This is a genomic window from Gilvimarinus sp. DA14, assembly GCF_024204685.1.
Classification (GTDB): domain Bacteria; phylum Pseudomonadota; class Gammaproteobacteria; order Pseudomonadales; family Cellvibrionaceae; genus Gilvimarinus.
Map to the genome: position 1 here is coordinate 2,575,247 of NZ_CP100350.1, position 230,686 is coordinate 2,805,932.

Below are 230,686 nucleotides of genomic sequence, written 5' to 3' on the forward strand. Positions count from 1 at the left end.
ACCACCAGGCAGTCAGCTATTGGCGCACGATCAGTCAAAACGTCGTACACGGTTTCATCCAACTCGGACTTATCGATTCCACTGCCCATAGTGGCGTTGCCCTGTGGGTCCAGGTCCACCAGCAACACCCGTTTTTTGGTTGCCACCAGCGATGCCGCCAGATTGACGCAGGAGGTGGTTTTGCCGACCCCGCCTTTTTGGTTTGCAATGGCGTAAATCTTGGTCAAGTGGTTATCCTTTTTTCGTAGCCTTCGCGCAAAAGGTCTCTATTGTGTGGCAGTTGCGAACGCCGGGCAAGCGCTGACAGAGGTTAACTCTGTTTTCGCCGGATAATCAGCAGATGTCGCTCACCCTCTTCGCCGGGTACCTGCAATTCAATACTACTCAGCAACTCGTAAGCTTCGCGAATTTCATCCAACTCAACTTGCGGGAACTGCCCCTTCATAGCCAAGAACTGGCCATTGTCGCTCAAAAGGTGGCGACACCAATGGGTCATATCCGCGAGGCTCGCAAAGGCCCGGCTGATCACAGTGTCAAACAGCGACTCAGGCTTGAGGGACTCAACACGACAGTTTTCCACCGTCACATTCTCAAGCCCCAACAGGGTTTTCACGTGAAATAAAAACCGGGTTTTCTTGCCGTTGCTGTCCAGCAAAGTAAATTTTTTCTCTGGGTAGCAGATCGCCAGTACGATGCCAGGCAAGCCGCCCCCAGTGCCCACGTCAATCAGGTTTTGCCCGTGAATATGCGGCACTACGGCTAAAGAATCCAGTAGGTGACGCCCCAACATCTGCTGAATATCGCGTACTGCGGAAAGGTTATATGCCTTGTTCCACTTGGCAAATTCCTGCAGATAATCCAGCAGAAGGCCCTGCTGTGCGTCGCTCAGAGATACGCCCAAGCTGGCAGCGCCCTCCTGCAGCTGGCGCTGCAAAGTACCGCGATCACTCATCAGCAAGCCTCGGCCTGACGCCGATTGAGCAAGCCCCGCTTTTTCAGGTAAATCAGAAGCAGCGACACAGCTGCCGGTGTCACCCCGGGGATACGTTGAGCACGGGCGAGGGTTTCGGGGCGCGCATCACTGAGCTTTTGCTTCACTTCGTTGGATAAACCGTCCACCGCGTTAAAATCAAAATCCACCGGAAACAGCGTGTTTTCGTGGGCGCGCAAGCGGTCGATTTCCTCTTGCTGGCGGGAAATATACCCAGAGTATTTCGCATCAATCTCGATTTGTTCGGCCACCGCTTCACTGTCGCAGGCTTCCCCCTTCAGGTTGGCGACATCGGCGTAGTGCAGTTCAGGGCGTTTGAGCAAATCAAACAAACTGTATTCGCGGGTCAGTTTACTTTTCACCTTGCCTTCCAGCGCTTGCGCTTCGGCTGAGCCCGCCTGCACCCAGGTGTCTTTGAGACGCGCGCGCTCACGCTCTACAGCCTCACTTTTTTCACAAAATGCCTGCCACTGGGCATCATCCACCAAGCCCATGGTGCGACCAATTTCGGTCAAGCGCTGATCGGCGTTATCTTCGCGCAGCAACAAGCGATATTCCGCCCGGCTGGTAAACATGCGATAGGGCTCTCGGGTACCCATGGTAATCAGGTCATCCACCAGTACTCCAAGGTAGGCCTCGTCGCGACGCGGACACCAGGCCTCTTGTTCGCGGGCGCGCCGCGCCGCGTTCAAACCGGCGAGCAAGCCCTGGGCGCCCGCCTCCTCGTAACCGGTGGTGCCGTTGATTTGCCCGGCAAAATACAAGCCGCCAATTACTTTGGTTTCCAGCGAGTATTTCAAATCCTGTGGATTAAAATAATCGTATTCGATCGCATAACCAGGGCGAGTGATGTGGGCGTTTTCAAACCCTTTGATTGAGCGCACCAAGTTCATTTGCACGTCAAAGGGCAGGCTGGTGGAAATGCCATTGGGATAGAGCTCATGCGTAGTCAGTCCTTCGGGCTCGATAAACACCTGATGACTGTCTTTGTCGGCAAAGCGATGAATCTTATCCTCGATAGACGGGCAGTAACGCGGACCAACCCCCTCAATCACACCGGAGTACATGGGCGAGCGGTCCAGTCCGCCGCGAATCACCTCGTGGGTTTTCTCGTTGGTATGAGTTATCCAGCAGCACACCTGTTGGGGCTGCATCTCGCGGTTGCCACGAACTGACATAACGGGCCGAGGTTCATCGCCCCACTGCTCCTGCAAGTCGGAAAAATCCACCGATTTGGCGTCGATACGGGGCGGGGTACCGGTTTTTAAACGATCGACGCGCAACGGGTATTCACGCAACCGCTTGGCGAGGGCTTGTGCTGGCGGATCGCCAGCGCGACCGCCGCTGTGATTTTGCAGGCCTATGTGAATAACACCGCCAAGGAAGGTGCCGGTGGTTAACACCACCTGATTGGCCTGAAATTTCAGCCCCATTTGGGTGACTACGCCACGAACTTCATCATTCTCAACAATCAGATCATCTACTGCTTGCTGGAAAATCCATAAATTCGGCTGGTTTTCCAATGTATGTCGAATGGCGGCTTTGTAGAGCACGCGATCGGCCTGCGCACGTGTAGCTCGCACTGCCGGTCCTTTGCGAGCGTTAAGAATTCTGAACTGAATCCCCCCGGCATCGGTTGCCAAGGCCATAGCGCCCCCCAGGGCATCAATTTCTTTGACCAAATGGCTTTTGCCAATGCCCCCAATAGCAGGGTTACAGGACATTTGTCCCAAGGTTTCAATGTTGTGGGAGAGCAGCAGGGTCTTGCAGCCCATGCGGGCGGCGGCCAGACAGGCTTCGGTACCGGCATGACCGCCGCCGACAACGATTACGTCAAATTTTTCAGGGTAAATCATAGCCTGCCTCGCGGCGCTTGGAAAAATGGGCGCACATTATAGAGCGGTTCATCCAGTTGTACAAAACATGTCCAATCTTTATTCATTCTTTAAGTTATTCAAATAAATATTTAATAAGTAAATAAATAAGAATTTATATATATAGATTGAATTTATAGTGATAGTAGGTAACGGCACTGTCTGTGGAAAATCCTATTTTATTTAACTAAATCAATAGATTATAAAAAGTGTAACCAGACAGAAAAGATGCTGGGAAGCTGCCTGAAGGCCGTTATTAACCTATGGATGAAACAGCGACTTGTCCCCAGAAATCAGAAAGCCGCAGTTATCCCCAATTTCGTCTTCAAGTTGTTCAGCCGAATTGCACAGGGTTATTTGAAAAAGCGCTTACTTATTAAGCAAAATAGTTGTTAAAACAAGACTTTATGGGATAAACCTGTGAACAAATGTGGATAGTTTCTGTAAGTTAGCTAATTACATCCCTAAAATCTGTGGATAACCTTATCCAGCGACTGTGATTAACCTAATTTAAAGCCGCGACCGGAGTACAACAGTGGATATTTGGCAGCAACTGAATGACGAGTTTTTTTCTGGAAATTTGGCACTGGATAGCCGCGTGCCTGTAGCCGGTGGGGATATCAGCGACAGTTTTCGGGTGGAGAACACAGACGGTGAGTCGTTTTTTATCAAAGTACATCGCCAAAAAGGGCTGCTAGAGGCCGAATATAACAACCTGCTAAAACTCGATACGGGGGAGCTGGCTTGCCCACAAGCCCTGGGATTTGTCTCTGTAAGTGAGTGTTCGGCGTTGATTTTGCCGTTCTTAGAGCTTCGTGCCCAAGGAGATGAGGCTTTGCTGGGACAGCAGTTGGCACTCATGCATGGTCAGCAAAGCAGCGATGGCCGATATGGGTTGGACTATGACAACTATATTGGTGCCAGTATACAGGTGAACTGCAAGAGCGAGAGCTGGGCAGAGTTTTGGTGGCAGAGTCGTCTGCTGCCTCAGCTACGCATGGCGAAATCTGCCGGGCTGCAAATGGATAAGTGGCAGGGGGTAAAAAGTGCTAACGATAAAATCTTGGCTAGTCATCAGCCCCCAGCCTCGCTTTTGCATGGAGACCTTTGGGGCGGCAACAAAGCCTATTTGCAAGACGGCACCCCGATCGTGTTTGATCCTGCGACTTATTATGGCGATAGGGAGACAGATATAGCCTTTACTCGTTTATTCGGAGGCTTTAACGACGCTTTTTATCGAGCTTACCAACAACAGTGGCCGCTGCCTGCAGGCTGGCAGGTGCGCCAGAGCTTGTACAATCTCTATCATTTACTAAACCACCTCAACCTTTTTGGTACCGGGTATCTGAACTCTGTGCGTACAGCCATTGATGAGGTGATGGAACTCGGTCGGTGAATTGAGGATCTATAGCCGCTCATTCACAGGGAGTTAGACCATGAAAATAGGTAAATGGGTTAAAGCAAACCGCGGCATTATTTTGTTTCTTTTCGGCATGGCGTTTTTTCGCACGGCGGTAGCTGATTGGAACTATGTGCCCTCTGGTTCCATGGAGCCAACCTTGTACCCGGGGGATGTATTGGTTGTGAATAAACTCGCCTATGGGCCGGCGGTGCCTTTTACCCGCTCGCGACTTTGGTCTACTGGCGAGCCTTCGCGCGGCGATGTGATTACATTCTTTCCCTCCCATACCGACCAGTGCCTGGTGAAAAGAGTGGTAGGCGTCCCTGGCGACCGGCTGCGGTTTGCGGGCAGCTCTATCTGGCTTAACGGCGAGCGTTTAACCATTGAGGAAAAAGAGGGGGCGCTTTGGCAAAACCTAACACCGCTGTTGGCCCACAAAGTTCAGCTTTCCACTAGCGACCTTGCTACAGATACATTTAACGGGGAATTTGTGGTGCCCGAGGGCAAATACTTTGTCATGGGCGATAACCGCCATCAAAGTTATGATTCCCGCTACTGGGGTTTTGTGGATAAGTCCCAGGTGGTGGGTAAGGTCGCTGCTGTAGGGCTTAGCCTGTCAGATCGTTTTGTGGAGCGCTTTGCCAGCGATGTCCTTTGACCCCTAACTTACTGATTTATAAAGACTGTCGCCTAGATGTCGGGTTGATGACCTTACCCTGACGGGCGTTCTCGACCACCATAAAGGCTGCAATATCGAAGGAGGCGATTATGAATGTTCGCAAGTTAAGGCTGCAGCGGGGTTGGTCGCAGGAGGAGTTGGCCGAGATGACAGGATTGAGCATCCGCACTATTCAGCGGATCGAGCGCGGCCAGACACCAGCTCTGGAGTCGCGCAAAGCCCTCGCCGCTGTTTTCGATATTGATATCAGTCAATGGCAACCCGAGGACAGCGAGATGAGCAACACCCCAGAAACTACCGCCACCGACCAGCAAGAACAGCAGGCGCTGGAGTATGTGCGTGATCTAAAGGCGTTTTACACAAATGTGTTGACCTATTTGGTCGTTATTCCCTTTTTGTTTTTTATCAACCTGACAACCTCACCTGGGTACCTTTGGGCCTGGTGGCCGACCTTTGGTTGGGGTATTGGTTTGCTTATTCACGGTATCCAAACCTTCGAGGTTTTCAACTTTTTTGGTCCGGGCTGGGAGAAAAAGCAAGTTGAGAAACGGTTGGGTCGGAAGTTGTAAGTAAGTGGCTAGATGTCGGAAGTCTGATGTTAGACGCATAATCCTGAAAGCAGCTCTTCGGGCTTGAAGGGGAGAAACGTCACCCCAAAAATTTTTATTCAGCGTTCAGCGTCAGACCTTACTTCCCGATACAAAACGACGAGAAAATTCGGCCCAGTAAATCGTCCGAGGTAAATTCGCCGGTAATTTCCGATAGATGATTTTGCGCTTCGCGCAGGTCTTCGGCCAGCAGTTCGCCGGCGGCGTGGGTATGTAGTTGTTCCGCGCCTGTCTGCAGGCTTTGTTCGGCGGCGAGCAGGGCATCGATATGGCGTTGGCGGGCGGTAAAGGTGCCCTCGGTGGTGCTCTGATAGCCGATACAGTCTTTTAGGTGTTGCTTCAGATTATCTAACCCTAAACCTGATTTGGCGCTTATCTTTACCGCATCCACAGGTAGCTGATAGCCGTCCACCAGGTCGATTTTGTTGTAAATGACACTGACTTTATCGCTGTGCTGTAGCTTTTCGGTAAATTCCGGCCAGACATTTTCCGGCTGCCAATCGGGGTGGGCGAGGGCTTCTTGGGCGTCGATTAGCAGCAAAATTCGATCGGCCTGGTTGATTTCATTCCAGGCGCGCTCGATACCAATTTTTTCCACCGCGTCCGCGGCTTCACGTAAACCTGCGGTATCGATAATATGCAGCGGCATGCCGTCGATGTGGATATGTTCTTTGAGTACATCCCGGGTGGTGCCGGCAATGTCGGTAACGATGGCGCTCTCGCGCTCTACTAAAGCGTTGAGAAGGCTGGATTTACCAGCATTGGGTTTGCCTGCGATAACGACTCGCATACCGTCTCGCACCAATTGTCCTTGGCGGGCCCGCGCCAGCAATTGCTCCAGTTCAGCGATTATGGCTGTCAGGTCGGCTTCTACCTTGCCGTCGCTGATAAAGTCGATTTCCTCTTCGGGAAAGTCGATAGCCGCTTCCACATAAATACGCAGGGCAATTAACGATTCCACCAGGGCGTGTACCTGGTCCGAGAAAACCCCTTGCAGCGAGCTTAACGCATTGCGTGCGGCCTGCTCGGAGCTGGCCTCGATCAGATCGGCAATGGCCTCGGCTTGCGCCAGGTCGAGTTTGTCATTGAGAAAAGCGCGTTCAGAGAATTCCCCAGGCTTGGCCTGACGTGCACCGAGTTGTTTTACCGCTTCAAGCAGCAGCCCCAATACCACGGGACCGCCATGGCCTTGTAATTCAAGAACATCTTCGCCGGTAAAAGAATTGGGCCCTTTGAACAGCAGGGCTATGCCCTGGTCCAGCTCCTGCTGGCGGCTGTTGTAAAAAGGCAGGTAGTGAGCTTGGCGCGGGGTGAGGGTTTTACCGGTAACGGCGGCGGCAATTGTTTCCGCTTTGGGCCCTGAGACACGGATTATACCCACGCCGCCGCGACCGGGGGCGGTGGCAACGGCGGCAATGGTGTCGGTATTGTTAAGCATTAGCTTTTGGGGTTATCGGCCTTTTCAATTTGCCGGGTAATGACCATCTGCTGTAAGAAGCTTAAGGTGTTGTTGGTTACCCAGTACAGCACCAACCCGGCCGGGAACCACAGGAACATCACCGTAAATACCACTGGCATAAACTGCATGATTTTCGCCTGCATCGGGTCTGGCGGCTCGGGATTGAGGCGCATGGTGAGCCACATGGTAAAGCCCATTAACAATGGCAGGACAAAAATCGGATCTTTAACGGACAGGTCCGGAATCCATAAAAAAGGCGTATGGCGCAGCTCTACCGACTCCATCAGCACCCAATAAAGGGCCAGGAATACCGGCATTTGGATCAGCATGGGCAAACAGCCACCCAAAGGATTCACTTTTTCGTCGCGATAGAGCTTCATGGTCTCTTGCGACATTTTCTGGCGGTCGTCGCCGTAGCGCTCCTTGATGTCTTTCATTTTGGGCGCGAGCTTGCGCATGCGTGCCATCGAGCGGTAGCTGGTGGCGCTCAGTTTGAAAAACAGCGCTTTGATTAATACGGTTAGCAGAATAATCGCCAGGCCCCAGTTACCGATCAGGCCGTGAATCCAATCCAATACACTGAAAAGTGGCTTGGCTAACCACCACAACCAGCCGTAATCGACGGTTAAATCCAGGTAGGGAGCAATCTGTTCCAGCTTGCCTGTATCTTTGGGGCCGGCGTACAGCTGAGACTTAATCGTACCGGTTTGGCCCGGAGCGACAACGAGAGGCGCCGAGGTAAAGCCCATCAGGAACAGGTCTTGATTGCCCAGTTGACGCAAAAAGTAGTTGTTGGTCTGCTCCTGATCTGGAATCCAAGCACTGATAAAGTAGTGCTGCACCATGGAAACCCAGCCACCTTGAGTCTGAGTTTTGAAGCTTTCGTCTTCCAGATCGTCAAAGCTGAACTTTTTGTAACGCTCATCGTTGGTGGTAAGCGCGGCGCCCACAAAGGGCTGCATGCCAAAGCCGGTGCCGGCGTAAGGCTCGTGACTGTCGCGCTTAATTTGTCCGTACAGGCTGGCTTGCCAAGGCTGATCGCCCGTGTTTTCTACCAGGTAGTCCAGCTCGACCCGGTATTCACCGCGATAAAAAGTAAAGCGTTTGGTGATGGTGGCGTTTTGCTGCTGATGTGTCAGGTCAACCACCAGGGTGTCTGCACCTTCTGTGAGTGAATACGCGGCGCTTTCACTGGCAAACACCGGCCGCCCTTCGGCGCTGTCGGTACCGTTTTGACCAATCAGGCCACTTTGCAAACTGTAGGTTTCAGAATTGTTGTTTTCCACCAAAACAAACGGCTGATCTGGCGTATCGATTTCGGCATAGTGCTGCGGCAGTGCCACGTGGACGATATCGCCACCGCGTGTGTTAATGCTCACCTGCAAGGTATCGGTGTTTACCTGAATGGTTTGTGCACTGGCCTGCGGCGTATCGGTACTGGTGTCGGCGCTTTGCGGAACGTCACTGGCAGTGGCTACTGGATTGGGGATGTCTCCGCCGGAGGCTGTGCTGGCCTGTGCTTGTGCCTGGGCAGGTTCAGCCGCCATTTTTGCCTGCTGAAAATCATCCCAGCGCATAATCAGCATAATCACAACGGCGCCCATGGCCGCGAGTAACAGGTTTTTTTGCCAATCCATCTTAAAGTTTGCCATCAGTCAGTTCGTGTTCGTTTTTTCCACCGGGAACCGGATCGATACCGCCGGGGTGCCAAGGGTGGCATTTTAAAAGGCGGCGCACGGTAAGATAACCCCCTTTTATAAAGCCGTGAGTTTTTATTGCTTCTTCACTATAGTGAGAGCAGCTGGGGTAAAAGCGACATTGGTTGCCAATCCAAGGGCTCAACAGGTATCGGTATAAATGTATAAGTTTGATCGCCAGCCAGCTCACGTCTGGTCTCCCGATGCCTGATCCCGTTTACGGATTATGCGTTGCCACTGTTTGCTTAACAGTTTGTGAATGCTTGGATTGTCCAGCTCATCCAAACCCCGGCGCGCCAGTACAATAACATCTAAACCCGCCAATTGATGCTGGTGCTGGCGAAAACTTTCCCGAATCAGACGTTTCACGCGGTTGCGGTCTACGGCGTGGCGGATATTTTTTTTCGCAATCACTAGGCCCAATCTGGCGCAGTCACTTTGGTTGTCACGTGATAGCAAAAGCAGATGCTGATGGGAGGCACGAAAGGGCGCATCGTCAAATACGGCCTTAAAATCGCGAGCGTTTAATAGTCGCTGATGTTTGCGAAACGCGAGAGAGGTGCTCACAGGGGGTGCGGCCTCGGGGTTGGAGCGGTTAGCGCAGTGCAAATACTAAAGGGCACCGCAGTAAGCCCTGCACCAGTGGATTGGTACAAAACTTACAGCAGTGCCCTCGGGGTCACGCAGAGTTGTAAAAGCTTAAACTGCTAAGCTTTTACGACCTTTAGCGCGACGACGAGCCAGTACGGCACGACCGTTTTTGGTGGCCATACGAGCGCGGAAGCCGTGGGTACGGGCGCGCTTCAAAACGCTGGGCTGAAATGTTCTTTTCATGGTTAACCTACCGATTACCTATTCGTTGATCACACAGTGTGCGAAAAAGAGGCGGCGATTCTATAGAAAAATATTCGCTGTGGCAATCGTAAACACAATTTTTTGGTGATTTTTCGAACGCACAGCTTCCACCGTGGTTATACCTTTATTGTTTACAGGTTTATCCACAGATGTTTTCCGTTTTTTATTTTTTGAGTGTTGTCTTACTGCTCTCCTTTATTTTTGTTTATAAGTCTGTGGAAAAACTTTTTATAACCTGAATAAAACCTCTGGAAATTAAAGGTTTAGGCTAATTTTTGGCAATTTCATGGATTAATCCATATTCGTGTGGATAACTAATCCGCTTGGCGTTACACTAGCTGGCTATCGATTGGGGCGGGCCCGCCGTCCCGATTTGACTATAAGTTTTGGGGGTTGGAGATTTTGCCGCAGTCGGTGTGGAATTATTGCGTGTCCAATTTGCAGGAGGAGCTGCCATCACAGCAGTTCAATACCTGGATTCGGCCATTACGAATTGACGAAAATGCCGACGGGCAAAGCCTAAAACTGTTGGCGCCGAATCGCTTTGTGTGCGATTGGGTGTGTGAGAAGTTTCTGGCTCGGATCACCGAGCTGGTAAAACAGTATGATGCCAATTGCGCCATGGATATAGAGGTGGGTGTGGGCGCGCGGCAGGCTTCAAGCCCGCGTTTTAGTAAGCCCAGTCCTTCCTTTAACACAGCCACACCTAACCCTGCTGCTCAGGCCGAGCCGCAAGCCCCAGCGCCACGCCCGAATACATCATCTCCAATAGCCCCAAGCCCTGAGCCACTGGATAAACCTGTCCCAGCCGAGCCAGTAGTTGAAGGTGGTCTAAAGCACCAGGATAACCTTAATCGTGGCTTTTCCTTTGCGAGCTTTGTCGAGGGTAAATCCAACCAACTTGGATTGGCAGCCGCAAGGCAGGTGGCGGATAACCCGGGCGGCGCTTACAACCCTCTGTTTATATACGGCGGGGTAGGCTTGGGTAAAACACACCTGATGCAGGCTGTGGGCAACGAGCTGTTGAAAAAAAACGGCAATGCCAAGGTGATATATCTGCACTCAGAGCGGTTCGTGGCTGATATGGTAAAGGCCCTTCAGCTCAACGCAATTAATGACTTTAAGCGTTACTACCGCTCGGTCGATGCGCTGTTGATTGACGATATCCAGTTTTTTGCCGGTAAAGAGCGTTCTCAGGAGGAGTTCTTCCATACCTTTAACTCTCTTTTAGAGGGTGGGCAGCAAATTATTCTTACCTGTGATCGCTACCCTAAAGAAATTAACGGATTGGAGGAGCGCTTAAAATCCCGCTTTGGCTGGGGATTAACCGTAGCTGTGGAGCCACCAGAGCTTGAGATGCGTGTAGCCATTCTGAAAAAGAAAGCCCATCAGGTGGCGGTGGATTTGCCCGATGATGCGGCCTTTTTTATCGCCCAGCGAATTCGCTCTAATGTGCGCGAGCTCGAAGGCGCCTTAAAAAGGGTGATAGCGAGTGCTCACTTCACTGGTAGACCAATAGATGTGGAGCTTGTACGCGAAGCGCTTAAAGATTTGCTAGCGTTGCAGGACAAGCAGGTTAGTGTTGAAAACATTCAGCGGGTAGTGGGCGAATACTACAAAATAAAAATAGCCGATATGTTGTCCAAGCGTCGCTCGCGCTCGGTAGCCAGACCGCGCCAGGTGGCAATGGCCCTGGCAAAAGAGTTAACCAACCACAGTCTGCCGGAAATAGGTGAGGCCTTTGGCGGCCGCGATCACACCACCGTTTTGCACGCCTGTCGCAAGATTAAAGAGTTGGAAGAAGAAGACGCGGATATTCGCGAGGATTTAAAAAACCTGATGCGATCACTGACCACCTGATTGCGCACATTATTATCAAGGACCTAAAAGAGAACTGCTCATGAAATTTGTCGTTTCCCGAGAGGCATTGATTAAACCCCTGCAACTGGTCGCCGGTGTCGTAGAGCGTCGTCAAACCCTGCCGGTATTGTCGAACGTACTGCTGGTGCTCGAGGGAAGTAAGTTATCTTTAACGGGCACCGATTTGGAGGTTGAGATAGTCGGCCGGGTAGAGCTGGATAACCCGGGCTTGGACGGTGAGGTCACCGTACCGGCACGCAAGTTTGTCGATATTGTTCGGTCTCTGCCTGATGATGCCGTATTGGAGCTACACGAGGAAGATGGCCGAGTGCTGCTAAAAAGCGGACGCAGCCGCTTTACTCTCTCCACCTTACCGGCCAGTGATTTCCCTAATGTAGAGGACGGCCCCAGCGATTTGCAGTTCAGCTGCCAGCAGGGCGAGGTTAAGCGCTTAATTGACCGCACCGCCTTTGCTATGGCACAGCAGGACGTCCGCTATTATTTGAATGGCATGCTGTGGGAGGTGAAACAGGATCAACTTCGTGTGGTCGCGACGGATGGACACCGGATGGCAATGTGTACTCGTTTTGTAGGGGTTAATACCCAGGAAACGGTACAAGCCATTTTGCCCCGCAAAGGTGTGTTGGAGTTGGTGCGCTTGATGAGCGATGGCGAAGAGGTGGTTGATATTAGCCTGAGTGCGAATCATATTCGTGTGACTTCTTCGGACTATACCTTTACCTCTAAACTGGTTGACGGCAAGTTCCCGGACTATGAGCGAGTGCTTCCTCGCGGAGGGGACAAGGTTATGTATGGCTCGCGTAGCGAGTTGAAACAGGCCTTTTCTCGCACGGCAATTCTCTCTAATGAAAAGTATCGCGGTGTGCGGCTGCTGCTGGATAACGGCCAGCTTACTATCGTAGCCAACAACCCCGAACAGGAGGAGGCAGAAGAGCAGCTTACCGTTGATTACACTGGGGATTCGCTGGAGGTGGGCTTTAATGTAAGTTATCTCACCGATGTTACTAATGTGATTGACAGTGATACGGTAAAAATCACACTTTCCGACGCCAACAGTAGCGCTCTGCTTGAGGAGCCCGAAGAGGGTGGCGATTCACTGTATGTTGTTATGCCCATGAGGCTATAAGCTATATTGTATGGCGTTAACCCGGCTGGCTGTCACTAATCTGCGCAATTTGGCTCAGGTAGATATCCAGCCTACAGCCGCTGTAAATCTTATTTACGGCGAAAACGGCTCTGGTAAAACCTCTTTACTGGAGTCAGTAAACCTTCTTTCTATGGGGCGCTCGTTCCGTAGCCATAAAATCAAACCATTAATTACTCAGTCTGCGCCAGAGCTTACCGTGTTTGGGCGGCTAAAGCTTAACGATGTGGAGCTGCCTTTGGGAGTTTCCAGGTCAAGAAATGGCGACTCTCAGTTCCGTGTTCAGGGACGGGCTGTTGAGTCTCTCGCTGAGCTGGCATCCTATCTTCCTCTACAGGTTATCAACGCAGACGCTTTCAGCCTTCTAGAGGGGCCACCCAAGGTTCGGAGGCAGTTTCTAGATTGGTTGGTGTTCCACGTGGAACATGAGTTTTATGCTGTGTGGAAGCAAGCACAGCGAAGCTTAAAACAACGGAACACAATTCTGCGCCGTGGTAGAATAGAAGGTTGTGAGCTGACTCCTTGGAGCCGCGAACTTATCGCGGCGACGGAGCGTATTCAGGCAATGCGGCAATCCAGTTTTGATAAGCTGCTGACCGTATTCGAACCCTTGGTGGCGGAATTTGTAGCGGTTGAGGGGCTAAACCTTGGTTTGTATCAGGGGTGGGAGCGAGATAAGAGTTATGCTGATCTGTTAGAGCAAACCCTGGATCGAGATTTAAAGCAGGGTTTCACCGGCTCTGGGTTTCACCGGGCAGAGATACGGATAAAAATAGCCGGACAAAATGCGGCCGACGTTTTATCTCGTGGCCAGCAAAAGCTTTTAGTGTGCGCCCTCAAGCTCGCTCAGGGACAACTGTTCGAGAAGATCACAGGGCGTAAGTGTGTGTATCTGGTGGATGATCTACCGGCTGAGCTGGATGAAAGGCACCGTCATTTACTGGTGAAATGGTTGAACATATTAAACACTCAGGTGTTTATTACCGGGGTTGATGTAGATCCGCTTATACAGCCTTGGCGGCATTTAAACAGAGATATTAAAGTGTTCCACGTGGAACATGGCGCAATAACAAGTAAAGACTACTCAGGTTAGAAGAGGCCGCAAGGCCTGCTTGCTAAAAAATAGTGGAGAAAACTATGTCAGACGACAAACCCAATTACGACTCGTCCAGTATTAAGGTACTGAAAGGCCTGGATGCGGTTCGTAAGCGCCCAGGGATGTATATCGGCGATACCGATGATGGCACAGGGCTACACCACATGGTGTTTGAGGTAGTGGATAACTCCATTGACGAGGCTTTGGCTGGTTTCTGTTCTGAAATCCGAGTGGTTATTCATCCTGATGAATCTATCTCCGTGTCCGATAACGGCCGCGGCATACCTACTGAAATGCACGAAGAAGGGGTGTCGGCAGCGGAAGTAATTATGACGGTGCTCCACGCCGGTGGTAAGTTCGACGATAATACTTACAAGGTGTCTGGTGGCTTACACGGTGTGGGTGTATCGGTAGTCAACGCCTTGTCTGAAGAGCTTAAGCTGACCATTCGCCGTGGCGGTAAGGTACACGAGCAGGTTTATCACGGTGGTGTACCGCAAAAACCTCTGACGGTAGTGGGTGATACCAGTTCAAGTGGTACTGAAATTCACTTTAAGCCCTCCGCGGAAACTTTTAGCAATATTAAGTTTGAGTATGACCTGCTGGCCAAGCGCTTGCGAGAGCTCTCATTCCTGAACTCTGGGGTACGTATTGTGCTTAAAGACGAGCGCAGTGGCGACGAAGAGGTGTATGAGTATGAAGGCGGTTTGCGCGCATTCGTTGAACACTTGAACACCAATAAAACCCCTATTAATAAGGTGGTTCACTTCAGTGACCAGCGTGAAGACGGTATTGCGGTTGAAGTAGCACTGCAGTGGAACGACTCTTTTCAGGAAAATATCTTCTGTTACACCAACAATATTCCACAGCGCGATGGGGGAACCCATCTGGCGGGCTTTCGCGCCGCGCTGACACGCAGCTTAAATACCTATATTGAAAAAGAGGGGCTGGCTCAGAAAGCAAAAATCAGCACCACCGGCGATGACGCCCGAGAGGGATTGACCGCTATTATTTCGGTGAAGGTTCCAGATCCCAAATTCTCCTCCCAGACCAAAGATAAGCTGGTATCTTCCGAGGTAAAAACAGCGGTAGAGCAGGAGATGAGCGCCAACTTAACCGACTTTTTATTGGAAAACCCACCTGAAGCCAAGGCGATTGTGGGCAAAATGATTGATGCGGCAAGAGCCCGTGAGGCTGCGCGTAAGGCTCGCGAAATGACTCGCCGTAAAGGTGCGCTGGATATCGCCGGCTTGCCGGGTAAGCTGGCTGATTGTCAGGAAAAGGACCCGGCGCTATCAGAACTGTATCTGGTGGAGGGTGATTCTGCCGGTGGTTCCGCTAAGCAGGGCCGCGATCGTAAAACCCAGGCGATCCTGCCACTGAAGGGTAAAATCCTCAATGTGGAAAAGGCACGTTTCGATAAAATGCTATCCAGCGCCGAGGTGGGCACCCTGATCACCGCTTTGGGTTGTGGGATTGGCAAGTCAGAGTTTGACCCGGAGAAACTTCGCTACCATAGCATTATCATCATGACGGATGCCGACGTGGATGGCTCACACATCCGTACTTTGCTGTTGACCTTCTTCTTCCGCCAAATGCGTGAGCTCATTGAGCGCGGCCATGTGTTTATTGCCCAACCGCCCTTGTACAAAATTGCCAAAGGCAAGCAGGAGCAGTACCTGAAAGACGAAGCGGCGCGAGTAGCCTTTTTGACTCAAGCCGCTCTTGAAGGTGCCAGCCTGCACGTAAATGCCGAAGATCCGGGAATACGGGGCGAAGCGCTGGAATCCTTGGTGAAAGAGTTTCGCGCCGTTATGGATACCATTGAGCGCTTGTCGCGCCTGTATCCGGCCGATGTATTGGAGCAAATGATCTATATGCCGTCGGTGAAAGAAGCCGACCTCTCCAACCAGGATGCTATCAGCGCTTGGTGTGAACAATTGCAGGGCAAGTTTACCAACAGCCACCGCGCTGGCGCCGATCGCTACGAAATTACTGTGCGAGAAGACCAGGAGCGCCACCTGTTTTTACCGCACATAGAAATTATCGAGCATGGTGTGGCCTCTGAGTATCCTTTCAACCATGACTTTTTCGCCTCGGGTGAATACCGCGCTATTACTGCTTTGGGAGAAAAGCTGGAAAGCTTGCTGGAAGAGGGCGCCTATGTAAAACGTGGTGAGAAAACTGAAGAAGTAGCAACTTTTGACGAGGCACTGGCCTGGTTAATGAAAGAAGCTGGCCGGGGCTACAGCATCCAGCGCTATAAAGGTCTGGGTGAGATGAATCCAGAGCAGCTATGGGAAACGACCATGGACCCGCAAAGCCGTCGGATGCTCAAGGTTTCCATTCAGGACGCAATCGCCGCTGATCAAATATTCACCACTCTGATGGGTGATCACGTCGAGCCAAGACGAGACTTTATTGAGTCAAATGCGTTGGCTGTGGCTAACTTAGACGTGTAAGTAAGTGCTTACTTTTTAAAACTTAAACCCCCCGTGTGGCATCGTCAGGCGGGGGGTTTTTGCGTCTATAGCTAGCTAAATGACATTAGTTTTACGCAAAGCAAGCAGAAGTTTTTGCTCGAAACCCTTGTGACTAACTTCATTTAGATGAAGCTATCTGGTTGTTCGGAGGCTAGGAAGATTTTTATCAAATCCACCGAATATTAAATTATTATTTAAAATCAATTAGTTACACTAAGGCTCACTTTGCTGAGCAAAGTGAATCGGGTCAATTTGCCTAAATCGGGGAAATGAGTCGAGCTATTTCTCGCCAAGACGGACTATGCATCTCAAGGAGCGCCAAAGTTTCCATTCCGCGTAACGCGGAACCTTGCCCAACGAGAACAATGAGTCTTAGCAACCAGTCACTTGGGGGAATACAGAATGTTTAAAAGGTCTGCACTGTCCGTCGCCATAGTCGGAACCTTATCCGCAGCATCAATCGGTGCGAGCGCGCAATCAGCTGACGATCAGCTGATGGAAGAGGTAATCGTAACCGGCATTGCCGGAAGTATTGAAAGAAGTATCGACCGCAAGCGAAATCAAGCTCTTATATCCGACAGTATTTCAGCAGAAGATCTGGGTAAATTTCCCGATAATAATATCGCCGATTCGCTGCAACGCGTGCCGGGTGTGGCGATTGATCGCGACGGCGGCGAAGGTCGCTTTGTGAGCATCCGGGGTTTGGGTCCGGACTTTACCGCGGTAACGGTCAATGGTCGCACGCCAGCAACTGAGAATGAAGAGCGCGCTTTCAGCTTTGACACACTGGCTTCCGAGTTGGTTAGCACAGTGGACGTATTTAAGACTTCCTCGGCTGATCTGAAAGAAGGTGGCTTAGGCGGCACGATTGATATAGTCACTGCCAGACCTTTCGATTTCGACGGATTCAAATTTGCCGGTAGCCTGAAGGGTCAGTACGAAGAAAACAGTGAGGAAACCAGCCCCCAGGGTTCGTTTATTATCAGCAATACCTTTAACGATGGTATGTTTGGTGTTCTCGCTTCTATGACCTATCAGGAGCGTAATACTGTTGAATACGTTGTTCGCAACGAGCATATCGCCAATACAGACCTAGAGCCCTTCCTGACTTTTACCACACCCAGCCAGGGCTGGGCGGGTGGCTACGCCTATTCGGGCGATGGCTTGGAAGAGGATACCTACCGTATCCAAAGTATATATGCCGGAGCTGAAGAGGTAACTCGCGAGCGTATTGGTGGCAACTTGGTGTTTCAGGCCAGGCCCACCGATGATCTGACCTTAACTGCCGATGTTATCTATTCTGATTACAACACCTCGTCAAAAGAGTACTCCACCGGCTCCTACCTGTGGGCCCCGACACTGTCCGATCACAATGTGGTGGACGAGAACGGTTTTTACGAAGTACTGAATCATGGTTATGACGAAGGCTATGATATTACCGGCTATGCTCATCTTTTAACCACCAAAGAGAGACCAACAGAGTCATTTATTGGCGGGTTTAACGCCGAGTGGTATATCACCGATAACTTCTCTATGGTTGCCGACTACTCGCACTCCGAGGCAGAGTTGGACAACCGTGGACTAGATCGTTTGTACATTGTCGAGTTTCTGGACCGCCCGGGTTACCTAATAACCTCTAACGGCGGCATACCCACCTATGAGTATCGCGATGAAGCGGCTATTAAGCCGGAGATGGGTAGTCAGAATATGCGCGACTTGCGCGCGCGGATTACCTCCAACGATGGTATTTACAATAAGGGCACCAACGATGAGTTTAAGCTGGACTTTGCCTGGGACAGTGACGGTAAATATCTGCAGGGCGTAAAGTTCGGTGTGAACAACACGGTTGCCGAAAAACAGACAGAGTACTGGTCGACACCAGATTTGATTCGCCGAATGTATCACGGTCTCGCGACCCAACAGGAAATCGACTACGACAGTATTATCGTTGGCGTAAGGGAGTCGGGTGATCACTTTGGTGGCCTGAACGGCGATGTCTATATGATCGATCCGGTGGCCTACCGCGATTGGATGGCGGCCAATATTGACGGGCGAACCCGCGCCGATACGGCGACAGGCATCGCCTCTAAAGAAGCCTTTATTGAAAATGGCAGCAGCTGGGCAGCGGTTAAGTCTAATGACTCTTATGTCATCGAAGAAGACGTTCTTTCTGCTTATTTTGAAGTGGATTTCTTGTTTGATTTGGCGGGCATGCCGCTGTCCGTGAATGGTGGGGTGCGCTACACCGCAACAGAGGTTAACTCTGACGGTACCTCTCAGGTGCTGGAGTCGATGGAGCGTGAATCCACAGGACCCGGTGAACCACCGTCGCCCTGGTTAGTGCAAAATTTCGCCGACGCTGCTGGCACCGCCGTGACAATCGACAGCGATTACGACAACTGGCTGCCGTCTATTAATGCCACTTTAGAAGTGACCGAAGACTTTTATGTAAGGGCTGCTGTCAGTGAAACACTGACTCGTCCAACACTGTCGGCATTGGCGCCATACACGACTTACCAAACCACCACGGTATCCACCCGTACCGCAATGGGTGGTAACCCCAACCTGAAGCCTTACAAATCGACAAACTACGATTTGGCTTTTGAGTACTACTATGGCGATGCCGATATTCTGTCGCTTGCGTTGTACCAAAAAGATTTAGAGGACTATATTGTTCGCTACTCGCAAATGGAAGTATTTGACCAGATAGAGGTTGAAGATCCCAGTTGGCGGGAGTTTCTCGTTACCCGTCCCCGCAATAGTAAATCGGCCACCATTGAAGGTGCTGAAATTAATATTACTCACTCTTTTGATAATGGATTTGGGGTAACGGCTAACTACACCTTTGTGAACAGCAGCGCGTCATTAAGTGATGCGGATGACGCAGAACAGTTTGCATTGCCCGGGTTGAGTGATACCGGTAACGTCTCGGTATTCTATGGAAATGAAAACTACGAAGGGCGTTTAGCATACAACTACCGAACTGATTTTCTCGGTCTGGTGTTCAATGGCCCATCCAACGAGCCTGTGCATTACGATGCTTACGGCACCCTGGATTTCTCGTTCAGCTATAACCTCACCGATGATATCTCCGCTTTCATTGAAGGCATCAACGTAACAGGCGAAACCGTCGAGAAGTACGGTCGTCATGAAAACCAGTTTATGGGTTACGAAGATACCGGATCTATCTATACCTTCGGCCTTCGCGCCAACTTCTAGTTTCCTCACTTTGCCCGGCCTTGTCCGGGCTTTTTTAATACTAGTTAGGGAAAAGACAATGAATTCGTGTATAAAAAAAACGCTTGTTCTTCTAAAGTTCGTTATTCTAATTTCATTGAGTCACTCGGTTAACGCACAGACGTCTGCTTTCGTAGGCGGAGAATGTGTAGCCATTAATGGTATGTATGTCTCGCTCAAGCGAGGTCAGGATTCTCTTTTAGGGGATTTCAATCAGGAAACTGAGCTGTTGGAGTTCAGCCAAGCCAATGGCATTAACTATCTAATCTTGTATGATCTGGAGGGCATGGGCGACGAGCCTCAGCGTCAGACGCAGCTCGCGAACTTTATTTCCAGAGCAAAAAACAACTATGGTATACAGGAAATTGCTGCCGCCTTAGGAGCAGCCTCCTCGGCCGATGAAGTAGCGGCGTACAATGATTCACATGCTTACAATGAGCGCATTGACGTCCTGAACCTGGAGTATGAATTCTGGCATCAATCCGACCGCATCCAAGCATTCAGTGACACCCTAAGTATACTGGCGCACTTTGAAACTATTGCCAGCAGTCATAATTTACAAACCGAAATCTATATCGGTTGGATTACCGCCAGCGAAGGTGCTGCACTGGCGGATGCCGTTGATCGCGTACTGGTTCACTACTACAGGCAGAACGATATCAATATTCTGCAGTATGGTCTTGACCGGTTAGAGTATCTGGCATCGGGGAATACCTCGGTAAAAATAGCCCCTATTTTCTCGAATGAAGGTCCGTTAAATACCGGAGACCCCACGGGTTACTTTATGGGTCCCTGGCTCGAGACTCATTCGATTGATCAACCCTTTAAAACCTGGATAACCGAGTATCAGCAGTTAACCGATAGCTGGAAGCAAAAGCTCGATGTAATGGGCAGCACATGGTTCCTGTATAACTACTTTGCAGATATACCTTACGTCAATACCAATCACATTACCCTGCAACCGCAATCGCAGCAGATGTGTCTGGGAGACAGCGCTACGCTGGAACTAGATACCAGCGCGGTGGAGCGTGATATTGCCTGGTTTCACAACGGCCAGTGCCTGAACGACTCGGCAAATGTGCAGGGCAGTAGCACCGATACCCTACAAATTGCGAACCTGAGTGCTGATCATCTCGGTCAGTACCACGCGCGTATTGCCAGTTACGATAGCGCCAACCCCTCAAGTCACCTGACGCTAAGCGCCAATATTAGCCAAGACCAAAGTTGCTCAGCCGTGCAAAACCTTGCAATCGGCAAAGTGGCCTCGGCGTCTTCTTATATAGCAGCGGGCTATGAGCCGAATCGAATTACCGATGGTGATACCACAAACAGTCGTTGGGCGAGTGCTTACAGTGGTGATCAGTGGGTCCAGGTGGATCTTGGTGAAGAAGTGGTTATTAGCGGTTTAACCCTGACCTGGGAAGCCGCCTATGCCATCGATTATCAAATTTTGTACTCCAGCGATGGCAGCAACTGGCAACTGTTACAGGATATTACCAATAACCAACAACTTATCAACAGCCACACTGGGTTTAGCCAGAATGCTCGCTTTGTGCGAATTCTGGGAACGAAAAAGGCGCTGCCGCAATGGGGGTTCTCTCTTTACGAGCTGGAAGTGTTTGGATCTAAAGCCTCTGGCGCTTGCTCTTTAAACTGATAATGCTCGAGCTCTATCTTATGGGTAGAGCTTCAGCGCGATATCACTGATGTAACAGCAGGACTTTATGAAGAAAATACTAATGATGGTGCTTGGATGGTGTATTCTCCACAGCGCCTATGCTTTTGACCATCAAGCTTTTGCCGAAAAAGCGCAGGTTACCTTTGGCGTATCCAGTAACTTTCTGCCCGAGGGAAAGTTTAAAGCTTACCTGGACATTAATAACACCTCGAGCGAGAGCCTGCCACCAGGCGATACTCAGTGGCGTATTTACCTTCACTTTGTTCGCCGTGTAACGGCTATTGATTCCAACGAGTTCACACTCGAGAGAGTTCAGGGAGACCTTTACCGGTTAACGCCCACCGAAGATTTTGAGGGTATTTTCAGCGGCGAAAGTAAGCGCATAACGTTTGAAGCTTTGGGTTATATTTCCAGCTATAGCTACTTTATGCCTAATGCATTTATCGTCGATGGCGAAGGTAAAAGTTATATCTTTGCCAGCACGGCGAAAGAAGATCCTAAAGAGTTCTCCGCTGCATTAAGCCGGCCCGAGCAATACCTGCGATTCGACCAACCCAATCCCGATCTCTATCCAGTGGCAACTCCCCAAAGCCGATTTGAGGAAAATCTGGATGTATCTATTCCGGAAAAAACGGTAGGTATTATTCCATCTCCAAAGGAAATACACCTGAGTAAGGGGCGTGCAAAAATCACCAGCGATTGGTCTCTTTACCAGAGCGGTGGCTTGAATTTTTCCGCCAGTTATTTAAAGCGGGAGCTTTCTAATTTAGGGGTGACTCTTGCCGATACGAAAAAATCTAAACCGGAACATTCTATAGCGTTATTAATAGATAAAAGCTTCACTCAGCCCGAGCACTACGAGCTTAATATAAAGAGTAATCAGGTCATCATTAGGGCGGGTGATAAAGCCGGAATATATTATGGGGTTCAGAGTTTTATAAAGCTTCTACCTCTGTCGGCAGAGGGTAATCTTGTATCAGTTCCTGCGGTCAGAATTTTTGATGAACCTCGCTACCCGTGGCGGGGTATGCATTATGATGTTGCCCGGAATTTCCACGGCAAACAGACAATTCTATCGCTCGTGGAGCAGATGGGTCGTTATAAACTCAACAAGCTGCATTTGCATCTGACCGATGACGAGGGCTGGCGATTAGAAATTCCTGATCTTCCAGAGCTTACCGATGTCGGTGCAAACCGTTGTTTTGATCTATCGGAAACCAATTGCTTGCTGACGCAGTTGGGCAGTGGCCCTAAACCGGCACAGCAGAAGCAGTATCTATCGCGTCAGGATTATATCGATATTGTCCGCTACGCTAGTGACCGGAATATCGAAGTCATCCCAGAGATTGACATGCCCGGGCATGCGCGAGCGGCGATCGTGTCCATGAAAGCGCGCTATCGCAAACTACTCGAAACTTCGAGTGAAGAAGAGGCCAAGCGTTATCTTCTCTCTGACCCCCAGGACAAGTCGCAATACTTGACGGTTCAAAGCTACACTGACAATTCGATTAATGTCTGTATGGAGTCGACTTATCACTTTGTAGAAAAAGTGATGTATGAAATCCAGCGTATGCATCGTGACGCCGGCGAGCCTCTGCGCACCTTTCATATGGGAGGGGATGAAGTCGGACGTGGGTCTTGGGAAGGATCTCCAATTTGTCAGGCGCTTTTTACGGATTCCGACTCAGGTATTCTGGGCGCTGATGACCTTAAGCCTTATTTCGTTAAGCGGGTTGCCAAGCTCGCCAGTGATCGTGGAATGGCCATCGCGGGTTGGGAAGATGGTTTAATGTACGACAAGAACACACCATTTTTGCGCAAGAACCTGGAAAATCACAGTGTGATTGCCAACGCGTGGGACAATATCTGGGAGTTGGGCGTTTCTGATCGAGCTTATCTGTTAGCCAATGCCGGGTACGAGGTGGTCTTGTCATCGGCAACTCATCTGTACTTCGATCACCCCTATGAAAGCAGTCCGGATGAGCTTGGCTATAACTGGGCGACTCGTTACACCGATGTAGAAAAAGTATTTTCGTTCCGCCCGGATGATCTCTACGCCAATGCCAGCAGAACGTTCAGTGGAGCAAAAATCGATAACCTGGAAAAGCTGACCAACAAGCTGCATGTTGGTTTGGAGCGGCCAGAGAACATTCTTGGAATTCAAGGGCAGTTGTGGACTGAGACGCTGCGCACGCCAAACAGCGTGGAGACCATGATTTTTCCGCGACTTATTGCACTCGCCGAGCGAGCTTGGCGTAAAGCCGAGTGGGAAAAAAGCGCCGCCGAAGGTGAAGCCTACCAAGAGGATTGGACCCGCTTTCTCTCCATATTGGTGAACTACGAATTGCCTAAATTGGATCAAAGCGGCGTTCAGTTTTATGTTCCACCCCCGGGTTTGAAAGTAAAAGGCGAATCAGTGCAGTTGAACAGCGCTTTACCCAATGTAAACTATGATTTTAGCGTAAACAGCGGTAACACTTGGAAGCCTGTCTCTGAGAACCGTACAGCACTGAAACCGGATGCGCTCTATCGGTCGCGAATCGGCGGGCAGGTCAGCCGGGCTGTCACACTGAGCCAATAACTGGACCCTTGACCCGCGCACAGGAGAAACTCGTGTTATCAACTTCTTCTAAGTCACTGGAAAATATGGCAAGGCAAGCGCTCGGGGATGGGCGTGATGAAGCCGCCTTTAAGCTCTTAGGAGAGCTTTTGCAGCGACAGCCGGGTCACGCTCAGGCTAACTACCTACTGAGCTATATCGCGCACAAATATGGCAACTACGAAAAGGAAGTCGAGCTGTTGCAAAATGCCGTCAAAAGTGAGCCGGATACTGTGCTTTTCAAAGCTTATCTGGCTCGTGCCCTGGCGTTATGTGGACAGATGTTGTCATCTTATCAGCAGCTGAAAACTATCGACTTGGAAGAATCGGACAACCCCGAAGTGATAGACGTGGTTGCCACGACTTATAACCGTTTAAACCTTTACACCCAGGCGTGTCGTTGCTATCAACGTTTAGTAAAAATTGACGATAGTAGGGCTCTTATCTGGTTCAACCTATCCACCTGTTACAAGTATCTGGGTGAATTTGATAAGACCGAACAAGCGCTGGAAAAAGCGATTGAGCTTAAGCCACACTATGAGAAAGCTCAGGCGGCCTTGTCGTTATTAAACACTCGAAAGAGCAGCACAGAAAACCAGGTCGCCGAACGGGTTGCAACACTCAGTAATATCCAAAAAGCCAGCCATCATCCTGAGGCCAGGTTGCACCTTGCCCACGCCATGGCGAAAGAGCTGGAGATGGTCGGTGATTACTCCAGGGCCTTTTCTATATTAAAGCGCCACAAAGATGTTCAACGCCGGGCTATAGGTTACGAGTTTGAGCGCGATCGAGCACTTCTAAGCAATCTGGCCGCCAGAGGTTCTTACCCGCTAGCAAAAGCCCGAACCGTTGAAAACATCTTCGTGACCGGTATGCCGAGAACAGGCACAACCATGGTAGAGCGCTTGCTATGCAGTGCTCCCGATCTGGCCTCTGCCGGAGAGCTTCCATGCTTTCGCACAAGTTTACGCAAGGTGTTAGGGGAGATGAGCACAGCTTTTATTACCGAGGCCTGTGGGCGGACGCTGGATAAAAAATCGAGCGAAGAGGTCGGCCGTTTATACCGACATAATACCCGTTACTTAAAAGGCGATTGCACAATTCTTCTGGACAAGCTGCCCTTAAACATACTCTTGACCGATCAAATTCTTCACTGTCTGGAAAATAGTGTGGTTGTGTGCCTGGAGCGTCACCCACTGGATACGATAGTGGGCAACTATCGCCAGCTATTTAGCTTTGCCGATGGCTTATACAGCTATTCGTTATCCCTGGAAGATACGGCAAGATTCTACCTCTGCTTTCGCGCGCTTACACAGCGATTAGCCAGAGACTACCCGGACAGGTTTTACCGGGTGAGCTATGAAGCCTTGGTTCAGAACCCTGAGCGGGAAGCTGAAAAGTTGTTTGATTTCTGCCAGCTTCCATGGAAGTCGGAGTATGTATCGATTGAAAAAAACCGGTCACCGGTGGCGACGGCCAGCGCATTACAGGTGCGCGAAAAAATTCATACTCGCGCTCTTGGCCAGTGGCGCCGATATGAGGATTCTTTAACCGAAGTGAAACGCCTTCTTGATGAAGGCGGAGTGAGTTACGAGTGATTTCTACAGGCTGCTAAAAACGCTTCTTATTTAGCTTGGCTGATCACCCGGTTTCGATACTCTGTGGGAGACTCTCCAGTCAGCCGCTTGAAAAAGCGTTGAAAAGAAGATTTGCTGTTAAACCCTGACTCCAGAAGAATCTCCATAACCGACATATGCAAGCAGTTCTTATCGCCTAGGTATCGCTTGGCTTCCTCGACGCGGTAGGTGTTGATAAACTCAAAAAAGTTTCGATCAAAGGCTCGGTTGATCGCGAAGGATACATCTCGGTACGGCAAACCAACCATTTCGGAAAATTGTTCGACGTTGATATTCGGCTTCAAATACAGTTTTTGCTCATTGATTCCGAGCATTATCTTGCCGATCAAGTTGTCTATATTATCGTTATATCGGCTCTCTGGGCTCTTTGTAGCCTTGGTGGTAGTTAATTTCTGTGCATGAGAAACACTGTAGAAAAATAGAGCGATCAATAGAATAAAATTAATATAGTTGTCGGTAACGCCCAGCGGCAATCGGTAGATAACGGCAAGTATGCTAAGTAGAATTGACCAGGCCGCCGAACAGATATAGGCAATCGTTAACAGGTAAAGCCAGACAATAGCCTCTTCGTTTACTTCTGAATTGTGTGAAAAAACAGTTCGATGATATTTCCACACCGTGTACAGTGCATACAAAAAATAGCATAGAGGAGTAATCTTTACGAACCACCAAATAAAGTCTACTGCGCGATAGACAGCGCTATCTATGCCAAAGGTGTCGAGCCGCAATAATTTATTGTCTATTCCAAAAACTGCAATAACAATAATTATTAGTATGGATGGCAGAAGGTGGAACCAATCTTTTATCCTGATACGGAAGTCATCGTGGGTAATGCTGGCGACATAAAGCACCAAAATAGGGCCTTTTAGTAAGATAGCTGGTGCATAAAGGTAGGGAGTGGCCAGGTTTAGTAGCTCAGATTTTGGAAGGTGATCATTCCAAATGAGCATAATTCCAATATCGGAAATTGCGATTGAAATAAAAAATGCTGACAGCAAATACTTGGATATTGTCAGCTTGGTCGTTAACAGCGGTTGTGATAGGGCTAAAACCACACTCAGGCCGATAGAAAGAATTAGGATGACATCGTTTAAATTAAAATAGAGTGTGGTCATTATGCGCAATTTCGGTTTAACAGATTTCTATTGTTAGTCAATATATAAGTCAAGATGACCGCTTTGATCGTAAATTTTTTTAATGCGCTATTGCCTTGCTAGGTTGTCTATCTGGACAATCGGGCTAGACGCAAGCAATACGGTAAATATTACTACAGACCAGAAGTTATATAGAACAGTGCCCAGTTACATTCTAGGTTAGGCGACTATAGTCGGGCAGATATATCCACCGCTCTTTCTTTTTCAATTTCTATGTGCAACTCATCGATGGTTTCAACAATGACCTGTATTTTACCAGGGCCTAACAGCTCATCGGCAAATGCTTGTGAAAATGGCCAGTAATGGAGCTTAGCGGTTATCCGAAAGGGCGGTATTGCATCCTCAGGTACAGAGAAGCGGTAGTCTACAACTTCATGCCCTTTGGGCAGGATGCGGTTATCTGAAATCACGTGGGTTATGCGCCAGACTTCTACTTCAACTTTTTTCCCTTCCTTATCTCCCAGTTTGACCATAAAGTTTTTTGTTCCCGGTTCGGTTTTTCCCTGTTCTACCTTTCCAAGACGGTAAATTTCGCGATTATTGGCATCTGTCACCGCAAGATCTATCCAAACTTCTCGACCTTCGGGAAAACCGGTTGGGAGTTTATGTCCGGCGCCTGTGTTAGAAACCTTGAGACTGATCGCGGCAAGTTTTCCGGGTTCGAGGTTTGTTTGTTCAAGCAATTCAATCTGGCCACTACTGCGCAGTAACTTTCTGACATTATCTGCATTTTTAGTGCGACCAAAGTGCTCTAGAATTGTTGTGTTGCCACCGGCGAAGTAGTGGGTTGCGCGATCACTTCTCTCTGGCCCCATGATGGCGCTTTTTCCTTTTACGGGGGGCATATGGCAATCCTGACAGCCAATACCCGCTTCACGGTATGGGCTTTCATACCACTCGTCGTAAGTTCTCTCGACGGGTACGCCGTTTCCAGGGTGAGTTACATTATGACAGCTTGCACACATGGCAGAGTCGGTATGTACAGAGGAGTAGGCTGTCTGATGATAGGGGGACTCGGCGTCGCGCCTGGGGCCGAATTTAATCTTAGCTCCTGCGCTACTATTCATTATGTAAGCGCCATTATCCAAGCCGCTTAGGGCACTAATATTATGGCAGGACTCACAGTCGACACCAGGCATATCAGTTTCAGGGTTTTTAATATCTGGTGGTGTTTGATTGTCTAATGTAGAAACTGATCCCGATACCAATCCCGTCGGCGTATGGCAACCCGTACAAAAATTATCTAGCTTTCCGTTTGTAGCTTTGCTTGCGCGAGCGAGCAACGCCCGATAAATGGGATCGTCCCAGGCATGGGACATCATTGAAGAGCGCCATTCTCGAAAAATTTCAGTATGGCAGGCACCACAAACCTGCGCATCATCGAACTGATGTGCAGGAATCAACTCACCGGATGACGTACTGGCACGGTGAAGATTAAACTGAGGTGTAAGAACCTCTTGTATGATTTTTTGTTCAATTGGTGTTTTTGCAAACCCCGATACAGAGCAGAAAATACAGCTAATGATTATTGTTAATTTAAAAAATTGCATGGTCTTATCCTTAAACCCTGCGGGTGTTAATGGAGACCATCTATCAGGCTTATTTGATTATTATTTTGGAGGCTGATAATAAGTTATAGCGGTAGGAAATCAACAGAAAATAATTTCAGTGGTGTTTGTTGTGCAGAAGATCACGTTAGATTACTGATCATCAACCAAGGTTCTGTGGATTCTTTGCTCAAAATCAACCGCTGATAGGGGTTTGTCAAAATAATAGCCTTGACCATAATCGCAGTTCCATTTTTTTAGCATAGTCAATTGTTCCAGTGTTTCTATGCCTTCTGCAACGATCTCTAAATCCAGTTTGTGTGATAATGTGATCATAGTTTCAATGAGTGCTTCAGGGACGGGTTCCTCTCCCAGTTTTCTGACAAATGATTGATCAATTTTAATAATATCAATAGGAAATTTTGTCAGATAGCTCAGCGAAGAATAACCAGTTCCAAAATCGTCAATGGCTATCGCAATTCCTAAGGCCTTCAGTTTGGTAAGAACCCACATGATTCTGTCTGACTCTTCGATCAGAAGGCGTTCAGTGATTTCCACCGTAATAGCCATATGCTCTGATGCTCGACTTAATATCGTCAGCCACTGATCTAGCGCGTTATCTTTACTGGAAAACACCCGCGGAGAGACATTAATAGATAGCTCAATCGGATAAGAATAGGTTTTTGATAAGGAGGATATATGCTCACTGGCTGTTTTCAGAACGAATCGATCAATTTCGTTTATGCGGCCGGTTTCTTCCGCAAGACTAATGAACTCGTCCGTGGGAATAAACTGTCCATTGTGCTGCCATCTGACCAGTGCTTCGCATTTTTTTATTTTATTGTCGGTTAAGTCAACTATTGGCTGATAAACCACGCTGAACTCATTGTTGTGAACGGCTGTTACTAATTTGTTTCTGAGCAAGTGTCGTTTTTCGGAGACGACCTGCATTGCCTTGGTGAAAAACTGCCAGCCATTTCGGCCGCTTCTTTTTACCTCGTACATGGCTTGGTCTGCATTAGAGACTAGCTCTTCAACGCTGTCTCCATCGTCGGGGAAGACCGAAATACCGATGCTGGCTCCACAGTAAACTTTATTTTTATTAATAGTGAAGGTTTTGCTAATCGAGTCGATTATGTTTTGTGAAATGCTAACGGGTATTTTAGTTTCCTTGATATCGTTGAGTATTACGATAAATTCATCACCACTGTATCTGGCTACTGTGTCAGATTCTCGAATACAGTTTCGGATCCTATTTCCCACCTCTTTTAACAGAAAGTCTCCGGCGCTGTGTCCCAGGTTATCATTGACCGGTTTAAAGTGATCGAGATCGATAAAAAGTACAGCTAGTTTTTTATTCTCACGCCGACATTTGACAATGGACTTTTTAAGGCGATTGTTAAACAGCAAACGGTTGGGTAAACCGGTTAATTGATCGTAAATGGCTTGATGCTGAATTTTATCAGTAAACCGTTTTCGCTCGGTTATGTCTTGCACGGATCCAAGCACTGAAAACGGTGGTTCGGTGTTTGCTATCGGCTTTCCGATAATGCGAATCCAGCGGTCACTTTTTGCGGATACTTGCAGTTCAGTGTCGAACGTATGACCTAGAGTGGCATTAGTAATACAGGAGCGTAAGTGATTGGCTTGCGGTTTATCAAACTGGCAAAGTACTTCCTCTGTCAGTGGGTGTTGGCTATCCGTTTGTAGACCGAATATTTTAGCGGTTTGTTCGTTCCACAGAGTAAAGCGAAAAGTGCGTTTTTCCGGGGTTATCTGCCAGCCACCAACTAGTGCTATTTTACTCACTTCCTCAAGCAGGGCTTGGTTTTTTTGCAGGGTCTGGCGAAAATTTTTCTCGTTATAGAATTGTCGGTAGCGATAACTAACAATAATGGTAAGCAGTAAGGCGAGAATAATAAATGAAATACGCAATAACCAAATAGTACCCGATGCATCTTGCCATCCATCGCGCGGTTGGGCGGCCAGTTGCCAGCTACCTGTTGTTCCCACGTCCAGGGTGGTCGTGATGCTGCGCTGGTCGGTAAACAGTGTGGCGTTACCGTAAAAGACTTCGCCGTTGATGCCGCGACCATCTTTGCCGCGAATGGCAACCTCAATGGTGAGATTGTCCTGTAGCAGTCCTGCTGCCTGGTATAGCTTTCGAGTTAAAATAGGGGCTGACGTTATGCCCCAAAACTTATCGTCTGCGGTAAATACTGTTACCCGACCGATAATGGCCTCGCCGCCCTGTACCATGTCCAGTGGGCCCGCCACCACCATTTCTCCACGCGTATCAAGAATTTTAACGGCATTCCACTGTTTTTCTGTAAGTCGATAATTTAGACCCAAAGCGGCAAGGTTTTGCTTGAGGGGATAAATATGAGTAATAACCAGATCCCTTGCGGCGGCCATGTTTACCAACAGGGGTTCCTGGCGAAAAATGCTGCTGGCGTAGGCTTCAAACTCGGCTTGGGTTATGTCGGGCTTCATGCCAATGTGGGCTGACAAGCCACTGAGTAGAAATAGGTTACTGTTGATTAAGCCACTTAGTTTTGATGTTAAGCCCGTTAATTGCTGGGTAACCTGTAGTTGTTTATTTTGATAGTCGGCTTCTTTGAAGTACTTTTCCAGAATCAGTTCTGCCGTAAACACCAATATTATAACCAGAACGCAAATATAGGCCGCCCGCCGGCGTAGCAGGTTGAGCTCTATGCTTAGGTTTTGCGTCATTTTCGCCAGTGGCATCAAGCTGGCCTCGTCAATGGACTTGGGCGGGGGTAAATATAAGCGTCTTGCACAATATAGCGCGTAAAGCGACATTATTTAACCACTAGCAAGGGATAGGAGTTTACTAAAGAGCCGCTTTCCATAATTGGGGCGGGTAGAGATGGGGTGACTGGTAGTCGCTGGTGAGGGGAGTTATGGTGAAAATACGCCCGTGGTACGGGCGCTTATAGAACGCGTTGGCTTAGCGACTTTGGTTTAATAGCCACTGATAGAAATCATCGCTGCGGTACACGCGTCGCCAGGCATCGTGTCCCATATCCTCGTGTGTGGTGAACCTCACCCTTGGGTGGCCCAGTTGCTCAAGACGGTTTAACCCAGGGTAGAAATATTGGATGGGTACAGTGTGATCCCGGCCTCCGGCGAATTGCCAGACGGGAATTTGGTGCTTGGCTATCGGGGCGATGTATGAGGGATGACCCCACCCTACCACCGGAGCGATTGCGGCAAACATCTCCGGATGCTGGCTTGCCAGCCACCAAGTACCAAAGCCGCCGTAGCTCAAGCCGGTTAAGTACAGGCGGTTTTTATCAGTGTTAAAGTTCTTTTGCACATGGCTTACGATGTGTAACAAGTCTTTTTCTACCTTGTCCCATCCCTCTGGTAATAGCGCAGGTATTTCGCTCATATCATCATGGGTGGCGACGCCGGACATAGGTCGTGGGGTAGCGAAGTGCGGGTCGCGCGGTGGCACGCCTTCGGTTTGTCGTTCGGGAATCTGTGAAGCTGAGCGATTATCGATATAGCTGATGCCGCGTTTGTCCATATCGAACATGTGTAGCTGCGGCGAAATAATGATAAACGGCAGGTCTTTCTTTTGTATCCAGGCTTCGTAAAGCGGCCCGTGTAGCAGCACATAGTCTAGTTCGTCTTTGCCATTGCCCCGTTCACCGTTGCCGTGTAAAAACAGAATAACGGGCCATTTCTTATCCGCTTTATCGTCATAGCCGCTGGGCAGATAGAGAAAAAAGTCTCTCTCTTTTTGGTCGACGCTGCTGGTATAGCTGATGCGCTCGAGTTTCGGTTCCATAGCCGTCGCCTGGAGGCTGATTCCCGTTAGCAAAGCGAGGATCAGAGGTAGCAGAGCATTAACTGATTTCATAGTGTCATTTAAAGTGATTGTTATGCTTTATGTTGTATCGGTAAAGCTGTGGTGCGTATGGGAGACTTGAGTACGAACGAGGACTGTACACCGGTCACTCCTTCGGTGCGAGTCAGTTTGCCGAGCAGAAACTGTTGGAAGGCATCCATGTCTTCGACAATTACTTTTAACAAGTAATCGGCAGTTTGTCCGGTAATCAGGTGGCACTCCAACACCTCGGGGTAACCGGCGATGGTGCGCTCAAAGTTTTCAAATCGCTCTGGGGTGTGTTTATCCATACTGATATGGATAAACGCGGTTAAATTTAGCCCTAGTTTGCGTGCGTTCAATAGCGCGACATAACCATCGATCAAACCCTCTTCTTCCAGCTGGCGCACACGTCGCAGGCACGGAGACGGAGACAGGCTAATGGCATCGGCCAGCTCCTGGTTAGAGATACGCCCATCGCGTTGCAGGCGTTCCAGAATCATGCCGTCGTAGCGGTCAAGTTGCGTTGCCACACTTCCATCCTTCTCAAAATTCTACACATGAGCATGGTAGCGCAACATTATGCTAATTAATGTAAATAAAACCGGGTTTTCGCAATCGACTGCCAAGGGGTCTTTTCTATACTGATCACATCAGGAGGCCGGTGCAGGTATACCCCAGCCCAATCCGGCAGAGCCAAAAGCTCGGTGGTGAATACTTTGGGTGATCCTCAGGGTCATAAATTCGCACCGCTCCGCTATCTTAAGCAAAAGCCCATGAGGGCCAGGAGAATCAGATGTTAGATCAACCACAGAGCAAATATCGCCGGTTTGCACCGATCGATCTTCCCGATCGCCAGTGGCCTGGTAACACCATTGAATGCGCGCCTATCTGGATGAGTACCGACCTGCGCGATGGTAACCAGGCGCTGATTGATCCTATGTCCGTGGCAACTAAGTTGAAGTTCTTTCTGGCGTTGGTGCAAATGGGATTTAAAGAAATCGAGGTGGGGTTTCCCTCGGCATCGCAAACGGACTTTGATTTTGTCCGTCTGTTAATCGAAGAGAACCACATACCCAAGGACGTCACCATTGAGGTGTTGACTCAGGCTCGCAAAGAGCTAATCGATCGCACTGTAGAGTCTTTGCAGGGTGTGCATCGCGCTATCGTACATATGTACAACCCCACCGCACCGGATTTTCGTGAAATTGTGTATCGCACTGACAAGGCCGGAGTGAAAGCTATGGCCGAGCAGGGTACACAGTGGGTGAAGGAGGCCGTTGCCAGATACCCAGATACCGAATGGGTGTATCAGTATTCGCCTGAGGTGTTCTCTGGTACCGAGCTTGCCTTTGCCAAAGAAGTGGTCGATGCCGTCAGTGCCGTTTGGCAGCCCTCGGCAGAGCGCAAGATGATTGTAAATTTGCCGGCAACGGTCGAGATGTCGACCCCCAATACCTACGCTGACCAGATAGAGTGGATGCATCGCAACCTGGAGCGACGCGAGGCCATTGTCTTGAGTGTGCATCCGCACAATGATCGGGGCACGGCCGTAGCGGCCGCAGAGCTTGCGGTAATGGCTGGTGCAGATCGGGTTGAAGGCTGTTTATTTGGCAATGGCGAGCGCACTGGTAATGTGGATTTGGTGACTCTGGCACTCAACCTTTATACCCAGGGTATTCATCCGGGTGTGGATTTCAGTCAGATTGATCAGGTGCGCCAGCTGGTTGAGCAATGCAATAAGTTGCCGGTGCATCCGCGCCACCCCTACGCTGGCGAGCTGGTGTTTACCGCCTTTTCCGGTTCCCACCAGGATGCGATCAAAAAAGGCTTTGCTGTACAGCAGGCAGACGAACCCTGGCGGGTGCCTTATTTGCCGATTGATCCGGCGGATTTGGGTCGCAGTTATGAATCGGTAGTGCGGGTCAACAGCCAGTCAGGTAAGGGCGGTATCGCCTTTTTGTTGGCACAGGAATACGGCCTGGATATCCCTCGGCGGTTGCAAATTGAGTTTAGCCGCTTGGTACAGCAACACACCGACGCCAGTGGCAAAGAGGCAGATAGCGCAACAATTTTCGAACTTTTTGAGCGCGAGTACCTGGACGATGCCGGTGACCTGGCATACCGGCACAATGAGCAACACAGCCGCGATCAGGAGGTGACGCTGTCCGTTGATGTCAGCATTCACGGTAAGGAGTGTCGCTTAACCGGCAATGGTGCTGGCCCGGTTGCCGCTGCAGTGAACGCCTTGCAACCTCTGGTAGGAGAGGTAAGTGTGGTCGATTATCACGAGCACGCTGTTAAAGGTGGTGGCGCTGCGGGCGAAGCTGTGGGGTACATTGAGCTGCGGGTAAATGATTCCGACCCAGTATTCGGAGTAGGGCGAGATAGCAGTATTGTTGCTGCAGCGCTGAAAGCCTTAATCAATGGTATTAATCGTTGCGGGCTACAACTTGATGTCGGGAAGTTAACAAAAGCCTCCTAATAAAGGCATGCCGGCGTTCCTGTGCTAACCTTCCTTTACATAAGACGGAAGATGCCTGCCAGGTAGTTCATATTGAATACAGCCGCCCCAAAACAACTAAAATTCGGTCGAGTAACTTTACTTGTTTTGCTGCTTATCACAGTGGTATTAGTTGTCTTGCCTGAATTGTTGCCCCCGCGAGAAAAAGTATTATTACCGAATGATAATGCCACTCGGTTTATTTATGACGATCAGGATGCTGGCGGCGGTAACCGCGTACAGTGGGTAAACTTTGAGAAAAATCACTGGCGCTGTAGCCGAGACGAGTCACTTCCCTCAATCTATTGCGGCTTTAATTTGTCACTAAGTGACGATGACTTTACCTCGGGAGAGGATTTTTCCGGCTACACCAGTCTCGCTTTTGAATTGGATTTACAAAGCACCTCACCTGAAATAACTGTTTTTCTGCGCAACTTTAATCCGGCTTATTCAACCGTTGAAGACGGCAACAGCGCCCAGTACATTCACTTTATTCTTCAACCTAACGATCTTGCACCTCGTGTGGTGGTCAACTTTAATGAGTTTCGCTTAGCCGAGTGGTGGTTATCGGGGCGAAATCTAGCGCGCGAATACCGCAGTCCAGAGTTTACCAATATCACAATAGTGGGAATGAACCTAGGAGGTGACCTAGAGCCCGGGGATCACGAGGTAACTCTTAATCGAATCGTACTCTTGGGTCCGTGGATTGATGCCGAAGCATGGTACCTGGGTTTGCTGATTATTTGGCTGGGGGGCGCGATTGGTGTTCTGTCCTTAAAAATGCTTTACCAGCGCCAACAAACTCTGCAGGTTCGCAGTCAGTATTCCGATTTACATCAACGTCATCGACAGTTACACGATGAGGCTCGAGTGCTGAGCGACCTGAGTCAGCGTGACGGCCTGTCCGGATTATTAAATCGGTATGGATTGACCAAGGCGTTGGAGGGGCCGCTGACAGCTAATCGGCCTTGTGCATTACTGCTGGTAGATATTGACCATTTTAAACGCATTAATGATCGCCGAGGCCACCTGGAGGGCGATCAGGTAATTGTGCAGGTCGCCGAGATCCTCAAGTCCCAGGGACGTGCCAGTGATATTGTCGCCCGTTGGGGTGGTGAGGAGTTTGTTCTGGTGCTGCCGGCAACCCCCGCACAGGAGGCTTTAGCCTTGGCGGAGAGAATCCGTAACCAGGTGTTTGATAGTCCGGTATTTGCCGAAAAAAAACTAGCTGTGAGTGTCAGCATCGGCGTGGATGAGCTAGCGCCCGGAGCTGAATTTTCAGCGGCTTTAGCGCGCGCCGATCGTGCGCTTTACAAAGCCAAAGAGCTGGGCCGAAACTGCACTGTGCTTGCACAAACACTGGAAGAGCCGAGCGACTAATTAGTCAAAATGTTGTATTTTGCGCCACGTTTGCTGCTAGACTGTCAGTTGCAGCTATTCAGTGAGGGGCGTGCGTGGCGATACGGCTAAAAGGTGGATATACCGGGCTATTACTGGCGCTTCTGCTTACCGCTATTGCCATCGCGGCGCACCCCTATTTACCGGCGAGACAATTGGACCTGTTAGCATCGCCCGAGCGCACCACTTATCTATACTACGACCAGGTAGAGGGCGGCGGCACCCAGGGCGCCTGGCTTAATGATTCCGGTCTGGCGTTTCGCTGTAGCCGTTATGATCCGGCAAAGCCTTCCACCTATTGTGGTATGAGCCTGGAGCTTTTGCCGCAAGCCGATGATCCTGCCCACGGATTAAATCTGGCGGCCTACGATAGTTTGTATCTCGATATAGATGTTAAAAGCACACAGCCACGGCTGTCGATTATCCTGCGCAACTTCGATCCAAGATACGCCAAACCCGGTGATATAAATTCGGCCCAGCATATAGTTGTGACTCTACGCCGCGGTGACTTGCAGCGGCCGATACAAGTCAACTTTTCTGAATTTGCGGTTTCCGAGTGGTGGCTGGTTAACCGGGATATGCCGAGACCGTTAACTCTTCCGAGCTTTGACAATATTATTCTGTTAGGGGTGGATCTGCGCAATAACCTGGGGCCGGGTAGTCACGAGGTGGTGGTTAACGAGATAGTCGCGTTGGGTGAATGGGTGAGTGCCGAGCGCTGGTACCTGGGTATTCTTTTACTGTGGATGTTGGGTCTCACCGCCTATGGCGTAACGCGTTCTTTTCACTGGAAGCATCAAGCCCATGGCAAGCAAGTGCAGTTTAATGTCCTGGCCAATAAACACAGAGAGTTGCGCGAGCACGCGCGCGAACTCAAACAGCTGTCAGAGCGGGATAGTTTGACAGGGTTACTGAATCGAATGGGACTGGAATTGGCGTTCGAAAGGATGGATAAAACACCCGATAATCAGATTGCGCTTTTACTCCTTGATATAGATTATTTTAAGACAATTAACGACCACTATGGTCACGTCGAAGGCGACAGAGTTATTTTCGAAGTAAGCCAGTTGTTGCAAGACAGTGTGCGCGCCACCGACGTACTCGCTCGTTGGGGGGGTGAGGAGTTTTTACTTATTTGTCCGCACGCTAATTTAGAGCAAGCCTTCAGCCTCAGCGAAAAAATCCGTATGCGGGTGCACAACAGGTTGTGGTTTGCAGACAGCAAGACGCAAATATCCGTCAGTGTCGGTGTAGTCAGTATGCGGCGTGATGAAACCTTTCCCCAGGTGTTTGCCAGAGCTGACACCTGTCTTTACCGAGCCAAAAATTTAGGTCGTAACCGCACCGTCACCGAGCGGGAGCTATAGGCGAGCGCCCCAGGTTAAACTTTAGCTCTGGCGCCCACTGTGGGTTACAATACGCCGTCCGTTCCGCCAGACTGACGTTATGAGATTGATAAAGCCCGTTGCACCCAGCTTGCCCGCACTTATAGTTGCGTTACTGCTGAGCGCGTGCGCCCACGAAAAGCCGATTTACCGGCCGATTTTGACAGAGGGTTTTGCCGATTCTCTAGAACGCTGGAACAGCCATCACCCCGATCGTAAAATCGATCAGTATGATACCAATCAAATTCTCGCCATCGCCGATAACCTGTTACTGATGCAGCGAAACAACGGTGGTTGGCCCGCGCATACCAACCCCTTTCGCCCATTAAGCGGCGATGAAAAACTGCGCTTTCTTAAAGACCAGAACGCCTCCGACGCCAGCTTTGTGGATCATAATGTGTTTCCGCAAATTTACTATTTGTCCCATGTGTATTTGCAAACCGGCGATGTGCGCTATCGCAACGCCGCGCGCCGCGCGCTGCGTTTAACCATAAGCGCCCAGCTATACAATGGCGGCTGGACCGAGCGCGCTGTGGCCAGTACCAAACTGGAAGTCGCGCGAGCCCGGGTAGATACCCAAGTGACCTTGGATGCGCTGATATTCTTGCGCAAAATCGCCTCCGGCAGTATGCCCTATGGCTATATTTCATTTGAGACTCGCCGCGAAGCGGCCGATGCGGTGCGCAAAGGCGATGCCTTGCTGTTGCGCCTGCAGCAGGCCCACAACAGCCGCGCCAGTATATGGGCTAGCGCCTATGAGCTGGAGACGAACCTTCCGGCGCCCGCAAGTGATGAGTATTTGCCCAGTTTGAATACGCCCCTAAGTGTGGCAATCAGCCGCTACCTGATGCGTATCAAACGTCCGCCAGCGGAGGTAAAGCGCGCGGTTCGGGGTGCTCACGATTGGTTTATCAACAATACCTTACAGCGCTGGCAGACTCGCTACCGGGCTGAATTTGCCGAGGGGGACTTGCGCTTGCCGCGCTCCCAGAGCAACTTGCCTGCAGAGCCTCTCTGGGCAGAGCGTTATGTGTTGGAAACCTCGGAGCCGCAGCTGGCCTGCGCCAGTATGAGTGCGACCACTCAGTGGCTGGAGCACCCACAGGAGACAGGTGATTGGCCTTTGGATTTAATTGAAGACGATTACCCCAAATGGCAATCAATCAACAATCAAGCGCAGGTGCCCACTCTTTAGCTGGCGTCGGGTTTGTCTTTTTGCAGTGGGCTGTAAATGCCGTCATCGCGGGCCAAAGGTAGCGCGGCAATTTGTTGCTCGGTCCAGATTTTGACTTCTTCCGTCAGACTTTTGCGGTCCCGGCCCTCAGTGTTGATTGCCTCGCCAATAATCACGGTAATAGTGCCCGGATACTTTAAGTAGTGTTTATGCGGCCAGCACTCGGCGGCATTGTGCGCAACCGGCACCACAGGTACACCGGCACCACAGGCGATATCTGGCCCACTCTTATAATAGGTGCCCACTTTACCCAGAGGCATGCGGGTGCCCTCGGGGAAAATGAGTACGCTTACACCTTCACGCAAACGCTCAATACCTTTGCTTTTAACATCCTTCAGGGCCTGCATACGATTACTGCGGTCAATCGCGATGGGTTTGAGTGTGGCTAAGCCCCAACCGAAAAACGGAATGCGCATCAGCTCTTTTTTTAAGATGGTACTGATAGGCGCCATGTAATATTGCAAAAACATGGTTTCCCAAGTGCTTTGGTGTTTGGCCATCACTACCACAGGGTGTTCTGCCTTGCTGCGCTGATCGATGACTTTAAAGCGAATATTGCAGGTCACACGCAGCCATAACATTACAAACCGGTTCCAGCAGGTAATGATTCGCCAGCGCCATGAGTAAGGCATGAGAGGCCAAATTAAGATCGCTAAGCAGCCAAAAAAAACGCCGGTAGAGTAGTAGCCGATGTTGAACAATGTGGTGCGAAGGTAAAGCAAAGGCAAGATCCTTATGAGGTGAGCGTATCCACAGCTTGAGCAAGATTGGCGAATACCTCGACGTCTCGCTCATCAAGGTAATACGCATCGTCGGCTTGGCGGAGCTTGTTCAAGGTGGTTTCGCCTTTACCGGTTGTTACCAGCATGAGGCGGCAGCCTTTGGCGGCGCCAGCTTCTAAATCGCGCATGCTGTCGCCGATAAAAGGCACATCCTGCGCACTGGTATTAAACTCCGCCTCAATGGCATCAATGAGCCCTGGCAGAGGTTTGCGGCACTTGCATTCATCATCCGGGCCGTGGGGGCAGTAAAAAATAGCCCCTAACTGGCCCCCGGCGGCCTCGACCAGTTCGGTCAGTTTAGCGTGCATGGCTTCCAGATCATCCAGATCAAACAGCCCCCGGGCCAACCCGGACTGATTGGTGGCCACCACCACGGTGAAACCCGCTTGAGACAAACGGGCAATGGCCTCAATGCTGCCTTCAATCGGGGTCCACTGCTCGGCCGAGCGCACATAGTCATCACTGTCGTGATTGATAACGCCGTCGCGGTCGAGAATAACCAGTTGCATAAAGTGCCCTTAGCCTTTGGTGGGTGCCAATAAGGAAATGTCGGCGACTTGCAAAAACAATCCACGCAGCTTCGCCAGCAGTGCCAGACGATTGTTTTTCAGCGCTTCGTCATCGGCCATTACCATCACCTGATCAAAAAAGGTGTCAACAGGTTCACGCAAGCTGGCGAGCGTTGCCAGAGCATCGGCATACCGGCGCTCGGCAAATAAAGGCGCAACGCTTTCGGCCTTGTGGGCTACGGCCTCGGCCAGCTGTTTCTCCGCAGGCTCTTGCAGTAGTGATTCGTTGACTTGTTCGCTCGGGGCACTATCGAGCTTGCCCAGAATATTCGAAACGCGCTTATTGGCTGCAGCGAGTGCCTGGGCCTCGCTCATACGGGCAAAGGCGTCAACCGCCAGGACGCGGGCATTAATATCCAGCGGATGGGACAGCTCTTTTGCGGCCACTGCCAGGTACATCTCGGTGGCGATCTGGTCTTCTTCGTACCAGGCGCGAAAGCGCTCCAACATATACGCCAGGGCATCGTTCACGGTAGCGGCGGGATCTTTTATATTTTCTCCGTGGGCTGCCACCGCCTGTTCCAGCAGCATGCGCAAGTCCAGGTTGATGTCTTGCTCAACCATCAGGCGCAGAGCGCCCAGGCTGGCCCGGCGCAGGCCAAAGGGGTCTTTAGAGCCGGTGGGCTTCTGGCCGATACCGAAAATTCCGCTGATGGTGTCCAGACGATCGGCGAGGGCGATCAGGGTGCCGGTTTGCGTTTGCGGCAGCTTGTCACCGGCAAACTTAGGTAAGTACTGCTCGGTCAGAGCCTGGGCGACCTCGGCGTCTTCACCATCATTGAGGGCGTAGTAGTAGCCAGCAATACCTTGCATTTTGTCGAATTCCAGCACCATTTCGGTTACCAGATCCGCCTTGGATAACTCGCCGGCGCGGCGCGCCTTAGCGGCATCGCCACCGAGTTGTTCGGCGATCCTGGAGGCCAGCTGCGCGATGCGCTCTGTTTTGTCGAAAATGCTGCCCAGCTTGGCCTGGAACACGATACTTTTTAAGCGCTCGCGCTGGCTTTCCAGGCTGTGCTTCTTATCGGTTTCAAAGAAGAATGCGGCGTCAGACAAGCGCGGGCGAATCACCCGCTCGTTGCCGTCGATCACTTGCGCTGGATCTTTGGACTCGATATTCGCAAGGGTAATAAAGTTGGGCTTGAGATTGCCTTCGCCATCTACCACGTGAAAGTATTTCTGGTGTTCGGCCATCGAGGAGATCAAAGCCTCGGCGGGTACCTGCAGGAAGCGCTCTTCAAATTTACCGGTGAGGGCCACTGGCCACTCCACCAGTGCAGTCACTTCGTCCAACAGGTCTTCATCGATCACCGCGGTGCCGCTAATGGCCGAGGCTTCGCGGTTGACCTGCTCGATAATCAACGCCTGGCGCTCGGCGCGATCCACCAGCACATAGGCCTGGCGTAATGCTTCTACGTAATCGCAAGCGTTAGCGAGTGAAATTTCTTGGTTGTGATGGAAGCGATGACCGCGAGAGTTGCGGCCCGAGCTAACGCCCAAGATTTCGCCTTCAACCACCTCTGAGCCATATAGCATGACCACCCAGTGTACAGGGCGAACAAATTCCGTGCGCGAGGCGCCCCAGCGCATACGCTTGGGAATGGGCAGCTTGGCCAGAGAGTCGCTGATAATTCCGGCGATTAAATTTGTGGCTTGTTCGCCGCCGGCCTGTTGGCGTGCGACTAACTTGTCAGCCTTGCCGTCATTTTCAGTGGTGAGCTGATCGACGCTCAATCCGTTTTTGCTGGCAAAAGCTTCGGCGGCTTTGCTGGGTTTACCTTCAGCATCAAACGCGATTTTGGCCGGCGGGCCCCACACGGTCACTTCTTTGACCGGGGTGGCTGCTTCCAGGCTTTTAATTAAAAAGGCCAGGCGGCGCGGCGCGCAGTAGCTTTGGATTGCGCTGTAATTCAATCCGGCTTTTTCCAGGCCTTCTTCTACACCAGTTTGCAGCGCAGCGCTGAGAGACTTAAGGGCGACGGGGGGCAGCTCTTCGGTGCCCAGTTCAAACAGAAAATCGGCAGACATGTGTTATTGCTCCTCCGCGGCTAAAACTTCCTGGCGCAGCGATTCCTCGGCCAGAGGGAAGCCCAGAGATTTACGGGTATCAAAATAGGCCTGGGCCACGGCGCGGGCCAGGGTGCGCACACGCAGAATAAAGCGCTGGCGCTCGGTCACCGAGATGGCGTGGCGGGCATCCAATAGGTTAAACGCGTGGGAGGCCTTCATCACCATTTCATAGGCGGGCAGAGGCAGATTGGCCTCGACCAGGCGCTGGCTTTCGCGTTCACAGACATCAAAGGTCTGAAACAGAAAATCCACATCCGCCTGTTCAAAGTTGTAATGGGACATTTCCACTTCGTTCTGGTGAAAGACATCGCCGTAGGTGACTTTGTCGCCGGTGGGGCTGATGGTCCAGACCAAATCGAAAATAGAGTCCACACCTTGCAGGTACATGGCGATACGCTCAAGCCCGTAGGTGATCTCACCCGTCACCGGGTAGCATTCAAGCCCACCCACTTGCTGAAAGTAGGTAAATTGAGTGACTTCCATGCCGTTTAACCAGACCTCCCAGCCCAAGCCCCAGGCGCCGAGGGTGGGGGACTCCCAGTTGTCTTCCACAAAACGGATGTCATGAATACTGGTGTCGATACCCAGCTCGCGCAGCGAGCCCAGATACAGCTCCTGGATATTGTCCGGCGAGGGTTTTAATACCACTTGAAACTGATAGTAGTGCTGCAGGCGATTGGGGTTTTCGCCATAGCGACCGTCGGTGGGTCGGCGGCATGGTTGCACGTAAGCGCTGTTCCAGGTCTCGGGGCCGATGGCGCGCAGGAAGGTAGCAGGGTGAAAGGTGCCCGCGCCCACTTCCATATCCAGTGGTTGCAGAATCACGCAGCCCTGGCGGGCCCAATATTCCTGCAGGGCAAGAATCAGCCCTTGAAACGTGCTTACATCGGCTTTGGGTCTATCAGACACAGGGTAAGGCCTCCGGTGTGTGCAAAATATGAACGGCCCTTTGCGAGCCCGCTTAAAATCGAAGGGGCGAATTATAGCGTCACAACAGGGCTATTGGTATGGCACAGGCGCAAACTGGCGGCCTTTTGCCGCTAAACTGTGGCGATGTGCTTTTCGCTGGCACGAGAATTCCGGTAAGCTTCACCATCTTTTTGTGATGGGCGGGAGTTTCGCTTGAAACAACGTGTAGTACTGGCGCTGGTAAAGGGTGTGGGTTGTCTGCCGCTGTGGTGTGCCCGCAGTCTGGGCGCCGCCATTGGGTGGTTGCTCTGGCTGACTAACTCTAGAGCCAGGCGTGTCACTCAGACTAACCTGCGTTTGTGCTTCGCCAATATGCCTGAGGCTGAGCTAAACGCTCTGGTACGTAAAAGTTTAATAGAAACCGGTAAAGCTGGGGCAGAGATCCCGGTTATCTGGCGCCGGCGCGACAGTTGGTTGCGGCAAAAAGTGCTGGAGTACGAGGGCACGGATCTGTTGCGCCGTTCCATTGAGCGGGGCAAGGGTGTGATTATGCTGACCCCACACCTGGGTGACTGGGAGGTGCTGCCCTGCATTATCGCGCTGCACGGCAAGATGACCATTCTCTACCAGCCGCCGGGGGATTCCGCATTAGATGAATACATCTGCCAGGCGCGCAAACGGGCGCATCTGGAGCTGGCACCCACTAATAGACGCGGCGTGACTTCATTGATCAAGGCCCTGCGCAAAGGGGAAATGGTGGGCATATTGCCAGATCAGGTGCCAGACCCCGGCAATGGTGGTCTGGAAGCGCCTTTTTTTGGTGAGCAGGCGCTGACTATGACACTGGTGCACAGCTTGATGCGCAGTACCGAGTGTGAAGTTTTAATGTGCTATGCGCTACGCATTGCCGGCGGTTTTAAAGTCGTGTTCAGCGCCTGCGATAGCGAAATCTACGCCGAGCAAACCGAGCGAGGCGTCAAAGGACTAAACCTGTCGGTTGAGCAGGCGGTGCGCCAGGCTCCCAGTCAATACCAGTGGGAATACAAACGATTTAAAAGCCGTTCAACGGGTGAGCCCTACAGCTAGCCAGCGGTGTGGACAACGGTGTTCAGGAAGAACCTTTTTGTTGCCAAATATCTGTGCAGCCAAGCGGCCCCAGATCGTCGCTGTGGCAAACTTGAGGTGAATACAATGTCAGTGTTTAAAGGGTTGCTCTTGGCGACCTTGGTAATCGTCACTAGCGGTTGCAGCAATCATTATCGTTTGGTTAAAACCACCGATTTAGAGTCGGTAAATCAGTGCGCCATGGTGTCTGATCACAACCACCAGCAGCTGCTACTGCAGCAACAAGAACTGGCGGGGGGGATGCAGCAATTGCAAACGGACTTAAATGCCACACGCGAGCAAATTCAAACCCTGGCGCCTGCGCCGGCACGGTGCCCGGACCCAAGCTACACACCTCCTGTGAGCCAGCCCCAGTCTGTTACCGCTGCCGTAGAGCAGGCCGATAAGCAGATGGTCGGTGCGCTGGAGCAACTGCGATTTGAAGACCTCTCCATCGATAACCAGGCGCGCATCGATACCGGCATTGCCACCGCCATTTTACCGGTGCGCGACTTACAACCCTTTGAGCGCAACGGCGAAGCCTGGGTGCGTTTTTTGTTTGTCGCTGACAGTGGCAAAGAGCAGGAAGTGGAGCGCCAAGTAGTACGCCAGGCAAGCCTCACGGGCAGTGATAAGCAGCGCCCGGTGGTTCGCTTGCGCTTCACTCTTGGCAGCATCACCCAGCACGGCGAATTTATTTTGACGGAGCGCAAGTCCGACACTCAGGAGTTGCGCCTGGGTCGCCTGGTGCTGCGCGATGTAATGGTGGTCGACGTCAGCCGCGATAATCTGACGTCTTTGCCTGAACCGCAAGGGGCTAAATAATGAAAATGCAGCGCATTCCCTTCTACGCCATGGTGCTTTTGCTGATCGTGGCGGGTTTGGTGACCGCTTGGCTAAGGCACACGACCACCGAAGTACCTTTTTTGCCAGGTGAGCAAAAACCGGTTTGGCTGGTAGAAGCGCGCATCGACTTTATGGCCACCGGCGGGCAGACGACCGTGCGCCTCGACTTGCCGGATGATGCACCTGGGTTTCGCTTAATTCGCGAGCAGGCGGCATCGCCCGGCTATGGCTTTGCGGTATTGGATGATAACCAAAACCGGCGCGCGGAGTGGACCCGTCGTCAGGTGGCCGGGCCGCAAACGCTTTACTATAACGCCCAGTATCTGCCCACCGGTCAAAATAGCGCGACAACGGATGCCGAAGCGCCCAAAGTGGCGGAGGTGTTTTGGGACGAGCCAGAGGCAACTGCCGCCAGAGAACTGTTGCGCGGCGCTCTGTCCCGCTCGACCACGCCGGCCAGTACCGCCCGCGAATTGATTAAACTGCTCAGCCCCAACTCCCCCGATCAGAACGCGCAATTGTTATTGGTGGCCGAACCACAGCGTTCTCAGTTGTTGGTCAAACTATTAAATCAGGCCGGCGTGGCGGCGCGCACGGCATTGGGTTTGTACCTGGAAGATGCACGGCGGCGGCAAAGCCTAACCTCGATGGTCGAGCTGTACACAGAAGAGGGATGGTTGCTGATTAATGCCACCACCGGCGAGCAAGGTGTGCCCGAAAACCTATTGCTCTGGTCGCGGGGGGAAAATGCTCAACTGGACGTGATCGGTGGTCAGAACTCGCGTCTGAGTTTTTCCATGATTAAGCAAACCGTTCCCGCTATGGCGCTGTCGCAGGTGCAGTTTCAAGACAACATTTTTAGCATGCTTGGAGTTTACAGTCTGCCCATTGAAGAGCAGAGCATGTTCAAGTTGCTTTTTTTGTTGCCCTTAGGGGCGCTGGTGGTGGTGTTTATGCGGGTGATTGTCGGTTTGAGAACCGCTGGCACCTTTATGCCTATTCTGATCTCGCTGGCTTTTTTGCAAACCTCTCTCGTGCCCGGCCTGATTAGTTTTATTCTGATCGTTGGGTTTGGCTTGCTGCTGCGCAATTACTTGTCTTATTTAAACTTATTATTGGTCGCGCGTATTGCCACCTTGATAGTGCTAGTCATATTCCTGATTTCTATCTTGAGTTTGCTGGGTTATCAAATGGGGTTAAACGCGGGTATTACCGTGACATTCTTCCCTATGATTATTATTGCTTGGACCATCGAGCGTATGAGTATTCTGTGGGAGGAAGAGGGCGCCCATGAAGTGTTAATTCAGGGTGGCGGTAGTTTGCTAGTGGCGGTAATCGCTTATTTGTTGATGAGCCTAACGGTCGTTAATCATCTCAGTTTTAATTTTCCGGAATTAAACTTGATTATCCTGGCATTGATTTTAATGATGGGGCAGTACACGGGTTATAAGCTCTCCGAGCTGCGACGTTTCCGTTCCATGGAGCAGTTTGACTGATGTTTATCAGCCCTTTCAAACTGCGGCGCCTGGGTATGCTGGGTATGAACTGTCGCAACCGGGACTTTATTGGCCGCTACAACGACCGGCGCCTGTATCCGTTAGTGGATAATAAGCTGGAAACAAAGCTGCTGGCGCAAGAGTATCAGGTGGCGACACCGCAACTGCGTTTTGTGGTGAAAGAACAACACGAAATCTCGCAAATTGAAAAGTCTCTAGATAAGTTGTCCGGCTTTGCTATCAAGCCTGCCAAAGGCTCTGGCGGAAAAGGTATCTGGGTAATCATCAAGCGCGACGGTGCCGACTTTATCAAATCCAGTGGAGCGAAAATTACCCTGGAGGATATTCGCCGTCATATGAGTAACACCCTGGCTGGCTTATATTCGCTGGGCGGCGTCAGTGATGAAGTGATCGTTGAGGACTTGATCGAATTTGATGATTGCTTTGACGGCTTTTCGTTTGAAGGGGTACCGGATATTCGCGTGGTGGTATTTCGCGGTTTTCCGGTCATGGCGATGTTGCGGTTGGCCACCCACGCTTCGGATGGTAAAGCTAATTTACACCAAGGCGCAGTGGGAGTGGGACTGGATTTGGCCACGGGGCGTTGTTTGAATGCGGTGCAGTTTGGTAAACCTGTTTACCAGCATCCGGATACTAAACGTTCTTTGAAAGAGATTCGAGTTCCCGACTGGCGTGGCTTGCTGTGCCTTGCATCGCGCTGCTACGACATGACGGGGCTCGGATATATAGGCGCCGACTTGGTGTTGGATGCCAACCGTGGTCCCGAATTGTTGGAGTTAAACGCGCGCCCCGGCTTGGCCATTCAGGTGGCCAATGGGTTCGGTTTGTTGCCGCGTTTGCGGCATATAGAAAAATTAAAAGAAAAACACTACCGTACGGCGGAGGCGCGCGTCGATTATGTAATGCAGGAGTTCGCCGCGAAGACTTTGTTATGAGTCTTCGGTCAGCGGAGTTATTTCATTAAAGCGAGATTCGACGGCTTCAACAAACGCGTTTTTTACGATTCCCCAGGCGGCCTGCCAAGAACTGACTCGGGTATCGTCCAAGGTGCCTTCAATTTCAATTTCGGTGGCCAGCTTATCAGTTTCCAAGTTGGTGAAGAGCAGGCCGAGAAAGCCCATCAAACTTTCCCAGGTGAGTTGAAACGGATTGTCCCCTTGAGAAATCACGTCTTGTTGCCAGCTGGCGATATTCACGTCTTCCATTAGCGGTTTGATATAACCGGACATCTTACCGGCTTCGGCTTCAATTTCTGTATAAAGCTCTATTTGCCCGGATTTAAAATCGATATTGCCATAGGCTTGAGAAAAATCGTTTAGCTGGCGCAGCGCAATCGGGTCTGTTTTGGCAGCGAACATAAAATCATCGTGCTGAAAGGGATCGAATTCGGCATGGGCCTCAATCGCTACCTCTGAAAATAATTTCGCTGTTAGTTCGGCATTGGCCACTCGCCGGCCACTTTGATCTTTGACGTTAGTCAGGTTGGACACTGTGGCATTAATGTCACTAAGTACAATATCAACCTTGGGAGTTGTTTCTTCATTGGCAAAATGAATGGTGCCGTTGTTGATATCCAACTGGTTTAACGTGGTGGGTAGAATTTCTTCCAGCACCGCCAGCCAGTTGGTTCCCTCACCGACTTGCTGATTGTCATTGGACCGAGTATCCAGAAGGTTTAACCGTGGTTGGTTTAACGCTGCATCCACCAGCAGTTCGCCGTGGCGCAGGGCTAACCAGCTGACACTGATGTCTAAACTGTCGCTGTAGTAAAAAGGCGTTTGGGGAGATTTCTCTTTTAAATGAATATTTAAGTTATTGAGTTGATATGCGCCTTTAAACAGCCGCACCCGCACGCTCTCCACCGTGCCGGTGTAGCGGCCCATATCTTTGAGAACATAGTTGTTGAGGTAGTGTTTGGCTGCGGCCGGTATCGCCAGATACAAAGCGACCACTAGTAGCCCCAGCACAGCTGTAGCCGCGACGAATCGTTTTGAGTTTCTGGACAACGCTGACACTGGATTCACCTTCACAAATACTGATAAGAAATCAAGTTTTGTGCCAGCGAAACAACGGTGATATTGGCCGAAAGAATGTCGAATTTAAGAGTATTGCTGTAGGCTTTGCAAAACTGGTGTAATTTCGACTTACCAGTACTTCTTTTCGTCGTGAATAATCCAGCCGTGGGGGTGGCGGGCTTGAGGATCCTTGTGAGTCCAGTGTACCAAGCCGCCTTTAGGGTTCCAGATGTATTCGCCGTAGAATTCCACAGGATCACTTACCGCTAGGTTTTCGATACGCGGTGCAATATCAATATTGTGCACAATCAATAAAGAAGTGCCATCGCGAACATGGATAATAAAGCGTTGATGCTGCGAGCCTTTGGTGTCGTCTGGCAGCAGGCGGGTAACTTCGCCCTTACCGCGCACCTGAATTTCTGTCGTCTGGTTACGCCAGAGTTGCGCGAAGTTACTTGGTGTATCAGCCTGTTGACAGGCTGAACCCAAAAACGTCAGCAATAACGCGAGACAAAAAATCAGGCCCGAGCGGTCGTTGCGACGGTGAAGGCTAGCGATCGGACCAGACAGCAAATTCGCTGCCTCCAGGCTCGGTAAAGTGGAAGCGTCTGCCGCCGGGAAAGGTGAAAGTGGGTCTGCAGATAGTGCCGCCTGCAGCAATCACTTCTTTTTCTGTCTGCGCCAGGCTTTCACTGTAAAGCACGATCAGGCAGGAGCTCTGAGCACCGCTAGACACAGTGGCGGATAAGTAAAATCCGCCCAAGTTAAAGCCGGAGTCAAAGGCGCAGTACTCGGCGCCGTAGTCGGTGAAGCTCCAGTGAAAAACGCGGGTGAAAAATTCTTTGCTTGCGCTCAGTGAACGCGAAGGGATTTCCAGGTAGGGGGCTTGCTGTGAGTCGATCATTGCAAAAGGCGGCGGCCAGTAGCTGGCCGCCGACGGCCACTTAGATGCGCATTTTGCGGCGCAAAATGGTCAGGCCCAGTGCCAGTGAACAGGCCAGTGAACCCAATAACGCGTAGAGGGTAACATTCGAGGCGGTAGAAGGCAGAGCGGTGTAAGCCACTTCTTCCTCAACTGCTTCTGGCTCGTGTGGCATATCGTCAACGCTGGCGACAATGGCGAAGCGGTCGGTGGGGATAAACAATTCCAGAGTAGAGTCGCGCGTCAGCGTGTGAATGCTGTGCTTGCGGCCGTCAATATCAATCTGGAAGTGCGGTGGCAGGTTTTTGGTTTGATAGGTTTCACCGTAGCTACCGTCTTGGTGTTTAAACTGCAAACGAACCTGATCACCCGCAGAGCGTATATATTTGGCGTCCAGTTCTACGTATTCGCGACCGTTCATTTCCACGACACCCATACAGGCGTCGGCAATTTCAGGGTATTCGTTGAGTACCCCGGGCTTCCAATCGATTTCCGAGCATTCCTTTGCCATTGCCGCTGAACTGGCAACAAGTGCAACTCCCAAAGTGGCTGTTTTGATACAAGTAGAGATCTTCATAGTCATTTCCTTTTTTAATGAAGTGTTGCAGGTGAGTTTTCTGTGGCCGTTACGATAAATCGCTCCGGTGCACTTCCAACATGGTAGAACGGGTAGCAGGTAATCAGGGTTAGCTGATTGTGCTCGGTGGGGGCGAGCACACTGACATTTGAGGGCAAGACGATTTGCAGTTCAGTGACCGTGTAGCTTTTTTCTCCCTCAAGCGTTGTCACATCAATGCGATCTCCAATTTCGATATCTTTAAGAACCCGGAAGAAACTGTCTCTGTGTCCGGCGATAGCGATATTGCCGCCACCGGTAACGGGCGCTGTCTTATCCAGCCAGCCCAGGCCGCGGTTTAAGTTGTGGTCTGTCGGCTCGGTGAAAATGGGTGCGCTCAGGCCCAGCGTATCGATTTCCAGTACTGCGATGATATCGTCACTTGCAGGGGCGATGGCGCTGAACTGTTCGATGCGTTTGGGGCTCCACAGGCTGGTATCAATATCCCCAGGGGCAGTCAGAGGAGGGTTTGTCGATACGGAAGTTTCGGTGGTCGTTGCGCTTGCCGCCTGGGCACGGGCCAGAAATAAATCCGTCTGCCGTTCGGCCATCGGACCTTGGCGCAGCATTTGGGTGCCCCACACGCAGAGCAATGCAATGCCCAAAAGCCAGAGGCTGGTTTCGACAAAGCGACACAAAGCTGAGACTAATTTCACACGACCCATTGCAGTTTCAGTATCCATTGAACAGTGCTTTTACAGCGAGCAACCGGGGGTATTGACCGTTAACTCTAGCATAGAGATAACAAAAACGTATGAACGTTATAACCTTATTCTCTAATTTGTGGCGTAATAAACGGCTTTTTTGCGGGGAAATATCAGTCGATGATTTTCAGGCTATATAAAAAGTTTGTTTTTATGTTTTAAAGAAATTAACGACGCCAAAATGCGGGACTAAACAGAACCAGTAAAGTAAAGACTTCCAGTCGTCCTAATAGCATGGCGAAACACAGCACCCACTTGGCCGGGCTGTTTATATCGCCATAGTGTGCCGCGACCTCTCCCATTCCTGGGCCTAGGTTGGTGATGCAGGCGCCCACCGCCGAGAAAGATGTGCGTAAATCCAGTCCGGTGGCGATCAGCATCAGAAACATGGCTGCGAAAGCGACCACGTACATAGCGAAAAAACCCCATACGGATTCCACTACCCGATCCGGCACGGTCAATTTACCCACTTTAACCGAAATAACGGCGTTGGGATGGATGAGGCGATGGATTTCGCGCACCCCTTGCTTGTATAGCAGCAACACACGTATCGCCTTCATACCGCCGCCGGTTGAGCTGGCACAGCCGCCCACAAAAGCAAAAATAAACAGCATATAGGGCAAAAAGCTGGGAAAGCTGGAGTAGTTGGAGGCAAAGCCCGCGGTGGTCATGGTGGAGACAAAATTAAATGTGCCCAGATAAAAGCTGTCGCTAAACGAATAGGTTTGCGAGCCGGCCAAATAGGCAACGGTAATTAATACCCCGACCACCATGCAGGAGATATAAAAACGCAATTCGGCATCTTGGAAATAGTGGCGCAAGGATTTTTCTCGCCAGACCAAAAAGTGCAGGGCGAAGTTGACCGCCGCAATCAGCATAAACACGGTGCACACCATCATAATGGCCGGCGACTGATAGTGCAGAATGCTGGCGTCGTGGGTAGAGAAGCCGCCGTTGGCAATGGTGGAAAAGGCGTGGCAAATGGCCTCGAACCAGCTCATGCCCGCCAGTTTGTAGCTGAGGGCGCAGGCTGCGGTAAAAACCAGATAGGTAGTAAACAATGCCTTGGCTGTTTCAGTAATGCGCGGCGTGAGCTTGCTGTCTTTTACCGGGCCAGGGGCTTCGGCGCGGTACAGCTGCATACCACCAATACCCAGCATGGGTAAAATAGCTACGGCGATAACAATAATACCAATACCACCCAGCCACTGTAGCTGCTGGCGGTAAAATAAAATGGAGGGCGGCAGGGTGTCCAGCCCGGTGATTACCGTTGCCCCGGTGGTGGTAAGGCCCGAGATAGATTCAAAGATGGCGTCGGTAACTGAAAGCTCTAGGCCATTGGAAAAATACAGTGGCAGGGCACCGAAAGTGCCCAGTACAAACCAGAATAAGGCGGTCACCAAAAAGCCATCGCGGGTGCGCAGATCCGCCCGGCTTTTATAAACCGGCGCCCAGATAGCCAGCCCAGAACCAAATGCCAGGGCGAAGCCCCATAGAAATGTCATGTAGTTGTGGTCGTTAAACCAGAGGCTGACACTGATGGGAAGCAACAGCGTCAAACTGAACATCATCAGCAGTGTGCCCAAAACCCTGGCGATTACGGCAAAGTGCATCGGCTCTCCGGTGGCGTTGTTTCACTGTGCATGATGTAAGCCCTAGAAAAAGGTAAACCCAACCTGGAACAGTTTTTCGATATCGCGAATGTGTTTTTTATTGAGCAAAAACACAATCACATGATCGCCGCTCTCAACAACTACATCGTCATGGGCAATGATGACCTCACTGCCCGAGTCTTTCTCGCGCACAATCGCACCGATATTGGCGCCCTGGGGCAGGTCGATGTCCTCCAGCGCGCGCCCCACCACCTTGGATGAGTTTTTATCGCCGTGGGCAATCAGTTCAATAGCCTCGGCGGCGCCGCGGCGCAGCGAGTAAACGCTGACCATATCGCCGCGTCTTACGTGGGTGAGCAGGCTGCCGATGGTGGTGGTTTGCGGGGAAATGGCAATGTCGATATCGCCGCCCTGCACCAAATCCACATAGGCGGGGTTGTTAATCAGCGCCATCACTTTGCGCGCGCCTAATCGTTTAGCGAGCATTGACGACATGATATTGGCTTCGTCGTCATTGGTTAGGGCGAGAAACACATCGGTGTCTTCAATGTTTTCTTCGCTCAGTAAGTCCTGATCAGAGGCGCTGCCCTGCAGCACAATGGCGCGCTCTAGGTGCTCAGCCAGGTGTGCGGCGCGGGCCTTGTTGTGTTCAATCACCCGCACGCTATAGCGTCCCTCTAGCTTGCGCGCCAGGCGCATGCCGATATTGCCGCCGCCGGCAATAATGATTCGCTTATAGGCGGTTTCCATACGCCGCAATTCGCTGATGACCGCGCGGATGTCATTCTTTCCGGCGAGAAAAAACACTTCGTCGTCCGCTTCAATGACCGTGGCGCCGGTGGGCATAATCGCCTGACCGCGGCGGTATATGGCGGCAACCCGGGTATCGACGGCGGGCATATGCTCACGTAAAAAGCGCAGTTCTTGTCCCACCAGGGGCCCGCCGTGATAGGCTTTTACCGCCACCAGCTGTACTTTGCCCTCGGCAAAATCCAGCACTTGCAGCGCGCCCGGGGTTTCGATCAGGCGGTGGATATAATCCGAGACCAGCTGTTCCGGGCTAATCAGCACGTCGATGGGGATTGCTTCGTTGGCAAACAGCTTGTTGTTGGTGAGGTAGGCCGTGGCGCGCACCCGGGCAATTTTGGTGGGGGTGCGAAACAAACTGTGCGCCACCTGGCAGGCGACCATATTGATTTCATCGTTGTTGGTCACCGCTACCAGCATATCCGCGTCTTCCACACCGGCTTGCACCAGCACATCCGGGTGCGATCCTTCACCGTTAACCACACCGATATCCAGCCGATCGCGCAGTTCGCGCAGGCGAGAGTCGTTGGTGTCAATCATGGTGATGTCGTTGGATTCGTCGGCGAGGTTTTCAGCCAGGCTGGCGCCTACTTGTCCTGCACCCAGAATAATAATCTTCATAATACTGCCAGGTTGGTCCTCAACGATTGGCAAACTTTACCGCCTTTGGCGGGCATTTGGCTATTTTTCTGCTTTTTTAAACTTGGCGTAATAGAAGCCGTCGTGGCCATCTTGCTGTGGCAATAATTGTCTGCCTGCCTTTTGCGCTATACCCCAGTCTGCGTCAATAACAATCTCTTGCGCGTTGTGGGTGCGCTGCAAAAAGGCGCTGGCCTGTTCGCTGTTTTCGGCTGGCAGTGCCGAGCAGGTAGCATAGACCAGGATACCGCCGGGTTTCAGCAGAGGCCAAAGTGCATCCAGCAGCTGGCTTTGCAGCTGGACCAGGCGGTTGATATCGGCGGCGCTGCGCAGCAGTTTGATATCGCTTTGGCGGCGAATAATGCCCGTGGCCGAACAAGGCGCATCCAGCAAAATTCGATCGAAAAGTTGGCCGTCCCACCACTGTTCGGGTTTGCCGGCATCACCGGCAAGAACCTGGGCGTCTAGCTGTAAGCGCTGCAGATTCTGTTTTACTTTTGCCAGACGGCGCTCTTCTATATCAAGCGCCACCACTTCGCCGAGCTGGGGCTCGCTTTGCAGAATGTGGCCGGTTTTACCGCCGGGCGCCGCGCAGGCGTCGAGCACTCTCTGTCCGGGTTGTAGCTCCAGCAATGGGGCAGCAAATTGCGTCGCCTCGTCCTGCACGCTGATCAGTCCGCTGGTAAAACCTGGCAGCATTGTCGGGTCGCAGGGTGGGAGGGTGATACCGCAGTCGCTAAAGCGCGTGGGGCTGGCTGTAAACTCCTCTTTGGCAAGTATTCGTAAATAGTCGGCACGAGAGGTTTGCTCCGTATTCACCCTTATTGTAAGTGGTGGATGAGCATTGTTAGCACTTACTATCTGATCTGTGGCAGAGCCCCAGGCGATGCGGTAGGCATCAAGTAACCACTGCGGGTGGGCGCTGGTAAATTCCGGGATCTCTGCCAGGCGGGCGGTAAGCTCGTCGCGCTCGCGCTGGTAGCGGCGCAGCACACCGTTAACTAACCCCGTGGCCCAGGGCTTTTTTAGCGCCTTGGCGGCACCTGCGGTTTCACCGATGGCGGCGTGATCCGGTATGCGGGTGTAATCCAGCTGATACAAGCCCAGCAAAATCAGCGCCTGAACATCGCTGTCTTTGGCGCGCAGAGGCTTATCCAATAATTGTTCTGCAATAGTGTTGAGGCGCGGGTAGTAGCGCATGCTGCCGTAGCAAAGCTCGCGCACCAAAGCGCGGTCGGCCGGTTCTACCTTGTCCTGCCACTGGGGCAGGCTGCTTGCCAGCGAGCCGCGCTGGCGCAGCAGCTCGGCCAGTGCGCGGGCGCATGCAACCCGGGGTTTCAAGCTTCCGGCCCTGTGAATCGGTCGCCAATCTTAAACAGGTCGCTATTGCCGCGCAGCAAGTCGGCTACCGCCATGGGCTTTTTGCCCGGCATTTGCAGTTGAGTTATAGCGATACCGCCTGTGCCGCAGGCCACGGTGATCCGATCGGCATCAAGCTCAATAATGGTGCCTGGGGAGCCCGACGCCGCTGGTGCAAGCTCGCATTGCCATAGCCGAATGGCGGCCTCTGGTTTGGCGCTGTGGCGGGTAAAGGCCACCGGGAAGGGGTTAAAGGCGCGAATTTTCCGGTCGATATTTTCTGCGCTGTCGCTCCAGTTAATCTGCGCTTCGGCCTTACTGATCTTGGGCGCGTAATTGGAGAGCGAATCCTCCTGGGTTTGCGGCAGCGCTGAATCGGTCGCCAGTTGGGCCAGAGCTTTCTCAAGCGCCGGTCCACCCAAGCTCAGCAATTTGTCGTGCAGGCTACCGCCGGTGTCGCTGACCGTGATAGGACAGCTGGCCGTGACCAGCATGTCGCCGGTGTCCAAGCCCTCGTCCATTTGCATAATGGTAATGCCGGATTCACGGTCGCCAGCTTCGATGGCACGCTGAATGGGGGCGGCGCCGCGCCAACGCGGTAGGAGCGAAGCGTGTACATTAATACAGCCGAGTCTGGGTGTTTCTAACACCGCCTTAGGCAGCAATAAGCCGTAGGCGACCACCACCATTATATCGGCGTCCAGTGCTGCCAGCTCACTCTGAGCGACAGGGTCTTTTAGTGAATGCGGTTGATACACCGCAATGCCTGCCTGCTCGGCGAGGCTTTTGACCGGGCTAGGTTTAAGCTTTTTACCGCGACCGGCGGGGCGGTCGGGCTGGGTGTAGCAGGCGATGACTTGGTGTGGGCCGTCGAGCAGTACCTGTAAGTGGTGAGCGGCAAAATCGGGGGTGCCGGCGAAAACGATTCGCAGTGGAGCAGTCATTAATCTGTGTCCGGGCCTGAGGGCGCCGGGGCGTCAGGCCCGGGCGCGATGGAGTTTTTCGAGTTTTTTGCGAATCCGCTGGCGCTTCATTTGCGACAGGTAATCGACAAAAAGCTTGCCGTTGAGGTGATCCAGCTCGTGCTGAATGCATACGGCCAGCAGGCCGTCGGGCTCCAGGGTGAAGGGCTTGCCGTCGCGATCGAGCGCTTCAACCCGAATTTGAGTGGGGCGATCGACACTTTCATAGAAGCCGGGCACCGACAGGCAACCCTCGTCATAGGGGGCTTCGTCTCCCCCAAGAACGGTGACCTCGGGGTTGATAAAGACACGCGGTTCGCTCTGATCTTCCGACAGGTCCATGACCACAATACGGCGGTGGACATTGACCTGAGTGGCCGCCAAACCGATACCCGGCGCGGCGTACATGGTTTCAAACATGTTGTCGATCAGCTCACGGACACTGTCGTCCACAGTCTCTACCGGCTTGGCGATGGTGCGCAGACGCGGGTCGGGAAATTCAAGAATTTCAAGTAGGGCCATAGGCTTTGTGACAAACTTCTAGTAAAAAGGTAACAAGCGCTGCTAACATGATGATCGTACAGGATTTAACCTGGGTGGAACTCATAGCAGACCGGTCGCACAGCGCGGCCGGTTGCGCTATTATAACGGCTAAACCGCTCAGGACCGAACAAAAACAGGATCGGTTTCTATGAAAAAAATGATTTTTGCTGTTCTGGCGTTAACGGCCGCCAGTGTCTTTTCTTGGGCCGATTCGTCGCCTTTCAAGTCTGATTCACCCGATGAGTATGTAGTTGAGAAGGGGGATACTCTCTGGGATATATCGGAAACATTTCTCGATTCACCGTGGTTGTGGCCGGAGATTTGGCACGCCAACCCGGAAATCGAAAACCCGCACTTGATCTTCCCAGGCGATGTGGTGCGTCTTGTTTATATCGACGGCCAGCCGCGTCTAACCGTAGATCGCACTGTCAGACTCACACCCGGTGGCGATGCCAAGCTTGAGCCAACCGTGCGGGTACTACCTATAGAAGAAGCTATTCCCGCGGTATCTCTGGACAAAATCGCCTCTTATCTGTCTCGCTCGCGCATCGTTATGCCCGACGAGGTAGAAGGTGTGCCCTATATTGTGGGCGGTTCGGAAAAGCGCTTGATCACCGGTAAAGGCGATACCGCCTACGCCCGTGGCACTGTGCCCGATGGCATCGGCAACTTCGACGTATTCCGCCAGGGCGAAACTTTTGTCGATGAGCAGACCGACGAAGTTCTGGGTATTCACGCGCTGGGTATTGGCGGCGTCAGCATCGATAAAATCGACGGTGAAATTATTCGTGTGCACGTAACCCGCTCGGACGAGGAGCTGCGCGCAGGCGATATTCTGCTGCCTAACGTCGAGCGCTCGGTAGATTCAATCTTCTACCCCAGCGCACCGGACTTTCCGATCGAGGCCGAAGTATTGGCTGTAGAAGGCGGTGTTACGCAAATTGGTAAAATGGACATCATGATCATCAATCAGGGTGATCGCGATGGCGTTCAGGTGGGCAATGTGTTTGAGGCCTTTGTTAGAGGTGAGACCATTGAAGATCGTGTTACTGGCGATACCCTCAAATTAATGGACGAACGTGCCGGCCTGGTGATGGTGTTCCGCACTTTTGAAAAACTCAGCTTTGCCATTGTTATGGAGGCTACTCGCCCCATGGCGGTGGGCGATCTATTGCGCAACCCGTAATTCTCCAAACAAGCCCAGGGAAGGGCGAGCGCTAACAGGGACGTTACTATGCAAGCTTTCACTCCCGCCTTTCTTCTCTCCCGCGTTCGGGGTCTTGGCCCGAGCAAAATCAAACAGCTTTACAGCCAGTTTGGCTCTCTTCAATCAGTCTTAAATACCAGTGCCGAGCGCCTAGAGCAGTGCTTAAGCGCCGATATCTGCCGGCAGATTAAGGCATTGCAGAACCGCGATAGTGAGGAGCACTGGCGGGCGGCGGAAGATCTCGCCTGCTGGCTTGAGCAGCACCCGGAAGTTAGCCTGCTGAGTCTCGACGATGAAGATTACCCGGCCCTGTTGGCGGATACACCGGCGCCGCCGCCTCTGCTGTATGTACGCGGAAATCTCAATGCCTTGGAATTGCCCCAGCTGGCCGTGGTAGGCAGTCGCAACCCTACGGCCGGTGGCAGCAAGACGGCGTTTGAATTTTCCCGCTGTCTGGCCTCAGGTGGTTTTGCGATTACAAGTGGTCTGGCGTTAGGCGTCGATGCCTGTGCCCATCGCGGCGCCCTGGCGGGCGATGGTATTACCCTTGCGGTTATGGGAACGGGCATTGATCGCCTATACCCGGCGCGCAACCGCGCCCTGGCCGAAGAGATAGTGGCAGGTGGTGGCGCGCTGGTCACAGAATTTGCGCCTGGCACCGCATCCGAGGCCGCCAATTTCCCACGGCGCAACAGAATTATCAGCGGCTTGAGTTTGGGGACTATGGTGGTCGAGGCTGCGGTGAAAAGTGGTTCGTTAATCACTGCACGCTACGCCGTCGAGCATCAGCGCGAGGTGTTTGCTGTGCCCGGTTCTATTAATAATCCGTTAAGTCGCGGCTGCCACGCGTTGATCAAAAACGGCGCCAAGCTGGTGGAGTGTGCCGATGATATTATCGCTGAGCTGAATGGCGCACTGGCCTACAAGCACGAGCAGTTAGCTGCCCAGGCGCCCACCGAAGCTGAGCACTGGCTGCTGGGATTTATGGGCTATGACCCGGTCACCCTGGATCACTTGTGCGAGCGCAGTGGCAAAAACGCGGGCGAGTTGGCCGCCGCGCTGCTGGACTTAGAGCTTGAGGGCGTTGTCGCTCAGCGCGGCAGTTATTACAGCCGTTTGTGAGATGTTTTGGCGACCGCGAGAGCGGCGCGGCTATCGTCGCGAATATGGCGGTAGGCGTACCAAGCCAAATAACCCATGATGGCAAAAATGGCGAAAATAGTGGCCAAGCTGAGTACCAGTACAGAGTCAATCATGGTTAGTACCTCTTTGTGTTAAAGGCAATCTTGTATTTGGTGGCATGTGCCACACTCTCTGAGTATTAATTTACGCCTTTGCGGCCCAGGCGTTTTGATTTGGGTCAAGTTCCCCGCGCTTGTTTAAAGACGCGAGTTAGGTTAATTTTCGCGCTTTCACGCCCCGCGGCGAGTCGTTTCTGGTTCGGTAAAACAACTTTATCAGTCGAGTCGCAGCGGTAACTGGCAAGAGACGTGATAGATAAATCCGGGCGGTGTTGATGTATGAAGGGTTGGGTTGAGCATATTGGGGTCAAGCGTTGCGCCCAGGTGATGCGCGCCGGTGGGGTAATCGCCTATCCCACGGAGTCTGTCTGGGGGTTGGGCGCTGACCCACATAACTCTGATGCTATTGCCCGCTTGCTACAGCTTAAACACCGGGCGCCGGCAAAAGGCCTGATTCTTATCGCCGCGAATGTAAATCAGGTTGAGCCCTGGTTGGCAACGCTTTCGGCGCCCGAGCGCGAAACCCTGTTGGCGAGCTGGCCAGGCCCCAACACTTGGCTGGTGCCCAATCGCGGCCTGGCATCCAGTTGGGTTACCGGCAAGCACAGCTCCGTGGCGCTGCGCGTTACCGCCCACCCAGTGGCTGCGGCTTTGTGTCAGGCTTTTGGTGGGCCCATTATCAGTACTTCCGCCAATCCTCAGGCTCGCCCCGCCGCCAGGGATGCAACCCAGGTGCGGCGCTATTTTGGCTCTCAGCTTGACGCTATAGCCCCGGGCCGCACCGGTGGCCGTCGCCAACCTTCAAAGATACGGGATTTGGCCACAGGCAAAACTCTTCGTGCATAGCTGGTACAATAGCCGCCTTTCACGGAGCAGCCCATGACCACCACACCCGACAAACACGCTGTCAAAGCCTATTTAATGGATCTGCAAGAGCGCATTTGCAGCGGTCTTGCCGAGCTCGATGGCGGCGTATTTGTGGAGGACAGTTGGCAGCGCGCCGAAGGTGGTGGCGGTCGCTCGCGGGTACTGGCTGACGGCGCCGTGATCGAAAAGGGCGGGGTCAACTTCTCCCATGTGATGGGTGAGGCCATGCCCGCTTCGGCCACCGCTCACCGGCCGGAGCTTGCCGGGCGCTCCTTTGAGGCCATGGGGGTGTCGCTGGTGATTCACCCGAATAACCCCTATGCTCCCACCAGCCATGCCAATGTGCGCTTTTTTATTGCCGAAAAAGCAGGTTCCGACCCCGTTTGGTGGTTTGGCGGCGGCTATGATTTGACGCCTTATTACGGCTTTGTCGAGGACTGTGTTCACTGGCACAAAACGGCCTTTGAGGCCTGTGCGCCTTTTGGGGAGGATGTCTATCCGCGCTATAAAAACTGGTGCGATGAGTACTTCTACCTCAAACACCGCAATGAGGCGCGTGGAGTGGGCGGCCTGTTTTTCGATGATTTGAACGAGCCAGGTTTTACGCAGAGCTTTGCTTTTATGCGTTCGGTGGGAGACAGCTATCTCGATGCCTACCGGCCTATTTTGGCTCGGCGCAAAGATACCCCCTACACCGAGCGCGAGCGTCAGTTTCAGCTGTACCGCCGGGGGCGTTATGTAGAGTTTAATTTGGTCTACGATCGCGGTACTCTGTTCGGATTGCAAACCGGCGGCCGCACCGAATCTATCTTAATGTCCCTGCCACCACTGGTGCGTTGGGAGTACGACTTTCATCCCGAGCCAGATTCTCCTGAGGTGCGCTTAAGCCGCGACTTTCTGCCGCCACAGGACTGGCTGGCCCGGCAATAACAATAACGAACTCAGTAAACGTTCGGTAAGAAAACTCTGGTAGTTTTGCCGCTCGTTTTAACTATAGGTACCCCATGAGCGATTCTTACGCAGTATTTGGCAACCCCATTGCGCAGAGCAAGTCCCCCGCCATCCACCGGCATTTTTGTGAGCAGACCGGTGAAGATATGACCTATACCAAGCAGCTGGTAGCCGAGGGCGAATTCCAAACCGCCGCCGATGCATTTTTTGCCGACGGTGGCCGGGGTCTGAATATTACCTCACCGTTTAAACTGGATGCTTTTCAGTACGCCGATCGTCGTACCCCTCGTGCCGAGCGCGCCGGGGCGGTCAATTTATTGATTAAAGAAAACGACGGCAGCATCACCGGCGATACCTCCGACGGTGTGGGTATGGTTAACGATATGCTCAATATGGGCTGGGAGTTGGGCGGCAAAAAACTGCTGATTTTGGGCGCGGGTGGCGCGGTGCGCGGTGTACTTGAACCACTGCTGGGGCAGCAGCCCGCTAATCTGACGATTGCCAATCGCACCCTGGCAAAGGCAGAGCAGCTGGTAAAAGATTTCCATGATTTGGGAGAGTTAAAAGCCTGCAGTTTCGACGATCTGGCAGGTCGCCAATTTGATGTGATTATCAACGGCACTTCGGCCGGCTTGCACGGTGAGCGCGTGAACCTGCCTGCCAACCTGTTGGCGCCAGATTCCGCCTGCTACGACATGAGCTACGCCGCCGAGCCCACGGGGTTTTTATGCTGGGCCGAGCGGGAGGGCTGTAAGCAGTTGTCGGATGGTTTGGGCATGCTGGTGGGCCAGGCGGCGGAATCCTTCTATGCCTGGCGCCATATTCGCCCCGAAGTCGTACCGGTGATTACCGAGCTGCGCCGTAAAATGACAGAGAGTAAAAAGAAAGCCAGTTAGCAGCCTCTGCTTGAATCTGGGGGTTTGTGCCAGGGCAATTATCTGGCGGCGTCAATAGGGTCGTTCTGTGGCGGTTGCGTCGTAGCTGCGGCAAATAGAATATTAGCTTGAAACGCTCGGGTGATTGGCTGGTAAAATCACAAATCTAGAAAAGCAGACCGCACCCCAGCCACAAAGGGCTGGGGCCCGGGTTTTTTACTGTTTCGGCGTAAAACTGCCGCCTTCCTGGCGAGGCGGGAATTCTTTAAAGGTCGCCATAAAGTTTTTCACTAAGTTTTGCAGCGGGACGAACGCGTACATGTGCCGCACCATCCAGTCGTCGTGGTAAGACGAGTCTTCGGGTGCCATTTCGAAGGGGTCAGCGCGCAGGTCAACCAGCAGTGGTGCTTTTAAGACGGTTTGTGCGTGCATCCAAGAGCCCAGACCGTCGTGTTCCTGGATAGAGAAATGTGCTTTCCAGGGGCCATAGCGCACCGCCCCCAGAGTTCCATCATCCACAAAGGCAAAGAACTCGTTGCGCGGCCACTCGTCTGAATTGCCTGTCAGGTTGGGCAAGACATTGTAGCCATCCAGATGTACTTTAAACTTCTTGTTGCCAGCCTGGTGGCCTTTTAACAGTTTCGCCTTAATATCGGAATCACCGGCTGCGGCCATCAGTGTCGGCACCCAGTCCTCCAGCGAAATGATCTCGTTGTTAACCTGTCCGCCAGAAATCTGAGCGGGCCAGCGAACTAACATGGGTACGCGAATACCGCCTTCCCAGGTTGAGGCCTTTTCGCCGCGGAAGGGGCTGGTGCCGCCGTCGGGCCAGCTGAATTTCTCTGCGCCATTGTCGGTGGTGTAAACGACAATGGTGTTATCGGTAATGCCCAGCTCGTCCAGTTTATCCAGCAGCACGCCGACCTGACCATCGTGCTCGATCATCCCGTCGGCATAAATACCGCGACCGGTTTTACCTTCCGACTCGGGTTTCAGGTGGGTAAAAATATGCATCCGCGAGGTGTTGTGCCACACGAAGAAAGGCTTATTGGCTTTGTGCGCTCGTTCAATAAAATCGAGTGTGGCGGCCAAAAACTCTTCGTCAATGGTTTCCATGCGCTTGCTGGTCAAGGGGCCGGTATCTTCAACTTTACCGTCGGCGGTCGATTTAATCACACCGCGGGGGCCGAATTTTTTGCGAAACTCAGGATCTTTGGGGTAGTCGGGGTTTTCCGGCTCTTCTTCCGCGTTCAGATGGTAAAGGTTGCCAAAAAATTCATCGAAACCATGGTTGGTTGGGAGAAACTTATCTAAATCGCCCAAATGGTTTTTGCCAAACTGGCCGGTGGTATAGCCCAGGGGTTTGAGCAGTTCGGCCAGGGTGGGGTCTTTTTCCGAAATACCAATGGGGTCGCCGGGCATACCAATTTTTAACAGACCGGTGCGTTTAGGCGATTGACCGGTAATAAAAGCGGCGCGCCCAGCGGTACAGCTTTGCTGACCATAACCATCGGTGAACAGAACACCTTCGTCGGCGATTCGATCGATATTGGGGGTGGTGTAGCCCATCATGCCGTGGTTGTAGGCGCTGGTGTTAAACCAGCCGATATCATCGCCCATGATCACCAAAATATTGGGTTTGTCGGCAGCGGTTACCGACGCTGATAGCAATAGAGCACCTATAGCACTCATTACTTTATGAAAGGTCAGTTTTTTCATTGCAACGTCCTGTATAGATTGCTTGATGGGTGTTTAAGAGTAGACGATTTTTATGAAGGTATGGAAATATAGAGACATTTCATTACCTGTCTGCTCAGGGTGGCTGGTTGTCTTTCGCGGCGTCTAGTGGCTATTGTTTATATAGCGCAAAGACTTCCGCGCCGGTCATTTTGCTGGTGTTGTCCTGCAAAGGGTAATAGCCGGGTGCTTCGTCCACAAAGACCTCGGTGGTAAGGCTAAAGGTATGATTTTGAAACAGGCCAGCGGACAAAATATATTCTTTGGCCGGTATTAAATAGTAAAACAAATGGGTGCCGCAGTTGTTGCAAAAGCCGCGTTCGGCCCAGTCTGATGATTGATACCGACTGGGTTCGGCACCGCTAAAGTTCACCCCTGCGCCGCAGTGAATCGCGTGCATGGGCCCGCTGCCCCAGCGGCGGCACATTTGGCAGTGGCACAGGGCAACTTCTTCGGCATCTGGCGCGGTAACAGAAATGGCGCCGCACAGGCAGTTTCCTTGCATGGTGTGAACCTCCTACTCGCAAATGGATAAAAGCAGAGTATAGGAGAGATGTGAGGCTGTTACTCAACTTAGCGCAGAGAGGTCAGGGTATTTATTACTAGTGGACTGATGGGCCTCCCTGCCCATTGTTTGGTACTGCGCTTAATGCTCCCAATCCAGGCGAATATCCCACTGGTGGCGGAATTCACCGGCCAGAGGTTCGATGCTGGTATCGATTTCCCGGAATACGTTATCGGCGGGGCTGAGCACCGCATCGCGGCCGAAGATAAAGCTCTGTTCTTGCACAATGCGGTAGTAGGCCTTATTCAAATCCAGCGCCCGGCGGGTAGAGGGAGTGATTAGATCGTAGAGCGACTCTTGCGCCTGTACCTTGGCAACATCCACCTGGCCCTGGTCGTCAAACCAGCGCTGCAGCATTTCGGCATTTTGCCGGAACTCATCGCCGCCGCCCACGCGCTGCAGGTAGGTTAAATACTCGCCCTGTTGCTCGCCCAGGTTAGGAGTGTCCTGCAGGGTTTTTAAATTGATATAGCCCCAGCCAGCTGCGCCCGGTTTTTTACGGGCAAAGGCAAAGGTACTGTCGATGGTGGTGCCGATGGTTTTGTGGCAGCCCATGCAGAAGAAAGTCTCCTGTTGGTTTTGCTCGCGCAGCTCGCCGTTGGCGTCTTCAATAAAGCCCCACAGTAGCCAGCCCATACCGTTACTGGTGCCTCTGTCGCCGTGGCTTGAGACCGCCGGCAAATTGCCAAAATGTTTTTCTTTGGCTTCGCGGTAGTAACTGTTTTTCAGGCGCTCTTTGGGCATGAACGAGTGTTTGCGCATATAGCGTACTTCTTTCATACGCCGGGAATTGACGATCTCGTCGCCATCCACGCCCACATAGCGCACTGTATGTAAAAACTCTGTGCCTTTGGGGTAGAGCATGTGGGCGACGCTTACTTTTGCGGCATCGCCGAAGTAGGTATCGCGGCGCGGTATCTCGGTGATTTGCGCTTCTAGCTCGCCATTACCGTTAAAGTCGATACCTGCAGCGCGCTCATTCAGAGCGAGGGTGCTGGTGACTTGAGTCTCGGCTATGGCCATTTCCACCAGCGCTAAGTTGGCGAAGTAAACATCGCGCGAATAGTTGCCATCTACCTGACGGAACTTTTCCGGCAAACGAATCATGACATCGTCGGTAGAGCCATTGGTGGGCCAGAAGGTACTGGGAACAGGTTTGTAATTGAATGCCACCCAGCGGCTGCCGTCTTTTGCCAGGCCGTGCTCATCGAAGGCATCGGCGCCCTCGGCCAGGTTTTTGATGTTGGGCGCCTGACCTTGCCATGCGTCCGATTCGAGCCAGTTGGCCAGGGCGGTGTAATTGTCCTGGTCGATGTAGCGGCGCATAAATTCGTCGCTAATGTCGCCGATTTCGGCGCGCCGGTTTTTAAATAAGTTAGCCCAACGGTTGGTGTTGCCAATATCCGAGAAATCGTAGGCGCCCTGCAGGAAACCGTCGTTCATCATATTGGGGCGGTTTCTGTCGCTGTAGCTCTGATGGCAAATATAGCAGGGGTTATGTTTGCCTTCGGTTTTGGTGTAGCACTGGGGTGGTATTACTGCTTCGGGATTATAGGTTTCGCCGTGCTCAATATAGGCCTGCGGCGGATGTTGGGGAATAAATCCCGAGTCGGCCTGAGCGCTGCTGACTAAGCTAGTGGAGTTGGGTTGTTGGTCGCAGCCGGTGTTGCAACACACGGCGAGCAAGAACAAAAAAACTGTGCGATACATGTTTGTACCTTTCGCTATTTCTTATACGAAAAAAGGAGCCGCAAAGCGGCTCCTGACAAGCGGAAATAAAATAATGGCTTATTCGTTAACAGTGGGGTCGTACATCCACAGAGTGTTATTTTCCTGGAAGCCGTCTTCACCGATAACAATGCGACCGTCGTCCAGTACGATTACGTTATCCGGTTGTGACAGAGCGTTAACGTCGCAGCGCTCGGCACCGTCCAGGGTAGAGCGGTAGGTGGAGCCCATAACAACCGGCTCAATGCGGTTAACATCGTAGGCATCAGCGCCGGTCAACAGGGGCATGCGGTAAACGCCGCCGCACTCTTTTACCCGTGGAGACAGTTGAATGTCGCCCTCGTTGTCCACCATGCCGTTATCCATGTCGGCGATCGCAAAGTAAACATAGGCTTGGTTGACCTCTTCGCCTTCGATCAGGTCGGTGCCTTCAACCGCTTCTTCGGCGCGCTTGTGGTTAACGTAGATACCTTCAAACTTGCGCCATTCAGCGGTTGCACCCTTGGCGCGTGCCGCTTTGCGAGATTCCAAAAAGGCGATGCGATCATCCATGGCCATACCCGCAGTAGTGCTGCCGCCGCCATTGGCAACGCTTGGGTAGTTAGCTTCACCGGCGGCCCAGGCCTCGGCGTCGGCATCGGTCAGGTAGTTACTTTGGCCTTCCACAAAGTCGGCAGTGGTAATGTCGTCAAAGTCGGCGATCCAACCGTCAATGGTGGTGTTGTCGCTGTGAGCCAGCTCAATCCACTGGACATCAAAGCCTGTGGTCAGCGGCTCGAAGCTACCGGCGTCCTGAGTTAGCTTGGCGGCGAACAGAGTACCGGCTGACAAATCGCCCGCGGTGTCGGCAACGAACTTGAACATCACACCGTTGGTGTCGTCCTGCGACAGGTATACGGTTTTTGAGTCGGGCATTACGATAGAGTTTTCGTGCTCAAAGCGGCCTAAAGTGTAATGCTTAACCGGAACCGGCTTGTCGCTGGTGGGCTCGGTAATTTCCACGATGTAGTGGTAGCGGTAAGTGTTAGGGAAGCTCGACGCGCCATCGGCATCGGTGGCGGTTGGGTCGATGTACATGGCCAGCATGTCGCGCGCTGTTTGCTGCGATGGGTCGTTCCACTCTTGGGTATCATCGCCCTGGTTGCCCCACTCTTCAGAGGTCAGTGGTGTGCCCCAGGGGGAAACTGAACCGAAGCAGTTGGCGATGGTGCCGTAGGTGCCAAAGTCCAGCATCTGCACATCGTTGCTGTCGACGCTCCAGTAACCGGTGCTGGCGTCTTTATTGAGCTTTAAGCGGCTCATGGCGCCTGGGATGGACTCCCAGTTGGTGAACAGGTAGCCCTGGTTGTCGCCGGTTGCGATAAAGCCGTTAAAGTCCGGATCATCGATGGAGGCGACAGTAGTGGATTTGTCAGTTGCCACTACAGTACCCAGGCCTTCGGGCATAGCGCCGCCAAAGGTATCCATGGTTTGCGCGATCACTTGATATTCGCCGTAAGCAACCTGAACGGTTTCACGCTCCTGTTGAGTTTGCGGTACACCCACAGAGACGAGATTTTTCGGCAGGTTGTTGATGTTAACGCCCGCCAACACCCCTACAGTGCCGTGGTTAAACACTTTGCCTTCGCTGTCGGCTGCGGTGTTAGCGTCGCTTGGATGCTGCACGTTAAAGAACAGGTCGCCCCACTCAGTTACGTAGGCACCAGTTACTTCCGCCCCCGCGGGCACGGTGGCCAGACGGGTCAACCCCGGAGTCATCAGGCTGGCATTGCCGCCGCCCGAGCCATTTGCGCCATCGCTGCCGTCGGCACCGTTTTCTCCATCGGCGCCGTCTTCACCGGCGGGACCCTGAGGGCCTGCGGGACCCTGCGGGCCAGCCGGGCCCTGGGCGCCATCGTTGCCATCGTCGCCGTCACAGGCGGCGAGCATCATTGCACTGATAACCGCCAGAGCAAGACGGCCTTTTCCGTTTAAAGTAAAAGTCATGTGATCTCCTCGTTTTTTATGGCTGACTAAGCACGACGGCCAACATTAGGGAGAACAAATGACGGGTAAAGAACTGTTCGGTGAAGTTTTCGTGAATCTTTAAAGACAAAAAAGCCACAGCAATTGCTGTGGCTTATTACTAGAGATGATAAAAAATGTATGGCTAGCTGGCTATGGCGTCGGCGTCGAGCGCGGGTTTGTCGTGACGGTTACCTTTCACCGCGCCTTTGCGATGGGCCAGAGCCGCCTCCATTTTTTTCGCCGCCTGAGCGATGGCGGTGTACATGTCGTGGTCGGCCGCTTGTACGGCTACCGGGGCGCCCAGATATTGGGTTGTGGCCTCAATACTCTGGCTCGCGCGCTCTACGGTAAGGGTGATATTAAGGGAGTCGAGCTGGGGAAAATGATTGGCGACTTTGCCAAACTTTGCTTCTACATTCTCTTTGATAGCGTCAGTAACAGTAACGTGATGACCGGATACATTGATTTGCATAGACTTGCTTCCTTTTACCGCTTACCTCTGGAGTCGTTGTGCGGCCCTTTTTGCTGGGCCACGGTTTAAACATGAGCCCGAAGCGGCAAAATATCAAGCACGAACTGAGGAAAATTTGACAGATCTGTAATATTTACGCAGATCAGATTGACTGGGAGATGTTTTATGTGGATTCAAGCGGAAATTCAGCTCGCCCCCAAAACCCGGGGTTTTCACCTTATAACCGGCGAGGTAGAGCGTCAGCTGCCGGATTTAGAAAGTGTGGCCATGGGATGGCTGCAGCTGTTTATTCAGCACACCTCCGCCAGCCTGACCATAAATGAGAATGCCGATCCTACAGTGCGCGGTGATATGGAGCGGCACTTCAATAAGTTTGTGCCCGAACGGGCACCCTACTATGAGCATGATTACGAGGGCGATGACGATATGCCCGCGCACATCAAAAGCAGTATTTTAGGTGCCAGCGTGATGGTGCCGATCAGTGATGGGCGGCTAAATCTGGGTACTTGGCAGGGTATTTACCTGGGGGAGCATCGCGATCGCGGTGGTGCGCGTCGGTTGGTCGCGACCATCAACGGCAAGCCGTGGTAACCACTTTACGATAATGATAACGCTATCAGGTCGTGTGCATTAATTTTTAGGTTTTAAGCCTAAAATTAGGCAGATTTTTGCCAATGGTTGCGGTAACATTGGCAAAAAATAACCGATAATGCTGTACGGGATGATTCAACTATATCGAGTGGTAACGGACTATGAGCACCTTTGATGGTAACCGCAATCTCACCCATCAGATTACCTATCAATTAGGGCGCGCAATTGTGCAGGGCAAGTACCCGGTGGGAGATAGCTTCCCCACCGAGGCGCAGATGTGTCGCGACTATCAGATCAGCCGCAGCGTGATTCGCGAAGCGGTAAAAATGCTCACCGCGAAGGGACTTGTTTCATCGCGCCCGCGTCAGGGTATACGGGTGCTGCCGCCCTCGGCCTGGAATGTATTTGATCCGGATGTGTTGCAGTGGAGCTTCAGTGGCCGGCCCTCGCTGGCTTTGCAGCGCGAATTTACTGAATTGCGGTTGGCGCTGGAGCCCGACGCTGCGGCGCTGGCCGCACGGCGCAGCAGCGAGGCGAGCCTGGCAAAGCTTGAGGGCGGGCTGGCGCGTCTTGCCGCCGCAGCGCGCGGCGCGGAGGACCCACTCGAAGCCGTTATCGACTTTCACTCCGCAGTGTTGCAGGCCAGTGGCAATCGGTTTTTTGTCCAGCTGTGCCATTTTATCCGTATTGCCATAGGCGTTGAGGTGGCTGCTGGGCACTATTCGCCAGATGGCCTTCCCGATTATCAGGCCGTAGTGGAAGCCATAGCGGAGGCCAACGAATTAGCCGCCCGCGGCGCTATGACCCGCCTGCTGGCGCTCACCGGTAGTCGCGCCGATGTCGCCCCCGTGGCCGCCGCCTCTTAGGTGATCGGATTATAAGGGCATTATTAGTTCATATCTGACGCAGCATTCACTGGCGCAAAGCGATATACTCTGCACCCAATCGGAAACTTTACCGAGTCGGTGTTTAGAGGTGAGACATGTCCCAAACCGCTGAGCGTACGCTCTACCCCAGCTTGAAGGGCCAAACGGTATTTATTACCGGCGGCGCTACGGGTATTGGGGCGTGCATGGTTGAAGCCTTTTTGTACCAGGGGTGCAAGGTTGGCTTTGTGGATATCGCTGCAGCCGATGGTGAGCAGCTGTGCCACGAGCTGGAGTCCAGCTACCCCGGCGCGGTAATCTTCCAGCCCTGTGATGTCACCGATGTGGCCGCACTGCGCCGTGCTATCGAGTCCATCGAGGCTGGGCTCGGCACAATCGAAGTGTTGATCAATAATGTTGCCAACGACAAGCGCTGCGACCCGCGCAGCTTGTCGGATGAAAATTGGCACAGCTCACTCGCGGTCAATCTAGACGCCGCTTTCTTTACCACCCGCGCCATTGCCCCGGGTATGGCCGCCAGTGGCGGTGGTTCAATTATCAACTTCAGCTCCATCAACGCTGTGCTGGGCCCGGCCCAGATGCCCAGCTATGTCACCGCCAAGGCCGGTTTGTTGGGGCTTACCCGGGCACTTGCCTCGGATTTTGCGCCGGATAATATTCGTGTGAACGCCATTATTCCGGGCTGGGTAGCCACCGATAAGCAATTGGAGAAATGGCTCACCCCGGAAATGGAAGCCCAGTGGATGGAAAGTGTGCGTTTGAAACGGCGGCTAATGCCTTCCGATGTGGCCAATATGGCGCTGTTTTTGGCATCTAGCGACGCGGCTATGATTACCGGTCAACAGTTTGTGGTAGACGGCGGACGCCTGTAGTTCTCGGCATTCCCGCTGTTTGATTGCAAGGTAAAAACACAACAATAAACCCGCTCAAGCGGAATAATTATTCTAAGAGACCATTCTGGAGTTGCCTATGTCTTTATCTGCGGTCGATATAGCGGCCTTTGTTATTTATTGTGTGGCCCTGGTTGCCATTGCCTGGTGGGTATCGCGGGAAAAAGCCGGCCACGATAAAAATACCGAAGATTACTTTCTCGCGGGCAAGTCGCTGCCCTGGTGGGCCATTGGTGCGTCACTGATTGCGGCCAATATTTCCGCCGAGCAAATTATTGGTATGTCCGGCTCGGGCTTTGCCATCGGTCTGGGGATAGCCTCCTACGAGTGGATGGCGGCCATTACGCTGCTGATTATCGGTAAATACTTTCTGCCGATTTTCCTCAGCAAGGGCATTTACACCATGCCCCACTTTCTCGAAGAGCGCTATGACCACCGAGTGCGGATCATTATGGCCGTGTTCTGGCTGGCGCTGTATGTGTTGGTAAATCTTACCTCGGTGCTCTGGCTGGGCGCCTTGGCCATTAATGCCATTACCGGATTGGAGCTGGTGTACGGCCTGATCTTCCTCGCCGTGTTCTCGGTGGGTTATTCAATTTACGGCGGTCTTAAAGCCGTGGCCATGACCGATATTATCCAGGTGGTACTGCTGATTTTCGGCGGGCTGCTGGTCTCTTACCTGGCATTGGATAAAATTGCCGACGGCGAGGGCGCCTGGACAGGCTTTAGCATTATGCTGGCCGAAATGCCCGAAAAGTTCGATATGATTCTCGACCCCTCCAACGAGCACTATGTCAGCTTGCCCGGTATCTCCGTGCTGGTGGGCGGCCTGTGGATTATGAACCTGTCCTACTGGGGCTTTAACCAATACATCACCCAGCGCACCCTGGCTGCCAAAAGCCTGGCCGAAGCGCAAAAAGGTATCGCCTTTGCGGCTTACCTGAAATTGCTGATGCCGGTGATTGTGGTGCTGCCCGGTATTGCCGCGGCCATGTTAACGCCGGATTTAGACAAGCCAGACCAAGCTTACCCCGAAATGATGAAACTGGTACCACAAGGGCTTTTAGGCATTACCTTTGCGGCTCTGGTGGCTGCGATCGCCTCATCCTTGGGCTCAATGGTTAATTCAATTTCCACGATCTTCACAGTGGATATTTACAAGCGCGTTATCAACCCGCAGGCGACTGAGCACAAAATGGTTTGGTTGGGCCGCGTGGTGGCTGTACTGGCAATGGTTGTAGCGGTCATTATTGCCCGTCCACTGCTGGGTAACTTCCCGCAGGCGTTCCAGTTTATTCAGGAGTTTACCGGCTTCTTTACTCCCGGCATTGTCAGCATCTTTTTGCTGGGCTTTTTCTGGAAAAAAGCCACCGCTCTGTCGGCGCTGGTATCGGCGTTTGCCTCGGTGATTTTGTCGGCGCTGTTTTGGAAGTTCCTGCCCGAGTTTCCGTTTATGGATCGCGTGGGCGTAGTGTTTTTACTCTGTGTTGCTCTGTCGGTGGGTATTACCTTGGCAACGGGTAGTCGCGAGCAGGCTAAAGCAATCGACTTGCAGGGTATCGACTTCTCCACCAACGCCAGCTTTAAGCTTTTAAGCATAGGTGTAGTAGTCATTACGGCGGCGCTTTACCTCACCTGGTGGTAATGTGGCCATCGATACTGTTGAGTTAGTTGCCGAAATTGCCGTTGGCTGTGAGCTGGGCGAGGGTGTGCTCTGGGATGATATAGAGCAGCGCTTGTGGTGGACCGACATTCTCGACCAGTGTCTTTACAGCGCCGCGATTGACGGCGGCGAGCTAAAGCGCTGGCCCGCGCCCGAGGCCATTACCGCGTTCGGTTTTACCAGCGAACTGGGTCAGCTTATCTGCAGCTTTGCCTCGGGCATCGGTTACTTTTGGCCAGCCACCGGTCAACGCCAGTGGCTGGCACGGCCCGCCCTGCAGGGGGCCGCGCGCTTTAACGACGGTCGCGTCGATCCCTGGGGAAATTTCTGGGCGGGCACTCTGTCACCCGGTGCGCAAAAGGCCAAGCTCTATCGTTACGATGGCCGCTTAAGCGAGGAGCGTGTGGGGCTGGAAATCGCCAACGGCCTGTGTTGGAGCCCGGATGGTAAGCGCGCCTATCATGCCGATTCGCCGCGCCGCGAAATTCACGAATTCACCCTCTGCGGTGGCCATTTAGGTCGCGGGCGGTTGTTTGCACGCACCCCGGAGGGCGTGTTTCCGGACGGCGCCTGTACCGATGCGGCGGGGAACCTGTGGAGTGCCCAGTGGGGCGGGGCGCAGGTGGTTTGCTACAGTAATACCGGGGCTGTTATTGCGACTCTTGAGTTACCTGTATCTCAGCCTTCCTGTGTTGCTTTTGGTGGGCCGCAGCTGCACCATTTAGTGGTGACCAGCGCCTGGGAAAATATGACTCAGACCGAGCGCAAGCGCGAACCGAGAGCCGGCAATGTTTTCGTGTACCGGACACCTTTCCAGGGGCGGCTCTGTGATCGCGGGCAAATAAAATAATGTAATCCGCTGAGTTCGTCGTTATTATCATAAAAAATACGCCAACAGGATCGGCGTGTGGGGACAGGCAAGGCGGCCGACCAACAACCATTCGGCTTGCTATATGACTGTAGATCTTCTGCAACGACTTTCGTACAAGTTGGCTCGCACCAGCTTTGTGGTGGTCGTTGTTTTGGGGGTCTTAGTCGCCAGCCTGCAGGTGTATCTGGATTTTCGCTCGCAGTACCGCGAAATTCGCGCCGGTGTCGATGAAATTAGCCGTGTAAGTCGCACCGCAGCGCAGCGCGCTGTTTTTCTGCTGGATGAACGCCTCGCTGAACAAGTCGTAGAAGGACTTTCCGAATACCGCTTTCTCAGTTATATCGCTATTTTTGATGATCAGGATCATCTAATGGCTGAGCGTCGCCGCGCGCTTGAGCCGAGCCCCACGCAATGGCTCACCACTTTATTGGTGGGCGACAAAGAGGTCTTTGAATACCCGCTACAAACCTCTTCCAATATGCCCTCGGGCACCTTGCAACTTGAGCTGAATAAAGACCAGGCCTTAATGCCTTTTTACCAGCGCGCCTGGCGCGTGCTATTGACGGGTACCGCGCGCAATATTGGTTTGGCTTTTGTACTGGTGTTGGTGTATCACTTTCTCTTGACCCGCCCGCTGGTCACACTGGCATCGCGCTTCGCCGCGCTTGATCACACCAAAGTTCCGGTCACCAATATTCCCCATTTACGTAAACACGAGCAGGACGAGCTGGGCTATATTGTCAACTCTGCCAACCGTCTGCTGACCAACTTTAATCAAAAGCACACCGAGCTGCAGCACCAGCAACAACAATTAAGTTTGATTCTGGATGCCAGCCCCAACCAGGTATTTGCGGTCAATGAAAACGGCGATCTGCTGTTTTATAACCAGGCCTTTAAACGCTATTTTTTGCCCCTGGAGCCGAACAACTTTTTTGAGCTACTGCAACGCAGCGAAGTGAAAGAAGCCAGTCAGATTCGCGCGCTGATTCAGCGAGTCTGTCGCAAGCAGGCGCCGGTGTTTAATCGCCAGCAGCACTTGAGTGGCGTGCACAATGAAAGCCATGTAATGCAGATGTCGCTGGTGCCGTTTGTCTCCGAGCACATGACCCATGTGATAGTGGTGCTGAATAACATTACCGAACTGGTAGAGGCTGAAGAGCGAGTAGAGTACCTCGCTTACTGCGATACCTTAACCGGGCTTGCCAATCGCAACCGTATTCTGGAACAGTTGCAGGAGGATTTACACAAGTGCAAAGCCAGCAACCGTTACGGCGCAGTACTGTTAATAGATTTGAATGATTTTAAGCGTATTAACGACACTATGGGTCACTCATTGGGCGATGAGCTGCTGCTGCATATTGCCCAGCGCATGGCCATGCGAGTGCGCGAGCCAGAAACTTTAGCGCGTTTGGGGGGCGATGAATTTATTCTCTCTATGCCCGAAATTGGCGGTACTACTGAGGAGGCTCGCGCGCGTGCCGAACAAGTGGCCGAACGGTTTTTGCAAACCATTAGCCACCCGGTGACCTTGGCCAATCAAGATTTTTCCGTTAATGCCACCGTGGGTATTGCGCTTTACCCGCTGGCTGAGATTACCGTCGAAACGCTGTTATCTCAGGCAGACACCGCCCTTAACGAAGCCAAGCGTCGCGCCCACAGCAATTACCGGGTGTTTGAACCGCAAATGGCCGAAGAAGTTAACCGCCTGCTACAACTTGAATCGGATATTCGTGCCGCTTATGCCGAACACCACTTTACCTTTTATTTGCAGCCATTAATTGATCTGCACGCGCGCTCGCTGGTAGGGGCTGAAGCGTTGATACGTTGGGATCATCCCACCCGGGGTTTGGTAAAGCCGGCTGAATTTATCGGCTTTCTAGAAAACTCCGAAATGATTAATCCGGTGGGTTTGCAGCTGCTGGATGATGTCTGCCAGTTTATTCGCCTGCAAAAAGAGCAGGGCCGTTTTCCCGCCGAGATGCGGGTGGCGGTGAATATCAGTGAGAGACAGTTGTACGACGCCGATTTTGTCGGCAAGTGCATGAGTGTGCTGTACAAATATAAATTGCCCGGCAGTTGTCTGGAGTTTGAAATTACCGAGGGTGCGGCGCTGCACAATATTGATGAAGTGGTCGATAAAATGCGCAAGCTGCAAAACGAAGGTATTACCTTTGCACTGGATGATTTTGGTACCGGCTACAGCTCGCTAAGTTATTTAAAACGCTTGCCGGTCAACAAAGTAAAAATTGATAAATCTTTTATTGACGATATTACGATTGACCCGCAAGACGCTGCGATGGTGGCTTCCATTATTGCCATTGCGCGCAATATGAATTTGCTTATCGTCGCCGAAGGGGTAGAGACAGACGCGCAGGCGCAGTGGCTACAACAATACGACGGTATTTTGATTCAGGGTTATCTATTCGATAAACCATTGCAGCCGCAGAGCTTTGCACAAAAGTATTTATCCGAGCCCGCTGTTTTTTAAATAACGCTCAGCGTCAACTTGCACACATCATCCAGCCGCGCAATGAGGCGGTCACCTCGCGCTACCTCACCCACGCCTGCCGGGGTTCCGGTAAAAATCAGGTCGCCCGGAGTGAGAGCAATATAGCGAGAGACTTCGGCCATCAGTTCTGGAATGCTCCAGATCATATCTCGCCATAGCCCGCTTTGCACAATAACGCCGTTACGCTCTAGAGTAATGGCTGAGGTTTTTTCTAAATCCTGCAAGTTGCCGGCAATAAATTCCGAACAGGGCGCCGAGCCGTCAAAGCCTTTCGCCAGCTCCCAGGGGCGTCCCTGTTGTTTGGCCACGCGCTGTAAATCGCGACAGGTCATATCCAGCCCAATCGCAAAGCCATTAATCTCGGTTTGCTCGGTTTTTAGATGTCGGCCGCCAACGGCAACACGCACGACTAGCTCCAACTCGTGGTGCACCTCGCGACTAAAGTCCGGGTAAATAAAATCCTCACCGGGCAACAGCAGTGCGCTTGCCGGTTTGAAAAAGAAAAAAGGCTGGCTGCGCTCCGGGTCGTGGCCCATTTCGGCGGCGTGTTCGGCGTAGTTGCGGCCGATACAGATAATTTTTCCGCCTGGCGCGAAATCAGGCATCGGCTTGCTCCAGATACTGATCTTTCAGCTTGACGTAATTGCCTGCCGAATAGCGGAAAAACTCTTTTTCGCTGTCCTTTAACGGCCGCGTCTGTTTTGCCGGCGAGCCCACGTACAAGAAGCCCGACTCCAGACGCTTGCCAGGCGGCACTAGCGTGCCCGCACCGATAATGACTTCATCTTCCAACACCGCGCCATCTAACACCGTAGCGCCAATGCCTACCAAAACCCGATCGCCGATGCTGCAGCCGTGCAGGCAGGCGCTGTGGCCCACAGTCACGTCATCGCCAATGGTCAGCGGGAAGCCATCCGGGTTAAAAGGCCCTGCATGGGTAATATGCAGCACCGTGTTGTCTTGAATACTGCTGCGCTCGCCTATACGTATAGAGTGCATATCGCCGCGCGCCACGGCAAAGGGCCAGATGGAGGAATCTGCACCCACAGTGACATCGCCTATCAGCAGCGCGCAGGGGTCGACATACACGCGCTCGCCGAGCTGAGGCGCGGTGTTTTGAAAGGGGCGAATCGCTTCGCCGTTATGCACTTTAGAATTCACGGGGATACCTCGTCGCGACGCCTGTTAAGCGGTGTATCATACCCAAGACTACGAGCTGTCCCAACCGGAGGAAGAATGACCGAGCAAACCGCAGCCAATCCACTGTTAAACGACGCGGCCCTGCCGCCGTTTAGCCAGATTAAACCCGAACATGTGGAGCCGGCGGTACGCCAGCTGATCGACGAGGGTCGAGCGCACCTGGCCGAGCTGCTGGCGAGCCTCGAACATCCTACCTGGGACAACTTGGTAGCCCCTCTGGAGGCCGAAGACGACAAGCTGGAACGAGCTTTCTCGCCGGTCAGCCACTTAAACGCGGTGGCCAATAACCCCGAGTTGCGCGACGCCTACAACGCCAGCATCGCCCTGTTAACCGAGTACAGCACAGAGGTATCACAAAATCGCGAGCTGTATCAGGCCTATCAAAGGTTGGCCGACAGCGATGAGTACCAGAGCTTGAACACCACCCAGAAAAAGGTGGTGGATAACGCCCTGCGGGATTTTAAGTTAGGCGGGGTGGCGCTCGAGGGGGAAGAGAAAAAACGCTACGGTGATATCGTCAAACGTTTGAGCGAGCTATCGACCACCTTTGCCAATAATGTGCTGGATGCCACCGGCGCCTGGTACAAGCACTTTGATACAGCCGAGCCATTGGCAGGCTTACCCGAGTCGGCGTTGGCCCAGGCGCAACAGGCCGGTGAGCAGAAAAAACACGACAATGGCGCGCCTTTGGGTGGCTATGTGATTACTCTGGATTTTCCCTCGTACTTGGCGGTGATGATGTACGCCGAAGATCGCGGCTTGCGCGAAGAAATTTACCGCGCTTTCGTCACCCGCGCCTCTCATTTGGGACTCAAGGCCGACGGTTCCAGCGCCGCCGAGTGGGATAATACCGGCCTGATCGCTGAAACTCTGGCTCTGCGCCACGAGCTGGCTAAATTGCTGGGCTTTAATAACTATGCCGAGCGCTCGCTGGCAACCAAAATGGCCGAATCGCCGCAGCAGGTGCTGGACTTTTTGCAGCAGCTGGCAGAGAAATCCAAGCCCCAGGCCGAGGCCGACTTTGCCGAGCTGAAGGCTTACGCCGCCGAACAGGGCTGCGATGATATTCAGGCGTGGGATTTGGCCTACTACAGCGAAAAGCTGCGCGAGCAAAAGTACGATATCTCCCAGGAGGCGCTGCGCCCTTACTTTCCCGCTGAGAAGGTCATTAGTGGTATGTTTGAGGTGGTGGGCCGGCTGTTTGGTATCGATATTCTGCCGGTAGCAAGTTTTGATGCCTGGCACCCGGACGTGCGCTTTTATCACATTTACAAAGACGGCCAGCAGATCGCCAGTTTTTATCTCGATTTGTTTGCCCGCGAGCACAAACGCGGTGGCGCCTGGATGGCAGATTGCCGGGTGCGTCGCCAGACCGAAAGCGGCTTACAGCAGCCAGTGGCCTTTTTAACCTGCAACTTTACCCCGCCGGTGGGTGATACTCCGTCGCTGCTCACGCACGATGAAGTCACCACCTTGTTCCACGAATTTGGCCATGGCCTGCACCATATGCTGACGCAGATTGATATTGCGGCGGTAAGCGGTATTAACGGCGTCGCCTGGGACGCGGTGGAGCTGCCCAGTCAATTTCTGGAAAACTGGTGCTGGCAGGAAGAGGTGATCGGTCTGATCTCCAGCCACTATGAAACCGGCGAACCCTTGCCCAAAGCGCTGCTGGACAAAATGTTGGCGGCAAAAAACTTTCAGTCGGGCATGCAAATGCTGCGTCAGCTGGAATTCTCGCTATTCGATTTTCGTTTGCACGCCGAGTACGACCCAAAACACCCGGTATCCGCCGCCGACTTAATTGCCGAGGTGCGCCGCGAGGTGGCGGTGATTCCGCAGCCCGAGTTTAATCGCTTTGAAAATGGTTTTAGCCATATCTTTGCCGGCGGTTACGCGGCGGGCTACTACAGCTACAAGTGGGCCGAGGTGCTGTCGGCAGATGCCTTTTCGGCGTTTGAGGAAGAGGGCATTTTTAACCCGCAAACCGGTACCCGCTTTTTGCAGGAAATTCTTCAGCGCGGCGGCTCGCGCGAGCCTATGCACTTGTTTGTCAGCTTTCGCGGGCGCGAGCCGTCCATCGAGCCACTGTTGCGTCACAGCGGTTTGTTGGAGGAGGCATCGTGAGTGTTTACAGTACTACGCCCCGGTTTCTCGCCGGGGCCGTCTGCCCGCGCTGCGAAGCGCTGGATCGGATTAAGGTGTTCAGCAAAGACGGTAAAGACTTTCGGGAGTGTGTCTCGTGTGGATTTTTGGACGAGCTGCATTTTCCCGCCAACAGCCGCGAGCTACCCACTCGGGTGAATCAGACGCAAGCGCAAAGCGGTGAAGATGTGGTTAAGATTCTGCCGTTAGACTCGCAAGATAAATAAGCGAAAAGCTTGGTTTTAGCGCTCAAAGTTCAGAAAAATCGCGCGGTCTGCCGCCAGGCAAGGCCAGCGCGATAGCTCTACCGACCAGCCCTGTTCACGGTGCTTGGTAAAAAACCGCTCAAAGGCTTCGCCCTTAAAGTTGTACTCGGTCAGTAGTAAATCGGCCGAGAACAGCACGGCCTGATCCAGCTCATTGGCGAAGGGCTCGCCGATTAATTCGTGGGCAATCAGGTTGGCGCGGGTCATATCCATGGGTACCAGTGGGGCGCCGCACAACCCGATAAAACGGTCGTTCATCTCTTCCAACAGACGATGGGCGAGATAGGCCTCGTCCAACAAAGACTCCATCGCGCTGTGGCCTTTCAGCAAATCCGGCGGGTGTAAAAAGTAGTCCACGGCAATATTAAGCAGCGGCTCAACGCCCTCGGTAATGCCGGCTTCACTGGCGATGGAGTAAATTGCCTCGATAAAGTCAGGCACATGCTCGATATAACGCACCACAAAGTCGGCCAGCAACAACGGTGCAGTATCCGCTGCCAAGTGAATAGAGCTGTGCAAATGATGGCTGCGCAGGTGCAATCGGTCTACCAGTGATACGGTTTCACCATCAGCTTGCGCGGCGCTGTCAATCAGGTGGCGAATGGCGTCTATACGGTCGACAAAAGGTGTAGGTTCGGAGGTGGCCGGGGTCACAATAATCTCTGTAAAACGTTTGTTGTTAACCCGTAACTGCATAGACCTACCTTGGATAAAACGGGATTGAATCGGGCCATCAGACCCTGACCTTCTAAAAAATAATATAAAAGCGCAGCAATGCAAGCGAATGCCACCCGGAAAATTGTAAAGACGGGCTTTTAAGCCATCGGCCGAGCGCGCAGGTACCGTCTGAATACCCAGGCCATTGCCAGGCTGCGTGATAAGTTAAAACCGCAAAATGCCAGCCATAAGCCGGTGTTCCCCAACTCTTGGCTGCCATACCACAGCGGAAAAAACACCGCCAACATACAGCCCAGCATGGTGTATTGCATGGCTCGGGTGAGCCCCGCGCCGAGAAATATACCGTCTAGCTGGTAGGCCCAAATGGTCAACAGAGGCAGGGCGATTATCCAGATAAACTGGCGCGATGCCTCCAACAGCACCGGCTCAATGGCGGTAAACAAATTCAGCCAGAGGGGTTTGCCCAGGGCAAACACCAGGCTGATCCCCAGCGCTGTGGCCAGTGCCATCGAGGTGGTGGCGCCGCAAACGCGCAAAAACTCGGCGCGATTTCTCTCTCCGGTGGCCTTGCCGCACAGGGCTTCAGCGGCGTGGGCGAAGCCGTCCAGCGCATGGGATGTCAGCATCAGCAGTTGCAGCAAAATGGCATTGGCTGCGACCACATGGGTCCCGGCACGGGCGCCCTGGGCGGTAAAGAAGGTAAACACCCCAAGCAGACAGGCGGTGCGTACAAACAGGTGGCGATTAACCGTTAACAGGGGCAGATAAGCGTGTAACTGGCCCAGTTTTGCCAATTGCTGTCGCAACTGCGCCACCCCGGGTAAGCGTCGTAATTTGTGAGCCAGTAGTATCAGGCCCAGCAGGGTTGCCGAGTACTCAGCGCAAACACTGGCCCAGGCCGCGCCATCGCTGTTGAGCCCCAGGCCGAGAATCAGTATTAAATCCAAAAAAATGTTCAGGCCGTTGGTAAATACCAGAATAAGCAGCGGGCGGCGGGTGTCCTGCTGGCCGATAAACCAGCCAATCAAGGTGTAATTAACCAGGGTGGCAGGCGCACTGAGCAGGCGAATTTGGCAGTAGCTAGCGGCCAGTGGCGCCACATCGGGGGCGGGTGCCATCAGGCTGATAGCGAAGGGAATTAGCCATTGGCCGAGTCCGATCACCAGTGCCGCCAACAGTAATGCCAATACCGCCGAGCGCAGCCACAGGACAAAAGACTCATCAAAGTCGCGGCTGCCCACGGCGCGCGATACTAAACTGGTGGTGCCCATGCGCAAAAAGCCCAGGGACCAAAACAGCATAGTGATAATGCTGCTGCCGACTGCCACGGCCCCCAAGTACCTGGCCTCGGGCAGGTGGCCGAGAATGGCGGTGTCCACCGCGCCCAACAAAGGCACCGATAAATTGCTCAGTAAAATGGGCCACACCAGCGGCCAGACACCGCGGTGGTAGTGCTGCCAGCGGTGAATGCTTGTGGCGTTGATCAGAGTTTTCATTGTGCAATTTGTCTGGCTAGTGAACGAATTGGCGATAAATTGTTTGACTTTTTTGCTGCCCTATGGCCACATTATCGCCTGTAGTTGCGACGATTTGCCGCAGTTTATTTGTCGTACCCTTCCGCTTTTTTCGCCGGTACTAATAAACTCACAAAGCGAATCCCACTCGTTGTAACAAAGTGGCGATACCTTTGCGCGGGTGTTTTGTGGCGGTAATTTGGCGGCACAGTAAGTGCGATGGCATTTCGACGCAACAAAAAATAAAGGTGAGCCAGAAGGTATCGTGCTCTTCCTAACAATAATCATAACGAAACCATTTACGGAGAAGATGGGCAATGTTGAAAGCAGCAGGTGGGCTCTGTGCCCGTGTGCTCGGTTTCGCAGTGCTGCTGATGAGCCACGTAGCTCTGGCAGACGAAACTGAGTCGTTGAAGTTCAATATGACCCGGGGGGTGACGCCGGTCAGTCAAGACATCCACGGCCTGCATATGCAGATGTTCTGGTGGTGTGTTGGTATCGGGGTCGTGGTGTTTGGAGTCATGTTTGTCAGCATGTTCCTGCACAGAAAATCCCGCGGCGTTAAACCGGCCAACTTTCACGAGAGCACTTGGCTCGAGTTAACCTGGACCGCCATCCCGATTTTAATCCTGGTGCTGATGGGCATCCCCGCCTCCAAATCCCTTATTAATTTGTACGACACCCGCGAATCCGAAGTCGATGTATTAATTACCGGCTACCAGTGGCGCTGGAAGTACGAAATTCTGGGCGAGGATGTAAGCTTCTTCAGTAACCTCTCTACTCCGCGCGATGAAATTGAAGGCTTCGCCGAGAAAAACCCCAATTACCTGTTGGAAGTGGATGAACCCCTGGTGCTGCCAGTGGGCAAAAAAATCCGCTTTATCGTCACCGCCAACGATGTGATTCACAACTGGTGGGTACCCGACTTCGGCGTTAAGCGCGACGCCATCCCCGGTTTTACTAACGACTCCTGGGCAATTATTGAAGAGCCCGGCACCTACCGGGGCCAGTGCGCCGAGCTGTGCGGTAAAGACCACGGCTTTATGCCCATTGTGGTGGAGGCCAAAACCCAAGAGGAATACCGCGCCTGGCTGGACGAGAAAAAAGCCGCCGCCGCCGCGCTTGCCGAGTTGACTGAAAAAACCTTTACCTTTGACGAGCTCTACGCCCAGGGTGAAGAGGTTTACAACCGCTCCTGCGCCGCCTGTCACCAGGCCAATGGTGAGGGCCTACCGGGCACCTTCCCCAGCCTGAAAGAGGGCATTGCGGTCGGCCCCATTCAAGATCACATAGACGTAGTGGTAAACGGCGTGCCCGGAACCGCTATGCAGGCATTTGGTGAGCAATTGTCTGAAGTCGATATCGCCGCCGTGGTTACCTACGAGCGCAACGCTTGGGGTAACAACATGGGCGATTTGGCTCAACCGCTCGATATTTATAACCATAAACAGGGCAAATAAGGAGGTAGACAATGGCTCACGGTCCCGCAAAAGGCATTACGCGCTGGTTGTATACCACCAACCACAAAGATATTGGCAGCATGTATCTGTGGTTTAGTTTTGCCATGTTTTTTCTGGGCGGTATTTTCGCCCTGGTGATTCGCGCCGAGTTGTTCCAGCCCGGCCTGCAAATCGTTGACCCCAACTTTTTTAACCAGATGACCACCATGCACGGTTTGGTGATGGTGTTCGGTGCGGTTATGCCCGCGTTTGTGGGCCTGGCAAACTGGATGATTCCCATGCAGATAGGCGCGCCCGATATGGCACTGCCGCGCATGAATAACTGGAGTTTCTGGATTCTGCCGTTTGCGTTTGCAATGCTCTCGTCCACGCTGTTTATGGACGGTGGAGCCCCCAACTTTGGTTGGACCTTCTACGCACCGCTTTCAACCACCTACGCACCGCCGTCGGTGACTTTCTTTATTTTCGCCATCCACATTATGGGTGCCAGCTCGATTATGGGTGCGATTAATATCATCGCCACCATCGTCAATATGCGCGCCCCCGGCATGACCTACATGAAAATGCCGCTGTTCGTCTGGACCTGGTTAATTACCGCCTTCTTGCTGATTGCGGTTATGCCAGTACTGGCGGGTGTGGTCACCATGATGCTGATGGACATTCATTTTGGCACCAGCTTCTTCGATGCCGCCGGTGGCGGTGACCCGGTACTGTTCCAGCATGTGTTCTGGTTCTTCGGTCACCCCGAGGTGTACATCATGATTCTGCCGGCCTTTGGTATTGTTTCGGCGATCATTCCCACCTTTGCGCGCAAACCGCTGTTTGGCTACGCGTCTATGGTGTACGCCACTGCCGCCATTGCCTTTTTAAGCTTTGTGGTCTGGGCGCACCATATGTTTACCGTGGGCCTGCCCATTGCCGGTGAGCTGTTCTTTATGTGGGCCACCATGCTGATCGCCGTGCCCACAGGGGTAAAAGTGTTCAACTGGGTCGCAACCATGTTCAAAGGTGCCATGACCTTTGAAACCCCCATGTTGTTCTCCATTGCCTTTGTGATTTTGTTCACCATCGGCGGTTTCTCGGGCCTGATGCTCGCCATCGCCCCGGCGGACTTCCAGTATCACGACACCTACTTTGTGGTGGCGCACTTCCACTATGTGCTGGTGCCCGGTGCGATTTTCTCGATCACCGCGGGCGTGTACTACTGGCTGCCCAAGTGGTGCGGCAATATGTACAACGAGACCATGGGCAAGCTGCACTTCTGGCTGGCGTTTATCGGCCTTAACGTGACTTTCTTCCCCATGCACTTTTCGGGCTTGGCCGGTATGCCCCGTCGTATCCCCGACTACAACATGATGTTCGCCGACTGGAATATGATTTCCTCGGTGGGCGCCTTCTTGTTCGGTGCGGCGCAGGTACTGTTTTTGTACAACGTGATCGCCACCATTATCGGCGGCAAAAAAGCCACCGACGAAGTGTGGGAAAACCCCGAAGGCTTGGAGTGGACGGTACCCTCACCGGCGCCTTACCACACCTTTGAAACGCCTCCGGAGTACAAGTAAGCATCGGTGAGCGGGCGGTATAGAGAGCGAACATGAAGTGGTTGCCGGAAAACCCCAACACACGATTAACGGTAAAGTTAACCGCCATCGTGAGTTTCATGTTCGTCTTTGCGATTTTTATTATGCCGCCGCTGTACGATGCGTTTTGTGAAATAACCGGGTTAAACGGCAAAACCGGCACCAAGTACGAAGCGGTGGAGGCAGTCGTCGACACCAGCCGAGAAATTAAAGTGCAGTTTGTCGCCACCAATAACGAGGGTATGCCCTGGCAGTTTGGCCCCGAGGTAAAAACCGTAACGGTTCATCCGGGCGAGCAAACGCGGATTAATTACCGGGTTAAGAACACCACCGGTAAAGATATGATCGGCCAGGCGATTCCCTCGCTAACGCCCTACAAGGCAAGCAGTTACTTTCACAAAACCGAATGTTTTTGTTTTAACCAACAGGCGCTGTTGGCGGGCACCGAGGCAGAGCTGCCGATGTACTTTATCATCGACCAGGATCTGCCCGAGTACATCAAAACGGTAACGCTCAGCTATACCTTGTTTGATGTCACCGACCGCTTCAGCAAAGACGAGTTGTTAAGCATGGTCGTTACCGACCAATAACATTAACCGCAGAACAATAACATTTTGCGCGGGGAGTAGAATTATGAGTGGAGGAACCTACTACGTACCGGAACAGAGCAAGCTGCCAATTTTTGCCAGCTTTGGTTTGTTTTTAACGGTATTTGGTGCAGCCAATTGGATGAATGGCAATTCGTCTGGCCCCTGGCTGTTTTTTGCCGGCGGCTTAACCTTTGCCGCGGTGCTGTGGAACTGGTTCAGCATTGTCATCAGCGAAAATATGGCGGGGCTTAACAGCCCGCAGTTAAAGCGCTCCTACGTGATTGGTATGGGCTGGTTTATTTTCTCTGAGGTCATGTTCTTTGCCGCCTTCTTCGGTGCACTGTTTTATATTCGCGCTTTGGCACTGCCCTGGCTGGCGGGCGAGGGTGACGGCGTAGACAACGTTTTACTGTGGCCGGGCTTTGCCAACGAATGGCCGCTAATGACCACGCCGGATATGGCCGCCAATGCCGAGAACGCGATTAAAGTGGGCCCCGAAGCCGCCATGAGCTGGCCGGGCTTTGGCGGGCTGTTTAGCTGGCTGCCGTTTTGGAATACCGTGGTGCTGTTAAGCTCGAGTGTCACCGTGCACTTTGCTCACACCGCCATCAAAAACAACAACCGCAAACAGTTCAACATTATGTTGGGCGTGACCGTGCTGCTGGGCTTTATCTTTTTGTTCCTGCAGGCCGAAGAATATATTCACGCCTACCAAGAGCTGGGCCTGACGTTGCAGTCCGGTATTTACGGTACCACCTTCTTTATGCTCACAGGGTTCCACGGTGCCCACGTGACCATGGGTACCATTATGCTGCTGGTGATGTGGCTGCGCTCGGTGCTAAAAGGTCACTTTAAACCCGACGATAACTTCGGCTTTGAAGCGGCCAGTTGGTACTGGCACTTTGTGGATGTGGTCTGGGTAGGTCTGTTCTTTGTGGTGTATGTATTTGGTTAACGCTTTTACCCTGGGCCGAGAATAAGCTTGGCCCAGGGTAGTGCAGCCAGCACTACAAAGAGTTTTAGCGCAGGTGCTGATCCCAGGGCGCGGTGTCGGTCAGAATACCACTGTAAAAACCGTAACCCACACAAATCATCATCAAAATAGCGAGGGTAATACGAATGCCCAGCGCGTAAAGCGTTCGCTTAGTGCCGGGTACACCGGCATCGCGCAGTAAATAATTTAATCCGGCGGTCAGGCTTAAGACCACGCCGATAAACAGAATTAAGATAATAATTTTAAGCCACATAGTGAACCCTGATTATTAGAATACGAATGGATACACAGCGATACTAACGCAAAGCCAGATAACTCTAAATGCTTGTTGGCTAAATGAGTTATCAACGATGTAAAGGCAGCCCAAACCGTGACACCCCGAGGTAAACCCACTTTACGCTTTATGCCCAATACCTGGATTTTGGTGCTGTCACTGGTATTTTTGCCGCTGTTAATCGGCCTGGGCGTATGGCAATTAAGCCGCGCCGATGAAAAGCGAGACTTAGAGGCGCAGCTGGCGCAAAGGCAAACCGCAGCGCCGGTTGCTTTGCAAAGCCTAAAAAACCCTGCGGCCTACACGCGTATTATCGCTCGGGGCCGGTTTGATTCGGACCACACCTGGCTGTTGGATAATCGCCAGCGCGATGGCAAACCGGGTTACGAAGTGGTGCAGCCCTTTGTGCTGGACAGTGGTGAAAGAATGTTGGTCAATCGCGGCTGGTTGCCCGCCCCGGCCCGACGCGAACAGTTGCCAGAAATAAACAATATAGTGGGCGATACCACCATTTTTGCCGAGGTGGCTTACCCCAGTAATCACCCCATGCTATCGGCGCAAAGCGGCAATAAAAACTGGCCCAAGGTGATCACCCAAGTTGTGCCCTCGGTAATGGCGCCGTCACTCGATGAGCCGCTAGCGGGTTACTATTTAAAACTGGATGCCGCCAGCACCGGCGCTTTTACGACCGCCTGGCAGCCCATTAATATGAGTTCGGCCAAGCATACCGGTTATGCGGTACAGTGGTTTGCCATGGCGCTGGCCCTGGTGATTTTAAATGTGTTCGCCAACACCAATGTGGCGCAAGTACTAAAACATAAAAAGCACAGGCAGTAGAGAGGTGTGTATGAGCGGGGAAGATAAAGCGCCCAACAAAAGGCGCGGACAAATTCAGGCGTTACTGTTAATGCTGGTGGTGGCGCTGCCCATGATCGCCGCTTATGTGATTTACCATACGGGTGTGGGCATGCCCGAGGGCACCGTCAATAAAGGCAAGCTGTTGCAGCCACCGCAGCACCTGCCAGATTTGCCCCTGCGCTTTGCCGACGGCGGTGCCTGGGACTTTGCCGAACAACCCGTGCGCTGGCGCTATGTGATCCCCGGTAGTGGCAGCTGCGACCAGGTGTGCCGCGACAATCTGTACTTGACCCGTCAGGTGCATATTCGTCTGAATGAAAAAGCCCGCCGGGTAGAGCGCTATTACCTGCTGCTGGACGGCGCCATTGAGCCCCAGTTTGCCGCCTACCTAGAAAAAGAGCACCCCCGCTTGCGCATTGTCGAGGCCCCGCGCGCAGCATTAAACGACGCACTTGCCAAGACCAATGAAACGCAGAACCCCGACCGCGCCGGGCGTTACTTTTTGATGGATCAGGAAGGCTACTTAATGATGAGTTACGGCCCCAATACCGATGGCGCCGACTTATTAAAAGACGTTAAAAAAATGCTGAAGACATCCTATGAAGAGTAACTTTACCTGGGATTTTCGTCTGGCGCTGTTAGCCACCGCGCTGGCATCGGTTGTCGTCGTCTTGGGCGCCTTTACCCGGTTGGTGGATGCTGGGCTGGGCTGTCCCGATTGGCCCGGCTGCTATGGCCATTTAACCTGGCCCACCACCGAAGAGCATGTCGCCACCGCCGAGGCGCTCTTCCCCGAAGCGCCGGTGGAGCACGACAAAACCTGGCCGGAAATGGTGCACCGGCACTTTGCCGGGCTGCTGGGGTTACTGATACTGGGGCTGACTATTTTTACCTGGCGCCGCGCCGCGCAAACCGGTCAGCCTTTACCCAAGGGCCACACCCTGGGCTTGCTGATTTTGGTGATTATCCAGGCCGCCTTTGGCATGTGGACGGTCACCCTCAAGCTCTGGCCCCAGGTGGTTACCGCGCACCTGCTGGGGGGCTTTGCCACCTTAAGCCTGCTGTGGCTACTCGCCCAGCGCTTGGGGCCCTGGCAGTGGATTAGCCAGCAGACCGGCAAAATCCGCGCGTTGAAACCACTGGTGCTGTTGGCGTTAGTGCTGGTGGTGGTACAAATTGCCCTGGGCGGCTGGACCAGCTCGAACTACGCGGCTCTCGCCTGTACCGACTTCCCCACCTGTCACGGTAAGTGGTGGCCCGAGATGGACGTAGCACGCGGTTTTAATTTTGCCCAAACCATTGGCCCCAATTATTTGGGCGGCCTGCTGGAGGGCGAGGCGCGCACCGCCATTCACATGGCCCACCGCTTGGGGGCTATTGTCGTCACCCTGGCGGTTTTACTCTTGGTAGTACGGCTGTTTCGCATCCGCTGCGCCCGGCCCATGGCGTGCACCGTACTGGCGGTGCTGGCGCTGCAGGTGAGCCTGGGCATTACCAATGTGATGGCGCATTTGCCGCTGGCAGTCGCCGTGGCGCACAACGCCGTGGGGGCGCTGCTGCTGCTCACCCTGGTTACCTTGACGCACCGGGTGTTTACGGCGCAAAGTACTTAATGCTAACGACAACGCACCCGATATAAGAATGATATAGGTACGCTTATGGCACAAACACAGGCACTGGCCCAATCGCCCAGCTGGCGCGATTACTACGAGCTGACCAAACCCAAGGTGGTCATGCTGATGATTCTCACCTCGGTGATCGGCATGTTGCTGGCAGTGCCCGGAATGGTGCCGCTGGATGTGCTGTTAATTGGCAACTTGGGCATCGCCCTTTGCGCCGGTTCTGCGGCGGCGGTCAATCACCTGGTGGATCGCACCATTGATCAGAAAATGTCGCGCACCTTAAACCGACCAGTGGCCAAAGGCCGGGTCGAGCCCATGCAGGCACTGCTGTTTGCCGGGGTGATCGGCGCTTTGGGCATGACTTTACTGGTGGTGTTTATTAACACCTTAACCGCCGTGCTCACGCTTATTTCGCTGCTGGGTTATGCGCTGGTGTACACCCTGTTTTTAAAGCGCGCCACGCCGCAGAATATTGTGATTGGCGGCATTGCCGGGGCCGCGCCGCCACTACTGGGCTGGACCGCGGTAACCGGCAGCATTGACGGCCACGCGCTCTTGCTGGTGCTGATTATTTTCGCCTGGACGCCGCCGCACTTCTGGGCCCTGGCGGTGCACCGCAAAGACGATTACGCCAAGGCCGACATTCCCATGCTGCCCGTCACCCACGGCGAGCAGTACACCAAGCTGCACATATTCCTGTATACCATCATTATGGTACTGGTGACCTTGCTGCCGTTTATTACCGGCATGATGAACTGGATTTACCTGGTGGGCGCACTGGTGCTGGGGGCCGGGTTTTTGTACTGGTCGTTTATGCTCATGGTGAGCAAGCGAGAAGGCCTGGGTATGGAAACCTTTAAATATTCCATTATTTATCTGATGGCGCTGTTTGTGGTAATGCTGGCGGACCATTATATTTTGCCCGCGCAAAGCCTCGGTGCAGTCTAACCCTTAAAACAAATAACGTTCAGGTAAAAGCGTAATGAGCAGTTCGTCCAACCGGCGCGGTATTATCATCACGGTTTTGTGTTGCGTGGCATTTATGGCGCTGGTGGTAGCCGGAGTAGTACACAAGCTGCTCAGCCCCCGGGTGATGACCCAGAGCGAATTGCAACTAAACCGCGCCATCGTGTTCGATAAACCCCGCCGCTTTGAAGACTTTGAACTACTCAATCAAAACGGTGAACCTTTTACCAAAGACGATTTAACCGGCCAGTGGTCGCTGCTGTTTTTTGGCTTTACCCACTGCCCGGATATCTGCCCAACCACCATGGCCGATATGGCGCGCCTAAAACAAAACCTGCCCGCCGACATTGCCGCGCAAACCCAGGGTGTGTTGGTCAGCTTGGACCCGGCGCGCGACACTCCCGAGCTGCTTAAAGATTACGTCGCCTACTTTGACCCCGAGTTTGTCGGCGTCACCGGCGATTTTCTGCAAATACGCCGCTTTGCCAACCAGGTGAACGTTGCCTTTACCAAAGTCACCCAGGGCGACGATTACACCGTGGATCACTCGGGTAATATTGTTTTAATTAACCCCTACGGTGACTACCACGGCTTTTTTAAACCGCCGTTTGAATTGGCTAAATTAAAAGCCACCTATAGCTCTATTGTCACCAGCTTTGATTAACCCCGGCTTGGCAAAGGATCGCCCAATGCGTTTTTCTCGTTTTACTCTTATTGCTGGTGTGCTACTGGCGAGTGGCTGTGTCGTAAAGCCAAAAACCATCCATGTGTACGATGAACACTGCAATATCCTAGTGCGCAAAGCTGTGCTTGAACCCGACCAATCCAAACAGTTACTGCGTTGTACCAATGAAGACTGTGTGGATCAACTGGTTGTTAGTGGTATCGTGGGGGCGGGCAGTGTGATCGTCGCGGGTAGTATTGTAATGGTGTCTAACGTGGTCTACTGGATTGAGCGGGAGCAAGAATGTCAGGCCATCAATTAAGTTCGCTCGCCTGGGCGGTCGTATTTATTGCCGTTTTTCTCTGGTCGGCCATTGCCCCTCACGACTATTTCACGTGGGCGCTTGAAGTCGCTCCCGCGGTTATCGGTGCTTTATTATTACTCGTTACGCGACATCAATTTCCTCTCACGCCTTTATTGTCGGTATTAATTTTAATTCACTGCATTGTGCTTATGGTCGGCGGTCATTACACCTATGCCGAAGTCCCGCTGTTTGAAAACCTGTGGGGCAGTGAGCGCAATAACTACGATAAGCTCGGTCACTTTTTTCAAGGCTTTGTGCCGGCGCTGCTTGCCCGTGAAATACTGTTACGGCGACAGGTGGTTAAACCCGGATGTTGGCTGGCGCTATTTGTGGTGTCTTTGTGCCTGGCCTTCAGCGCTTTTTACGAGTTGCTTGAGTGGTGGGTTGCCCTGGCCACTGGCGAGAATGCCGAAGCTTTTCTGGGAACCCAGGGCTACGAGTGGGATACACAGTCGGACATGGGCTGGGCATTACTGGGCGCCATAAGCTGCTTGCTGCTATTGTCCCGCTGGCACAATCGGCAGCTGACCCACTTCATTTAAAACGACGTGAGTGGTGCGGGCTACAGTTAACGGCCGGTTGAATAGTCCCCTCAAACTAGCAGTTAATTGAGGCAAATCAATAAGGTTAAAATCCAGCGCTTTAAACTGTCTCCATGTTAACGAGGAGACAGTTTAATGAAATGTGTCGCAGTTCCCGCTTTGTTCACCCTTTCTATTGCCGCCACTTTATCAGCACCCGTATCAGCTGATTACCAAGCTGGTGATATCGTCGTGCGCGGTGGTTTAACCAGTGTCCAACCCGATTCCGATAAGGCCGGCGTGTATGTCGAAGCTTTAGGGGGCGATACGCCGCTGTCGCTGTCGGTTGACGATAACAGCCAGCTGGGTTTGAACTTTGTTTACTTTTTTAACAGTAACCTTGCCATTGAGTTGCTGGCGGCCACGCCTTTTTCTCACGATGTCACCATTCACGATCCGCAAGCGGTATCTCCCGGCGTGTTCAACACCAATGTGGATGGCATTAATCTGGCCGAAGTAAAACACTTACCGCCAACGCTAAGCGCGCTCTATTATTTTACTACGCAGTCGGCGTTTAAACCCTACGTCGGTGCGGGTATTAACTACACCGTATTTTTTGATGAAGAGTTTACTCAGGCGCCCGAGAGTTTAGGCTTTAATAATCTCAAGCTGGACGATTCCTGGGGCTATGCGCTGCAAGTGGGTGCGGATTTTATGCTGGGTGAGAACTGGTTGGTTAACGCCTCGGCGCGCTATATCGATATCTCCACCGAAGCGACATTTAACATTGGCGATGACATTACCGGCAGCAGCGATGTGGATATCAACCCCATGGTGTATTCGGTAATGCTGGGATATGAATTCTAAAAACTGACTAGATGATTGCGCCGCACCTCAGGTGCGGCCTTTTTCTGTTTGCTAATTAAACCGGCGGCTCGCTGTCTTTCTCCCATCGCTTTTGCAGATGCTCGCGCAAAATTTTAGTGTTGCGCGTATTGGCCTTAAAGTAGGCATCAAAAATATCGCCCACCAGTGGCACCAGACCCCCGACAAAGTCTATGGCCATGTTAGCGGCAATCTTAACCTTTACCCCCGTACTGGCACCGGCGCGCTGCGCTTCCAGCAGTACATAGCTCGACAGCAACAAACCGGCAAAATCGCCAATAAAGGGTACCAAGCCAATAATGGCCTCGAAGCCCACGCGAAAGCCAATAAAAGGAACGCGTACACTGCTGTCCATCAAGCGGCTGAATTTATCCAGCCGCGCCAAAATAGCCTGTTGCTCGGCGCGCTGCGCGGCCTGAGCTTTGCCGTCCACTGAGTCGTTCACCGCTTAACCTTTCTCCGCTTGGTCTGCTTCGGCGCTAATGTCTTTAAAGGCCTGTGCTAGGGTGGCGGGCTCTTGCGCGCCCGAGATTAAATACTTCTGGTTGATAATAAACGCCGGTACCGCCGTTACGCCCGCCTGCTGGTATCGGGTTTCATCGTCGCGCACCGTCTGGGCGTATTGTTCGGAATCGAGTACCGCGCGGGCGGCCTCTTTATCAAGCCCCACCTGGGCGACGCACGCTAGCAGCACTTCGGGCTGGGAAACATCTTCGGCGTGGCCAAAGTAGGCTTCAAACAGTGCCTGTTTCATCTCGGTCTGTTTGCCTTGCTTGCCCGCCCATTTAACCAGCCGGTGGGCGTCAAAGGTGCTACAGGTGTAGCGCTCCTGCAACTTATCAAAGTTCACGCCCAGGCCCGAGGCAATCTGAATCATCTCGTCCTGGGTCGCGCGCACGTCTTCTTCGCTACGGCCGTACTTGCGCGCCAGGGCGGGCAGTATGTGTTCGCCTTCGCCGCTGTGGTCGGGGTTTAGCTCAAAGGCGTGCCATTGCACGCTAAAGTTAAATTCGGGTTCTACCTGCTGCATGGCCTGTTCCAGGCGAGCGTAGCCAATGGCGCACCAGGGGCAGGCGATGTCTGAGACTATGTCTATTTGGATGTTGGGCATGGGGTGTCCTGTGGTGGATAAATGGGCCGCTGTGCTCAGCGTATAAGTGTGTTGGTTGGGTGTTTTGGTGTGGTTTTCAATGGTTGGGGGCTTTTTGTTTGCCCGTGTCGCCGGGCGTTGCGAGGTACTTTTGGTCTTGGCCAAAAGTACCCAAAAGCCGCGCCCTAACATCTGGCCCTGCGGGTCCCCTCATTCCAATCGATTTTAGCGGGCCGTATCGACAGCGCGTCCATGCGCTGGCGATACTTGCGCAAAAGCGGCCCAGGCCGGTCTCTCTGCCTTCGGCATTCACCTTCTCCTGTTTGCTTACCCCCTAAAATCGATTTCCATTCGGCCTAGATGTAAACGGGGCAAAAAAGCAGTGCTTCGTAGCTAAGTTGAGTCCATCGGGCCTAAAGAGGCAAAGCATTGCTCTAGCGTCAGACCTCCGACATCAGACGTCCGACGTTAGCCCGTTGCAAAACGGGCTAACGCATGGCACTATTTTCTTCATCAAACATGCGCTTATTGTTGTCACGCAGTACAACTATAAATCAGTGGCTTAGCCAGGAGGCTGAGATTGGGACAGGGCAGTATCTACAGAATGACGCATGCCCTTCTTTTTAGATTCCGTGTTCTTCGTTTTCAGGGGAAACCCTTGAACACCGCGCGGTAGAGTTCCTGGGGTTAACTAAAAAATCCATTATTTTCAGTGGGTAAATTGTATCTTTAGGCAATTTAGATAGATCCACTGAATGCGGTATTAGTGCGACTGAGTCGCACATTTACCACACAGAGATATTTAAAGAACCAACTTTTCACTGTGTTTTCAGAGGCTTATGCTATTTTTCGATTCGACCTCTAGTGAGGATAGGGTGAAAGGGAAAAGTGCGACTTTAGTCGCATGAATTAGCTGTTAGGTTTTTCGGCTCCTGAAGCGGTCGGCGTTTATAGGCTACAGGAAACGAGAGCTGTATGTAAATACAGTATTGGGATAAAGGGCTCACCAAGTAGCGTGATTACATCTAAAAGGAAGATGACGAGCAAAACGTTTTTCTGGTACCGTGAAGCGCCGCTTACGCACGCAAGCACGAGTGTTTGCGGACATAAGCCTCACTTCACGGCAAAGCGGTTTGCCGCATCCATTTTCCCTTTCCGGAGTAACGTCACCTACACAGCGTCCGTTAAGCGGTGCCAACGTAGAAGCATTCACAAGTGTGCGTGCTGGAAAAGTCTGCTGTTCGATTGGGCTGCGAACCTAACAAGTAGCAAAACGAGTCCTCACGTGACCGTTCGGCTCGTTTACAAATTTCGTTAGGGCTAGCTGAAGGAGTACAGGTGTTTGACTAGGATATTTCCTTCAAAAGTGCTAGAGAGCTAATTGATTGTTTTCTCGATGAAAACATTTTGGCTCCCAAAAAGAAATAAATAGGACACCCACAGTTTTAAGAATCTCTCGGTGATCTCCAAAAGCCCTTTGCGAATCATTTGTCGACACTTCCAGGTAGCCGCTATGCTCGAACGTTAAGTTTCAGGAGATTTAATGGAAGGTGTGAATAAAATCGAAGCAGTAACCGAAAGAGATATTGATCTTTTGCTGCTTGAGGAACTGAACGTATCGCACGATTTTTCTTCGTGGTTATATTCAGTAGTAACGAAGAATTATGATGCTCCGTTGTGTACGGGAGCATGGCATTCGATTTCAGATTCGTCTCTCGGAGAGTCGGATTTAGTTGTCATCTACGATAATGGACTAGCTATTCTCATAGAAAACAAAATTGATGCGTTTGCTCAGCCTGAACAAGGTGCGAGGTACAAAGCGAGAGGTTTAAAGGGGATTGAAAGCGCTTTATGGAGCAGTTTTTATACGTGTATGATAGCTCCTAGTCTATATCTTAAGAAAGAAAAAGACGCCAGCGAGTACAGCGCGCGTTTGAGCTATGAAGAAGTTTCTAACTGGTTAAAGTCGTTCAATCAAAGTGATCGGCGCGCTAAGTATAGAGCTTATATTCTTCAGGAAGCGATAGAGCAAAACCGGAGAGGTTATACGATTAATCCTGATGAAAGAGTTACGGAATTTTGGTTAAACTATTGGAAGCTGGCGACACAAAAATACCCTGAATTAGAAATGAAGAGGCCGGGTATTAAGCCTGCAAATTCCGATTGGCCTGATTTTCGGCCGTCTACGCTCAAGAAAGGACTATCCATTGTTCACAAACTCGAACGTGGTGATATTGATCTGCAAATACCCGGTTTCTCTGATAATCTGGAATATCTAAAAAACATACTTTCTGATGTAGAGGTTGAAGTAGTAAAAGCTGGAAAATCGGCTGCTATCAGAGTTAAAGTTGATTCACTTGACAGATTTTCAGCTTTTGAGTCGCAAAAGAATATAGTTATTGAAGGGTTAGAAGCAGCGAAAAAGCTCATAGAGGTTGCGAAAAATATAGAGAAACATATCTAAAGGAAAATTCGAGAATTGGGGTCAGATACCCTCTTGAAGATCAAGACCTGAAAGTGGAATTTTCGCATTAAAATGGGTTTCTGACTTCACGACACCGTAGATCATGTGAACCGGCTTCCTCATGCTGACGCCAATAATCGCTTTAAAATCAACGGGGTCAGAGTCGCTGATTTTAACGAGAAAAATCAGATGGGGTCTGGCCTTACATTTATGCTCCCCACATCCATTCTTGAGCTGATCAAATTAACGAGAAGGCTAGGCTAATTTAAGAATGAACGGAAGACCCACGATTCAGCATTGGGTGCCACGGTTTTATCTCAAGCAATTTGCGACAGAGGAAACAAGGGGCACTTCAAACCCGAAAGTCTGGGTAATCAACAAGGACGATAGTCCGTCAGAGCCCGAACTCGTTACGACCAGAAGGATCTGTGGACAGCGATTTTTATATACTCCCGAAGGGAGTGATGGCAGACGAGACTGGAGCCTCGAGGAATATTTTTCGGGGTTGGAAAGTGGCGCAGCAGAATACTGGGAGGCACTTTCCAGTTTGCAGCTCGATCTATCAGAGCCAGAAGTAAGGAGTAGGGTAGCCGAATTTCTCGCTGCGCTTCACCTTCGCAACAAATTCGTGTTCGATCTCTGCAAGGGGATCATGGAGAAACGAGACGCACTATTTGGCAGGCCAAGGCCTATTCAGAAAATCGCGGGTGAAGAGGTCAATGATGATCGACCGGACCTGACTAATCCTGGAAAAATTTTTGCGCAAAGTACGAGAGACGGTATCCCAAGAATAAAAAAGTTATTTGAGTCATATCGTTGGATGATCCTGAAGTGCGAGAAAAATGTTTTGACCACCTCTGATGTGCCGGTAACATTCATAGACTCGATCCCGCGCCGGTCCGGGCCCGGATCGAAAGATGCGAAAGCAGTCTTTCCAGTGTCGCCAAGCACGCTGCTCTGTATGGTGCCCCGAGAGGGGCAGCCTGAGACTCTCTGCGGCGAGGTTGACTGTGCTTTTTTCCAGGATGTCAATCAAGCAATAGAAAATTATGCCGAAAGATTTGTAGTTCTCGGGACAAAAGATGCAGCGAATCAATGGTTTCAGGATAAATTAAATAGGACGCCCAAAGCTTAAAGAAGCTTAGCTATTCTTGGCCGGTTCACTAACGGTTTTTATGTTCTCGGATTATTGAGGCTTGAGTTGATAGGAAACCGGTCAACAAATGATAAAGGTCATAAAGGTGTCAAATCTTGACTTAAGAAAAATAGCGGCCGCTAATACCAATAAGGAGCATTGGGGTCTAGTCTTGAATTGTGAAAATTTTTAGAATGCTACTACGAAAAATATGGAGGCGGATCTATGGTTGAAGAAAAGGACATAGAATTATTTCTAAAAGCGAAAAAGGAAGAGAAAACAACTATTTTTTTACAATCCCTGTCGGCAGCCTTTTTGCTCGCGCTTGTGATGCTCGAGGTTTTTAACGTTACTCATGATTACACCATTTTATTGGCCACCATCTCAATCGTATTTATGACGGCGGCATTGGGTCGCAGTCGGTGGATTACTGTTTCCAGGTCGCACCTGATTGCCACCTTGGAAAGCATTATTAATAGGGATGCCAATGCTTTGAAGATTTTGGCGGATAAAAAGAGAAGCTAAGAGATTTCACTTCACTCATTCCCCTTTGCTTTATCACAAACCATTCAGCACTTCCGGCATCGCACCATCATCTACTGTGAATGGTACAGATCCTGCTTATTTGATGTTTCTTATAGTTAGATTGCCCTAAAACCCACTTTAGCAACGCCAAGAGAGTAAAACTCACAATCTCAGCGCGCTTTTGACAATTTTTCGGTTCAAATTAGAGGGTGTTTTAGGTTTTACAACCAATCAAGCGAAAGGTGAATAAGCATGTTAATAAGTCGTTGGTTTTTCAGTTCCATTTTAGTCGTGACTCTGGCGGGCTGTCAGTCGGTTTATTACGGGGCGATGGAAAAGGCGGGGGTTCACAAGCGCGATATTATGATTGACCGTGTGGAGTCGGCACAGGAGTCGCAGACTGATGCCAAGGAGCAGTTCGAGTCTGCGCTGGAACAGTATCAATCTATTGTGACGATTGAAGATCAGGACTTGGTAGAGCGCTACGAGAAGCTCAACGACGAATACGAGGACAGTAAAGCGGCCGCTGAAGAGGTGTCCGAGCGCATTAATTCGGTGGAAGACGTTTCCGAAGCCCTGTTCGATGAGTGGGAAGATGAAATTGATTTGTACAGCAATGCCAACCTAAAGCGCCAAAGTGAAGCCAAGTTACGTCAGACCAAAAAGCAATACGAGAAACTGATTAACGCTATGCGCAGTGCAGAGGCACGCATGGATCCGGTGTTACAAGTGTTTCAAGACCAGGTGTTGTTTCTTAAGCATAACTTGAACGCGCGCGCGATTGACTCGCTGCAGGGTGAGCTGGGAAATGTAAACACTGAGGTTGCCGGGCTGATCCGCGAAATGGAAAAATCCATTGCCGAGTCGGAAGCGTTTATTAGCAGCCTTAAGAATGACTAGGCGACACGAAGCACAAGTTACCTAGGGCGCGAGCGAAAAATGTTATACGCAAGAATACTTTTCGTTACCTTTCGGTAGCAGTAGGTTACAGGAGCTCTCATGGATCGACCATCGCCCGATAAGGCCTGTTCTGAGCTGGCACCTATCGAAATCGGCTTGGTCATTATCGGCCGTATGGATCGTATTGATAAACAGGCCATTCGGTTGGCGCGCGAGCAGCTGCTGGTCTGGCTGCAAGAACAGTTTCCTCAGTTCGCCTGGCGCATCAGTGCAGTTCAGCGCGAAGAGGTGCCCCTGAGCATTCGCCAGGAGCCCTCGGCTTTGTTGCGCGATGGCAGCGACTTGCGCGATGCCGAAGGCTGGGATTTTGCCATTTTATTCACCGCCGCTGATTTAACTTGTCGCTACAAGCCCTATTCGATTGCGGTTACCTCCAGCGCGCTGGACTTGGCGGTAGTGTCCACCAACCGAATCGACCCCCATGCATTTGATGCCGAAGTGGATGAGAGCGAGCGCGTACACACAGTAGCGCAACGCCTAACCACGCTTTGCATTCGCTCTTTAGGTCACTTGAATGGCCTTGCTACGGCCCGAGAGGAAAACAATTTTATGCACATTCCCTCATCGCCTAAAGAGCTGGCAAAGATGAGGGAGTTTGATAGTGATCAGCACAGCGCGATAGAAAATAACCTTCACCAAATTGCCGACCCCCGCCTTGAGGAAACTCAGGCAGCGGAAAAGTTATCGCCCTTTCGCTTTTACCTGCAGTCGGCCTACATCAACAGGCACGAAATTGCCGATGCGGTTTTGCATGCGCGCCCCTGGGAGTTTCCGCTACGGTTGTTGCGCCTGACCGCTGCGGCGGTTTCCACAACGACTCTGTTAATGCTCACCGCCGAAACCTGGCATTTGGCATCCTATCAGGCCATAGCCACGCTCGCTATGCTATTGGGGGTTGTTCTGGCCGTTACCACCGCGCTGGTGGCGGTCAGGCAGCGCTTGTTAATTCGAAGGCGCCGCTCGCTAATGCGAGAGCAGATTGTGATTACCAATTGCTCGGCGGTGTTAATCGTATTACTGGGCCTTGCGAGCACAGCCGCCGCACTGCTGGCGCTCAATCTATCGGCGGGTTATTTGCTCTATCCGCTCAGCTTAGTGGCAGCCTGGATTGAGTCAGACATCGGCATGGTTATGTCCACTACCTACTGGCAAGTGGCCTTGTTCGTCACCACCCTGGGACTATTTATTGGCGCCCTGGGGGCCACCTTCGAAGAACAGCACCACTTTCGCCATGTGGTCTTTGTAGATGAAGAAATATGATTGAACTACTGGTGGGATCACCGGTGATGGCCTATGTCATCTTTGCTGTCTGTACCGGCATTATTTTGTTTGCGGGGGTGCGTATTACGCGCCTGGCCGATGCGCTGGGCAAACGAACCGGCATTGGCTCGGCGCTGTTTGGTGCTGTGCTTTTGGGGGGCACTACCTCTTTGCCCGGCATCATTACCTCGGTAAGTACTGCCTGGCAGGGTTACGCCGATCTTGCCGTGAGTAATGCGGTGGGGGGCATTGCCGCACAAACCACGTTTTTAATTTTTGCCGATATTATTTACCGCAAAGCCAATTTAGAGCATGCCGCGGCCTCGTTGGAAAATCTGGTTCAATGCACTTTGCTGATTGCGCTGTTATCGGTCGCTCTGGTGGCGCTTACGGGGCCAGATGTCAGTGTTTTTGCGATTAACCCCGTCTCCATTGTTCTCGTGCTCGCCTATCTGTTTGGCCTGCGACTGATTTCCGATACCAAAGATCAGCCCCGCTGGTTTGCCTCTAAAACCAAAGAGACTAAGCCCGAAAGCGATTTGCCTACCCCGGGCGGGGCGTTGTCAACATTGTGGCTCAGGTTCGGCGGCTATGCAGTGGCGATTGCCGTGGCAGGCTACGGCATTGGTGAAACGGGTATTGCGATTGCCAAAATCACCGGTATCTCGGAAACCGTGGTGGGCACCTTATTAACCTCAGTGGCGACCTCACTGCCCGAACTGGTTACGGTGTTGTTCGCCGTACGGATGGGGGCACTCGCCTTGGCCGTGGGCGATATTATCGGCGGCAACAGCTTTGACGTGCTCTTTTTAGCCTTTGCAGACTTTGCCTACCGAGACGGGTCTATTTACCACGCGACCACCCGAGACACGGGCTTTGTTTTGGCTATTAATGTATTGATGAGTGCAGTTCTGATGCTGGGTCTGCTGCGCAGAAAACGCAGCGGCGTGGGCAATATTGGTTTTGAAGGCTTTATGGTGTTGGGACTCTACGCATTAGCCATTTTGGTTGTGACACAGTAATAAGGCACGTGCCCTGGTCCCGGCGCTTTACAGGTTGCTGCAATACGGTTTAGAGGCGATTGCTGCGGGCGGCGCGCTTACTGCGCGCCAGGTTTGCCTGCGCTGTACCAATACTCTGGCTTCAGGCCAATAATGCGGTAAATCCCTTCGGGCAGGTCTTTGCGGGCGTTATCGAGGTTGCGGGCCAGGCGCGTATGACTGACAAAGCCGTGCATATATTGCTGTATCAGGCGCGCTGTCTGCTCTACGTCTTCGGGCGGGGCGATAAACCCGCCGTTCTCCAGGTTGCGCAGCATCGCGATATGGTACTTGATGCCGCGGTCATTCATTTGTAGCAAGGTGTTGTTAATATCAACCTCGCCGCAGCTGGTTTGGTTGCCGGTGCTGAAAAAGGCGCAGCCCGGAATATTGTCGATATCATCGCCAATTTTGGTGTCCAGCACGAGCTTTAGCCAGCCCTCAAGTTGCTCCAGTGGAGTGTTAAGCGGCGACAGCAGGGCGTCGAGGTCGTGGCGAACTTTATCCCAGTAATGCTCAGATGCCTGGCAAAACAGCTCGGCCTTGGACTCGAAGTGGTGGTAAAAGCTGCCCTTGGTGACTTCGGCTTGTTTGCAGATTTCATTAACGCCCACAGAGTTATAGTTACTGCTCCAAATCAGTTTAAGGGCAGTTTCTAGCAACCGTGTACGTGTGTCTGTAGCCGTCATAGAAAGACCTCTGGGTGGCGTTGGGCGGCATTATGATACCAACGGGTATGTTAATCAATGCAGCTGTTTTGTCATACAGTTGTACGAAATGCTGTCTTATAGACGCTATTTTGCGTTAAAAAGTTCGTTTTTGCGCGTTAATTCAAGTAAATAAATACTTAAGTGGCCAGCGAATTAATTGCAAAGCAATAATTTAGTTGACGAATAGACCAACCGGTATGTATAGTTTTTAACACTGCCACGCAGTCATCCGACCTTATAAACAAAATCTTCCTATTTCCCTGTTAACTATCGGGGCTATTGCGCCGATTTCGCTCTTGTAGCTTAGAGGTTGGATAACTGTACACAGAGGCCATACCAACCGGTATGTATAAGATGCCGGAAGAGTTGATTTGTTCCCTAGTGTGTAAAGATTTTGCCGCAGGCAAAAGGAGATACCCCATGTCTAGCTTGTTAGGTTTACCCAGCCGTATACCGGTGGTGCGTTCAGTGGTGAGCGCCCTGTTCAGCGTGATGGCGCTGTCTGTCGCCCCGTTTGCCGCCACCGCTGACGACGCGGTTGCACCCCCTCCGCCCGCAGTGGATGTATTAGTGCTGGAGCCCGAAAGCGTGCGCACCTGGGTGGAGTTTTCCGGACGATTGGCGCCGGTCGAGAGCGCCAAAATTCGCCCTTTAGTGGGCGGAGTCATTCAGAAGGTGCTGTTTGCCGAAGGGCAGCAGGTAGAGCAAGGGCAGCCTCTGTTCGTGATCGACCCGCGCCCCCATCAAGCCGCTGTGGCTGAAGCCGAGGCGCGCCTGGCGGTCGCCCAATCGCGCGCTCAGTTGGCCCAGGATGAGCTAAAGCGGTCGCAGCAATTGGTCAACGATAAACTGATATCACAAAGCATTTACGATGCAGCGCGCAGTGCTAAGCATGTTGCCGATGCGGATGTAAAACAGGCTGAGGCGGTACTTAGCCAGCAGCAGCTGAACCTTGAGTACGCTCACATTACGGCGCCTATTAGTGGCCGGGTAAGCCGCGCGGAGCTAACCGCCGGTAACGTGGTCGATGCCGGAATTAACGCGCCGGTGCTGACCGAAATTGTCGCCACGAACCAGCTTTTCGCCGAGTTTAATGTGGATGAGGCGACCTACATTGAATTTGTGCGCTCTGTGCAAGACCCGCAACAAATGCCCGTTAAGTTAACCCTGGCTCGCGACAGCGATGTGGTTTACGAAGGGCGTATCAGCTCATTCGATAACCGCCTTGACCCCACCAGCGGCACCATTCGCGCGCGGGCGGTGATCGATAACCGCGATGGCGCCTTGACGGCTGGTATGTTCGCCAACGTTCGCCTGGGCGCGGCATCCATTAACGAGGTGTTACTGGTGCCCAGCCTTGCGGTGAGTACAAATCAGAGCAAAAAGTTTGTGCTGGTTGTGGATGACACTAACACCGCTACCTATCGCGAAGTGACTTTGGGCGAATACTACCAGGGGCGACGCGTGGTGGCGGCGGGGTTAAGTCCCGGTGAGCGCGTGATTGTGAATGGTTTATCCCACGTTCGCCCGAATACTGTGGTCGCTCCGCGAGAGGTAGCCACCGAAGTCGCGGCGGCGCATTAAAAGATTCCGCGAATACTTCTAGTTTTAGGGCGTGCGGTCTTAATAGATTGCACGTCACGGTTTCTCATATTGTCTTTATCTCCCATTTTCTATCGCTCATGGGCTTAGTATGAATATCTCCAAATTTTTTGTGGATCGACCCATTTTTGCCGGTGTGATTTCGCTGCTGATTTTTATCGCAGGGTTTCTCGCCATGTTCCAGCTTCCCATATCGGAGTACCCCGAGGTTTCGCCGCCATCTGTGGTGGTGAGTGCTTCGTACCCGGGCGCCAACCCCAAAGTCATTGCCGAAACCCTGGCCACGCCACTGGAGGAGCAATTGGCCGGTACCGAAAATATGTTGTACATGTCGTCGCAAGCGACCACCGACGGCCGCATGAATCTAACCGTTACCTTTAAAATTGGCACCGATGTGGATTTGGCGCAGCAGATGGTGCAAAACCGAGTCTCGCAGGCGCTGCCGCGTTTGCCCGAGGTAACCCGCCAGGCGGGGGTCACCGTGGTAAAAAGTTCGCCCGACTTAACCATGGTGGTGCATTTGATTTCACCGAATAAAAGCTATGACGAGCTGTACCTGCGCAACTACGCTGTACTGAATGTAAAAGACGAGTTGGCTAAAGTGGCAGGTGTGGGCCAGGTGCGCCTATTTGGCTCGGGCGATTACGCCATGCGGGTGTGGCTCAACCCGGAAAAAATAGCCGAAAAAAACCTGACGGCCAGTGATGTAGTCAACGCTATTCGTGAACAAAATGTACAGGCCGCCGCCGGCATTATTGGTGGTGCACCCATTACCAATCTCGTTGACGTGCAACTGCCGGTGAATGCCAAGGGCCGCTTGGATAACCCGGAAGAATTTAATGACATTATTATTCGCGCCGGTCGCAATGGAGAAATTACCCGGCTGGAGGATGTCGCCCGCATTGAGTTAGGTGCCTCTGAATTCAGCTTAGGCTCCATGCTCGATAATCAGCCCGCGGTAGCGATTCCGATTTTTCAGTCTCCCGGTGCAAACGCCATTCAAATCTCGGATGACGTGCGCGCGACTATGGCTGAGCTCAAAGAGCGATTTCCTGAGGGCGTGGATTACCGCGTGGTGTACGACCCGACCATTTTTGTTAAAAGCTCCATCAAGGCCGTGATTAAAACCTTACTTGAGGCTTTGGCACTTGTGGTTATTGTGGTCATCGTATTTTTGCAAACATGGCGCGCCTCCATTATTCCGCTGCTCGCGGTTCCCGTTTCTATTGTCGGTACCTTTGCACTGATGTCGGCATTTGGCTTTTCCATCAACACCTTATCGCTGTTTGGTCTGGTGCTGGCCATTGGCATTGTGGTGGATGATGCGATTGTGGTAGTTGAGAACGTGGAGCGTAATATTGAGGAGGGCTTAAGCCCGTTACAAGCCACTTACAAAGCCATGCAGGAAGTCAGCGGGCCGATTATTGCGATCTCACTGACGCTGATAGCGGTGTTTGTGCCTATCGCGTTTGTCAGTGGATTAACCGGACAGTTCTATAAACAGTTTGCCTTGACGATTGCAATTTCCACCGTTATCTCGGCCATTAACTCCCTTACCTTAAGCCCTGCTCTGGCAGCGCTATTGCTAAAGCCACACGACGCTCCCAAAGATAGACTGACCCGTGGCATTGACGCCGTATTCGGCCGCTTCTTTGCCTGGTTTAATCGCACTTTCAAGCGAGCCTCGGACGGCTATTCAAATCAGGTGGGTCGCTTGCTGGGGCGTAAAGGTCTGACGGTTGCTGTTTACGGTCTGCTGCTGGCCGTGACGGTAGGGGAATTTAATGTCATTCCCAAAGGTTTTGTGCCGGCCCAAGACAAACAATACCTGATTGCTTTTGCGCAACTACCAGACGGCGCCACGCTTGAGCGTACCAAAGGCGTCATTCGTGAAATGGGCGAAATTGGCCTGGCTGAAACCGGCGTACAAAATGCGGTGCAATTTCCCGGCCTGAGCATTAACGGGTTTATGAACAGCTCAAGCGCCGGAATTGTTTTCTTCCCGCTCGAGGCGTTTGATAAGCGCCAGGGCGATGAATTGTCGGCAGGCGCGATTGCGCAGCGCTTACAGATGAAGTTTGCAGGCATTGAAGAAGCATTTATTGCGATCTTCCCGCCTCCGCCGGTGCAGGGGTTGGGTACAACCGGTGGCTTTAAATTGCAGATTGAAGATCGCGCCGGATTGGGGTACGAAAAACTTGCTGAGGTGGTGCAGCAGGTGCAACAAAAAGCCTGGCAGCGGCCCGAGCTTGCCAGTGTTTACTCCAACTACAAAATTAACGTACCGCAACTTTATGCTGATTTAGATCGCACTAAGGCCAAACAGCTGGGCCTGGATATCAAAGACATCTTCGACACCATGCAAATTTATCTGGGGTCTTTGTATGTGAATGATTTCAACCAGTTTGGCCGCACTTATCAAGTGATAGCCCAGGCGGACGCCGAGTATCGCAATACCCCGGCCGATGCCATGGCGTTAAAAGTACGTAATCAGCAGGGCGATATGGTGCCACTTGGAACAGTGCTGAGTATGGAGGAAAGCTACGGCCCCGAAAGTGCAACACACTACAACGGTTATCTGTCGGCAGACCTGAACGGTAACGCCGCACCTGGATACTCCAGCGGCGAGGCGCAGGATGCGATTACCGAAGTGTTGGCGCAAACTCTACCAAGGGGCATCGAGTTTGAGTGGACAGACCTGACTTATCAAGAGGTGCTGGCCGGTAATACCGCGATCATTATTTTGCCACTGTGCCTATTGCTGGTGTTTTTGGTACTGGCGGCGCAATACGAGAGCTTGGCACTGCCGGTGGTCGTGGTGTTAATAGTACCTTTATCCATTCTAGCGGCGCTCTTTGGCGTGTGGCTAACCGATGGGGATAACAACATATTTACTCAAATCAGCTTGTTTGTGTTGGCCGGACTTGCCAGTAAAAATGCGATATTAATTGTCGAGTTTGCGCGTGAGCTCGAGCAGCGAGGTATTGCAACTTTGGAGGCCGCAATCACTGCCAGCCGTATGCGTTTGCGCCCCATATTGATGACCTCTTTCGCGTTTATTATGGGGGTTGTACCCATGGTGTTCTCAACGGGGGCAGGCTCAGAAATGCGCAGCGTGATGGGTATTGCGGTGTTTTCGGGAATGTTGGGGGTGACTTTCTTTGGCCTGTTTTTTACCCCGGTTTTCTACGTTCTGCTGCGTAAGATAGAGGGCAAAAGCTACTTTAAGCCTAACAGTCACGTAGCTGAAAACGCGCCATTACCGAGTCAGGTGTAAGGACATATCATGAAGCACAAAACATCCCAGATAAAGCTTGTAGGCGTAGCGCTTTTGCCTCTGGCGATTGCCGCTTGCAGTGCCTTTAAGTCTCCCGAGCAAGTGCGCGCCAATGCACAGCTGCCTGAGCCCGAGGTGAGTTTTTCTCTGCCTGAACAGGCTACGAATGCCAAACCCGTTGCCCAATGGTGGATGCAGTTTAACGATGCAGAGCTAGATCGTCTGGTCAGCGCTGCGCTTGAACACAATCACAGTGTGCGTATTGCGGCGGCCTCTTTGAATGAGTCGCGCGCTTACCTGCGCGAAACTAAACTTGACCGGTATCCCACGGTGGAAGCCGAGCTTAGTGCGCGCCGCGAGCGCCAGAGCGCGGATCGAGTTGGTACGCAGGGCTCGCGCATCAGCGAAACTTACAGTACCGGGTTTGATGCCAGCTGGGAGTTGGATCTGTTTGGCCGCGTTCGCAACGGCGTGCGAGCATCGCAGGCGCAGGTCGCCATGAGCGAGGCGGATTTACATGCCGCCCAGGTGAGTGTAGCGGCCGAAGTGGCCAGCGCCTATGTGAACTTGCGTGGGTACCAATATCTGCTTGATGTGGCCGCGCAAAATGTGGCCATTCAGCAGCAGACATTCAATTTAACCGAGCGCTATTTCGACGTGGGTCTGGAAGATGAGCTCAATGTGGCGCGCGCGAAGTCGCAGCTGGAGCTCACCCGCGCCCGCGTGCCCAGCATAGAGGCGCTAATCAATACGTCGCTCAACCGTTTGGGCGTGTTGACTGGCCGTCAACTGCCGGCGTTAAAAACACAGCTTGCTGAAGCGCAAGCGCTGCCAAGTTTGCCGGCGGCGTTTGCCGTGGGGGACCCACAAAGCTTGCTGCAGCGTCGCCCAGACATTCACCGTGCAGAACAGGCTTTGGCGCAGTCGGTAGCTCAGTACAATATTCGTGTAGCCGACTTGTACCCGAGCATCAGTATTACCGGCGGGCTGGGGTATCTTTCCAGTGATTGGTCGCGCCTGGGCGATAGTCCTACTTCCACCTTCTTGTTTGCACCGCAAATTCATTGGGCGGCGTTTAACCTGGGGCGGGTGAATGCTGAAATTGACGCAGCCGATGCCCGCACCCAGGCGCGCTTGGCTGAATTTGAGCAAAGCGTGCTGGTCGCGCTGGAGGAGACCGACAACAGCTTGCAGAATTACACTCGCGAGGAGCAGCGTCGGGCGGGCTTGCAGCAGGCGGCTAAGGCGAGTGCCAAGGCGGCTGAGTTAGCCGGGCGCAAGTTCGAGTTGGGCAACGGTGACTTCCTAACCGTTTTGGATGCCCAGCGCTCGCAGCTGGACGTGAGCGCACAGTTAGCCCAAAGCGATATTCAGGTACTGCTCAATTTGATTGCGGTGTATAAATCTTTGGGCGGTGGCTGGGATGCTCCAACAGAGTTGGCGGGTCGTTAAGTAGCTGTCTGTAAGATTTCCAAGGATGCTGACGGCCTAGTTAGTAAGTATCAAATTATTAACCAGGCCGGTCACAGACGCGCGATGAGAATAGCAAAACGATAGAATCACTCTAAGAAAAATTTGTAGGAGTCGATCGTCACACAAAATCTATTTCATCTAACAATATAGCTCTTTATAGGGGCTATTTGCATCATTACTTAGACGAAGGAAAATTCAGTGCGTCATATCGTTGCTTTTAAATACAAGGACGGAACCACCGAAGATCAGATTCAAACCATTACCGAAGTTTTTAGCCAATTTCCGGAAAAAATCCCTGGTATCGTCGATTTTGAATATGGCGAAAACAACAGTCCGGAAGGCTTACACAAAGGATTCAATCACGTTTATGTGCTCACCTTTGACAGTGAAAAATCCAGGGACGAATACTTGCCCCACCCAGAGCACAAAAAGTTGAAAGAGTTGCTAGACAAAATGGGTATTCTTGAGGATGTATTTGTCATCGATTATCCATTGAATAACTAGTGTTAACAGGCCCTAGGCTTTTTGCTCTGTAAAAGACATTACGGTCTGCGGGCAGTATTAACCCACTCTAGCCGAGAACAAACTCTAAACGAAGGTGAGACAGTTGTAGGGTCGCAGGCATCAATAGCGGACTTCCCGGAACCCACTATGGCAATAAGCGTGTGGGGCAGAGGCCGGACAAATTCGCCCTTGCCTGATCCAAGTCAAACTTGAACGTAGGTCTACGATTTAGAATGCTCCCGTAAACAGCAATTGGGGGTAAAAATGGCTTACAAGAAAATGGCGGGCACCTGCGCGGTGTTTATTGATGAAAATGACTCGAATAGCTCTGCGCAGGAGCGCGACGGTTTAGTTTGGTCGGCGGCGGAGTTACACGTGCAGGAGATCCCCGCGCAGCTGACACGCAAAGAGCCGATGCAGAACAGTTTATCGCTGGAGGGGTTGGAAGATTACGATCCGCCCAGCCACGGTGATGTGCGCTTAATGCAGTGTGTCAATTCTGACTTTGTGTATATCGCGCCCGCAAAAGCCTGGGTGCAGTACCAAAGTCGTTAGCAAGTGTTAGGTAGGTATCTAGATCGATATAAAGTAAACCGCCAGCGTTTTACCGCTGGCGGTTTATTGTTACGGGTTAATCACACTTGGCGGCAATAATACCTGCCAGGGTGCTGTTCCAATCACTTAAGCCCTCTCCCGCAATCCAATCGCTGCGTCCGCCATCGGAGTGCTTGGCGGCTTTGCCGAGAAAGTTGCAGGCCTGACGCTCGCGGCCGCGGTTATCAAACCATTGTGCTTTCTCTAAGGTGGTGTAGTAGAGAAAGGCGTTGATGGATTGAATCGCGGACCAGCGTCCATTGCCCTGCAGTTGGCCGGTCAGCAGCATTTGCTGGAAGCTGCTGATCAATGCATCCAGGGTCAGGCTCTGGCTTTGCAGTTGCAGGCCCACAATTAACGGGTCGTGGTCCGAGCTGCGGTAGGCGGTGCTTGCGTCAAAGTAGCCGGGGTCGCGGCCGTAATCCAGGTTGTAGTCCAGCGCGTCGGCTTCGTCGGCGTTAATGTTCCAGATCGCATGGCCCGCAAGTTTGTCGGCTAAGGCGCTGCTGAGCAGAACATAGTCCAGGGTGCCGGTCTGGCCGTCGAAAACGTAAGAGTAATCGCTGGCGGTTTCGGGGTTTACATAACCCTGATCCAACAGGTACTGCACCGGTGCTTCGGCGGCATAGGCGTTGAGGTCGCCGGCGATGGCCACTTGGTCGGTATTGATCCCCGTGGGTGATGTCTCTAACCAGTTAACCAAAGCAGTGGCCGCGTCCAGGCGGCGTTGATTCCAGAAACCGGCGCCGTCGTTTTGGTCGTAGTTAATATCGCCACTGTCTTCCAGGCTGGAGCTTCCTTTGGATTTAAAATGGTTCGCCACCAAGGTAAAGCGTTCGCCGGATTCGCTGTGGCTAAAGCTCGCTGCCAGTGCCACGCGGTTGGTGGCCGGGCCGTTAAAGATGGGTTGGGCGTTAAAGTCGCGCGCGGCGAAAATATCCAGGCTTGCCGCCGCTGTATCATCCAGCAGGGCCGGGGTGCTGCCTTCGGCCAGGGTTAAGCTGTCGGTTTGGTAAATAATCGCCACGGCAATGGCGTCGGTGCCGACAAACTGTGAATCCGGGTAAACATAATCGTAAGTTTGATTACCCAACTCGGCGTTGACCGCATTGACTAAGGTTTCCAGCGCGGTGGAGCCGTCGTTGGTGTTATCAAACTCGTTTTCAATTTCCACCAGTGCCAGGGCATCGGCATCCAGCTGCACAATGGCGTTCACCAGCTTGGCTTGCTGGCGCGCCAGCTCGTCGGCGGAGTCGGCGCCGCGCGGGCTCATACCCACGGCGGTGCTGCCGCCGTTATCCAACGTGGTGAAATAATTCAGCACATTCAGCGAGGCGAGTTTTACATTGCCCGCCACCGAGGGTGCAGCGGGGCGCGGTTCGCTGCTGACTACTTGGTTAATGCCTTCACTGTTCGCGCGTACACGCCAGGTGGCACCCGAGGCAGAGTTACCCGCCCATTTGTAATCCAATACGCCGGTCAGGTTACTGATGGTATCGCCCATGCGCGGTGCGGTGGCTTCGCTGTAGGGGGCGAAACCGTCCAGGTTGTTTACACTGGCGTTCTGCTCGTTTAAACCATCGTCGTAAACAATGCTGCGAGCACCCAGGTTTGCTAAATGAGTCTGCAGGCCGCTAACGCTGGGGGCATTTAGCTGGGTAAACTGCATGGGGCGTTCGCCCGCCACCAGGCGTACCTCGTTAAAGCGATCCAGCTGGTATTGTTCGGTAATGGTGAGCGTATCGGTAAAGGTGACCAGCATGCCTTCGTAGGCTTCTAAATCAGGCTGGTAGTTGCCGTTCTGACCCTGGGTAACCGCGCTGTTATTGGCCAGAGAAATACTGGCGGGAGTGACGTCGCCGAGGGCATTGCTGGCGATAATCTGTAAATCGCTAACGTTCGAAAGTTGAGTCTCGCCGTAGTATTGATCTACCCGCGCGGTTAAGCGCACTTTATCGCCCAGGTTAACGTCGGTATCACTGTGGTAGACAAACACGCCCTCGGAACTTGCCGGGTTGCCGTCTTCGTCCAGGGTTTCTTCCTGCAGGTAAAAGCCGTTTAGGTTGCGGCTGTCGTCAGCGTCGCCGTTTTGGAAATCCCCTACAACCACCGCCTCGACGGTCACGGTTTGATTGATCAGCGGGCTGACATCCGTCTCGCCGTAACTGTTGCTGCCGTAGGTGTCGGGGGTGCCCTGAATCGCAGAAATTAAGGTTAACTCGGCTGCCACGGGCTCGCAGTTATTGGCGCTGCCCGGTGTGGGTGATGCCTGAATATAACTGTCGGTGTTGCGGGCTCCGCCGGCGCCATTGTCGCAGCGCTGGTTGGAATCCACCGGGCTGCCGTTAGCGGCGCTTTCGTTTACCTGTGCCTGCCCCCCATTTAACAGTGCCAGCAAGCCGGTGTCGTCGTCGTCATTGGTGCCGTAAACCAGTGCGTCCAGAATGTTATCGGTGGGCAGGGCGCTGCCGCTGGGGAAGCTGGCGGCCTGTGCACTGACCAGCACGGCGGCATCGGCGCCGTTTTGCAGGCTGTTGCTGGCACCGATTACCAAATCGACATTGGCGACATTGGGGTTGCCCAAGACAAAGTAGCCTTCGGCATTGGTGCTGTAACCGCTTAAATCAAAGGCGGCGTAGCTGGTGTCGCTGCTGCCGTTATACAGCACCAGGGTCAGGCCGCTTAGGTCGGTATTGCCAATGCCGCCATCGTAAAGCTCGATAAACTCGAGCTCATCGGTGCCGTCGGTATCGGCGTCCAGCTCGTTAATAATGACGCTGGCCGGCGCGGGGGTGGTGTTGCCGCCAAAGCTGCCCAGGGGAACAGGGCTGGCGGCGCTGGCGTTGGTCGCCTCACCGTCCAGCGCATTGGCGCCGCTGTACTGCCATTCGCCCGGGGTGAACTGATCGGCAACCGAGGCGCCGTCCTGACGGTAAGCCCAGCCGTCCTGGTAATCCCAGGCGGTGCCTGTACCGTCTGTGTCCTGCTCGCCGAATACGTCAATCACCGCGCCATTGTGGAACAGCTCGATGGCGTCATCGCCGTTAATGCTGGCAACCGAGCCTGTGTAATCCGGAGGAAAACCAAAGAAGTCGCTAAAACCAATGTCTTCACTGGCGACGGTGATAAAAGTGCCGGCCGGTACGCTCACGGGCGGGAACACAAACTCTTCCCCGTCGCTGCCGCCGCCATTGTTGGCGCTACCCAGGCCGTATTCGCTCAGGTCGGTAATATCGGCGCTGGCGTAGACCTCAATGCCTTTGGGCAGGCCGCCCGGCAATGGGCCGTCGAATACAGAGGTAATCAGTAAATCGGCATTTGCGTGACTGGCTGCCAGGGCGATGGCCGCCGCCAGAATTCCTTTTTTCATAAAGCACCTGATGTCGAGAGTGGGTTGAGTAAGTGGCTGCGCCGATTATTGGACGCTTTGCGCAGGTGCTTTATGGAAACAGACAAAAGTGACAGATTCTTAACGTATTTGTGGCAGTTCTGGTGAGATTATATGACAGGGTTTAAAACTGTGCGCCACCGCTCTTGCCAATGTTGCCCGGGTTATGCGCGCTGCGGTACTGGGAGGGCGACATGGCAAACCAGCGCTTAAAAGCGCGGCTAAAACTGGGCTGGTCGCCATAGCCCAGCAGGTAGCTGATTTCACTAAACGAGTGCTCGCCAGATTCTAGATAATGCTTGGCCAGCTCGCGCCGAACCTTATCCAACAGCTGTTTAAAGCTGCTGTTTTCCTCACTTAGTCGACGTTGCAGGCTGCGGGTGCTTAACGCCAGCTCGGCCGCTACACTCTCTTCGCTGACGTTACCTGTGGGCAAACGTTTGGCAATGGCCTGTCCGGCGCGTGCGCGGATATTGCTGTCGGTGACCCGACTTAAATTTTCCAATGCGAGCTTTTCATTGACCAGTGCCAGCTGCGAGTTGGCGCCGGGTAAATGAATATGCGCCTGTTGCCGATCTATATTTAGAAAGCTATGGGTTTGCTTGGCGTGAATTCGGCAACCAAAAAAAGCTTCCACCGCCGCCGAGTCACTATCGCTGCCGGCGGGCAGGCCCAACTCCACCGGGGTAAAGCTCGGGCCTAGCAGGGCGCGGCACATCACCATTAGTGCTGTCAGGCCCGCCAGGTTGGCCGCGCCATGGGCATCGCCGTGGGGTTGAATGCGCAGCTGGTACACCGTGCCCTGACTGGTAAGTTCGGCCACTAAGCCGCTGTTAACCAGTTGCGCGTAGCGCACCAGGCGCTCGAGCGCGGTATAAAGATTATCGCTCGCCAACCAGGCAAAACCCAAGGCGTTAAATGTGGTGGGGTGCCAGCGTTGACCAACCGCCAGGCCGAAATCTTTTTTTGAGTAACGCGCCTGGCCCTCGGCCCAAAGTATATGCATGCCGCTGGTGGGGTAGCGGCCAGTGGGGTCCGACAATAGGGCGGGGTTTAATCCCGCTTTGGCAAATACCGCGCGGCTGTCTATACCATCGTTTTGCAGTGTTTCCCAAATCAGTTGAGCCCAGCTGGTCAGCGTTGTAGCCATGCCTGCATTCCATTAAAAAACACCAGTGTAAGCAAAAAAAATGCGCTTGGCAGCAAATGCTAAACAATTGGCGCGATCGGACAAAACAATTGGTGGGTGTGGCCATATCCTGACAATGTACCGAACAGGAGGTAACAGGATGAAAACTCACTATTATCAACACACCATCAATACACCTTTTACCTGCTTTGGCAGAGGCTTACACACAGGTGTGCCCGTGGTTATGAAAGTATTACCCGCCGAGGAAAATACCGGTCGTACCTTTGTGCGCCGCGATTGTCTGAGCGGACAAAACGAGGTGCGCGCTATTTGGTTTAATGTGCGCGATACTCGTCTGAGCACCAAAATTGGCAATCGCTTTGGCGTAACCGTGAGTACGGTCGAACATCTTATGGCCGCGTTTGCCGCCCATGGTGTGGACAATGTAAAAATCGTTCTGGACGGCCCAGAAGTGCCGATTCTGGAAGGTAGCTCAAGAACCTTTTCGGATCTGATTTTGGCCTCGGGCCTTAGGCAACAGAAAGCCCGCCGTCGGGTGATTGTGGTGCGCCGCCCGGTAGAGGTCGCTCACGGCGACAAATGGGGTCGGTTAAAAGCTGCCACCGAAATGTCCGCCGATATGACCATCGACTTTGATGCCAAAGCGATTGGTCGGCAGAAATTACGCGGCATTAAGTTGGACGAACAGACTTTTGTACGCAGTATTCGCGATGCACGTACCTTCGGCATGATGGAAGATGTAGAAACTCTGGCGCGCCATGGCTTTGCGCGCGGCGCTTCACTGAAAAACGCCATTGTGGTGAATGACGATAAAGTGATGAACCCTGAAGGATTGTTTTACCCCGATGAGTTTGTGCGTCACAAAGTGTTGGATTTGTACGGTGATTTAGCCATGGCCGGTGCGCCCATTATTGGACACTTTAGCGGCTTTAAAAGCGGCCACCAGATAAACGCCGAGCTGGTAAGCCAGCTTCTGACAGACTCCAGCAACTTCTCGTTTGTGGATGCCCAGCTGGCGGAAAAATTTTGGCAAGACAGCCGCGTACGCGATATTGCCTAACCTCTTACCGTTAAATTAAAAGATAAGGCGCTGATCATCAGCGCCCTTTTTTTATTGGGCCTGTACTTCAAATTTAAGCGTTGTGCCGGTCAGGGCGGCAATATAGGCGTCTTTTTTAACCAACCGGTTTTCAGCCAGCCCTGCGTCCAACAGTTGTGCAATAACATTGTCGGCGCGCCGGTCGGCCAATTGCTCAAGTCTCGCATCGGTTATTTGAATTGTTTCGCTCAACTGTGTCAGTGCCCGCTCGGTGGCGATGTTAGCGGCCGCTTCAGTCTCCAGAGTTTGCTCGTTGGCAATACGCTCGACCAAAGTGCCGAAGGTCTCCCCGTTTAATTCGCGATATCGTCTGTGCAACTGTCTCTGCACGCCGCTTTGTTGCAAGGCCGAATCAATAGCCGACTGATTGTAAAACTGAGGTTCGTCCTCTGGGTCGATGTCGCTCAGCTCCGCCATCAATTGACTCTTTTGCAGCGCAAGCTTATCGGCGCTGCGATCGGCGTTACCCTGCACGACCAGAATCAGTTCCGGTTTTTTGTTTAAGGCGCTGGCGAGTTTATTCAGGTTGTTATGCTGCTCCTTGCCCACAACAGCACTGCCGTTGGCAAAGCTGACTTCGCCCAGATTTTCATCGGAGCTGACAATAGAACCCAGTAAGGTAAAAGGCGATGCAACCGCTTTAACCAAAATATTGATAAAAGTTTTGGTGATGAGTCCCGGAATATTAAAGCCGGGATCGCTCTGGTCACCGCTGATGCCCAAATCCAGGTTGATATCGCCATTTAAATCTTTAAGCAGGGTGAGGCCGAGTTTAATCGGCGCATCTATGGCTTGCTCACTGTCTACCGAGCCGCCCAGGGCAAACTTTTCCGCCACAATGTCGTTCGCGCCGGTAATTTTTGTGCCTTCGAGAACATAGTCGAAGTGATAGTTCAGCTCGCCTCGGTCGACGTTATAGCCGATATAAGTACCGGTGTAGGGTGAGAGCCCCTTTAAGTCGAGCGCGTTAACTGACCCTTCAATTTCTTTTTTGGCGGCAGTGGTTTCGGCCGTTATCGCAAGGGGTGCATGCTTGTTGATGCTGGCTTGCAGTGTCGCCGATAGGTTTTGTGCGTCGCTGGTGCTGAAATCTGTCATTGATACTTTAATGTCGTTAATCGAGGAGGCAAACTCCGGTTGAATCAACGTGTCTTTAAAGTAGACATTGCCTTGATTTATTTGCAGCCGTGCGATGTTAAGCGCGAGGGGTTTACTCTCGCTGGTTTCGGTTTCGGTTTCGGTTTCGGTTTCGGTTTCGGTTTCGGTTTCGGTTTCGGTTTCTGGCGTTTGCGCGGGCGGTGCTTTTACCAGCGTCTGCCAGCTGGAGGGATTGCCCCGGGTCATACTGGCCCAGGGCGCGGTGAGTTCAATGGCTTCAATATCCAGCTGCATCTTCGGATAGTTGAAACGGGTATTTTTTATATCCAGATTTTCCCAGCTAAGAAACTTATCGCCATCGGTGGTATTGATAAACACAGCCTTGCTTAGTTGAGTGTCTGCCGTTGCGGTAAGGCTCAGTTGCGGTTGCGTTGCTAATTCCACTCGCGCATTGGTGGTCAGCGCGCCGTCTTCTATGGCGATATTAGTCGCCTGATTTAAATAAGGTGTGACCTTAGCGGTGGCCAGATCTTCAAGCCCGATATTCAATGTGAGGGATACGGGAGCCAGAGTGAGTTCACCGTCCAACTGTAACGGTGCCTGATTGACTTGCGCGCGCAAATTTAATGCAGCGGCTTGGTCGCTGTTAAGCACAATGGGGGCTAATGAGGCATTGACCTGTTCCAGCGACCACTTGGCCGGCGGATCAACCTTCTGGTCGCTAAAATGGGATTGCGAGTCACGGATGGTGAATTCGTTCAGGCGTATATCCCATGGCGATTGCTCAGCCGTTTGCTTATTGGCCGAGGTTGCCTGTTGGGCAACAGGATCGGGTTCTGGCGCCTCGCTGGACGGTTGTTGCGTTGCAGTCGGTGTGCCCGCCGAGGCCATGGTTTGTTCGTGGGCGTGCAGTAGTAGCGATTGAAAACGCATGTCGCCGTTTTTATCTAACCACTGATTGAGGCTCAGCCCCGCTACATTTACGGCGGCTACATTCAGGCTGCGCTCCTGTACATTTAGCTGTATATCGTCGATAACGAAACTGTCCAGACGTAAAAGCGGAGGGTCCAGAGTTTCATCGTCCACGGCCACATTGGTGACCTCGATACGGCTCTGGTTAAGAGAAATTTGCGTTGGCGCCTCGGGGGCAGGCTTGACAATATGGAGTGTCGCTTTGGCATCCAACACGCCGTTTTTTACATCGGCATTAATAACATTGCGGACAAAGTCGGCAAAGCCCGCGAGGTTGATGGTATTGGCTTGCAGGTTGATGTTAAACAGCAGCGGCTGTAAACGGTAATCGCCGTTGAGGGTGACAGCGCCACCGGCGGCAAGGTCTGCAGCAATATTAAACGGATTGCTGCTCTCGGCGCCGGTGTCTATGTATAAATCGTTAAACACCAGGTTAAAATCTTCAATGCCGGCATCGGCAGGCACAATGCCTGCGGTGTCTTCGTAGTGAAAAGCGCCGCCGCTTATTTGAATCAGGACAACTTCAACCCCGAGAGGCTCGCTTTCGCTAGACGGTTCGGGCTCTGGTTTGGGGGCCTGGTTGCGGGCGCTGTTAATGGAGTCGATTACCGAGTCGAAGTTAAAGCCATCGGCGGTTTGCAGAATGTTAATTTGGGGCCCGGCCAGTTGTATTTCTTTTACCACTAGGTGCCAGTTAAACAGCGACGGCCAGAAATCCACATTGACGCTTAAATGGTCCCAGTGCGCTAACGGTTTGTCGGGTCGGTCGGCAATGGAAAAGTTTTCCGATTGCAGCTCGAGGGTGAAGGGGTTGTAGGCAAAGGACTCCACACTGACCTGACGGCCCAGGTATTCGCTGCCTTGGGTTTCGGCCACTTCTTTGAGCTTGCCCGGTAAATACCAGTAACCCAATATCAGATACAGGCAGTAGCACAGCGCCAGTAGGGCGAAAAAAACCATTAACGAGCGCTTGGCCCAGTGTGCGATGCGGGACTTGTCCATATTCCACCTCAGTTACAACTTTTCTTTACGCAAAATGGGCGTTTGGCGATCAGTGCGCAGGCCGATTTGCGAGCGATGCGCTGTATTATAGAGCACCCCAATGAAGGACATGTGATGTTAGCCCAGACTCAAACTTCTATGTGGCGCCGGGTGGCGGTGCTGGCGTTGCCCGTGGCGCTGCAAATGGTGCTGCAGTCACTGCTCGGCATGGCCGATGTGTTGATGGTTGGCAGCCTGGGCGCCGAAGCGGTGGCGGCCGTGGGCCTGGCGGCCAAACTGCATTTTTTAATGCTGGTGACCATGATGGGGGTGGCTACTGCCTGCGCGATTTTAGTGGCCCAATATGCCGGAGCTGAGGATGCGCACGGTGCTCAGCGCTCTCTGGCGATGGCGCTGTTGGTGGGGGCGTGTTTTATGCTGCCCTTTACCGCGCTATTTTTCAGCGCCGGTGGTTGGTTGGGGTTGATTAACCCCGACGCGCAGGTGGTGTCGCTCACCGCCGAGTTTTTGTGGATTACCGCACCTGTGCTGCTGATTGCGCAGATTATTACTGTCTTTGAGGCGGCGCTACGGGCCATTGGCAATACCCTGGTGCCGCTGGCAATGGGTGCGGTGGCGGCGCTACTCAATATTTTGTTTAACTACATTTTGATTTTCGGCCACTGGGGTTTTCCCGAGCTGGGTGTTGCCGGGGCGGCCTGGGGCACGCTGCTGGCGCGAGTGCTGCAGCTGGTGTTTACCTTAAGCTGGCTCTACGCGGTAAAACACGAATTTGCCCCCAGGCTCAAGCGCTGGTGGGGCGAGGTTTCGGCGCAGCAATTAAAGCGCTTTTTGTGGTTCGCTCTGCCGCTTTTGGTCAATCACATTGTCTGGGCGCTGGGTAACTGCGCCTACCATGTGGCATCGGGCTTTGCCGGTACCGACGCGCTGGCGGTGATGGGGGTGCTGGTGCCCATCGAGAGTTTGTTTTTCTCGCTGTTTGTAGGTTTGGCCAATGCCGCTTCGGTGATGGTGGGGCAGAGCCTGGGGGCTAATCGCCCCGAAGCGGCCTGGCAGTTGTGCCGCTTTTTTAATCGCCTGACTTTTGTGCTGGTGTTGGCAATGTCGGCACTGCTGTGGCTGGCGCGGCCCTGGGTGCTGCTGGCGTTTGACCATATCGACCCGGCCACCAGTGAGCTTTTGTACCAAACCCTGGCGGTATTCTGCCTGGGCGTGTGGGTAAAAGTGCTGAACATGCTGCGTATTTTGGGTATTTTGCGCGCCGGTGGCGACACTCACTACTGTTTAGTGGTGGATGTGATTGTTATGTGGGTGTTCGGTGTGCCCCTGTATATGGCCGGGGTGTTCTTTAGCGACTGGAATTTCGCTGCGCTCTACGCGTTGATGTACATTGAAGACGCGCTAAAATGGTTGCCCATTCGCGCGCGGGTGAAGCGCGGCCTGTGGGTCAAAAACCTAACCTAGATCGCGTTTGTCATTCCTGCTAGAGCGTAGAATCGCGGTTCAAGAATAACTACACGGATTGTATCTATGAAAGTCACACTCTGCCGCGCGGGTTTAATTGTGGCGCTGCTGCTCGCCAGTTTGTGGTGCTTAATGAGTGCGGCAAACCTCGGTAATCTCAGTTTGTCGCAGGTCAGCTTTACCCACCACGACAGAACTCTGCCCGTTGAGGAGCTGCCCCTGTCGCGCTCGCTGATCGGTCAATACCAGGTGCAGTTTAGTTTGCACTCCCATGGTAAGAGTTCGCTGGCGGTGCGGGTGATACCCGACGATGAATTGCACGCCGTAATGCTAAACGGCGAGCCTGTCTCGCTGCACAACTTTACCCGCCAGCAGCGGCGCGATTACAGCAAAGGTTTGGTGTTGCCGCTTGAGGGGCTAGACCCCCACGGGCCGAATAGTCTGACGTTTATCCTCAGCAATGCCAATAACCCTGCGGGCTTCGATGTGCGGCCGGTGGCCAGTCTGGGTGCGGCCCAGCTGGCGCTGCTGGTACTGGCTTTTGTTCTGCTGGCCGGGGCGCTCTATCGCAGCTTGCCCATCAGCCGCCGCCAGGGTTTTCTGTTGGCGGTGGGGCTGGTGGCTTGTACGGCGTATTTATCGCATACCGATTCTTTCACCCGTACCTTCGATGTGTACGAGGGCGGTGGACACCGCGACTATATCCATTACCTGATTGAGCATCAGAGCTTTCCGCTGGCCTCCGAGGGCTGGGAGTATCATCAGCCGCCTTTGTATTACACCTTTGCCGCGCTGGTAAAAGTGCTTCTGGTGGATGAGGTGGCCGGGGATGATCGCTGGGCGCAGTGGCTGGCGCTGTGGCTGTGGGTGATTTTCTTGTGGGCCTCGCTGGCGGCGCTGCGCCTGGCGTTTCGCGCACACCCACCCGCTCTGCTATTGGCGAGCCTGGCACTTTGCCTTTGGCCCTCGGGCATAGTGCACAGTATTCGCATTGGCAATGATGTGCCTTTGTACGCGTTTTACGCGCTGGGGTTTTTCTTTACCCTGCGCTGGTGGCACAGCGGTGCCCGCGCGGCTTTGCTGTGGGCCGCCTTTTGGGCTGCATGCGCGCTGTTAACAAAGTCCAACGCTCTGGCGCTGTGGGCGGTATTGGGGTGCTTGTGGTTATTGCGCTCGGTGCGCCACGGGGGAGGGCTTTTGCGCTCGTCTATTTATCGGCGTCAGGCCATCGGGGCGGCGGTAGTTCTGGGGGCGTTTTTTAGCGTGGCCGTGGCCTTCAACCTGGGCGATAACCTCTGGCACTACGCCCAGGGGCAGTCGGAGGACTGGTTGCTCTCCAATGTCAGCACCACGATTAATCCAGGTCTGAGAGTGGGGAATCAACCGGCCAATTATCTGGTGTTTGATGTGCCTACATTTGTGCAGCATCCGTTTATTAGCAGTTGGAGTGACGAGTACGGGCGTCAGTATTTCTGGAACTACGTGTTGCGCTCCAGCCTTTCTTCGGAGTTTTTTTACCGTGGCGAATCGCTGCAGCTGTGGGGCAAAATCAATGGTGTCTTGCTGCTGCTGATGCTCGCGGGCCAGGTTTACTATTCGGCGGCTCACAGCGCGGTGTTGGATCGCGCCCGGCAGGTGCGGCGTTTGTACCGGGCGGCGCCCTGGATTCTGGCGATTGTGTTTCCGTTGTTGTTGCTCCTGGCGTATCGCATCAAAGTGCCGCTGTCCTGCAATACCGATTTTCGCTATGTGTATATGATGCTGGTACCGCTGCTGTACTGGTCCGCCCGGCCGCTTGCGTGGCCGAGGTTCGGCCTGGCGCGATTGCTGGCGCTGGCTCCGGCGGCAATTGGTGTGTCGACGCTGGTGTGGCTGGCGCTGTTGTTACGTTAGGGGCGGATTTGCTTCGGTTAGCTGCGCTACTTGTTGGGCCGATTGATAGAGAAATGGATATTTTATAAGCCCGTGTCGCCGGGCGTTGCGAGTTACTTTTTAGGGGTAAAAAGTAACCAAAAACCTCGCCCAACAACTGGCCTCTTCGAGGTGCCCTCCCTCCAGCCAATTTTAGCGGTCGGTCTAAACCGCACATCCCTGTGCGCTTAGACCTTTCGCGCTCGTCCAGAGCGCTCAACCCCTAAAATCGGCCTCCACTCGGCTCAGTTGTAACCGGGCGAACCCCCTTCTGGTTCCACGATTTTTTGTATGAATAACATTCAAAATAGTTGAGGCTATCGGTGGTTTAGGCTTTTATTCTGAGCAACCAACACGGCCTCCAGCTCAGCTACTTTTTTGCTTGCGTACTAATCGCGCATATTAAAGACGGCGTCAGCCCCCTTTTAGCAAAATATCATCGGTGATCTGATCAACGCGGGTGCAGCCGGTTAGGGCCATGGCTACGCGTAACTCTTTGGCGAAGCATTCGATTATTTCGGCCACCCCGCGCTCGCCCCGTGCGGCCAGGCCGTAAACCCAGGGGCGCCCGATCATCACCGCGCTGGCGCCCAAAGCGCGGGCGCGAAGGATATCCACCCCGGTGCGCACGCCCGAATCCAGCAGAATATCCAGTTGCCCGTGCACCGCTTCGCTAATCGCGGGCAGGGCGGCGATGCTGGAGCTGGCGCCGTCTAGCTGGCGTCCGCCGTGGTTGCTAATCACAATGCCGTCGGCACCGGTAGTGGCGGCGGCGCGTGCGTCTTCCGGGTCGAGAATACCCTTGATCACCAGCTTACCCTTCCACAGCTGGCGGATCTCGGCCATATCATCCCAGGTGACTGTGGGGTCGAAATTCTGCGCCATCCAGCCCCAAAATTCGTCGATACCGGCGTTATCTCCCAGCACTGGCGCGATATTGCCCAGGCTATGGGGCCGCCCCCACAGGCCCACATCCCAGGCCCAGCGGGGTTTAACCATGGCCTGGCCGGCGCGGGCGAGCTTGCGGCGCAGGGCGCTGCCGCCGGACAGGCCGCTGCGAATATCCCGGTAGCGGGTGGCGGGTACGGGCATATCCACGGTAAAAATAAGAGTGCGGCAACCGGCTTCCCAGGCGCGCTCCAGCATGGCCCTAAGAAAGCCGCGATCGCGAATCATATACAGCTGAAACCAAAAACCGGGACCCGCGTGGTTGGCAACTTCATTCACCGAGCAGGCGGAAACAGTGCTGAGGCAAAAAGGCACGCCGGCTTTTTGCGCGGCGCGCGCGGCCTGCACTTCGCCCCGGCGGGCGTTGAGCCCGGCGATACCCACGGGGGCCAGTATCAGGGGCAGGGCGGTTTGCTGGCCGAGAATCTCGCAGGCGGTGCTGGCATTATCGACATTTTGCAGTACTCTTTGGCGCAGACTGTAGCGCTCAAAGTCGCTTTGGTTGCGGCGCAGGGTGGATTCACTGAAGGCGCCGCCGTCGATATATTCAAATAGAAATTTAGGTAGACGACGTTTGGCAAGTGTGCGGTAGTCGCTAATGCTGGCTGGTATCATACGAGGCTCACATACAGATTCGTTATTTTAAATATAATTTGAATTTTACTTGTAAATGGTGTCGTGGTATACAAGTGCTAGGCCTTGAGAGTCCTTAGAATAAAAATAGCCTCCTGGAGGAGACGTGAATAATCAACAAGCCCAGGCTATGCCCTTAGCCAGCGCCCGTCTTTGGGTGCCTCTGTTTCTGATTGTCAGCCTCTTTTTTATGTGGGGCGTGGCCAATAACCTTAACGATATTCTGATTACCCAGTTTAAAAAGGCTTTCGTGCTCACCGACCTGCAATCGGGTCTGGTGCAGTCGGCGTTTTATTTTGGTTACTTTGTATTTGCCATTCCCGCCGCGCTGGCCATGAAGCGCTTTGGCTATCGCGCGGCGATCGTGTTTGGTTTGTTGCTTTACGCAGGCGGCGCGGCACTGTTTTACCCGGCAGCCCAGGCTCATGAATACGTTTATTTTTTGGCGGCGCTGTTTGTGATCGCGAGCGGCCTGTCGTTTTTGGAAACCTCGGCCAATCCGTTGATTGTTGCTATGGGTGACCCGGAAACGGCAGAACGGCGCTTAAACTTCGCTCAGTCTTTTAACTCATTGGGCACTATATCCGGCGTGTTGATTGGGCGCGAGTTTATTCTCTCGGGGGTGGAGCACAGCCCCGAGGAGCTGGCAGCCATGAGCGAGGCGCAGCAAACGGCTTTTTACACTACCGAGGTGCAGGCCGTGGCCGGGCCCTATCTGGCCATTGCGGCGGTGGTAGTGGTGTGGGCGCTGTGTGTGGCGCTGGTGAAGTTTCCGGTTCTGGCCCGGGCCCATGAAAATGACGAGCGCGGTTTTTCTCTGGCGGACTTTAAAGCACTGCTGCAGCGTCGCCACTATTTGTTTGGCGTATTGGCGCAGTTTTTTTACGTGGGCGCACAGGTGTGCATCTGGAGTTTTATGATTCGCTATGGCCAAGAAGCTGTGCCGGGCACCGGCGAGAAAACCCTGGCTACCTATTTAACCGTATCTCTGGTGGCCTTTATGGTGGGCCGCTTTTTTGCCACCTGGTTGATGGGCTATGTTAAGCCCGCGCGGCTGATGGCCTGGTACGCCGTGGTGAATATCGGTTTGTGCGGCTACGCCATGCTGGCGGCGAATCACGCAGGTTTAATCGCTCTGGCCGCTACCAGCTTTTTTATGTCGCTGATGTTTCCCACGATTTTTGCCCTTAGCATTAAGGGCTTGGGGCGCGAGGCCAAGGCCGGCTCGGCGCTGCTGATTATGGCGATTATCGGCGGCGCAATTCTCACCGCTGTTATGGGCTTGGTGTCGGATTTGACCAGCATGCATACCGCAGTGATTGTGCCTTTGGTGTGTTTTGTGGTGATTTGGCTGTTTGCTCGCAAATGCCAGGCGGGGGCGGTCGGTGCCTGACTTTGCCCTAGTCGACGCCCACCAACACGCCTGGGAGCTGGCCAATACCCAGTGGCCGACGCCGGAGCTGGGCGAGATATATCGCGATTTTAGTGCGGCGGATTATCTAACTGCCAGCGCCGAGGCCGGTGCGGTGGCGTCGGTGCTGGTGCAGTCGCAGCCCCATGCGGCGGATACCGATTATCTGTTGGCTGAGGCAGACGCCTATCGCCATGTGGTGGGGGTGGTGGGCTGGGTGGATTTGGCCGCTGCGGATGCGCGCGAGCAACTTACGCTGCGCGCTCGCCACCCGGCTTTTTGCGGGGTGCGACCGATGTTGCAGGCCCTACCCGAGGACGACTGGATTTTGCGCCCTGAGTGCGCAGCAGGGTTGGCGGCCCTAAGCGAGCACAAGCTGTGCTTTGATGCGCTGGTATATCCGCGCCACCTGCGCCACATTGAAACCCTGGCATTGGCTCATCCCGAGCTGAGCATTGTGTTGGATCACGGCGCCAAGCCGGATATTGCCGGGGGCGAGTGGCAACACTGGTATCAGTTGATGGTGCGGCTGGCGGCTTTGCCCAATGTTCACTGCAAGCTATCCGGGCTGATTACCGAAGCCCCGGCGGAGTCACAATTGAGCGTGGTGCGGCCCTATGCTGAGGCCATTTTGACTTTGTTTGGGCCCCGGCGGGTCATTTGGGGCAGCGACTGGCCTGTGTTGAATTTGGCGAGTAATTACCGAGAGTGGCTGGTTTATTGCAGACAACTGGTACAATCTTTCGCCCCCGGCGCCGAAAAGGCAATATTTCGCGATAATGCAATTGCCCTGTACCGACTTGGGGTTTGATAACAACAATGACCGAAACGCTTTGAGCAGCGACACTTTAGAGTAACGATAACATGACAGGTAAACGCAACGAGGCCGCCAAGGCAACGGCCGAAGACAGTCGAAAATATAAGGCACCAGCGCTGGAAAAAGGGCTGGATATTCTCGAGCTGCTAGCCACTAGCAGCGAGCCTATGACCACCTCGCAAATGGCGGCTAGGTTGGGGCGCTCGGTGAGCGAATTGTTTCGCATGGTGCTGGCGCTGGAGTATCGCGGCTACATCACCCCCGCCGAAGATGGCCGCGATGGCTATGCTTTGTCGAACAAGTTGTTTGCTCTGGGTATCGCCCGCGCGCCTACCAAAACGCTGCTGGAAACGGCCTTGCCGATTATGTCGGCACTCAGTCGCGAGATAGGTCAGTCCTGCCATTTGGCGGTGCCTTCGGGGGACCAGATTGTGGTGGTGGGGCGCATTGAGAACCCGGGCGATCTGGGATTTTCCGTACGTATCGGTTACCGCCGCCCCCTGATTAAAGCCGCGTCGGGCAAGGTGCTGTTTGGTTTTCAGGCCCCGGATGTACAGAGCGTGATGCTCAAAGCCCTGGCCGGCGAGGACGAATCCGAGCTGGAGACTTTTATCTCCAGCGCCGAACAGGCGCGCAAAGCGGGCTATGTACGAACCCCCAGTGATTTTATCGATGGTGTTACCGATTTATCGACGCCGGTGATCGGCTATCGCGGTGCGCTGGCAGCCTTGACGGTGCCCCATGTGGTTTACCATCCAGAGCCCTGCAGCGTCGATCGCGCCCTCGAGGGGCTGCGCGAAGCGGCGCAAAAAATCTCTTCACTGCTGACTGAACAAAGCCACTGATCTCACCTCTGTAAAGGCGCTTTTAACAGCGCCTTTACAGTCTTATAGTTATATAGACTTTTTCCTGTGTTGGGTCGTGAAACCGGTTGACTTTTGTCGGCTGTTTGTTTTTACTTGTGAGTATATTTTTAATTATAAAAAAGGTTTTCTGTGGTAGCCGCAATCGACTTACAGCCGTGCCGCGTGGCCAATACCTGCGTGTATCTACCGCCCTTCGCTATGGGCGCTGCGCCTCTGGGTAACCTGTACCGCGAAGTGGCCGAGCAACAGGCGCAGCAGGCAGTGCATAGCGCTCTTGCCCTTGGCTTTAACTATATCGATACCGCCCCCCACTATGGCTTCGGCTTAAGTGAACGCCGCCTGGGCCGCGCCCTGAGCGGCGCAAAGCAGCCGGTATTGTCCACCAAGGTGGGTCGCGTGCTGGAGCCAATTGCTGCCGCAGAGCGGGCGCCGCTGCGCTTTGGTTTTGCCGCTACCCCCGATTTAAAACCGGTATTCGACTACAGCTACGGGGGCGTTATGCGCTCTTTTAACGAGTCGCTACAACGCCTGAGCGTGGAGCGAGTTGAGCTGGTGTTCGCTCACGATTTGGGCGAGTTGACCCACGCTGAGCAGCACGAGCAGCGCTGGCGAGAGTTTTGCGAGGGCGGCATGCGTGCCCTGGAGGAGCTAAAAGCCGCCGGGCGAATCGGTGCGATTGGCCTGGGGGTGAACGAAGTGGCCGTGTGCGAGCGCGCCCTGGATGAACTGGCGGTGGATGTGTTTTTGCTGGCTGGGCGCTACACGCTACTTGAGCAAACGCCGCTGGATTCGTTGCTGCCGCGCTGCGCCCAGGCCGGAGTGTCGGTGATTGCTGCGGGGCCGTTTAATTCAGGTATTCTCGCGGCCGATTTGACTGCCGACGTTCTGCACTATAACTACGCGCCCGCCCCCGAGGCCATTGTGCAAAAAGTGCGGCAGCTGCGCTCGGTATGCGATGACTACGCCGTGCCGGTGCAAGCCGCCGCGTTGCAGTTTCCCGCCGCGCACCCACAGGTGGTGAGCGTGTTGGCGGGCTTTGCCAGCGCCGCAGAAGTCGAGCAGGCGCGCGTTTGGATTGACACAGATATACCTGCCAGTTTTTGGCGGGCACTTAAAGCCGGGGGACTGCTGCACCCACAGGCCCCGGTGCCATCGGAGTAATACTATGAGCAGAGCCACAAGCGCCGCGCCGCAGGTGGTTTTACTACACCCACAAGACAATGTCCTGATCAGTGTGATGACTCTGGCGGCGGATACTCAGTTTACGTTTGCGGGGCGCGAGTACCGGCTCGCCCAAGCGGTGCCTTTGGGGCACAAAATTGCCCGCACTGATATGCCGGCGGGCACTCGTATTTTTCGCTATGGAGCCCCCATTGGCTCACTCTACAGCGCTGTAAAAGCCGGCGACTGGGTGCACATGCACAATTTAAAAAGTGACTATCTGGCCAGTCATACCCGAAAAGGGCGGGCCCAGGAGGGCAGTGGTGAGTAACAGCAAACAGCAACCCGAACTACAGGGCTTCTTGCGCAGCGACGGGCGCAAAGGCATACGCAATGTGTTAGTGGTGGCCTACTTAGTGGAGTGTGCGCATCACGTCAGTCGCCGCATTGTGCTGCAGGCCGATGACAGCGAAGTCCATTTAATTGGCTTTCCTGGTTGCTACCCCAACGATTACGCCAGCGAAATGATGCGCGCAGTATGTACTCACCCCAATGTGGGTGGCGCGCTGTTAGTTTCCTTGGGCTGCGAAAGTATGGATCGCGACAGCTTACTGCAAACGGTGCGCGACTCCGGCCGCCCGGCTGAGCTACTGGTGATTCAGGAAACCGGCGGTACCGCCAGTACCATTGCCGAGGGCCTGCGCCTGGTAAAACAAATGCGCCGCGAGCTGGCGCAGGAGCAGACGGTCCGCATGGGCATAGACGAGCTGGTGGTGGGGACAATATGCGGCGGCAGCGATGGCACCAGCGGTATCACCGCCAACCCCGCAGTGGGCCGTTGTTTTGATGCCCTGGTAGCCGAGGGCGCGGCCTGTGTGTTCGAGGAAACCGGCGAGCTTATCGGCTGTGAAAATATTATGGCCGACCGCGCCGCCACGCCCGAGCTGGGTAAGCTGATACAGGAGTGTGTCGCCAAGGCCGAACGCTATTACACCACCATGGGCTTTGGCAGTTTTGCGCCGGGCAATGCCGATGGCGGCCTGACGACTTTGGAAGAAAAGTCCATGGGTGCCTATTCCAAATCTGGCTCTTCTCTTATTAGCGGTTTAATTAAGCCGGGCGATGTCCCCCCCACTGGCGGCCTGTACTTGTTGGATGTGGTGCCCGATGGCGAACCGCGCTTTGGTTTTCCCAATATTTCCGACAATGCCGAGATTGTGGAGATGATTGCCTGCGGCTGTCACCTGACCCTGTTTACCACCGGGCGAGGCTCGGTGGTGGGTTCGGCTATTTCGCCGGTGATAAAAATCTGCGCCAATCCCGATACCTATCAGCGTCTGGCGGACGATATGGATATCAACGCCGGAAAAATTCTCACCGGTGAGGCGACCCTTGATGAAGTCGGGCAAGAGATTTATCAGTGTGTGATGGCAGTGGCCGGCGGTGCCCAGAGTGTGTCTGAGGCTCTCGGTCATCAGGAGTTTATTCTTACCTATAAATCATTCGAGCCCATCGGCCCGGGCTGCTTGCCGGTGCGGCAACTGTAAGCGCTATTTAACTGGAATAAAAATAATGAGACTGAGCAATAAAACCGCCTTTGTTACCGCCGCAGGGCAGGGCATTGGCTTGGCCACCGCGCGTCAGTTTATGGCCGAAGGCGCGCGGGTAATCGCCACCGATATTAACGCCGAAGCGCTTGCGCAATTAGACTGCGAAACTTTTGTGCTGGATGTGACCGACACAGCGGCAGTAAACGCCGCGGCAGCAAAAGTCGGTGCAATTGATGTACTGTTTAACTGCGCCGGCTACGTACATTCGGGGACAATTTTAGATTGCGATGAAGCCAGCTGGCAAAAGTCTATAGATATGAATATCAACTCAATGCATCGCACCATCCGCGCCTTTTTGCCGGGTATGCTGGCAAGTGGTGGCGGCTCCATTATTAATATGTCGTCGGTGGCAAGCTCTATAAAAGGCGCGCCCAATCGCTGTGCTTACGGCATGACCAAGGCGGCGGTTATAGGTCTGACAAAGGCGGTAGCAGCGGATTTTATGACCCAGGGAGTGCGCTGCAACGCCATTTGTCCGGGTACAGTGGATACGCCCTCGCTGCAGCAGCGCCTGGTGGCCACCGGTGACTACGAAGCCGCACACAAAGCCTTTGTCGCCCGCCAGCCCATGGGGCGTCTGGGTACCGCCGAAGAGATGGCTAAACTCGCGTTGTATTTGGCGAGTGATGACAGTGCGTTTACGACAGGGACTATTAATATTATTGATGGTGGTTGGAGTAATTGATTGGACGTCTGATGTCGGACGACGGACGATAATTTTGCTGAACGCTGAACGCTGAACGCTGAACGTCTTGTGCGTTTTTTTGGTTTGAAAAAAGACAACGAATTACGGAATAGATTATGAAATTATTACGCTTTGGAGAGCCGGGTAAAGAGCGTCCCGGATTAATTGATTCGCAGCAACAGATTCGCGATTTATCCTCAGTGGTGGATGACATTGATGGTTCGGCAGTATCGCCAGAGGGGCTGGCAAAAATCGCCGCCTGCGATATCGACTCCCTGCCGGTGGTGAGTAACACCCAACGCTTTGGCCCCTGCGTGGGCAATGTGGGTAAGTTTATTTGCATCGGCTTGAATTATGTCGATCACTGCGAAGAAACCGGCGCACCAGTTCCGACTGAACCTGTGGTGTTTACCAAAGCCACCAGTGCCATTACCGGCCCGGATGACGGCATTATCAAGCCGCGCGGCTCAGAAAAGTTGGACTGGGAAGTTGAAATGGGAATCGTGATAGGCCGCGAAGCTAAGTATGTCAGCGAAGCAGATGCAGAGGATTATATTGCCGGTTACTGTGTAGTGCACGATGTCTCCGAACGCGGCTTTCAGCTCGAGCGCAGCGGCCAGTGGGATTTAGGCAAGGGCTGCGATACCTTTGGTCCCATAGGTCCTTACCTGGTTACTCGCGATTCGGTGAAAGACCCCCTCAATTTAAATATCTGGTTGCGGGTAAACGGTAAAACCTATCAAAACTCCAATACCAAGAATATGGTGTTTGGGCCGGCGCAGTTGGTTTCGTTTTTAAGCCAGTATATGAGTTTGCAGCCCGGCGATATTATTTCTACCGGCACACCGCCCGGTGTTGGGCTGGGGCAAAAGCCGCCGGTGTATTTGAATGTGGGTGATAAAGTTCAATTGGGTATTGATGGCCTGGGTGAGCAATCGCAAAAAATTCTTCCCAGCCCCTAGAGAAATTTCTTATGCGTCTTATCATTAATACCGCACTTACATTAGCGCTTTTCAGCCATGCTGCGTTCAGTGACAGTCAAACCAAAGTCGATCAATTACAGCTTTGGCCTGTGCAGAGCGGCAATCTGGTTGCACAAACACACGATCAAGAGAAACTCTGGCAGGGCTCGGATCTTACCCTGGGTGATGAGCGGCGCGTAATGTTAAGCCGGTCAAAAAAGGATGCATTGATTTTCCAGTGGCAGGATGCCTGGTGGTCGGCGGTGCGCTTTGAAACAAATCCGGCCGCGAACCTTGAGCCATTTCGCGAGAATGGTGGCGTTGTTTTTACCCTGCAGCTGGAGCAATTTGATAATGCCGGCTTCGATGTCGCTTATCTTTGCGGTAACGGCTGCGAGCGCAAAGTGACGTTGACCCATCAGGTAAAAGCTTTACTGGGTAAGGGGCCGCAGACTTTGAAGCTGCCCGCCAGTTGCTTAATGCGAGAACAGGATAACGCAGGCTATATTAAAACGCCTTTACGCTTTGGTGCTGGTGGCAGTGGTAAAGCGATATTTTCGTCGGTCAGCTGGCAGCGGGATCTGCAATCGGTTGAGGGTATAACGCTCAGCTGCCCCGATCAGCAAACCGTGGCGATTACCCCGGCGCCTTTAAATGAGCACTGGGCGCAAAGCTGGTGGATGCCCCGCCATAAAGAGAAGTTAAAACAGGCCCGGGAAAACAACCCTGAAGTGATTTTTCTCGGCGATTCGATTACCGAGGGATGGGAAAAGTCCGGCGCCGATGTGTTTGAAAAATACTTTGGTGATTACCGCACCTTAAACCTGGGCTACGGCGGTGACCGCACCGAAAATGTGCTCTGGCGGTTACAACATGGCGAAGTGGATGAAACTAACCCCAAGTTAGTGGTGCTGATGATTGGTACCAACAACACCGGCCATCGTCAAGACGATCCGGCGCGCATTGCTGAAGGCATTAAACATATACTCGCAGAGCTAGAACAACGTGTGCCCGATAGCAAAGTCTTGCTCCTGGCTATTTATCCGCGTGGCGCTACCGCCGACGATGTGTTACGCAAAAATAACGCTCTGGTCAATGCACGAATTCGTAATTTTGCCGATGGCGAGCGTGTCTTCTTTAAAGACATTAACAGCATCTTTCTTACCGAAGATGGCGTGCTAAGCGAAAAAGTCATGCCCGATTTGCTGCACCCTGAAGAGTATGGCTACACCCTGGTGGCTGAAGCGATTAAGGATGATATCGAAAGACTGACGCGCTAGAGCGAAAGCGTGTGCTTAGGATTGCTATGCACACGCTCAATTTCTACATGGGTTGCCGGGGCTGCTGAGCCTGCTGCTGTTGGTTGCGCGCGATGGTGGCCACCATCTTTAAAATGTTTTTTTGCCAGCGCTCCTCGTTGCGATACACCTCGTCGTTCATCGATAGCATATCGTCAATAATAACCTGCTCCAGAATCAGGCGAGGCAGCCCCTGCTGGTTGATAAACTTCATGCTCCACTCGCCAAAGCGGCGGTTGCCCTCAAATTCTTCGCTAAACATGGCCATCACTTTATGGCGAGGATCTTTCTCAATGCTGGCCATTATCTCCGCAGCTTCGTCGGCTTCACTCTCCAGATACTGAAAGAAGTAAGGGGCCTTAAAGTACAGATAGCCTGTTACATTAACGCTTTGATTGCGCTCTTGAGCCTGTTGCAAAAGCTCTGTGAGTGCATTGGCGTCGAACGCCTGCTCAGCCTGGCTGACGTATAAAATGGCTTTCATAAAGTCCTGTGAGGAGAAAGGAAGGCGGGCCAGTGTGCAGCAAACTGGGCTGGCGCACAAGAGAAATCCTTGCCAATGCTGGTGACGGCGACAAACGGAGCTTTCGTTGCTATGATTTCTACTTCGCCTGACTGTGTTTTAACCTGTTTGGAGGGATGTATGACGCGACTATGGAGTTGGTTGGCGGCCCTGGTGCTATTGGCTGGGTGCGCTCAAACTCAGGTAAACCTGCCGGCGCTGGAAGGAGCGTCCTCTGCTCGCCTGCCCGGTAAAGTCATTTGGCACGATCTGATCAGTGCTACCCCCCAGGCCAGTCAGCGCTTTTACGGCGAGCTGTTCGGCTGGCAGTTTGAGCAGCTTACGTTTAACACCAGTATCTTTTCCAGCGCCAGCTACTATGTCATTAGCCATCAGGGGCGGGTCATTGGTGGGATGGTGGATCAGGCCGATCTCAACGCCGAGGGCAATGCCTCACAATGGGTGGTAGTGCTAGCCAGCGATAATATTGACCAGAGCGCGGCGGCGGTCGAGGCCAATGGCGGTACATTACTGGGCCCTGTGTTTGATTTGCAAGAGCGCGGTCGCATGGCGGTAGCTAAAGATGGGCAGGGCGCCCTGTTTGCTCTGTTACAAACCCCGAATGGCGACCCGGCAGACCGCAGTCAAATACCCACCGGCGATTTTCTCTGGAACGAGCTTTGGACCAGTAATGTGAGCCAGGCTGGTCACTTTTACCGCACCCTGGCACCCTACCAGTTGGACGCCCACAACCTGGGCGATGGCCACGATTACACCTTGCTAAAAGCGCAGCAAAAACCTCGTGCCGGCATCGTGAAAATGCCGGTACAGGGTATACCGCCCACCTGGGTCAGCTATGTGCGCGTAGCGGACGCGGCCGAGCTGGATGCGATTTTGGCGCAGGTGGAAAGCCTGGGCGGCAAAATCCTGCTGCCAGCCGAAGACCGTATAGCCGGGGGGCGCGCCGCGTTAATTGCCGGCCCCTCTGGTGCGGGTATTGCGCTGCAAACCTGGCCTGTGACTGACAAGGAGTAGTAGGTATGAAACGATTGGGAAAAGTGTTCAGCGCCGCGTTTTTGTTAACTGCTCTGGCGTGCTTGGGCGGTTGTGACCCGCAGGTGTACGGCAATATCGGTATTCAGTCTGGCTGGGGCAGTGGCCCGCATTTGACCGGCAGTATTTCCGTTGGCGGTCGTATCCATTAGGTCAGATTTTTAAAGTATTCTGCTGCAATCGCCCTGTGCGTGCGCGAAAATTTATGCTGATGGGGTTTGGTGACACGCCCAATCTATAGAGGTCTACCGCTTAAGTTCGCTTCACTGCTTCGGCTCCGCCTCTTTTATGGGTTGCTCGGGGTCAGCCTCCCCGGTGACGGTATCCAAAAGCGTTTGTCCTTCTTCTTTTAACGTATTCACAATCGGTTCGCGAAATAACTCATCCGGTGCGGTAATGATTTTTTCCGGTAGGGTTTCGGGCTGTTGTTCGGCAATAGTTTGCGCCTCGGTAATGCGAAAGCGCAGCACGCCAATCACCTGCTGCGCCTCAGTGACCACATCGATGCGCCAGTTACCCTGGGGGTAGGGCGGAAAGTTCAGTTTGTGACTCCAGGCACGGTAGCCCGCTTGGCGACCACCCTGAATATCCAACGCAATTTTATCAATGGTTTTACCGTTTAAACGCCACACATGGTAGATGCGTTCGTTCAGACCGCGGGGCGCGTGAATCGCGGTATAAGCGTATAGACCATTATCTAATTGCGAGGCGCTAAGGGTTTTGATTCGTTTGCCAGGGGCTTTTTCTCGATCGTCAATTTCCGTGGTGACCGCAACTCGTGTCAACCACAAGGTGGCCGGTGGCACCCACGGGCGAGTAAGAATGCCAACCCCTGCTGCGCCGAGGACTAACGTCAGCGCCAGCGCGCTACGCCGCCACCAGCCAAACGAAAAGTCACGGGCCATGTTCAAAAACGACAGTAAAGTGGCAATCAAAAGCGACCACTGGTACGCCTTGGCCGTGGGGATATGCAACAAAATAGGCAGCGCCGTTAGCAGTACCGCAAATAGCGTAAAGCCGTGATAAAAAAAGTACAGCCAGCGTTTGGGTGCCAGCCACTTGTAGTACACCGGATCGATAACTGACACCACCGCCATGGCAATTAAAAGACCGGTAAACACCATTTGCCCGCTGTTCCAGGCGGTGGTAATAAAGAAAAAAGGAATGACAAAAAACAGACTTTCCTGGTGCACCATCTGCGTTGCAAAGCGCACCACAGGATCGGGTAGTTCGGTACCAAACCAATGACTAACGCCGCGCTTGAGCAAGTTCTCAAGCATCAGCAAAACCCAACCACCCAGCATCAACAGTGATACCAACTGGGCAAACTTATCCTGCTCGCGCTCGACTAAAAAGAAACTGGCCACCCCCGAGACAAAACCCAGCAGCGCCAATAGCCCCGGATAGCGGGCGGCGAGTTTTGCTAGGTGGGAAAAAATACGTGTTAGGCGGGCCAATGACAAATACCGTGCTTATCCGATGAGGCGTGTATCATAACCCACCTAAGGCGTAAGAACCTTGATGCAGTCGGCCAGGCTACGATCATTATTAGCGAGTTGCGTGGCAAGACGAGCACCAAGTCGATAGCGGGTGTTGGTTACCTTATCCGGGATTATAAGATCTGTGGGTGTCCCGAAAACATAGTGCTATTTATTTGCCCTCTGTGCCATCCCAATACCGCGAGTTCACTTGGGCGGATCAGCTTTGAGTGTTTCTAATAAATGGGTGTTCTATTTATCAAGTCTCTGGGGGGCTTATTTATTCGACAGGTTACTCAAAGCGGCAGTCTGGACGCCATGACTCTATATTTTCAAAGCTAGACGTGACACATTGCCATTCAAGACTATGTGTAGCTGCATTGGGAGTCGGGATATAGTCAATCGTCCCTCCTTCGACCCCCGACTTGACAGTAAAAGTAAGTCTAATAATGCCACGCTCCTGAATTTTAAGGCTTTGCAATACATTGTCAGAAAACGACTCCGGGCTAGGCAAGTTCAACCCCTCATTTGATGATGGCAGCTTTCCCTTCTCGGCGAAATACACCTCCAGTTTCAACCTGACTGGTATGCTGCGGTTAATTCCCTTACTGATATAGGCGATATTCCCATATTGAGCTTGCTGCTTCCCCTCATACCACTTATATACTATAACAATTAAAATTAATGGCGCCGCAATCAGACTAATTTTCCTAATTTTTTCCATAGTTACCCCTAGAAACTAAATACGCTGACAGTCAAAGCGCATACCGGTATAGGCTATTATTTGACTTGATCAACAAGTGGTCATTCTGCTCATCAATAAATACCCTTTGTCCCAGCTCTTCTCGTATTGTCGTATCTTTTCCAATCAGACGAACAAACGGCGTCCATTTTTTATTGTCGCGCTTATAAAGGTAAACCATCCCCCTCCGAAAGTTTGGTGTATCAACCTCCCCTTTAGCACGATTACCAACAACGAGCCAGTCACGATTAACAGCAAGCGAATCACCAAAGGAAGAGTTGGGTCTATCGACACTTTCAATGTCTGGCGCTAATGTATCAGTCTGTCGCCACTCGTGATGCTCTAAGACAAATCGATAAACTTCACCCAGGTGGTCTGAGCCACCTCTTGGATTGCCAATAAACATTTCGTTGCCCATGATAACCATGGATGCTCCGAGAGCTTCAAAGTTCTCTCTTCTTTCACGCTTGGAAAAATAATCATCCACGACTAGTGTCTGAGTGGGCTGCCAAAGCTGACCGTCAAAATGAAACATATAAGCCTTCTCGCGCCAACTGACTACCGCCCAATCGCCCGATACAGCAACATTGCTACAGCCAGCATTGAATTTTCGGCCCCACTGCCACTGCGAATTAATAAAGAAATAACTATAAATTCCTTTTAAAGTGTTACAAACTAAAGCGCGGCCACCTTGCGCCGCGACCCCCACACCAAAACTTGCATCCGTCGTGGCATCGCTGGCCGACAGCGTAGCCGCCTCAACCCAAGCACCCGCAACGTACTGATAGATGCTTACCTCACCAGAAGATGAGACTCTTTCGGCGCGACTTAGTGCCGCTCTTAAATCTTTCACCTCTCGATAACTGAAATCAGGAAAATCTTCCCGAAGCTTATCTAATCTCGTAGTGCCTGGCATATCAACAGGAAACCCCTCAACCGATAAGTAACCTTTTTTAAATAAAGCTTCTCTAATGGTTTCAACGTCTTGTGTGCGTCGCAGTTCTTCCGAAAAATATTTATTGCGCAAGGGCCCTATGCCCGAGCGACGAGGAAACCCCTTTATAGCAACATTACCACCTGGACTTATAGAGTATTCATCGAACAACAACGATTCTGTCGTGTTTTTATCTCCAGAAGAAACAGCCCCAGGGAGAGCTTCGATCTCAACGACCGGGATATCCGCCCAAGGATCGGGTGGCTCAGCTCGATCAATCGCGACTTTTTTTGCAATTTCTGGACTCATCTCACCCCAAATAAAGTCGCCATCTTCTGATAAAGCATAAGGTCCACGTCGCCATTTATAGGGGTGCTCACCAATACCAACCAACTTGTGATGAGCTGTATAAGTAATTTTTATATCTGTGCGGGTATTGGTGTAGATCAAGCGTGACTCTTCATCGAATCCGTTTTGGGTGTAGGGCCCGTTATATTTATCCCATTTATAATTTTTAAGCTCAAAAGACGACTTGCCGTAGCCTTGCAAAATAGCTCTTGATTTTTCATGCTCGCCGGCATGATGATAAAGCCATGAGAAATCTATCGCTGTATTTTCTGTTATTCCATAATATTCTTCAAAGTAAGAAATAAACTTTTTGGAACGAATCAAACTTTCCGGACTTCCTTGCTCTGCACGATACCGAAACAACACTAACGCTCGATCCATTAGCTTACTTGGCCGGACTGGATTAACTTTTCCTGCCGCTATTTTCGCCATAACTCTATCTTGCTCGTTCATTACCGTCGATGTTACTGGGTCGGCATTAAACAGTATATACGGATAGACACTAGGAAAATCGTGTAACACTTCTTTCAGAAGATTGTTTGACAGGCGGTTTAAATCGGAACTATTTTGGTTCTCCAAAAAAAGTGCTAACGCCTCTCTGTTTTTACTATATTTCTTGTCTCGCTTAAGCATACTATGATTGCGCTCAAGCTGTTCGCTCTCGGCCCTGATCAAGTCAACATAGCTATAAATCTGCGATTTCGCTGGCTCCTTGTAATCAGCTTCTTGTTGATTTTTTTGCAGCTTAAATTCCTGTTCCTTTTGTTTATTATTTGCGTAATTACTATTACGCAAAACGTTCCAAAAATGTCTTGTAAACCTCGCCTCGTTCACACGATCTACTGAGTCGGCGGCGAGAAACATCAAGCGATCATGCTCGTTAACTTCATCATCTTCAAAGGGACCCATTGGCCCTTCGCCATCAGCCCCGGGTATTTGGTCTACGGCCCAAGACAACATTTGTTCCCCCAGCCCACAGAGGCCGATCTCAGGTCGACACAGGCTATAGCCGAGCATAACCCGAGGCTTTAGGTAAGCCTCATCTAAAAACACACTCGACGCAAATCCATCGACCGCAATTCTCATTCGAGACTGGCGCCTTTGAGGCGACTGCTCTGCAGTTTCTGGATAAAACTCCACAGAGGGCAAGTCAGTGGCATAGAGAACATCCATGCCACTAGCCGCAACGGCTAAGTTCGTGTTCAGCATTGCCTCTCGGTTGTGCCCGACGTTGTAGTAAGCCTGATACCACGACCGTTTCTGAGCAATGCTATAATGACCATTTCGCGGCGGCGAAAAGCGAATTTTATATCCTGGCTGGTGATATTTTAAACGCAGATACTCAAGTGCCAAGACTGACTCATCCAGATCTAAACCTTCGACAGGATTTGAGTAGGGCCTGTTAAAAATATAGTCCAAGTTATAGTGAATTTTTTTTATCACTTTGTTTGACTGATCTAGCAAGCCAGTATCTATAAGCGCTTTTCGTATTTTCTCTCTCTCATCTCTACTAATAGTTGAGCCGAAATAGTCATCAATACTTTTGTTGCGGTTTATGGATGTAGCTCTATAGATAGTATCGGGATCGTTGCTGCCCAGAACATCGATATTGAGCTTTTTTGCTCGAGTACTTTCTTGCTCATCATCAAGAATAAGCGAGAGCGAAAACTTAGCAGCATAATTCAACGGATCATATTCAAGCGATTCCTCAAGAAGCCTAACGGCCGCATTAACTTGACTTTTAACAGGCCGCTTGGCGAGCTCAGTATAAAAGCTATTAGCAATCTTATGTCTTCCATTACGAACATATTTTGTTGTCGCTACGCCTTGTAGATCGGCTGCTTGGAATAACAATTCACGAGATTTACTCTGGTCTTCGGTGGTAACCCCGGCCACTACCGGAGAGAGAGATGTGTTAATAGTTTCACTGGTCTGTCTGTAAATTTCTTGCCAATCACTACCCTTTAAAATAAACAACTCTCTGCCGTTATCAACAGAGTCAATATAAAGGCAAAGCGTTATTAAGGACTCTAAACGAGTGGTTTCAACTCGGTACACGCCATGAACGGCCCAATCGGCTTTTGCTCGCAAGGAGGATCGATCCTCTTCGGCGTATTGAAGCTTTCGCAGGCCCTCTTCAATCACCAAAGGCATAACCTGTGTTCTTGCCAGGACCCGATAGCTCTTTTCTTTTCCGTTAACTAGCCGCTCTATTAGGTGCTCACTTAGATCGCGCCCTTTAGCTAGATTCTTATCGTCTACTGATATATCAAAAAAATGGCCAATAGCGATTTTACGCTGTGCTTGCTCAGACTCTGCTGTGCCTCTCTGAGATCTGACCTTAGGCGCTTGCGTTTGCACAAAAGTCGAGGCTTTTCGCACAGCTTGCTTCAAAGTGGCGATCGTAAACAAGAAGCGAGCAGCGCTTACCACCTCGCCTGTGTTATTGTCAAGAAGCTTCAGGGTGTAGGCTTTACCCTCTTCACCGGACAATAACGAGCCGACTAAAGAGTAATCTGAAAGCGGTAATTTCATCAGCGATTGCTGGTTTTCTCGTGCCTGGTCGCCCGCAAGTGCCGTCGTTTTTTCACGAAACAATGCATCCATAAAGGAACGATCAAGCAGCTCAATCTGAGAACTTGAAGCCAATTCAATCATCAGCAAAGACGTGATCAGCTCAGAGAGCTCAGGTCCATCGCTATTTTTCTGGCTGTATAACGTAGTGTCCAATGGGTATAGTGCAATGCGAGGTACGAACGTCGTCTCGGAAGAAGAGCTCTCTGGGGGGACCAACACCGGCGACGCAGCCTCAGAAGTGGGAGTGGGCACATCCAGTGTCGAAGGCGTGGATTGCTGCGTCATCGCCGGACTTTCTATAGGCTCTGTCAGGCTGACAGTCGATAGCCAGCCGGCCAGCTGCAACCCGACAACAACCGCCAGTAACAAAATCAATACATTCGTGATCTTGAAGGCTGACTTTTTAATATTTTGTTTCACGCTCAACAACCCTGTTTTAGATACTATGGCTTACAACCCTACCAGTTTAGGTAGCAGGCGCTCCGCAATTTTAGCTGACGCACTTTGCAGTGCACTTTTCGCGGCTATCATTTCGCTGACATCAATCGCAACTTCTACTTGTCTATCCACAGCAATCACACGATTAGTCGCTTGGTCTATCGCTTTGACCTCCAGCCGTGCCTTTACACCAACAATCTCGCCCTTACGAGTTGAAACCTCGGTAAAACCTTCGCCCCGAATTAGAATGTCGGCACTTTTTGCGCTTTTAGAACCAGCATCAACAACATCAAATCCAGAGCCCATACTGTAAAAGATCATCTCAGTTTCTGCAGCTGGATCTTTGGCCGCTCGATTAATATGTTGCTCACGAATTGAAATCGCCAAAGTGGGTCTCTCTTGGTCTCCAAGGTTTTTCTTAAGTTCGGCCAAACGATCGTTTCTACTAACGGGCTTCGCCAACAGCGTATCTGCGTTACTGGAGATAACATTCGCTACTTGGTTGGAAAGATCTTGTGTCAAACTAAGAACACTATCGTTCACGCTACCTTCAACTGATGCTCCCAAAACTCGACTTGTTTCCGTACCAATTATCTTGGCGACAATCATTAGGTGGTCTTCAATTTCAAAAATGGTACCGGTAACAATGATTTTTGCTCCCGTCAACTGTCCCACCTGAATCGCCTGTTGCGGGTTCACCATTCCGGACAAGCTAAGCACCGCTTCGTCTTCAAGCTTGTTAAGCTCTTCGCGATCCACCAAAGCTATATTTGGGTTTATAACCAGATTTGCGAACAGAATAGATCCAATTTTCTCTCCCATCCCCGATATCGCTCGGCCCTTCTCGGAGAAGTCAAAAATGGCAACAGGGTGAAGAGTCTCTGCGGTATCGGAAAAGCTCATTGGGGCAGCCGAGCAAAGGAAAAGTGCCAACAATAGGTTAAACACAACTTTCATAATATTTCCCTAAAGAGTAATTGTTATAAGTTTTCGTTGGCCAACAAACGCGCCAATACGATTTGTGGAACTGGAGATTCATCGATACGTTCAATTAACGGAAAGGCGCATACAATCAGGCGCCCTCCCGATCCGGAATAGTCCAACTGCAGCCAACTCCAACCTGTTGGTGTTTCAGGTTTCACTTCAACCTCTGCCCCAGAGTCGCTATACGAAGGAATAAGTCGATAGGTTAGTGTAGAGTTCAGCTCGGGCCAAGTCAGGCCGCGGAGCAGCGGTAAAGGAAAGTGATCGGACAATGACATCGCCGTAGGCATATGCGTAAGATCAGGCGAATCATATAGCGGAAACGTCCCCGATACAGGCTGAAGGATAACGACCGCCTGCCCTGTACGGGCGAGCTCAAGTAAAACAGGTGTAAGACCTCTGACGTCATCTAAAGCGAGGCCCGCGCCTATAACAATAAGGCCAGGTGAGGCCGCATTAAGAAGTTGCGATTTTGAGATTTGATTGTAGGGAAGCTTCAGCGATTGAAAGGCTTTTACGGTGGCCTGACTCGGGTCAAACAGTTGAATCCGTCTCGATCCAAGTGCTTGTCTTTCGGCCCACAGCACATCTTGCCCGTATATATTTAAAGCAATTTTTTTATGAGCAATAGAGTCGGGGTTGCCTTTTTCGAAAACAACCACCGATAGCTGCCCACTCACAACTGCGCTTGGCGTCAGCTTTGGGGCAGCCAAAGTGAGCTGCACCACACCCAAACCATCGCGATCTAGATCGGCGCGGCCCTGCCCACTTGACAAGATCCGCCCTTTGACGGACAACTCCCAGTGAATTGATACCTGCGCATTTGCCAGCCCAAGTAACGAAATCTCGTACTGTGTTGGCTTACCGCCAAATAGCGCCGGCCATGATTTGTCATTGCTTATAGTCAGAGCGAGAGCATGAGAGGGTATAAACGCTAGAAATAGTAATAGAATCTTCCAATGAGCCACTTTCACCTTCCTGTGAATGACGAGCTATATGATTACATCGTCAAATTTATTCTTAGCAGTCATTCAAGAAGAAGCACTGGGCCACTTACGTTGTTATTTTCATGACTACAAACAAGAATAGACTATAAAGCACTGCTCTTTGGACCACAAGAAATAGGGCACATAAGTTGGCGTGTGTTAATCCTCCCAAACTTACGCGACATATGCTATGCGTCATTACAACGTTTGCGATATTGAGGACACCCACGAAATTACTGAGTGCATTTAGAGGGCGCCCACAAGCTTGACATCTAATGTGTGGGTGTCCTATTTATTTCCGTCGTGGGAAAAATACGTGGGTGTCCCAAAAACAGTCTCACGTAAAATGTATGGGTGCTTAGATAAAAGACATAAAAAAGGGGCCGCTGTGGGCCCTATTAAAGATCAGTGAAATAACTTAATGCCCTCTCGGCTCCGGATACCAGGGATCCGGCACATACAGCTCTTTTTCCATGCGCTTGTAGTATTCCAGCTCGTGGGCGGGTTTGGCTGCGCCTTTGGGTAAAGGCAGGCCGTTTACGCTCTGGAAGTAACTAATACAGGCGTCGCGCCAGTGTTTGGCATCGCGCAGCTGTATTTCTAATAGCGCTTTAACGCGCTGGTAGCGTTCGGTATCGACGTAATCTTTCACGCTTTCCCAGGCTTTCTGCATTTGCTTAACCTGAGCGACACCTGTGTCGTACTTATGTACCAATTCTTGCCATAGGGTACGGCCGGAATCCATTTTGTAATCCCAGTTTAAGTGATGGAACCACAGCAGAATATCCTCAGGGGTGGTGGCCGGGTCGGCAAACTTTTTGGTGAGTTGTTGGTGATACTGTTCGATGGCGTTGGAGCCGGATTGGGTGCGATCAAAACCAATACCGTCTTCACTGGCTTGGTGGTAGTAGTAAGCAGTCCAGTCCGGGCGACCAGATTTGTCGTGCCAGGGTGCCGGGCCATAGTGATGACCTTGGGCGTACAAATGGGTTAGGCCCAGCGGCATGCGATAGTTAACGCCGGCCTCGCGGGAGATGGCCATAACCTCTTGCATAGGTTTCAAGAACTCGGCGTCATTGCTAAAGGTCTGGCGCAGCCATTCGTCGGCAATTGCATCGGAACTCAAGTTGACATCCCACGCCAGGCGGCCAAACGCGTACCAGCTGCTTTGCACAAACGGGTGGCTGGTCCAATTGCGCGAATTGCCGGGGTTGATCACCGCAGCCATGCCGGTTTGCTGGTAGTCGAACACTTCGCCAGCGAGAATTTTACCGATGGTGGAGCCTTCGCCTTGGGCGTAGGTGTCAGCGTTCAGCGCCTCGGTAAACAGCGGGCCCTGATAGGCCAGGTGATAGGAAAAGCCAAAGTACTCCTGGGTGACTTGCAGCTCCAGGGCAATGTTGGTTTTTTCTAAACTGCCAAACAGAGGCGAGAAAGGCTCGCGTGGCTGGAAGTCGATAGGTCCGTTTTTAATTTGCACAATGACATTGTCTTTGAACTTACCGTCCAAGGGCATAAATTCATCGTAAGCTTCGCGGAAGCGGTCACCCTGCTCGGGGGCATAGACAAAGGCGCGCCAGAAAACAACACCGCCAAATGGCTCTAAGGCTTCGGCCAGCATATTGGCGCCTTCGGCATGGTTACGGTTAAAGTCTTGCGGGCCTGGCTGGCCTTCGGAGTTGGCTTTCACCAAAAAGCCGCCAAAGTCGGGAATATATTCATAGACTTTTTTGGTCCGCTCTTTCCACCACTGCTGAACTTCGGGGTCTAGCGGGTCGGCGGTTGCAAAACCGTCTAACAGCATGGGCGAATTAAATTTCACCGACAGGTACAGCTTGATGCCGTAGGGGCGGAATACATCGGCCAGAGCAGCGGCCTTTTCTAAGAATTGATCGGTGAGGATGCGCGCATCGGCGTTTACATTGTTGATCACCGTACCGTTAATACCCAATGAAGCGTTAATGCGGGCGTAATCGTGGTAACGCGGATTGTCTTTATAAGCGGGTAAGGTGCCCCAGTCCCACAGCGACAGGCCGGCGTAACCGCGTTCGACTACGCGGTTTAAGTTATCCCAGTGATTGACCACACGATGCTGTACCGATGGCGCCGAGGCAATGTTTAAATTGGTAACCGACTGGCCGGTTTGCATTAACCGCAGTAAATGAAAACTGCCGTAAAGTACGCCCGCATCCGAGTTGGCGGCGATGGCGGTAGTGCCGTTACCCAGAGATTGAATCACAAAACCCTCGGGGCCGACTCCGCTCAATGCCTGCCCCAGTTGGTTAAGTTCGGGGGCATGTGCCGGGGTGCCGATCAGCAGACGGCCTTTTGCGCCGGAGTCGTTGCCGGGCTTTTGCCCCGTAACTCCCTGTAAACCGCGTTCCAATTCGGCAATAGCCAGATCCATGGTGGGTGAGCTGTGGCTGGCCTCTAGGTGACTAAATTGCTGGCGGTATTGTTGCGCCAGTGTCGGTTCGGCCGCCTGGTAGCGCAGCCACATACGGTAGCCGTCTTCGGCCTGGGCGGCCAGGGTGCCAAACAGGGTGAGCGAAATACACACTCGGGCAAGAAATCGAATCATAACGGGTCCTGCTTAGGTTATTGTCATTATGACCACTATAGCATTTTGCTCGGCGTTGTTCCCTTACCGAGACTGGGTGAATGGATCAATTTTTGTATACCCAGCTCCTCGTTAAGCAAAAACTACGTGGAGGAGTTGCCCTTGGACACCAGCTGGATTAATGCTGGAAGCAATCTTGTAATGACTGCTATCTGGTTGATTTATTTGCAATTTTTTTATTTCAGTTACCGCCGTTCGAACCGCCCGTTTATGATCATTCATCAGGCTCAGGGGGACGGCCCCGAGGCGCCTTGTCTATTTGTAAATATGAGCAAAGAGCCGATACATGTACAAAGTATTGTCGCGTATCTCGACACTGGTGAGGGCTTGCGTTCTTGTTTTATTACCGATTACCAGCGTCACTCCCCCGAGGATACCAAGGCCGGAGAGGGTTTGCGTGAGGGCCCTATTCAGCCCGGCGGCTACTTGGTACTGGGTAGCTTCAACGATATTTTTAGCTGCCATCCGGAAATCGGGGGAGAGCGTGGCAATGATCATCAGGCCTTGAATGGGCGCAAATTGGAGATATGTGTGGCGGTTACCCACGGTCCCAGCGAGCATCTGATTGGCGCTCGGCGGGTGTTTCGCATTTGCCAGACTGAGAAGGCCACCACATTGCAGGCGCACAGTATTTATACCGAGCAACTGACCTCGCGACGCAAGTGCAAAGATGTACGTCGCTGGGTGCAGGAGCGCTTTCGTCCCGAGCAGGACAGCGAGCAAGAAGATCGGGGCACCGAGCAGAAAGTTCGTTAGCGCACCTTGCACGGGTTGCCAAACGCGCTGACGTTTTCCGGAATATCCCGGGTAACGACACTGCCTGCTCCGATCACGCTGCCAGCGCCGATGGTAACGCCCGGCAAAATAATACAGCCGCCGCCAATCCAAACGTTATCGCCTATGGTCACCGGCGCGGCGAAACCGATATGGGCATTGCGCTGCTCGATGTCCATGGGGTGGCTGGCGGTGTAAATCTGAACATTCGGCGCAATAAACACATTGCTTCCAATAGTGACCGGACAGCAGTCTAAAAGTACAAAGTTAAAGTTGATAAACACATTGCTGCCGATATGGGTGTTGCAACCATAGTCGATGCGCATGGGCTTTTCGATATGCACATTGTCGCCCACCGAGGCAAAAATTCGCTGCTGCAAAGCGTTTTTATGGCCCGCATCGCGAGGCTTGGTGTTGTTAAATTGATCCACCAATTCGCGGGTTTGAAATCGTATCTCGGTTAGCTCCGGGTCGTTAATCCAATAGCGTTCGCCCGCTAGCATCTTGTCTTTTTCTGTGGTCATGTCGGTCTCCAAAGTTTACACAATGGTAGCGTTTTCCCTATTTGTCTGCCTAGGGCCTGTTCACGCTAATTAAATGCAGCCTGTTGTGACTAAAAATTCGTCAATCAAGGCGCGAGGAGAGTGGTTTGGTTATTCCAAATGAACGACGAGCAACGCAGGGTGGCGGATTTTTAGCCGCAACCCGAAGGGCTGGAACCAGTTTTATCCCCAGCGTTGTTGCCGATCGCTTATTTGGAATAACCAAACTTCGCTCACGGCGCCTAGCTGGAAACAAAACTGGCTTCCAGCAGGCGCATTTAATTAGCGTGAACAGGCCCCAGTCACTGGGCTATAGTAGATGCAGACTATTTAAGGAGTGAAAAATGAGCAAAACAGTGCTGGGCCCTGATGGCGAGCCCCGATGTGGGTGGTGCGCCAATGTAGCTGAGTTCTTTCCCTATCACGATAACGAGTGGGGTTACCCGGTTGCCGATGACATTCGACTGTTTGAAAAAATCTGCCTGGAGAGTTTTCAGTCGGGTTTGAGCTGGCGCACTATTCTGGCTAAGCGCGAAAATTTTCGTCGCGCGTTCGCGGGTTTTGATTTTAATAAAGTCGCTCAGTTTAATGATGCTGACATTAAGCGCTTGTTGGCCGATGAAGGCATAGTAAGGCACAGGGGGAAAATTGAAGCGGTAATCAATAATGCTAGAAGAGCACAGGAGCTGGTGGCTGATGAGGGATCGTTGGCGGTGTTTTTCTGGCGCTTTGAGCCGGCCGCTGAAAGTTTGGCACAGCCTCAGGTGCTCACCACCACTGAGGAATCAAAAGCAATGGCAAAGGCATTGAAAAACCGCGGCTGGAAATTTGTGGGGCCCACCACGGCGTTTGCTTTTATGCAGGCAATGGGGTTGGTGAATGATCATCTTCACGGCTGTGTATATCGCGACCCGGTAGAAAAAGCGAGGCGGGAGTTTCTCCGGCCTCGCTAGTGAGGTCTATCTACCTGAAGGGCTCATTGCAAAGCCTGTTTGCTTAATGAGTGGCTGCGATGTTGCCTGTTAAATATTCTCGTATTGCATCCAGCAACTGTTGCAGTTTGTCTCGCTGCGCCATACCAATGCGAATGTACGAATCGTTATCCAAGCCAAAGACTTCACCCTTTAGAGGTTTGATTAATATACCGTGCTGCTCCTTTAGGTAGTTTGCTAACGTGGTGTTATCGCACGCATGCAGCTTTGCCATTACAAACATGCCTTTGGCGTTTGAGTCGGTGCTCACGCCGGTTTTTTGTAACTCGCCGATAAGCCACTTGCGAGTGGTGCGTAAATCCCACCAAGTTTCGCGATAACTGTCCAGGTTCTGCAGTGCAGTACAGGCTGCATGCTTGGCCAACTCGGTGGGAAGATGTGGATCTCGAAGAATGTTTAACAGTTTTGTGGTTTTCCTGTGGCTGTAAAGATAGCCAATGCGAAGCCCCGCTAGACCAAAAGCCTTGCTGAAGGTTCTGACCGTAATGATGTTGGCTTGCGAGGATGTGTAGCGTGGGAAGTTGGCGTCATACTCCAGGTAGCAGCCGTCAATTACAAACAGAGTCGCCGGATAGGCTCGTGCCAAAGACTCCATTTCTTCGTTGGTAAATCTATAGCCTGTGGGGTTGTTGGGTAGGCTCAGGTAGACGAGCTTATAATATTTTGTGTCAATTAGCTGGCGAAACTCACTAAAGCTTAAGCAGCTGGGCGTTGCGATATTATGGGTTCGCAGCTTTACTAGATTCAGTGCATTGCTGTAGGACGGTATGGGAAAAAGCACTGCGTCGCCCTCTTCTAAAAACGTATCGAAGATCAGTCGTAATGACTCCGTAGAGCCTGCGGTTAATAATGCTTCCTGTGTTTCGGGTAGCTGGTTGAATATACGTATTTGCTTTAATAGTTCACGGCTGGTGCTGGAATGATCACTGGGATAATTGAGGCATCCGTCTATTATATGATTTTGGTAGTAGTCGGTTATTGCTTCGCACACTGCGCTGGGAAGCCTGTTGTCGTACTCTCCTACGGATAATTTGATTGGCACGCTATAATCAGCGGGCGAGTAAATTTCGTAGGATTTTTCACGCGCAAAAAAACGAGCTGTTGCCATGGCGTTGAACTCCCTTTAAACATTGGCTTGCTGAGTTTAGACACGGATTGTGTCAAGGCAATGCTAGATTCGGATTGTGTTGCTCGTGTTACGCCGAGTGGCTTGTGGTGCCATTTTTTACGTTATTGCGAAGGAATGGTAGAGCACAAACAGCCCTGCTGTTGGTGCTCATACAAGCGGCGGGGAGTTAAGCGGCTTGTGCTAACTTTTCGGCTGGATTTTCCTGCCACTGCAGTTGATCGCTATAGTGCAATAAGCGCATATGGCCGGAGTAATCCTCGACAATGGCGGTGCAGTTTTCTATCCAGTCGCCGGTATTGCAATAGCGGATGCCTTCTTGCTCAAGCATTGCAGGGTAGTGAATATGGCCGCAAATGACACCATCGAAACCGCGTCGTCGCGCTTCGTCCATTGCCTCTTTTTGATAGGTTTCGATGGCGTCTTTAGCGCCTTTTATATTGTCTTTGATCATTCCCGCCAAAGAGAAGTAAGGGCGTCCCATCCATTTGCGCCAGCGGTTGGCCCAGCGATTGATAAACAACAACAAGTTGTAGGCAATGTCGCCACAAAAGCGGGTGATGTGAGACAGATTAATATACGCATCCATGGCATCGCCGTGCATGATTAAATAGCGTTTGCCGTTGGCGCAGGTGTACTCGTGCTCTTCAATAATTTCGATGGGGCCAAATAAGTTGCCGGTAAAGCGACGCATGGGTTCGTCGTGATTGCCTGGAACATAGATAACGCGGGTGCCGTTGTTGGCCAGATCGTATAATTTGAGCATTACGTTGTAGTGCTCTTTAGGCCAGCGAAACTTACGTTTCATGGCCCACATGTCGATAATGTCGCCCACCAGATACAGGGTGTCGCAGCTGATGTTATCCAAAAACTCTAACAGGTAATCTGCTTTACAATCTCGATAGCCCAAGTGGATATCAGATATCCAAATAGTGCGACCTTTGATGAGGGGAGATTGAGTTTTAGCGGAGGGATTACTGCTGCGTTGAGTGGTGGGCGAATCGGTGGCAGTTGGTGTTGTCATGGCTGCGGCCTCAGCGTTGCGTTGGCCAAATTCTGGTCGCCAAGTATGACAAGCAGACAACAAAAAAATGAAGCTTTGGTGACGCTAATGAACGCGCAGCCTGATGGCGTTAGTGTCCAGGTTGTTTACGCAAACCAGAAAGCGCCAAGGCAATGGTGAACGCCGCCGCTGCGCCGAGGACAATGGCGGGGCCCGCCGGCCAATCCCAGTAGAAGGACGCTGCCAGTCCACCAACGACGGCGCAGGCGCCAATGGCGCTGGCGAATACAGCCATCTGTTCGGGGGTGTGACTCAAGCGGCGGGCCGCTGCAGCGGGAATAATGAGCAGTGCGGTAATCAGTAGGACTCCAACCACTTTCATGGCGATGGCAATTACCAGGGCCATTAACAGCATCAGCGCAGTGCGCACTAAGCTCACCCGTACACCTTCTACGCGTGCTAAATCTTCGTGCACGGTGATGGCCAGCAGCGGTTTCCATAGCCAGGCAAGCGCGATAAATACAAAAGCGCCGACGGCCCAAATGGTGGCGACATCGCCCTTAGTCGTGGCGAGGATATCGCCAAACAAATAGCTGGTTAAATTGATTTGCCCTGGGCCGATCACGCTAATAGCTACCAGCCCCAGGGCCAGGGTAGAGTGCGACAGTATACCCAGCAGCGTATCTGTGGCCAGTTGGCGACTGCGTTGCAGCGCGACCAGCGCCAGCGCCAGCATTAGACAACCAAAGGCTACGGCGAGGTTGAGATTGATATCTAACATCAGGCCGACGGTTACCCCCAAGAGCGCCGAGTGGGCGAGGGTATCGCCAAAATAGGCCATCCGGCGCCACACCGCAAAGCAGCCCAGCGGGCCCGCCACCAGTGCTACCCCCAGCCCAGCTGCTAATGCCAACAGGAGAAACTCAGGCATGGTGAGAGTGCTCCGGGTCTATTTCGTCACAGCGGTCGTGGGCGTGATCGTGGTGATGGGTGTAAAGCGCGATTTGCGCTTCGGCGCGGTGACCGAATAATTCCAGATAGGCCGGATCAGCGGTGACCTGTTCTGGATGGCCGTGACAGCAGACGTGACCGTTCAGGCATACCACGGTATCGGTATTCGCCATCACCAAGTGTAAATCGTGAGAAATCAGCAGTACCCCGCAGCCTAGCTCGTGGCGCAATTCGTTGATAAGCGCGTACAGTGCCGCCTGACCGGCGACATCCACCCCTTGCACGGGTTCGTCCAGTACCAGCAACTCGGGTTTTTGCAGCAGCGCGCGCGCTAACAAGACGCGTTGAGTTTCTCCGCCGGATAGGGCTTGCAGGGGCTGTTTGAGCAGCTGTGCCGCTCCGGTGCGGGTAAGTGCTTGCAGGGCATCTTGGCTTTTGCTTTTTCCTAAGCCGAGAAAACGCTCGACGGTTAAGGGCAAGCTGGGGTCAATGTGCAGCTTTTGTGGCATATAGCCGATACGCAGACCGGGTTTGCGATACAGCTCGCCCCGGTTAAAGCCCATCAGCTGCAAGATGGCGCGCACCAGGGTCGTTTTGCCTGCGCCATTGGGGCCAATCAGGGTGACTATTTCGCCCGCGTGCACCGATATGTCGGCGCTATCGACCAAGGTGCGTCCGCCGCGTACTACGCTGAGCTTTTGGGTTTGCAGCAGCAATTGCCGGGGTTCAGCGGTCATGTTTATTCTGCTGGCTACAATCTGGGCACAGACCAAAGACCTCCAGAGACTGCGATTGCACCGCAAAGCCCGCTTCGCTGGCCGCCTTTTGAATGCTGCGGCTAACGGCCTTGGAGTGAATCTCTTCAGCGCGGCCGCAATCGTCGCAGAGCAGGAAGTGGCTGGCGTGATGGTGATCTGGGTGGGGGCAGCCGATAAAGGCGTTGAGTGCGCCGATACGGTGAATCAGCTTTTGCTCCAGCAAAAAGTCCAGCGCCCGATAAACCGTGGGTGGAGCCACAGGTTTGGTGGATTTGGCGGCCAGCTGATCCAGCAGTGCGTAGGCCCCCAGGGGTTTGTGACTTTGCCAGATAAGTTCCAGCACCTGTTTACGCAGAGGCGTGAGCCGCGCGCCGCGCTCGGCACACAAAGTGGTAGCGGCGTCCAGCGCGTCGTGAACGCAGTGGCTGTGGTTGTGGCGGCTAAAAGCCAAAGGTGCTGTAGGGTCCATCCGGAGATTATAACGAATATGTTATACTATAACTATCTTTGGTTTGCCGATTCTTCTTCCTATGTCATTTAACCGTCCTTTTTCCCGACTGCTCGGTCGGGTGCTGATTTTCTGCTCGCTGATTTTTGCTGCTGTGACAGCGCGGGCTGAGCCTGTCGAGGTGCTGGCCAGCATCAAGCCGTTGGCGCTTATTGCGCGCGAACTGGTGGCGCCTGAGGATCAGGTGAGTGTTTTGCTGCCGCCCGGGGTTTCACCCCACGCCTATGCTATGCGTGTCTCTGAGCGCAGTGCGCTGGAAAACGCAGACGTGATTGTCTGGGTGGGGCCCGAGCTGGAGGGTTTTTTAACCAAGGCTGTGCGCGCTAACAGCGGCCAAAGCTTAGCTGCGGCCGACCTTAAAGGGGTGCACTGGCCTGAGTCTGTTGATGCGCAACTTGAGCATTCTGGACATTCGCATACCCACGGTCATAGTCATGGCCACAGTCGCGATATGCACTTGTGGTTGAATCCGCAAAATGCAGGAGTTATCGCCCGCGAACTGAGTGCTCGCTTGGTGGCGTTGCGTCCGCAAAGAGCTGATTACTATCGCCAGCGTGCCGCCGCGTTTGAGGCCCGGCTCGCTGAGCTGGATGCGGCTCTGGCAGCACAGCTGGCGCCGGTTCAGGGTCGAGGGTTTGCGGTTTATCATGACGGTTATGCTCACTTTGTCGAGCATTACGGTTTAAATCAGGTGGACTTTGTGGCGGTAACCCCGGAACAGCGTCCGGGCGCGCGCCATCTGTATCACCTACAGCAGCACCTTCCCCAGGCTGCCAGCTGCCTGTTTGTTGAGCCCTACGCCGATGCCGACGCGGTGAGTGATATGGCCGAGCGGTTGGGTTTACGAGTGGCGACTTTGGACCCGCTGGCCAGCGCCGCCGGCTTGGATAGTTACGGCGCGTTGTTGCAGGACATGGGTGGGGTGTTTTCAGCTTGCTTGTCGGCCGACTGAGTTGTCCAGAAAAATACCCTCACGCTCAAGCGCGAGCTTTTGCTGGGGCTTAAGTGTCGCCGCTAGCTGGTTGCAGCAGGACTGAATATCGCTTTGCGTCGAGCTGGCGCTGGTTTGTAGTAACGCGAGTTGCCCTGCAGCAGACGACAGCTTGTGACGCACGCCTGTGTGCTGATGAACCAGGCTTGCGAGTTGATGCAGGTGGTAAATACCTGCTTCGGAAAACATCAGTTTGGTGTCCACGTGAATCCATCCTTCTGGGTTTAGCCAGTGTCAAAAATCCCTATCGCTAACTTGAGTATAGGTAGCCTGGATGGCTCGCGTAGGGCGATGGCACGGAATTTTTTAAAACGTGAACATCTGGAATTAAGCAGGTTTTTGGATACAGCTCGTGGGAATATCCCTGGGAAAAGTGTCAGTGGCGCCACTTTTCTTTGGGAGTCTTCTCACTTGCTAGTACCGAGGCTTACAGCCCCAGTTGACGCTTCATTTCCTCTTCGAACTTGGCATCCAGCTTAGCGCTGATTTTGTCGGCCAGTTCTTCGGCTTTGGCGGTCGTTTCTAAATCAACCACTTTGATCGCTTCGGCGTTTGCCGGAGTGTCGATTTCAAAGCGGATGTTTTCAGAGCGCTGGGCAGACGCCAGGATCAGGCTGTCGCTTGCCTCTGAGTTGGCTTCGTCGGCTACCGCACCTGATGCGAGTAACAATCCTGCCAGTAATACACCATAGGTCTTCATAAGATTTCCCTCCGTTGGTTGGTGATGTCAAGGCGCTGGTGTGTCGTCTTGACGGTTGGTAGTCGATCGCTTGTGGCGATCTGTTACCTTCTGTTACGTATGGTAACAAAATCTTGGTTAATGTCTAGTCGAATTTTCTAGTTTTAGTTAATAAATCCAATAAATTTTGCCTTTAACTCACTGTAACCCGGGAATTTTTCTAAAAAACCTTGGCTGTGGGAGGAATTTGGCATTTTGGTAACACTTGCCTGATCAAACAGTGAGCGGGATGATTGGTGTATGCTTTCGCTTTCACGATCTCACAAACAAGAAATTTCGCTATGACCGATCAGTCCCCTGTCGTCCTTGTGGATGGCTCTTCTTACCTCTACCGCGCCTACCATGCGCTGCCACCTCTGACGAACTCGAGGGGCGAGCCCACTGGCGCGGTTAAGGGCGTTATTAATATGATTCGGCGTCTGCTTAAGGATTACCCCGGCAGCCCAGTGGCTGTTGTTTTTGACGCCAAGGGCAAGACCTTTCGCGACGAGTTGTTTGCCGAGTACAAGGCTCAGCGCCCACCCATGCCCGATGATTTGCGTCCGCAAGTGGAGCCTATTCACGAAATTGTTAAAGCCATGGGGCTGCCGCTGTTAATAGAAGAAGGGGTAGAGGCGGACGATGTGATCGGTACTCTGGCGGCGCAGGCTAAAGAAGATGGCCGCCCGGTGGTGATCTCAACCGGCGATAAGGATATGGCGCAGCTGGTGAATCATCGCGTTACCCTGGTCAATACCATGACCGGAAGCCTGTTGGATGAGGATGGTGTTAGAGAGAAGTACGGCTTCGGCCCCGAGTTGATGATCGATTTTCTCGCCCTGATGGGCGACAAAGTCGACAATATTCCAGGGGTTCCGGGTGTAGGGGAGAAAACCGCCAAAGCCCTGTTACAGGGAGTTGGTGGCCTGGACGCGCTTTACGACAATTTAGAGGCTATTCGCGAGCTGGACTTCCGCGGCGCGAAGAAAATGCCTGAGAAGCTGCAAGACAACAAAGATCAGGCTTACTTGTCTTATGAGCTTGCCACCATTCGACTGGATGTCCCCTTGCATGTAAGCGTGGATGAGATTGCCCTGGGCGAGCCTGACAACGACAAACTGTTGGCCTTATTTGAGCGGATGGAGTTTAAAACCTGGGTAGATGAGTTAGCCGCTGACCCGTCTGTAGATTCACCAGTTACAAAGCCTGCCGAAGAGGTGAGTGTTCACTACGACACCGTTTTGGAGAAGCCCGAGTTCGACACTTGGCTGCAACATTTAAAAGACGCCGATTACTTTGCCTTTGATACCGAAACCACCAGCCTGCACGCCATGGAGGCGCAGATTGTGGGTGTTTCGTTTGCGGTAGAGCCCGGCAAGGCCGCCTATGTGCCCGTGGCGCACGATTACTTAGAGGCCCCGGAACAGTTAGATCGCGACTGGGTTCTGGCTCAACTTAAGCCCTTATTAGAGGACGCTGGTAAGGCCAAGGTGGGGCAAAATCTGAAGTACGATCGCAATGTGCTGGCCAATCATGGCATTACCCTGCGCGGAATTGCCTGGGACACCATGCTAGAGTCCTATGTCTTTAACTCCGTGGCCGGGCGTCACGATATGGACTCGCTTGCCCAGCGTTACCTGGATACCAGCACCATCCATTTTGAAGATATTGCCGGGAAAGGTGCCAAGCAGCTCAGTTTTAACCAGATTAAGGTCGAGGACGCAGCGCCCTACGCCGCTGAAGATGCCGACATTACCCTGCGTTTGCACCGCAAACTCTGGCCTGAGATTGAAAACGACGAATCCCTGCGACGGGTACTTTTGGATATTGAAATGCCGTTAGTGCCTGTGCTTGCCGATATTGAACGCACCGGGGTGCTGATTGATGCGGCGCAGCTGGGCAAGCATAGCAAAGAGCTGGCAGAGCGCCTGGTTGCCCTCGAGCGTGAAGCCTTTGATATTGCCGGGAAAGAATTCAATTTAAGTTCGCCCAAGCAGTTGGGGGTGATTCTGTTTGAAGAGCTGGAGCTACCGGTGGTGAAAAAAACCAAAACCGGTGCGCCCTCTACCGCCGAGGATGTATTGCAAGAGCTGGCATTGGATTACCCGCTGCCCAAACTCATTTTGGAATACCGCAGCCTGGCGAAGTTGAAGTCCACCTACACCGATAAATTGCCGAAAATGATTAATCCGCAGAGCGGGCGGGTACATACCTCTTACCATCAGGCGGTGGCGGCCACTGGGCGATTGTCGTCAGCCGATCCGAACCTGCAGAATATTCCTATTCGCACCGAAGAGGGGCGGCGGATCCGCAAGGCTTTCGTCGCACCTAAAGGATACAAGGTGCTGGCGGCGGACTATTCTCAGATTGAATTGCGGATTATGGCGCATTTGTCAAAAGACGAGGGCTTGCTGCACGCCTTTGCTGAAGGTTTGGATGTGCACCGGGCGACGGCCGCCGAGGTATTTGCCACCGAGCTCGACAAGGTGACCGATGAAATGCGCCGCCGTGCTAAGGCCATTAACTTCGGCCTTATTTACGGTATGTCTGCTTTTGGGTTGGGCAAACAGCTGGGGTTGCCGCGCAACGAGGCTCAGGGTTATATCGACCGTTATTTCGAGCGCTACCCAGGAGTGGCACGCTATATGGACGAGACCCGTGCCTTAGCTCATGAAAAGGGTTATGTTGAGACACTGCAGGGGCGGCGTTTGTATCTGCCGGAAATTAATGCCCGCAATAAAATGCTGCAACAGGCCGCCGAGCGCACTGCAATCAACGCCCCCATGCAGGGCACAGCGGCGGATATCATTAAACTTGCCATGGTGAACGTAGCAAACTGGCTAGCTGACAGTGATCTGGATGCTCGCATCGTTATGCAGGTGCACGATGAGCTGGTACTGGAAGTGGCTGAAAAAGATGCGAATCAAGTGCGCGAGGGATTAATTGAACGCATGAGCCAGGCGGCAGAGCTAACCGTGCCACTGATTGTCGAAGCGGAAGTCGGAGATAGCTGGGATGAGGCGCATTAAGCCGCATTTTCTGAAAATTTAAAGAAAAACGAAAAAAAATGCAGAATTTTTGAACTTTATCCCAGGTGGGGCCTCAAAGAGTCAGCACACTGAAGAGTAAGTTGATTTTTCATGAGCTCCTCCTCGTTTGGCCTTCGGGTCAATTTGGCAGAATAGACTTCTGACACTAAACCCCAATCCTATGGTTGGGGTTTTTTTTATGCCGCGATGCTGGATGGGTAAAATTTCGACTCGATCACAAACTTTTACAATCTCTGCTGAACTTCCCGCTTAAGGGTCGGTCAGAGTAAGTACCAACGAATTGCTTAGCATGGTGATCCGTAACTGGCATCAACCCCCAAGGGTGTCAGTATTCAGCCGGTAACTCCCCGTTACCGGCTTTTTTTTGCCTGCCGTTTTGCCAACTTGGGTTTTCGCGTTAGTTAAGTGTTGGCTTGTTCTTCGGGCAGTAGCCACTCATTGAGCTTGTTTTTTAGCTGATCGAGACCGGCGTTTTTGAGCGAGGAAAAGGTTTGCACGGTAACCAAATCGTTCACCTGCGCCTCTTTTAAGGATTTTTTTACCTGCAGTAGGGTGTTCTGTGCCGGCCCTTTTTTGAGCTTGTCCGCTTTGGTGAGCAGCAAATGCACTGGCATTTGCGCCTCAATGGCCCAGTTGATGACCAGGGTGTCATGCTCCTGCATCGGATGGCGAATATCCATCACCACCACCAGCCCCGCCAGGCACTGGCGCTCGTGCAGATACTCAGACAGATTTTCCTGCCAGCGCTCTTTCATCGCCCGCGATACCTTGGCATAGCCGTAACCGGGTAAATCCACCAGCCGGGTGTCATCGCTCAGTTGGAAATAATTAATAAGCTGAGTGCGGCCGGGCGTTTTACTGGTGCGGGCCAGTTTGGAGTTGCCGGTCAGAGTGTTAATGGCGCTGGACTTTCCCGCATTGGAGCGGCCGGCAAAAGCGACTTCCCGTCCGGTTTCCGGCGGGCACTCGCGAATGCTGGGAGCACTCTGGGTAAAGAATGCTTGGTTAAAATTTATACGTTGGGTCATGTTGCTGAAAAACTCGGTAGAGCAGCGCCGGTTTGGCGCCCCTTTTGTGATCGGTCAATTAGTATATAATGCCCGCTGCAACCGGCCCATGCCAGTGGAATCTGGCAGGGATTTGCCTGGCCCTTACGTCAAGGCAGTTCAGCCAACACAAAAAAGACGATGTCACAGGTTAGCCAATGAAAAAACACGTTTTAACTCTGCTGATCGCTCTGGGTGCCTCTTCGGTGGCTTCTGCAGCGGGTGATGCGGCGGCAGGTGCGGACAAGGTAGCGGTTTGCGCCGCCTGTCATGGCAGCGATGGTAACAGCCCAGCGCCTACCTTTCCTAAAATCGCAGGCCTCGGTGAGGCTTACCTGTTGAAGCAATTGCACGATATTCAGGACTGGGATAAAGCCAGCGGCGAAGATAAGGCCACAACCGGCCGCGCCGTTGCCGAAATGACTGGAATTCTGAGCGGTTTGAGCGACCAAGATTTGGCCGATATCGCCGCTTTTTACGCTGAACAGACCATGCAGCTGAGCGGCGCTAAAGAGATGACGGTAAAAGTTAACAGTGGCGCCGAGGTAGATGCGTTGCAGCTGGGCGAGCACTTGTACCGCGCCGGTAATATGGAAACCGGCGTGCCTGCGTGTATCGGCTGTCACTCGCCTACGGGCCAGGGCAACGAGCCGGCCGCCTACCCCCGCTTGGGCGGTCAGTACGCAGAATATATCGAGAAGCAGCTGAAAGCCTTCCGCGGTGGTGAGCGTACTAACGACGGCGACGCATCCATCATGCGCATGGCGGCGAAAAACCTGAGTGACGCCGAGATTAAGGCTGTCGCGAATTATATTGCTGGCTTGAATTAAGACCAGCGGCACCAAGGGCGACTTCGGTCGCCTTTTTTATACCCGGAACTTGTCGGGCTTGGACGGTCTAAGCCTGCCTGTTTGAGAAAATAATGGAGCAATAATATGCGAATTTTGTTAGCTGTGTTCGGTCTGTTGTTTGCGGTGGTGGCCTGCGCTGAGAGCTCTGACTCTGCGCCGCAATTTGAAGAGGGCACTCATTATACTGAGCTTGCCGAGGCCGTGCGCACGGACGATCCGGATAAAATTGAAGTGCGAGAAATGTTCGCCTACACCTGCGGCCACTGCTTCCGTTTTGACCCGCTATTCAGCGAGTGGAAGAAAAAGCAGGCTGACGATGTGAACGTGGTCCAGACGCCGGTAGTGTGGGCCAAACAAATGGAAATTTACGCTCGCGCGTTTTACACCGCGAAAGCTATGGGGGTGTTGGACGAAGCCCACATGGACCTGTTCAACGCGCTGCATCTGCAGAACACGCGCTTCGGCTCAGCTGAAGATTTTGCTGAATTTTACGCACAGTACGGTGTAGATAAAGACAAGTTTGTTAAAACCTTTGAGTCTTTCGGTATCGACAGCCAGGTGCGTCAGGGCGATGCCAAGGCTCGCGCTTACCAAATTAGCGGTACCCCCGAGCTGGTGGTCGACGGCCGCTACACCATCAGCGCCAGCGGCGCCGGCGGTCACGAGAAAATGCTGCAAGTGGCTGACTACCTGGTAAACAAAATTCGCGCTGAAAAGTAAGCCAAACCAGAGCGCTAGAGCCCGCCCGCGATCAATCGCTGGCGGGTTTTTTTTTGCCGCGTCTATAATGGGGCGATGGAACTGAGCGGGCCCAAGCCGAGATGAGTGATAACCAGAACAATCGCTGGAAAGATAAATACCTGGACTTGCTGGATCAGCAAGAGTCGCTGGAGACGAATTACAAAGACCAGTTGCAGCTATTAAGGCGGGCATTGGTGCGCGTTAGTGTGGCGGCCGATGGCCAGCAGCCCGGTTTGGATCAAGCGCTGGAAGCACTGCGTGCTAGCGTGCGCAGCGAACAGGATGCGCAGCTTGCCCAGGCTTTGCAAAACCTGGATAAATTGCTGCTGCAGTTCGACGAGCATCGCGATGCGACCTCCGCTCAGCTACGTGGGGCTTTGCAGTCATTGATTGTACCTTTGTTAGGGCGCGAGCCGCCGCGGCCACTTAAAAAAGAGCTGCGTGAACTGGCGCAACAGGTGAGTCGGCAGCAGGAGTTGTTGCATACCTATCCCGGGCTATTGGAGCGTATCGCACAGCTGCAGGCGCAAGTGTTGGCCGAACAGGCTGACACCTCTACTGAGCCTGAGGGTTTCTTTTCGCGCTTACTGAATAAAGACAAGCACGCCGTCAGCGTCGAGCGTGAGGAAGCCGCGAACCGTCAAGAGCAAGGCAAGGCGGATCGGGTGCTGTTTGAGTTGAACCCCAACGCCAGTTTGCGCGACAGTGAAACCGTATCAGCCAACCTGAGCCGTATCATTAATGATTTGCTGCAGAGCGTTGAGGCGCAAGCACTGCGGCCCGAGCGAGTCACCGCCCTACAGCAGCGCCTGCAAAACGGGATTCGCAACGCGGATTTGATTCCCGTACTGGAGGAAGTTCGCGATCTGGTAATGAGTGCCTACATGGCGGCGACTCGCGCGTTCACCACCTACTTGAACGGCGTCAACCTGGAGCTGGCGGATATTTACAGCGCTCTGGAGGGCGCCCAGTCCAGTGGTAGCGAGCTGCAGTCGGCCTCTGACACCATGCAGGCGGATATGCTAGCGGAGTTTGCAAAGCTGGAAAGCCAAACGCGCGATGCCTCAGATTTAAACCAGCTGAAAGATCAAGTCCAAAGTCGCTTGGGGAGCATTCGTGCCGCGCTGCAAACTTATCAGCAGCGCTCGCAGGACGCCGCTCCTATGCTCAGTCAGCTCGGGGAGCTAGCGCAAAAACTGCGCGCGATGGAATCGGAGGCGCAGAAAAATCGTCAAATTCTGGAGGAGCAGCGTACCAAAGCGCTCACCGATCCGCTCACGGGTATTCCTAATCGCGAGGCTTACAATGAGCGCATTGCGCTGGAGACTCAGCGCTTTCAGCGCTATGGCAGCCCGCTATCAATCGCTGTCTGCGATCTCGACTACTTCAAAAAGATCAATGATACACTTGGGCATCAAGCGGGGGATCGAGTGTTGCGAGTGCTCAGCAGCGCCATTGGCAAGCGCCTGCGCGAGGTAGATTTTTTTGGTCGTTATGGTGGCGAGGAGTTCGTCATTATTATGCCGGAAACCACGGCCGAACAGGCGCTGCAATTTCTCGACAGGATTCGTGCGGCCATCGCCAAAACCGATTTTAGCTATCGCGAGCAGCCGCTGGAGCTAACCGTCTCGATTGGTATCGCACAATTTGCAGCGCACGACACTGCCGAAGCGGTATTCGAACGCGCGGACAAAGCGCTTTACGAAGCTAAAGCGGCCGGTCGAAATCAAAGCCTTATCGGCTGAGCCTGGGGTAACAAATGACAATAATACGGCGACTGCTAGGGGCATTGTTACTCGGCGTTACAGCGCTGAAGGTCTCGGCGTTGCAAGTGCACGTGACCGATAGTGACGCGCAGCCACTGGCCAATGCAGTAGTGGCGTTTTACCCTCAAGGGGATAGGGTTGCAGAAAAAAAGTCGGCCCCGCAGCTTCAGGCGAGCATGGATCAGCGCGACCGGCAATTTGTACCCTACGTGCTCGCGGTACAAGTGGGCACACAGGTGTCCTTTCCCAACAGCGATGATATTCGCCATCACGTTTACTCGTTTTCCCCCAGCAAACGATTTGAATTGCGCTTGTATCACGGCACCACCGCCGATCCGGTGGTATTCGATCGGGCCGGCGAGGTGGTGCTTGGCTGCAACATCCACGACTCCATGGTCGGCTATATTTACGTGCTGGATACGCCGTATTTTGATGTGACTGACAGTGAGGGCAAGGTCACTCTGGAGACGCTACCCCAGGCGGGGCGCATTGAGGTACAGCACCCCAGGGCTTTGCAGCCGGCGGTCAAAACTTTACCGGCCATAGAGGGGAGTGTGCAGATAATGCTCGGGCCACTGGCTCCCGACCCGCGTGAAAAGCCGCCGGGCTCAGCGCTCGATGCGCTGTTCGAATAGGCCGATGAACCATTTATGATTCGCAGCTATCGTGCAAAGTTGTTGTCTTTCTTGCTCATACTTGTGGTCATGCTGCAGGTCAGTTTTTATGTCGCGACCCGCACGGTAATTCGCGATGCGGTCGTGGACGATGCCTACCGAGATCTGCAGCGCGGCAGTGAATTATTTTCCCAGTTGATGAGTTCTCGCGCGGCACAATTGGCGCAATCGGTCAGTGTGTTGACTGATGACTTTGGCTTTAAAGAGGCGGTGGCCATCGCCGATCGGGCAACGCTTCGCTCAGCGTTGTTGAATCATGCCGCGCGCATTGATGCTGATCTAGCGCTGGTTCTCGACCGCGACCAGCGGGTAATTGCCAGCAGTTCATCTCTACAAGCCGAGCAATATGCGGTGCTCGGTCAGCTGTCGCCCGTTTCTGGGGCCAGTGGCCCGCGCTACTCGCCCATTGTCATCAATGACAAGCTGTATCAATTTGTTATGTCTCCGATTATGGCACCACTGCAAATTGGCACGGCGGGCATAGGTTTTGAAATCGATGAGTCTATGAGTGCTTCATTAAAAGAACTTACTGATCTGGAAGTGTCTTTTGTGATGCTCAGTGCGCAAGAGGTAAAGTATTTGTCCGGCACACTTGACGCGCCAGGGCAGCAGGCGCTAATAGCGAACAATAAGCCAAACAGTGGCGCAACGCCGGCGGTTTGGCGCTCCGCAGAGATGCTCAGCAGTTCGGTAAGTGTGGCGCAACAACCACAGCAAATTGTGTCTGTTTTGCAGGTGCCCTTGGCTAAGGCTCTACAGCCCTTTGCCGTGCTTGATCTACAGTTGTTGACTTTGGCGGTATCATTTTTGGGTGGTGCGGTGTTGGTTGCGCTACTTATGGCGCGCAGTGTCAGTCGCCCGGTGAAAGAGCTGGCCAATGTCGCTCGCACTATTGCGTCGGGCGATTATAACTCGCGTGTTGCGGTACAAGGTGGAGAAGAGTTTGCCGATTTGGCCGCAGCTTTTACAACGATGCAAAAAGCGATTGCCGAGCGTGAGCAGGAGATTATCTATCACGCCGAACACGATGGACTGACCGGGCTGGTCAACCGCTCACAGGTGTTTGTGCAGCTTAATCAGATGATGACTCGTGCCGATAGCAGCGGTCAGAAGCTTTTGGTTTTAATTGTCGACATCTATAAGTTTACGCAGATTAATGACACATTAAGTGCAGAAACAGGCGATGAGATTCTGCGCGCGGTTGGGGAGCAACTCGCAATTGAGGTGGAGCCGCACGGCATTGCGATTCGCCTGGGCAGTGATGAGTTTCTGCTGTTGCAGACCTTCACAGGTGAAAATGAGGCCGCCGCTTTTGCCGAGCAATTACTGCGAGATTTTGACCGACCGCTGTCGGCTGCCAGCACCGAACTGCGGGTTGAATTGAATTTGGGCTACGCAATTTACCCGGAGCAGGCCGATACTCCTGAGCTGTTGTTGCGCCGCGCTAATCTGGCGCTGCAGCACGCACGCCAGGGGCGGCGCTTTATCTGCAGTTATCAAAGCGGTTGGGACGAAGATCACCTGCGACGCCTGCAACTGCTTACCGATTTTAAAGCAGCGCTGCACAATGGCGAAATTTGTCTTTACTACCAACCTAAAATTGACGCGCGAGATTGCCGGAAGCTAGGGGCCGAAGCCTTAATTCGCTGGATTCATCCTAAATTTGGCTTTGTTAATCCAGAAGAGTTTGTCGCGGTGATCGAAAGTGCCGGGCAAGTTGCTCTGCTGACCCGCTGGGTGTTGCGCGCCGCTGCGTCGCAATTGCAGCAACTTCAGGCGCAGGGAATTAACTTGTTGATGTCGGTTAATCTGTCGGCACTCGATTTATTGGAAGACGATTTAGCGGATTACCTGCACAGCCTGTTGCAGGAGTTTGGTCTGGATGCCGCCAGTTTTTATTTAGAAATAACCGAAAGCGCGATCATGCAGGAAGCGGAAAAAAGCATTGCTAATTTGCAAAATCTGCATGCCATGGGGGCAAAAATCTCCGTTGATGATTATGGTACTGGTTACTCTTCTCTGTCGCAGATCAAACGTTTGCCAGTTTCCGAGCTGAAAATCGATAAGGTATTCATTCAGGATCTTGAGCGCAGTAAAGACGATCAGCAGATCGTAAAATCCACTATCGCTCTGGGACACTCACTGGGGTTGAGTGTGACCGCCGAAGGCGTGGAAACCGAGCAGGTGCGTAACTGGCTGGTCAGCAGCGGCTGTGATGTGCTGCAGGGTTACCTATACAGCAAACCTCTGCCGGAAAAAGATTTCAACCATTGGGTAAAAACATTCCTGGAGGTAGTGTGAAGGCGATTGCAAGCGCGATTTTACCGGCAACGCTGACTACTTTGACTGTCATATGGTTGCTGATTTGTTCTCCCGCTCTGGGCCAGGGCAGCCGTTTATTGGCGACTGGTGGAGCGACGACCATTGAGGGTGTGGCCGGGGGCGGCATTGTGCCTATGGCGGTAATAAGCGGCTATTGCACTCGCGAAGAAATAGGCGCTACAGCGTTTACCAGTTACGTTGATACGCCTGATTATTCTTTGGCGAGTTTCGGTGCGGCCACCTGTTGGCGCAACCGGTTTGAGCTGAGTGTCGCCCGCCAGCGACTGGAACATCCTGCGCTGTCTGCCGCGCTTGGGGTGTCTGATCAAAGCATTAGTCAGTCGATAGTCGGTGCCAAGGTTCGCTTGGCGGGAGATTTACTCTACACCCGTCTACCTCAGTTGAGCCTTGGTGTTCAGTATAAAGACAATCACGATTTTTTTATTCCCGCAGCGGCCGGTGCTATAAGAAGCGAGGATACGGAGTTGTACCTGGCGGCCAGCAAGGTCTACCTGGGGGCAGTGGGCGGCTATAATCTCTTGGTTAATGCGGTAGCACGCTATACGCGGGCCAACCAAGCTGGGCTTGTCGGTTTCGGCGGCGATCAAAACGATACCAGACAGTGGCAGGCCGAGGTGTCCAGTGGCATCTTTATTAATCGGCATTGGTTATTGGGAGCCGAGTATCGGCAGAAACCAAATAATCTATCCTTTGCCCGAGAAGACGATTGGTATACTGGTTTTCTGGCCTGGTTTCCCAACAAAAATCTGAGCTTGGTGGCGGCTTACGCCGATTTAGGTGAGATCGCTACACTCCCCGAACAAGATGGCTGGTACTTGTCGTTGCAGGGGAGCTTCTGATGCGCAGATTAATCACCCTAACCTTGCTGGTTGCTTTATTCGGTTGTGCGCAACAGCCTACTGGCTCGACACTTTATTCGCGCCTTGGAGGCCACACGGGCGTGGATAGCATTGTCTATCAATTGATAGTCAATATTGCTGCAGACAAGCGGTTAGTGGATCGTTTTAAAGGCGTTGATATCGAGCGTTTTCGCCAGGGGCTGGTCACTTATATCTGTAGTGTAAGTAACGGTGATTGCTCCTATCAAGGGGAGTCAATGCAGGTTGTGCACGCGGGTCACAATTATACCGACACCGAATTCAATGCCATTGTGGAAAACTTAATCCTCGCTATGGAAGATCAGAGGGTGCCCACCGCCACGCAAAATCAATTATTAGCACGATTGGCGCAGGACTATCGGGACGTTGTCTACCGGTAACCAATCGTTACAAAAGTTAACTCGGGTGCACGGTGCTGGGTTGGCTAAGTGCAACCCGATCGATAACAATAGCTGAAAACCATCAGACAATAATAACCGAGGATTGAGCCCATGAAATGTTTTGTTATTGCCGCTTTGGCATGCATAGGTGTGCCCTGTCTGGCGACAGACGGATTAGAGTTAAACGACAAAGGCTACTTTAGTAAGCCGGGTTTGGACGTCACTGTTTTCGCCGATATTTACCCCGACGGTCATCAAACCGGAGTGACGGTTATACAGCACGGTATACGCACAGCTGCCAACGGTGATTTACGTTTGGAAATATCTCCCGGACAGTGGTCACCGGTACCGCGCGGTGTGGGCGAGGCCCATGTGGATGTAAAAAATCAGCGTATTTCGCAAACTCTGGCCTATCCCGACGAAAGTAAAAACCGTAAGGGCTTTAACCCTATAGATTACCCGGATTTAAATTTTAGCTATCAGGTTCATGTTGAAGCGTTTGAGGGTAATAGCGTAAAGGTAAGTGTGGATTTAAATGAGCCGCTGCCCGCCCAATGGATTGGCAAAGTAGGTTTTAATTTTGAGCTGTTTCCCGGCGATTTATTTGGCGCCTCTTACTTGATGGATGCGCACAGTGGCATCTTTCCGACTCAGCCCAACGGGCCTTTGTTGCATACGCACGGCGAGTGGCTGGCGGAGCCTCTGGCAACAGGACAGCAGCTGGTTGTGGCACCCGAGCTGGAAAAGCAGCGTCTGCAAATTAAAAGCGTCAAGGGCGGTGAGCTTGAGCTCTGGGACGGTCGTACCAATCACAACAACGGTTGGTACATCGTGCGTTCATTGGTGCCCAAGGGCGCCAGTAAAAATGCAATCGAATGGATTATTACTCCCCATGTGGTGGAAGACTGGCAGTATGAACCTGTGATTCAGGTTTCTCAGCTTGGCTACGGGGTATCGCAAGCCAAGCGCGCCGTCATTGAACAGGACAGTCGGGACAGCAAGGCGGATGCGGTCGAGCTGTTAAAGTTGAGCGCGAGTGGGCCGGAAGTAATTAAAAAAGCGCAGCCTACCCCTTGGGGATCATTCTTGCGTTATCACTATTTGCAGTTTGATTTTACCGAGGTGTCAGAGCCGGGCATGTACCAGCTGCGCTATCGGGGTAACACCTCACAACCGTTTAAAATCGGTGCCGATGTTTACTCCCGTCACGCCTGGCAGCCGACGCTGGAATATTATCTGCCGGTGCAAATGTGTCATATGCGGGTGAATGAAAAGTACCGCGTATGGCACGACAAGTGTCACCATGATGATGCGCTAATGTCGCCGGTAAATTACAACCACATTGATGGTTACATTTCCGGCCCCTCAACCTTAACGGATTTCAAGCCGGGCCAGCCGGTGCCAGGATTAAACAAGGGTGGCTGGCATGATGCTGGTGACTATGACTTGCGGGTCGAATCACAAATTGGCACCACGTGGTTGCTGGCTATGATGGTTGAGGAGTTTGGCCTTGACTATGATGCGACTTTGATCGACCAGGAAAAACAGCTGGTAGAAATTCACCAAGCAGACGGTAAAAACGATGCCCTGCAGCAAATAGAGCACGGCTTGCTGACGGTGTTAGGCGGTTATCGAGCTCTCGGACGTTTGTATCGCGGCATTATTGTTCCCACGGTGCGCCAGTATGTGATGTTGGGGGATGCGAGTGCACAAACGGATAACCTGGTCTACCACCCCAGTCTTAAGCCGGGTGAAATTAAAGACGGTCGTTCCGGTACACCGGATGATCGCTGGGTTTTTACCGAAGAAAACCCTGAACGTGAGTTGGATGTGGTTGCCGGGCTCGCTGCTGCTGCCCGAGTTATGCACGATTACAACGCGGCTCTTGCGGAAGAATCCCTGGCTGCCGCTGAAGATCTGTTTAGCAAAGCATTTCCGCTGGCCGAAAAAACCGGTGTAAAAGCCTTCGCACTGGCCGAGCTTATTTTGACTACGGGAAAGCAAGTTTATATTGATCAATTGATCGCTATGCAAAGCGAGCTCGTTGCCGACATAGATAATACTGCTTGGGTTATCGGCCGGGTGGTGAACAAAACCAATAACAAAGATTTTATTGCAGCTATTGAGCGGGCTGTTATAAAGCAACAAGAGCGGGTACAACAACAGGCCGCACAAACACCTTATGGTGTTCCCTATAAGCCACATATTTGGGGCGCCGGTTGGGGGATTCAGGAGTTTGGTGTAAAGCAGTACTTTGTGCACAAAACCTGGCCCGATATTGCCGATGCCGATATCTACGTTAACGCATTAAATTTTGTCCTCGGGGTACACCCAGGCAGCAACACAGAATCTTTTGCGTCGGGTGTGGGTTCTGATTCGGCGCTGGTGGCCTATGGTGTTAACCGCGCCGACTGGTCTTACATTCCGGGTGGCGTAATATCGGGAACCGCACTTATTCGACCTGATTTACCCGAGCTAAAAACCTGGCCGTTTTTTTGGCAGCAAACTGAATATGTGATGGGCGGTGGGGCCACGAATTATATGTTTCTCGTGTTGGCGGTTGAGGCTTTGGAGAATAGTGCCGGTGAACGGTGAACGGTGAACGGTGAACGATAAAAAGTCAGACGTCTGATGTTGGACGTCTGACGCTTTGTGTGCGAGCTGATTGGCGTGTGGCTGCGAAAATTTTATCAGACCTCAGACCTATTCACTATCCCCACTGTAATCAATACTATGCCACCCTTTAATAATCGACTTCACATAAAGCCCCGACTCGGTTAAGTCGTCATCGGTCCAGTTGCCATCGGGGGCGGTGCCCGGCTTTAGCATTGAAGCCCCCTCATCCTTGTCGTTGAGAGCCCAGTTGGCGTGAGTTAAATGATGCTTGCGCATAAAGTCCAACCACTGTTCGGAACTGTGTTTATCGACCTCTCCGTCGCCATCGGCATTAACGGTTCCCCATTCTGTGACCATCAAAGCGGCGCCCTGTTGAAGAGCTTGTTCTGCTTTATCCCTCAGCGCTTGCTTGTGGGTACCGGCGTAAAAATGCAGGGTATAGGCAATATTGTCGTAACCCTGAATGGGATTGATGGCGGCTTTGTCTACATCCTGCGACCAGGTTTGGGTGCCGACAATAATCAAGTTGTCGGGGTCTATGGCGCGAATGCGAGCAATCAAGGCTTCTGCGTAAGGCTTGATAACGGTATCCCAGTCGGTATCTGCCAGCGGCTCGTTATAGATTTCGTAAATAATATTGTCGGTATTGCCGTACTTCGTCGCGAAGTGCTCGAAAAAAGCGATGGCTTTGTCGCGGTGCTGCTCGGCGTGGTGCGCGTGCCAATCGAGGATAACGTACATACCCTGCTCAAGAGCCGCATCAATCACAGTTTCGGCCCTGCGGGTATTGTCTTCCGGGTGGGTCAACATGCCGCCATTGGCGCCTGCACCTATGGCGGCACGAATAATCGGTGCATTCCACTGCTCCTGCAAGTAGTTAACCACCTCGGGGTCGTAATAGCGGTCGGCGTTCCAGCCGGTGTTGCTCCAAAATAGGCTCGGGCCGGCGAGAGATAGCGGTGCGCCACTGGCATCGATAATGCGGTTTTCTTTGACACTCAGCTTGCCGTGAGTTTGCACGGCGGTGGCGGCTTGGGCGGCGTTGCAAAATGCGAGGCTTAGCCCTAACGCTAGCAGGGTTTTGGTGGGCATGGCGAGGTGACCTTGTTATATTGGTAGATGTTTGATGGTAGTCAGACCGCGTCGCGCTGTCTATTTGCCAACGAGCGTCACAACACTTCTTTACCGCTGTGGCTTTGGCCGGGCGAGGTGCTAAGCGCGACAGAATCGACTATTGTTAAATGCAGTCTAAGAAGCTGTAATGGATGACTCTATAAGTCGGAGAAACACTCTATGTTCCTGTTGTCGCTGGTTGCCTTTATCGCGCTGTTAACCATTGTGCTGTATTACCCCCTGGCTCTTCCTGTGGGCTCGGTGGTGATTTTGGTCGGCCTTTTTTGCCTCACTTATCTGTCGGGCTGGATGTGGTTATTTCTGATTCCCGCTGCCGCGGTTGTGGCGGTATTGAACGTGCCGCAGTTACGCCGCCGCTTTTTAACCGACCCGGCTTACCACTTTTTGCAAAAAGCTATGCCCCCGATGAGCGTTACCGAGCGCGAAGCCATGGAGGCGGGCACCACCTGGTGGGAAAAGGACCTGTTTAGCGGGCGCCCCGACTGGAAGAAGTTTGTCGATATCGAGCTGCCCCAGCTGTCGGAGAAAGAGCAGAGCTTTCTCGATAATGAGGTGGAGGAGTTGTGCGGCCTGATTGATGAATGGCAGATTTTTAAAGATCAGGACCTAACCCCCGAAGCCTGGGACTATTTGAAAAAGAAGGGCTTTTTCGGCCTGATTATTCCCGAAGAGTTTGGCGGTCGCGACTTTAGCCCCTACGCGCAAAGTCGCATTATGAGCAAAATTGCCAGTCGTTCGGTGACCGCTGCGGTCACCGCCATGGTGCCTAACTCTCTGGGCCCTGGTGAGCTGTTGATGAAATATGGCACCGAAGAGCAAAAGCAACGCTGGTTGCCGGGCCTTGCCGATGGCAGTGAAATTCCCTGCTTTGGCTTAACCGGTCCGGAAGCCGGCTCTGACGCTGGCTCCATTCCTGATACAGGTATTGTGTGTAAAGGCCAATTTGATGGTCAGGAAGTGGTGGGTATCCGGCTAAATTTTTCCAAGCGCTGGATCACTCTGGCGCCTGTGGCCACGGTGGTGGGGCTTGCGTTCAAGCTGTCCGATCCAGAGGGCTTGTTGGGCGATGAAAACACCCGTGATTACGGCATAACCTGTGCGCTCTTGCCGGCGGATCACCCGGGAATAGAAATCGGCCAGCGCCACAACCCTGGCTCACCGTTTATGAATGGCCCGATAAAAGGCAAAGACGTGTTTGTTCCAGTGGACTGGATTATCGGCGGGCCGGCCATGGCGGGTAAAGGCTGGCGCATGCTGATCGAGTGCCTGGGTGCTGGCCGTGGGGTATCTTTGCCGGCGCTTTCTACCGCCAGCGGCGAGATGAGCTATTTAACCGTGGGCGCTTACTCGCGCATTCGCCGACAATTCAATATGGAAGTGGGCAAGTTTGAAGGTGTACAGGAGGCCACCGCCGAAGTCGCTGCCAACGGCTATACCCTGGAGGCTTTCCGCCAGTTAGTTACCCGCGGCCTGGATACCGGCGCCCCCTCGGTAATGACGGCTATGGCCAAGTACCACGCGACGGAAATGATGCGCACCTCGGTAAATTACGCCATGGATGTGGTCAGTGGTCGCGCAATTCAGTTGGGGCCGCGCAACTTTACCGCGTTTGCCTATCGCGCACTGCCGGTTGCCATCACCGTAGAGGGCGCGAATATTCTGACCCGGTCGCTGATGATTTTTGGCCAGGGCGCCATGCGCTGCCATCCTTACCTGTTTGACGAAGTGCAAACCCTGCAGGCCGACGACAAAGACGCCGCCATGACCGAGTTTGACCAGCTGTTTATGCGTCACCTGGGGCATGTATTCAGTAATATTACCCGGTTAAAGCTGTTCAGTTTTACCTGTGCCAAGTTTAGCGCTACCCCAGTCAATGCCGACGACTTTTCCCGTGTCTGGTATCAGCGCATTAATCATATGAGCGCCGCCTTCGCGGTGGCTGCGGATGTCGCCCTGGGCGTGTTGGGGGGTGATTTAAAACGTCGCGAGCTTCTGTCTGCCCGCCTGGGCGATGTGCACAGTCAGCTGTTTATCGCCTGCAGTATTCTCAAGTTTCACGGCGCCCACCCGCGCACGGCCGAAGAGGACGCACACGCCGAGTTCGCCTTAAAGACGGCATTCTACAAAGCGCAAACGGCGTTATTGGCGTTTTATGCAAACTTTCCGTCACGCTTTATCGGCTGGGCATTCAAGTTCGCCAGTTTCCCCTTCGGGCGCCCCTACAAGGGCCCCAGCGATGACGAGATTCGCCAGTTGGGCGGCATGATTATGGAGTCCAGTTCGGTGCGGCAAATGCTGTCTGGCTACGTCTACTTAAACCATAACCCAGAAGACGCCGTGGGCCGGGTAGAGACAACCTACCAAATGCTGCTGGAGCTTGGCGACGTGTGGAGCACTTTCAGTCGTGCTCAGGCTAAAGGTGAGCTGGATGGCGATACCCTGGAAGAGCGCCTGGACGATGCCGTGGTAAAAGGTGTGATTCAGCAGGCGGATGTGGAGCCCCTAAAAGCTTACGATGCCAGACGTTATGATTGTCTGTTAACGGATAACTTCGATAAGCTTTAAGGTATACGTTATCTTACCCAAAGCCGGGGCTTAGGCTCCGGCCCAAAATAATAATAATGGAGCACCTATGAGTTGGTTGCCCGATAGTGAACCCCACTGCTGCCCGGCGCAGCAGGGCAAAAAGGGGAGCGTGGATATTGTCATTACCCCTAACACTCGCGACCTAGAGGGATTTTCCGTGCGCCGGGCTCTGCCCGCGGTTGAGCGACGGGCGGTTGGACCTTTTGTATTTTTTGATCATATGGGGCCGGCGCAATTATCTGCAGCCGGCGGGCTTGCGGTCCGACCTCACCCGCACATCGGGTTATCGACGCTTACCTATCTCTATGAAGGCGAAATCGTGCACCGCGACAGCCTGGGGTTCAAGCAGCTGATCCGTCCCGGGGCGGTTAACTGGATGACCGCGGGGCGGGGTATTGTTCACTCCGAGCGCTCGCCCGAGTCCGCCGCCGAGCAGCGCTTAATGGGGCTGCAGGTGTGGGCGGCATTGCCCAAAGAGCAGGAACAATGTGCCCCTTCGTTTACCCATTACAGTACGTCTAGTGTCCCCGAGGCTGAAGCCGATGGCGCCCGGATTCGAGTGGTTGCCGGCGAGTGTTTTGGTATGTGTGCAAAACTGCAAACATCTGCGCCGCTGTTTTTTGTCGATGTGCAATTACAGGCCCAAAGTCGGTTGTTGCTTGAGGCTGAATACACTGAACGGGCCTTCTATGTGGTGAGCGGCGATGTTGCGGTAGGTTCGGAGCGCTTTAGCGCCGGGCAAATGGTGGTTTTAAAACCGGACTCGGAGGTCATTCTGAGCAGTCAGGAGGGGGCGTCTCTGGCTGTTATTGGTGGTGAGCCTCTGGATGGGCCCAGGCATATCTGGTGGAACTTTGTCGCAACTGAGCGTGAGCTTATAGAGCAGGCAAAAGCCGATTGGCAGGCGGGCCGTTTTGGCCATGTGCCCGGCGACAGTGAGTTTGTGCCGCTACCTGGTTGAGCTAAGAAATAACCAGCCGAAGCGAGTGTGTTGCCGGCTTGGCTTTGCGCGTCGTCTTGCTCGCGTATAATTGTCTGCTAGATAACGCGGGCAAGTGGCTAAGCCATGAAACGATTTATTTTTCTTTTCTTCTTTACCCTGATGGGTTTGTTCACTCTGGAGCTTTTACCCTGGGGGCAGACCTATGTGGTGCTGCCTTTAACTCGTGCATTGACCAGCGTATGCGCCTTTGTTATCGAGCTTTTGGGGCGTGAGCTGGAAGTTGCCGGTATTATTCTCACGGATATTAAAACCGGTTTTGCAGTACAAATTGCCGCTGGATGCAACGGCATAGAAGCGATGATACTGCTGATTGCCGCTATGGTGGCTTTTCCGGCAAGTTTGCGCTACACCCTGAGCGGTATTGCCTTTGGTGTGCTCGGTTTGCAGTGCTTAAATGTGCTGCGTATTGTCAGTTTGTTTTTTCTCGGACTTTGGAACAGCAGCGCGTTCGAGTGGGCGCACCTGTATATTTGGCAGGCGCTAATCATGCTCGATTCTTTGCTGATTTTTTTAATTTGGATTCGCTACAACCCTAAAGCACCCCAGCGATATGAAACCGCGCCCGCTTGATCCGCTGCTGCAGTATTTTGCCAAGGCGCTGTTGTGGTTGCCGGTTTTTTTTCTGCTCTGGTATTACCTGGCGGCGCTGTGCAGTGTGCCTGCAGCTTTACTGGCCAAAATTGTGGTTAACCTTATGTTTTCCGGGTTGGTGGAATCATTAGAGATGAATGGGCGGCAGCTGGAGGTGGTGACCTCTTTGCTTGTCAGTACCGAGGGCGGTCGCGGACAGGTAATCGTCACATTAAATCCGCTGATTTACTCCTGGAATATCCCCGTCTTGCTCGCTCTGTGTTTTGCGATTGAAGAGCAATACTTCTCTAACCTGCGCACCTTTTGGGCGGTGGTTGCTTTGCTGCCGTTACATGCATTTGGCTTGGCCGCCGAGTTGCTGGTCAGCCTGGCATTTCAACTGGGCCCTGAGGTGGCGGGGCAATTATCGCTAGAGAGCTGGCAGAATGAAGCTGTGGCACTGGCTTACCAGTTTGGTTACTTGATGTTACCCGTCATTGGTGCCAGCAGTATTTGGCTGCTGAGTCAGTACGATATGGTGCGACGCTTAGCAGGCCTTGCTAACGATTAGAATCTTCCCGGTGCCCGGCCGACTCAGCAGTGGCCTGATCCAAGTCACGGCCCACTTCTAAACAGTTTTGGTAGGCCTCCTGGTCGGTCTCGTAGCTGCACCAGTAGTGGTCGTCGGTTTTTATGCTTGAACAACTCGCCAGCATGGCTGCTGCCATCAGTGGGATCCACAATTTCATTTGGCTATCAACTTTATTTGTCGCGGGTTTGGTCGTGCTCGGCGCCAAGTTTATAACACCAAAAGCTAATACTGTAACCGGGCACCCGATTATCGACCGGCGGCTGGCTAAAGTGTTCCAGATCCAGTTGGCCTTTTTTAAGCTTTGGCCGCGCCTGGTTGATATACACCTTGCGGCTGGTGAGTCGCTTCGCGGTGAGGGTGTAATGCTCGCACCTCTCGCCGGGCAGGTTTACATTCACTCGAACGCCGCGCGGCTTTAAGTTAATAATCATCAGTGTCAGCTTATCCGCATCCGGGTGTCGATGGCAGTACACGCGCAGGTGTTTATCCGAGTGATAGCTTTGGTAAACCTCGGTGCCCATCAGCCTGACCCACAGCCAGCTAAGCCAGTAGTCTGGCCGTGGCTTAAGGGTAAGTCGGTCAATCAAACCATAATCGCCGCCAATCAAACTTTGCCTGACCATAACCTTGTGGCCTAACAATGCCCCCTGGCCCAGTTGATCGGCCCACCAGAATACAGAGATAAACCGGTCCGATAACTTGGGCTGACCCCCGCACTGGGCTGAGCCCGACTCTCCGGTCCACAGTTCGGCGCGAGGCTGATAGCGGTCGCGCCAGAACAACAGGGTGCGACTGTAGCGGTCAAAGTCGGCAAAGGATTTTGGGTTGAGCATAGTGCGCACGGTGGCGGCGCGGGTGCGTACGGGCGAGCGGCTGCTTTGAAAGGGGTAGTAGTGCCAGTTGACGATATCAAGCGCCATGGGCAGCTGCTGCAAAAAGCGTCGGGTGATATTGGAGAAGGGTTTAAACGTCTCCCCCAGGCGGGGCCAAAAGGCGCTGCCCGGGCCGGAAATTTTTGCCTGGGGGTAATTGTGCCGGATTTGCCGGGTGAAGGTGGCGTAATCGACGGCGAGATCGCGCGCTTTGGGTTGAGCCCGCAGGCCGTGAAAGGCCCAGTAGGCGTTTAGTTCATTGCCCAGCTCAAATACGTGAATCTGGTAGCCTTTGTTCACACTGTAATCCAGCAGGCTTTGCAATTCGTCCCCACACCACTGGCCGTGATCGCGGCGGGTGAACAGGCCGTACTTGACCGTAAAAATCAGATGTAGATCGTTGCGCTGCAGAAACTTGTGCAGTCTGTCCCATTGCGTTTGGGTCAGAACCAAGGCGTCTGGTTCGTTTTCCGGCGCCTGAAAATAGTGGATTTTATCGGCCTCGGAGCCGCCGATACGCAGGTAGGATGGACCCAGGCCGCGCACCAGCAAATCCAGCTTTTTTTGCTTGAGTTGAATTGGCGGAACCCGCAAAGTGCCAAGGCCGCGGCGGGTGCCCTCGCTGCCCTCCCACCAATATCCGCCCACAAGCACAGAAATGTCGATGGAAAATGACAGATAGCGACTGTCTACCTGCTGAACTGCACGGCAGTGTTCGACCACAATTTCAGAAGCGGAGCTAACGGTGCCGGCTCGCGCGGTGTAATGGCGTTTGAGGCGAGCGTACCAACGGGGCGGACTCAGTAGTGATAGCATAGCGAACGGGCTTACAGAGATTCACGCCCGATGGTAAGCAACAAACATGACCGGGAGGTTTCAAGTGGAACAGGTAAGCAGGCGTTTTTGGGTGACGGGTAGAGTGCAGGGTGTGCATTTTAGGGCCAGCACCGAGCGCAAAGCCCGCGAGCTGGGAGTTACCGGGTGGGTGCGCAATTTAACAGATGGCCGGGTTGAGGTGTTGGCAACTGCGCCGGATACGGCGTTAACGGAACTTGAAGCATGGCTGCATCTGGGGTCGGACAGGGCCGAAGTAATTTCGGTCGAGGTGCAGCACGAAGAGCTGCAGGCGTTTGATGGTTTTTCAGTGGTCGCTACAGTTTAAGAGGGCTGATCTTTCTTGCCCAGCAACTTACCGCCAAGGGTTATCGCTCCCACCAGCACAGCGCCTGCCAGCAAACCCACAAGTGCATTGATTAGCGTAGGAATTGCGGCACTAAAAATAATACCCCAAGTGGGTAGAGCTTCGCCCGAATGAGCCAGGTGTTCGACAAAGTGATGCACAGGGCCTATCCCATGCACCAAGATCCCTCCACCCACCAGAAACATGGCGGCGGTTCCGGCAATGGATAAGAATTTCATTAACACAGGCGCGGCGGCCAATAAAAACTGCCCCAGTTTTTGTTTTGCCTGGCTGGTTTGCGCGCTTAGGTGTAACCCGGCATCGTCCATTTTGACAATGCCCGCCACCAAACCGTAAACACCCACGGTCATACCCAGGGCAATAATGCATAGCACCGCAATTTGGCTACTTAAGGCCGCGCCGGACACCGCGCCCAGGGTAATGGTGATGATTTCTGCAGAGAGAATAAAGTCAGTGCGAATAGCGCCTTTAATTTTATTTTTTTCAAAGGCCAGCATATCCGTTTCACTCTGCGCTAACGCCTGCAGGCGCGCCTGGTGTTCGCGATCATCGGGCGCCTTGGGGTGAAGCCATTTATGGGCAATTTTCTCAAAACCCTCAAAACATAAATACGCACCGCCCAGCATCAATAAAGGCACGATAAGCCAGGGTAAAAAAGCACTGATTAACAGTGCCGCCGGAACAAGAATAAATTTGTTAACCAGCGAGCCTTTAAAAACCGCCCAAACCACCGGCAGCTCGCGTTCAGCGCGCACGCCGGTGACTTGCTCGGCGTTGAGGGCCAAGTCATCGCCAAGCACCCCGGCGGTTTTTTTCGCCGCTACCTTGGTCATTACCGCCACATCATCCAGCAGGGTGGCTATATCATCTATTAGTGTCAGTAAGCTGCTGCCGGCCATAGCTCTTCCTTAGGCGAAAACGGTATCCAAGTACATCATAACGGCAAATCCACCGAGCAGAGAAAAAGTCGCCAGGCCTTCGTGGCCGCGGTTATGGGTTTGCGGAATAATTTCATCGCTGATGACAAATAACATGGCTCCGGCCGCGCCCCCCAGCACCCAGGGCAACAAAGGCTGACTGATGGAAACCAGCGCCGCACCAAACAAGCCGCCCACAGGCTCGATCAGGCCCGTTAAAAATGCCACGCTAAACGCATAGGCACTGCGGTAGCCGACCGCTAACAGCGATATGGCCACTGCCAGTCCCTCGGGAATATTTTGCAGGCCAATTCCCAGCGTCAGAGTTAAACCGTTTTCCAGATCACCCTTGGCAAAACCTACGCCTACCGCCATCCCCTCGGGAAAGTTATGCAGTGCAATCGCTAGCACGAACAGCCATATTCGCTTTAATGCCTTGCTGTCCGAGTCCGGGAAAGGTTTGCGAAAATGTTGGTGCGGCGTACAGCGGTAAATAATTGCCAGCGCAGCGGCGCCCAGCATCATACCGCTTAACACTATGATCACTGAGCCGCTAGCGTTAAAACCTTGGGCGCTGGCTTCTTCGATACCGGGGAGCAATAAAGAGAAAATAGAGGCGGCCAGCATCACCCCGGCGGCGGCGCTTAACAAAATATCTTCTAACGAGGTGGATAAGCGGCGAATAAAAAATACGCCCAACGCGCCCACGCCGGTCATAGAGCCTGCAATCAGGCTGCCTATAAAACCCAGCCATACGGTATTTTCTGGCAGTAGCAAAAATCTAAGCCCTTAGCCCAATGCCTGAATTTATTTCAAGCAGGCGCTGTTACGTTAATGTTTATCTTAGGACCATCCAGACTGCCATGGCAATCATCATTAGATTTTCTGTTAAAGAAACAAACCCCAGTGGCACCTTGCTATCCCCACCAACACAGGCGCACTTGAGCTCGCGTTTATCGATATAAACCGCTTTGAATACCGAAACCGCGCCCAAGGTGCCTATAAAAGCGGCGGGCGGTGCCACCAACCAGGCGGGAGCTTGTGCGAGCATGCCAAGACCGGCGAAAACTTCCAGAAATGCGTACACATTGGCGTAGCGAGGATAATGCATGCCGAGCAAGTCGTAGGTAATAAACTGCAGCGAAAAGCCTTCTAAGTCCTGCAGCTTTTGGATACCTAAAACAATCATGCTTAATGCCACAAACCCGCTTATCAGGCTGGCAAAACCGGTAAAAGGCGCGGGGTTCAAATAGAGCGCCAGCGCGGCCAAAAATGTGACCGAAAAAATTGCAATCACGGGGGTGTAGCTGGTGTCACTGCCCGGTTTCGCCTCGCCAAAGTAGTCTTGTAGCTCGTCGTAGCCGCCAATGCGCTTACCATCGATAAAAGTTTGCGGCGTAGTGTCTACCCCGTGCTCCTGCTTGAATGCATCTGTTTGGGTGCGATTTTTGAGCAGGTGGTCTTCTACCTTGAAGCCTTTGCGCCGCAAAAGGTCTTTGGACTTAATTCCGTAAGGGCAAATATGCTGGGGGGTCTTCATGCGGAAAATCGTTGCGGTGGCCATAGCTCGCTCCTTCGTGCGGTGAAATGAGTCGATGAAAATGTTCTTAAAGGATTCAATCAAAGGTTGTGCCAACGGCTTTAGCGCATTTGCGCCTAGTTTTCGCGGCTAGTGGGCTTCTTCCGCTGTAAATATCGCTTAGCGGTGTAGAATTTTCAGTTGGTGGGATATAACACATCTCAAGGGCGACATTGAGAATGTCGGCCTGGGGGCAGGCAATCCAGGGTGCGTGCTTAAATGGAAAATGGCGCACCCGGCAGGATTTGAACCTGCGACCAACGGCTTCGGAAACCGCTACTCTATCCACCTGAGCTACGGGTGCGTGAACTGCTTTTTAAACTGGATCAGTGCCAGTGTCTTCCAGGTAGCGCTAGGCGCGCTACAGCTACTCCCCTCACTGCGTTCGGGCCCGGTCTTCCAGCATAGCTGAAAGCCGTTCGACGTCGCACAAAGCGGTGCTTTGTAAACGCTCGTCTCACCCACCTGAGCTACGGGTGCGTGACCTGCTTTTTAAACTGGATCAGTGCCAGTGTCTTCCAGGTAGCGCTAGGCGCGCTACAGCTACTCCCCGCCCGGTCTTCCAGCACAGCAGAAAGCCGTTCGATGTCGCACAAAGCAGTGCTTTGTAAACGCTCGTCTCACCCACCTGAGCTACGGGTGCGTGAACCGATATTGAGGCGGGCTCAGGATCAGTCGAGGACGCGCATTCTACTAGGAGAGCTGACGATCGTCTATGCCGGGTGGTTGATTGTTCACCTCGAAGCCTGTTTCTGGCTATAATGGCGCGCCTGAGAATAGTGCGGCGACCAAGCTGCCAATCAACAGAGGACTCTTAACCGTGAGCCAAGCGAGAAAAGTATTCGGCCTGATGGTCGCACTGGGAGTGGGGCTGGCCGCCTCTGCTTTCGCGTTCAGTCAATCTAACGCCGTAAAGGATGAAATTGCCGAGCGTCTGACCCCAGCGGGTAGCGTGTGTATGTCGGGTGACGACTGTGCTGCTGCGCCGGTGGCTGCCGCTAGCAGTGGCCCGCGTTCGGGTGAGGATGTATATAACGGCAGCTGCAATACCTGTCACGGTGCGGGCGTTGCCGGTGCCCCCAAGTTTGGCGACCCGGCGGCCTGGGCCGATCGCATCGCCAAGGGCATGGACACTTTGCATAAGCACGCCATTGAAGGGTTTAACGCGATGCCAGCCAAGGGCTTGTGTGCCACCTGCTCCGACGATGAGGTGATTGCTGCGGTTGACTATATTGTCGAAAACAGTCAGTAAACGACTGCTCGCAACACTAAAAAAACCCGCTGCAGCGGGTTTTTTTATGCCTATTGAAAAGGGAAAGGCTCACCGGAGCTCGATCCTATACACGCTTGTGTGTCCCTGTGCCCTCAATCAAACATACTTAGCAGGTTTGTCAGAGTCTGCTCGCCGGTGGCTTTCACTTGTTCTGCCGTCGCTGGACTAAAGCCTTCGTAGGCGATGTCATCTTGGGGCAGCTCGCTGATAAAACGGCTGGGGGTGGTTTCAGAAATTTCCCCGTACTGTTTGCGTTTACCCGCCAGGGTCATCACCAGAGTGCGCTGGGCCCGGGTAATCCCCACGTAAGCCAGGCGGCGCTCTTCCTCGATATTATCGGTTTCGATGCTGTTGCGATGGGGCAGCAGCTCTTCTTCCATGCCCACCAAATAGACAATAGGAAACTCCAAGCCCTTAGAGGCGTGCAGGGTCATCAGTTGCACCTGGTCGAGGGTCTCTTCCTCCTCCTGGCGCTCTAACAGATCACGCAGCACCAGTTTGCTAATGGCGTCCTCCATGGTGATGGCTTCACCATCGTCGCCACGTTCGATCATGGTGCGGATTGAATCTACTAGATAGCGGACGTTATCCATACGCTTTTCGGCCGCCTTGGCGCTGGAGGCATTCTGGTGTAGCCAGGCCTCGTAGCCAATATCGTCCAGCATTTGCTCGATGGCGGCTACCGGGTCGGGGCCGTTACATTTTTCTAATACCCGTTCAATCCAGCTGCGAAAGGTGCGCAATCGCTCCAGGTTTTGCTTGGGAATATGTCGCTGCAGGGCAATATCGTCGGTGGCCGTGTACAGGCTAATATGCCGTTCGCTGGCAAACCGGCCCAGCGCCTCAAGTGTGCTGGTACCGATTTGGCGGCGCGGCGTGTTGATGATGCGCAAAAAAGCGTTATCGTCGTCCGGGTTGACCAGCAGGCGCAGGTAAGACATTACGTCTTTAATTTCGGTTTTGCCAAAAAAGGAAGAGCCACCACTGATTTTGTAGGGCACCTGGTGCTGCTGCAGCTTGATTTCCATCAGCCGGCCCTGATGGTTACCCCGATAAAGAATCGCGTAATCGCTAAATTTTCCTCCCGAGCGAAGCTTGCTGGCGAGAATCTCTGTTGCCACCCGCTCGGCTTCGGCCTCTTCGTTGGCGCACTTGAGCACCCGAATTTCGTCGCCCAGGCCCATCTCACTCCACAGGGCTTTGTCGTATTCGTGGGGGTTGTGGGCGATAAGGTGGTTGGCAACGCGCAAAATACGGCTGGTAGAGCGGTAGTTTTGCTCCAGTTTAATAAGGTGCAGGTTGGGAAAGTCTTCTTTTAGCAGCACCATGTTTTCAGGCCGCGCACCGCGCCAAGCATAAATAGATTGATCGTCGTCGCCCACTACCGTTAGGGCATTGCGCCCGCCTACTAACTGCTTTACCAGCAGGTACTGGCTGGAATTGGTGTCTTGATATTCATCCACCAGCAAATACTGGATTTTGCGTTGCCAGCGGGCCAAGACTTCTGGCTTGGTATTGAACAGATGAACCGGTACCAGAATTAAATCGTCAAAATCCACCGCGTTATACGCGCGCAACGCTTGGTTGTAGCGCTCGTACACCCGCACCATAGTCAGCTCGGCCGGGCTTTGCGCCAGGTTTTCTGCCGCCTCGGGCGTTGTCAGGTCGTTTTTCCAGTTGGATATTTGGTGTTGCACCATATCGAGATGGTCGCTGTCCAACTCGCCGTCTTTAAGCATTAACTCCTTTAATAAGGCGCGCGCGTCTTCGGCATCGAAAATGGAAAAACCGGGTTTAAAGCCCAGGGTTTTGGCCTCGCGGCGGATAATATTGAGCCCCAGGTTGTGGAAGGTAGAGACGGTCAGGCCGCGGGCCGCCTTGCCCTTTACCAGATTGCCGACGCGCTCTTTCATTTCGCGGGCGGCTTTGTTGGTAAAGGTTAACGCGGCGATGTGGCGCGCGGGAATATCGCAAGTTTCGATCAAATAGGCGATTTTACGGGTAATTACCGATGTCTTACCTGAGCCTGCACCGGCCAGAACCAGGCATGGGCCATCCACGTAATGCACGGCTTCACTTTGACGGGGGTTGAGTCGGGTCACGGGGCCTCTGGGCTACATCGAATTGGGCGCGGTGGACAAGGCGGGCATTGTAGCAAAGGCCTCAGGCGATAAGAAATGCTCATTGCCGCACTAAAATTGCTTTAATTTTGTGCAATTGTGCCGACGATAGTGTATGTTTGCAGATCAGGACTTTTTGGTTGATTTAGGCGCAACAATGAGCGCCGAATAAAGGCTCTGGTTGGGGTGCAGCAAGGCACTTTTTATATCTGATTTTACCGAAAAAATAAGCGATAACACGTAAAGCAGGTTTGATCGAGACGGAATTTGCGAAAGTGGTAGGGACGTAACAATGACAACGAGCATCAGCGTACTGCTGCTCAATGGTGGCGATGAGCTCGCCGCTCAAATCTCTTCTTGGCTGGATGAAATAGCGCCCGGCCGCTATCAGATCGTGTCTAATGTTGCGCTGGACGATGCGCTGGTGACTTTGCTCAGTGGTGATTACGACCTGGGCCTGCTGTTTATGGATGAGGCGCTACAGCGCGGTCGCGACTTACTCAACCTGGTCAAAAACCAGTTTTGCCCCGCCCCGGTGGTGGTCGCCTCGCGTGAGATGAATAATGTACTCGATCGCGAAGCTATTCCGGCGGGAGCCGCCGATTACCTGGCGTTCGACAGTGTCTCGCCAGAGGGACTAGAGCGCTCGCTGCGATATGCATTGGAGCGCAAGCGCAGCGAGCAGTACCTGGCGCGTCTGGCGCACCACGACCCTCTCACGGATATACCCAACCGGGTGTTGTTTCGCGATCGTCTGGAAAACGCCATTCGTATTGCCACCCGCGATAACATGCGCTTTGCGCTTATGTTTATCGATTTGGACGACTTTAAGATCGTCAATGATCGCTACGGTCACGATGTCGGCGATGGCCTGATTCGTATGTGCGCCGAGCGTTTACAGCAACTGTTGCGCCGCAGTGACTCTATGGCGCGTATGGGCGGGGATGAATTTACGCTGCTGCTGCTGAATGTCGAGAGTTCATCGGATATCGCTCATTTGGCGGTTAAGATCATCGAGCAAATCAGCGCGCCTTACGACATTAATGGCTACCAGCTGCAGGTGGGTTGCAGCGTGGGTATTGCGTCCTACCCTGAGGCAGGGCGCAGCGCCGATGCGCTGCTCAAAAGTGCCGATCTGGCCATGTATCAGGCCAAGCAGGTTGAGGGCAGCAATTTCCGCTTTTTTACCGAAGAAATGAACCGCGACGTGCGCTATCGCCTAAGTCTTGAGGAGGATTTACGCCGCGCCGTGGACAACAGCGAGCTCTATCTTGAATACCAGCCGCGCTTTTCGGTGCGCAGTGGCAAGGTGGTGGCGCTAGAGGCGTTATTGCGCTGGAATCACCCGCAAAAGGGGATTCTCAGCGCGCACAATTTCATTTCCATTGCGGAGGATACGGGGCTGATCTTTACCATCGGCTACTGGGTGATCCGCCGCGCCTGCGAAGACTTGCAGCGTCTTAAGAAAGATTGTGGCATCGACATCAAAATGGCGATTAACCTCTCGGCGCGTCAGTTTCGAGACGAAGCCATGGTGCAGCATGTGGCCAATATATTTGCCGAAACCGGGGCCAATCCCAACTATATCGAATTTGAACTGACCGAAACCGCGCTGATGGAAAATATCGACATGGTCAGTCTTTGCATGCGGCCCCTGTCTTATTTTGGCGTAACCTTCGCGCTGGATGATTTCGGCACCGGCAGTTCGTCGTTTTTGCATCTGCAGCGTCTGCCTATAGCGGCGTTAAAAATAGACTCCCAGTTTATGGCCGACTTACTGCGCCGGCGCAGTGAGCGCCGCCTGGTATCGGCCATGATTAACCTCGCGCACAACCTGGGTAAGGTGGTGGTCGCCGAGGGCGTGGAATCTGCCAGCCAGCAGAAGTGGCTGGCGGAGGAAGGGTGTGATCAGATGCAGGGCTATTTTCTTTGTGCACCCCATGCCTACTCGCGACTTATTAAAGTGATTGATGGCTTGACCCTGGAAAAGGTGCTGGCCAGCAAACTTGACCCCAAACCCGATACTACCCCCGATCCAAGCCTCTGAAACTAAGCGCTTCGGCCAGCTGGTTGCGCCCGATTGTGTCGCAGGCGGCCATATCGGCCAGGGTGCGGGCGACTTTAAGTACGCGGTGATAGGCGCGGGTTGAGAGTTTTAGCTTCTCGACCGCGCCGGCCAGAAACGCTTCGTCACTTTCGCTCAGCTGGCAGTGTTGTTGAATGTCTTGCGCGGCCAGCTCGCTATTGCTTTTGCCCTGCCGCGCCAATGCCCTTTGTCTGGCCTGTTTTACCCGCTGCTGCACCGTCTTACTCGGCTCTCCCGCTGGGGCCTTATGCAATTCGGTGGGCAGTACCGCGGTAACCGGTACGTGCAGGTCAATGCGATCCAGCAGGGGGCCTGAAATCTTACCCCGGTAGCGCTGTACTTGATCTGGCGTGCAGCGACAGCGGCCATCGTTATCACCAAAGTAACCGCAGGGGCAGGGGTTCATGGCGGCAATAAGTTGAAAGCGCGCTGGGTAGCAGGTTTGCGCGCGGGCGCGGGCAATACGCACTTCGCCGCTTTCCATGGGCTCGCGCAGCACTTCCAGCACCTGGCGTTGAAACTCCGGCAGCTCATCCAGAAAAAGCACGCCGCCGTGGGCCAGAGATATCTCCCCTGGGCGCGGGTTACTGCCGCCGCCTACCAGCGCCGGAGCCGAAGCCGTGTGGTGGGGCGCGCGAAATGGGCGTTGGCGCCAAGCGGGTGCCTGGTTGCCGGATACTGAGTAAACCGCGGCAATGGCCATCGCATCGCGGGTTTCTATGGGCGGCAAAATACCGGGCAGGCGGCTTGCCAGCATGGTTTTACCCGTGCCAGGTGGGCCGTACATGAGCAGATTATGGCCGCCGCTGGCGGCAATCTCCAAAGCCCGTTTGGCGTGTTCCTGGCCGCGCACATCAGCAAGTTCGGGCGGCGTTGGCGGGGCGAGGTCTGGAGGCAGCTGGGCAAAGGGCAGCTGCTCGCGCCCGTGTAAATGAGCGCACACGCGCAGCAAGTTATCGGCAGTCAGGGTTTGCTGTGGGCCCGCAAGAGCCGCTTCTGCGCCGTTGTCTTGGGCCGTAATCAGACAGCGTCCTGCGTCGCGGCAGGCGAGGGCGGCGGGTAGAGCACCTTTTACCTGGCGTAGCTGCCCCGATAAGGCGAGCTCACCAATAAATTCCAGATGATCGAGACCGGCAGTAGGTACCTGCCCAGAGGCGGCGAGAATGCCTATGGCGATGGCGAGATCATAGCGGCCTCCCTCTTTGGGTAAATCGGCCGGCGCCAGATTGACGGTGATACGGCGGGCGGGAAACTCCAGATGGCTATTGAGCAGAGCGCTGCGTACCCGATCTTTGCTTTCCTTCACCGCCGTTTCCGGCAGGCCCACAATGGCCAGCCCCGGCAGGCCGTTGGATAGGTGAACTTCTACCGTTACCGGCGGCGCTTCAACGCCGAGACAGGCGCGGGTGTGAACAATGGCTAGCGACATAGGCAATCCTTTGCAGCAGCTTGTTAGCTGGAAACGTTATTAACCGAGGCTAGTTAGCTCATTGCGAGTGGTCAACTGAGCTTTGGGTCGTCCGTTGCTTGCTGCGCTTCCCAGTTTGCCACCTTAGCCTCCAATGCTTCGAGCCGCGCCCGGGTGCGGGCCAGCACGGCGGCCTGAGCATCGAATTCTTCGCGACTGACCAGATCGAGCTTGCGCAGTGCGCCCTGTAACAGGCGATTGAACTCCGGTCTGGGCAATTCGTCCAGGTTGGGCGCCTGCCTTTTCAATTCTTCAAACAGTTGCTGAGCGATCGATTGCATAGTCATTCCGGTTATTTTTGGTGCTTTTATTCTACACCCTCTGCGATGAAGTGTTTGACTACTGGCGCCAAATACATGTTTTGCCTCTGAAAAGCCGCATTCTGGTGCGTATTAAAGAGGGTAAAAGTTGCTCGTAATATGTACTACTCTTTTTGGTGCACAAATGGTGCGCCGTGTTTTTTGTGGGGCACGGTATTGGTGCATTCCGGGGGCCGGAGAGGCTCAATTCTCTCTTTAGCAGCCCCTGATTTATTTGTAAGTTGTTGATATTTAAGGGTTAAGTTTTGTTGGCCTGCTCTGTGCAAAGTTGTGATTGAGTACACAGCAAAGGGCGTGGAGCCTCTTTAATGGGTCTTTCACCTGTTTGCTTTGCGGTGTTGCGAAGTAAGCAGGCCGTCTTTCCAGTGTTTCCCGCACTCTCGGGTGCGGGTTTTTTTAGGAGCACAATAAATGAAATTGGTAACAGCGATTATCAAGCCGTTTAAGCTCGATGTGGTACGCGAAGCGTTATCCGACATCGGCGTGCACGGCATGACCGTCACCGAAGTGAAAGGCTTTGGTCGACAGAAGGGCCATTCAGAACTGTACCGCGGCGCTGAATATGTCGTCGACTTTTTGCCCAAAACCAAGGTGGAAATTGCCGTAAAAGAGTCGGAGCTTGACTCCGTAGTCGAGGCTATCACCAAAGCTGCCAACAGCGGCAAAATTGGCGATGGCAAAATCTTTGTATCCGCTCTTGAGCAGGTTCTTCGGATTCGCACCGGAGAGACCGGCGACCAAGCGCTTTAAAACGAATTGACAACAAACGGGGATTAAGCAATGGAAAATAATATTTTTCATCTGCAGTACGCCATGGACACCTTTTACTTTTTGGTGTGTGGCGCACTGGTAATGTGGATGGCAGCGGGCTTCGCCATGCTGGAATCCGGTCTGGTTCGGGCAAAGAACACCACCGAAATTCTGACTAAAAACGTCGCTCTGTACGCCATTTCGTGCATCATGTACCTGGTGTGCGGTTACGCGATTATGTACGGCGGCGGAATCTTTTTATCGGGCATTGAAGAGGTTGATGTTGCCTCTACTTTGGCTGACTTTGCCGGCCGTGAAGATGGCTTTGAAGGCGGTTCTATTTACTCGGGCGCCTCTGATTTCTTCTTCCAGGTGGTATTCGTAGCGACTGCTATGTCAATCGTCTCTGGTGCGGTTGCCGAGCGCATGAAGCTGTGGGCATTCCTGACCTTCGCGGTAGTTATGACCGGTTTCATCTACCCGATGGAAGGTAGCTGGACCTGGGGTGGTGCCGATGTATTGGGCATGTACAACCTGGGCGATCTGGGCTTCTCTGACTTCGCCGGTTCCGGCATTGTGCACATGGCTGGCGCCGCCGCAGCCCTGGCTGGTGTAATCCTGCTGGGTGCTCGTAAAGGCAAGTATGGCCCTAACGGCGAAATCCACGCGATCACCGGTGCTAACCTGCCGCTGGCGACCCTGGGTACTTTCATTCTGTGGATGGGCTGGTTCGGCTTTAACGGTGGTTCGGTTCTGAAGCTGGGCGATATTGCCAACGCCAACTCTGTAGCTATGGTGTTTTTGAACACTAACGCCGCCGCTGCCGGTGGTCTGGTTGCTGCCTTGATTGTTGCGCGTATCCTGTTCGGTAAAGCCGACCTGACCATGGCGCTTAACGGTGCCCTGGCTGGCCTGGTTGCCATTACCGCTGAGCCTTCAACTCCAACCGCGCTGGCGGCGACCTTGATCGGTGCTGTGGGTGGTGTGATTGTGGTCTTCTCTATCATTGCGCTGGACAAAATGAAAATCGATGACCCCGTCGGTGCTATCTCTGTACACGGTGTTGTAGGTCTGTTTGGTCTGCTGGTTGTGCCGGTAACCAATGGCGGTGTTAGCTTTGTTGGCCAGATCGTCGGCGCGCTGACCATCTTTGTCTGGGTCTTCGTGTTGAGCCTGATCGTTTGGAGCATCATCAAGGTGATCATCGGTCTGCGCGTTAGCGAAGAGGAAGAGTACGAAGGTGTTGACCTTGCCGAATGCGGTATGGAAGCCTACCCTGAGTTCACTTCTTCTAAGTAAGTCTCGGTATCAACGGCCCGCTCAGCGGGCCGTTTCTAACCTTCTCTCACGTTGTATATGATCCAGGGCTAACGAAGAGGATGATTTTCCCGCGCTCAGCGTGTATCTTTAGCCTAAACCCTCAGCGCAAGCGCGCCGGCCGAGCCGGGCAGATTGCCGCAATGTGAGACTAAGACAAAAAAGGAACCCGCAATGAAACTGATTACTGCTGTCGTAAAACCGTTCAAGCTCGATGACGTCCGCACTGGACTGTCTGAGGTCGGTGTTCAGGGTATGACGGTAACCGAGGTCAAAGGTTTTGGCCGTCAAAAAGGCCACACTGAGCTGTATCGCGGTGCAGAGTATGTGGTGGATTTTCTTCCCAAGGTAAAAATCGAGCTGGCTGTTGATGACTCCATGGTGGATCAGGCTGTAGAAGCCATCACCAAAGCGGCGCAAACTGGCAAGATTGGCGACGGTAAAATCTTTATCACGCCACTGGAGGAAATTATCCGTATCCGTACCGGTGAGACTGGCTCAGAGGCCATTTAAGTACTCCGTATCAAGTTTCAAAAAAAGCGCCTTAAGGCGCTTTTTTTGTGTCTGCATGCGCTGTCAGGCGCTTTTGCAGAGCTTTGTGCAGCAGCGCACGGTAGCGCCTGTGCTGCAGTACAAAGAAGGCCGGCAGAATAATAAGCAACATTACCAGCGCAGCACTGTCTCGCGAGAGGGACATAGCCGGGGCCAGCCAGGCGGTAAAAAACGCAGATACAGCAAACATCAGCGCAAAGTTCACAATATTGCCGCGCCAGCGTTCCAGCCTGACATCTGGGCCAAATACATCCTCACGAGCTGCCTTTAGCAAGGCTCTTTGCTCATCTTCGCTGAGGTGCTTTAGTTCGGGAAATTGTTTGGCTTCACGGGGGGCGTTCATACCGTCACCTGCTCACACGAGGGAAACGGCCGAGTCTAGCGATAGTTGAGATTTGGTGCAAAATTTTTTAAGGCAAAACGTACAAATAACAAAAATGAAAGCGCGTTCCCGCAGTAATAAAAAACTAGACTAAAAAAGCGATAAAAAGTTTGTGACCTGCGCCTGTTGATGCGTTATAAAGACACCGAAATAAAAGCAAAAAAGCGGGTGATTTAAGCCCGTTTAATAGCATCTGTTGGATGTTTATGCTGGCGAGTTTTGTAATGCACATTTGTGAGAGGTGTGATTATGGCGAGTCAATATGAGCTGGATGAAACCCGCGACCTTGACCAGGACGAGGAGGTGGAAATGGATGATCAAGAAGAAATCAGTGCTTCTGAGGATACTAGAGCTCAGCCCCCAGAGGATTTTAGTATTGCCTCGAGAGAAAAGCTGCGCTCTGAATTGTCGCAGCAAATAGAAGCTTTCCTGGCACGTGGAGGAAAAATCAACGAAGTTCCCAACCACAGTGCTAATGATCGACCGGGCAAACCGGCAAGTGAGTACTCTGGCAGCTTTATGTAAATTGGGTTTACATAAAAAACAGTATGGCGGCTATGGCACTGAGTGCCATGCCGACCATAATCAAGAGCCCATCCCGGCTGACTATTCCAAGGGATATTAATACCAATATCCCTGACGGAATTGCCGCGGCAAAGGGGATAGGGCCTAGTGGGATCAAAGAGGCTGCCAGCGCAATAATGAGCACTGCCTCACAGCGAATCGCCAAGGGTTCGCTGAGAAACTGATAGCGCGGTCGAATTACCTTATCGATTTTCTGGGTAAAGCGTTTGGACTTATCCAACAGCTTTACAAATCTCTCGCGATCCACTCCTAGCTTTTCTAAGCGCGATGGAATCCAAGGACGCGAGCGCCCTAGTAATAATTGCACAGCGATCAAAATAATCAGTACACCACAGACTGCTGGCACACCCGGTATCCCACCAGTGGGTAGAAATGTTATAAGAGAGGGCAGTAGCAGCAGCGGGCCGAAGCCGCGGCTGGAAAAAGCTTCCATCACTTTACCGACGTGTATTTTTTCCCCACGCTCGGCGTCCTCAATTTGTTCGATAGTTGCCGTTAGATTTTCCACGCGCTGCTCCTGCCTGCCTCAGTGATTACTGTTCAAATTTTACAGACCAAACGTTGACTTCGTGTTCGGCCGCTTCTTTACTGAGGCCGTAGCGCTCCTGGATTCTGCCGACCAGCTTATCCCGCTGGCCTAGAACTTTATCGATGTCGTCGTCGGTCAAGCGACCCCACTGTTCCCGGGCGTTGCCCTTTAATTGATTCCAGTTACCTTTTAGCTGTTCGGCGTTCATGTTTAGACTCCTACTGCTTAAAAAATGACAGCGAGTCTTTAGCAAATTACGCACCAGCGAAAAACTGAGGGAAGTTGCTGTAATAGGGCGAGTCGGCCGATGGGGGATTAGAAATTTTACAAAGTCCGGCTATTTATTACGAAATAAAACGGCTGCACGGTATGTGTGTTTGCCATAGCCCAATAGTTTTTTGAGGCTGATCAAGGGTATGGGGATATGCACATTATCCAGTGAGCTACAGTGCTCGGCGCTGTTGATGTCCGGGTCGTTAATATAGGCAAATTGATCGTCCAGCGCTACCAGCCAGACCCAGTGTGGCGCTTTGTTGCGGTTTAGTTGATAAGTGCTTATCAGCAGCAGGATTTCAAAGCCTTCATTGAACGCCTGGCGCAGCTCGGCTTCGTCAATAGATGTGGTTTCACAGGGCGTGCACCTATTTTTAAGCTCGTCGATAAAGTGGTAGTGGGTTAATTCGATCACCGCCTTCTTGTCGGGGTTACGCACGCTGTCGATAAAAGGAATCCTGTCGCTGGACTGTAACAGTCGTACGTCGTAATCGCGCTTTGTTAACGCCAGAGCCAGCCCTTGTGGCGAGCAACCTCCGTGCCCTTGGGTCATAAAAACGGTAGTAGCTTCGCGCCAAAGGTTTATTTCGTCAATGCGCCCGAGTTGAAGGACAGGGTCCAAATGCCGCATAGCCATAATGGCGGCGGCCGGGCCGCAGGTGAAATCGGTCGTTTGCGCATAAAAATCCAGGCGCTCGGGTTTGGCCAGGTTGCGACCCAGGCGCTTTTCCAGGCGCAAGCCATCACTGCCGTCCTGATAATAACCGCTTAGGCGTTTGATTGGGTGATAGCCCATGGCTTGGTATAAAGCGATGGCAGCATGATTTGTCGTGGCAACCTCAAGCCGAAGAAACAAAATGCGTCTCTCTAACGCGTTCTGCTCGGCGGCCTGCAGCAGTCTGCGCGCCAGCCCTTGTCCTCTGTGCGATTCGTCTACCGCTAGCGAATAAATTCGCGCCATGGATGTGCCTCGGCGAAACAGCAGTAGCAGATAGGCTACGGGTATTTCCCCGGCTACCAGCACCTGATTGAGGTCAGACTCGAGAAACTGACGAAAGCTGCGGCGGCTTATTTTATCGCTGGTAAAGCAGCGGCTTTCCAGGGCGACCAGTTGATCTAGGTCTGAACGTTGGGCGCGGCGAAGGGGTAGGGACTGACTCATGTAAAGACCGTAAAAATAGCGATGATATCGCTTGCTAATTGCTACGATTTTGCCACACTTGCGCCTTCGTGCAAGCGACAATTTTTACCCGGAGGGGTAGGACATAGATGACGCAATTAAAGATTGTGGTAGACAAGCAGACCGATTGGGCGGGACTGTATCCGTCGGCGGATGTGGTGCTGGCTAGTGATTATCTGGCGGACGTGGCACCCAGCGAGCGCTGTCGGGTAATAAACCTTTGCCGGCAGTACGATTACTTATCTACGGGGTACTATTGTTCGTTGCTGGCTGAGGCTCGGGCGCAGCAAGTGATCCCCTCGGTTAAGGCGCTGCGCGATCTGTCCAAGCGTCAGTGGTCTGCGGTGCTGAGCGTTAATACCTCCCTGGATAAACAGCTAAATCTATTGGCAGGCGCTAGCCAGAAGTGCTCAATGCTAGTGTGTTTTGGTAAATGCGAATTTGACGCTTTGGCAGATATTGCCCGCAGTGTGTTCGAACAGATAGCCGTGCCCATCGTGCGGGTTAATTTTACCAAACGTGACACATGGCGTTTGCAGTCGCTCGAATCTGTCGCTTTACATCAGCTTAACGAGGCCGAACAAACTTTATTCGCTGAGGCCCTGGATGGATACAGTCGTCTCGTGTGGCGCAAGCCGCGCTCGCGTAAGCAGCTCAAGTACGATATGGCGATTTTGGTCGATCCAGAGGAGCCTATGCCGCCCAGTAATTCGGTGGCGATAAAGCGGTTTATCAAAGCGGCAGAGCGTCAGGGCATTATGGCGGAGACCATTGGGCGCAAAGATTTGTCGCGACTGGTGGAGTATGACGCATTGTTTATTCGTGCTACTACATCGGTAAATCACTACACCTATCGATTCGCCCGCACAGCCCAAGCGGAAGGCCTGGTGGTGATGGATGATCCAGATTCTATTTTGCGCTGTACTAATAAGGTGTATTTAAGTCAGCTGTTAAGTACCCACAAGCTGCCTATGCCGCCCACGCGAATTCTAACCAAGAATGATATGGGCAAGGAGCAAGCGCTGATTGATGAGCTGGGTTTGCCGGTGGTGTTGAAGATACCGGATGGTTCCTTCTCTGTGGGAGTAAAAAAGGCCAATACCCTGGAGGAGCTGAAGGTCATATTGAAAGAGATGTTTCAGGGAAGCGCGCTGTTGTTGGCGCAGGGCTTTTTATACACCGAATTCGATTGGCGTATTGGCGTTTTAAACGGCCAGCCTTTATACGCTTGCCGCTACTACATGGTGAAGAATCATTGGCAGATTTATAATCATTCGGGTAGCGGCTCGTCCTCTGGCGGCTTTGACGCTATGGCAACTTTCGAAGTCCCAAAGATAGTGTTAAAGGCGGCCGTTGATGCGTGTAAATTAATTGGCGACGGATTTTACGGTGTAGATATTAAGCAAGAAGGCCGAAAAGTTTATATAATCGAAGTCAACGATAATCCATCCGTGGATTCTGCGGTGGAAGACAAGTATCTGGGGGCGGAACTTTATAACGCTGTTATGGCGGAGTTCCGAAAGCGTCTCGAGAACCGTTAGTTCTAACGGGATACGTTCTAAATAATCTAATAATTGATTTTTTTGTTCGCAAAGTAGAGCACACTTACTATGAGTGTGCTCATGGTATGGTTGAGCCTTAAGAAGGCGTAAATGTTTTTACAGGAGTTACAAATGAAAATTAAATACGGCTTGCCCGGTGTTTTTTGTAGTCTGTTGGTTCTCTCTAGCACGGTAACCGCAGATGACTTTCCTTACGCGAAATCAGGTTTTTACCTGGGCGGCCAAACCGGTGCCAGTGAATTCAAATCGGCATGTCGCGATATGTCGATAAAATGCGAAGAGGACGATGAGGTATACGGCGGTTTTGCCGGCTATCGCTTCAATGATTATTTCGCTATTGAGAGTGGTTACCACGAACTTGGCGAAGCAACTTCGTGGTACATGGTTGGCAACAACGCGAAGAAATCTGAAGTCAGTGTCGAAGGGTACGATTTATCCGTGCTTGTCGGTTTGCCGCTTTCGGATCGCTGGATGGCTTACGTTCGCGGCGGTGGCTTCTACTATGACGCAAATCTGGTAGAGGGCGGAGACGTTTTTCAGTATCAGTCTTATAGCTCTGATGGTTGGACTGAGACTGCGGGTGCTGGTTTGGTATTTCGCGCGAATGAACATTTGCAGGCTCGCTTGCAGTATGAGTACTTTAACGAGTTTGGTGATGACTGGGGTCGTCAGCCCGATGTTCAAGCCGTTACCTTTGGTCTGTTGTGGCAGTTTGGTCACGTCGATAAGCCTGAGCCGGTTGCCGCAGCGCCGGTCGCAGCGCCAGCCCCGGCGCCTGCCCCAGTTCCTCCAGCAACTAAGCCTGTCAATGTCGTAACCGAATTTGCCTTTGACTCGGCAGTTTTGGAGACTCCGGAAGCACTGGATAACTTGATCACCGACCTCAATGCGAACAAAGACCTGCAAGTGGAGCTGTTGGTGACCGGTTACGCCGATGGTGCGGGTCCGGCCGAATACAACATGAACTTGTCTAAGAAACGCGCACAAGTTGTTCACGATTACCTGGTTAATAAAGGCATTGCCTCGAGCCGTATTACTGTGAACTGGAAAGGTGAGACCGAAGCTGCTGGCGACTACCCCAACCGGGAAGATCGCAAAGTGGTTGTACAGACAGAACTGCCTAAATAGCCAGTCTTGTACAGGGTGTGAGTTCTGCGCCCGTGTTTTCCTAAACCGCCCCTCTGGGGCGGTTTTTTTTGCTCTGGCGAAGATAGGGGGAATCTGTCTATTCTGCTATGATGGCACTCTAGGGTAAGTTCAGCTTACCTGCTGCGTAAAACAACAACCGAGAGCAGCCTATGAAAGACCGCAAACCCACTTCTTTTGATATCGCCTACCGGGCTGGGGTGTCCCAGGCGACTGTGTCCAGAGCACTGAGTGATAGCCCACTGGTTAACGAGGAAACCAAGCAGCGTATTAAAGAAATCGCGCGCGAACTTAATTACAAGGTCGATAAAAATGCTCGCAACCTGCGTTCACAAAAAACTAAGACGATTGCGTTGCTGCTGAATGAAGATCACGGCACCGGCGATTCATTAATCAATCCGTTTTTCTTGTCTATGGTGGCCAGTATCATTCGTGCTAGTGCCAACCAAAACTATGATTTGCTGATTTCTTTTCAGCAATTTAGCGATGATTGGCATGCGGATTACGAAGACGCCAACCGCGCTGATGGGATTATCTTTCTCGGCTATGGCGATTACACCACCTATGTAAAAAAGCTGACGCATCTGGATGAACAGGATGCCCACTACATTACCTGGGGGCCGGTATTGCCAGGTCAGCCAGGGGTTTCCATAGGCTGCGACAACTTCAATGGTGCCCGCCAGGCAGTGGATCACTTATTGGCGCTTGGGCATCGACGTATCGCCTTTGTCGGTGGTATCTCCGATGGCAGTCCAGAGTTTAAGCGCCGCTACGAAGGTTATAGTTTAGCCTTGCAGGAAGCGGGGGTGCAGGTGGATCCGCAATTGCAAATTGATGCTGAAACCTCGGAAGACTCCGGATACCAAGCGGCATTGCAGTTACGAGAGCGAAAAATTCCTTTCGACGCGGTGCTGGGAGCCAGCGATCTAATCGCTATCGGGGTGATGAAAGCCCTGGAAGAGCAGGGACTCAACATTCCGAGTGATATCGCGATTATGGGGTTTGATGACATTCCAATGTCCGCCTATACCTATCCGCCGTTATCGACTGTACAGCAGAATACCAAGCTCGCCGGTGAGCTGCTGGTGGATAACTTGCTAAGACTTATGCAAAGCGAGCCCGTGGAATCTTTTCTGATACCCGCACAGTTAGTCATTCGCGGCTCTTGCGGAGGAAAGTCCTAGCCTGATTAGGCTATTTTTTCACGCCATGGTCACCTCTGTGTTCCAGAGGTTAATTATCGGAATGTATTTTGCTCTGAGCTTGACTGGCGCCCGAGACTAGGCTTGGGTGGTCGGCTAAGGATCGGGTATGTCATTACAAAAAAACACTTTATCTATTCTCGCTCGCAGCGGATATGCCGCAAGGGCAGTGGTGTACTTGCTGGTGGGCGGTTTGGCCTTATTGGCTGCGCTAGGAGCCGGGGGTAAGACAACGGGCGGGAAAGGCGCTTTGCAGACTTTACTCGACGAGCCTTTTGGTACTGTAATTCTTACGTGCATTGGCATCGGTTTGCTTGCGTATGCGCTGTGGCGTGTGGTTCAGGCGGTGGCGGATGCGGATGGTCACGGCACGGACTTCAAAGCTCTTTCAATTCGCGCCAGCCTATTAACCAGTGCAGTGTTGCATTTTTTATTGGCTTTTTTTGTTTTTAAGTTAATTTTGTCGGCAGGCTCTGAACAGACAAAAAATAACACAAGTCTTGTGGGCGATCTTATGGGAAGTTTCCCTGGGCGCGCACTTTTAATTTTTGCGGCACTTGCCATTGTCGTTGCCGGTCTTTCCCACGCCTACAAGGGCTGGGCTGTGCGCTTTGATCGTCACTTTGCGGTACCTGCATCTTTGCAGTCATGGCTGTACCCATTATGCCGTATAGGCTTGATTAGCCGCGGGGTAGTACTGGTTATCGTCGGTGGGCTATTAATGTTGGCGGTGTATCACCTGGATGCTAGTCAGGCGGGCGGAATGGATAAAGCTTTTGCTTGGTTGCGTGAGCAAACTTTGGGTAACGTTTTGCTGGCGGTAATTTCCGTTGGTTTGTTGGCGTTCGCCGCATACAGTTTGATTGAAGCTCGTTACAGAAAAATCAATTTGCGAGGTTAGCAGTTAGATGGGCAAATACCTCGGTTCCCAAAGTGCTCAATACTGGTTTAAAAGGGTCAGTCAGTCGAGACATATGCTGTGGTTTATCGGCGTTCTTTCATTTCTTGAAACCATTATTGTACCTGTCCCTATAGAGCTGGTGTTAATTCCATTAATGGCAGCTAACCGTGAAAAAATATGGCGCATCGCGTTTGTAACCACGGCTGCCTGTTTGCTGGCATCGCTGCTGGGATACGCCGTTGGCATGGTGTTCTTCGATTCTCTGGGAAACTGGGTTGTAGAGACTATGGGTTGGGGCGAAACTTTTGAACGTTTTCAGGACTTTTTTGAACGCTATGGTTTCGGTGCAATATTAATCGTAGGCGTGCTGCCCATTCCTTTCCAGGTGGCAATGTTAAGTGCGGGCATCGCCGGTTATTCTATTGTACTTTTTGTACTGGCGGCACTTGTTGCTCGTGGAGTTCGCTATTTTGGTCTGGCTTGGTTGGTGGCGGTATATGGCGATAAAGTGCAGCACATGTGGCAAAAACATGCACTGCGTACTAGTTTAATTGCAGGTCTAATATTGGCAGCGATCTATGCCGTATTGCACTATCTAGCGGGCTTGGCGATGTAACCTGTCATTCGATATTCTGAATCTGCTCGCGCATTTGCTCTATTAAGACTTTCAGCTCTACGGCAGCTTGTGTTGTTTCGCTGACGATAGATTTAGACGATAAAGTGTTCGCTTCGCGGTTGAGCTCCTGCATTAAAAAATCCAGGCGTCGCCCGAGCGAATTTTTTTGTTTTAGAGTTCGGCGCACTTCTTGAATATGAGTGTCCAGACGGTCTAGCTCTTCATCGACATCCGCTTTTTGCGCCAGTAGTACTATCTCTTGTTCCAGGCGGTCGGCGTCCAGCTCTATTTGCAGTGCGCTGATTTTTTCCAACAACTTTTCTCGCTGGGCTCTGAGGATCTCGGGCAGGCGGGTGCGAACGTCCGCAACCTGCTGGCCAATAGCGTCTAGACGCTGCTCAATAAAAATCGCGAGTTCTGCACCTTCTCGTGTGCGATGCTCGATCAACTGATCCAGGGTTTGTTCATAGTGGCTCAGGGCGTTCTGCAAAAGCACATCGCGGTCGGTTCCCTCGGCTGCTTGTACGCCCGGAAAGCGCAGTACCTCGAGGGGGTTTATGGGGGCGCAATTGGGGACTTGTTCGCCAATACGGCGGCAAGCGTCGGCTAATTGTTGCAAACGCTCAGAGTCTAAACCGATCTGGCCATCATCGCCTTGCTCTGTCTGCAGGTGCAAGCTGAGCTCGACTTTGCCCCGTTGCAACTTTTTGCGGGTAACTTCGCGCAGTGCAGTTTCAATTTCGCGAAACTCCTCCGGCAATCGCAAGTACATTTCCAGGTAGCGATGGTTGACGCTGCGCACTTCCCAGATCAGCGTGTAGTCAGAGTATTTGTGCTCGATCCTGGCAAAGCCGGTCATACTGCGTGGCATGGAACTTCCTTTGGCTGGCCGCTGGCCTGCTGCGGTGCTTAGACGTTAACATGGGATAATACCATACACGATAGCGACTTCACGCTGTCCCAATACAGGATTCGAAGTATGCAAAGACCCAGTGGCCGCCTCAGTGATCAATTGCGCGACATCTCCATAACCCGCAATTTTACCCGTCACGCGGAGGGTTCGGTGTTAGTCGAGTTTGGCGAGACTAAAGTGATTTGCACTGCCAGTGTCGTGCCTGGTGTGCCGCCTTTTTTACGGGGGCAAAATCAGGGCTGGCTTACCGCCGAGTATGGCATGCTGCCCCGTTCAACCGGCACGCGGATGAATCGCGAAGCGGCGCGTGGTAAGCAGGGTGGCCGAACCGTAGAAATTCAGCGACTGATCGGCCGCTCGCTGCGCGCGGCGGTAGATTTAGCCAAGCTGGGTGAAAATACTCTACACATCGATTGCGATGTCATTCAGGCCGATGGCGGCACGCGCACGGCTTCCATCACCGGTGCCTGGGTTGCCGTGGCCGATGCAATGGCCTGGATGCAGGCGCAGGGGATGGTTAAAGAAAGCCCGCTGTTACGCGCGATTGCCTCTGTTTCTGTGGGCATCTATCAGGGCGAGCCGGTGTTGGATTTGGATTATCCCGAAGACTCCAACGCCGATACGGATATGAATGTGGTGATGGCGGATGACGGCGGGATTATCGAAATTCAGGGTACCGCGGAAGCAGAACCCTTCACCGAGAATGAGTTTGCCGCAATGCTTAAGTTGGCCAAGCAGGGAATTGCCGAGTTGAATAAGCTACAGCGCGAGGCCTTGTCCGAGTCTTAGCCTCGGACGTCCGGCGTTTGACATCAGACGGGGTGCGGTGCGCCCCTATAGCTCCATATCGTAGTCGACAATCACAGGCAAGTGACTGGAAAACTGACCGTTTTTGTAGATCGCACCATACTCTACCCGCTGGCCGATGGCGTTGGAGGCCACTTGAAAGTCGGTACGCCAGCCGGGGCCTGTGCCAATTTTACCGCTAGGCCACCAGCTGTACTCATCCGGATCGCGAATGGCGCGACGGAAGGCATCCACATAGCCTATCTGATTAAACAGTTGGCTCAGCCACTGGCGCTCATGGGGCAAAAAGCCGGATTCACTTTGCAACGCGTCTGAGTCGGTTACGTCCCGCGGGGTATGGGCCATCTGCCAGTTGCCACAGAAAATATACTCGCGGCGCTTGCGGGTGATTTTGTCCATATGTGCCTGCAGGTCGTCAAAAAACTTAATTTTAACTTCCTGAGACTCCACCTCTGAGCTGGCGCTGGGGGCGAGTAGCGAGCCGATGCTCATATGTTCATAATCAACCTGCAGGTAGCGGCCTTCCATATCGACGCCCGACGAAAAGCCCAGTCCAAAAATCAGCGCTTTGGGCTGTTTGCGGGTATAGATTGCGACACCGTTATAGTGAGGTGTTCCGGAATCAAAGAAGTACGCGAAGTAGCCTTCAGGATGAAAAATATCGTCGTCCAGCTCGTACTCGAGTGCACGTAAATCCTGCAGGCAGATAATGTCAGCGTCCTGACTGTCTAGCCATTCGTACAGGCCACGTTGCGCCGCCTGGAATATGCCATCGACGCTCAGACTGATAACTCTCATGTTAGCCCCTTAGTTGCGGACTGTGTATGATACCCGAGCTGGGAGCGGTTGTGGTATGGGTTGGCAAGTGTCCCAGGGTTTCGGCGTGATTTTTTAACATTTTTTTATCTTTTCTGGTTAAAAAATCGACTCCGCAGCGGCGGTACGCGCCGCGCTCGTTTCATTATAATAGCCCGTTTTGACGAAATCTCTACAGGAAAGCCTCAATATGAAAGACTACCAGCGTGAATTTATCGAATTAGCGATTGCTAAAGAGGCTCTATTATTCGGTGAGTTTACCCTGAAGTCGGGCCGCATTAGCCCGTACTTCTTTAACGCCGGGCGCTTTTTTCAAAGTGGTATGGGGCTGGCGGCGCTGGGGCGTTTCTACGCCCAGGCTATTGCCGAAGCGGGCGTCGAATACGATCTGATTTTTGGTCCGGCCTACAAGGGCATTCCTCTGGCCAGTGCTACGGCTGTGGCCCTGGCTGAACACCATCATAAAGATGTCCCTTACTGTTTTAACCGCAAAGAGGCCAAAGATCATGGCGAGGGGGGCACCTTGGTGGGGGCGCCACTTAACGGCCGAGCCTTAATCGTCGATGACGTAATTACCGCTGGCACGGCTGTGCGAGAAGTCATGCAGATTATATCGGCCGCTGGGGCCCAACCGGCGGGTGTGGTGATAGGACTGGATCGACAAGAACGCGGCAAAAGTGAATTGTCCGCAATCGGCGAGGTAGAGCGGGACTATCAAATTCCGGTGGTCAACATTATTACCCTGAGCGATATTATCAGCTATCTTGAGCAACAGGGTGGCTCAGAACGGTTAGAGGCTATTAAGGCCTACCGAGAGAGCTATGGCGTATAGCGGAGAGACGCAATGATTATTAAATACCTAAGTGGCACGGCACTGGCTTTGGGGATGGTATTAATTTGCAACTCCGGCCTCGCCGAGGAGGACGACGGCGATTTAGGCGATGTGCTGTTTCGCTACAAAAGTGATAACGGTAGTTTAATGGTAAACCAGAGTATTCCGCCGGATGCTGCTGCCAAGGGTTATGAGATTATCACTGACACTGGGCGAGTATTGAAAACCGTGCCTCCTGCTCCCAAGGGTGAAGATGCCGTTAAATACGCGGAGAAGTTGCGTCGTGAAGCGGCCTTGGCGGAATGGGATGCACAGCTGCGGCGTCGATTCAGCTCGGTTAAAGATATCCAGTCGGCAAAAAAGCGCGCGTTAAGTGAGTTGCAGGGTAACGTCAGTCTGCTGCAGTCTAATCTGAGTGGTATTGTCGCTCAACTGGAAGATCAGCAGCGCCGAGCAGGGATTATGGAACGCAACGGTAATGAGGTGTCGGACACGGTGCTAAAGAATATCAACAGTCTGGATGCAGAGGCTCATGAATTGCGCCGCCAAATTAAAGCCCGTAGCCAAGAGTTAGACGAGAAAGCGGCCAAATATGACCGCGATATTGAGCGGTTTAAAGAAATCAATTCTTAATTAAGAGTTCATCATGGCCACTGGCTTCATTAAGCCGCTGGCCAGGGTATGCCATTGATCCGCCCAGTATTCGGTGGGTTGACGTTTAAACTCACTGCGTACAAATTGAGTAATCCTGCCATCGGCAACGCACAACAGCAAATTGGCCGCTGCGGTCAGCGACAGCGTGGGGCGTAAACCTTCGCGTAATTCAGCTTCGCGCAATACCTGTTTTAATTGGGTTTCAATGCGTTCAAAAAACTGCGCTACTCGATTGCGCAGGCGATCAGTTTCCCCCGTTAATGCATCTCCCGTCAGCAAGCGAGTAATGCCTGGATTGCGCTCAGTAAAACTCAACAGTAAGAACAGAATCTTTTCGCAGCGCTCTAATGCGCCTGGCTCTTCACTCAGAATCAGTTTGATGCGCGAAAAGATGGTCTCTTCGATAAACTCAATCAGCCCCTCGAACATTTTGGATTTGCTCGGAAAGTGGCGATACAGCGCCGCCTCTGAAACCCCCACTTCTTTTGCCAGGGCGGCGGTGGTGATGCGCGCACCCGGGCTGGCCTCTAGCATTCGGGCCAGGGCTTCGAGGATTTGCTGACGACGAGATACTTTCTGATTGGTTTTGCTCATGGCGCAAACTCTTAGCGTTGATCTGCCCGGCAGCGCCGGGCCAAGGGTTTATACGGATTTATTGGTGATTAAGGTGCCTACGCCGACATCGGTAAAGATTTCCAGCAACACAGCGTGCGAGACGCGACCATCGACGATATGCGCTGAGGTGACCCCGCATTTTACGGCATCCAGAGCGCAGCTGATTTTCGGCAACATGCCGCCGTAAATGGTGCCGTCGGCAATCAGTTCATCTACCTGTGAGGTAGAAAGGCCGGTGAGAATTTCACCATCTTTGTTCATCAGGCCAGCCACATTCGTCAGCAGCATCAGCTTTTCGGCCTGCAAAACTTCGGCAATTTTTCCGGCGACCAAATCGGCGTTGATATTGTACGAGGCGCCGTCTTTGCCTACTCCGATGGGGGCAATCACAGGTATAAAATCACTGTTGAGCAGCATATCGATTACGGATTTGTTGATAGAGGCAACCTCTCCCACGTGGCCGATATCGATAATTTCCGAGGTGGATACTTCGGGAGTTTGCGCCTTTACCTCAAGCTTCTTCGCGCGAATAAGCTGCCCGTCTTTGCCGGTAACGCCTATCGCTTCACCACCGTTGCGGTTAATCAAGCTGACAATCTGCTTGTTTACCGTACCGCCCAGCACCATTTCCACTACGTCCATGGTTTTGCTGTCGGTAACCCGCATGCCATTGACGAACTTGGAGTCGATATTGAGCTTGTTTAATAGGTCGCCAATCTGTGGGCCGCCACCGTGAACGACGATGGGGTTCATGCCCACCAGTTTCATCATCACAATATCGCGGGCAAAACTGTTTTGCAGTTCCTCGTCCACCATGGCGTTGCCGCCAAACTTGACGACAATAGTTTTACCGGTAAAACGTTGGATATAGGGCAGAGCCTCGGTCAGCACCTTGGCAATGTTCATCGCAGCATCGCGATCAAGAGACATAGTTAAAATTCCAGGTTGAGGTTTTTGTCGATTTTGAGCAGCTCGCGCTTGAACAGCTGCTGTAGTTTATTCAGAGTTTCTTCACTTTCGGCTTCAAAGCGCAAGGTAATTTCAGGGCCGGTGTTTGAGGCTCGCGCCAATCCCCAGCCTTTGGAAAAATCCACCCGCAAACCGTCAATAGTGGTTGCCTTGCCATTTTGGAAGTCACCCTCGTTACACAGTCTTTCAATCAGTTTGAACTTTTGCTCTTCAGCGACCGGGATGCGAATTTCCGGTGTGCTGGGAAGCATGGGAAATGCGGCAAAGACTTCGTCGATGGGCTGGTCACGCAAAGTGATAATTTCCAGCATTCGCGCTGCAGCGTACAGGCCATCGTCAAAGCCGTACCAGCGCTCTTTAATAAAGATATGCCCAGAGTACTCGCCCCCAATCAGCGCGCCTGTCTCCTGCATTTTTTGTTTCATGTGCGAGTGGCCTGTCTTCCACATAATCGGGCGGCCGCCGTAGCTGGAAATTAACTGATTGAGTTGTTTAGAGCACTTGACGTCGAACAGGACATCCGCGCCCGGGTTGCGCGACAGAATATCTTTGGCAAACAACATCAGCAGCTGATCCGGCCAAATGATTTGACCTGCCGGTGTGACAACCCCTAAGCGATCGCCGTCGCCGTCAAAGGCAAGGCCTAAATCCGCTTCGGTTTCTTTAACTTTGGCAATGAGGTCTTGCAGGTTTGTTGCACTACTTGGGTCGGGTGCGTGGTTGGGGAAGTTGCCATCCAGTTCACAGTAGAGGGGAATAACGTCGCAACCGAGTTCTTCGAATAGCTGCGGTGCAACTGCGCCGGTTACGGCGTTGCCAGCATCAATTACCACAGTGATTTGGCCGGCCAGAGCGACATCGGAAAAGATTCGGTCGATATAGTCCGCAACGATGTCCTCTTCGGTGAGTTCACCCTGGCCTTCGAGATATCGGCGCTGGTTGATGCGTGAACGGATATCTTTGATCGCAGTGTCGGCCAGAGACTCGCCGTTGATCACCATTTTAAAGCCGTTGTATTCGGCTCCGTTGTGACTGGCGGTGACCATCACGCCGCTATTGGTGCCGGGCAGCTCGCACACCGCAAAATTCATCAGGGGTGTCGGTACCACACCAATATTGATCACGTCGCAACCTGAAGCCAGCAGCCCTTCAATCAGGCTCTCACACAGCTCGGGGCTATGGTTGCGACCGTCGCGGGCGACCACTACCGAGGTTTCGCCTTGGTCTTGTACTTCACTGCCAAAGGCGAGGCCCACTTGCATGGCAAGTTCGGGGGTCAGCCCGTCGCTGACCTTACCGCGAATATCATAGGCGCGGAACACCTGATCGGGAACCTCTGCGTGGCTGGCGCTGGGGGTGGGTTGCGCCGGTGCTTTTTTACGTGGTTCGGCGCTATCGAGCCCCAGAATATCGGCGTCCTCTTCGATAACTTCAATATCCAGAATGTCCTGCGACTGGTACAGGCTGCCCGGCTGCGGTGGGCTGGCCGGCTCGTTGTCTTCTTGGTTATCGGCTGTTTCATTGCGGCTGTCTTTATATTGCTGGGGCAATATCAGACCTTCACCCTCCGCCCCGGATTTAGGCCGAATCAGCAGGCGGGGTAACAGCAAAGCCAGGGCGAGTCCGGCAGTAACCAGAAGGCTAATGGTTAAAATCCACATGCCCGGCAGCTCTGCGGATTGGTCCACCAGTCGCTGCGAGGGCGTGAACTTTATGCTCAGATAACTGTTGGCAATTTTTTGCTCTGCGGCCGGTGCGGCGCTGCCTTCGCCGATACTGGTGAGCATTAGCGGCTTATGGCTGGAAAAGGATTGTTGCAGCTCGGTTTTGCCTAGCTGAGCATTGGCGTTGTTTAGTGAGGTAACGGCAGTCTGCGGTTTAAAAGTCGCAAGGAGGCTGCCGGCGGCATTTTGCTCGCCCTGCGGTGGTACCGGGCGGGCGATATGTAGCTGCCAGCCGGAGTCCAGGGGGGCCACCTCTGCTAGGGTGTCTTGGCGTCGTGTGCTGCGACGAATAAGGTCTAGCTCGGCGTAGCGCACCGGGGCACCGTGTTCTCTGATTAAGGCTTCGCTACCTTCGGGGTAGGCGCGCAGCGCAAGCAAATCCTCTTGGCCTCGGGCCAGTCGTGCAGTGATGGCTTCCAGTCGTTGGGCGTCGCGTGCCTCAATGGCCGCCGCTAGTTCTGGGTCGGCGCTCCACTGCTCTACTGTTTCGATTCGCTCGGTTATATAGGTTTCAATGGCGCGCGCAGCCGATGCGGCGTTTTCACTGGCTGCCTGAGCAACGCGCTGGCGCTGCTTTTCTTCCACCATAGAGTCGTGCAATAAAAAGGCGATAAGCGCGTTAATTGCAAGGGTTACACCCACCAGAACAAACAGTAAACGATGGCGCTTGGCGTGCAGCTTTTGCTTTGCTTCCTGGGCGCGTCTCTCTCCCCTGGTCAGCTTGGGCTTGGCGGTTTCGGTATCACTGTCCGGCGCTGTGGCCGGATTGCCCTGTTGCTGGGTCATAGTGCCTGGTCCTTTATGTTTTTACTTTTTTCCGCCAGCAGGTCGATCAGTGCGCGGGCCAATTGCGACTTGCTGCGTTTGTCGAGAGTGAGTTCGGAAGATTCATCAATCACGGTGACGGCATTGTCGTCGCTGTTAAAGCCGATGCCGGCTGCGCTGACGTCATTGGCAATAATACAGTTTACGCCTTTGCGTTGGCGCTTCGCTCTAGCATAGTCCAGAACGTGCTCGGTCTCGGCTGCAAAAGCGACGCTGAACAGATTTGGCTGGGCGGCCACCACGCTGGCGATAATGTCTGGATTGGCCACCAGTTTCAGCGTGAGCGGGTCTTTGCCGTTCTTTTTGATTTTCTGCTCGCTGATGTTAAGCGGTCGGTAGTCACACACGGCGGCAGCGGCGATAAAAATATCCGCACTGGCGGCAGCTGCCAGGCTGGCGGCCAGCATCTGCTCGGCGCTCTCGACGGCAAGTAGTTCTGCGCCCTCGGGGGCGGGCAATTGGCAGGGGCCGCTGATTAAAATCACCTTGGCGCCGGCGGCAATAGCGGCTTCGGCCAGCGCATAGCCCATTTTTCCCGAGCTGTGATTACTGAGATAGCGCACTGGGTCCAGCGCTTCACGGGTGGGGCCGGCGGTAATAACTACCGTGCTTCCAGTTAAAGAGCCGGCGCTAAAGGTGTCTGCCAGGCGTGTGGCTAGGTCAATGGGTTCGAGCATGCGGCCGGGCCCGATTTCCCCGCAGGCCTGACTGCCGCTGCCCGGGCCAAAGGCGATAATGCCCCGGCTTTGCAGGGCGGCGATATTGGCCTGGGTGCTGGCCGAGTCCCACATGGCCTGATTCATGGCCGGGGCGATATAAATAGGTGCGCGGGTGGCCAGGCACAGGGTGGTAAGCAGGTCGTCGCCCATGCCGGCATGCAGTCGGGCAATAAAATCGGCGCTGGCTGGCGCAACTAGAATGGCATCGGCCCAGCGGGCCAACTCTATGTGACCCATTGCGGCCTCGGCCTCGGGGTCCAGCAACGAAGTGTGCACGGCTTGACCGGATAGTGCCTGCATGGTCATGGGGGTGATAAATTCACAGGCCGCGCGGGTCATGGCTACCCGCACCTCGGCGCCACCCTCGCGCAGGCGGCGCACCAGTTCGGCGGCTTTGTAGGCGGCAATTCCGCCGGTTACCCCGAGCAGTATGCGTTTGTTTTGCAGGGTGCTCATGCCAAGTGAGTGCTCGCTTCGAGTTGAGACGCCTAAGATAACATTTAACCGGTGCCGTATTAAGCCTCAAAATGCAGTTAACAAGCTCGGTGGCGGTTGATTCGAGCGCTTAACTTGCAAAGCGCACGGCGCTGAACTTGACTGTATACATAAAAATTCGACAGGGAGGTCTTAATGTCTATAGCGCACTGGCCCGTGGGTGAAAGGCCGCGGGAAAAGCTTCTCGAACGGGGCGCTGCCGCTCTATCCGATGCTGAATTGCTGGCGATTTTTCTGCGCACCGGTTGCGCGGGCAAGTCGGCGGTGGATTTGGCACGCGAGCTTCTGATCGAGTTTGGCGGTTTACGGCCCCTAATGGAGGCATCGCGGGAATCCTTCTGCCGGGGCGAGGGCCTGGGTGATGCAAAGTTTACCCAGTTGCAGGCGGTGTTAGAAATGGCTCGGCGTCATTTGGGTGAATCTCTGCAAACGGGTGATGCATTGACCAGCCCCGATCTGGTGCGGCGTTATCTGGTGGCGCAGTTACGCCACAGCCCACGGGAGGTTTTTGCCCTGCTTCTATTGGACAATCAGCACCGGTTGATTCGTTACGAGCCTCTGTTTTACGGCACCTTGGACGGCGCCAGCGTATACCCCCGCGAGGTGGTCAAACTGGTGTTGGCCAGCAATGCGGCGGCGGTGATTCTTGCTCATAACCATCCCTCGGGAGTGGCCGAGCCCAGTCAGGCCGATCGGCTTATCACCGAGAAACTGGTGGCGGCGCTGGAGCTGGTGGGGGTGCGGGTGTTGGATCATATGGTGGTGGGCGACGGCGAGGTCATCTCCTTCGCCGAGCGAGGTTTTCTATAAGTTAATGGCGCCCCAGAACAAAAATTCGACAAAATCTGGCTAAAAAACCAACGAAACGTTGCTATTGATGGGCTCTTTTGGTATAAAACGCGGCTCTTCGCGGCCGGGTAACCGAGCGATGGCTGAAGTAGAGCCTCCTGAGGGCGAGTCCAGTGTTACGGACCCCGTGTTTCAGGCCGCATTGATACACACAGGCTGCATAATGAATCTTGCTCTGGGCCGCTCTGAACGGGGCGTTCGTGGAAGTGGCGCAGCGCGATTAATTTGGTATAAGAGGCAACACCATGTCTAAGGTATGTCAGGTTACCGGCAAGCGTCCCGTAACTGGAAACAATGTATCTCACGCAAAAAACCACACCAAGCGTCGTTTTTTGCCTAATCTGCACACCCACCGTTTTTGGGTAGAAGCGGAGAAGCGTTTTGTAAAACTGCGCGTATCAGCCAAAGGCATGCGCGTAATCGATAAGCGTGGCATTGAGGCTGTTTTGGCTGATCTGCGCGCGCGTGGTGAAAAGGTTTAATTGAGGAGATAAAGTCATGCGCGAGAAGATTCGTCTGAACTCTAGTGCCGGCACCGGTCATTTTTACACGACCGACAAAAACAAGCGCACCATGCCCGAGAAAATGGAGATCAAAAAATTTGATCCCGTTGCTCGTAAGCATGTGATCTACAAAGAAGGCAAAATCAAGTAAGTTGATTTTGACTTCACACAAAAAAGCCCGGCCAGAGATGGTCGGGCTTTTTTGTGTTTAACGTCCGACTGATTATTTCGGCGTTATCGTCTCCACCCCATCGCTGCGCCCCAGCAGTAATACATCCGCCCCTTTGTGAGCGAACAAGCCGTTGGCGACCACACCGGTAATCTGGTTGATTTTCAGTTCCAGGTCCTTGGGGTCGACGATAGAAAGGTTGTGCACATCGAGAATGACGTTGCCGTTATCGGTGACCACGCCTTCGCGATAGACCGGATCGCCGCCCAGTTTTACCAGCTCGCGGGCGACATAAGAGCGCGCCATGGGAATGACTTCGACCGGCAACGGAAACTCCCCTAGCACTTTTACCCACTTGCTCTCGTCGGCAATACAAATAAACTCGCGTGCTACGGCGCGTACGATTTTCTCGCGAGTCAGGGCAGCGCCGCCGCCTTTAATCAGGGCCAGCTGTGCATTGGATTCATCGGCGCCGTCTACATAGGCGAGTAGCTCGGAAACTTCGTTTAAATCCAGTACCTCAATGCCCAGGGCTTTTAATTTTTCGGCCGAGGCATCAGAGCTGGCGACGGCGGCGGCAAAGTCGTCTTTTAGCTCGCCCAGCATATCGATAAAAAAGTTGGCGGTGGAGCCAGTACCAATACCGAGAATACTGTCTTTCTCCAGCTTGGGGGTAATATAGTCAATGGCGGCGCGTGCGACCGCTTGTTTGAGCTGATCCTGATTCATGACAACCTCGAGAAGAAAATGTGTCGCTATTATAAGCGCTGAAAGGCAATTTCGCAGGCGTGTGTATCGGTTGTGCGGCGATAGCCTGAGGTTTATCATGCGGCGACTTACTTCACCGGCCCGCGAATGTTTATGACAGACTCCTACATCAAAAGAATTCTCAATGCGCGTATTTACGATCTGGCAGTGGAAACGCCGCTGGATGACGCGCGCTTATTGTCGCAGCGCACCGACAACAAAGTATTGCTTAAGCGTGAAGATCTGCAGCCGGTGTTCAGCTTTAAAATTCGCGGTGCTTACAACAAGTTGTTGCAGCTGACGGATGCCGAGCGCGATAAAGGCGTTATCGCGGCATCGGCTGGCAACCACGCTCAGGGGCTGGCGCTGAGTGCTCAGCACCTGGGAGTTAAGGCGACCATTGTGATGCCGCGTACGACTCCGGCCATCAAAGTGGATGCTGTGCGCGCGCGAGGCGCTAAAGTGGTCTTGCACGGCGATAATTTTGATGAGGCCGCCGCCCATACGCAAAAGTTGATTGAAGAAAAAGGCTACACCTATGTGCATCCGTTCGATGACCCGGATGTCATCGCCGGGCAGGGCACCGTGGCGATGGAAATTTTACGTCAGTACCCCAAGCACATCGACGCTATTTTTGTCGCGGTAGGTGGCGGCGGCTTGTGTGCCGGTGTGGCGGCGTATGTGAAGTATGTGCGCCCCGACGTGAAAGTGTTTGCGGTCGAGTCTGAAGAGTCTGCGTGCCTCGCAGCCGCGATGGAGAAAAAGCGCCGGGTGAAGCTGCCCCAAGTGGGTATTTTTGCCGATGGTGTGGCCGTGGCGCAGATTGGTAAAGAGACCTTTAAGGTCATTAAAGACAATATCGACGGGGTTATTACGGTCAATACCGACGAAATTTGCGCGGGTATAAAAGATATTTTTGAAGATACCCGTTCAATTGCCGAGCCTGCGGGCGGGGTCAGTGTTGCGGGCTTGAAAAAGTATGTGGCTGAGCACGGCATTAGCGGCCAGACCTTGGTGGCCATCGACAGTGGCGCGAATATTAATTTTGATCGCTTGCGTTATATCTCTGAGCGCACCGAAATCGGCGAAAAGCGCGAGGCTATTCTGGCGGTAACCATCCCTGAGCGCCCCGGTGCTTACAAAGAGTTTTGCCAGGCGTTGGGTAAACGCAGTATCACCGAATTTAATTATCGCTACGCTGACGCCGATAAGGCCCGTATTTTTGTCGGTGTGCAGGTCTCGGCCGATCCCAATGATCGCGACGAGCTGGTCGGTGAGTTGCGCGAGCAGGGCTATGATTTGGTGGATATGACCGATAACGAGCTGGCCAAGTTGCATATCCGCCATATGGTGGGAGGTCATGCCTCGGGGGTGGATGATGAAATGGTGTTCCGCTTTGAGTTTCCCGAGCGTCCCGGTGCCTTATTGCAGTTTTTAAATTTAGTGGCGGGGCGCTGGAACATATCCCTATTTCATTATCGCAATCACGGTTCGGCTTTTGGGCGGGTACTTGTGGGCATGGAAGTGCCGGCCAAAGAGCGCGCCCAAGTGCGTAAATTCTTGGCTGAGATCAATTATCCGTTTTGGGAAGAGACGGATAATGAAGCCTATCAGTATTTTTTGGGGTAGGTGAAAAAGGGTCTGATGTCGGAGGTCTGACGTCGGATGCAAAACATCAAGATCCATGCTTGGGGTTTGACAGCGGATGGGAACGAGACAATCGTTCCGCGTCAGACCTCCGACGTCCGACAATCACTTCCCTTTCCGTCACTACCGCATCCAGCGGTATATCCCAGGGCTCCAGCGGCAGTTTTTCCACCTCCTGACACGAGTGCGCCAGGCCGATCAGCTTGGGTTTGCTGTGGCCGGGGGTGCGGCGTTTAAACGCGAAGGTGGTGTCGTAAAAGCCGCCGCCCATGCCCAGCCTGCCGCCGGTGCGGTCAAAGCCGACCAGCGGCGTTAACACCAGATCTAAATGTCGTGCCGATAAAGGAGCGCTTTGGTGAGCGATGGGCTCGGCAATACCAAAGCGGTTGCGGCGAAACCGAGTAGCGGGGGTAAAGGGAGTGAACCAGAGTTGTCTTTTTTGCCAGGGGTGAAGAACGGGTAAATAGCATTTTACCCCCGCACGCCACAGTCTTTTAGCCAGCGGACGCGGGTCCAGTTCGCCGTCAGCGGGCCAGTACAAGGCCACTTTTTTTGTATTCGTGAGCCAGGGGTGATTCTGTAGTTGCTGAATTAGCGCTTGTCCCGCCCGGCGCTGGGCACTGGGTGGCAGAGATCGACGTCGTTGACGCAACTGTCGGCGTAAAAGTTGGCGGGATTGAGTCATAGAAAGGAAATTAAAACCCCAAGATGCCGCTGTCGAGTGGGCCTTGAACCCTAAAGTTCAAGGGGTGGCTCCAGCGATGTTATTAGGCTTTCCGGACTTGCGGACATGCTCACAAACACCAGCGAGGAGCTACCGGGTACAGCATTATCGGCTCAAGGACATAGTCGACTGGCGCACATCCCAGGGTATGTTCATAGTGTATCAAAGATTGGGGCTCTCCCCCAAAGATTAAACAGGACTAAGCTTATCCAGTTGAGCTTCAATTTTTTCCTGCATGCGGTTTAATGATTCGACATCCTTGCTGCTAGCGGCACTAGAGGATCTTGCCTGCAGCAGTTCGTGGCTCAGATTCAAAGCCGCCATCACAGCAATGCGCTCCAGACCAATAACACCGCCGCTGCTTTTAATAAGGCGCATGCGCTCATCGAGAATTTGTGCCGATTCCAGCAGCGCGCTGCGCTCTTCGGCAGGGCAGGCCACTTGATATTCTTTGTCCAGAATTCTGACGTGTACGGTTTCGTTGCTCACGGTGGGCCTCGTTTATTCAGCTTCTAGACTTTTTAGGCGCGAGATCATGGCTTCGACTCGCGAGCGGGCCAGCTCATTTTTTTCTACTAAGCGTACCCTTTCGCGCTGCCAGTCGTTTTCGCGCTGCTTGAGTTCGGTATTTTCCTGCTGCAACCGACTGCACTGGCGCAGCAGTTCGTCCAGTTTGACTTCCAGGGTGTGTAGCTGTTCGTCTGACATGGGCAGGTGACCAATAGAAATTGTGAGACTACTATATTGCGCCCCGGCAAAGGCTGCAATCGATCTTAAAGTACTTTCTAGTTTATGTGCGCAGTGCACCAATATCAAAGGTGTTTTTGTTTGGTAATGATAAGGCGCAACCCGAAGGGCTGGAGTGTTTGTTTGGAAGACAATTGCTGTCTCCAGCTTCGTCGCCGAGATCCAAAGAGCTCGCGGGGCTAGCTTTCGCCTATTTGGAATAACTAAACTGCGCTCACGCAGTCTGCTAGATACGTAACTGGCTTCCAGCAGGCGGATTAATTACTGTTAACAGGCCCTGGTTACCCCTGTGCTAGCATAGGGCGGATTTGGGAGAATTTTATGTCTGAAATTGAAAAACTGGTCAATGGCTTTGAGTTGTGGGATGAGCGCTTTGCCCCGCTGGAAGCCTTGAACAGTCCGGCGGAATTGCAGGGTATGCTCTGTGGCCGCCTCTGCGGTACGCCCTTAAATGAGGCCGATTGGCTGCGCTTGGTGAGCGACTTTATGGCGTTGACTGACGAGCCCGATCAGGCAACCACCGATGCGCTGCTGGATTTTTTAAAACAAACTCGGGGCCAGTTGGGCGGTGAAGGTTTCAGCTTTGTGTTGCTGCTGCCCGATGATGACCAAAGTATGTCGGAGCGGGTTGAGGCATTGTCGCAGTGGTGCCATGGCTTTTTGAGCGGTTTTGGCGCTTCGGGCGCCGTTGAACAGGGCGAGGTGAATCCGGACATCGCCGATACCCTGGAGGACTTTTCAGCCATTGTGCAAATTGAGTCGGACGATAACGACGCGGCCAGCGCCGAGTCCGATTTTATTGAAGTGGCTGAATATGTGCGCATGTCGGCGCTGACTTTGTACCAGGCCTTTCATGGCAGCGACAATCCGGCCCCTATTTCACCCGATTCCGGAACCTTGCATTGATCGATATGAGAATTAGCAAAACTGAATTTGCCCGCCGCCGCAAAGCGTTGATGGCGGTGATGGAGCCCAATAGCATCGCGATTGTCCCTTCGGCTCCAGAGCGCACCCGCTCGCGCGATACCGAGTATCTCTATCGCCAGGACAGCGACTTTTACTACCTGACCGGTTTTACCGAACCCGAGGCGGTGCTGGTATTGATTCCCGGGCGCGAGCACGGCGAGTTTGTGCTGTTTTGTCGCGACCGCGACCCAGAGCGCGAAATTTGGGATGGCTATCGCGCCGGCCCAGACGGTGCTTGCCGTGAATACGGCGCCGACGACGCCTTCCCGGTCGATGATATCGACGATATTCTGCCTGGTCTGCTAGAGGGCCGCGAACGTGTTTACTACGCCATGGGTAAAGATGCCGGTTTTGACCGCCAGGTCATGGAGTGGGTGAACACCATTCGCGCCAAGGTTCGCTCGGGTGCCACGCCGCCGGGAGAGTTTCTGGATTTGGCGCACTTTCTCCATGACAACCGCCTGTATAAAAGTGCCGCCGAGCTGCGCGTAATGAAAGAGGCCGGTGAAATCTCTGCCCGTGCCCATGTACGCGCCATGGAATACTGCCAGCCCGGCGTTATGGAGTATCAGCTTGAAGCAGAGATACTGCATGAGTTTGCCATGGCCGGGGCCCGCCATCCCGCCTATAGCTCGATTGTCGGTGGCGGCAAAAACGGCTGTATTCTCCACTATGTAGAAAACAGTGCAGTACTAAAAGACGGCGACCTGGTTCTGATTGATGCCGGCTGTGAGCTGGAATATTACGCCGCCGATATCACCCGCACTTTCCCGGTTAATGGACGCTTCAGCGAGGCGCAAAAAGCGCTCTACGATATCGTGTTAGAGGCGCAGTACGCCGCCTTTGAAACGCTAAAACCGGGCGCCCACTGGAACGAACCTCATGAGGCGTCGGTAAAAACCATCACCCAGGGACTGCTGGAGTTAGGCCTGTTAAACGGCGAGCTGGACGATCTGATTGAGCAGGGCGCCTACCGCCGCTTCTATATGCACCGCATTGGCCACTGGCTGGGCATGGATGTTCACGACGTCGGTGACTACAAGGTTGGCGGCGAGTGGCGGGTGCTGGAGCCGGGCATGGTGATGACGGTGGAGCCAGGCATTTATGTCGCGCCGGATGATGAAACTGTGGCCAAAAAATGGCGCGGTATCGGCATTCGGATTGAAGACGACGTAGTGATTACCAAAGAAGGTTATCAGGTGTTGACCGACGATGTGCCCAAAACCACAGCCGATATAGAAGCGCTGATGGCACGCGCTGGCGAACAGCGGAGCGCCTGATCTTGGCCGAGTATGATCTGGCAATTGTCGGTGGCGGTATGGTCGGGAGCAGCCTTGCGCTCTTGTGCGCCCGCGCCAATCCCCACTGGCGTATTGCGTTGATTGACCCGCAACCAGCCCAGGCGGGTCAGGTGCCCGAGCGTCCCAGTTTTGATGCTCGTGCTACGGCGCTATCGGCCGGCACGGCGGCTTATCTCGATAAACTGGCGGTGTGGCAGGATCTTGAAGCCGCTGCAGCGCCAATTCGGCGCGTGCATATTTCCGATAAAGGCTACCTGCCCGGTCAGAAAATTGATGCTGCCGAACTCGCGGTAAAGGCTTTGGGCTATGTCGTTCCCAACCAGCACCTGGGGCTGGCGTTGAGCAGTGCCCTGGCTCAGCGTACTGGTATTGAGGCGGTGACCGATAAGGTGTCGCAACTAACTTTTGTACCAGACTCAGCGCAGATTAGTCTTGAGGGTGGCGCAGGTATCAGCGCCAAGCTGGTAGCGATCGCCGATGGCGCCGACTCGCCGCTGTGCAAAGTTTTGGGTATCGGCCAGCGTCAGCGCCATTACCAGCAGCGCGCTGTGATCGCCAATGTGCGTGTTAGCAAAGCCCATAACAATATCGCTTACGAGCGCTTTACCGACGAGGGTCCGCTGGCTCTTCTGCCCTTGGCGGCAACACACGAGATGGCACTGGTATGGACGCAGCCGACGCTTGCGCCGGATCGAACCCGGTTGCCCGAAACAGTGTTTTTGCAGCAGCTACAACAGCGTTTTGGTCATCGCTTAGGGCGTTTTGAGGCGGTGAGTGAAAGGTTTAGTTATCCCTTACAGTTGCGCCAAGTGGATGAACAGTGGCGTAGCCGATTAGTGATTGTGGGCAATGCCGCCCACAGCTTGCATCCGGTAGCCGGGCAGGGGTTTAACCTGTCGCTGCGAGATTGCGCTGTGTTGGCAGACTGTGTTCAAGGCGTTGCCGATCCGGGGGCTGCGCAGGTGCTAAGTGCCTATAGCCAAAAGCGCCAGCAGGATCAGCTGTTAACCACCGAACTTAGCCACGCCATGGTCAAGCTGTTTAGCTCGCGCAACCCCGTACTGGTTAGCGCACGTCACATTGGTTTACTGGGTTTGGAGTTGTTCGCTCCGCTTAAGGGCGCATTTACCCAGCAGATGATGGGAGGGCAGAGTGGCGCCGCGTGATTACGACATTATTGTAGTGGGCGCCGGGATGGTTGGTTCCAGCATGGCGCTGCGTTTGGCCGCAAGCGGCTTACGTATTGCCCTGGTGGCGCCGTCACTGGAGCGCAAGCTCGATACCCATCAATACGAAGAGTTTGACCCGCGGGTGGTGGCTTTAACGGCCGCCTCACGGGAGCTATTTGAGCGCTTGGGTATTTGGCCCGAGCTTGCCCGGCAGCGCGTGTGCCCCTATCGCAAGATGCACGTGTGGGATGGCGAAGGCAGTGGCAAGATCGACTTTAGTGCCGCTGAGCTCGGCTGCGAAGCACTGGGGCATATTGTAGAAAACCGACTGATTGTCGCCGAGCTGATGACTGCTCTAAAGTCCTCTGGAGTGACTATGATCACCGGTGAGGTCGCGGGCCTGATTTACACCGAGGCGGGTGTGGGCGGTGTGACCCTGGCCGATGGCGACTCATTTCATTCGGGTTTGACCATCGCCGCTGACGGCGCGCAGTCAGCGCTGCGCGATTTTGCCGGTATCGGGGTGCGAGAGTGGTCCTATGGCCAGAGCGCGATTGTCACCACTGTGCGAACCGCGCAACACCATCAGCACACCGCCTGGCAGCGCTTTATGGCTACCGGGCCGCTGGCGTTCTTGCCCCTGTGTGAGAGTCCGGATGACGTCGACTCCAGGTATAGCTCCATTGTCTGGTCGGCTGATCAAAGCTTTGCCGCCTCGCTGATGGCGCTGAATGACACCGACTTTGCCGAGCGGCTCGCTCAAAGCTTCGAGCATTGCTTGGGCGCCGTAGAGCAGGTGGCAAAACGCCACTGCATACCTCTGGTGCAGCGCCATGCCCGCACTTATTTCCAGCCCGGTTTAGCTCTAGTGGGCGACGCCGCTCACAGTATTCACCCTCTGGCGGGGCAGGGCGTCAATCTGGGTCTGTTGGATGTCGAGGCATTAGCGCAGGAAATTCTGCGCGCACAGAATCGCGGTGTGGCGATGGCAGATGTGAGTATTTTGCGACGCTACGAGCGCGAGCGCATGGGCCACAATCTCACCATGATGGCGGCGATGGAAAGCTTTAAACGCCTATTTGGCGCCCGCGATTTGCGGCTGCTATGGCTGCGCAATTGTGCTCTGCGCTCCGCCGACTCTCTTCCTCTGTTAAAAAATACCCTGGCTCGTGAAGCCATGGGCCTGTCATTGTCATAAAACTGTAGATTCTTGCTATGAAAATCACTGCACTGGCACACTTTTTTAATGCACTTTTGTTGCTATGGTTGCTGGCGGCGGCGGGTTTTTTCGCCGCAGAGCTGAGAATAGAGACAATTTTTGTTGCACTGTTAACCTTGGTGATCGCCTGGTTTGTGTTTAAGCGCCAGCGCTGGGGCTATTTCGCCGCAGCGGCCTGGGGTTTGGCCTGCTACCAGCTGGCCAAAGAAGGCTTGGCACTTGAGCTGGTCAAACGCCCGGCAATGCTGGGTGGCTTTGCGGTGGTAATTCTTGCGCTATTTTTGCACGAAGTATTTTGCCGCCGCCCTAATATTGAGCGCAACGGCCGGCAATAGCGCCGTTAACGCTTGAAGTTGCCATAGTCAGAGTGCTTAAATTCGACCATCGCAGCCACAGCCAAGGGTGCTGAGATGGAATTTGGTCCGCCGCGACCCCGAGTAAGTTTACTGGTAGGTTCCCGCTGATCGGTGGGGAGTTGTGAAAGGCCGGTATACCGGCAATGAAAAGGAAGCAAGAGGGCGTTATGTCTGATTTGGTCAATGGTGTTGTTAAGTGGTTCAACGATGCGAAGGGTTACGGTTTTATTGAGCGCGAAGGCGGACCGGATGTGTTCGTACATTTTCGCGCTATTAATGGCACCGGTCGTCGAACGCTGCTAGAGGGTCAAAATGTGACCTTTGAAGTGGTGCAGGGACAGAAGGGTCCTCAGGCGGAAAACGTTACCGCGGTATAAGTTTCCCCTAAGTCTGATACGCTAAGCGCCGTCATTGCGGCGGGGCCGACGTTAATTAGGCTAAACCGTTAAATTTATTCCCGCCCCCGGTTGCACCGGTGCCCTTTGGGCCCTGGGTCGACCAGGGGCGCTTTTGTGTAAAAAACTATGTCTGATCTCGCTGCTGTTACCTGGTTATTTGGCCTGATTGCCGTGGGTTATTACTGGTGGCGAGCATTGCAGGCCAAGGATGTTGCCTTTGCCGCGGCGGTGCGTCACTGCCGCGAAATGAACGTGCAGATGTTGGATCAGAGCGTTTATCTGCGCCGGCTCTGGTTCAAGCGCAACAGCAAGGGTGCGCTTAGTTTGTGGCGCGCTTTCTATTTTGAGTTTACCTCCACCGGTGAAGATCGCTACACGGGCCGGGTCGTGATGCTGGGCCGTAAGATCGAGGCGGTACAACTCGACCCCCATAAAGTGCATTAAGCCCCCGCAGTGCGCCTCCGACTGGCGCTGTCTTACCGCAAACCTTTATAATCCGCCTTTTGCCCACGGGGCGGTGAGTCGGAGAAGGTCATGTCAGAGCGCAAAGCGCAGGTTTCCCGCGATACTCTGGAAACGCAAATCAGTGTCGAGCTGGATTTAGACGGCACAGGCTGCGGTAAATTTGATACCGGGGTGCCCTTTTTAGAGCACATGATGGATCAGATCGCCCGCCACGGCATGATTGATATGGATGTCTACTGCAAAGGCGACATTCACATCGATGATCACCACACCGTGGAAGACATCGGCATTACCATCGGTCAGGCCATTGCGCGTGCCGTGGGGGATAAAAAAGGCATCCGTCGCTACGGTCACGCCTATGTCCCCCTGGATGAAGCCCTGTCGCGCGTGGTGATCGACTTTTCCGGTCGTCCGGGGCTGATTATGAAAGTGCCCTTTACCCAAAAGCGCATTGGCAAATTCGATACCGAGCTTTTCTCGGAGTTCTTCCACGGCTTTGTCAATCACGCCCAGGTGACCCTGCACATTGATAATCTGCGCGGCGACAATGCTCACCACCAGATAGAAACCGTGTTTAAAGCCTTCGGCCGTGCCCTGCGTATGGCGCTGGAGCCGGACCCGCGTATGGCCGGCATCATGCCTTCCACCAAAGGTAGTCTGTAAGCTATGACTGAGTCAGTAGCCGTTATCGACTATGGCATGGGCAACTTGCACTCGGTGGCAAGCGCCTTGGGTAAGGTGTGCGATCACGAGATCTACGTCACCAGCGACCCGGCCGTAGTGGCCGCCGCCGACCGAGTGATCTTCCCGGGGGTGGGCGCCATTGGCGATTGCATGGGTGAAATTCGCCGTTTGAACTTTGATAAGCTGTTGCGCGAGCAAGTGACCAGCGGCAAACCCGTGTTGGGTATTTGCGTGGGTATGCAGGCACTTTTGACTCACAGCCAGGAAAGCGGCGGCACCGAGTGCATTGATTTGTTTCCGGGCGAGGTGAAATTCTTCGGTCACGATCACAAAAGCCCCGAGGGCGAGCCTTTAAAGGTGCCGCACATGGGCTGGAACCAGGTTGAGCAGGTGGATCACCCGCTGTGGGCGGATATCCCGCAAAACAGCCGCTTTTATTTTGTGCACAGCTTTTACGTGGAAGACACCGGCAGCGAAGTAACCGGGCGCTGTGAATACGGGGTGCGTTTCGCCGCCGCCCTGGGCCGCAACAACCTGTTTGCGGTGCAATTCCACCCCGAAAAAAGCCACACCGCTGGCCTGCAGTTACTGCATAACTTTGTGCGCTGGAACGGCCAGCGCTGATTGAACTAAGAGATTGTTACCATGCTGATTATTCCCGCCATCGACCTTAAAGACGGCCAGTGCGTACGCTTGCGCCAGGGGTTGATGGACGACTCCACCGTATTCTCCGACGACCCCGTGGCCATGGCCACCCAATGGGTAGACGCGGGCTGCCGCCGCCTGCACCTGGTGGATTTAAACGGCGCCTTCGCCGGTACCCCGGTTAACGGTGACGTGGTGACCGCCATCGCCAAAGCCTACCCCAAGCTGCCGATTCAAATCGGCGGTGGGATTCGCTCCGCCGAGACCATTGAGCACTACATTAAAGCCGGGGTGGAATACGTGATTATCGGCACTAAAGCGGTTAAAGACCCGGGTTTTGTCACCGACATGTGCCGCGAGTTTCCGGGCCATATTATTGTCGGCCTGGACGCGAAAGACGGCTGGGTCGCCACCGATGGCTGGGCTGAAGTGTCGGATGTAAAAGCCACCGACCTCGCGCGCCGCTTTGAAGCCGATGGCGTGAGCGCCATTGTTTACACCGACATCGCCCGCGACGGCATGATGCAAGGTGTGAATGTGGAGGCCACCGTCGCCATGGGTGAGGCGTCCTCCATTCCGGTGATTGCCTCTGGCGGCATCACCAATATGGATGATATTCGCGCGCTCAAAGCCAAAAGCGCCAGCGGTATCTGCGGTGCAATCACCGGCCGCGCCATTTACGAAGGCACCTTGGACGTTGCTGAGGCGCAGGCCTACTGCGACAGCGCGGAGTAATTTATGGCCCTGGCTAAACGCATAATTCCTTGTCTGGATGTGGACAATGGCCGCGTGGTGAAAGGCGTGCAGTTTGTCGATATCCGCGATGCCGGCGACCCGGTGGAAATCGCCAAGCGCTACAACGAAGCGGGCGCCGATGAAATTACCTTTTTGGATATCACCGCCAGCCACGAAGGCCGCGACACCACCGTGCACACAGTCGAGCGCATTGCCAGTGAAGTGTTTATACCGCTCACCGTGGGCGGCGGCATTCGTACTGTGGAAGACATTCGCAATATGCTGAACGCCGGTGCGGATAAAGTCGGCATTAACTCGGCGGCGGTACACAATCCGGATTTTGTGAAAGCCGCGTCCGACCGCTTCGGCGCTCAGTGCATTGTGGTGGCCATTGATGCCAAACAAGTCAGCGCTGAGGGCGAGCCCAAGCGCTGGGAGATTTTTACCCATGGCGGTCGCAAACCCACCGGCATTGATGCGGTGGAGTGGGCGAAAAAAATGTGCGCCAACGGCGCCGGTGAAATTCTGCTGACCAGCATGGATCGCGACGGCACCAAAAACGGTTTTGATTTAGAACTGACTCGCGCCATCAGTGACGCCGTGCCCATTCCCGTCATCGCCTCGGGCGGTGTGGGTAACCTGCAACACCTGGCCGATGGCGTCACCGAAGGCCGCGCCGATGCGGTTCTGGCGGCGAGCATTTTTCACTTTGGTGAATACACCGTGGGCGAGGCCAAAGAATTTATGGCCGAGCGCGGCATTGAAGTGCGGCTGTGAAAGAGCGCTGATATTAGCTGCTGACAAAAAAGCCCCGCTCGAACCGAGCGGGGCTTTTTTTATTGCTGGAGACTATTGATTAGCGCTACGGGCAGTCGTTAGTGCGTTTAAATTCTTAGTACTCGCAAGCCTCAGGATCATTGGCGACAAAATAAGATTTATAGTTGCTCGCCTCCGGGTCCATACAGCCTTTTAAGTTCAGCAGTTTGACCGAGCGAAATTCAATGGGCGCACTTTCGGCCTGCAAAGCAATATAGCCTTCGGTCAGTGGTGTGCCGTCATCCAGTTGCATGCCGCTGTAGCGAATAACTTCTTCGCCTTCGACCCGGTGGATGGCCAAGTCGTCGCCGTGTACTTCTAATTCTGCGCTCACCCACTGATCACCGTGATAGGTTTTGCTGGTGCTTTCAATAATGTGATCTTCACGCAGCTCGCCGTTGTAAACCGCGTGGGAGCCTGGCGTGACCAGGTTAGAGGTATGGCGTTCATCGGTGCCATTGCCGCCCAATAACTGCACTTCCATACAGGCGGGGTAGCCCTGCTCAAAGGCCATACTTTGCGGTGATTGGGCGTGGTACATAATACCGTTGTTACGCCAGGCCCAGTCGGGGGCGCCCGCGGCCTGCTCGCCCACAAAGCGGTACTCGATTTTGATTCGATAGTGAGAAAACGGCTGATTGTAGAAGATATGGCCGTTGCGACCCTTAAAGGTGTCGTATTCGTCGTAGCTGACGATCAACTTACCGTCTTTTACCTGAAACGTGTTCAGCGCATTTTCGTTAAGCTCGTAACCGGCGATTTTAATCGTCCAGTCGTTCAAGTCTTTACCGTTAAATAAGGTTTGCCATTGTTCGGTGTCAGGGTTGGTACTGGCCGTGTCTGTGGCAGTCTGGCTGCAGCCTGACATCAGCGCTGCGCAGAGCAAGCCCAGAGGTAAATAGGTGCGATGGTTCATGTTATTGTCCTGTCGACTATTTTTATCGGTGGACAGAGTTTAGCGGATAAAGAGTGCGGAGGCATCTTCGCTAACCAAAAGACGGGTTAAGGAGGGTTAAGTCCGATGCGTTATGTGTTTTTGGACGCGGACTTAATGCTGAGTAATACCCGCTCCCATAAGTCGTTGGTCCATTGGGCCAGTTCGTGAATAAAAGGCTCATTGACCAGTTTCGGGTCAATGCTCCAGCGGTCGATATCGCTGTGGCCAATGGCGGCGTATTCCCAGTCAATCAGATACAGGCGGCTGCCGGTGTCCAGCACATTGTCGGCAATCAGGTCGTGGTGGGTAAGCTCTGCTGGCCAGGGCGCTTGGTCAAAGGCGGCGAGCCTGGCTGAAAATGTTGCCCAGCGTTCGGCTAGCTCGGTATTTATGGGCGTGTTCTTTTGCAGAATCTGCCAGTAGCTTTCCAGGTAGCGTAAATAACTGCGCCGGTCGGTGGCGGGCGATAAATTATGGACTTTCTCCAGCAGTGCCAACAGCCTTTTGCGCTGCATAGGATTGGCAAAATCGGCTGCCGTCCAGGTACGGGCTTTAACAAAAGGCAGTAATGCAAAGCGGTGGGCCGGATCGCGGTATATCGGCTCGGGGGTTAAGCCCGCGACGGCGGCGGTGTGAACAATTTGCGCCTCATCGTCGCGGTCAATGCCCAGCAAGCGCCCGCGCGGGTTGTTAATGCGCAGAATAAAAGCTTGGCTGTAGCCCGCCCCTTCAAGCTTGATATTGCGATTGGTACGCCCGCCGGGAATAGGGCCGAGCACTTTAGGTGGGTCCGTTAATGGCAGCGGCCAGTCTCGCCAGCCCGCGAGTATGGCTTGCAGAATATTGTGTTCAGCCATAGGCGGGTTGTTGTCGATACTGTCGGCGATAATCCTTTTGCCAGTTAATTAAACCGAAGATGGAAATGATGAGATAAGACACCAACAGTAGCGCGGTTAAATACAGGCCGCGATCAATAAATAAAAATATCGAGGTGCTGTTAATCACCATCCAATACAACCAGTTTTCCAGAATTTTACGGGCCACCATAAAGGTGGTGATAACACTGGCCCAGGTCGTGAACGAATCCACATAGGGCCAGGCGGCCTCAGTATAGCGACTTAACAGGGTGCCCGATACCAAGGTAATAGCCGCAATGGCTGCGAAGGTGAGGCTGTGTTGTTTGATGCCCCAGCGCCGCACGGGCAATGGTGAATCCTGCTGCCCGCCGTGGCGCCACTGCCACCAGCCGTAGATGGCCATGGCCATGTAATAAACGTTCAGTGCCGATTCCATCAACAGCTGAACATCCCAAAACAGCGCCGTGTAAATAGCGGTGCTGGCGAATGCGCAATACCAGCACAGGCTGTTTTGTCGTACCGCGAGCAGCAAATAGGCGATGGCGAGAATCACCGCGGCGACTTCCCAGCCGGACATCTGCGCCCAGGCTTGGGCGATTACCGCACTGACGTCACTCACGCATCGGCCTCGGGTAGGGCCTCAAAGCCCGGCAAAAATTTACTCACAAACACGGCTTTACCCCAGGTTTCGACGCTGTAGCGCATGCCTTCGCCCAGCACTTGCATAACCCGCTCATAGTCGCCGGTAACAATCGTGCAGGTGGGGTTGGTGGAGACCAGCAAGCCCTCTTGCTGATTTAACCAGTCGATAAAGCCTTTTATGGGCGGAATATAGGCTTCGTTAAACGGGTACATGCTCAGTTCGGCGGTCAGTTTCATTGCATGGCTCCTTAAAAGCGGTAAGTGCCGGACAAACCCACGACGCGCGGTTCGCCAAATTGATAATAGGGCTCGGTGGCGTAGCCTTTGCGCGGGTCGTTGCCGAAGGCGCCAAAGCCTCGGGTTTGGGTATCCTCATCGGTCAGGTTGCGGCCCCAAAGCGCCAGCTCCCAGTGCGCGGCGGTGTAACCCAAGCGGGCGTTTAGCAATTCATAGGCGTCGGCCTGGGCTTCGTGGCGGCTGGAGAAATAAAAGCTGTCTTTTCCCTCTACCTCTAACTGTGCAAACCAGTGGTCGGTAAAAAAGTATTCGCCACCGGCGGTAAATTGATAGTGGGGGGCGTGGGGTAAATCGTGGCCGGATAAATCGTAAGCCTCGCCCTCGCCGGGGTTGGCGTCAGCGTGGGCGAAGCTTTGAAAGTCATCAAACTCCGAACGCAGTAACCCCAGGCTTGCGAACAAGCGCAAGGCTTCGCTTGCCTGCCAATTAATGTCTGCTTCTAAACCGTAGCTGTGGCCTGCGGCGGCATTGGTGGTGTAATCTTCAAAACTGCAGGGGCAGGTGTTGCCATCAATTTGTTGCAGTAGCGATTGCTTGGTTTGCACGTCGTCGCGATCTTGGTAGAACACGGCGATATTGCTGGTGATGCGGCTATCGTTGGAGGCAAACTTGGCGCCCACTTCGTAGTTCCACAGAAACTCCGGCTGATATTCCCGCGAGCTTTCGGGCAGTGCGGTGTTGCTGTTAAAGCCGCCGGCTTTGTAACCGCGCGAGATCAAACCGTAATACAAGGTGGTATCGGTGTGGTATTCCAGCGCCAGCTTGCCGCCCAGCATATCGTCTTCGGGGGAGAAGCTTACCTCGTCGCTGTCGCGGTAGTCGGCGCTGCGCTCTTCATAGCGCAGGCCGGTGACTAATTTAAGCGCAGCGCTTAGCGGGATATCCAACTGGCCGTACAGGGCGGTGTTTTCGGCGCTGAAATCGCTGGTAAAGTCGCCGCTTGCATAAGTGTACTCGCGCAGTAAGCTCTCGTTCTGGTCGCGGTAATACACGCCGGCCACCCAACCGAATTCGTGACGTTCGTTGTTGGACACCAGGCGTAAATCGGCGGTGGTGTTGTCGATATCGCGCAGGTAATTATCGGTTGAGCTGTAGCCGTCATAAATACAAGTGAAGTCACTGCAAATATCTGCGTAGGTCCAGTCTTCATCGAAACCGTATTCGGTATCCGACTGTGCGTGACTGCCCAGCGCCACCAGTGAGACCGCATCGTTTAAGCGCCACTGCAAGCGCGCCGAGCCAGCTGTGGTTTCGGCGCGGTCGTGGCCGGGGTTATCCGACAGGGTGGTGCGGGTATTGTCCAAAGAGAAGGCGTCGTAGCCGTTATCGACATTGACGTACAGGCCGGTCACATCCAATTGCAGCGAATCACTGGGCTGCCAGCGCAGTTTGGCGCGGGCGGTTTGCTCGTCGATATTCTGATTGTCGTCAATATTTAAGTAGGCGTTGTCCTGGTAGCCGTCGGAGCTGTGCTGCTCCAGTGCGACGCGGGCGCTCAGGGTATCGGTTAGCCCGCCGCTAATGGCTCCGCTCAGGGTTTGAATATTGTAGTCGCCCAGGGTGGCGTTCACTTCGCCGCCGAACTCTTGGGTGGGGGCGGCTGATACCATATTTATCAAGCCTGCCAGGGCGTTGGCGCCATAGAGTGTGCCCTGCGGGCCGCGCAAAATTTCCACCTGGGCAATGTCCAGCGTGGTTGCTGCCCCGCCAATGCCGGTTAAGTCTATGCCATCGACCAGCAGGCCAACGGACGGGTTAACCGGCTCAATAAATTGGCTGCGCTCACCGATACCGCGAATTTGAAAAAAGCGGCCGCGCGAGGCGCCGGTGGAAAAATTCACATTGGGGGCGGTGTTTAAAATTTGTGCCAGGTGCTCGGCGCCACGGGCGTTGATGGCTTCAGCATCAATAACACTTGCGCTGGTGGCCAACTGGCTCAGGTTCGTGGGGCGAAAGTCCGCCGTCACCAGAATTTCTTCAATGGTATTGCCCTGCGCCTGGGCGGCAATGGCGAAAGGTAAAGTGGCAAAAGCAAAGTGTGCGAGTTTCATAGAGTCTCCAACAGCAACAGGAGACCCGGCATGCTAAATAAGCGCGGATATGAGAGAGTGTCCTATCCCTACGCCGGCATTAACCGGATCAGGTTCAACGGGTTTTTCTCAGGCCTGAGAAAGCGGCCACCCCGAGGATTTAAGCGTCGGACTATTTTACGCCCAATGCTGCTCAATGCCAATCTGACGTCGTGCTAGACGCTACTTTGAGTGGGAAATTAGCGGTAGGATAGGAAGTGATAAAAAATTAAAGTTACCCGTAATGCTGAAATTTTATAAAAAAGTGGCCACGCTGCTGCTAGGTTTGTTGTTATTCAGTGCGCTGCTCAGTTATTGGTGTATCCAGAATACATTCTCGTCTCGCACATTACTGCCTGCAGCGCAGAGCGAGCTGCCCTGGCATCTGAGCGCCGAGACGGATCACTCCCAAGGTGGCCTCTCAGAGGTAACATTCCACGATGACCGCTACAGCCTTGATTATTCGCTGAGTCTTTCCGATGTTGCTCAGTATCCCTATGCAGGGGTGGCGTTAAACTTTACCGATGACGGCGGGCAGCCGACCATGCTGGATCTTACCGGATACCACAAGCTGAGCTTTAACGTGAAGTGCGTCCCTGCCAATGTTCTGGCATTTGCCGCCCATACCTTTGAGCCCGGCATCACCCAAAAAGATGATCCGCTAAGCTATCGCTCGCCGGCGACCTATTTCTCCTGTGACGAGCAGTGGTCCGCCGTCGAGTTAGATTTGACTCGCTTGGAGACGCCCCAGTGGTGGCTGGATAAGTTTGAGCTCAAGCTCTCGATGATTGATTACCAGCTTAACCGGGTACCGCGATTGGTTTTTGGTTCTACCCATCAAAGCCCCATGCTGGATTCGGCGCGGGTGCAAATTAACGCCCTTGAGCTGCGCGGGCGAGATTGGCGCTACCTGTATCTACTGGCGGGGGTTTTGGGGCTGGCTTGGCTGATGGCCATTATTTGGCTGTTTCGCGCTCATACGCGGGCGCTGACCGATGCGCTTAAACTCAAACTGCAAAAGGACCGACCTCTGGTGGCGTATCAGCAGTTGTCGGTAGAGCCCCGACGCGACCGCGATAAAGAGGCTATTTTGCGTTACCTCGCCACCGAGTATGCGAACAGCGAGTTGAACCTGGACGGTATCGCCTCGGCGACCGGAGTCGGGCGCAGTAAAATTAACTCGATCCTCAAAGCTGAGCTGGGCTATACCTTTACCGGTTATCTCAACAAAGTGCGCTTGACTGAGGCTGCACGCTTACTGTCGGCGGGACCCGAGCCGAGCATTGCGGAAATCGCGTATTCGGTTGGGTACAAAAACGTCTCTTACTTTAATAAATTGTTTAAAGATGAGTATGGTTGCACGCCCAAGGCTTTTAGAAATGTTTATAAGGATGGGGCGGGTGATAGTTAGTGCCTGGCGCTAATTAATAATATTCGCTAAAAAACTTCAACTTTTGCGCTAATCGCAATGAAAATTCCAATAGCATTAGTGGTTAACCTCTGTTTTTTCTAGGCTGAGCGCACTAGAGACACACAATAACCAAAAACATAAAATTGAGGTTCGCTATGTCATTACCCATGCCCACCGCAATCGATGCTTGCTCTCATACTCTACATCGTTGGCTAGAATCCCATCCGGCCAGTTCGTTTTTTGCCATTCAGGCCAGCTATTTGCCTGGGGTCTCGGCAGTTTTGGATGTGGCGATACAGCAGGGCCTGAGTTACTCCCCCTCGCTGTTAAAAAGTGTATTGCCCTGCTTGATCGATTGCGCTGCTCAGCTGGCCTGCCCTGAAAGCCTGGGCGAGCGCGACATTAGTGAGCTGGAAATCAGTCATTTACGCACCTGGCGGGGCGAGCCTTTGCATCTGACCGTTAGCATCGAAGTGGCTCAACATCGCTGCGCGGTGTTCAGTGCTCAGTTCAGTCTGGCCCATGATGCCACTGAGATTACCAGCGCCCAGGGAACTTTGAGTAGCCGCTTTAGCGACGACGGCTGATTGTTCCCTGCGGGGCGTAGCTCTAAAATAGCGGTTTAACGTTTGACGAGGTATGCCATGACGCTGGAGATGTTTATTCACAAATTGACCGAAGAGCCGCTGAACGTCGAGTTTAGCGAGACGATGGCGGTTATTGACGCCTACTACAGTCATACCGCTACGGCGTTCACCAATGGTGAGCTGGAAAACAGTGCCGAGCAAAATCAGGGGTCGTGCAAAATTTTGGCATTTGGCAAGCTTCACGGCTTAACCGAAGCGCAAACTCTGGCCTGTTTTGGCAAGTATTATCGCGACGATGTGTTGCAACACCCCGAGGGCACGGATCACGGTAATATCCGCAATTTTATTCAGCACGGTTGGGGCGGCGTTCACTTTGAAGACGCACCCCTTACCCTGAAATAGCTGAAAGTCACAATCCAAAAAAAGGCCCGCAAACCGAGTTTGCGGGCCTTTTTTGAATCAGTTGAGCCAACCTCCCTGTTGGTACTCAAGAGACCAATTGCTAGGTGATCAGTCCGCTAACTCCCAGCGAATATTATCCACCTGGAAGGTCACGTCCTGTTCTTCAAACACAGGCCACAGAGAAAAAGGCGTGTTCACCGTGGTGATGTCGAAACCGCCCTGATTGATGTCGGCGATAGGTACAGTGATGGTATGCCAGTTGTTGTCGCCGGGCAGTGGTACCGGCACTTCCGCCCCCACGCAGGGGTAGATACAGTCGGCCTTAACCAGGAACCCGCTGGTATTGCCGTTGTTGCTGACAACCTTCAGGTCAAACACCAGATTACCGTCGGTAAAGGCGCTCAGGTCTTTGGCAGAATCCTGAATGTAGAAAGTGCCCATACCGGTATCGGTAAACTCTACCTGCACCACTGTGCCTTTGTCCGGATCGGTTACTGTAGCGTCGATGGTGATGACCTGACCGTCAGCCTGCCACACGCCAAATCCGGGGTTGCCCCAGTCTGCGGAGAGCGTGTCCACAAAGATATCCATATCTTCGGTCACGGTGACCGGTGCCAGCTTGGGCTCGATACCGCAATCTTCCAGACAGGAGATGCGGATGTTATCCAGCTGCACGTGTGAGGCGCCGCCTACCAGTTCCACTTCGAACGGGTGCATCACCGAAGTGTAGTCCACGGTGGGGCCCCAGGTTTCGTTGGGGTTGGCTTGCAGGCTGTACAAGCGCACGGATACCGGCGTCCATTGGCCCACCATATCCTGCGTCAGTTCAACCTCGCCGAAGCTCAGGTCCGGGTACTCGGAGTTGAGTTTTACCTGCAGTTTGGCGCCCACATCGGCCGACTCTACCCAGATATCGAACTTGAACTCACCCAGGTTGCGTGGACGATTATTGAGCTGATCGTCGCCAAACTTAAAGCCGTCGTTCACCTCCGGGTAGCTGCTCATATCGCCCGAGCGCAGCCAGGCAACACCGGCGGCGGAGTTGTCGAACTGCAGATCCCAAACCGGACCGGTGGCGCTTGAATCGATGGGCGTCGCGCCGGGGTCTGAGGTGAGTGAGCCGTCCGGGTTGTACATTTGATGCTGCAGCGTGTTGTTCACTTGAGTGCTGTTCACATCAAAGGTCAGCGTCTCAATGCCGCCCTCGGCGCTGCGATACATCCAGAAATCGTCGCGTACATCCGCAGGCGGTAGATGGCCCACAATGTCGGTAACGTCTCTGTCGTCGGCTTCGCTTTCACAGCCTTTGCCGGTTACGGGGTCGTTTGCGCACGCATATACGCGCACATAGTCGACTTCCATGGTGCGTGAATCGGTAAAGGTAGGCAGGTCGATGTAGTCGCCATTGCCAAGCGCCACGTTGAGCAGCATGTGGAAGGGCTGATCAAATGGCTGTGCACCCGTGCCCACCTGGTAGCCAACCTCTTGGCCGCCCCAGTAGTAGATAAACCAGTTGCCGCTGTTGCGGGCGAAGAGCACATCGTCTACATACCAGCGAATCTCGCCTTCTTCCCATTCCACCGCGTAGGTATAAAAATCGTCCCAGATATTGGTGGGCGGCTCGTAGGGCGCACCACTGTACTGGTTCCAGGGCCACGAGTAGCCGTAGTGCAGGGTGCCGTGCATTTCGTTGGCTTCGCCGGTGGGTTGAGGGCCAGACACGCCGGGCTGAAAGGCTTCGAAAATATCTAGCTCACCACTGTGAGGCCAGCCGCCGTAAGGTGAATTAGTGGGTAGCATCCAGATAGCCGGCCATACACCTACGCCCTGCGGAACCCGCGCGCGGATTTCCATGCGACCGTATTTCCAGTCCCCCTTGCCACGTGTGCGCAGGCGCGCCGACGAGTAGTCTTTACAGACCGAGGTGTCAGCCGGGTTGTAGGCGGGGTCATCCTGATTGGTGGCCGGGCCACACACCTGTCCCGGTTCATAGATGGCGGAGATGTGCAGCATGCCGTTGTCGACGTAGCTGTTGGCGGGGTTGTCGGTATAGCACTGAGCTTCATTGTTGCCCCCGCCCCAGCAGTTCACTTCGTGTTCCCACTTTGTCGTGTCGATAGCGGCAGTTTCAAACTCATCCTGCCATACCAGTGACCAGCCATCAGAGCTGGCGGCAGAGGAGCTGGATGAGCTAGTCAACTCGCTGGATTGGCTGGAGCTGCTAGAAGAGCTCACTTCGGAGCTACTTGAAGAAGTCGCCTCCGAGCTGCTGGAAGAGGTTACCTCCGAACTGGTTGAAGAGGTGCTTGAACTACTGATTTCTACCGAGCTGGAAGAGCTGGAGGAAGCCCCGCCATCGCTGTCGGCAAATTGCCAGCGCACATTATCCAGTTGCAATTGCACGCCGCTTTGGTCCGCCCATACCGGCAGAATCACAAAGGGGGTATTCATGGCATTGATGTCAAAGGCGCCGCTGGTGCCCGCGTGACCAAGTAAATCCGCGATATCCAGCGTGTACTCGGTCCAGACATTGGCAATGGGGCTGCTGATGACATAGTCGCCGGTACCGATACCGGGGCCACTTTCCAGCTTAACCACCAGGCCTTGGGTGTTGCTGCCAAAATCCAGGACTTTTAAATCAAACACCAACTGACCTTCGCTGGCGAAGGCGCTCAGGTCTTTGGACTCCGTGGCTTGAATAAACGCCAAACCATTATTGCCGCTGTCGCTAAAGTCCAGCTGCAACACATCGCCACGCTCGGTGTCATTGACGGTGTTAATGGTGACGTGGCCGGTGTCGTTGTCCCATTTGCCGACACCAAAGTCCCACAGTGGGCCGGGGCCGCCGTTGTTATAAACATCAAACGGGGTGTCGATAACATCGATGCTGGCCTCGCTTGAGCCGGTGCCGCCCACCCAGTGAATGTTATCCACCTGAATGTGCACGCCTGACTGGTCGCCCCAAGCGGGAAGAATCACAAACGGGGTGTTCATGGCGTCGATGTTAAAGCCGGTGCTGTTAGAGGCTGTCAGCATATCGGCGATATCCACGGTGATGGTAACCCAATCGCCTACGGCTGGATTGATGGTGTAGTCACCAGTGCCCTGTCCAGGGCCACTTTCGGCCTTCACCACTAAACCGCCGGTATTTGTGCCGTAGCTCAGCACTTTGATATCGAAGGTAAGCTGGCCGCTGTCGGCAAAAGCGCGGGCGTTTTTAACACTGGTGGACTGAATAAATGCCAAGCCATTGGCATCGGATTCACTGAATTGGATGTCCAGCACTGAGCCACGGCCATCGTCGCTGACTACTTCAGCGGTGACATGGCCAGCGGTGCTTGCCCAGGTGCCTACGCCAAAATCCCAGTTAGGGCCGGGCTCGCCGTTGGCAAAAATACTGAAACTGCCTGTTAGTGTATCGCTGACAGCAGCCAGTACCGGGTCTACATCACAGGGGGTCAGACAGCCCACACGAATATCGGCCAATTGCACATGGGCCATTCCCGTCGCTTCGATCACAAAGGCGTTAATCAATTGGCCCAGGTCCATTTGGCCTGCTTCGATATTGTTGGGTTGCAGCTGATTAATCGCTATTGCGACCTCAGTCCACTCACCCACCGCAGGTGGTTCGATAACGTGATAACTGACATTGGGCCAGCCGCTGTCGAGCTTAATTTGCAGCTCAGTGCCGGGTTCGATGGACTCAACCCGCATGTTAAAACGCAGCTCGCCATACTCGGCCATATTGGTGAATTTAAGCCCGTCGTTTACCTCCGGGTAGGCCGCCATATCGGCGGTCGATAAAAATGCGTTGCCCGGGCCGTTGAACTGAATGTCCCATACGGTGTTGTCGCCGTCACTCGCATTGGGGGTGCTGATAACATTACCGCTACCGCCGTCGTAAAAGCCGGGCACCAGTGTGTTGGTGACCTCGCCGTCGGGGGTGTTAAAGGTAAAGCTGGCAGGCCCATCGTTATACAAATCAAAAAACTCGGCGACCGGTGCACTGTAGCCCGGTACCTGGGTGGCGCTGTCATCGCGCTGGGCACAACCTTTACCCGTTACCGGATCGGCGGAACATTCGTAGACCCTGACAAAATCGACTTCCATGGCTTGCGGGAAGCTCGCCGTGCCGTCGGGAGCACCTGGCCAATTACCGCCTACGGCTACGTTCAGCAGCAAGTGGTAGGGTTGGTTGAAAGGGGCATCGTCTTCGCCCAATTGAAAGCCCTGCTCCTGTCCGCCCCAATAGTAGGTGAACCAGCCATCCTGAGTTTGCGTAGCAAAATGTACGTCATCCACATACCAGCGGATTTCGCCTTGCTCCCACTCTACGGCGTAAGTGTGAAAGTTTTCCCACACATTGGCCGGGGGGGTATAGGCGCTGCCGCTGTTTAAATTACCGGGCCAAACCCGACCGTAGTGAAGGGTGCCGTGAGTTTCGTTGCCGCCACCCGCGTTGGGGTTAACCGCTTCCATAATGTCGATTTCGCCACTGAGCGGCCAGTGGCCGTACTCACTGTGGGTCGGCAGCATCCAGATGGCGGGCCACAGGCCATCGCCCTCGGGCAGCTTGGCCCGAATTTCCATGCGCCCGTAAGTCCACTCGGCTTTGTTGCGGGTGCGCAGGCGCGCCGAGGTGTAGGGCAGGGTTTTAGATGTGTCGCCTGGGAAATAGGCCGGATTTTCCTGGTTAACCGCCGGGCCACTGAACGTTTCCTGGCGCGCGACGATATGCAATTTACCGTCTTCTACATAGCTGTT

Annotated in this window: 208 protein-coding genes, 1 tRNA gene, 1 other RNA gene and 1 riboswitch (2 of these 211 cut by a window edge); of the genes, 118 read left to right on the top strand and 92 right to left on the bottom strand. The window is 53.1% G+C overall.

Going from position 1 to position 230,686, the window contains the following annotated elements; all coding sequences use genetic code 11:
• From NHM04_RS11265 to mnmG, 3 genes are all read right to left on the bottom strand, one after another.
• Positions 1–227 carry the 5' end (the start) of a ParA family protein gene (locus tag NHM04_RS11265; RefSeq protein ID WP_254263892.1) on the bottom strand. Its footprint begins 580 nt before the window's first position, so 227 of the gene's 807 nt are visible here — the first part of the coding sequence; the start codon lies at positions 225–227; the stop codon falls past the left edge of the window.
• An 83-nt stretch (positions 228–310) separates the two neighbouring features.
• Entirely contained in the window at positions 311–952 is a 642-nt protein-coding gene (gene rsmG / locus NHM04_RS11270; RefSeq protein WP_254263893.1) for a 16S rRNA (guanine(527)-N(7))-methyltransferase RsmG, read from the bottom strand.
• Positions 952–2,847, bottom strand: a complete 1,896-nt coding sequence (gene mnmG / locus NHM04_RS11275; RefSeq protein WP_254263894.1) for a tRNA uridine-5-carboxymethylaminomethyl(34) synthesis enzyme MnmG — start codon at positions 2,845–2,847, stop codon at positions 952–954. The genes rsmG and mnmG overlap by 1 nt, the downstream gene beginning before the upstream one ends.
• Before the next feature lie 553 nt (positions 2,848–3,400).
• Between mnmG and NHM04_RS11280 the strand changes: the two genes are divergently transcribed.
• From NHM04_RS11280 to NHM04_RS11290, 3 genes are all read left to right on the top strand, one after another.
• Entirely contained in the window at positions 3,401–4,261 is an 861-nt protein-coding gene (locus tag NHM04_RS11280) for a fructosamine kinase family protein (protein WP_254263895.1), read from the top strand.
• Positions 4,262–4,301: 40 nt separating this feature from the next.
• Complete coding sequence (lepB, locus tag NHM04_RS11285) at positions 4,302–4,925, top strand: signal peptidase I (protein WP_254263896.1); 624 nt, start codon at positions 4,302–4,304, stop codon at positions 4,923–4,925.
• Positions 4,926–5,035: 110 nt separating this feature from the next.
• Positions 5,036–5,515: a 2TM domain-containing protein gene (locus NHM04_RS11290; protein ID WP_254263897.1), complete on the top strand. Its 480-nt coding sequence runs from the start codon at positions 5,036–5,038 to the stop codon at positions 5,513–5,515.
• A 118-nt stretch (positions 5,516–5,633) separates the two neighbouring features.
• On the opposite strand, the gene mnmE is transcribed toward NHM04_RS11290, so the two are convergent.
• From mnmE to rpmH, 5 genes are all read right to left on the bottom strand, one after another.
• Positions 5,634–6,992 (bottom strand): tRNA uridine-5-carboxymethylaminomethyl(34) synthesis GTPase MnmE, encoded by a 1,359-nt coding sequence (mnmE, locus tag NHM04_RS11295; protein ID WP_254263898.1) that lies wholly within the window; start codon positions 6,990–6,992, stop codon positions 5,634–5,636.
• Positions 6,992–8,650: a membrane protein insertase YidC gene (gene yidC, locus NHM04_RS11300; RefSeq protein WP_254266628.1), complete on the bottom strand. Its 1,659-nt coding sequence runs from the start codon at positions 8,648–8,650 to the stop codon at positions 6,992–6,994. Before yidC ends, mnmE begins: the two co-directional genes overlap by 1 nt.
• Before the next feature lies 1 nt (position 8,651).
• Positions 8,652–8,900 carry a membrane protein insertion efficiency factor YidD gene (gene yidD / locus NHM04_RS11305; protein ID WP_254263899.1) on the bottom strand — a complete coding sequence of 83 codons (249 nt, stop codon included), beginning with the start codon at positions 8,898–8,900 and terminating at the stop codon, positions 8,652–8,654.
• A complete protein-coding gene (rnpA, locus tag NHM04_RS11310) occupies positions 8,897–9,277 on the bottom strand; it encodes a ribonuclease P protein component (protein ID WP_254263900.1) in 381 nt (126 codons plus the stop codon). The genes yidD and rnpA overlap by 4 nt, the downstream gene beginning before the upstream one ends.
• A gap of 132 nt (positions 9,278–9,409) precedes the next feature.
• A complete protein-coding gene (gene rpmH / locus NHM04_RS11315) occupies positions 9,410–9,544 on the bottom strand; it encodes a 50S ribosomal protein L34 (protein ID WP_020208591.1) in 135 nt (44 codons plus the stop codon).
• A gap of 459 nt (positions 9,545–10,003) precedes the next feature.
• Between rpmH and dnaA the strand changes: the two genes are divergently transcribed.
• From dnaA to NHM04_RS11355, 8 genes are all read left to right on the top strand, one after another.
• Positions 10,004–11,425: a chromosomal replication initiator protein DnaA gene (gene dnaA, locus NHM04_RS11320; protein WP_254266629.1), complete on the top strand. Its 1,422-nt coding sequence runs from the start codon at positions 10,004–10,006 to the stop codon at positions 11,423–11,425.
• Between the two features lie 40 nt (positions 11,426–11,465).
• Positions 11,466–12,572 (top strand): DNA polymerase III subunit beta, encoded by a 1,107-nt coding sequence (dnaN, locus tag NHM04_RS11325; protein WP_254263901.1) that lies wholly within the window; start codon positions 11,466–11,468, stop codon positions 12,570–12,572.
• 10 nt (positions 12,573–12,582) lie between these two features.
• On the top strand, positions 12,583–13,683 hold the full coding sequence (gene recF / locus NHM04_RS11330) for a DNA replication/repair protein RecF (protein WP_254263902.1): 1,101 nt from the start codon (positions 12,583–12,585) through the stop codon (positions 13,681–13,683).
• 44 nt (positions 13,684–13,727) lie between these two features.
• Positions 13,728–16,148: a DNA topoisomerase (ATP-hydrolyzing) subunit B gene (gene gyrB, locus NHM04_RS11335; RefSeq protein WP_254263903.1), complete on the top strand. Its 2,421-nt coding sequence runs from the start codon at positions 13,728–13,730 to the stop codon at positions 16,146–16,148.
• Positions 16,149–16,571: 423 nt separating this feature from the next.
• Entirely contained in the window at positions 16,572–19,388 is a 2,817-nt protein-coding gene (locus NHM04_RS11340) for a TonB-dependent receptor (RefSeq protein WP_254263904.1), read from the top strand.
• A gap of 58 nt (positions 19,389–19,446) precedes the next feature.
• Positions 19,447–21,063, top strand: a complete 1,617-nt coding sequence (locus tag NHM04_RS11345; protein WP_254263905.1) for a discoidin domain-containing protein — start codon at positions 19,447–19,449, stop codon at positions 21,061–21,063.
• A 67-nt stretch (positions 21,064–21,130) separates the two neighbouring features.
• Positions 21,131–23,665 carry a family 20 glycosylhydrolase gene (locus NHM04_RS11350; protein WP_254263906.1) on the top strand — a complete coding sequence of 845 codons (2,535 nt, stop codon included), beginning with the start codon at positions 21,131–21,133 and terminating at the stop codon, positions 23,663–23,665.
• 32 nt (positions 23,666–23,697) lie between these two features.
• Complete coding sequence (locus tag NHM04_RS11355; RefSeq protein WP_254263907.1) at positions 23,698–25,281, top strand: tetratricopeptide repeat-containing sulfotransferase family protein; 1,584 nt, start codon at positions 23,698–23,700, stop codon at positions 25,279–25,281.
• A 26-nt stretch (positions 25,282–25,307) separates the two neighbouring features.
• Here NHM04_RS11355 and NHM04_RS11360 read toward each other — a convergent pair whose 3' ends face one another.
• From NHM04_RS11360 to NHM04_RS11380, 5 genes are all read right to left on the bottom strand, one after another.
• Positions 25,308–26,435 (bottom strand): helix-turn-helix domain-containing protein, encoded by a 1,128-nt coding sequence (locus NHM04_RS11360; RefSeq protein WP_254263908.1) that lies wholly within the window; start codon positions 26,433–26,435, stop codon positions 25,308–25,310.
• A 206-nt stretch (positions 26,436–26,641) separates the two neighbouring features.
• Positions 26,642–28,024, bottom strand: coding sequence for a cytochrome c family protein (locus NHM04_RS11365; RefSeq protein ID WP_254263909.1), 1,383 nt, complete (start codon positions 28,022–28,024; stop codon positions 26,642–26,644).
• Between the two features lie 150 nt (positions 28,025–28,174).
• Entirely contained in the window at positions 28,175–30,769 is a 2,595-nt protein-coding gene (locus tag NHM04_RS11370; protein ID WP_254266630.1) for an EAL domain-containing protein, read from the bottom strand.
• A gap of 223 nt (positions 30,770–30,992) precedes the next feature.
• A complete protein-coding gene (locus NHM04_RS11375) occupies positions 30,993–31,838 on the bottom strand; it encodes a prolyl oligopeptidase family serine peptidase (RefSeq protein WP_254263910.1) in 846 nt (281 codons plus the stop codon).
• A gap of 92 nt (positions 31,839–31,930) precedes the next feature.
• Positions 31,931–32,410, bottom strand: coding sequence for an Lrp/AsnC family transcriptional regulator (locus NHM04_RS11380; protein WP_256526432.1), 480 nt, complete (start codon positions 32,408–32,410; stop codon positions 31,931–31,933).
• A 263-nt stretch (positions 32,411–32,673) separates the two neighbouring features.
• On the opposite strand from NHM04_RS11380, the gene leuA reads away from it, so the two are divergent.
• The 4 genes from leuA to NHM04_RS11400 all read left to right on the top strand — a co-directional run bounded on the left by leuA (position 32,674) and on the right by NHM04_RS11400 (position 38,358).
• On the top strand, positions 32,674–34,362 hold the full coding sequence (gene leuA, locus NHM04_RS11385; RefSeq protein ID WP_254263911.1) for a 2-isopropylmalate synthase: 1,689 nt from the start codon (positions 32,674–32,676) through the stop codon (positions 34,360–34,362).
• A 156-nt stretch (positions 34,363–34,518) separates the two neighbouring features.
• Entirely contained in the window at positions 34,519–35,760 is a 1,242-nt protein-coding gene (locus NHM04_RS11390; protein WP_254263912.1) for a diguanylate cyclase, read from the top strand.
• A gap of 74 nt (positions 35,761–35,834) precedes the next feature.
• Positions 35,835–37,145, top strand: coding sequence for a diguanylate cyclase (locus NHM04_RS11395; protein ID WP_254263913.1), 1,311 nt, complete (start codon positions 35,835–35,837; stop codon positions 37,143–37,145).
• A 79-nt stretch (positions 37,146–37,224) separates the two neighbouring features.
• Positions 37,225–38,358 carry a pectate lyase gene (locus NHM04_RS11400; RefSeq protein WP_254263914.1) on the top strand — a complete coding sequence of 378 codons (1,134 nt, stop codon included), beginning with the start codon at positions 37,225–37,227 and terminating at the stop codon, positions 38,356–38,358.
• On the opposite strand, the gene NHM04_RS11405 is transcribed toward NHM04_RS11400, so the two are convergent.
• The 4 genes from NHM04_RS11405 to glyQ form a co-directional block, all read right to left on the bottom strand.
• The gene (locus tag NHM04_RS11405; RefSeq protein ID WP_254263915.1) at positions 38,355–38,978 is read right to left on the bottom strand and encodes a 1-acyl-sn-glycerol-3-phosphate acyltransferase; all 624 of its coding nucleotides are present in this window, start codon (positions 38,976–38,978) and stop codon (positions 38,355–38,357) included. The two genes, NHM04_RS11400 and NHM04_RS11405, sit on opposite strands and share 4 nt — an antisense overlap.
• A 152-nt stretch (positions 38,979–39,130) precedes the next feature.
• The gene (gene gmhB, locus NHM04_RS11410; protein ID WP_254263916.1) at positions 39,131–39,688 is read right to left on the bottom strand and encodes a D-glycero-beta-D-manno-heptose 1,7-bisphosphate 7-phosphatase; all 558 of its coding nucleotides are present in this window, start codon (positions 39,686–39,688) and stop codon (positions 39,131–39,133) included.
• Between the two features lie 9 nt (positions 39,689–39,697).
• Positions 39,698–41,776 (bottom strand): glycine--tRNA ligase subunit beta, encoded by a 2,079-nt coding sequence (glyS, locus tag NHM04_RS11415; RefSeq protein ID WP_254263917.1) that lies wholly within the window; start codon positions 41,774–41,776, stop codon positions 39,698–39,700.
• 3 nt (positions 41,777–41,779) lie between these two features.
• Complete coding sequence (gene glyQ / locus NHM04_RS11420) at positions 41,780–42,727, bottom strand: glycine--tRNA ligase subunit alpha (RefSeq protein WP_254263918.1); 948 nt, start codon at positions 42,725–42,727, stop codon at positions 41,780–41,782.
• Positions 42,728–42,940: 213 nt separating this feature from the next.
• On the opposite strand from glyQ, the gene NHM04_RS11425 reads away from it, so the two are divergent.
• The 4 genes from NHM04_RS11425 to NHM04_RS11440 all read left to right on the top strand — a co-directional run bounded on the left by NHM04_RS11425 (position 42,941) and on the right by NHM04_RS11440 (position 47,129).
• The gene (locus NHM04_RS11425; protein ID WP_254263919.1) at positions 42,941–43,813 is read left to right on the top strand and encodes a lysophospholipid acyltransferase family protein; all 873 of its coding nucleotides are present in this window, start codon (positions 42,941–42,943) and stop codon (positions 43,811–43,813) included.
• Positions 43,814–43,918: 105 nt separating this feature from the next.
• On the top strand, positions 43,919–44,656 hold the full coding sequence (locus NHM04_RS11430) for a RimK/LysX family protein (protein ID WP_254263920.1): 738 nt from the start codon (positions 43,919–43,921) through the stop codon (positions 44,654–44,656).
• Positions 44,656–46,173, top strand: a complete 1,518-nt coding sequence (locus NHM04_RS11435; RefSeq protein ID WP_254263921.1) for an inactive transglutaminase family protein — start codon at positions 44,656–44,658, stop codon at positions 46,171–46,173. The genes NHM04_RS11430 and NHM04_RS11435 overlap by 1 nt, the downstream gene beginning before the upstream one ends.
• Entirely contained in the window at positions 46,173–47,129 is a 957-nt protein-coding gene (locus NHM04_RS11440) for an alpha-L-glutamate ligase-like protein (RefSeq protein ID WP_254263922.1), read from the top strand. The genes NHM04_RS11435 and NHM04_RS11440 overlap by 1 nt, the downstream gene beginning before the upstream one ends.
• Here NHM04_RS11440 and NHM04_RS11445 read toward each other — a convergent pair.
• From NHM04_RS11445 to def, 10 genes are all read right to left on the bottom strand, one after another.
• Positions 47,124–48,209 (bottom strand): DUF748 domain-containing protein, encoded by a 1,086-nt coding sequence (locus NHM04_RS11445; RefSeq protein ID WP_254263923.1) that lies wholly within the window; start codon positions 48,207–48,209, stop codon positions 47,124–47,126. The genes NHM04_RS11440 and NHM04_RS11445 overlap by 6 nt on opposite strands.
• Positions 48,210–48,338: 129 nt before the next feature.
• Positions 48,339–48,782: a DUF3465 domain-containing protein gene (locus NHM04_RS11450; RefSeq protein WP_254263924.1), complete on the bottom strand. Its 444-nt coding sequence runs from the start codon at positions 48,780–48,782 to the stop codon at positions 48,339–48,341.
• Complete coding sequence (locus tag NHM04_RS11455; protein WP_254263925.1) at positions 48,760–49,113, bottom strand: VOC family protein; 354 nt, start codon at positions 49,111–49,113, stop codon at positions 48,760–48,762. The genes NHM04_RS11450 and NHM04_RS11455 overlap by 23 nt, the downstream gene beginning before the upstream one ends.
• Before the next feature lie 40 nt (positions 49,114–49,153).
• Positions 49,154–49,708 carry a hypothetical protein gene (locus NHM04_RS11460; RefSeq protein WP_254263926.1) on the bottom strand — a complete coding sequence of 185 codons (555 nt, stop codon included), beginning with the start codon at positions 49,706–49,708 and terminating at the stop codon, positions 49,154–49,156.
• A gap of 14 nt (positions 49,709–49,722) precedes the next feature.
• Positions 49,723–50,403, bottom strand: a complete 681-nt coding sequence (locus tag NHM04_RS11465; protein ID WP_254263927.1) for a class D sortase — start codon at positions 50,401–50,403, stop codon at positions 49,723–49,725.
• Positions 50,404–50,618: 215 nt separating this feature from the next.
• Positions 50,619–52,064, bottom strand: a complete 1,446-nt coding sequence (locus NHM04_RS11470; protein ID WP_254263928.1) for a TrkH family potassium uptake protein — start codon at positions 52,062–52,064, stop codon at positions 50,619–50,621.
• 42 nt (positions 52,065–52,106) lie between these two features.
• Complete coding sequence (trkA, locus tag NHM04_RS11475; protein ID WP_254263929.1) at positions 52,107–53,492, bottom strand: Trk system potassium transporter TrkA; 1,386 nt, start codon at positions 53,490–53,492, stop codon at positions 52,107–52,109.
• 60 nt (positions 53,493–53,552) lie between these two features.
• Positions 53,553–54,851: a 16S rRNA (cytosine(967)-C(5))-methyltransferase RsmB gene (gene rsmB, locus NHM04_RS11480; RefSeq protein ID WP_254263930.1), complete on the bottom strand. Its 1,299-nt coding sequence runs from the start codon at positions 54,849–54,851 to the stop codon at positions 53,553–53,555.
• On the bottom strand, positions 54,848–55,813 hold the full coding sequence (fmt, locus tag NHM04_RS11485) for a methionyl-tRNA formyltransferase (protein WP_254263931.1): 966 nt from the start codon (positions 55,811–55,813) through the stop codon (positions 54,848–54,850). Before fmt ends, rsmB begins: the two co-directional genes overlap by 4 nt.
• Positions 55,814–55,846: 33 nt before the next feature.
• On the bottom strand, positions 55,847–56,353 hold the full coding sequence (gene def / locus NHM04_RS11490) for a peptide deformylase (RefSeq protein WP_254263932.1): 507 nt from the start codon (positions 56,351–56,353) through the stop codon (positions 55,847–55,849).
• Between the two features lie 169 nt (positions 56,354–56,522).
• Here def and NHM04_RS11495 point away from each other — a divergent pair, with 169 nt between their 5' ends.
• Both NHM04_RS11495 and dprA read left to right on the top strand, forming a co-directional pair.
• Complete coding sequence (locus NHM04_RS11495; protein ID WP_254263933.1) at positions 56,523–57,560, top strand: LysM peptidoglycan-binding domain-containing protein; 1,038 nt, start codon at positions 56,523–56,525, stop codon at positions 57,558–57,560.
• Between the two features lie 48 nt (positions 57,561–57,608).
• Positions 57,609–58,703: a DNA-processing protein DprA gene (gene dprA, locus NHM04_RS11500; protein ID WP_254263934.1), complete on the top strand. Its 1,095-nt coding sequence runs from the start codon at positions 57,609–57,611 to the stop codon at positions 58,701–58,703.
• Here dprA and NHM04_RS11505 read toward each other — a convergent pair.
• Positions 58,688–58,837, bottom strand: a complete 150-nt coding sequence (locus tag NHM04_RS11505) for a DUF3149 domain-containing protein (RefSeq protein ID WP_254263935.1) — start codon at positions 58,835–58,837, stop codon at positions 58,688–58,690. The genes dprA and NHM04_RS11505 overlap by 16 nt on opposite strands.
• Positions 58,838–59,101: 264 nt before the next feature.
• Between NHM04_RS11505 and NHM04_RS11510 the strand changes: the two genes are divergently transcribed.
• The 3 genes from NHM04_RS11510 to aroE all read left to right on the top strand — a co-directional run bounded on the left by NHM04_RS11510 (position 59,102) and on the right by aroE (position 61,536).
• Positions 59,102–59,668 carry an L-threonylcarbamoyladenylate synthase gene (locus NHM04_RS11510; protein ID WP_254263936.1) on the top strand — a complete coding sequence of 189 codons (567 nt, stop codon included), beginning with the start codon at positions 59,102–59,104 and terminating at the stop codon, positions 59,666–59,668.
• Positions 59,669–59,701: 33 nt separating this feature from the next.
• Positions 59,702–60,619 carry an oxygen-dependent coproporphyrinogen oxidase gene (gene hemF / locus NHM04_RS11515; protein ID WP_254263937.1) on the top strand — a complete coding sequence of 306 codons (918 nt, stop codon included), beginning with the start codon at positions 59,702–59,704 and terminating at the stop codon, positions 60,617–60,619.
• Positions 60,620–60,693: 74 nt separating this feature from the next.
• Positions 60,694–61,536, top strand: a complete 843-nt coding sequence (aroE, locus tag NHM04_RS11520) for a shikimate dehydrogenase (protein WP_254263938.1) — start codon at positions 60,694–60,696, stop codon at positions 61,534–61,536.
• Positions 61,537–61,731: 195 nt separating this feature from the next.
• Here the strand turns inward: aroE and NHM04_RS11525 are convergent, their stop codons facing one another.
• The 5 genes from NHM04_RS11525 to hpf all read right to left on the bottom strand — a co-directional run bounded on the left by NHM04_RS11525 (position 61,732) and on the right by hpf (position 68,024).
• A complete protein-coding gene (locus NHM04_RS11525; RefSeq protein WP_254263939.1) occupies positions 61,732–63,234 on the bottom strand; it encodes an arylsulfatase in 1,503 nt (500 codons plus the stop codon).
• 130 nt (positions 63,235–63,364) lie between these two features.
• Entirely contained in the window at positions 63,365–63,757 is a 393-nt protein-coding gene (locus tag NHM04_RS11530) for a GFA family protein (RefSeq protein ID WP_254263940.1), read from the bottom strand.
• A gap of 141 nt (positions 63,758–63,898) precedes the next feature.
• The gene (locus NHM04_RS11535; protein ID WP_254263941.1) at positions 63,899–65,527 is read right to left on the bottom strand and encodes a hypothetical protein; all 1,629 of its coding nucleotides are present in this window, start codon (positions 65,525–65,527) and stop codon (positions 63,899–63,901) included.
• Between the two features lie 78 nt (positions 65,528–65,605).
• Positions 65,606–67,531, bottom strand: coding sequence for an alkaline phosphatase PhoX (locus NHM04_RS17380; RefSeq protein WP_305881943.1), 1,926 nt, complete (start codon positions 67,529–67,531; stop codon positions 65,606–65,608).
• Positions 67,532–67,694: 163 nt separating this feature from the next.
• Positions 67,695–68,024: a ribosome hibernation-promoting factor, HPF/YfiA family gene (gene hpf / locus NHM04_RS11545; RefSeq protein WP_254263942.1), complete on the bottom strand. Its 330-nt coding sequence runs from the start codon at positions 68,022–68,024 to the stop codon at positions 67,695–67,697.
• A 165-nt stretch (positions 68,025–68,189) separates the two neighbouring features.
• Between hpf and NHM04_RS11550 the strand changes: the two genes are divergently transcribed.
• The 6 genes from NHM04_RS11550 (at position 68,190) to NHM04_RS11575 (ending at position 75,414) form a co-directional block, all read left to right on the top strand.
• Positions 68,190–68,615: a secondary thiamine-phosphate synthase enzyme YjbQ gene (locus NHM04_RS11550; protein WP_254263943.1), complete on the top strand. Its 426-nt coding sequence runs from the start codon at positions 68,190–68,192 to the stop codon at positions 68,613–68,615.
• A gap of 161 nt (positions 68,616–68,776) precedes the next feature.
• On the top strand, positions 68,777–69,481 hold the full coding sequence (locus NHM04_RS11555; RefSeq protein WP_254263944.1) for a FadR/GntR family transcriptional regulator: 705 nt from the start codon (positions 68,777–68,779) through the stop codon (positions 69,479–69,481).
• A 116-nt stretch (positions 69,482–69,597) separates the two neighbouring features.
• Positions 69,598–70,374 carry an SDR family NAD(P)-dependent oxidoreductase gene (locus NHM04_RS11560; RefSeq protein ID WP_254263945.1) on the top strand — a complete coding sequence of 259 codons (777 nt, stop codon included), beginning with the start codon at positions 69,598–69,600 and terminating at the stop codon, positions 70,372–70,374.
• A 97-nt stretch (positions 70,375–70,471) separates the two neighbouring features.
• Positions 70,472–72,037, top strand: coding sequence for a sodium/sugar symporter (locus NHM04_RS11565; RefSeq protein WP_254263946.1), 1,566 nt, complete (start codon positions 70,472–70,474; stop codon positions 72,035–72,037).
• A gap of 1 nt (position 72,038) precedes the next feature.
• The gene (locus tag NHM04_RS11570) at positions 72,039–72,905 is read left to right on the top strand and encodes an SMP-30/gluconolactonase/LRE family protein (protein ID WP_254263947.1); all 867 of its coding nucleotides are present in this window, start codon (positions 72,039–72,041) and stop codon (positions 72,903–72,905) included.
• 103 nt (positions 72,906–73,008) lie between these two features.
• On the top strand, positions 73,009–75,414 hold the full coding sequence (locus NHM04_RS11575; RefSeq protein ID WP_254263948.1) for a bifunctional diguanylate cyclase/phosphodiesterase: 2,406 nt from the start codon (positions 73,009–73,011) through the stop codon (positions 75,412–75,414).
• On the opposite strand, the gene NHM04_RS11580 is transcribed toward NHM04_RS11575, so the two are convergent.
• Together NHM04_RS11580 and NHM04_RS11585 are read right to left on the bottom strand one after the other, a co-directional pair.
• Positions 75,411–76,040 carry a fumarylacetoacetate hydrolase family protein gene (locus NHM04_RS11580; protein WP_254263949.1) on the bottom strand — a complete coding sequence of 210 codons (630 nt, stop codon included), beginning with the start codon at positions 76,038–76,040 and terminating at the stop codon, positions 75,411–75,413. The two genes, NHM04_RS11575 and NHM04_RS11580, sit on opposite strands and share 4 nt — an antisense overlap.
• On the bottom strand, positions 76,033–76,596 hold the full coding sequence (locus tag NHM04_RS11585) for a gamma carbonic anhydrase family protein (protein ID WP_254263950.1): 564 nt from the start codon (positions 76,594–76,596) through the stop codon (positions 76,033–76,035). The genes NHM04_RS11580 and NHM04_RS11585 overlap by 8 nt, the downstream gene beginning before the upstream one ends.
• 75 nt (positions 76,597–76,671) lie before the next feature.
• Between NHM04_RS11585 and prlC the strand changes: the two genes are divergently transcribed.
• Both prlC and NHM04_RS11595 read left to right on the top strand, forming a co-directional pair.
• Positions 76,672–78,762: an oligopeptidase A gene (prlC, locus tag NHM04_RS11590; RefSeq protein WP_254263951.1), complete on the top strand. Its 2,091-nt coding sequence runs from the start codon at positions 76,672–76,674 to the stop codon at positions 78,760–78,762.
• Positions 78,759–79,007 carry a YheV family putative zinc ribbon protein gene (locus NHM04_RS11595; RefSeq protein WP_254263952.1) on the top strand — a complete coding sequence of 83 codons (249 nt, stop codon included), beginning with the start codon at positions 78,759–78,761 and terminating at the stop codon, positions 79,005–79,007. The genes prlC and NHM04_RS11595 overlap by 4 nt, the downstream gene beginning before the upstream one ends.
• 15 nt (positions 79,008–79,022) lie before the next feature.
• On the opposite strand, the gene NHM04_RS11600 is transcribed toward NHM04_RS11595, so the two are convergent.
• A complete protein-coding gene (locus tag NHM04_RS11600) occupies positions 79,023–79,742 on the bottom strand; it encodes a hypothetical protein (protein ID WP_254263953.1) in 720 nt (239 codons plus the stop codon).
• A gap of 119 nt (positions 79,743–79,861) precedes the next feature.
• Positions 79,862–81,220, bottom strand: coding sequence for an MATE family efflux transporter (locus NHM04_RS11605; RefSeq protein ID WP_254263954.1), 1,359 nt, complete (start codon positions 81,218–81,220; stop codon positions 79,862–79,864).
• Positions 81,221–81,555: 335 nt separating this feature from the next.
• Here NHM04_RS11605 and coxB point away from each other — a divergent pair, with 335 nt between their 5' ends.
• Genes coxB through NHM04_RS11625 form a run of 4 tightly spaced genes read left to right on the top strand, consistent with a single transcriptional unit; the run spans position 81,556 to position 85,823 of the window.
• Positions 81,556–82,698, top strand: a complete 1,143-nt coding sequence (gene coxB / locus NHM04_RS11610; protein ID WP_254263955.1) for a cytochrome c oxidase subunit II — start codon at positions 81,556–81,558, stop codon at positions 82,696–82,698.
• Positions 82,699–82,709: 11 nt separating this feature from the next.
• Positions 82,710–84,260, top strand: coding sequence for a cytochrome c oxidase subunit I (ctaD, locus tag NHM04_RS11615; RefSeq protein ID WP_254263956.1), 1,551 nt, complete (start codon positions 82,710–82,712; stop codon positions 84,258–84,260).
• Between the two features lie 32 nt (positions 84,261–84,292).
• Entirely contained in the window at positions 84,293–84,868 is a 576-nt protein-coding gene (locus NHM04_RS11620; protein ID WP_254263957.1) for a cytochrome c oxidase assembly protein, read from the top strand.
• 43 nt (positions 84,869–84,911) lie between these two features.
• Positions 84,912–85,823 (top strand): cytochrome c oxidase subunit 3, encoded by a 912-nt coding sequence (locus NHM04_RS11625; protein ID WP_254263958.1) that lies wholly within the window; start codon positions 84,912–84,914, stop codon positions 85,821–85,823.
• Positions 85,824–85,887: 64 nt separating this feature from the next.
• Here the strand turns inward: NHM04_RS11625 and NHM04_RS11630 are convergent, their stop codons facing one another.
• Positions 85,888–86,115, bottom strand: coding sequence for a DUF2909 domain-containing protein (locus tag NHM04_RS11630; RefSeq protein WP_253968850.1), 228 nt, complete (start codon positions 86,113–86,115; stop codon positions 85,888–85,890).
• A gap of 117 nt (positions 86,116–86,232) precedes the next feature.
• Here NHM04_RS11630 and NHM04_RS11635 point away from each other — a divergent pair, with 117 nt between their 5' ends.
• The 8 genes from NHM04_RS11635 to NHM04_RS11670 all read left to right on the top strand — a co-directional run bounded on the left by NHM04_RS11635 (position 86,233) and on the right by NHM04_RS11670 (position 91,998).
• A complete protein-coding gene (locus NHM04_RS11635; protein WP_254263959.1) occupies positions 86,233–86,973 on the top strand; it encodes an SURF1 family protein in 741 nt (246 codons plus the stop codon).
• A 10-nt stretch (positions 86,974–86,983) separates the two neighbouring features.
• On the top strand, positions 86,984–87,604 hold the full coding sequence (locus tag NHM04_RS11640; RefSeq protein ID WP_254263960.1) for a hypothetical protein: 621 nt from the start codon (positions 86,984–86,986) through the stop codon (positions 87,602–87,604).
• The gene (locus NHM04_RS11645) at positions 87,594–88,607 is read left to right on the top strand and encodes a heme A synthase (protein WP_254263961.1); all 1,014 of its coding nucleotides are present in this window, start codon (positions 87,594–87,596) and stop codon (positions 88,605–88,607) included. The genes NHM04_RS11640 and NHM04_RS11645 overlap by 11 nt, the downstream gene beginning before the upstream one ends.
• A 45-nt stretch (positions 88,608–88,652) precedes the next feature.
• Complete coding sequence (gene cyoE / locus NHM04_RS11650; RefSeq protein WP_254263962.1) at positions 88,653–89,564, top strand: heme o synthase; 912 nt, start codon at positions 88,653–88,655, stop codon at positions 89,562–89,564.
• Positions 89,565–89,598: 34 nt separating this feature from the next.
• A complete protein-coding gene (locus NHM04_RS11655; RefSeq protein WP_254263963.1) occupies positions 89,599–90,246 on the top strand; it encodes an SCO family protein in 648 nt (215 codons plus the stop codon).
• 25 nt (positions 90,247–90,271) lie between these two features.
• Positions 90,272–90,568, top strand: a complete 297-nt coding sequence (locus NHM04_RS11660) for a hypothetical protein (protein ID WP_254263964.1) — start codon at positions 90,272–90,274, stop codon at positions 90,566–90,568.
• Positions 90,550–91,152, top strand: a complete 603-nt coding sequence (locus tag NHM04_RS11665; protein ID WP_254263965.1) for a DUF2238 domain-containing protein — start codon at positions 90,550–90,552, stop codon at positions 91,150–91,152. The genes NHM04_RS11660 and NHM04_RS11665 overlap by 19 nt, the downstream gene beginning before the upstream one ends.
• Positions 91,153–91,287: 135 nt before the next feature.
• Positions 91,288–91,998, top strand: a complete 711-nt coding sequence (locus NHM04_RS11670) for an OmpW family protein (RefSeq protein ID WP_254263966.1) — start codon at positions 91,288–91,290, stop codon at positions 91,996–91,998.
• Between the two features lie 55 nt (positions 91,999–92,053).
• Here NHM04_RS11670 and NHM04_RS11675 read toward each other — a convergent pair whose 3' ends face one another.
• A complete protein-coding gene (locus NHM04_RS11675; RefSeq protein WP_254263967.1) occupies positions 92,054–92,461 on the bottom strand; it encodes a DUF4112 domain-containing protein in 408 nt (135 codons plus the stop codon).
• Positions 92,462–92,464: 3 nt separating this feature from the next.
• Complete coding sequence (locus NHM04_RS11680) at positions 92,465–93,127, bottom strand: DsbA family oxidoreductase (RefSeq protein WP_254263968.1); 663 nt, start codon at positions 93,125–93,127, stop codon at positions 92,465–92,467.
• Positions 93,128–94,649: 1,522 nt separating this feature from the next.
• Here NHM04_RS11680 and NHM04_RS11685 point away from each other — a divergent pair.
• The 6 genes from NHM04_RS11685 (at position 94,650) to NHM04_RS11710 (ending at position 100,472) form a co-directional block, all read left to right on the top strand.
• On the top strand, positions 94,650–95,570 hold the full coding sequence (locus NHM04_RS11685; protein ID WP_254263969.1) for a PD-(D/E)XK nuclease family protein: 921 nt from the start codon (positions 94,650–94,652) through the stop codon (positions 95,568–95,570).
• Between the two features lie 271 nt (positions 95,571–95,841).
• Complete coding sequence (locus tag NHM04_RS11690) at positions 95,842–96,705, top strand: DUF4238 domain-containing protein (RefSeq protein WP_254263970.1); 864 nt, start codon at positions 95,842–95,844, stop codon at positions 96,703–96,705.
• Between the two features lie 225 nt (positions 96,706–96,930).
• Complete coding sequence (locus tag NHM04_RS11695; RefSeq protein WP_254263971.1) at positions 96,931–97,230, top strand: hypothetical protein; 300 nt, start codon at positions 96,931–96,933, stop codon at positions 97,228–97,230.
• Positions 97,231–97,482: 252 nt separating this feature from the next.
• Complete coding sequence (locus NHM04_RS11700; protein ID WP_254263972.1) at positions 97,483–98,130, top strand: DUF2959 domain-containing protein; 648 nt, start codon at positions 97,483–97,485, stop codon at positions 98,128–98,130.
• A gap of 99 nt (positions 98,131–98,229) precedes the next feature.
• A complete protein-coding gene (locus NHM04_RS11705; protein ID WP_254263973.1) occupies positions 98,230–99,450 on the top strand; it encodes a hypothetical protein in 1,221 nt (406 codons plus the stop codon).
• Positions 99,447–100,472: a sodium:calcium antiporter gene (locus NHM04_RS11710; protein ID WP_254263974.1), complete on the top strand. Its 1,026-nt coding sequence runs from the start codon at positions 99,447–99,449 to the stop codon at positions 100,470–100,472. The genes NHM04_RS11705 and NHM04_RS11710 overlap by 4 nt, the downstream gene beginning before the upstream one ends.
• A gap of 77 nt (positions 100,473–100,549) precedes the next feature.
• Here the strand turns inward: NHM04_RS11710 and NHM04_RS11715 are convergent, their stop codons facing one another.
• Positions 100,550–101,179, bottom strand: coding sequence for a TetR/AcrR family transcriptional regulator (locus NHM04_RS11715; protein ID WP_254263975.1), 630 nt, complete (start codon positions 101,177–101,179; stop codon positions 100,550–100,552).
• A 441-nt stretch (positions 101,180–101,620) separates the two neighbouring features.
• On the opposite strand from NHM04_RS11715, the gene NHM04_RS11720 reads away from it, so the two are divergent.
• The 5 genes from NHM04_RS11720 (at position 101,621) to NHM04_RS11740 (ending at position 108,611) form a co-directional block, all read left to right on the top strand.
• Positions 101,621–102,784, top strand: a complete 1,164-nt coding sequence (locus NHM04_RS11720) for an efflux RND transporter periplasmic adaptor subunit (protein WP_254263976.1) — start codon at positions 101,621–101,623, stop codon at positions 102,782–102,784.
• A gap of 109 nt (positions 102,785–102,893) precedes the next feature.
• Positions 102,894–106,079: an efflux RND transporter permease subunit gene (locus NHM04_RS11725; RefSeq protein ID WP_254263977.1), complete on the top strand. Its 3,186-nt coding sequence runs from the start codon at positions 102,894–102,896 to the stop codon at positions 106,077–106,079.
• A 9-nt stretch (positions 106,080–106,088) separates the two neighbouring features.
• Entirely contained in the window at positions 106,089–107,531 is a 1,443-nt protein-coding gene (locus NHM04_RS11730; RefSeq protein WP_254263978.1) for an efflux transporter outer membrane subunit, read from the top strand.
• Positions 107,532–107,750: 219 nt separating this feature from the next.
• Complete coding sequence (locus NHM04_RS11735) at positions 107,751–108,056, top strand: Dabb family protein (RefSeq protein WP_254263979.1); 306 nt, start codon at positions 107,751–107,753, stop codon at positions 108,054–108,056.
• A gap of 264 nt (positions 108,057–108,320) precedes the next feature.
• Complete coding sequence (locus NHM04_RS11740) at positions 108,321–108,611, top strand: hypothetical protein (protein WP_254263980.1); 291 nt, start codon at positions 108,321–108,323, stop codon at positions 108,609–108,611.
• A 76-nt stretch (positions 108,612–108,687) separates the two neighbouring features.
• Here the strand turns inward: NHM04_RS11740 and NHM04_RS11745 are convergent, their stop codons facing one another.
• Positions 108,688–112,020 (bottom strand): ExeM/NucH family extracellular endonuclease, encoded by a 3,333-nt coding sequence (locus NHM04_RS11745; protein WP_254263981.1) that lies wholly within the window; start codon positions 112,018–112,020, stop codon positions 108,688–108,690.
• A gap of 142 nt (positions 112,021–112,162) precedes the next feature.
• On the bottom strand, positions 112,163–113,188 hold the full coding sequence (locus NHM04_RS11750) for an AraC family transcriptional regulator (protein ID WP_254263982.1): 1,026 nt from the start codon (positions 113,186–113,188) through the stop codon (positions 112,163–112,165).
• Between the two features lie 139 nt (positions 113,189–113,327).
• Between NHM04_RS11750 and lpxC the strand changes: the two genes are divergently transcribed.
• Positions 113,328–114,248: a UDP-3-O-acyl-N-acetylglucosamine deacetylase gene (gene lpxC / locus NHM04_RS11755; RefSeq protein WP_254263983.1), complete on the top strand. Its 921-nt coding sequence runs from the start codon at positions 113,328–113,330 to the stop codon at positions 114,246–114,248.
• Between the two features lie 51 nt (positions 114,249–114,299).
• Here lpxC and NHM04_RS11760 read toward each other — a convergent pair whose 3' ends face one another.
• Positions 114,300–117,359 carry a DUF748 domain-containing protein gene (locus tag NHM04_RS11760; protein WP_254263984.1) on the bottom strand — a complete coding sequence of 1,020 codons (3,060 nt, stop codon included), beginning with the start codon at positions 117,357–117,359 and terminating at the stop codon, positions 114,300–114,302.
• 114 nt (positions 117,360–117,473) lie between these two features.
• Between NHM04_RS11760 and NHM04_RS11765 the strand changes: the two genes are divergently transcribed.
• Positions 117,474–118,823 (top strand): MATE family efflux transporter, encoded by a 1,350-nt coding sequence (locus NHM04_RS11765; protein ID WP_254263985.1) that lies wholly within the window; start codon positions 117,474–117,476, stop codon positions 118,821–118,823.
• A gap of 66 nt (positions 118,824–118,889) precedes the next feature.
• A complete protein-coding gene (locus NHM04_RS11770; protein ID WP_254263986.1) occupies positions 118,890–120,716 on the top strand; it encodes a hypothetical protein in 1,827 nt (608 codons plus the stop codon).
• A 432-nt stretch (positions 120,717–121,148) separates the two neighbouring features.
• Here NHM04_RS11770 and NHM04_RS11775 read toward each other — a convergent pair whose 3' ends face one another.
• On the bottom strand, positions 121,149–122,297 hold the full coding sequence (locus tag NHM04_RS11775; protein ID WP_254263987.1) for an L-lactate dehydrogenase: 1,149 nt from the start codon (positions 122,295–122,297) through the stop codon (positions 121,149–121,151).
• A 124-nt stretch (positions 122,298–122,421) separates the two neighbouring features.
• Here NHM04_RS11775 and fucP point away from each other — a divergent pair, with 124 nt between their 5' ends.
• From fucP to NHM04_RS11820, 9 genes are all read left to right on the top strand, one after another.
• Positions 122,422–123,708 carry an L-fucose:H+ symporter permease gene (fucP, locus tag NHM04_RS11780; RefSeq protein ID WP_254263988.1) on the top strand — a complete coding sequence of 429 codons (1,287 nt, stop codon included), beginning with the start codon at positions 122,422–122,424 and terminating at the stop codon, positions 123,706–123,708.
• Positions 123,701–124,537, top strand: coding sequence for an amidohydrolase (locus tag NHM04_RS11785; RefSeq protein WP_254263989.1), 837 nt, complete (start codon positions 123,701–123,703; stop codon positions 124,535–124,537). The genes fucP and NHM04_RS11785 overlap by 8 nt, the downstream gene beginning before the upstream one ends.
• A gap of 53 nt (positions 124,538–124,590) precedes the next feature.
• A complete protein-coding gene (locus NHM04_RS11790) occupies positions 124,591–125,388 on the top strand; it encodes an IclR family transcriptional regulator (RefSeq protein WP_254263990.1) in 798 nt (265 codons plus the stop codon).
• Positions 125,389–125,571: 183 nt separating this feature from the next.
• Positions 125,572–126,570, top strand: coding sequence for an aldo/keto reductase (locus NHM04_RS11795; RefSeq protein ID WP_254263991.1), 999 nt, complete (start codon positions 125,572–125,574; stop codon positions 126,568–126,570).
• 4 nt (positions 126,571–126,574) lie between these two features.
• Positions 126,575–126,901 (top strand): UxaA family hydrolase, encoded by a 327-nt coding sequence (locus NHM04_RS11800; protein WP_254263992.1) that lies wholly within the window; start codon positions 126,575–126,577, stop codon positions 126,899–126,901.
• Complete coding sequence (locus tag NHM04_RS11805; RefSeq protein ID WP_254263993.1) at positions 126,894–128,117, top strand: UxaA family hydrolase; 1,224 nt, start codon at positions 126,894–126,896, stop codon at positions 128,115–128,117. Before NHM04_RS11800 ends, NHM04_RS11805 begins: the two co-directional genes overlap by 8 nt.
• 25 nt (positions 128,118–128,142) lie before the next feature.
• Positions 128,143–128,865 (top strand): SDR family oxidoreductase, encoded by a 723-nt coding sequence (locus tag NHM04_RS11810; RefSeq protein WP_254263994.1) that lies wholly within the window; start codon positions 128,143–128,145, stop codon positions 128,863–128,865.
• A 116-nt stretch (positions 128,866–128,981) separates the two neighbouring features.
• The gene (locus NHM04_RS11815) at positions 128,982–129,827 is read left to right on the top strand and encodes a fumarylacetoacetate hydrolase family protein (RefSeq protein ID WP_254263995.1); all 846 of its coding nucleotides are present in this window, start codon (positions 128,982–128,984) and stop codon (positions 129,825–129,827) included.
• 11 nt (positions 129,828–129,838) lie between these two features.
• Positions 129,839–131,107 (top strand): GDSL-type esterase/lipase family protein, encoded by a 1,269-nt coding sequence (locus NHM04_RS11820; RefSeq protein WP_254263996.1) that lies wholly within the window; start codon positions 129,839–129,841, stop codon positions 131,105–131,107.
• A 43-nt stretch (positions 131,108–131,150) separates the two neighbouring features.
• Here NHM04_RS11820 and NHM04_RS11825 read toward each other — a convergent pair whose 3' ends face one another.
• Entirely contained in the window at positions 131,151–131,609 is a 459-nt protein-coding gene (locus tag NHM04_RS11825; protein WP_254263997.1) for a BLUF domain-containing protein, read from the bottom strand.
• A 159-nt stretch (positions 131,610–131,768) separates the two neighbouring features.
• Here NHM04_RS11825 and NHM04_RS11830 point away from each other — a divergent pair, with 159 nt between their 5' ends.
• Both NHM04_RS11830 and NHM04_RS11835 read left to right on the top strand, forming a co-directional pair.
• Positions 131,769–132,662, top strand: a complete 894-nt coding sequence (locus NHM04_RS11830; RefSeq protein ID WP_254263998.1) for a VOC family protein — start codon at positions 131,769–131,771, stop codon at positions 132,660–132,662.
• Between the two features lie 5 nt (positions 132,663–132,667).
• The gene (locus NHM04_RS11835; protein WP_254263999.1) at positions 132,668–132,832 is read left to right on the top strand and encodes a hypothetical protein; all 165 of its coding nucleotides are present in this window, start codon (positions 132,668–132,670) and stop codon (positions 132,830–132,832) included.
• A 111-nt stretch (positions 132,833–132,943) separates the two neighbouring features.
• Here NHM04_RS11835 and NHM04_RS11840 read toward each other — a convergent pair whose 3' ends face one another.
• From NHM04_RS11840 to NHM04_RS11865, 6 genes are all read right to left on the bottom strand, one after another.
• A complete protein-coding gene (locus NHM04_RS11840) occupies positions 132,944–134,137 on the bottom strand; it encodes a DUF5924 family protein (RefSeq protein WP_254264000.1) in 1,194 nt (397 codons plus the stop codon).
• Between the two features lie 313 nt (positions 134,138–134,450).
• The gene (locus NHM04_RS11845) at positions 134,451–134,882 is read right to left on the bottom strand and encodes a pilin (RefSeq protein ID WP_254264001.1); all 432 of its coding nucleotides are present in this window, start codon (positions 134,880–134,882) and stop codon (positions 134,451–134,453) included.
• A 31-nt stretch (positions 134,883–134,913) separates the two neighbouring features.
• Entirely contained in the window at positions 134,914–139,179 is a 4,266-nt protein-coding gene (locus tag NHM04_RS11850) for a hypothetical protein (protein ID WP_254264002.1), read from the bottom strand.
• 30 nt (positions 139,180–139,209) lie between these two features.
• Entirely contained in the window at positions 139,210–140,154 is a 945-nt protein-coding gene (locus tag NHM04_RS11855; RefSeq protein ID WP_254264003.1) for a CsgG/HfaB family protein, read from the bottom strand.
• Between the two features lie 23 nt (positions 140,155–140,177).
• Positions 140,178–141,149: a hypothetical protein gene (locus NHM04_RS11860; RefSeq protein ID WP_254264004.1), complete on the bottom strand. Its 972-nt coding sequence runs from the start codon at positions 141,147–141,149 to the stop codon at positions 140,178–140,180.
• A 436-nt stretch (positions 141,150–141,585) separates the two neighbouring features.
• Positions 141,586–143,748: an alpha-glucuronidase family glycosyl hydrolase gene (locus NHM04_RS11865; protein WP_254264005.1), complete on the bottom strand. Its 2,163-nt coding sequence runs from the start codon at positions 143,746–143,748 to the stop codon at positions 141,586–141,588.
• Between the two features lie 180 nt (positions 143,749–143,928).
• On the opposite strand from NHM04_RS11865, the gene NHM04_RS11870 reads away from it, so the two are divergent.
• Positions 143,929–144,543, top strand: coding sequence for a hypothetical protein (locus NHM04_RS11870; protein ID WP_254264006.1), 615 nt, complete (start codon positions 143,929–143,931; stop codon positions 144,541–144,543).
• Here NHM04_RS11870 and NHM04_RS11875 read toward each other — a convergent pair.
• Entirely contained in the window at positions 144,540–145,085 is a 546-nt protein-coding gene (locus NHM04_RS11875; RefSeq protein ID WP_254264007.1) for a sugar O-acetyltransferase, read from the bottom strand. The two genes, NHM04_RS11870 and NHM04_RS11875, sit on opposite strands and share 4 nt — an antisense overlap.
• A gap of 362 nt (positions 145,086–145,447) precedes the next feature.
• On the opposite strand from NHM04_RS11875, the gene NHM04_RS11880 reads away from it, so the two are divergent.
• A complete protein-coding gene (locus tag NHM04_RS11880; protein WP_254264008.1) occupies positions 145,448–146,056 on the top strand; it encodes a DNA-3-methyladenine glycosylase I in 609 nt (202 codons plus the stop codon).
• Positions 146,057–146,099: 43 nt separating this feature from the next.
• Here NHM04_RS11880 and NHM04_RS11885 read toward each other — a convergent pair whose 3' ends face one another.
• The 5 genes from NHM04_RS11885 to NHM04_RS11905 all read right to left on the bottom strand — a co-directional run bounded on the left by NHM04_RS11885 (position 146,100) and on the right by NHM04_RS11905 (position 150,402).
• Positions 146,100–147,203 carry a histidinol-phosphate transaminase gene (locus NHM04_RS11885; protein ID WP_254264009.1) on the bottom strand — a complete coding sequence of 368 codons (1,104 nt, stop codon included), beginning with the start codon at positions 147,201–147,203 and terminating at the stop codon, positions 146,100–146,102.
• Positions 147,204–147,390: 187 nt separating this feature from the next.
• Entirely contained in the window at positions 147,391–148,245 is an 855-nt protein-coding gene (locus tag NHM04_RS11890; RefSeq protein ID WP_254264010.1) for a UDP-2,3-diacylglucosamine diphosphatase, read from the bottom strand.
• 109 nt (positions 148,246–148,354) lie between these two features.
• Positions 148,355–149,155 carry a metal ABC transporter permease gene (locus NHM04_RS11895; RefSeq protein ID WP_254264011.1) on the bottom strand — a complete coding sequence of 267 codons (801 nt, stop codon included), beginning with the start codon at positions 149,153–149,155 and terminating at the stop codon, positions 148,355–148,357.
• Positions 149,148–149,912: a zinc ABC transporter ATP-binding protein ZnuC gene (znuC, locus tag NHM04_RS11900; protein WP_254264012.1), complete on the bottom strand. Its 765-nt coding sequence runs from the start codon at positions 149,910–149,912 to the stop codon at positions 149,148–149,150. Before znuC ends, NHM04_RS11895 begins: the two co-directional genes overlap by 8 nt.
• Positions 149,902–150,402, bottom strand: coding sequence for a Fur family transcriptional regulator (locus tag NHM04_RS11905; RefSeq protein WP_254264013.1), 501 nt, complete (start codon positions 150,400–150,402; stop codon positions 149,902–149,904). The genes znuC and NHM04_RS11905 overlap by 11 nt, the downstream gene beginning before the upstream one ends.
• Before the next feature lie 61 nt (positions 150,403–150,463).
• Here NHM04_RS11905 and NHM04_RS11910 point away from each other — a divergent pair, with 61 nt between their 5' ends.
• Complete coding sequence (locus tag NHM04_RS11910) at positions 150,464–151,393, top strand: zinc ABC transporter substrate-binding protein (protein ID WP_254264014.1); 930 nt, start codon at positions 150,464–150,466, stop codon at positions 151,391–151,393.
• Here the strand turns inward: NHM04_RS11910 and NHM04_RS11915 are convergent.
• The gene (locus NHM04_RS11915) at positions 151,370–151,636 is read right to left on the bottom strand and encodes a hypothetical protein (protein WP_254264015.1); all 267 of its coding nucleotides are present in this window, start codon (positions 151,634–151,636) and stop codon (positions 151,370–151,372) included. The genes NHM04_RS11910 and NHM04_RS11915 overlap by 24 nt on opposite strands.
• A 223-nt stretch (positions 151,637–151,859) precedes the next feature.
• Positions 151,860–152,132, bottom strand: coding sequence for a hypothetical protein (locus NHM04_RS11920; RefSeq protein ID WP_254264016.1), 273 nt, complete (start codon positions 152,130–152,132; stop codon positions 151,860–151,862).
• 320 nt (positions 152,133–152,452) lie between these two features.
• Here NHM04_RS11920 and polA point away from each other — a divergent pair, with 320 nt between their 5' ends.
• Entirely contained in the window at positions 152,453–155,179 is a 2,727-nt protein-coding gene (polA, locus tag NHM04_RS11925) for a DNA polymerase I (RefSeq protein WP_254264017.1), read from the top strand.
• Positions 155,180–155,601: 422 nt separating this feature from the next.
• On the opposite strand, the gene yihA is transcribed toward polA, so the two are convergent.
• Entirely contained in the window at positions 155,602–156,228 is a 627-nt protein-coding gene (gene yihA, locus NHM04_RS11930; RefSeq protein WP_254264018.1) for a ribosome biogenesis GTP-binding protein YihA/YsxC, read from the bottom strand.
• Between the two features lie 176 nt (positions 156,229–156,404).
• Between yihA and NHM04_RS11935 the strand changes: the two genes are divergently transcribed.
• From NHM04_RS11935 to NHM04_RS11970, 8 genes are all read left to right on the top strand, one after another.
• Complete coding sequence (locus tag NHM04_RS11935) at positions 156,405–157,076, top strand: cytochrome c (RefSeq protein ID WP_254264019.1); 672 nt, start codon at positions 156,405–156,407, stop codon at positions 157,074–157,076.
• A gap of 105 nt (positions 157,077–157,181) precedes the next feature.
• Positions 157,182–157,817: a thiol:disulfide interchange protein DsbA/DsbL gene (locus NHM04_RS11940; protein ID WP_254264020.1), complete on the top strand. Its 636-nt coding sequence runs from the start codon at positions 157,182–157,184 to the stop codon at positions 157,815–157,817.
• A gap of 101 nt (positions 157,818–157,918) precedes the next feature.
• A complete protein-coding gene (locus NHM04_RS11945; protein WP_254264021.1) occupies positions 157,919–159,583 on the top strand; it encodes a diguanylate cyclase in 1,665 nt (554 codons plus the stop codon).
• A 14-nt stretch (positions 159,584–159,597) separates the two neighbouring features.
• Positions 159,598–160,239 (top strand): methylamine utilization protein, encoded by a 642-nt coding sequence (locus tag NHM04_RS11950; RefSeq protein ID WP_254264022.1) that lies wholly within the window; start codon positions 159,598–159,600, stop codon positions 160,237–160,239.
• 15 nt (positions 160,240–160,254) lie between these two features.
• Positions 160,255–162,579 (top strand): EAL domain-containing protein, encoded by a 2,325-nt coding sequence (locus NHM04_RS11955; RefSeq protein WP_254264023.1) that lies wholly within the window; start codon positions 160,255–160,257, stop codon positions 162,577–162,579.
• Positions 162,576–163,460 (top strand): DUF3034 family protein, encoded by an 885-nt coding sequence (locus tag NHM04_RS11960; RefSeq protein WP_254264024.1) that lies wholly within the window; start codon positions 162,576–162,578, stop codon positions 163,458–163,460. The genes NHM04_RS11955 and NHM04_RS11960 overlap by 4 nt, the downstream gene beginning before the upstream one ends.
• Positions 163,460–163,879, top strand: coding sequence for a group 1 truncated hemoglobin (locus NHM04_RS11965; protein ID WP_254264025.1), 420 nt, complete (start codon positions 163,460–163,462; stop codon positions 163,877–163,879). The genes NHM04_RS11960 and NHM04_RS11965 overlap by 1 nt, the downstream gene beginning before the upstream one ends.
• Positions 163,880–163,990: 111 nt before the next feature.
• Complete coding sequence (locus NHM04_RS11970) at positions 163,991–166,474, top strand: glycoside hydrolase family 9 protein (protein WP_254264026.1); 2,484 nt, start codon at positions 163,991–163,993, stop codon at positions 166,472–166,474.
• Between the two features lie 108 nt (positions 166,475–166,582).
• On the opposite strand, the gene NHM04_RS11975 is transcribed toward NHM04_RS11970, so the two are convergent.
• Entirely contained in the window at positions 166,583–167,587 is a 1,005-nt protein-coding gene (locus tag NHM04_RS11975) for a glycoside hydrolase family 5 protein (RefSeq protein WP_254264027.1), read from the bottom strand.
• A 201-nt stretch (positions 167,588–167,788) separates the two neighbouring features.
• On the opposite strand from NHM04_RS11975, the gene NHM04_RS11980 reads away from it, so the two are divergent.
• From NHM04_RS11980 to NHM04_RS11995, 4 genes are all read left to right on the top strand, one after another.
• Positions 167,789–170,194, top strand: coding sequence for an acyl-CoA dehydrogenase (locus NHM04_RS11980; RefSeq protein WP_254264028.1), 2,406 nt, complete (start codon positions 167,789–167,791; stop codon positions 170,192–170,194).
• 67 nt (positions 170,195–170,261) lie between these two features.
• Complete coding sequence (locus tag NHM04_RS11985) at positions 170,262–171,176, top strand: pirin family protein (RefSeq protein ID WP_254264029.1); 915 nt, start codon at positions 170,262–170,264, stop codon at positions 171,174–171,176.
• A 105-nt stretch (positions 171,177–171,281) separates the two neighbouring features.
• The gene (gene xrtH, locus NHM04_RS11990) at positions 171,282–171,788 is read left to right on the top strand and encodes an exosortase H (protein ID WP_254264030.1); all 507 of its coding nucleotides are present in this window, start codon (positions 171,282–171,284) and stop codon (positions 171,786–171,788) included.
• Positions 171,769–172,359, top strand: a complete 591-nt coding sequence (locus NHM04_RS11995) for an exosortase H-associated membrane protein (protein ID WP_254264031.1) — start codon at positions 171,769–171,771, stop codon at positions 172,357–172,359. The genes xrtH and NHM04_RS11995 overlap by 20 nt, the downstream gene beginning before the upstream one ends.
• Here NHM04_RS11995 and NHM04_RS12000 read toward each other — a convergent pair.
• Both NHM04_RS12000 and NHM04_RS12005 read right to left on the bottom strand, forming a co-directional pair.
• Positions 172,349–172,537: a hypothetical protein gene (locus NHM04_RS12000; RefSeq protein ID WP_254264032.1), complete on the bottom strand. Its 189-nt coding sequence runs from the start codon at positions 172,535–172,537 to the stop codon at positions 172,349–172,351. The two genes, NHM04_RS11995 and NHM04_RS12000, sit on opposite strands and share 11 nt — an antisense overlap.
• Before the next feature lie 13 nt (positions 172,538–172,550).
• The gene (locus NHM04_RS12005; RefSeq protein ID WP_254264033.1) at positions 172,551–174,068 is read right to left on the bottom strand and encodes a glycoside hydrolase; all 1,518 of its coding nucleotides are present in this window, start codon (positions 174,066–174,068) and stop codon (positions 172,551–172,553) included.
• A gap of 64 nt (positions 174,069–174,132) precedes the next feature.
• On the opposite strand from NHM04_RS12005, the gene NHM04_RS12010 reads away from it, so the two are divergent.
• A complete protein-coding gene (locus NHM04_RS12010) occupies positions 174,133–174,414 on the top strand; it encodes an acylphosphatase (RefSeq protein WP_254264034.1) in 282 nt (93 codons plus the stop codon).
• Here the strand turns inward: NHM04_RS12010 and NHM04_RS12015 are convergent.
• The 4 genes from NHM04_RS12015 to NHM04_RS12030 all read right to left on the bottom strand — a co-directional run bounded on the left by NHM04_RS12015 (position 174,411) and on the right by NHM04_RS12030 (position 177,253).
• The gene (locus NHM04_RS12015; protein ID WP_254264035.1) at positions 174,411–175,352 is read right to left on the bottom strand and encodes a DUF808 domain-containing protein; all 942 of its coding nucleotides are present in this window, start codon (positions 175,350–175,352) and stop codon (positions 174,411–174,413) included. The two genes, NHM04_RS12010 and NHM04_RS12015, sit on opposite strands and share 4 nt — an antisense overlap.
• 9 nt (positions 175,353–175,361) lie before the next feature.
• A complete protein-coding gene (locus NHM04_RS12020) occupies positions 175,362–176,147 on the bottom strand; it encodes a ZIP family metal transporter (protein ID WP_254264036.1) in 786 nt (261 codons plus the stop codon).
• 61 nt (positions 176,148–176,208) lie between these two features.
• Positions 176,209–176,934, bottom strand: a complete 726-nt coding sequence (locus NHM04_RS12025) for a glutaredoxin (RefSeq protein WP_254264037.1) — start codon at positions 176,932–176,934, stop codon at positions 176,209–176,211.
• 242 nt (positions 176,935–177,176) lie between these two features.
• Positions 177,177–177,253 (bottom strand) — tRNA-Arg (locus tag NHM04_RS12030).
• A gap of 516 nt (positions 177,254–177,769) precedes the next feature.
• Between NHM04_RS12030 and NHM04_RS12035 the strand changes: the two genes are divergently transcribed.
• Entirely contained in the window at positions 177,770–178,201 is a 432-nt protein-coding gene (locus NHM04_RS12035; RefSeq protein ID WP_254264038.1) for a cytochrome c5 family protein, read from the top strand.
• A gap of 113 nt (positions 178,202–178,314) precedes the next feature.
• Here NHM04_RS12035 and rep read toward each other — a convergent pair whose 3' ends face one another.
• A complete protein-coding gene (gene rep / locus NHM04_RS12040; RefSeq protein ID WP_254264039.1) occupies positions 178,315–180,324 on the bottom strand; it encodes a DNA helicase Rep in 2,010 nt (669 codons plus the stop codon).
• A 310-nt stretch (positions 180,325–180,634) separates the two neighbouring features.
• On the opposite strand from rep, the gene NHM04_RS12045 reads away from it, so the two are divergent.
• Positions 180,635–182,389, top strand: coding sequence for a bifunctional diguanylate cyclase/phosphodiesterase (locus tag NHM04_RS12045; RefSeq protein WP_254264040.1), 1,755 nt, complete (start codon positions 180,635–180,637; stop codon positions 182,387–182,389).
• On the opposite strand, the gene NHM04_RS12050 is transcribed toward NHM04_RS12045, so the two are convergent.
• On the bottom strand, positions 182,367–183,857 hold the full coding sequence (locus tag NHM04_RS12050; protein WP_254264041.1) for a YifB family Mg chelatase-like AAA ATPase: 1,491 nt from the start codon (positions 183,855–183,857) through the stop codon (positions 182,367–182,369). The two genes, NHM04_RS12045 and NHM04_RS12050, sit on opposite strands and share 23 nt — an antisense overlap.
• Positions 183,858–183,928: 71 nt before the next feature.
• Positions 183,929–184,177 carry an accessory factor UbiK family protein gene (locus NHM04_RS12055; protein WP_254264042.1) on the bottom strand — a complete coding sequence of 83 codons (249 nt, stop codon included), beginning with the start codon at positions 184,175–184,177 and terminating at the stop codon, positions 183,929–183,931.
• A gap of 450 nt (positions 184,178–184,627) precedes the next feature.
• Between NHM04_RS12055 and NHM04_RS12060 the strand changes: the two genes are divergently transcribed.
• The 3 genes from NHM04_RS12060 (at position 184,628) to NHM04_RS12070 (ending at position 186,796) form a co-directional block, all read left to right on the top strand.
• Positions 184,628–184,966 carry a P-II family nitrogen regulator gene (locus NHM04_RS12060; RefSeq protein ID WP_254264043.1) on the top strand — a complete coding sequence of 113 codons (339 nt, stop codon included), beginning with the start codon at positions 184,628–184,630 and terminating at the stop codon, positions 184,964–184,966.
• A 30-nt stretch (positions 184,967–184,996) separates the two neighbouring features.
• The gene (locus NHM04_RS12065; RefSeq protein WP_254264044.1) at positions 184,997–186,265 is read left to right on the top strand and encodes an ammonium transporter; all 1,269 of its coding nucleotides are present in this window, start codon (positions 184,997–184,999) and stop codon (positions 186,263–186,265) included.
• A gap of 192 nt (positions 186,266–186,457) precedes the next feature.
• Complete coding sequence (locus NHM04_RS12070) at positions 186,458–186,796, top strand: P-II family nitrogen regulator (protein WP_020210976.1); 339 nt, start codon at positions 186,458–186,460, stop codon at positions 186,794–186,796.
• A gap of 31 nt (positions 186,797–186,827) precedes the next feature.
• Here the strand turns inward: NHM04_RS12070 and NHM04_RS12075 are convergent, their stop codons facing one another.
• Positions 186,828–187,178, bottom strand: coding sequence for a hypothetical protein (locus NHM04_RS12075; RefSeq protein WP_254264045.1), 351 nt, complete (start codon positions 187,176–187,178; stop codon positions 186,828–186,830).
• 288 nt (positions 187,179–187,466) lie between these two features.
• Between NHM04_RS12075 and NHM04_RS12080 the strand changes: the two genes are divergently transcribed.
• Entirely contained in the window at positions 187,467–187,742 is a 276-nt protein-coding gene (locus NHM04_RS12080) for a hypothetical protein (RefSeq protein WP_254264046.1), read from the top strand.
• 7 nt (positions 187,743–187,749) lie between these two features.
• On the opposite strand, the gene NHM04_RS12085 is transcribed toward NHM04_RS12080, so the two are convergent.
• The 3 genes from NHM04_RS12085 to NHM04_RS12095 all read right to left on the bottom strand — a co-directional run bounded on the left by NHM04_RS12085 (position 187,750) and on the right by NHM04_RS12095 (position 189,766).
• A complete protein-coding gene (locus tag NHM04_RS12085) occupies positions 187,750–188,310 on the bottom strand; it encodes an exopolysaccharide biosynthesis protein (RefSeq protein ID WP_254264047.1) in 561 nt (186 codons plus the stop codon).
• A 25-nt stretch (positions 188,311–188,335) separates the two neighbouring features.
• A complete protein-coding gene (locus NHM04_RS12090) occupies positions 188,336–188,539 on the bottom strand; it encodes a CsbD family protein (protein ID WP_254264048.1) in 204 nt (67 codons plus the stop codon).
• 129 nt (positions 188,540–188,668) lie between these two features.
• Positions 188,669–189,766, bottom strand: a complete 1,098-nt coding sequence (locus NHM04_RS12095; protein WP_254264049.1) for a GNAT family N-acetyltransferase/peptidase C39 family protein — start codon at positions 189,764–189,766, stop codon at positions 188,669–188,671.
• A gap of 107 nt (positions 189,767–189,873) precedes the next feature.
• Between NHM04_RS12095 and NHM04_RS12100 the strand changes: the two genes are divergently transcribed.
• From NHM04_RS12100 to NHM04_RS12120, 5 genes are all read left to right on the top strand, one after another.
• On the top strand, positions 189,874–191,325 hold the full coding sequence (locus NHM04_RS12100) for a RimK family protein (RefSeq protein ID WP_254264050.1): 1,452 nt from the start codon (positions 189,874–189,876) through the stop codon (positions 191,323–191,325).
• A 132-nt stretch (positions 191,326–191,457) separates the two neighbouring features.
• Entirely contained in the window at positions 191,458–192,474 is a 1,017-nt protein-coding gene (locus NHM04_RS12105) for an outer membrane beta-barrel protein (RefSeq protein ID WP_254264051.1), read from the top strand.
• A 170-nt stretch (positions 192,475–192,644) separates the two neighbouring features.
• Positions 192,645–193,676 carry a LacI family DNA-binding transcriptional regulator gene (locus NHM04_RS12110; RefSeq protein WP_254264052.1) on the top strand — a complete coding sequence of 344 codons (1,032 nt, stop codon included), beginning with the start codon at positions 192,645–192,647 and terminating at the stop codon, positions 193,674–193,676.
• 127 nt (positions 193,677–193,803) lie between these two features.
• Positions 193,804–194,595 (top strand): DUF1206 domain-containing protein, encoded by a 792-nt coding sequence (locus NHM04_RS12115; protein WP_254264053.1) that lies wholly within the window; start codon positions 193,804–193,806, stop codon positions 194,593–194,595.
• A gap of 73 nt (positions 194,596–194,668) precedes the next feature.
• Positions 194,669–195,211, top strand: a complete 543-nt coding sequence (locus tag NHM04_RS12120) for a YqaA family protein (protein ID WP_254264054.1) — start codon at positions 194,669–194,671, stop codon at positions 195,209–195,211.
• A gap of 4 nt (positions 195,212–195,215) precedes the next feature.
• Here the strand turns inward: NHM04_RS12120 and NHM04_RS12125 are convergent, their stop codons facing one another.
• A complete protein-coding gene (locus NHM04_RS12125; protein ID WP_254264055.1) occupies positions 195,216–196,082 on the bottom strand; it encodes a YicC/YloC family endoribonuclease in 867 nt (288 codons plus the stop codon).
• A gap of 108 nt (positions 196,083–196,190) precedes the next feature.
• On the opposite strand from NHM04_RS12125, the gene rph reads away from it, so the two are divergent.
• Entirely contained in the window at positions 196,191–196,913 is a 723-nt protein-coding gene (gene rph, locus NHM04_RS12130; protein ID WP_254264056.1) for a ribonuclease PH, read from the top strand.
• A 45-nt stretch (positions 196,914–196,958) separates the two neighbouring features.
• Here the strand turns inward: rph and NHM04_RS12135 are convergent, their stop codons facing one another.
• Positions 196,959–197,729: an exodeoxyribonuclease III gene (locus tag NHM04_RS12135; RefSeq protein ID WP_020210635.1), complete on the bottom strand. Its 771-nt coding sequence runs from the start codon at positions 197,727–197,729 to the stop codon at positions 196,959–196,961.
• A 208-nt stretch (positions 197,730–197,937) separates the two neighbouring features.
• Between NHM04_RS12135 and pyrE the strand changes: the two genes are divergently transcribed.
• On the top strand, positions 197,938–198,579 hold the full coding sequence (gene pyrE / locus NHM04_RS12140; RefSeq protein WP_254264057.1) for an orotate phosphoribosyltransferase: 642 nt from the start codon (positions 197,938–197,940) through the stop codon (positions 198,577–198,579).
• A gap of 12 nt (positions 198,580–198,591) precedes the next feature.
• Positions 198,592–199,212 carry a hypothetical protein gene (locus NHM04_RS12145; protein ID WP_254264058.1) on the top strand — a complete coding sequence of 207 codons (621 nt, stop codon included), beginning with the start codon at positions 198,592–198,594 and terminating at the stop codon, positions 199,210–199,212.
• Here NHM04_RS12145 and slmA read toward each other — a convergent pair whose 3' ends face one another.
• The 4 genes from slmA to coaBC are packed head-to-tail and all read right to left on the bottom strand — an operon-like array spanning position 199,213 to position 204,541.
• Positions 199,213–199,827 (bottom strand): nucleoid occlusion factor SlmA, encoded by a 615-nt coding sequence (gene slmA, locus NHM04_RS12150; protein ID WP_254264059.1) that lies wholly within the window; start codon positions 199,825–199,827, stop codon positions 199,213–199,215.
• Between the two features lie 48 nt (positions 199,828–199,875).
• Positions 199,876–200,778 (bottom strand): acetylglutamate kinase, encoded by a 903-nt coding sequence (argB, locus tag NHM04_RS12155; RefSeq protein WP_254264060.1) that lies wholly within the window; start codon positions 200,776–200,778, stop codon positions 199,876–199,878.
• Positions 200,779–200,780: 2 nt separating this feature from the next.
• Positions 200,781–203,327 (bottom strand): phosphomannomutase/phosphoglucomutase, encoded by a 2,547-nt coding sequence (locus NHM04_RS12160; protein WP_254264061.1) that lies wholly within the window; start codon positions 203,325–203,327, stop codon positions 200,781–200,783.
• The gene (gene coaBC / locus NHM04_RS12165) at positions 203,324–204,541 is read right to left on the bottom strand and encodes a bifunctional phosphopantothenoylcysteine decarboxylase/phosphopantothenate--cysteine ligase CoaBC (protein ID WP_254264062.1); all 1,218 of its coding nucleotides are present in this window, start codon (positions 204,539–204,541) and stop codon (positions 203,324–203,326) included. The genes NHM04_RS12160 and coaBC overlap by 4 nt, the downstream gene beginning before the upstream one ends.
• Before the next feature lie 174 nt (positions 204,542–204,715).
• Between coaBC and radC the strand changes: the two genes are divergently transcribed.
• From radC to rpmG, 3 genes are all read left to right on the top strand, one after another.
• The gene (gene radC, locus NHM04_RS12170; RefSeq protein ID WP_254264063.1) at positions 204,716–205,390 is read left to right on the top strand and encodes a DNA repair protein RadC; all 675 of its coding nucleotides are present in this window, start codon (positions 204,716–204,718) and stop codon (positions 205,388–205,390) included.
• 284 nt (positions 205,391–205,674) lie between these two features.
• Positions 205,675–205,911 carry a 50S ribosomal protein L28 gene (gene rpmB, locus NHM04_RS12175; protein WP_253968263.1) on the top strand — a complete coding sequence of 79 codons (237 nt, stop codon included), beginning with the start codon at positions 205,675–205,677 and terminating at the stop codon, positions 205,909–205,911.
• Positions 205,912–205,927: 16 nt separating this feature from the next.
• Positions 205,928–206,083, top strand: a complete 156-nt coding sequence (rpmG, locus tag NHM04_RS12180) for a 50S ribosomal protein L33 (protein ID WP_020210644.1) — start codon at positions 205,928–205,930, stop codon at positions 206,081–206,083.
• Positions 206,084–206,155: 72 nt separating this feature from the next.
• Here the strand turns inward: rpmG and rpiA are convergent, their stop codons facing one another.
• A complete protein-coding gene (gene rpiA, locus NHM04_RS12185; protein ID WP_254264064.1) occupies positions 206,156–206,830 on the bottom strand; it encodes a ribose-5-phosphate isomerase RpiA in 675 nt (224 codons plus the stop codon).
• Positions 206,831–206,962: 132 nt separating this feature from the next.
• Here rpiA and ilvA point away from each other — a divergent pair, with 132 nt between their 5' ends.
• On the top strand, positions 206,963–208,477 hold the full coding sequence (ilvA, locus tag NHM04_RS12190; RefSeq protein WP_254264065.1) for a threonine ammonia-lyase, biosynthetic: 1,515 nt from the start codon (positions 206,963–206,965) through the stop codon (positions 208,475–208,477).
• Between the two features lie 46 nt (positions 208,478–208,523).
• Here ilvA and NHM04_RS12195 read toward each other — a convergent pair whose 3' ends face one another.
• From NHM04_RS12195 to NHM04_RS12210, 4 genes are all read right to left on the bottom strand, one after another.
• Positions 208,524–209,180: a 5-formyltetrahydrofolate cyclo-ligase gene (locus NHM04_RS12195; RefSeq protein WP_254264066.1), complete on the bottom strand. Its 657-nt coding sequence runs from the start codon at positions 209,178–209,180 to the stop codon at positions 208,524–208,526.
• A gap of 11 nt (positions 209,181–209,191) precedes the next feature.
• Positions 209,192–209,370: non-coding RNA, 6S RNA (ssrS, locus tag NHM04_RS12200), on the bottom strand.
• Positions 209,371–209,408: 38 nt separating this feature from the next.
• Positions 209,409–209,708, bottom strand: a complete 300-nt coding sequence (locus NHM04_RS12205) for a cell division protein ZapA (protein WP_254264067.1) — start codon at positions 209,706–209,708, stop codon at positions 209,409–209,411.
• 12 nt (positions 209,709–209,720) lie between these two features.
• Positions 209,721–209,927 (bottom strand): TIGR02449 family protein, encoded by a 207-nt coding sequence (locus NHM04_RS12210; RefSeq protein WP_254264068.1) that lies wholly within the window; start codon positions 209,925–209,927, stop codon positions 209,721–209,723.
• A gap of 360 nt (positions 209,928–210,287) precedes the next feature.
• On the opposite strand from NHM04_RS12210, the gene NHM04_RS12215 reads away from it, so the two are divergent.
• The 11 genes from NHM04_RS12215 (at position 210,288) to hisF (ending at position 218,681) form a co-directional block, all read left to right on the top strand.
• Entirely contained in the window at positions 210,288–210,872 is a 585-nt protein-coding gene (locus tag NHM04_RS12215; protein ID WP_254264069.1) for a UPF0149 family protein, read from the top strand.
• Positions 210,873–210,877: 5 nt separating this feature from the next.
• Entirely contained in the window at positions 210,878–212,212 is a 1,335-nt protein-coding gene (pepP, locus tag NHM04_RS12220) for a Xaa-Pro aminopeptidase (protein ID WP_254264070.1), read from the top strand.
• Positions 212,213–212,214: 2 nt separating this feature from the next.
• Positions 212,215–213,399 carry a 2-octaprenyl-6-methoxyphenyl hydroxylase gene (gene ubiH / locus NHM04_RS12225; protein WP_254264071.1) on the top strand — a complete coding sequence of 395 codons (1,185 nt, stop codon included), beginning with the start codon at positions 212,215–212,217 and terminating at the stop codon, positions 213,397–213,399.
• Positions 213,386–214,600 (top strand): UbiH/UbiF/VisC/COQ6 family ubiquinone biosynthesis hydroxylase, encoded by a 1,215-nt coding sequence (locus NHM04_RS12230; RefSeq protein WP_254264072.1) that lies wholly within the window; start codon positions 213,386–213,388, stop codon positions 214,598–214,600. Before ubiH ends, NHM04_RS12230 begins: the two co-directional genes overlap by 14 nt.
• A 17-nt stretch (positions 214,601–214,617) precedes the next feature.
• On the top strand, positions 214,618–214,956 hold the full coding sequence (locus NHM04_RS12235; protein ID WP_254264073.1) for a hypothetical protein: 339 nt from the start codon (positions 214,618–214,620) through the stop codon (positions 214,954–214,956).
• 188 nt (positions 214,957–215,144) lie between these two features.
• Positions 215,145–215,354, top strand: coding sequence for a cold-shock protein (locus NHM04_RS12240; RefSeq protein ID WP_020210655.1), 210 nt, complete (start codon positions 215,145–215,147; stop codon positions 215,352–215,354).
• Between the two features lie 147 nt (positions 215,355–215,501).
• Positions 215,502–215,819: a DUF3301 domain-containing protein gene (locus tag NHM04_RS12245; protein ID WP_020210656.1), complete on the top strand. Its 318-nt coding sequence runs from the start codon at positions 215,502–215,504 to the stop codon at positions 215,817–215,819.
• Between the two features lie 90 nt (positions 215,820–215,909).
• Positions 215,910–216,503, top strand: coding sequence for an imidazoleglycerol-phosphate dehydratase HisB (gene hisB / locus NHM04_RS12250; protein ID WP_254264074.1), 594 nt, complete (start codon positions 215,910–215,912; stop codon positions 216,501–216,503).
• Positions 216,504–216,506: 3 nt separating this feature from the next.
• A complete protein-coding gene (gene hisH / locus NHM04_RS12255; protein WP_254264075.1) occupies positions 216,507–217,148 on the top strand; it encodes an imidazole glycerol phosphate synthase subunit HisH in 642 nt (213 codons plus the stop codon).
• Between the two features lie 21 nt (positions 217,149–217,169).
• Positions 217,170–217,904: a 1-(5-phosphoribosyl)-5-[(5-phosphoribosylamino)methylideneamino]imidazole-4-carboxamide isomerase gene (gene hisA / locus NHM04_RS12260; RefSeq protein ID WP_254264076.1), complete on the top strand. Its 735-nt coding sequence runs from the start codon at positions 217,170–217,172 to the stop codon at positions 217,902–217,904.
• A gap of 3 nt (positions 217,905–217,907) precedes the next feature.
• On the top strand, positions 217,908–218,681 hold the full coding sequence (gene hisF, locus NHM04_RS12265; RefSeq protein ID WP_254264077.1) for an imidazole glycerol phosphate synthase subunit HisF: 774 nt from the start codon (positions 217,908–217,910) through the stop codon (positions 218,679–218,681).
• A 115-nt stretch (positions 218,682–218,796) separates the two neighbouring features.
• Here the strand turns inward: hisF and NHM04_RS12270 are convergent, their stop codons facing one another.
• The 5 genes from NHM04_RS12270 to NHM04_RS12290 all read right to left on the bottom strand — a co-directional run bounded on the left by NHM04_RS12270 (position 218,797) and on the right by NHM04_RS12290 (position 223,504).
• On the bottom strand, positions 218,797–219,636 hold the full coding sequence (locus NHM04_RS12270) for a DUF1080 domain-containing protein (RefSeq protein ID WP_254264078.1): 840 nt from the start codon (positions 219,634–219,636) through the stop codon (positions 218,797–218,799).
• Between the two features lie 110 nt (positions 219,637–219,746).
• Positions 219,747–220,514: a choline/ethanolamine kinase family protein gene (locus tag NHM04_RS12275; protein WP_254264079.1), complete on the bottom strand. Its 768-nt coding sequence runs from the start codon at positions 220,512–220,514 to the stop codon at positions 219,747–219,749.
• Positions 220,507–221,133 carry a nicotinamide riboside transporter PnuC gene (gene pnuC / locus NHM04_RS12280; RefSeq protein WP_254264080.1) on the bottom strand — a complete coding sequence of 209 codons (627 nt, stop codon included), beginning with the start codon at positions 221,131–221,133 and terminating at the stop codon, positions 220,507–220,509. The genes NHM04_RS12275 and pnuC overlap by 8 nt, the downstream gene beginning before the upstream one ends.
• Positions 221,130–221,393 carry a hypothetical protein gene (locus NHM04_RS12285; RefSeq protein ID WP_254264081.1) on the bottom strand — a complete coding sequence of 88 codons (264 nt, stop codon included), beginning with the start codon at positions 221,391–221,393 and terminating at the stop codon, positions 221,130–221,132. Before NHM04_RS12285 ends, pnuC begins: the two co-directional genes overlap by 4 nt.
• 11 nt (positions 221,394–221,404) lie before the next feature.
• Positions 221,405–223,504, bottom strand: a complete 2,100-nt coding sequence (locus NHM04_RS12290) for a TonB-dependent receptor (RefSeq protein WP_254264082.1) — start codon at positions 223,502–223,504, stop codon at positions 221,405–221,407.
• 47 nt (positions 223,505–223,551) lie between these two features.
• A riboswitch (TPP riboswitch) is annotated at positions 223,552–223,648 on the bottom strand.
• Positions 223,649–223,766: 118 nt separating this feature from the next.
• On the opposite strand from NHM04_RS12290, the gene NHM04_RS12295 reads away from it, so the two are divergent.
• The 3 genes from NHM04_RS12295 (at position 223,767) to NHM04_RS12305 (ending at position 225,922) form a co-directional block, all read left to right on the top strand.
• Positions 223,767–224,933 carry an AraC family transcriptional regulator gene (locus tag NHM04_RS12295; RefSeq protein WP_254264083.1) on the top strand — a complete coding sequence of 389 codons (1,167 nt, stop codon included), beginning with the start codon at positions 223,767–223,769 and terminating at the stop codon, positions 224,931–224,933.
• A gap of 155 nt (positions 224,934–225,088) precedes the next feature.
• On the top strand, positions 225,089–225,520 hold the full coding sequence (locus tag NHM04_RS12300) for a hypothetical protein (protein WP_254264084.1): 432 nt from the start codon (positions 225,089–225,091) through the stop codon (positions 225,518–225,520).
• A gap of 57 nt (positions 225,521–225,577) precedes the next feature.
• Positions 225,578–225,922 (top strand): HopJ type III effector protein, encoded by a 345-nt coding sequence (locus tag NHM04_RS12305; RefSeq protein WP_254264085.1) that lies wholly within the window; start codon positions 225,578–225,580, stop codon positions 225,920–225,922.
• A gap of 108 nt (positions 225,923–226,030) precedes the next feature.
• Here the strand turns inward: NHM04_RS12305 and NHM04_RS12310 are convergent, their stop codons facing one another.
• Positions 226,031–230,686, bottom strand: partial view of a glycoside hydrolase family 16 protein gene (locus NHM04_RS12310; protein ID WP_254264086.1) — the 3' portion only. Its footprint extends 114 nt past the window's final position; 4,656 of the gene's 4,770 nt are visible here — the last part of the coding sequence; its start codon lies off the right edge, out of view — the gene reads right to left on this strand; the stop codon is at positions 226,031–226,033.

Excerpts from the sequence above, each read along its gene's own strand:
- NHM04_RS11710 (WP_254263974.1), top strand. The coding sequence starts at position 99,447 with ATGATTGAACTACTGGTGGGATCACCGGTGATGGCCTATGTCATCTTT.
- NHM04_RS11895 (WP_254264011.1), bottom strand. The coding sequence starts at position 149,155 with ATGCCTGAGTTTCTCCTGTTGGCATTAGCAGCTGGGCTGGGGGTAGCA.
- NHM04_RS12110 (WP_254264052.1), top strand. The coding sequence starts at position 192,645 with ATGAAAGACCGCAAACCCACTTCTTTTGATATCGCCTACCGGGCTGGG.
- NHM04_RS11575 (WP_254263948.1), top strand. The coding sequence starts at position 73,009 with ATGACTGTAGATCTTCTGCAACGACTTTCGTACAAGTTGGCTCGCACC.
- NHM04_RS11625 (WP_254263958.1), top strand. The coding sequence starts at position 84,912 with ATGAGTGGAGGAACCTACTACGTACCGGAACAGAGCAAGCTGCCAATT.
- NHM04_RS11745 (WP_254263981.1), bottom strand. The coding sequence starts at position 112,020 with ATGAAAAAAGGAATTCTGGCGGCGGCCATCGCCCTGGCAGCCAGTCAC.
- NHM04_RS11835 (WP_254263999.1), top strand. The coding sequence starts at position 132,668 with ATGAAACGATTGGGAAAAGTGTTCAGCGCCGCGTTTTTGTTAACTGCT.
- NHM04_RS11680 (WP_254263968.1), bottom strand. The coding sequence starts at position 93,127 with ATGCCCAACATCCAAATAGACATAGTCTCAGACATCGCCTGCCCCTGG.
- NHM04_RS11510 (WP_254263936.1), top strand. The coding sequence starts at position 59,102 with ATGAAGGGTTGGGTTGAGCATATTGGGGTCAAGCGTTGCGCCCAGGTG.
- NHM04_RS11350 (WP_254263906.1), top strand. The coding sequence starts at position 21,131 with ATGAAGAAAATACTAATGATGGTGCTTGGATGGTGTATTCTCCACAGC.
- NHM04_RS11600 (WP_254263953.1), bottom strand. The coding sequence starts at position 79,742 with ATGCAGTTACGGGTTAACAACAAACGTTTTACAGAGATTATTGTGACC.
- rsmG (WP_254263893.1), bottom strand. The coding sequence starts at position 952 with ATGAGTGATCGCGGTACTTTGCAGCGCCAGCTGCAGGAGGGCGCTGCC.
- fmt (WP_254263931.1), bottom strand. The coding sequence starts at position 55,813 with ATGACTGCTCCACTGCGAATCGTTTTCGCCGGCACCCCCGATTTTGCC.
- NHM04_RS11525 (WP_254263939.1), bottom strand. The coding sequence starts at position 63,234 with ATGAAAAAACTGACCTTTCATAAAGTAATGAGTGCTATAGGTGCTCTA.
- NHM04_RS11800 (WP_254263992.1), top strand. The coding sequence starts at position 126,575 with ATGAGCAGAGCCACAAGCGCCGCGCCGCAGGTGGTTTTACTACACCCA.
- NHM04_RS12295 (WP_254264083.1), top strand. The coding sequence starts at position 223,767 with ATGCTGAAATTTTATAAAAAAGTGGCCACGCTGCTGCTAGGTTTGTTG.
- NHM04_RS11700 (WP_254263972.1), top strand. The coding sequence starts at position 97,483 with ATGTTAATAAGTCGTTGGTTTTTCAGTTCCATTTTAGTCGTGACTCTG.
- NHM04_RS12235 (WP_254264073.1), top strand. The coding sequence starts at position 214,618 with ATGAAAATCACTGCACTGGCACACTTTTTTAATGCACTTTTGTTGCTA.
- NHM04_RS12090 (WP_254264048.1), bottom strand. The coding sequence starts at position 188,539 with ATGAACGCCGAACAGCTAAAAGGTAACTGGAATCAATTAAAGGGCAAC.
- NHM04_RS12270 (WP_254264078.1), bottom strand. The coding sequence starts at position 219,636 with ATGAACCATCGCACCTATTTACCTCTGGGCTTGCTCTGCGCAGCGCTG.
- aroE (WP_254263938.1), top strand. The coding sequence starts at position 60,694 with ATGAGCGATTCTTACGCAGTATTTGGCAACCCCATTGCGCAGAGCAAG.
- NHM04_RS11375 (WP_254263910.1), bottom strand. The coding sequence starts at position 31,838 with ATGGAACCGAAACTCGAGCGCATCAGCTATACCAGCAGCGTCGACCAA.
- rpmH (WP_020208591.1), bottom strand. The coding sequence starts at position 9,544 with ATGAAAAGAACATTTCAGCCCAGCGTTTTGAAGCGCGCCCGTACCCAC.
- NHM04_RS12080 (WP_254264046.1), top strand. The coding sequence starts at position 187,467 with ATGGCGAGTCAATATGAGCTGGATGAAACCCGCGACCTTGACCAGGAC.
- NHM04_RS11435 (WP_254263921.1), top strand. The coding sequence starts at position 44,656 with ATGAAAATGCAGCGCATTCCCTTCTACGCCATGGTGCTTTTGCTGATC.
- yidC (WP_254266628.1), bottom strand. The coding sequence starts at position 8,650 with ATGGATTGGCAAAAAAACCTGTTACTCGCGGCCATGGGCGCCGTTGTG.
- NHM04_RS11365 (WP_254263909.1), bottom strand. The coding sequence starts at position 28,024 with ATGCAATTTTTTAAATTAACAATAATCATTAGCTGTATTTTCTGCTCT.
- def (WP_254263932.1), bottom strand. The coding sequence starts at position 56,353 with ATGGCCCTACTTGAAATTCTTGAATTTCCCGACCCGCGTCTGCGCACC.
- NHM04_RS11995 (WP_254264031.1), top strand. The coding sequence starts at position 171,769 with ATGAAACCGCGCCCGCTTGATCCGCTGCTGCAGTATTTTGCCAAGGCG.
- NHM04_RS11665 (WP_254263965.1), top strand. The coding sequence starts at position 90,550 with ATGTCAGGCCATCAATTAAGTTCGCTCGCCTGGGCGGTCGTATTTATT.
- NHM04_RS11845 (WP_254264001.1), bottom strand. The coding sequence starts at position 134,882 with ATGGAAAAAATTAGGAAAATTAGTCTGATTGCGGCGCCATTAATTTTA.
- NHM04_RS12245 (WP_020210656.1), top strand. The coding sequence starts at position 215,502 with ATGTCTGATCTCGCTGCTGTTACCTGGTTATTTGGCCTGATTGCCGTG.
- NHM04_RS11815 (WP_254263995.1), top strand. The coding sequence starts at position 128,982 with ATGAAATTATTACGCTTTGGAGAGCCGGGTAAAGAGCGTCCCGGATTA.
- NHM04_RS11775 (WP_254263987.1), bottom strand. The coding sequence starts at position 122,297 with ATGATACCAGCCAGCATTAGCGACTACCGCACACTTGCCAAACGTCGT.
- trkA (WP_254263929.1), bottom strand. The coding sequence starts at position 53,492 with ATGAAGATTATTATTCTGGGTGCAGGACAAGTAGGCGCCAGCCTGGCT.
- radC (WP_254264063.1), top strand. The coding sequence starts at position 204,716 with ATGTCTATAGCGCACTGGCCCGTGGGTGAAAGGCCGCGGGAAAAGCTT.
- NHM04_RS11440 (WP_254263922.1), top strand. The coding sequence starts at position 46,173 with ATGTTTATCAGCCCTTTCAAACTGCGGCGCCTGGGTATGCTGGGTATG.
- NHM04_RS11505 (WP_254263935.1), bottom strand. The coding sequence starts at position 58,837 with ATGATTGACTCTGTACTGGTACTCAGCTTGGCCACTATTTTCGCCATT.
- NHM04_RS12025 (WP_254264037.1), bottom strand. The coding sequence starts at position 176,934 with ATGGCCACCGCAACGATTTTCCGCATGAAGACCCCCCAGCATATTTGC.
- NHM04_RS11670 (WP_254263966.1), top strand. The coding sequence starts at position 91,288 with ATGAAATGTGTCGCAGTTCCCGCTTTGTTCACCCTTTCTATTGCCGCC.
- hisB (WP_254264074.1), top strand. The coding sequence starts at position 215,910 with ATGTCAGAGCGCAAAGCGCAGGTTTCCCGCGATACTCTGGAAACGCAA.
- NHM04_RS11750 (WP_254263982.1), bottom strand. The coding sequence starts at position 113,188 with ATGGCTACAACGCTGACCAGCTGGGCTCAACTGATTTGGGAAACACTG.
- NHM04_RS11905 (WP_254264013.1), bottom strand. The coding sequence starts at position 150,402 with ATGGACCCTACAGCACCTTTGGCTTTTAGCCGCCACAACCACAGCCAC.
- NHM04_RS11955 (WP_254264023.1), top strand. The coding sequence starts at position 160,255 with ATGATTCGCAGCTATCGTGCAAAGTTGTTGTCTTTCTTGCTCATACTT.
- NHM04_RS12290 (WP_254264082.1), bottom strand. The coding sequence starts at position 223,504 with ATGAAACTCGCACACTTTGCTTTTGCCACTTTACCTTTCGCCATTGCC.
- NHM04_RS12005 (WP_254264033.1), bottom strand. The coding sequence starts at position 174,068 with ATGCTATCACTACTGAGTCCGCCCCGTTGGTACGCTCGCCTCAAACGC.
- NHM04_RS12275 (WP_254264079.1), bottom strand. The coding sequence starts at position 220,514 with ATGGCTGAACACAATATTCTGCAAGCCATACTCGCGGGCTGGCGAGAC.
- NHM04_RS12195 (WP_254264066.1), bottom strand. The coding sequence starts at position 209,180 with ATGACTCAATCCCGCCAACTTTTACGCCGACAGTTGCGTCAACGACGT.
- NHM04_RS11980 (WP_254264028.1), top strand. The coding sequence starts at position 167,789 with ATGTTCCTGTTGTCGCTGGTTGCCTTTATCGCGCTGTTAACCATTGTG.
- NHM04_RS11910 (WP_254264014.1), top strand. The coding sequence starts at position 150,464 with ATGTCATTTAACCGTCCTTTTTCCCGACTGCTCGGTCGGGTGCTGATT.
- znuC (WP_254264012.1), bottom strand. The coding sequence starts at position 149,912 with ATGACCGCTGAACCCCGGCAATTGCTGCTGCAAACCCAAAAGCTCAGC.
- NHM04_RS12300 (WP_254264084.1), top strand. The coding sequence starts at position 225,089 with ATGTCATTACCCATGCCCACCGCAATCGATGCTTGCTCTCATACTCTA.
- NHM04_RS11940 (WP_254264020.1), top strand. The coding sequence starts at position 157,182 with ATGCGAATTTTGTTAGCTGTGTTCGGTCTGTTGTTTGCGGTGGTGGCC.
- NHM04_RS11695 (WP_254263971.1), top strand. The coding sequence starts at position 96,931 with ATGGTTGAAGAAAAGGACATAGAATTATTTCTAAAAGCGAAAAAGGAA.
- NHM04_RS11760 (WP_254263984.1), bottom strand. The coding sequence starts at position 117,359 with ATGGACAAGTCCCGCATCGCACACTGGGCCAAGCGCTCGTTAATGGTT.
- rpiA (WP_254264064.1), bottom strand. The coding sequence starts at position 206,830 with ATGAATCAGGATCAGCTCAAACAAGCGGTCGCACGCGCCGCCATTGAC.
- ilvA (WP_254264065.1), top strand. The coding sequence starts at position 206,963 with ATGACAGACTCCTACATCAAAAGAATTCTCAATGCGCGTATTTACGAT.
- NHM04_RS11920 (WP_254264016.1), bottom strand. The coding sequence starts at position 152,132 with ATGAAGACCTATGGTGTATTACTGGCAGGATTGTTACTCGCATCAGGT.
- NHM04_RS11460 (WP_254263926.1), bottom strand. The coding sequence starts at position 49,708 with ATGAAGATCTCTACTTGTATCAAAACAGCCACTTTGGGAGTTGCACTT.
- NHM04_RS11430 (WP_254263920.1), top strand. The coding sequence starts at position 43,919 with ATGTCAGTGTTTAAAGGGTTGCTCTTGGCGACCTTGGTAATCGTCACT.
- NHM04_RS12050 (WP_254264041.1), bottom strand. The coding sequence starts at position 183,857 with ATGTCGCTAGCCATTGTTCACACCCGCGCCTGTCTCGGCGTTGAAGCG.
- mnmE (WP_254263898.1), bottom strand. The coding sequence starts at position 6,992 with ATGCTTAACAATACCGACACCATTGCCGCCGTTGCCACCGCCCCCGGT.
- lepB (WP_254263896.1), top strand. The coding sequence starts at position 4,302 with ATGAAAATAGGTAAATGGGTTAAAGCAAACCGCGGCATTATTTTGTTT.
- NHM04_RS17380 (WP_305881943.1), bottom strand. The coding sequence starts at position 67,531 with ATGACTTTTACTTTAAACGGAAAAGGCCGTCTTGCTCTGGCGGTTATC.
- lpxC (WP_254263983.1), top strand. The coding sequence starts at position 113,328 with ATGAAAACTCACTATTATCAACACACCATCAATACACCTTTTACCTGC.
- NHM04_RS11875 (WP_254264007.1), bottom strand. The coding sequence starts at position 145,085 with ATGACCACAGAAAAAGACAAGATGCTAGCGGGCGAACGCTATTGGATT.
- NHM04_RS12045 (WP_254264040.1), top strand. The coding sequence starts at position 180,635 with ATGACAACGAGCATCAGCGTACTGCTGCTCAATGGTGGCGATGAGCTC.
- NHM04_RS11730 (WP_254263978.1), top strand. The coding sequence starts at position 106,089 with ATGAAGCACAAAACATCCCAGATAAAGCTTGTAGGCGTAGCGCTTTTG.
- polA (WP_254264017.1), top strand. The coding sequence starts at position 152,453 with ATGACCGATCAGTCCCCTGTCGTCCTTGTGGATGGCTCTTCTTACCTC.
- NHM04_RS11870 (WP_254264006.1), top strand. The coding sequence starts at position 143,929 with ATGACTGCTATCTGGTTGATTTATTTGCAATTTTTTTATTTCAGTTAC.
- NHM04_RS11825 (WP_254263997.1), bottom strand. The coding sequence starts at position 131,609 with ATGAAAGCCATTTTATACGTCAGCCAGGCTGAGCAGGCGTTCGACGCC.
- NHM04_RS12105 (WP_254264051.1), top strand. The coding sequence starts at position 191,458 with ATGAAAATTAAATACGGCTTGCCCGGTGTTTTTTGTAGTCTGTTGGTT.
- NHM04_RS11740 (WP_254263980.1), top strand. The coding sequence starts at position 108,321 with ATGGCTTACAAGAAAATGGCGGGCACCTGCGCGGTGTTTATTGATGAA.
- coaBC (WP_254264062.1), bottom strand. The coding sequence starts at position 204,541 with ATGAGCACCCTGCAAAACAAACGCATACTGCTCGGGGTAACCGGCGGA.
- NHM04_RS11640 (WP_254263960.1), top strand. The coding sequence starts at position 86,984 with ATGAGCGGGGAAGATAAAGCGCCCAACAAAAGGCGCGGACAAATTCAG.
- NHM04_RS12095 (WP_254264049.1), bottom strand. The coding sequence starts at position 189,766 with ATGAGTCAGTCCCTACCCCTTCGCCGCGCCCAACGTTCAGACCTAGAT.
- NHM04_RS11405 (WP_254263915.1), bottom strand. The coding sequence starts at position 38,978 with ATGTTATGGCTGCGTGTGACCTGCAATATTCGCTTTAAAGTCATCGAT.
- NHM04_RS12065 (WP_254264044.1), top strand. The coding sequence starts at position 184,997 with ATGGAAAATAATATTTTTCATCTGCAGTACGCCATGGACACCTTTTAC.
- NHM04_RS12100 (WP_254264050.1), top strand. The coding sequence starts at position 189,874 with ATGACGCAATTAAAGATTGTGGTAGACAAGCAGACCGATTGGGCGGGA.
- NHM04_RS11945 (WP_254264021.1), top strand. The coding sequence starts at position 157,919 with ATGAGTGATAACCAGAACAATCGCTGGAAAGATAAATACCTGGACTTG.
- NHM04_RS11400 (WP_254263914.1), top strand. The coding sequence starts at position 37,225 with ATGAGATTGATAAAGCCCGTTGCACCCAGCTTGCCCGCACTTATAGTT.
- pyrE (WP_254264057.1), top strand. The coding sequence starts at position 197,938 with ATGAAAGACTACCAGCGTGAATTTATCGAATTAGCGATTGCTAAAGAG.
- yihA (WP_254264018.1), bottom strand. The coding sequence starts at position 156,228 with ATGACCCAACGTATAAATTTTAACCAAGCATTCTTTACCCAGAGTGCT.
- NHM04_RS12215 (WP_254264069.1), top strand. The coding sequence starts at position 210,288 with ATGTCTGAAATTGAAAAACTGGTCAATGGCTTTGAGTTGTGGGATGAG.
- NHM04_RS12120 (WP_254264054.1), top strand. The coding sequence starts at position 194,669 with ATGCTGTGGTTTATCGGCGTTCTTTCATTTCTTGAAACCATTATTGTA.
- NHM04_RS11725 (WP_254263977.1), top strand. The coding sequence starts at position 102,894 with ATGAATATCTCCAAATTTTTTGTGGATCGACCCATTTTTGCCGGTGTG.
- NHM04_RS11715 (WP_254263975.1), bottom strand. The coding sequence starts at position 101,179 with ATGACGGCTACAGACACACGTACACGGTTGCTAGAAACTGCCCTTAAA.
- NHM04_RS11965 (WP_254264025.1), top strand. The coding sequence starts at position 163,460 with ATGCGCAGATTAATCACCCTAACCTTGCTGGTTGCTTTATTCGGTTGT.
- NHM04_RS11985 (WP_254264029.1), top strand. The coding sequence starts at position 170,262 with ATGAGTTGGTTGCCCGATAGTGAACCCCACTGCTGCCCGGCGCAGCAG.
- NHM04_RS11470 (WP_254263928.1), bottom strand. The coding sequence starts at position 52,064 with ATGCACTTTGCCGTAATCGCCAGGGTTTTGGGCACACTGCTGATGATG.
- NHM04_RS11935 (WP_254264019.1), top strand. The coding sequence starts at position 156,405 with ATGAAAAAACACGTTTTAACTCTGCTGATCGCTCTGGGTGCCTCTTCG.
- NHM04_RS12055 (WP_254264042.1), bottom strand. The coding sequence starts at position 184,177 with ATGCAATCGATCGCTCAGCAACTGTTTGAAGAATTGAAAAGGCAGGCG.
- NHM04_RS11885 (WP_254264009.1), bottom strand. The coding sequence starts at position 147,203 with ATGGCAACAGCTCGTTTTTTTGCGCGTGAAAAATCCTACGAAATTTAC.
- cyoE (WP_254263962.1), top strand. The coding sequence starts at position 88,653 with ATGGCACAAACACAGGCACTGGCCCAATCGCCCAGCTGGCGCGATTAC.
- NHM04_RS12070 (WP_020210976.1), top strand. The coding sequence starts at position 186,458 with ATGAAACTGATTACTGCTGTCGTAAAACCGTTCAAGCTCGATGACGTC.
- leuA (WP_254263911.1), top strand. The coding sequence starts at position 32,674 with ATGTTAGATCAACCACAGAGCAAATATCGCCGGTTTGCACCGATCGAT.
- NHM04_RS12115 (WP_254264053.1), top strand. The coding sequence starts at position 193,804 with ATGTCATTACAAAAAAACACTTTATCTATTCTCGCTCGCAGCGGATAT.
- NHM04_RS11705 (WP_254263973.1), top strand. The coding sequence starts at position 98,230 with ATGGATCGACCATCGCCCGATAAGGCCTGTTCTGAGCTGGCACCTATC.
- pepP (WP_254264070.1), top strand. The coding sequence starts at position 210,878 with ATGAGAATTAGCAAAACTGAATTTGCCCGCCGCCGCAAAGCGTTGATG.
- NHM04_RS12240 (WP_020210655.1), top strand. The coding sequence starts at position 215,145 with ATGTCTGATTTGGTCAATGGTGTTGTTAAGTGGTTCAACGATGCGAAG.
- NHM04_RS11685 (WP_254263969.1), top strand. The coding sequence starts at position 94,650 with ATGGAAGGTGTGAATAAAATCGAAGCAGTAACCGAAAGAGATATTGAT.
- hisA (WP_254264076.1), top strand. The coding sequence starts at position 217,170 with ATGCTGATTATTCCCGCCATCGACCTTAAAGACGGCCAGTGCGTACGC.
- NHM04_RS11820 (WP_254263996.1), top strand. The coding sequence starts at position 129,839 with ATGCGTCTTATCATTAATACCGCACTTACATTAGCGCTTTTCAGCCAT.
- NHM04_RS12305 (WP_254264085.1), top strand. The coding sequence starts at position 225,578 with ATGACGCTGGAGATGTTTATTCACAAATTGACCGAAGAGCCGCTGAAC.
- NHM04_RS11495 (WP_254263933.1), top strand. The coding sequence starts at position 56,523 with ATGAAAAAAATGATTTTTGCTGTTCTGGCGTTAACGGCCGCCAGTGTC.
- hemF (WP_254263937.1), top strand. The coding sequence starts at position 59,702 with ATGACCACCACACCCGACAAACACGCTGTCAAAGCCTATTTAATGGAT.
- NHM04_RS11580 (WP_254263949.1), bottom strand. The coding sequence starts at position 76,040 with ATGCCTGATTTCGCGCCAGGCGGAAAAATTATCTGTATCGGCCGCAAC.
- rpmG (WP_020210644.1), top strand. The coding sequence starts at position 205,928 with ATGCGCGAGAAGATTCGTCTGAACTCTAGTGCCGGCACCGGTCATTTT.
- NHM04_RS11290 (WP_254263897.1), top strand. The coding sequence starts at position 5,036 with ATGAATGTTCGCAAGTTAAGGCTGCAGCGGGGTTGGTCGCAGGAGGAG.
- NHM04_RS11765 (WP_254263985.1), top strand. The coding sequence starts at position 117,474 with ATGTTAGCCCAGACTCAAACTTCTATGTGGCGCCGGGTGGCGGTGCTG.
- NHM04_RS11340 (WP_254263904.1), top strand. The coding sequence starts at position 16,572 with ATGTTTAAAAGGTCTGCACTGTCCGTCGCCATAGTCGGAACCTTATCC.
- slmA (WP_254264059.1), bottom strand. The coding sequence starts at position 199,827 with ATGAGCAAAACCAATCAGAAAGTATCTCGTCGTCAGCAAATCCTCGAA.
- NHM04_RS11950 (WP_254264022.1), top strand. The coding sequence starts at position 159,598 with ATGACAATAATACGGCGACTGCTAGGGGCATTGTTACTCGGCGTTACA.
- NHM04_RS11975 (WP_254264027.1), bottom strand. The coding sequence starts at position 167,587 with ATGCCCACCAAAACCCTGCTAGCGTTAGGGCTAAGCCTCGCATTTTGC.
- gyrB (WP_254263903.1), top strand. The coding sequence starts at position 13,728 with ATGTCAGACGACAAACCCAATTACGACTCGTCCAGTATTAAGGTACTG.
- NHM04_RS11810 (WP_254263994.1), top strand. The coding sequence starts at position 128,143 with ATGAGACTGAGCAATAAAACCGCCTTTGTTACCGCCGCAGGGCAGGGC.
- NHM04_RS11865 (WP_254264005.1), bottom strand. The coding sequence starts at position 143,748 with ATGATTCGATTTCTTGCCCGAGTGTGTATTTCGCTCACCCTGTTTGGC.
- NHM04_RS11360 (WP_254263908.1), bottom strand. The coding sequence starts at position 26,435 with ATGACCACACTCTATTTTAATTTAAACGATGTCATCCTAATTCTTTCT.
- NHM04_RS11560 (WP_254263945.1), top strand. The coding sequence starts at position 69,598 with ATGTCCCAAACCGCTGAGCGTACGCTCTACCCCAGCTTGAAGGGCCAA.
- glyS (WP_254263917.1), bottom strand. The coding sequence starts at position 41,776 with ATGTCTGCCGATTTTCTGTTTGAACTGGGCACCGAAGAGCTGCCCCCC.
- rph (WP_254264056.1), top strand. The coding sequence starts at position 196,191 with ATGCAAAGACCCAGTGGCCGCCTCAGTGATCAATTGCGCGACATCTCC.
- NHM04_RS12015 (WP_254264035.1), bottom strand. The coding sequence starts at position 175,352 with ATGGCCGGCAGCAGCTTACTGACACTAATAGATGATATAGCCACCCTG.
- NHM04_RS11605 (WP_254263954.1), bottom strand. The coding sequence starts at position 81,220 with ATGAAAACTCTGATCAACGCCACAAGCATTCACCGCTGGCAGCACTAC.
- NHM04_RS12060 (WP_254264043.1), top strand. The coding sequence starts at position 184,628 with ATGAAATTGGTAACAGCGATTATCAAGCCGTTTAAGCTCGATGTGGTA.
- NHM04_RS11890 (WP_254264010.1), bottom strand. The coding sequence starts at position 148,245 with ATGACAACACCAACTGCCACCGATTCGCCCACCACTCAACGCAGCAGT.
- NHM04_RS11555 (WP_254263944.1), top strand. The coding sequence starts at position 68,777 with ATGAGCACCTTTGATGGTAACCGCAATCTCACCCATCAGATTACCTAT.
- NHM04_RS11530 (WP_254263940.1), bottom strand. The coding sequence starts at position 63,757 with ATGCAAGGAAACTGCCTGTGCGGCGCCATTTCTGTTACCGCGCCAGAT.
- NHM04_RS12135 (WP_020210635.1), bottom strand. The coding sequence starts at position 197,729 with ATGAGAGTTATCAGTCTGAGCGTCGATGGCATATTCCAGGCGGCGCAA.
- NHM04_RS11970 (WP_254264026.1), top strand. The coding sequence starts at position 163,991 with ATGAAATGTTTTGTTATTGCCGCTTTGGCATGCATAGGTGTGCCCTGT.
- recF (WP_254263902.1), top strand. The coding sequence starts at position 12,583 with ATGGCGTTAACCCGGCTGGCTGTCACTAATCTGCGCAATTTGGCTCAG.
- NHM04_RS11830 (WP_254263998.1), top strand. The coding sequence starts at position 131,769 with ATGACGCGACTATGGAGTTGGTTGGCGGCCCTGGTGCTATTGGCTGGG.
- dprA (WP_254263934.1), top strand. The coding sequence starts at position 57,609 with ATGCAAGCTTTCACTCCCGCCTTTCTTCTCTCCCGCGTTCGGGGTCTT.
- coxB (WP_254263955.1), top strand. The coding sequence starts at position 81,556 with ATGTTGAAAGCAGCAGGTGGGCTCTGTGCCCGTGTGCTCGGTTTCGCA.
- hisF (WP_254264077.1), top strand. The coding sequence starts at position 217,908 with ATGGCCCTGGCTAAACGCATAATTCCTTGTCTGGATGTGGACAATGGC.
- ctaD (WP_254263956.1), top strand. The coding sequence starts at position 82,710 with ATGGCTCACGGTCCCGCAAAAGGCATTACGCGCTGGTTGTATACCACC.
- prlC (WP_254263951.1), top strand. The coding sequence starts at position 76,672 with ATGACCGAGCAAACCGCAGCCAATCCACTGTTAAACGACGCGGCCCTG.
- NHM04_RS11660 (WP_254263964.1), top strand. The coding sequence starts at position 90,272 with ATGCGTTTTTCTCGTTTTACTCTTATTGCTGGTGTGCTACTGGCGAGT.
- dnaN (WP_254263901.1), top strand. The coding sequence starts at position 11,466 with ATGAAATTTGTCGTTTCCCGAGAGGCATTGATTAAACCCCTGCAACTG.
- mnmG (WP_254263894.1), bottom strand. The coding sequence starts at position 2,847 with ATGATTTACCCTGAAAAATTTGACGTAATCGTTGTCGGCGGCGGTCAT.
- NHM04_RS11550 (WP_254263943.1), top strand. The coding sequence starts at position 68,190 with ATGTGGATTCAAGCGGAAATTCAGCTCGCCCCCAAAACCCGGGGTTTT.
- NHM04_RS12285 (WP_254264081.1), bottom strand. The coding sequence starts at position 221,393 with ATGAAACTGACCGCCGAACTGAGCATGTACCCGTTTAACGAAGCCTAT.
- NHM04_RS12000 (WP_254264032.1), bottom strand. The coding sequence starts at position 172,537 with ATGAAATTGTGGATCCCACTGATGGCAGCAGCCATGCTGGCGAGTTGT.
- NHM04_RS12210 (WP_254264068.1), bottom strand. The coding sequence starts at position 209,927 with ATGTCAGACGAACAGCTACACACCCTGGAAGTCAAACTGGACGAACTG.
- NHM04_RS11880 (WP_254264008.1), top strand. The coding sequence starts at position 145,448 with ATGAGCAAAACAGTGCTGGGCCCTGATGGCGAGCCCCGATGTGGGTGG.
- NHM04_RS11855 (WP_254264003.1), bottom strand. The coding sequence starts at position 140,154 with ATGAAAGTTGTGTTTAACCTATTGTTGGCACTTTTCCTTTGCTCGGCT.
- NHM04_RS12145 (WP_254264058.1), top strand. The coding sequence starts at position 198,592 with ATGATTATTAAATACCTAAGTGGCACGGCACTGGCTTTGGGGATGGTA.
- hpf (WP_254263942.1), bottom strand. The coding sequence starts at position 68,024 with ATGCAAATCAATGTATCCGGTCATCACGTTACTGTTACTGACGCTATC.
- NHM04_RS11790 (WP_254263990.1), top strand. The coding sequence starts at position 124,591 with ATGACAGGTAAACGCAACGAGGCCGCCAAGGCAACGGCCGAAGACAGT.
- NHM04_RS11770 (WP_254263986.1), top strand. The coding sequence starts at position 118,890 with ATGAAAGTCACACTCTGCCGCGCGGGTTTAATTGTGGCGCTGCTGCTC.
- NHM04_RS11630 (WP_253968850.1), bottom strand. The coding sequence starts at position 86,115 with ATGTGGCTTAAAATTATTATCTTAATTCTGTTTATCGGCGTGGTCTTA.
- NHM04_RS11535 (WP_254263941.1), bottom strand. The coding sequence starts at position 65,527 with ATGTATCGCACAGTTTTTTTGTTCTTGCTCGCCGTGTGTTGCAACACC.
- NHM04_RS12125 (WP_254264055.1), bottom strand. The coding sequence starts at position 196,082 with ATGCCACGCAGTATGACCGGCTTTGCCAGGATCGAGCACAAATACTCT.
- gmhB (WP_254263916.1), bottom strand. The coding sequence starts at position 39,688 with ATGCAACTGGTTATTCTCGACCGCGACGGCGTTATCAATCACGACAGT.
- argB (WP_254264060.1), bottom strand. The coding sequence starts at position 200,778 with ATGTCTCTTGATCGCGATGCTGCGATGAACATTGCCAAGGTGCTGACC.
- NHM04_RS11645 (WP_254263961.1), top strand. The coding sequence starts at position 87,594 with ATGAAGAGTAACTTTACCTGGGATTTTCGTCTGGCGCTGTTAGCCACC.
- NHM04_RS11455 (WP_254263925.1), bottom strand. The coding sequence starts at position 49,113 with ATGATCGACTCACAGCAAGCCCCCTACCTGGAAATCCCTTCGCGTTCA.
- NHM04_RS11655 (WP_254263963.1), top strand. The coding sequence starts at position 89,599 with ATGAGCAGTTCGTCCAACCGGCGCGGTATTATCATCACGGTTTTGTGT.
- NHM04_RS11345 (WP_254263905.1), top strand. The coding sequence starts at position 19,447 with ATGAATTCGTGTATAAAAAAAACGCTTGTTCTTCTAAAGTTCGTTATT.
- NHM04_RS11620 (WP_254263957.1), top strand. The coding sequence starts at position 84,293 with ATGAAGTGGTTGCCGGAAAACCCCAACACACGATTAACGGTAAAGTTA.
- NHM04_RS11565 (WP_254263946.1), top strand. The coding sequence starts at position 70,472 with ATGTCTTTATCTGCGGTCGATATAGCGGCCTTTGTTATTTATTGTGTG.
- xrtH (WP_254264030.1), top strand. The coding sequence starts at position 171,282 with ATGAAACGATTTATTTTTCTTTTCTTCTTTACCCTGATGGGTTTGTTC.
- NHM04_RS11720 (WP_254263976.1), top strand. The coding sequence starts at position 101,621 with ATGTCTAGCTTGTTAGGTTTACCCAGCCGTATACCGGTGGTGCGTTCA.
- NHM04_RS11370 (WP_254266630.1), bottom strand. The coding sequence starts at position 30,769 with ATGCCACTGGCGAAAATGACGCAAAACCTAAGCATAGAGCTCAACCTG.
- rpmB (WP_253968263.1), top strand. The coding sequence starts at position 205,675 with ATGTCTAAGGTATGTCAGGTTACCGGCAAGCGTCCCGTAACTGGAAAC.
- hisH (WP_254264075.1), top strand. The coding sequence starts at position 216,507 with ATGACTGAGTCAGTAGCCGTTATCGACTATGGCATGGGCAACTTGCAC.
- NHM04_RS12160 (WP_254264061.1), bottom strand. The coding sequence starts at position 203,327 with ATGACCCAGCAACAGGGCAATCCGGCCACAGCGCCGGACAGTGATACC.
- NHM04_RS12075 (WP_254264045.1), bottom strand. The coding sequence starts at position 187,178 with ATGAACGCCCCCCGTGAAGCCAAACAATTTCCCGAACTAAAGCACCTC.
- NHM04_RS11690 (WP_254263970.1), top strand. The coding sequence starts at position 95,842 with ATGAACGGAAGACCCACGATTCAGCATTGGGTGCCACGGTTTTATCTC.